This window comes from Streptomyces sp. NPDC047971, from assembly GCF_040653355.1.
Lineage (GTDB): Bacteria > Actinomycetota > Actinomycetes > Streptomycetales > Streptomycetaceae > Streptomyces.
Genome location: NZ_JBEZNW010000003.1, coordinates 112,035 through 307,783 on the forward strand (window position 1 = coordinate 112,035; position 195,749 = coordinate 307,783).

171 protein-coding genes, 1 pseudogene and 1 riboswitch (1 of these 173 only partly in view) are annotated in these 195,749 nt (G+C 72.9%); of the genes and pseudogenes, 92 read left to right on the forward strand and 80 right to left on the reverse strand.

Going from position 1 to position 195,749, the window contains the following annotated elements:
• On the forward strand, positions 1-295 hold the final stretch of the coding sequence (locus tag AB0D99_RS04645; RefSeq protein ID WP_362356883.1) for a fumarate reductase/succinate dehydrogenase flavoprotein subunit. 2,504 nt of this gene lie to the left of the window's left edge; 295 of the gene's 2,799 nt are visible here — the last part of the coding sequence; its start codon lies off the left edge, out of view; the stop codon is at positions 293-295.
• A 111-nt stretch (positions 296-406) separates the two neighbouring features.
• Here the strand turns inward: AB0D99_RS04645 and AB0D99_RS04650 are convergent, their stop codons facing one another.
• The 3 genes from AB0D99_RS04650 to AB0D99_RS04660 all read right to left on the reverse strand — a co-directional run bounded on the left by AB0D99_RS04650 (position 407) and on the right by AB0D99_RS04660 (position 2,538).
• Positions 407-1,141 (reverse strand): class E sortase, encoded by a 735-nt coding sequence (locus AB0D99_RS04650; protein WP_362356885.1) that lies wholly within the window; start codon positions 1,139-1,141, stop codon positions 407-409.
• Positions 1,142-1,337: 196 nt separating this feature from the next.
• Positions 1,338-1,877 carry a DM13 domain-containing protein gene (locus AB0D99_RS04655; RefSeq protein ID WP_362356887.1) on the reverse strand — a complete coding sequence of 180 codons (540 nt, stop codon included), beginning with the start codon at positions 1,875-1,877 and terminating at the stop codon, positions 1,338-1,340.
• Positions 1,878-2,004: 127 nt separating this feature from the next.
• Positions 2,005-2,538 (reverse strand): MarR family transcriptional regulator, encoded by a 534-nt coding sequence (locus AB0D99_RS04660; RefSeq protein ID WP_362356889.1) that lies wholly within the window; start codon positions 2,536-2,538, stop codon positions 2,005-2,007.
• Between the two features lie 167 nt (positions 2,539-2,705).
• Here AB0D99_RS04660 and AB0D99_RS04665 point away from each other — a divergent pair, with 167 nt between their 5' ends.
• Both AB0D99_RS04665 and AB0D99_RS04670 read left to right on the forward strand, forming a co-directional pair.
• Positions 2,706-3,929, forward strand: a complete 1,224-nt coding sequence (locus tag AB0D99_RS04665; RefSeq protein WP_362356891.1) for an MFS transporter — start codon at positions 2,706-2,708, stop codon at positions 3,927-3,929.
• 183 nt (positions 3,930-4,112) lie between these two features.
• On the forward strand, positions 4,113-4,838 hold the full coding sequence (locus tag AB0D99_RS04670; RefSeq protein WP_362356893.1) for a dienelactone hydrolase family protein: 726 nt from the start codon (positions 4,113-4,115) through the stop codon (positions 4,836-4,838).
• A gap of 118 nt (positions 4,839-4,956) precedes the next feature.
• On the opposite strand, the gene AB0D99_RS04675 is transcribed toward AB0D99_RS04670, so the two are convergent.
• Positions 4,957-6,216, reverse strand: a complete 1,260-nt coding sequence (locus tag AB0D99_RS04675; RefSeq protein WP_362357218.1) for an SLC13 family permease — start codon at positions 6,214-6,216, stop codon at positions 4,957-4,959.
• A gap of 335 nt (positions 6,217-6,551) precedes the next feature.
• Complete coding sequence (locus AB0D99_RS04680; RefSeq protein WP_362356894.1) at positions 6,552-7,484, reverse strand: MurR/RpiR family transcriptional regulator; 933 nt, start codon at positions 7,482-7,484, stop codon at positions 6,552-6,554.
• A gap of 168 nt (positions 7,485-7,652) precedes the next feature.
• On the opposite strand from AB0D99_RS04680, the gene AB0D99_RS04685 reads away from it, so the two are divergent.
• Positions 7,653-8,471, forward strand: a complete 819-nt coding sequence (locus tag AB0D99_RS04685; protein WP_362356895.1) for an SDR family oxidoreductase — start codon at positions 7,653-7,655, stop codon at positions 8,469-8,471.
• A 49-nt stretch (positions 8,472-8,520) separates the two neighbouring features.
• Here the strand turns inward: AB0D99_RS04685 and AB0D99_RS04690 are convergent, their stop codons facing one another.
• From AB0D99_RS04690 to AB0D99_RS04715, 6 genes and pseudogenes are all read right to left on the reverse strand, one after another.
• The gene (locus tag AB0D99_RS04690; RefSeq protein ID WP_362356896.1) at positions 8,521-10,746 is read right to left on the reverse strand and encodes an FUSC family protein; all 2,226 of its coding nucleotides are present in this window, start codon (positions 10,744-10,746) and stop codon (positions 8,521-8,523) included.
• A 256-nt stretch (positions 10,747-11,002) separates the two neighbouring features.
• Positions 11,003-13,069 (reverse strand): iron ABC transporter permease, encoded by a 2,067-nt coding sequence (locus AB0D99_RS04695; RefSeq protein ID WP_362356898.1) that lies wholly within the window; start codon positions 13,067-13,069, stop codon positions 11,003-11,005.
• A 5-nt stretch (positions 13,070-13,074) separates the two neighbouring features.
• Positions 13,075-14,055: an iron-siderophore ABC transporter substrate-binding protein gene (locus tag AB0D99_RS04700; RefSeq protein ID WP_362356900.1), complete on the reverse strand. Its 981-nt coding sequence runs from the start codon at positions 14,053-14,055 to the stop codon at positions 13,075-13,077.
• Positions 14,052-14,912, reverse strand: a complete 861-nt coding sequence (locus AB0D99_RS04705; RefSeq protein WP_362356902.1) for an ABC transporter ATP-binding protein — start codon at positions 14,910-14,912, stop codon at positions 14,052-14,054. Before AB0D99_RS04705 ends, AB0D99_RS04700 begins: the two co-directional genes overlap by 4 nt.
• A 385-nt stretch (positions 14,913-15,297) precedes the next feature.
• Complete coding sequence (locus AB0D99_RS04710) at positions 15,298-17,664, reverse strand: SpoIIE family protein phosphatase (protein ID WP_362356904.1); 2,367 nt, start codon at positions 17,662-17,664, stop codon at positions 15,298-15,300.
• Positions 17,665-17,785: 121 nt separating this feature from the next.
• Positions 17,786-18,340: pseudogene (locus tag AB0D99_RS04715) on the reverse strand (TetR/AcrR family transcriptional regulator); the annotation flags it as partial.
• An 88-nt stretch (positions 18,341-18,428) separates the two neighbouring features.
• On the opposite strand from AB0D99_RS04715, the gene AB0D99_RS04720 reads away from it, so the two are divergent.
• From AB0D99_RS04720 to AB0D99_RS04735, 4 genes are all read left to right on the forward strand, one after another.
• A complete protein-coding gene (locus AB0D99_RS04720; protein WP_362356906.1) occupies positions 18,429-19,097 on the forward strand; it encodes an SDR family oxidoreductase in 669 nt (222 codons plus the stop codon).
• Positions 19,098-19,226: 129 nt separating this feature from the next.
• Positions 19,227-19,454, forward strand: a complete 228-nt coding sequence (locus AB0D99_RS04725) for a hypothetical protein (protein WP_362356908.1) — start codon at positions 19,227-19,229, stop codon at positions 19,452-19,454.
• A 195-nt stretch (positions 19,455-19,649) separates the two neighbouring features.
• Positions 19,650-20,123 (forward strand): VOC family protein, encoded by a 474-nt coding sequence (locus AB0D99_RS04730; RefSeq protein ID WP_362356910.1) that lies wholly within the window; start codon positions 19,650-19,652, stop codon positions 20,121-20,123.
• Between the two features lie 120 nt (positions 20,124-20,243).
• Positions 20,244-20,852, forward strand: coding sequence for a response regulator transcription factor (locus AB0D99_RS04735; protein WP_362356912.1), 609 nt, complete (start codon positions 20,244-20,246; stop codon positions 20,850-20,852).
• A 7-nt stretch (positions 20,853-20,859) separates the two neighbouring features.
• Here the strand turns inward: AB0D99_RS04735 and AB0D99_RS04740 are convergent, their stop codons facing one another.
• Positions 20,860-22,668, reverse strand: a complete 1,809-nt coding sequence (locus AB0D99_RS04740) for a histidine kinase (RefSeq protein WP_362356914.1) — start codon at positions 22,666-22,668, stop codon at positions 20,860-20,862.
• 115 nt (positions 22,669-22,783) lie between these two features.
• On the opposite strand from AB0D99_RS04740, the gene AB0D99_RS04745 reads away from it, so the two are divergent.
• From AB0D99_RS04745 to AB0D99_RS04775, 7 genes are all read left to right on the forward strand, one after another.
• The gene (locus tag AB0D99_RS04745; protein WP_362356916.1) at positions 22,784-24,715 is read left to right on the forward strand and encodes a serine hydrolase domain-containing protein; all 1,932 of its coding nucleotides are present in this window, start codon (positions 22,784-22,786) and stop codon (positions 24,713-24,715) included.
• A gap of 82 nt (positions 24,716-24,797) precedes the next feature.
• Complete coding sequence (locus AB0D99_RS04750) at positions 24,798-26,129, forward strand: nicotinate phosphoribosyltransferase (RefSeq protein ID WP_362356918.1); 1,332 nt, start codon at positions 24,798-24,800, stop codon at positions 26,127-26,129.
• Positions 26,130-26,253: 124 nt separating this feature from the next.
• Positions 26,254-26,928, forward strand: coding sequence for a DUF4389 domain-containing protein (locus tag AB0D99_RS04755; protein ID WP_362356920.1), 675 nt, complete (start codon positions 26,254-26,256; stop codon positions 26,926-26,928).
• Positions 26,929-27,049: 121 nt separating this feature from the next.
• The gene (locus AB0D99_RS04760; RefSeq protein ID WP_362356922.1) at positions 27,050-28,222 is read left to right on the forward strand and encodes a low temperature requirement protein A; all 1,173 of its coding nucleotides are present in this window, start codon (positions 27,050-27,052) and stop codon (positions 28,220-28,222) included.
• 138 nt (positions 28,223-28,360) lie between these two features.
• Positions 28,361-29,308, forward strand: coding sequence for an NmrA/HSCARG family protein (locus AB0D99_RS04765; protein ID WP_362356924.1), 948 nt, complete (start codon positions 28,361-28,363; stop codon positions 29,306-29,308).
• Positions 29,309-29,493: 185 nt separating this feature from the next.
• Entirely contained in the window at positions 29,494-30,258 is a 765-nt protein-coding gene (locus AB0D99_RS04770; protein ID WP_362356926.1) for an IclR family transcriptional regulator, read from the forward strand.
• Positions 30,259-30,446: 188 nt separating this feature from the next.
• Positions 30,447-31,577: a PP2C family protein-serine/threonine phosphatase gene (locus tag AB0D99_RS04775; RefSeq protein ID WP_362357220.1), complete on the forward strand. Its 1,131-nt coding sequence runs from the start codon at positions 30,447-30,449 to the stop codon at positions 31,575-31,577.
• A 58-nt stretch (positions 31,578-31,635) separates the two neighbouring features.
• Here AB0D99_RS04775 and AB0D99_RS04780 read toward each other — a convergent pair whose 3' ends face one another.
• Both AB0D99_RS04780 and AB0D99_RS04785 read right to left on the reverse strand, forming a co-directional pair.
• Complete coding sequence (locus tag AB0D99_RS04780; RefSeq protein WP_362356928.1) at positions 31,636-33,387, reverse strand: ABC transporter ATP-binding protein; 1,752 nt, start codon at positions 33,385-33,387, stop codon at positions 31,636-31,638.
• A 76-nt stretch (positions 33,388-33,463) separates the two neighbouring features.
• Entirely contained in the window at positions 33,464-35,281 is a 1,818-nt protein-coding gene (locus AB0D99_RS04785; RefSeq protein WP_362356930.1) for an ABC transporter ATP-binding protein, read from the reverse strand.
• A gap of 138 nt (positions 35,282-35,419) precedes the next feature.
• On the opposite strand from AB0D99_RS04785, the gene AB0D99_RS04790 reads away from it, so the two are divergent.
• Positions 35,420-36,067 carry a TetR/AcrR family transcriptional regulator C-terminal domain-containing protein gene (locus tag AB0D99_RS04790; RefSeq protein WP_362356932.1) on the forward strand — a complete coding sequence of 216 codons (648 nt, stop codon included), beginning with the start codon at positions 35,420-35,422 and terminating at the stop codon, positions 36,065-36,067.
• A gap of 94 nt (positions 36,068-36,161) precedes the next feature.
• Here the strand turns inward: AB0D99_RS04790 and AB0D99_RS04795 are convergent, their stop codons facing one another.
• The 3 genes from AB0D99_RS04795 to AB0D99_RS04805 all read right to left on the reverse strand — a co-directional run bounded on the left by AB0D99_RS04795 (position 36,162) and on the right by AB0D99_RS04805 (position 41,088).
• Positions 36,162-38,060 carry an FHA domain-containing protein gene (locus AB0D99_RS04795; RefSeq protein WP_362356934.1) on the reverse strand — a complete coding sequence of 633 codons (1,899 nt, stop codon included), beginning with the start codon at positions 38,058-38,060 and terminating at the stop codon, positions 36,162-36,164.
• A 234-nt stretch (positions 38,061-38,294) separates the two neighbouring features.
• Entirely contained in the window at positions 38,295-40,037 is a 1,743-nt protein-coding gene (gene polX, locus AB0D99_RS04800; RefSeq protein WP_362356936.1) for a DNA polymerase/3'-5' exonuclease PolX, read from the reverse strand.
• 52 nt (positions 40,038-40,089) lie between these two features.
• Positions 40,090-41,088: an Lrp/AsnC family transcriptional regulator gene (locus AB0D99_RS04805; RefSeq protein WP_362356937.1), complete on the reverse strand. Its 999-nt coding sequence runs from the start codon at positions 41,086-41,088 to the stop codon at positions 40,090-40,092.
• 304 nt (positions 41,089-41,392) lie between these two features.
• Between AB0D99_RS04805 and AB0D99_RS04810 the strand changes: the two genes are divergently transcribed.
• Complete coding sequence (locus tag AB0D99_RS04810; protein ID WP_362356939.1) at positions 41,393-42,838, forward strand: MFS transporter; 1,446 nt, start codon at positions 41,393-41,395, stop codon at positions 42,836-42,838.
• On the forward strand, positions 42,835-44,034 hold the full coding sequence (locus AB0D99_RS04815; RefSeq protein WP_362356941.1) for a M20 family metallopeptidase: 1,200 nt from the start codon (positions 42,835-42,837) through the stop codon (positions 44,032-44,034). The genes AB0D99_RS04810 and AB0D99_RS04815 overlap by 4 nt, the downstream gene beginning before the upstream one ends.
• Positions 44,035-44,112: 78 nt before the next feature.
• Here the strand turns inward: AB0D99_RS04815 and AB0D99_RS04820 are convergent, their stop codons facing one another.
• Positions 44,113-44,607 (reverse strand): VTT domain-containing protein, encoded by a 495-nt coding sequence (locus AB0D99_RS04820; RefSeq protein ID WP_362356943.1) that lies wholly within the window; start codon positions 44,605-44,607, stop codon positions 44,113-44,115.
• Between the two features lie 314 nt (positions 44,608-44,921).
• Here AB0D99_RS04820 and AB0D99_RS04825 point away from each other — a divergent pair, with 314 nt between their 5' ends.
• On the forward strand, positions 44,922-45,233 hold the full coding sequence (locus tag AB0D99_RS04825; RefSeq protein ID WP_362356945.1) for a cupin domain-containing protein: 312 nt from the start codon (positions 44,922-44,924) through the stop codon (positions 45,231-45,233).
• 99 nt (positions 45,234-45,332) lie between these two features.
• Here the strand turns inward: AB0D99_RS04825 and AB0D99_RS04830 are convergent, their stop codons facing one another.
• Positions 45,333-46,862, reverse strand: a complete 1,530-nt coding sequence (locus AB0D99_RS04830) for a helix-turn-helix domain-containing protein (RefSeq protein WP_362356947.1) — start codon at positions 46,860-46,862, stop codon at positions 45,333-45,335.
• 291 nt (positions 46,863-47,153) lie between these two features.
• Here AB0D99_RS04830 and AB0D99_RS04835 point away from each other — a divergent pair, with 291 nt between their 5' ends.
• From AB0D99_RS04835 to AB0D99_RS04850, 4 genes are all read left to right on the forward strand, one after another.
• Complete coding sequence (locus tag AB0D99_RS04835; protein WP_362356949.1) at positions 47,154-47,543, forward strand: helix-turn-helix transcriptional regulator; 390 nt, start codon at positions 47,154-47,156, stop codon at positions 47,541-47,543.
• 90 nt (positions 47,544-47,633) lie between these two features.
• Positions 47,634-48,443: a molybdate ABC transporter substrate-binding protein gene (modA, locus tag AB0D99_RS04840; RefSeq protein ID WP_362356951.1), complete on the forward strand. Its 810-nt coding sequence runs from the start codon at positions 47,634-47,636 to the stop codon at positions 48,441-48,443.
• Positions 48,444-48,535: 92 nt separating this feature from the next.
• Entirely contained in the window at positions 48,536-50,470 is a 1,935-nt protein-coding gene (locus AB0D99_RS04845) for an ABC transporter permease (protein WP_362356953.1), read from the forward strand.
• Between the two features lie 37 nt (positions 50,471-50,507).
• Positions 50,508-51,176: a pyridoxal 5'-phosphate synthase gene (locus AB0D99_RS04850; protein ID WP_362356955.1), complete on the forward strand. Its 669-nt coding sequence runs from the start codon at positions 50,508-50,510 to the stop codon at positions 51,174-51,176.
• A 75-nt stretch (positions 51,177-51,251) separates the two neighbouring features.
• On the opposite strand, the gene AB0D99_RS04855 is transcribed toward AB0D99_RS04850, so the two are convergent.
• The 3 genes from AB0D99_RS04855 to AB0D99_RS04865 all read right to left on the reverse strand — a co-directional run bounded on the left by AB0D99_RS04855 (position 51,252) and on the right by AB0D99_RS04865 (position 53,859).
• On the reverse strand, positions 51,252-51,671 hold the full coding sequence (locus tag AB0D99_RS04855) for a TOBE domain-containing protein (RefSeq protein WP_362356957.1): 420 nt from the start codon (positions 51,669-51,671) through the stop codon (positions 51,252-51,254).
• 327 nt (positions 51,672-51,998) lie between these two features.
• A complete protein-coding gene (locus tag AB0D99_RS04860) occupies positions 51,999-53,237 on the reverse strand; it encodes a Dyp-type peroxidase (protein WP_362356960.1) in 1,239 nt (412 codons plus the stop codon).
• Positions 53,224-53,859, reverse strand: a complete 636-nt coding sequence (locus tag AB0D99_RS04865) for a molybdopterin-dependent oxidoreductase (RefSeq protein ID WP_362356962.1) — start codon at positions 53,857-53,859, stop codon at positions 53,224-53,226. The genes AB0D99_RS04860 and AB0D99_RS04865 overlap by 14 nt, the downstream gene beginning before the upstream one ends.
• 573 nt (positions 53,860-54,432) lie before the next feature.
• On the opposite strand from AB0D99_RS04865, the gene AB0D99_RS04870 reads away from it, so the two are divergent.
• The 3 genes from AB0D99_RS04870 (at position 54,433) to AB0D99_RS04880 (ending at position 57,252) form a co-directional block, all read left to right on the forward strand.
• Positions 54,433-55,596, forward strand: coding sequence for a methyltransferase domain-containing protein (locus AB0D99_RS04870; RefSeq protein WP_362356964.1), 1,164 nt, complete (start codon positions 54,433-54,435; stop codon positions 55,594-55,596).
• A gap of 226 nt (positions 55,597-55,822) precedes the next feature.
• The gene (locus tag AB0D99_RS04875) at positions 55,823-56,599 is read left to right on the forward strand and encodes a class I SAM-dependent methyltransferase (protein WP_362356966.1); all 777 of its coding nucleotides are present in this window, start codon (positions 55,823-55,825) and stop codon (positions 56,597-56,599) included.
• A gap of 140 nt (positions 56,600-56,739) precedes the next feature.
• Complete coding sequence (locus AB0D99_RS04880) at positions 56,740-57,252, forward strand: GNAT family protein (protein WP_362356968.1); 513 nt, start codon at positions 56,740-56,742, stop codon at positions 57,250-57,252.
• 32 nt (positions 57,253-57,284) lie between these two features.
• Here AB0D99_RS04880 and AB0D99_RS04885 read toward each other — a convergent pair whose 3' ends face one another.
• The 4 genes from AB0D99_RS04885 to AB0D99_RS04900 form a co-directional block, all read right to left on the reverse strand.
• Complete coding sequence (locus AB0D99_RS04885) at positions 57,285-57,689, reverse strand: STAS domain-containing protein (RefSeq protein ID WP_362356970.1); 405 nt, start codon at positions 57,687-57,689, stop codon at positions 57,285-57,287.
• Positions 57,686-58,804, reverse strand: a complete 1,119-nt coding sequence (locus AB0D99_RS04890) for a cobalamin B12-binding domain-containing protein (RefSeq protein WP_362356972.1) — start codon at positions 58,802-58,804, stop codon at positions 57,686-57,688. Before AB0D99_RS04890 ends, AB0D99_RS04885 begins: the two co-directional genes overlap by 4 nt.
• Positions 58,801-60,462 carry a GAF domain-containing SpoIIE family protein phosphatase gene (locus tag AB0D99_RS04895; protein WP_362356974.1) on the reverse strand — a complete coding sequence of 554 codons (1,662 nt, stop codon included), beginning with the start codon at positions 60,460-60,462 and terminating at the stop codon, positions 58,801-58,803. Before AB0D99_RS04895 ends, AB0D99_RS04890 begins: the two co-directional genes overlap by 4 nt.
• Before the next feature lie 233 nt (positions 60,463-60,695).
• Positions 60,696-61,517, reverse strand: a complete 822-nt coding sequence (locus AB0D99_RS04900) for a DUF1206 domain-containing protein (RefSeq protein WP_362357222.1) — start codon at positions 61,515-61,517, stop codon at positions 60,696-60,698.
• Positions 61,518-61,659: 142 nt separating this feature from the next.
• On the opposite strand from AB0D99_RS04900, the gene AB0D99_RS04905 reads away from it, so the two are divergent.
• The gene (locus AB0D99_RS04905) at positions 61,660-61,917 is read left to right on the forward strand and encodes a WhiB family transcriptional regulator (protein ID WP_362356976.1); all 258 of its coding nucleotides are present in this window, start codon (positions 61,660-61,662) and stop codon (positions 61,915-61,917) included.
• A gap of 32 nt (positions 61,918-61,949) precedes the next feature.
• Here AB0D99_RS04905 and AB0D99_RS04910 read toward each other — a convergent pair whose 3' ends face one another.
• Together AB0D99_RS04910 and AB0D99_RS04915 are read right to left on the reverse strand one after the other, a co-directional pair.
• A complete protein-coding gene (locus AB0D99_RS04910) occupies positions 61,950-62,450 on the reverse strand; it encodes an ATP-binding protein (protein ID WP_362356978.1) in 501 nt (166 codons plus the stop codon).
• A 98-nt stretch (positions 62,451-62,548) separates the two neighbouring features.
• A complete protein-coding gene (locus AB0D99_RS04915; protein ID WP_362356980.1) occupies positions 62,549-63,778 on the reverse strand; it encodes a GAF domain-containing SpoIIE family protein phosphatase in 1,230 nt (409 codons plus the stop codon).
• Between the two features lie 107 nt (positions 63,779-63,885).
• On the opposite strand from AB0D99_RS04915, the gene AB0D99_RS04920 reads away from it, so the two are divergent.
• The gene (locus tag AB0D99_RS04920) at positions 63,886-64,398 is read left to right on the forward strand and encodes a MarR family transcriptional regulator (protein WP_362356982.1); all 513 of its coding nucleotides are present in this window, start codon (positions 63,886-63,888) and stop codon (positions 64,396-64,398) included.
• Positions 64,399-64,537: 139 nt separating this feature from the next.
• Here the strand turns inward: AB0D99_RS04920 and AB0D99_RS04925 are convergent, their stop codons facing one another.
• The 4 genes from AB0D99_RS04925 to AB0D99_RS04940 form a co-directional block, all read right to left on the reverse strand.
• Positions 64,538-65,713, reverse strand: a complete 1,176-nt coding sequence (locus AB0D99_RS04925) for a PP2C family protein-serine/threonine phosphatase (RefSeq protein WP_362356984.1) — start codon at positions 65,711-65,713, stop codon at positions 64,538-64,540.
• Positions 65,714-65,775: 62 nt separating this feature from the next.
• A complete protein-coding gene (locus tag AB0D99_RS04930) occupies positions 65,776-66,141 on the reverse strand; it encodes an STAS domain-containing protein (RefSeq protein WP_362356986.1) in 366 nt (121 codons plus the stop codon).
• 45 nt (positions 66,142-66,186) lie between these two features.
• Positions 66,187-68,547: a SpoIIE family protein phosphatase gene (locus AB0D99_RS04935; RefSeq protein ID WP_362356988.1), complete on the reverse strand. Its 2,361-nt coding sequence runs from the start codon at positions 68,545-68,547 to the stop codon at positions 66,187-66,189.
• A gap of 240 nt (positions 68,548-68,787) precedes the next feature.
• Positions 68,788-72,813 (reverse strand): HAMP domain-containing protein, encoded by a 4,026-nt coding sequence (locus tag AB0D99_RS04940; RefSeq protein WP_362356990.1) that lies wholly within the window; start codon positions 72,811-72,813, stop codon positions 68,788-68,790.
• 353 nt (positions 72,814-73,166) lie between these two features.
• On the opposite strand from AB0D99_RS04940, the gene AB0D99_RS04945 reads away from it, so the two are divergent.
• Positions 73,167-73,394 carry a DUF5133 domain-containing protein gene (locus tag AB0D99_RS04945; protein WP_362356992.1) on the forward strand — a complete coding sequence of 76 codons (228 nt, stop codon included), beginning with the start codon at positions 73,167-73,169 and terminating at the stop codon, positions 73,392-73,394.
• A 270-nt stretch (positions 73,395-73,664) separates the two neighbouring features.
• On the opposite strand, the gene AB0D99_RS04950 is transcribed toward AB0D99_RS04945, so the two are convergent.
• The 9 genes from AB0D99_RS04950 to AB0D99_RS04990 form a co-directional block, all read right to left on the reverse strand.
• Positions 73,665-73,871, reverse strand: coding sequence for a hypothetical protein (locus tag AB0D99_RS04950; RefSeq protein WP_362356994.1), 207 nt, complete (start codon positions 73,869-73,871; stop codon positions 73,665-73,667).
• A 122-nt stretch (positions 73,872-73,993) separates the two neighbouring features.
• Positions 73,994-74,239 carry a Trm112 family protein gene (locus tag AB0D99_RS04955; protein ID WP_362356996.1) on the reverse strand — a complete coding sequence of 82 codons (246 nt, stop codon included), beginning with the start codon at positions 74,237-74,239 and terminating at the stop codon, positions 73,994-73,996.
• Positions 74,236-75,141 carry a DMT family transporter gene (locus AB0D99_RS04960; protein WP_362356998.1) on the reverse strand — a complete coding sequence of 302 codons (906 nt, stop codon included), beginning with the start codon at positions 75,139-75,141 and terminating at the stop codon, positions 74,236-74,238. Before AB0D99_RS04960 ends, AB0D99_RS04955 begins: the two co-directional genes overlap by 4 nt.
• Positions 75,142-75,143: 2 nt before the next feature.
• Positions 75,144-75,938: a methyltransferase domain-containing protein gene (locus AB0D99_RS04965; protein ID WP_362357000.1), complete on the reverse strand. Its 795-nt coding sequence runs from the start codon at positions 75,936-75,938 to the stop codon at positions 75,144-75,146.
• Positions 75,935-77,449, reverse strand: a complete 1,515-nt coding sequence (locus tag AB0D99_RS04970; RefSeq protein WP_362357002.1) for a condensation protein — start codon at positions 77,447-77,449, stop codon at positions 75,935-75,937. Before AB0D99_RS04970 ends, AB0D99_RS04965 begins: the two co-directional genes overlap by 4 nt.
• Before the next feature lie 80 nt (positions 77,450-77,529).
• On the reverse strand, positions 77,530-81,816 hold the full coding sequence (locus tag AB0D99_RS04975; protein ID WP_362357004.1) for an alpha-(1->3)-arabinofuranosyltransferase family protein: 4,287 nt from the start codon (positions 81,814-81,816) through the stop codon (positions 77,530-77,532).
• 22 nt (positions 81,817-81,838) lie between these two features.
• Positions 81,839-82,588 carry a class I SAM-dependent methyltransferase gene (locus AB0D99_RS04980; protein ID WP_362357006.1) on the reverse strand — a complete coding sequence of 250 codons (750 nt, stop codon included), beginning with the start codon at positions 82,586-82,588 and terminating at the stop codon, positions 81,839-81,841.
• Entirely contained in the window at positions 82,581-83,801 is a 1,221-nt protein-coding gene (locus AB0D99_RS04985) for a glycosyltransferase family 4 protein (protein WP_362357008.1), read from the reverse strand. Before AB0D99_RS04985 ends, AB0D99_RS04980 begins: the two co-directional genes overlap by 8 nt.
• A 435-nt stretch (positions 83,802-84,236) precedes the next feature.
• The gene (locus tag AB0D99_RS04990; protein ID WP_362357010.1) at positions 84,237-85,193 is read right to left on the reverse strand and encodes a DUF3068 domain-containing protein; all 957 of its coding nucleotides are present in this window, start codon (positions 85,191-85,193) and stop codon (positions 84,237-84,239) included.
• A gap of 241 nt (positions 85,194-85,434) precedes the next feature.
• Here AB0D99_RS04990 and AB0D99_RS04995 point away from each other — a divergent pair, with 241 nt between their 5' ends.
• Together AB0D99_RS04995 and AB0D99_RS05000 are read left to right on the forward strand one after the other, a co-directional pair.
• The gene (locus AB0D99_RS04995) at positions 85,435-85,617 is read left to right on the forward strand and encodes a hypothetical protein (RefSeq protein WP_362357012.1); all 183 of its coding nucleotides are present in this window, start codon (positions 85,435-85,437) and stop codon (positions 85,615-85,617) included.
• A gap of 87 nt (positions 85,618-85,704) precedes the next feature.
• Positions 85,705-86,892, forward strand: a complete 1,188-nt coding sequence (locus tag AB0D99_RS05000; RefSeq protein WP_362357014.1) for a helix-turn-helix domain-containing protein — start codon at positions 85,705-85,707, stop codon at positions 86,890-86,892.
• Positions 86,893-87,035: 143 nt separating this feature from the next.
• Here the strand turns inward: AB0D99_RS05000 and AB0D99_RS05005 are convergent, their stop codons facing one another.
• A complete protein-coding gene (locus AB0D99_RS05005; protein ID WP_362357016.1) occupies positions 87,036-88,385 on the reverse strand; it encodes a lipase family protein in 1,350 nt (449 codons plus the stop codon).
• 286 nt (positions 88,386-88,671) lie between these two features.
• On the opposite strand from AB0D99_RS05005, the gene AB0D99_RS05010 reads away from it, so the two are divergent.
• Both AB0D99_RS05010 and AB0D99_RS05015 read left to right on the forward strand, forming a co-directional pair.
• The gene (locus AB0D99_RS05010; protein WP_362357018.1) at positions 88,672-90,003 is read left to right on the forward strand and encodes a helix-turn-helix domain-containing protein; all 1,332 of its coding nucleotides are present in this window, start codon (positions 88,672-88,674) and stop codon (positions 90,001-90,003) included.
• 131 nt (positions 90,004-90,134) lie between these two features.
• The gene (locus AB0D99_RS05015; RefSeq protein ID WP_362357020.1) at positions 90,135-91,901 is read left to right on the forward strand and encodes a hypothetical protein; all 1,767 of its coding nucleotides are present in this window, start codon (positions 90,135-90,137) and stop codon (positions 91,899-91,901) included.
• 156 nt (positions 91,902-92,057) lie between these two features.
• Here AB0D99_RS05015 and AB0D99_RS05020 read toward each other — a convergent pair whose 3' ends face one another.
• Positions 92,058-92,735 (reverse strand): response regulator transcription factor, encoded by a 678-nt coding sequence (locus tag AB0D99_RS05020; RefSeq protein WP_362357022.1) that lies wholly within the window; start codon positions 92,733-92,735, stop codon positions 92,058-92,060.
• A complete protein-coding gene (locus AB0D99_RS05025; protein ID WP_362357024.1) occupies positions 92,732-93,994 on the reverse strand; it encodes a sensor histidine kinase in 1,263 nt (420 codons plus the stop codon). The genes AB0D99_RS05020 and AB0D99_RS05025 overlap by 4 nt, the downstream gene beginning before the upstream one ends.
• Positions 93,995-94,321: 327 nt before the next feature.
• Between AB0D99_RS05025 and AB0D99_RS05030 the strand changes: the two genes are divergently transcribed.
• Entirely contained in the window at positions 94,322-96,487 is a 2,166-nt protein-coding gene (locus tag AB0D99_RS05030; protein WP_362357026.1) for an MMPL family transporter, read from the forward strand.
• Positions 96,488-96,562: 75 nt separating this feature from the next.
• Here the strand turns inward: AB0D99_RS05030 and AB0D99_RS05035 are convergent, their stop codons facing one another.
• Complete coding sequence (locus AB0D99_RS05035) at positions 96,563-96,979, reverse strand: secondary thiamine-phosphate synthase enzyme YjbQ (protein ID WP_362357028.1); 417 nt, start codon at positions 96,977-96,979, stop codon at positions 96,563-96,565.
• Between the two features lie 283 nt (positions 96,980-97,262).
• Between AB0D99_RS05035 and AB0D99_RS05040 the strand changes: the two genes are divergently transcribed.
• The 5 genes from AB0D99_RS05040 (at position 97,263) to AB0D99_RS05060 (ending at position 102,446) form a co-directional block, all read left to right on the forward strand.
• Positions 97,263-98,126 carry an ABC transporter permease gene (locus AB0D99_RS05040; RefSeq protein ID WP_362357030.1) on the forward strand — a complete coding sequence of 288 codons (864 nt, stop codon included), beginning with the start codon at positions 97,263-97,265 and terminating at the stop codon, positions 98,124-98,126.
• Positions 98,099-98,830, forward strand: a complete 732-nt coding sequence (locus AB0D99_RS05045; protein ID WP_362357032.1) for an ABC transporter ATP-binding protein — start codon at positions 98,099-98,101, stop codon at positions 98,828-98,830. The genes AB0D99_RS05040 and AB0D99_RS05045 overlap by 28 nt, the downstream gene beginning before the upstream one ends.
• 95 nt (positions 98,831-98,925) lie before the next feature.
• On the forward strand, positions 98,926-99,951 hold the full coding sequence (locus AB0D99_RS05050; RefSeq protein ID WP_362357034.1) for an ABC transporter substrate-binding protein: 1,026 nt from the start codon (positions 98,926-98,928) through the stop codon (positions 99,949-99,951).
• A complete protein-coding gene (locus AB0D99_RS05055; protein WP_362357036.1) occupies positions 99,951-101,165 on the forward strand; it encodes an LLM class flavin-dependent oxidoreductase in 1,215 nt (404 codons plus the stop codon). Before AB0D99_RS05050 ends, AB0D99_RS05055 begins: the two co-directional genes overlap by 1 nt.
• A 177-nt stretch (positions 101,166-101,342) precedes the next feature.
• Positions 101,343-102,446 carry an NAD(P)-binding domain-containing protein gene (locus AB0D99_RS05060; RefSeq protein ID WP_362357038.1) on the forward strand — a complete coding sequence of 368 codons (1,104 nt, stop codon included), beginning with the start codon at positions 101,343-101,345 and terminating at the stop codon, positions 102,444-102,446.
• 1 nt (position 102,447) lies between these two features.
• On the opposite strand, the gene mltG is transcribed toward AB0D99_RS05060, so the two are convergent.
• Together mltG and AB0D99_RS05070 are read right to left on the reverse strand one after the other, a co-directional pair.
• The gene (mltG, locus tag AB0D99_RS05065; protein ID WP_362357040.1) at positions 102,448-103,314 is read right to left on the reverse strand and encodes an endolytic transglycosylase MltG; all 867 of its coding nucleotides are present in this window, start codon (positions 103,312-103,314) and stop codon (positions 102,448-102,450) included.
• 321 nt (positions 103,315-103,635) lie between these two features.
• On the reverse strand, positions 103,636-105,471 hold the full coding sequence (locus AB0D99_RS05070; RefSeq protein WP_362357042.1) for an ABC transporter ATP-binding protein: 1,836 nt from the start codon (positions 105,469-105,471) through the stop codon (positions 103,636-103,638).
• Between the two features lie 94 nt (positions 105,472-105,565).
• Between AB0D99_RS05070 and AB0D99_RS05075 the strand changes: the two genes are divergently transcribed.
• The 3 genes from AB0D99_RS05075 (at position 105,566) to AB0D99_RS05085 (ending at position 110,603) form a co-directional block, all read left to right on the forward strand.
• Positions 105,566-106,009, forward strand: coding sequence for a MarR family transcriptional regulator (locus AB0D99_RS05075; RefSeq protein ID WP_362357044.1), 444 nt, complete (start codon positions 105,566-105,568; stop codon positions 106,007-106,009).
• Positions 106,010-106,046: 37 nt separating this feature from the next.
• A complete protein-coding gene (locus AB0D99_RS05080) occupies positions 106,047-108,971 on the forward strand; it encodes an FAD-binding and (Fe-S)-binding domain-containing protein (protein ID WP_362357046.1) in 2,925 nt (974 codons plus the stop codon).
• Positions 108,972-109,172: 201 nt separating this feature from the next.
• The gene (locus AB0D99_RS05085; RefSeq protein ID WP_362357048.1) at positions 109,173-110,603 is read left to right on the forward strand and encodes a Gfo/Idh/MocA family oxidoreductase; all 1,431 of its coding nucleotides are present in this window, start codon (positions 109,173-109,175) and stop codon (positions 110,601-110,603) included.
• A 61-nt stretch (positions 110,604-110,664) separates the two neighbouring features.
• On the opposite strand, the gene AB0D99_RS05090 is transcribed toward AB0D99_RS05085, so the two are convergent.
• Together AB0D99_RS05090 and AB0D99_RS05095 are read right to left on the reverse strand one after the other, a co-directional pair.
• Positions 110,665-112,074: a cation:dicarboxylase symporter family transporter gene (locus AB0D99_RS05090; protein ID WP_362357224.1), complete on the reverse strand. Its 1,410-nt coding sequence runs from the start codon at positions 112,072-112,074 to the stop codon at positions 110,665-110,667.
• Positions 112,075-112,294: 220 nt separating this feature from the next.
• On the reverse strand, positions 112,295-113,899 hold the full coding sequence (locus AB0D99_RS05095) for a peptide-N4-asparagine amidase (RefSeq protein WP_362357050.1): 1,605 nt from the start codon (positions 113,897-113,899) through the stop codon (positions 112,295-112,297).
• A gap of 167 nt (positions 113,900-114,066) precedes the next feature.
• Here AB0D99_RS05095 and AB0D99_RS05100 point away from each other — a divergent pair, with 167 nt between their 5' ends.
• Positions 114,067-115,911 (forward strand): ABC transporter ATP-binding protein, encoded by a 1,845-nt coding sequence (locus tag AB0D99_RS05100; protein ID WP_362357052.1) that lies wholly within the window; start codon positions 114,067-114,069, stop codon positions 115,909-115,911.
• Positions 115,908-117,689, forward strand: coding sequence for an ABC transporter ATP-binding protein (locus AB0D99_RS05105; protein WP_362357054.1), 1,782 nt, complete (start codon positions 115,908-115,910; stop codon positions 117,687-117,689). The genes AB0D99_RS05100 and AB0D99_RS05105 overlap by 4 nt, the downstream gene beginning before the upstream one ends.
• Positions 117,690-117,927: 238 nt before the next feature.
• Here the strand turns inward: AB0D99_RS05105 and AB0D99_RS05110 are convergent, their stop codons facing one another.
• Complete coding sequence (locus AB0D99_RS05110; protein ID WP_362357056.1) at positions 117,928-118,719, reverse strand: metal-dependent hydrolase; 792 nt, start codon at positions 118,717-118,719, stop codon at positions 117,928-117,930.
• A 71-nt stretch (positions 118,720-118,790) separates the two neighbouring features.
• On the opposite strand from AB0D99_RS05110, the gene AB0D99_RS05115 reads away from it, so the two are divergent.
• Together AB0D99_RS05115 and AB0D99_RS05120 are read left to right on the forward strand one after the other, a co-directional pair.
• Entirely contained in the window at positions 118,791-121,364 is a 2,574-nt protein-coding gene (locus AB0D99_RS05115) for a DUF3516 domain-containing protein (RefSeq protein ID WP_362357058.1), read from the forward strand.
• 10 nt (positions 121,365-121,374) lie between these two features.
• On the forward strand, positions 121,375-122,238 hold the full coding sequence (locus AB0D99_RS05120; protein ID WP_362357060.1) for an acyl-CoA thioesterase II: 864 nt from the start codon (positions 121,375-121,377) through the stop codon (positions 122,236-122,238).
• A 43-nt stretch (positions 122,239-122,281) separates the two neighbouring features.
• Here the strand turns inward: AB0D99_RS05120 and AB0D99_RS05125 are convergent, their stop codons facing one another.
• Complete coding sequence (locus AB0D99_RS05125; protein ID WP_362357062.1) at positions 122,282-122,494, reverse strand: DUF6011 domain-containing protein; 213 nt, start codon at positions 122,492-122,494, stop codon at positions 122,282-122,284.
• 38 nt (positions 122,495-122,532) lie between these two features.
• Between AB0D99_RS05125 and AB0D99_RS05130 the strand changes: the two genes are divergently transcribed.
• Together AB0D99_RS05130 and AB0D99_RS05135 are read left to right on the forward strand one after the other, a co-directional pair.
• A complete protein-coding gene (locus AB0D99_RS05130) occupies positions 122,533-123,018 on the forward strand; it encodes a glutathione peroxidase (RefSeq protein ID WP_362357064.1) in 486 nt (161 codons plus the stop codon).
• A gap of 189 nt (positions 123,019-123,207) precedes the next feature.
• Positions 123,208-123,996 carry a putative protein N(5)-glutamine methyltransferase gene (locus AB0D99_RS05135; RefSeq protein ID WP_362357066.1) on the forward strand — a complete coding sequence of 263 codons (789 nt, stop codon included), beginning with the start codon at positions 123,208-123,210 and terminating at the stop codon, positions 123,994-123,996.
• Between the two features lie 82 nt (positions 123,997-124,078).
• Here AB0D99_RS05135 and AB0D99_RS05140 read toward each other — a convergent pair whose 3' ends face one another.
• Positions 124,079-125,488, reverse strand: coding sequence for a cytochrome P450 (locus AB0D99_RS05140; protein WP_362357071.1), 1,410 nt, complete (start codon positions 125,486-125,488; stop codon positions 124,079-124,081).
• A 136-nt stretch (positions 125,489-125,624) separates the two neighbouring features.
• On the opposite strand from AB0D99_RS05140, the gene AB0D99_RS05145 reads away from it, so the two are divergent.
• From AB0D99_RS05145 to AB0D99_RS05155, 3 genes are all read left to right on the forward strand, one after another.
• The gene (locus tag AB0D99_RS05145; RefSeq protein WP_362357073.1) at positions 125,625-126,092 is read left to right on the forward strand and encodes a VOC family protein; all 468 of its coding nucleotides are present in this window, start codon (positions 125,625-125,627) and stop codon (positions 126,090-126,092) included.
• Positions 126,093-126,376: 284 nt separating this feature from the next.
• Complete coding sequence (locus AB0D99_RS05150; protein ID WP_362357075.1) at positions 126,377-126,835, forward strand: DUF6325 family protein; 459 nt, start codon at positions 126,377-126,379, stop codon at positions 126,833-126,835.
• Positions 126,836-126,883: 48 nt separating this feature from the next.
• A complete protein-coding gene (locus AB0D99_RS05155; protein ID WP_362357077.1) occupies positions 126,884-127,177 on the forward strand; it encodes an SHOCT domain-containing protein in 294 nt (97 codons plus the stop codon).
• A 59-nt stretch (positions 127,178-127,236) separates the two neighbouring features.
• On the opposite strand, the gene AB0D99_RS05160 is transcribed toward AB0D99_RS05155, so the two are convergent.
• Positions 127,237-128,466 (reverse strand): acyl-CoA dehydrogenase family protein, encoded by a 1,230-nt coding sequence (locus tag AB0D99_RS05160; protein ID WP_362357079.1) that lies wholly within the window; start codon positions 128,464-128,466, stop codon positions 127,237-127,239.
• Positions 128,467-128,619: 153 nt separating this feature from the next.
• Between AB0D99_RS05160 and AB0D99_RS05165 the strand changes: the two genes are divergently transcribed.
• Positions 128,620-129,267 carry a TetR family transcriptional regulator gene (locus AB0D99_RS05165; protein ID WP_362357081.1) on the forward strand — a complete coding sequence of 216 codons (648 nt, stop codon included), beginning with the start codon at positions 128,620-128,622 and terminating at the stop codon, positions 129,265-129,267.
• Between the two features lie 32 nt (positions 129,268-129,299).
• On the opposite strand, the gene def is transcribed toward AB0D99_RS05165, so the two are convergent.
• Positions 129,300-129,860 carry a peptide deformylase gene (gene def / locus AB0D99_RS05170; protein ID WP_362357083.1) on the reverse strand — a complete coding sequence of 187 codons (561 nt, stop codon included), beginning with the start codon at positions 129,858-129,860 and terminating at the stop codon, positions 129,300-129,302.
• Between the two features lie 126 nt (positions 129,861-129,986).
• Between def and AB0D99_RS05175 the strand changes: the two genes are divergently transcribed.
• The 5 genes from AB0D99_RS05175 to AB0D99_RS05195 all read left to right on the forward strand — a co-directional run bounded on the left by AB0D99_RS05175 (position 129,987) and on the right by AB0D99_RS05195 (position 134,561).
• Entirely contained in the window at positions 129,987-131,234 is a 1,248-nt protein-coding gene (locus AB0D99_RS05175) for a MurT ligase domain-containing protein (protein WP_362357085.1), read from the forward strand.
• A 19-nt stretch (positions 131,235-131,253) separates the two neighbouring features.
• Positions 131,254-131,982 (forward strand): glutamine amidotransferase, encoded by a 729-nt coding sequence (locus AB0D99_RS05180; protein ID WP_260227290.1) that lies wholly within the window; start codon positions 131,254-131,256, stop codon positions 131,980-131,982.
• 177 nt (positions 131,983-132,159) lie between these two features.
• Positions 132,160-133,185 (forward strand): 6-phosphofructokinase, encoded by a 1,026-nt coding sequence (locus AB0D99_RS05185; RefSeq protein ID WP_362357088.1) that lies wholly within the window; start codon positions 132,160-132,162, stop codon positions 133,183-133,185.
• Positions 133,186-133,289: 104 nt separating this feature from the next.
• Complete coding sequence (locus AB0D99_RS05190) at positions 133,290-134,258, forward strand: cytochrome c oxidase assembly protein (protein WP_362357090.1); 969 nt, start codon at positions 133,290-133,292, stop codon at positions 134,256-134,258.
• Positions 134,259-134,351: 93 nt separating this feature from the next.
• Positions 134,352-134,561: a hypothetical protein gene (locus AB0D99_RS05195; protein WP_362357092.1), complete on the forward strand. Its 210-nt coding sequence runs from the start codon at positions 134,352-134,354 to the stop codon at positions 134,559-134,561.
• Between the two features lie 44 nt (positions 134,562-134,605).
• On the opposite strand, the gene AB0D99_RS05200 is transcribed toward AB0D99_RS05195, so the two are convergent.
• Positions 134,606-135,619 carry a DUF3048 domain-containing protein gene (locus AB0D99_RS05200; protein WP_362357094.1) on the reverse strand — a complete coding sequence of 338 codons (1,014 nt, stop codon included), beginning with the start codon at positions 135,617-135,619 and terminating at the stop codon, positions 134,606-134,608.
• An 85-nt stretch (positions 135,620-135,704) separates the two neighbouring features.
• On the opposite strand from AB0D99_RS05200, the gene AB0D99_RS05205 reads away from it, so the two are divergent.
• Positions 135,705-136,433, forward strand: coding sequence for a lysophospholipid acyltransferase family protein (locus tag AB0D99_RS05205; RefSeq protein WP_362357096.1), 729 nt, complete (start codon positions 135,705-135,707; stop codon positions 136,431-136,433).
• A gap of 64 nt (positions 136,434-136,497) precedes the next feature.
• The gene (locus AB0D99_RS05210) at positions 136,498-137,532 is read left to right on the forward strand and encodes an NAD-dependent epimerase/dehydratase family protein (RefSeq protein ID WP_362357098.1); all 1,035 of its coding nucleotides are present in this window, start codon (positions 136,498-136,500) and stop codon (positions 137,530-137,532) included.
• A gap of 49 nt (positions 137,533-137,581) precedes the next feature.
• Here the strand turns inward: AB0D99_RS05210 and AB0D99_RS05215 are convergent, their stop codons facing one another.
• The 8 genes from AB0D99_RS05215 to AB0D99_RS05250 all read right to left on the reverse strand — a co-directional run bounded on the left by AB0D99_RS05215 (position 137,582) and on the right by AB0D99_RS05250 (position 144,602).
• Positions 137,582-139,159, reverse strand: a complete 1,578-nt coding sequence (locus AB0D99_RS05215; protein WP_362357100.1) for an alpha/beta hydrolase — start codon at positions 139,157-139,159, stop codon at positions 137,582-137,584.
• Positions 139,160-139,318: 159 nt separating this feature from the next.
• The gene (locus AB0D99_RS05220; RefSeq protein ID WP_362357102.1) at positions 139,319-140,062 is read right to left on the reverse strand and encodes an urease accessory protein UreD; all 744 of its coding nucleotides are present in this window, start codon (positions 140,060-140,062) and stop codon (positions 139,319-139,321) included.
• Entirely contained in the window at positions 140,059-140,748 is a 690-nt protein-coding gene (gene ureG, locus AB0D99_RS05225) for an urease accessory protein UreG (protein WP_362357104.1), read from the reverse strand. The genes AB0D99_RS05220 and ureG overlap by 4 nt, the downstream gene beginning before the upstream one ends.
• Positions 140,749-140,767: 19 nt before the next feature.
• Positions 140,768-141,433: an urease accessory UreF family protein gene (locus tag AB0D99_RS05230; RefSeq protein WP_362357106.1), complete on the reverse strand. Its 666-nt coding sequence runs from the start codon at positions 141,431-141,433 to the stop codon at positions 140,768-140,770.
• Positions 141,433-143,154 (reverse strand): urease subunit alpha, encoded by a 1,722-nt coding sequence (locus AB0D99_RS05235; protein ID WP_362357108.1) that lies wholly within the window; start codon positions 143,152-143,154, stop codon positions 141,433-141,435. Before AB0D99_RS05235 ends, AB0D99_RS05230 begins: the two co-directional genes overlap by 1 nt.
• A complete protein-coding gene (locus AB0D99_RS05240) occupies positions 143,147-143,524 on the reverse strand; it encodes an urease subunit beta (protein ID WP_362357110.1) in 378 nt (125 codons plus the stop codon). Before AB0D99_RS05240 ends, AB0D99_RS05235 begins: the two co-directional genes overlap by 8 nt.
• Before the next feature lie 15 nt (positions 143,525-143,539).
• Complete coding sequence (locus tag AB0D99_RS05245; protein ID WP_362357112.1) at positions 143,540-143,842, reverse strand: urease subunit gamma; 303 nt, start codon at positions 143,840-143,842, stop codon at positions 143,540-143,542.
• Positions 143,843-143,981: 139 nt separating this feature from the next.
• Positions 143,982-144,602: a TetR/AcrR family transcriptional regulator gene (locus tag AB0D99_RS05250; protein WP_362357114.1), complete on the reverse strand. Its 621-nt coding sequence runs from the start codon at positions 144,600-144,602 to the stop codon at positions 143,982-143,984.
• A 106-nt stretch (positions 144,603-144,708) separates the two neighbouring features.
• Here AB0D99_RS05250 and AB0D99_RS05255 point away from each other — a divergent pair, with 106 nt between their 5' ends.
• Positions 144,709-145,704: an ABC transporter permease gene (locus AB0D99_RS05255; protein ID WP_362357116.1), complete on the forward strand. Its 996-nt coding sequence runs from the start codon at positions 144,709-144,711 to the stop codon at positions 145,702-145,704.
• A 67-nt stretch (positions 145,705-145,771) separates the two neighbouring features.
• Here the strand turns inward: AB0D99_RS05255 and AB0D99_RS05260 are convergent, their stop codons facing one another.
• The gene (locus AB0D99_RS05260) at positions 145,772-146,056 is read right to left on the reverse strand and encodes a type II toxin-antitoxin system Phd/YefM family antitoxin (RefSeq protein WP_362357118.1); all 285 of its coding nucleotides are present in this window, start codon (positions 146,054-146,056) and stop codon (positions 145,772-145,774) included.
• Positions 146,057-146,112: 56 nt separating this feature from the next.
• Here AB0D99_RS05260 and AB0D99_RS05265 point away from each other — a divergent pair, with 56 nt between their 5' ends.
• The 3 genes from AB0D99_RS05265 to AB0D99_RS05275 all read left to right on the forward strand — a co-directional run bounded on the left by AB0D99_RS05265 (position 146,113) and on the right by AB0D99_RS05275 (position 148,036).
• Positions 146,113-146,733 (forward strand): ATP-dependent Clp protease proteolytic subunit, encoded by a 621-nt coding sequence (locus AB0D99_RS05265; RefSeq protein ID WP_362357120.1) that lies wholly within the window; start codon positions 146,113-146,115, stop codon positions 146,731-146,733.
• 5 nt (positions 146,734-146,738) lie between these two features.
• Entirely contained in the window at positions 146,739-147,044 is a 306-nt protein-coding gene (locus tag AB0D99_RS05270; protein ID WP_362357122.1) for a hypothetical protein, read from the forward strand.
• A 314-nt stretch (positions 147,045-147,358) separates the two neighbouring features.
• A riboswitch (cyclic di-AMP (ydaO/yuaA leader) is annotated at positions 147,359-147,556 on the forward strand.
• A gap of 3 nt (positions 147,557-147,559) precedes the next feature.
• Positions 147,560-148,036 carry a C40 family peptidase gene (locus AB0D99_RS05275; protein ID WP_362357124.1) on the forward strand — a complete coding sequence of 159 codons (477 nt, stop codon included), beginning with the start codon at positions 147,560-147,562 and terminating at the stop codon, positions 148,034-148,036.
• 135 nt (positions 148,037-148,171) lie between these two features.
• On the opposite strand, the gene AB0D99_RS05280 is transcribed toward AB0D99_RS05275, so the two are convergent.
• Positions 148,172-148,801 carry a LysE family translocator gene (locus AB0D99_RS05280; RefSeq protein ID WP_362357126.1) on the reverse strand — a complete coding sequence of 210 codons (630 nt, stop codon included), beginning with the start codon at positions 148,799-148,801 and terminating at the stop codon, positions 148,172-148,174.
• Between the two features lie 72 nt (positions 148,802-148,873).
• Here AB0D99_RS05280 and AB0D99_RS05285 point away from each other — a divergent pair, with 72 nt between their 5' ends.
• Entirely contained in the window at positions 148,874-149,785 is a 912-nt protein-coding gene (locus tag AB0D99_RS05285) for a LysR family transcriptional regulator (protein ID WP_362357128.1), read from the forward strand.
• A 64-nt stretch (positions 149,786-149,849) separates the two neighbouring features.
• Here the strand turns inward: AB0D99_RS05285 and AB0D99_RS05290 are convergent, their stop codons facing one another.
• Together AB0D99_RS05290 and AB0D99_RS05295 are read right to left on the reverse strand one after the other, a co-directional pair.
• A complete protein-coding gene (locus AB0D99_RS05290) occupies positions 149,850-150,299 on the reverse strand; it encodes an ATP-binding protein (protein ID WP_362357130.1) in 450 nt (149 codons plus the stop codon).
• 169 nt (positions 150,300-150,468) lie between these two features.
• Entirely contained in the window at positions 150,469-151,635 is a 1,167-nt protein-coding gene (locus tag AB0D99_RS05295) for an 8-amino-7-oxononanoate synthase (protein WP_362357132.1), read from the reverse strand.
• 145 nt (positions 151,636-151,780) lie between these two features.
• Between AB0D99_RS05295 and bioB the strand changes: the two genes are divergently transcribed.
• From bioB to AB0D99_RS05320, 5 genes are all read left to right on the forward strand, one after another.
• Complete coding sequence (bioB, locus tag AB0D99_RS05300; protein WP_362357134.1) at positions 151,781-153,040, forward strand: biotin synthase BioB; 1,260 nt, start codon at positions 151,781-151,783, stop codon at positions 153,038-153,040.
• Complete coding sequence (locus tag AB0D99_RS05305; RefSeq protein ID WP_362357136.1) at positions 153,033-154,313, forward strand: adenosylmethionine--8-amino-7-oxononanoate transaminase; 1,281 nt, start codon at positions 153,033-153,035, stop codon at positions 154,311-154,313. Before bioB ends, AB0D99_RS05305 begins: the two co-directional genes overlap by 8 nt.
• Before the next feature lie 133 nt (positions 154,314-154,446).
• Positions 154,447-155,163, forward strand: a complete 717-nt coding sequence (bioD, locus tag AB0D99_RS05310) for a dethiobiotin synthase (protein WP_362357138.1) — start codon at positions 154,447-154,449, stop codon at positions 155,161-155,163.
• A gap of 20 nt (positions 155,164-155,183) precedes the next feature.
• Positions 155,184-155,528, forward strand: a complete 345-nt coding sequence (locus AB0D99_RS05315; protein ID WP_362357140.1) for a VOC family protein — start codon at positions 155,184-155,186, stop codon at positions 155,526-155,528.
• A 76-nt stretch (positions 155,529-155,604) separates the two neighbouring features.
• Positions 155,605-156,270 carry a class I SAM-dependent methyltransferase gene (locus AB0D99_RS05320; RefSeq protein WP_362357142.1) on the forward strand — a complete coding sequence of 222 codons (666 nt, stop codon included), beginning with the start codon at positions 155,605-155,607 and terminating at the stop codon, positions 156,268-156,270.
• Positions 156,271-156,282: 12 nt separating this feature from the next.
• Here the strand turns inward: AB0D99_RS05320 and AB0D99_RS05325 are convergent, their stop codons facing one another.
• Entirely contained in the window at positions 156,283-156,654 is a 372-nt protein-coding gene (locus AB0D99_RS05325) for a fic family toxin-antitoxin system, toxin component (protein ID WP_362357144.1), read from the reverse strand.
• Complete coding sequence (locus AB0D99_RS05330) at positions 156,651-156,878, reverse strand: antitoxin (RefSeq protein WP_329123298.1); 228 nt, start codon at positions 156,876-156,878, stop codon at positions 156,651-156,653. The genes AB0D99_RS05325 and AB0D99_RS05330 overlap by 4 nt, the downstream gene beginning before the upstream one ends.
• 47 nt (positions 156,879-156,925) lie before the next feature.
• On the opposite strand from AB0D99_RS05330, the gene AB0D99_RS05335 reads away from it, so the two are divergent.
• Entirely contained in the window at positions 156,926-157,789 is an 864-nt protein-coding gene (locus AB0D99_RS05335; protein ID WP_362357147.1) for a TIGR03621 family F420-dependent LLM class oxidoreductase, read from the forward strand.
• A gap of 110 nt (positions 157,790-157,899) precedes the next feature.
• On the opposite strand, the gene AB0D99_RS05340 is transcribed toward AB0D99_RS05335, so the two are convergent.
• On the reverse strand, positions 157,900-158,310 hold the full coding sequence (locus tag AB0D99_RS05340; RefSeq protein ID WP_362357149.1) for a Fur family transcriptional regulator: 411 nt from the start codon (positions 158,308-158,310) through the stop codon (positions 157,900-157,902).
• Between the two features lie 233 nt (positions 158,311-158,543).
• Here AB0D99_RS05340 and katG point away from each other — a divergent pair, with 233 nt between their 5' ends.
• The 7 genes from katG (at position 158,544) to mug (ending at position 166,810) form a co-directional block, all read left to right on the forward strand.
• Entirely contained in the window at positions 158,544-160,763 is a 2,220-nt protein-coding gene (katG, locus tag AB0D99_RS05345; RefSeq protein ID WP_362357151.1) for a catalase/peroxidase HPI, read from the forward strand.
• Positions 160,764-160,893: 130 nt separating this feature from the next.
• Positions 160,894-161,331 (forward strand): GNAT family N-acetyltransferase, encoded by a 438-nt coding sequence (locus AB0D99_RS05350; RefSeq protein ID WP_362357153.1) that lies wholly within the window; start codon positions 160,894-160,896, stop codon positions 161,329-161,331.
• A 140-nt stretch (positions 161,332-161,471) separates the two neighbouring features.
• The gene (locus AB0D99_RS05355; protein WP_362357155.1) at positions 161,472-162,812 is read left to right on the forward strand and encodes a hemolysin family protein; all 1,341 of its coding nucleotides are present in this window, start codon (positions 161,472-161,474) and stop codon (positions 162,810-162,812) included.
• A complete protein-coding gene (locus tag AB0D99_RS05360; protein WP_362357157.1) occupies positions 162,809-163,828 on the forward strand; it encodes a hemolysin family protein in 1,020 nt (339 codons plus the stop codon). Before AB0D99_RS05355 ends, AB0D99_RS05360 begins: the two co-directional genes overlap by 4 nt.
• A 90-nt stretch (positions 163,829-163,918) precedes the next feature.
• On the forward strand, positions 163,919-164,698 hold the full coding sequence (locus AB0D99_RS05365) for an SGNH/GDSL hydrolase family protein (protein WP_362357159.1): 780 nt from the start codon (positions 163,919-163,921) through the stop codon (positions 164,696-164,698).
• A gap of 112 nt (positions 164,699-164,810) precedes the next feature.
• A complete protein-coding gene (gene purB, locus AB0D99_RS05370; protein ID WP_362357161.1) occupies positions 164,811-166,253 on the forward strand; it encodes an adenylosuccinate lyase in 1,443 nt (480 codons plus the stop codon).
• Positions 166,250-166,810, forward strand: coding sequence for a G/U mismatch-specific DNA glycosylase (gene mug / locus AB0D99_RS05375; RefSeq protein ID WP_362357226.1), 561 nt, complete (start codon positions 166,250-166,252; stop codon positions 166,808-166,810). The genes purB and mug overlap by 4 nt, the downstream gene beginning before the upstream one ends.
• A 155-nt stretch (positions 166,811-166,965) precedes the next feature.
• Here mug and AB0D99_RS05380 read toward each other — a convergent pair whose 3' ends face one another.
• Positions 166,966-167,334: a hypothetical protein gene (locus tag AB0D99_RS05380; protein ID WP_362357163.1), complete on the reverse strand. Its 369-nt coding sequence runs from the start codon at positions 167,332-167,334 to the stop codon at positions 166,966-166,968.
• Positions 167,335-167,477: 143 nt separating this feature from the next.
• Here AB0D99_RS05380 and AB0D99_RS05385 point away from each other — a divergent pair, with 143 nt between their 5' ends.
• Positions 167,478-168,635 (forward strand): ROK family transcriptional regulator, encoded by a 1,158-nt coding sequence (locus tag AB0D99_RS05385; RefSeq protein WP_362357165.1) that lies wholly within the window; start codon positions 167,478-167,480, stop codon positions 168,633-168,635.
• Positions 168,636-168,808: 173 nt separating this feature from the next.
• Here the strand turns inward: AB0D99_RS05385 and AB0D99_RS05390 are convergent, their stop codons facing one another.
• Both AB0D99_RS05390 and AB0D99_RS05395 read right to left on the reverse strand, forming a co-directional pair.
• Entirely contained in the window at positions 168,809-169,549 is a 741-nt protein-coding gene (locus AB0D99_RS05390; RefSeq protein ID WP_362357167.1) for a GntR family transcriptional regulator, read from the reverse strand.
• Positions 169,550-169,796: 247 nt separating this feature from the next.
• Positions 169,797-170,681 carry an RNA polymerase sigma-70 factor gene (locus tag AB0D99_RS05395; protein WP_362357169.1) on the reverse strand — a complete coding sequence of 295 codons (885 nt, stop codon included), beginning with the start codon at positions 170,679-170,681 and terminating at the stop codon, positions 169,797-169,799.
• A gap of 115 nt (positions 170,682-170,796) precedes the next feature.
• On the opposite strand from AB0D99_RS05395, the gene AB0D99_RS05400 reads away from it, so the two are divergent.
• The 7 genes from AB0D99_RS05400 (at position 170,797) to AB0D99_RS05430 (ending at position 180,338) form a co-directional block, all read left to right on the forward strand.
• Positions 170,797-171,627, forward strand: coding sequence for an alpha/beta fold hydrolase (locus AB0D99_RS05400; RefSeq protein ID WP_362357171.1), 831 nt, complete (start codon positions 170,797-170,799; stop codon positions 171,625-171,627).
• Between the two features lie 459 nt (positions 171,628-172,086).
• Positions 172,087-173,676, forward strand: a complete 1,590-nt coding sequence (locus AB0D99_RS05405) for an alkaline phosphatase D family protein (RefSeq protein WP_362357173.1) — start codon at positions 172,087-172,089, stop codon at positions 173,674-173,676.
• Between the two features lie 77 nt (positions 173,677-173,753).
• Positions 173,754-174,176: a hypothetical protein gene (locus tag AB0D99_RS05410; protein WP_362357175.1), complete on the forward strand. Its 423-nt coding sequence runs from the start codon at positions 173,754-173,756 to the stop codon at positions 174,174-174,176.
• The gene (locus tag AB0D99_RS05415) at positions 174,173-174,487 is read left to right on the forward strand and encodes a transcriptional regulator (protein WP_362357177.1); all 315 of its coding nucleotides are present in this window, start codon (positions 174,173-174,175) and stop codon (positions 174,485-174,487) included. The genes AB0D99_RS05410 and AB0D99_RS05415 overlap by 4 nt, the downstream gene beginning before the upstream one ends.
• A gap of 232 nt (positions 174,488-174,719) precedes the next feature.
• Positions 174,720-176,126 carry an SWIM zinc finger family protein gene (locus AB0D99_RS05420; protein WP_362357179.1) on the forward strand — a complete coding sequence of 469 codons (1,407 nt, stop codon included), beginning with the start codon at positions 174,720-174,722 and terminating at the stop codon, positions 176,124-176,126.
• On the forward strand, positions 176,123-178,861 hold the full coding sequence (locus AB0D99_RS05425) for a DUF6493 family protein (protein ID WP_362357181.1): 2,739 nt from the start codon (positions 176,123-176,125) through the stop codon (positions 178,859-178,861). The genes AB0D99_RS05420 and AB0D99_RS05425 overlap by 4 nt, the downstream gene beginning before the upstream one ends.
• 76 nt (positions 178,862-178,937) lie before the next feature.
• A complete protein-coding gene (locus AB0D99_RS05430; protein ID WP_362357183.1) occupies positions 178,938-180,338 on the forward strand; it encodes a GNAT family N-acetyltransferase in 1,401 nt (466 codons plus the stop codon).
• On the opposite strand, the gene AB0D99_RS05435 is transcribed toward AB0D99_RS05430, so the two are convergent.
• Positions 180,265-181,470, reverse strand: a complete 1,206-nt coding sequence (locus tag AB0D99_RS05435; protein ID WP_362357185.1) for a PLP-dependent transferase — start codon at positions 181,468-181,470, stop codon at positions 180,265-180,267. The two genes, AB0D99_RS05430 and AB0D99_RS05435, sit on opposite strands and share 74 nt — an antisense overlap.
• Positions 181,471-181,529: 59 nt before the next feature.
• Between AB0D99_RS05435 and AB0D99_RS05440 the strand changes: the two genes are divergently transcribed.
• The 3 genes from AB0D99_RS05440 (at position 181,530) to AB0D99_RS05450 (ending at position 184,375) form a co-directional block, all read left to right on the forward strand.
• Complete coding sequence (locus AB0D99_RS05440; RefSeq protein WP_329123259.1) at positions 181,530-182,027, forward strand: Lrp/AsnC family transcriptional regulator; 498 nt, start codon at positions 181,530-181,532, stop codon at positions 182,025-182,027.
• A 49-nt stretch (positions 182,028-182,076) separates the two neighbouring features.
• On the forward strand, positions 182,077-183,780 hold the full coding sequence (locus tag AB0D99_RS05445; RefSeq protein WP_362357188.1) for a DUF885 domain-containing protein: 1,704 nt from the start codon (positions 182,077-182,079) through the stop codon (positions 183,778-183,780).
• A 148-nt stretch (positions 183,781-183,928) separates the two neighbouring features.
• Complete coding sequence (locus tag AB0D99_RS05450) at positions 183,929-184,375, forward strand: Lrp/AsnC family transcriptional regulator (protein ID WP_362357190.1); 447 nt, start codon at positions 183,929-183,931, stop codon at positions 184,373-184,375.
• A 70-nt stretch (positions 184,376-184,445) separates the two neighbouring features.
• On the opposite strand, the gene AB0D99_RS05455 is transcribed toward AB0D99_RS05450, so the two are convergent.
• The 3 genes from AB0D99_RS05455 to AB0D99_RS05465 form a co-directional block, all read right to left on the reverse strand.
• A complete protein-coding gene (locus AB0D99_RS05455) occupies positions 184,446-187,775 on the reverse strand; it encodes an SMC family ATPase (RefSeq protein ID WP_362357192.1) in 3,330 nt (1,109 codons plus the stop codon).
• A complete protein-coding gene (locus AB0D99_RS05460; protein ID WP_362357194.1) occupies positions 187,772-188,944 on the reverse strand; it encodes an exonuclease SbcCD subunit D in 1,173 nt (390 codons plus the stop codon). Before AB0D99_RS05460 ends, AB0D99_RS05455 begins: the two co-directional genes overlap by 4 nt.
• 108 nt (positions 188,945-189,052) lie before the next feature.
• Entirely contained in the window at positions 189,053-189,679 is a 627-nt protein-coding gene (locus tag AB0D99_RS05465; protein WP_362357196.1) for a YigZ family protein, read from the reverse strand.
• 230 nt (positions 189,680-189,909) lie between these two features.
• On the opposite strand from AB0D99_RS05465, the gene AB0D99_RS05470 reads away from it, so the two are divergent.
• The gene (locus AB0D99_RS05470) at positions 189,910-191,364 is read left to right on the forward strand and encodes a carboxylesterase family protein (protein ID WP_362357198.1); all 1,455 of its coding nucleotides are present in this window, start codon (positions 189,910-189,912) and stop codon (positions 191,362-191,364) included.
• 68 nt (positions 191,365-191,432) lie between these two features.
• Complete coding sequence (locus AB0D99_RS05475; protein ID WP_362357200.1) at positions 191,433-191,855, forward strand: CoA-binding protein; 423 nt, start codon at positions 191,433-191,435, stop codon at positions 191,853-191,855.
• 158 nt (positions 191,856-192,013) lie between these two features.
• Here AB0D99_RS05475 and AB0D99_RS05480 read toward each other — a convergent pair whose 3' ends face one another.
• Both AB0D99_RS05480 and AB0D99_RS05485 read right to left on the reverse strand, forming a co-directional pair.
• Positions 192,014-192,571, reverse strand: a complete 558-nt coding sequence (locus AB0D99_RS05480; RefSeq protein ID WP_362357202.1) for a YbaK/EbsC family protein — start codon at positions 192,569-192,571, stop codon at positions 192,014-192,016.
• A gap of 43 nt (positions 192,572-192,614) precedes the next feature.
• Complete coding sequence (locus tag AB0D99_RS05485; protein WP_362357204.1) at positions 192,615-193,187, reverse strand: XRE family transcriptional regulator; 573 nt, start codon at positions 193,185-193,187, stop codon at positions 192,615-192,617.
• Between the two features lie 118 nt (positions 193,188-193,305).
• Here AB0D99_RS05485 and AB0D99_RS05490 point away from each other — a divergent pair, with 118 nt between their 5' ends.
• Positions 193,306-194,175, forward strand: coding sequence for a DMT family transporter (locus tag AB0D99_RS05490; RefSeq protein ID WP_362357206.1), 870 nt, complete (start codon positions 193,306-193,308; stop codon positions 194,173-194,175).
• Positions 194,176-194,281: 106 nt separating this feature from the next.
• On the opposite strand, the gene AB0D99_RS05495 is transcribed toward AB0D99_RS05490, so the two are convergent.
• Positions 194,282-195,025: an acyltransferase gene (locus AB0D99_RS05495; RefSeq protein WP_362357208.1), complete on the reverse strand. Its 744-nt coding sequence runs from the start codon at positions 195,023-195,025 to the stop codon at positions 194,282-194,284.
• Between the two features lie 121 nt (positions 195,026-195,146).
• Here AB0D99_RS05495 and AB0D99_RS05500 point away from each other — a divergent pair, with 121 nt between their 5' ends.
• Entirely contained in the window at positions 195,147-195,674 is a 528-nt protein-coding gene (locus tag AB0D99_RS05500; RefSeq protein WP_362357210.1) for a gamma carbonic anhydrase family protein, read from the forward strand.
• The last annotated feature ends 75 nt before the right edge of the window (positions 195,675-195,749 follow it).

Genomic DNA, 195,749 nt, shown 5'->3' on the forward strand with positions numbered 1-195,749 from the left:
GCTGGCGACGACGGGCTGCCCGCCCGAGTACGCCCGGGCGGCCACGGCCGCGCTCGTCGAGCCCGCCTGGCAGGTCCGCGCGGGCGCCGCGACCGCGCTCCGGGCGGCGCCCGCCGTCCAGGCCGTCCCCACGCTGGCCAAGGCCCTGGCCGACCCGAACGCGGACGTCCGCAAGGCCGCGGTCCTCTCCCTCGTCCCGCACCGGGAGGCCCCGGAGGCCCGCGCCGCGCTCTCGTCCGTCCTCACGGACCCCGACGCCGACGTCCGGGCCCACGCCGCCCGGGCGCTCTCCTGAGCCGGGCCGCGCCAGGGGCGCCATGTCGATCAGGCCGGACCGGCCGGACGCCGATCAGGCCGGACCGGCCGGACGCCGGTCGGTCCGAACCGGCCGGAGGGCGGGCATCCGCTAGGCGGTCCGGGTCGCCGAGAGGACGCCTATCTTGTCGATGCGGTGCTCGGGGTTGCCCTGGGCGTCCCGCCAGAAGTTGCCCGCCGCGTCGTCCTCCGGCGTCGCACAGGTGGAGAGGGTGATCATGGCGCGGGTGGGCTTCTCACCCGGTTCTCCGGGGACCGCGGCGCGCTGCTCGGCGAGGGAGGCGGCGGAGCGGAAGGAAGTCGTCCGCGTCTCGGTGATCGTGTACTCGTAGACGGTGTCCCCGAAGGTGACCTGGACCTTGTCGCCGACGCCGACCGAGGGCAGGTCGCGCATGGGCCCGCCGGCGGAGAGCCGGTGGGCGGTCACGAGGTAGTTGCCGATCTCGCCGGGGCCGACGCCGCCCCGCTCGCCGTACGGGCTCGCGGCCACGCCACGGTCCTGTATCCGGGTCCCGGCCGGGTCGTCGGTCGTGCCCTCGTACGGCACGACGGTCAGCTCCTGGATCCCGATCGACGGTATGGCCATCTCGGCGTTCCGTGACCTCTTGCTGGGGTCCGGCTCGGGCGCCTGCGACGAGGGCGTGGCGGTGGGCGCCTGAGCGGCGGGGGCGGAGGCCGCGGGCGTCGTGCCGGAGGCGGGTCCGGACGTGAGGGCCGTACGGGCCGTGTCCTCGCCGCTCGCGGCCGCCGAACAGCCGACGAGCGCGACGAGCACGGCGACGACGGTCGCGGCGGTGGCGCGGCGGGTTCCTCGGGCTCTGTCCATGGCCTTCCGAAGGGTCGCTCGACACGCTCGGCCATCGGCTTCGCGGCATCGACATAGGTCGTGTCAGCTGCCAAAACGACAGGAATCGAGCATGTATTCCCCGGCCGGCCGGGTCAAGGCCCGGACCGACGCCCGCCCGCCGCCGACGCGGGCCGCGGCGACGGCGGGCGTGCGGCGACGGCGGGCGTGCGGCGCCCTACGTCAGTCGCGCCGCTCCGAAGGAGACGTCGAAGCGGTCGCACCAGATGGTGACGCTGCTGAAGCCGGACGGATCGACACCCGCGGGGACGGCGTAGTTCTGGTCGCCCCTGTTGCCCTTGAGCTTGCCGAGACTGACGTACTTCCCGTCGTCGAAGACGCGCCAGCCGGCCACGCCCTCCTTGACCGGCGCGTCGGTGAGCCAGACGCGCAGGTCCGGGCCGTTGCTGGTCTCCAGGCCCTCCAGCCGCACGGTGTGCGTGCCGTCGGGCAGCCGGATGAGCTTCACCGTCCCGGTGGTCGCGTGCTCATGGCTGATGAGGCTGCCCCGCGCGACCGTCCGCGGCTCCTCCGGCACGGAGGGCGACGGAGCCCCCGCGTCCGGAGCGGGAGCCGTCGTGGGGAGCGCTTCGCGCACGGTCTCGTCCTGCCACAGCTTCCAGGGCTGGAACCAGAAGAGCCCGACCGCCGTCAGGGCGATCGTCACGATCACCACGCCCGCCACCAGAGGCCCTCGTCGTCGGTTCTGCCGTCCCATGGCCGCCCTCCCCCTTCGTTCTCCGTTGCCCGCCCATTCAACGGGGTGAGAGGGGCTGGGGGCCACCGACGGACCGGTGACGGAATTCTTACGTCCCGCGGCTCCTCCCGGGAGACCGCCTCGGCCGTCAGCCGACCGACGTGTCCCCGAGCGAGAGCAGGAGGCGACGCAGCTGCCCCGCCAGGTCGTCGCACTCCTCCCGGTCGAAGAGCCCCAGGATGCGGGCCTCGTTGAGGAGGTGGTCCCTCATGTAGTCGCGGGTGATCTCATGGCCGCGCTCGGTGAGGCGGATCTTCACCGAGCGGCGGTCCTCGGTGTCCCGGATCCGCTCGACGAGGCCCTTGGCCTCCATGCGGTCGATCCGGTTGGTGATCGCGCCGGAGGTGACCATGGACGCCTTGCGGAAGGCCCCGGCGGTCAGTTCGTACGGCGGACCCGACCGCTGCAGGGTGCTCAGGACGTCGAACTCGCCCAGCTCCAGGTTGCGTTCGGCGGCGAAGGCGCGGAACTCCTTCTCCAGCACCACGCCGAGGCGCTGGAGGCGGCCGAGCACCTCCACGGGCCAGAGCGCCTCGGTCAGGTCGGGCCGCTCCTCGACCCATTGCCCGATGATGCCGTCCACGGCGTCGCCGCCCGCCGCGCCGCGCTCCTCGTCGCCCATGACGTGTCCTCCTCGGTGATGTCGCCTCCACCCGAGAATATCTCAACGTTGACTCACTTGACGTTGAGTGAACGTCGATGTTTTTATCTCAACGTTGACATTGTCGACGCTGAACGGATGGCCCGTTCACCCCCGTACCACCGACCCACGAGCGCCCAGGGAGCACCATGTCCGCCGCCGTATCCGCACCACGTCCCACCGTCGCGACGCCGCCCCGCAGGGTCCCGGCCCTCTGGCTGGCACTCCTCGCCGCGCCCATCGCCACAGGCGCCAACGCGCCCGTCCTGATCCTGCCGGACATCGCCCACTCGTTAGCGGTCTCCACCACCCAGGCGACGTGGATGGTCACCGCCTTCGCCTGGGCCATGACGGTCGGAACGCCCCTTTCCGCGGCGCTCGTCCGCCACCGCGGCCTGCGGGTGGCCCTCCTCGCCGCCGCGATCACCACGCTCGTCGGCACCCTGGTCGTCGTGGCCGCGCCCTGGTTCCCGCTGGCGCTGCTCGGCCGGGCCGCACAGGCGGCGGGCGGCGCGGGGCTGGTGGCCGTCGCGATGAACCTCGCCGGCTCCACCCGGCGCATGGGGGCGATCACCGCCGGGTTCGGCGTCCTGGGCGCCGTGGGTCCGCTCCTCGGCTCCGTCCTCGCGGACGCGGCCGACTGGCGGATCTCGCTCACCCTCTCCGCCCTCGCCCTCCTCGCGGTACCCGTGATCTGGCGCCGCACCGCGCGCTCCGCACCCGGACGGTCCCCGCTCCCCGTGCCGTTCGACGCGGTCGGCGCCGGGCTGGTCGTGGCGGTCGTGTCCGGACTCGTCCTGATCCCCACCGTTCCCCTCGCCGGCGGAGTCACCGCCGCGGCCGCGCTCGTCCCGCTCGGGCTCCACATACGGCGCCGCCCGGACGGGTTCGTACCGGCCGCCGTGCTGCGCTCGCGTACGTTCCTCGGCTCGGCCCTGCTCGCCTTCGCGTTCTCCACCTCCTACTTCGTCCTTCTCTTCGCCCTCCCCCGGCTCGCGCAGCGCCGGACGGGCTGGAGCGTCGAGGCCATCGGCACGGGACAGCTGGTCGCGCTCCTCACCGGCTCGGCCCTCTCCTGGCTGCTCGCCTCGGCTGCGGTACGACTGGGCCACCGCACGGTGCTGGCCCTGCTCGTCGCGGTCGGCGTGGCCGCGCCGCTCACGGCCGCCCTCGCTTCCTGGGGGCCGGCGCTGCTGCTGGCCGCGGCGGGCGCCGTGTTCGTCGCCACCGGCTCCAACGCCGTCCTGTCGGTCCGCGCCTCCCAGCCCGCGCCTGCGGCGCAACGGCCTGCGGCCATCGGCCTGTTCGTCCTCTTCTACCAACTCGGCGGCGCGATCGGCCCTGCCCTCGCCGCGCTGCTCGTCCTCGGCTGACCTCCCGGCGTCGCGCGGACCCGGCCATGGCGAAGGCCCCGGCTCGACGAGCCGGGGCCGCGCCGTACCGACGACACCACCGACCGACCTGTCGGCAGTACCTCCCCCAGGGCTCCGGGCCCCCTGTCCGCCGGCGGTGAACACCCGTCCGGGCGGACGTGACGGTCACTACCGTCCTGTCGCATGACGACGGTCACCACGCGTGCGGTGGAGTACGCAGCCGACAACCTGCCGATGATCGGGCACCTCGCGCTCCCGGCCGGTGCCGATCGCCGGCCCGCGGTCCTGATCGGACCCGAGGGGATGGGGCTCAGCGACGTCGAGCGCCGCCGGGCCGAGGCCCTGGCGGAGCTGGGGTACGTGGCGCTGGCCTTCGACCTGCACGGTGGGCGCTATCTGAGCGATCCCCAGGAGATGCTGGCCCGTTGCCTGCCGCTGCTCTCCGATCCCGACCGGATGCGGTCCGTCGGCCACGGGGCGCTGGACGTGTTGCGGGCCGAACCGCGGGCCGACCTCGACCGCGTCGCGGCCGTCGGATACGGCACCGGGGGCGCCATCGCGTTGGAACTCGGGCGCGACGGCGTCGATCTGCGCGCGATCGGGACGGTCAACGCACTGACCACGGGCCGACCGGGCGAGGCGGCACGCATTCGCTGCCCGGTGTGGGCCGGAGTCGGTTCGGAGGACCCGATCATGCCGCCCGCGCAGCGGGAGGCGTTCACCGCCGAGATGCAGGCCGCGGGCGTCGACTGGCGCCTCACGGTCTACGGCGGAGCCCTGCACGCCTTCCACCACCCGCCGGTCGACCACGCCGCGCCCCCCGGTGTCGGCTATCACCCGCGGCACGCGCGGCGAGCCTGGCACGACGTCGTCGCCCTGCTCACCGAGTGCCTGCCCGTGACGCCGTGACGCCGTGATGTGATCGACCACCGATCGCTCGTGCCCGGCATACACGTCCCGGACGCGCCGGCCCCGTTCTGCGGAGCCGAACCGGCGGCGGCACGGCTCCGGTGTTCCCCGGGGCCGCTCACGCCCCTACGGCGTGGAGCGAGGCCCACAGGGCCACGGTCGCGGCGACCAGCGCGGCCGGTGTGCTCAGCAGACCGAGGCGGGTGAACTCCCGCAGGGACACCCGGTCGTCGTGCTCCCGCACGATGCGCCGCCACAGGAGGGTGGCGAGTGAGCCGACGTACGTGAGGTTGGGGCCGATGTTCACCCCGATCAGCACCGCCAGGACCGGGCCCGCTCCGGCGGGCGCGACGAGCGGGAGCAGAGCGAGGGTCGCGGGCAGGTTGTTGATCAGGTTCGCCAGGAGTGCGGCGACCACCGCGATCCCGAGCAGGGGCAGGAGCCCGTCGCCGTCCGGCAACGCGTGGGCGAGCGCGTCGCCGAGGCCGTGGTCGACGACCGCCCGGACCACGACGCCCAGGGCCAGGACGAAGAGACAGAACCCGGGTGCCGCCGACGCGGCGAGTCTGCGCGGGGTCGTGGTGCGCCGGCGCAGGGCACGGGCGCCGAGGAGCAGGGTTCCGGCGAGCGCCGCCCAGGCCGGGCTCGCCCCGGCGAAGGAGGTGGCGGCGAAGCCGGCGAGGGTCAGGCCGAGCACCCACAGCGTGAACCGGGGCACGGGCGCCGGCCGCTCGGCCTCGATCGGCGGGTCCAGGGGCTTGGCCAGCTCGGTACGGAAGAAACGGCGGAAGGCGGCGTACTCGACGGCGATCGCGGCCAGCCACGGCAGGGCCATCAGCGCGGCGAACCGGGTGAAGGAGAGCCCGCTCGCGGTGAACGCCAGCAGGTTGGTGAGGTTGGAGACCGGCAGGAGCAGGGAGGCCGAGTTCGCCAGGTGGGCCGTCGCGTGGACATGGGGTCGCGCTCCGGTGCCCAGCCGGGCCGCGGTGGCGAAGACCACCGGGGTCAGCAGCACCACCGTCGCGTCCAGGCTCAGGCCCGCCGTGATCACGGCGGCCACCGCGAACACCCCGCCGAGCAGGGATCCCGGGGTGCGCCCGCACCGCCGGGCCACCGCGTCACCGGCCGCCCGGAAGAGCCCGTCGTCGGCGCAGAGCTGCGCGAGCACCAGGATGACGGCGAGGAAGCCGACCACCGGCAGCAGGTCCCGCGTCTGCTCCCAGGCGACCTGGGGCGACACCACGCCACAGCCCACGAGCAGCGCGGCGGCGGGCACGGCGGCCACCGCCTCGGGCAGTCCCCGGGGCCGCACGACGGCGAAGGCGAGCACTCCGAGCAGCAGGGCGAGGGACAGCGACTCGGCCACGACGGTACTCAGCGCGCACTCCCGGCAACGGATTCCGACCCGGCCGGACAGCGGCCACGAACGCACACCAGGATCTCAGATGAACGCCCCCGCTCGACCCGGCGGCTTCTGCGCGGCGGCTCCGGCCCAGGGGTAGACCGGAGCCGCCACAGATGCACCCGCGCTCTGCGCGGCGCGCTGCCGTCGAAACACCAGGGTGGCCTGAGGAGGAGGGGGCGACCCCGAGGTGTTCTGTTCGGGCCCGTGGGGGCACCCGTAGTAAACATATATACCGTCGAGTAAGCAAGAGCATGAAAAAATTCATGCGTTCCGATGGCAGGAAGACGCCCATTCACCCGCGGGTGAACTCAGTCGTCCAGGAAGAAATGGTGCTGGTCAGCAGCCTGCTCATACTTTTCGAGCCGGGTCTGCGTCCGCTCCGGGTCCGCGTCGGCCATGGCTTGAAGAATGGCGGCGGACACCACCCCGGGCGCCGCGTACGAGTCGAAGACGAGCCGTGAGCCGGTACCGGCGGTGAAGACGACGTCGGCCTCGTCGACGAGCGGGCCGAGCGCCAGGTCCGTGATCAGCGCGACGCGCAGTCCGACGCCGCGGGCGGCCCGGACGACGGCGAGCGTCTCGTTGGCGTGCCGGGGCATCGCGAAGGCCATGACCCACGTCCCGCCCGCCTCACGGGCCTGGAGCAGCCCGTCGTAGGCGACGGTGCCGCCCCGCGTCACCACCCGCACGTCGGGGTGGATGCGGCGGGCCGCGTAGGCGAAGTACTCGGCGAGGGAGACCGAGATCCTGAGGCCGAGGACCGTGAGCGGGACGGATCGGGCCAGCTCACGGCCGATCTCGAGGATCTGGTCGGGGTCCGCCAGGACCCGCCGCAGAGCGGTCAGGTTCTCGATCTCGGCGTCGACCGCCGACTGGAGCTCGTTGCTGAGGCTCCCCTCCCCCTCCCCCGGTGTCCCCGCGACGGCGCTGAGCGCGATGGGCTGGAGGGCCTCCCGGAGCGCCGGGTAGCCGCTGAACCCCAGCGACGAGGCGAAACGGGTCACGGACGGCTGGCTGACGCCGACGCGCTCCGCGAGTTCGGTGATCGACAGGAACGCGGCCTCGGTGAGGTGGTCGATCAGGAACTGGGCGATGCGGCGCTGCGCGGGAGAGAGCCGGTGGCTGCCGAACAGCGACCGCACCCGCTCGGCGGGCGAGGCCGCGTCGGCGGCCGCCTCCGACGAGCGTCTGCCCGGTGTGATCGCGGCTGCCTGTGCGCGCGCCTGTTGCCCAGATGGCACGACGTGCCTCCTTCTCGTCTCTCTGCAGCCCAAGATAGTTCACACGGGCCGCCGTTCACCGGGCCGCGACACCGGCCGCGGGCGCCCCGCCCGACCGCGGCGGCCCGCGGTTCCCCGCGTTGCGTACGTATGATCACGACGGTGGTCGGACGACGGAGGCTCGAAGACATGGCGGACCAGCGCGTGTACCTCGTGACCGGTGGCGGGACGGGCATCGGGGCCGCGACCGCCCGGCTGCTGGCCGCGGCGGGACACCAGGTGGTGATCTCCGGGCGCCGGCCCGAACCGCTGCACCTCGTCGCGGCGGAGACCGGGGCCCTGGCCGTCCCCTCCGACATCGGCGACCCGGAAGCGGTACGCGCACTCGTCGACGCCGCCCTCGCCGCGCACGGCCGCCTCGACGGCCTCGTCCTGAACGCCGGCATCGGGCGCGGCGGAGGCGTGGGCGAGGTGACGCAGGAGGACTGGGACGCGGTCATGCGGACCAATCTCACCGGCCCCTTCCATCTGCTGCGCGCGGTGCTCCCGCACCTGCTCGACGCCCGGGGCGCCGTGGTCGCGGTGGCCTCGGTGTCCGCGCTGCGCAACGGCGTGGGCAACGCCGCCTACGCCACCTCCAAGGCCGCGCTGCTCCAGCTCTGCCGTTCGCTCGCGGTCGACTACGGACCCTCGGGGCTGCGCGCGAACACCGTCTGCCCGAGCTGGGTGCGCACCGACATGGCCGACCGCCGGATGAACCGGTTCGCCGAGGAGGCGGGGCTGGAGGACGGCGGCGTCGAGGCGGCGTACGAGGAGGTCACCCGCGTGCTTCCGGTCGGGCGCCCGGGCGAGCCGCGCGAGGTCGCCGAGGCCGTCGCCTGGCTCCTCTCGCCCGCGTCCTCCTTCGTCAACGGGGCGGTGCTCACCGTCGACGGCGGTGTGACCGCCGTCGACCCCGGCACGCTCGCCTTCGACTTCCGCATCGAACCGCGGACACCTCCCGCCTGACGCCGCGCCGGCCGACCGGCCCCGATCCCGGCACGCGGCTGACCCGGCGTCATGGGGTGTACGAGGAGCGGTCGATCCGCTCCAGGTCCTGGAGCAACGCCTTCAGCCAGGCTTCCACCGCGTAGAAGCGGCCAGGGGGCTCGACCGGCGAGGTCTCCGGCGCGTCGGGCGGCGCGGCCGGCACCGGCGGCCGAGGGGCGTCTCCGGTCGGGTCGAGGACGGCGGAGAGCAGCAGCATCCGTCCCGCCACCCGGTCCCCGAGCCGGGTCAGGACCGCCGCGACGGCGGGGTCCAGCGGCGCGACGACCACCGGCCCCGGCGCCCTCTCCGACGGTGCGGTCGGCGGCGCCGCGAGCAGCCGCTCCGCGCCCCACAGCACGTGGTGCCCGGTCAGCAGGACCGCCTGCCAGTCGACCGGCCGCGGCTCCGTTCCGGGCGACTCCCCGGATCCGGGACGTGCCGACGTCGGCCCCCGCGGTTCGCTCTGGAACTGCGCGTAGGCCGTCTCGGCCAGGACGAGCGCGTGCCGTAGCGCGCCGCTGACCGGCGGAGCGCCCGGATCCCGTGGCCCGCCCGCCGCGATGGTCGAGGCCGTGGCGACGACGGTCTCGGCGGCCGTGCGCAGCAGCACCGTGCTCGATCGCCGCACCTCGGTGTGCGCGCCGCGCGGCCAGGCCAGCAGGCCGAAGACGGCGCCGATCGCACTCCCGATGAGCACGTCGAGGAGCCGGACCTCGGCCAGCCGCCAGGTGGTCACCGCCAACTGGGCGAAGACGAAGGAGACCACCAGCGCGAAGAACGCCTGCGCCCAGCCCACCCCCTTCACCGGCCCCACCGTGAAGGTGATCAGCAGCATCGGGAGCAGCAGGGCCGCGTACACCGTGGTGTCCGTCCCGACGAGGGCGAGCAACCCGGCCGTGCACAAGGCTCCGATCAGGGTCCCGGTGACCGCCTGGCGGATGCTTCCCCAGGTCGCGCCCAGCGTCGTGCGGGTCAGTGTCAGCGTCGCGAGGAGGGCCCAGAAGCCGTGCGGCAGCGTGTCCAGGCCGGCGATGGCCCGGGCGGCCGCCAGCGCCAGACTGATCCGCACCGCGTTCTGGAAGAAGACCGACCTGCTCCCGGCGTTTCCCACCAGCCGCCGCCACCACAGCCGCGGAGCGCTCATCCGCGCGTACCAGAAGCGGCCGAGGGGCGGTCCGGCCCCGTCGGTGAGCCGCCCCCGCACCGCCAGTCCCGCGGCCGTGGACAGCGCCAGCGCGGCGTCGGCCACTTCGAGCAGGGCGGCGCGGCGGCGCAGCGTCGCGGGGGGCTCCCCCCGGGTCGGCAGGGTGGCCAGGAGGGCCCGCTCCCTGGCGGGTCCGGCCTGTGGCGTCCCCGCTCCGGCGGCGCCGCGCAGCAGTGCGGCGCTGTCCGCCGCGGACCGGCCGACGGCGCGCAGCAGGTCCAGGCCCTCGTCCTCCGGGGTCCGGCCCGCCCGCACGGCCGGAAGCCGCGCGAGCCGGTTGAGGAGCGTCCGCGCCGAGAGGCCGGTGTGGGCCAGTCCCCGGGAGCGGACGCCGGCTCCGGCGGGCCGCTCCGCCTCGGGGACGTGCGAGGGCCGGAGCGCCTCGGCCGCCTCCGCGGCCTCCTCGGCGGTGGCCGTGGACGGGCCGAACGGCGGGCGGGCCAGCTCTGCGGCGCAGCGCTCGGCGGTGGCGGCGGCACGGGCGGCGAGTTCCCGGTACGGCACGGTCGGCCGTTCGGGGAGGACGAAGGTCTCGGCCAGGATCAGCAGGACGATCCCGACGGTGGTCCCGGTCAGCCGCTCGTCGATGGTCTCGGGGGCGTAGGGAGGGAAGGAGGGCAGGATGTACAGCAGCTGGAGTCCTGGCGCCGCGCCCGCCGGGCGTGGACCGCCCACGGCGACGAAGGCCAGCGCGAAGCCGATGACCAGCATCCCGGCCACCGCGCTCCAGTCCCGTACGGCCAGGAAGGTGCCGACCGCGACCAGCGCCCAGGTGGCCGGGAGCACCTTCGCCAGGACCACGGCCCGCTGCCGCCCGGTCCCCGGGATGTGCGCGAGACCGGCCAGCGACACGGCGGCGAAGAGCGCGTACGTGGCCGCGACGGGCTGATCGAAGCCGTACAGGAACAGGAAGAACCCGGCCCCGGCGGCCAGCGTGACCCGCAGCGAGCGGCGGGCCGCGGCCCGGTAGGCGTCGGGCAGCCGGAGCCGGCCGTTCGACCGGCCGGCTCCTCCGGCGCCCGGGCCGCCGCCGGCACCGTTGGCACCCATGCCACCAGGATCGGGCAACCGCTCCGCCCCGGCACCTCGCGGCCGGGACGGGTCGCGCTCGATCGGCCGACGGCGTCGCCGCGGCCCGCCCGGTGTCCGTCGGACCGGCCCGCCCTGTGCGGTGATCCCGCGGGAGCCCCGAGCGACGCACCGCCCCCGTCACGGCCTCTTCGGGCGGGTGGTGACGGGGGCGGTGACGTCCTGGAGACCCACCCCCGTCGAGGCCGCCTCGGGCGGGGACGGGGGCGGTGACGTCCTAGCGGCGACTGCGGATGAGCAGGTGGAGGAAGTACGGCGTGCCGATCACGGCCGTCATCGTTCCGGCGCCGAGCTGGGCCGGTGCGATCACCGTACGGCCGACCAGGTCCGCGGCGCAGACGAGGATCGCGCCGAGGAGGACCGCGACCGGAACCACGCGCGTGTGCTGCCGGCCCACGAGGGCGCGGGCCGCGTGCGGTGCCACGAGCCCCACGAAGCCGATGGTGCCCGCGGCGGCCACGGCGGTGGCGCTGAGCAGGACGCTCAGCGCGAGGAAGCCCAGGCGGACCCGGCCGAGGCCGATCCCCAGGAGCCGCGGGGTGTCCTCGTCGAGCGAGACGAGGTCGAGTTCGGTACGTCTCGCGAACGCGGCCACCGTGCCCACGACGAGCACGAGCGCCAGCGGGAGGACGTCCGGCATGGTCCGCCCGTAGGTCGAACCGGACAGCCAGGTCAGTGCCTTGGTGGCGTTGAACGGGTCGGTGAGGACGATGAGCAGGCTGACCAGGGCTGCCGAGCCGGTGGCGACACCGAAACCGACGAGCACGAGGCGGTTCTGCCGGAACCCGTCGCGCGCGGCCAGTCCGAAGACGATGACCGAGCTGACGGCGGCGCCGGCGAACGCGGCACCGGCGACGCTCCACGAGGCGGCCAGCGGCACCGATGTGACCAGGAGGACCGCGCCCAGCGCGGCACCGCCGGAGACTCCCAGCGTCGCGGGTTCGGCGAGCGGGTTGCGGGTCACGGCCTGGACGAGCGTTCCGGCCAGGGCGAGCGCCGCGCCGGCCAGCAGCGCCGCGAGGACCCGTGGCACGCGCGTGTCGAGGACGAAGGAGACGGTCCGGCCGGCGTTGCCCTGGACCCAGTTCACGACGTCGCCGAGGAGCAGCTTGCTGTCGCCGAGCAGGACGGCGGCGATCATCACCCCCACGAGTGCCGCGACCAGCAGGGTCGTGGTGGTCAGGAAGGCGGACCGGCTACGGATGCGCAGCCGGTCGACCGCTGCGGCACCGGCGGTGTCGCGGACCCGCGTCGCCATCACGATCAGGAAGACGGCGCCGACGAGGCTGGTGACGACGCCCGTCGGCACGGCGACCGCCGTGTCCGCGGGTATGACGGCGCGCAGGAGGACGTCCGAGCCGAGCACGAGGGCGGCGCCCGCGAGTCCGGCGAGGGGAAGCGCGGCTCGCGCACGGGAGAAGGCGCGGAACCTGCGGACGAGGGGCCGGACGAGGGCGGGGGCGCACAGGCCCACGAAGCCGATCGGTCCGGCGAGGGTGACGGCGGCGGCCGAGAGCAGTGCGGCGAGCACGACGGCCGTGACGCGGGTGCCGCGCACGGGGACGCCGAGGCCGCGGGCCGCGTCGTCGCCGAGGGCCAGCGCGTCGACCCTGCGCGAGACGAGCAGCAGACCGATCAGGCCGAGGAGTCCGATGGGCGCCATCTGCAGGACGCCGTCGAAGCCGTTCTGGGAGATGCTGCCCTGGTTCCAGGTGAACAGACCTTCCGTCTCCTGGGGGAAGAGCAGCATCAGCCCCTCGGTGGCGGCGGTGAGGCCGAGGGTGAGGGCACTGCCGGCGAGCACGAGGCGGACGGTGCCCGCGCCGAGGCCGGAGAGCCCGAGGACGACGGCGGCGGCGACGAGGCCGCCGACGAAGGCGACGCCGGAGGAGGCGAGCAGCGGCAGCGAGATCCCGCTCGCGGAGACCAGCCCGAGGGCCAGGTAGGAGCCCGCGTTGACACTGAGCGTGTCGGGAGAGGCGAGCACGTTCCGGCTGACGGCCTGGAGGGCGGCGCCCGCGATGCCGAGGACGATGCCGACGCACAGGCCGGCGGCCATCCTCGGCAGGCGGGAGGCGATGACGACGGACGCGTCGGCCGGGTCGGCCCGGCCGGTGAACGCCTTCCACACCTCGGAGGCGCCGACGGAGGCGGTGCCCTGGGTGATGTCGACGAGGGCGAGGCCCCCGACGAGGAGGAGCAGGAGGGCCGTCACCGCTGCCGCGCCCGACCGGGACGCGACAGCCGACGGAAGGGTGGCGGAGGAAGGTGCGGTGACGGCCATCGGGGTTACTTCGTCAGCGCCTTGACGACGGAGTCGACGTACTGGTTCATCGACTCGGGGCCGCCGAACATCCAGATGCCGTCGGGCAGCCGGTGCACGTCGCCCTTCTTGACGAACGGCAGCGAGGTCCACACCTTGTCCTTGGCCAGGGCACCCTCGAACGGGTTGCTGCTCGGGTCGCCGTCGTTGCTGATGTGGGCGAAGTGCACGCCCTCACCGAGCTTGGTGAGGCCCTCGACGTCGGTGGTGCCGAGGCCGTAGGCCGGGTCGCCCTCGACGGTCCAGGCGTTCTTCAGGCCGAGCTTCTCGTTGACCGCGCCGATGAGCGAACCGCTGGTGAACGGGCGGATCTGGACCTGGTTGGAGACGAGGTAGCCGTCCGCGAAGGCGTACTTGGCGCCGCCGAGACCGGCGTCGGCCAGGGCCTTCTTGCCCTCGGCGAGCTTCGCCTCGAAGCCCTTCTTGAGCGTGTCGGCCTTGGCCGTGGTGCCGGTGGCCTTGGCGATGGCGTCGAGGTTCTTCGTCATCCGGCCGATCGGGTCCTTGGCGTCGGCGGCCGTGAGGTTCAGGACCGGGGCGATCCCGCGCAGCTGCTTCACGGCGGCCGGCGGCAGGTCGCTGGTGGCGACGATGAGGTCGGGCTTGAGACCGGCGATGGTCTCCACGCTCGGCTCGCCGCGCGTGCCGATGTCCTTGGGCTCGTTCTTCAGCGGAACGGCGGAGTCCCAGGTCTTGTAGCCCTTGACGTCGGCGACGCCCACGGGGTCCACACCGAGCGAGATCAGGGTCTCGACGACGTTCCACTCGGTGCCGACGACCTTCTTGGCGGGTCCGTCGAGCTCCACCTTGGCGCCGGTGTCGTCCGTGAGGGTGATCGGCTGGGCGGACTTCTTCGCGTCGTCCTTGGCGGGCTCGGTGGTACCGCAGGCGGTCAGGGTGAGCGCCGCCGTGGTGGCGACCGCGGCGGTGAGGAGGAGGCGTCTCATGAGGTGGGGCTGAGCCTTTCGCTTCGCGTGTGGTGGCGGCCGATGGCGCGGGTGCGCAGCCGCCCTGTGGTGGGGTCGGTGTCGACGTCGATGCGGATGCCGTAGGTGTCCGTCAGGCGGGACGCCGTCAGGACGTCTTCGGGGCGGCCTTCGGCGATGATCCGGCCCGCTTGGAGCAGCGCGATCCGGTCGGCGACGGCGGCAGCCTGGTCGAGGTCGTGCAGGACGGCCCCCACGGCGATGCCGTGGTCGTCCGCCAGATCGCGCATGAGGTCGAGGAGTTCGACCTGGTAGCGCAGGTCGAGGTAGGTCGTCGGTTCGTCGAGCAGGAGCACGCCGGTCTCCTGGGCGAGGCAGCCCGCGAGCCAGACGCGCTGGAGCTGTCCGCCGGAGAGGTGCTCGGCACCGCGTTCGGCGAGCTCCTCGACTCCGGTCATGGCGAGCGCGCGGTCCACCGCGGCCCGGCCGCCCGGGTCGGCCTTGCCCCAGCGTCCCCGGTACGGGTACCGCCCGAACTCGACGACATCGCGGACCGTCAGGCCGCTGGGCGTGGGCCGCCCTTGGGTGAGCAGCGCGACGCGACGCGAGAAGTCACGGGGGCTGAGCGCGAGGCCGTCGGTGTCGCCGTCGATGACCAGGGTGGCGGTCCGGGGCCGCTGCAGCCGCGCGAGCGTCCGCAACAGCGTCGACTTGCCACTGCCGTTCGGCCCGACGAGGACCGTCACCTCGCCCGGACGCAGCGTCATCGAGGCGTCGTGGACGACATCGACGCCGTCGTAGGCCACGGTGACGTCCGTGGCCGAAAGTTCATGGCCGTGGGGACGCGAGGTCGCGACGGTCTCTTCACCTGCTTGCACGAAGGAGAGGTTAGCCTATCCTTACCCGCACCGAATAGGCCCCCCTGAGAACCGGGACAAGGTGGAATCCGGCCAAGGTTGGGATCCGGTTCGGGAGGGCGGACCGCGGCCCCTCACCAGCCCCTCGGGGGCGAGACGAACTCCCGTGCGAAGCCGTCCTGTTGGTGAATCGGGGGCCCCGCCGTTCCGGCCACGGAACCGGGCCGCCTCCGCGAACGACGAGGCGCGGGACGCCCGGCCGGACCACGAGCGCGACATACGGGCGTGGTCCGGCCGGACGCACGAGCGGGTCGCGCGGGCGAGACGCACGCGCCGGACGCACAGGCCGGACCCGCGGGGCCGGCAGGGCTCCCCCGTCGGCGCTATGCGAAGTCCCCCACCGACGCTATGCGAAGTCCCCCATCGGGAATCCGGCCGTCTCGGACAGCTCCGCCCACACCGTCTTGCCCTGCCGGGCATGCCGGGTGCCCCACCGCTCGGCGAGTTGGGCGACGAGGAAGAGGCCGCGCCCACCCTCGTCGGAGACTCCGGCGCGGCGCAGATGCGGGGTGGTGCTGCTGGTGTCGGAGACCTCGCACATCACCGCGCGGTCGCGGATCAGGCGCAGCCGGATCGGGGGGCGGCCGTAGCGGATGGCGTTGGTGACGAGTTCGCTGACCACCAGTTCGGCGGTGAAGGCCAGCTCCTCCAGCCCCCAAGCGGTCAGCTGCCGGGTCACGTCCGCCCGGGCCCTGGAGACGGCCGAGGGAGCGGCTTCCACGTCCCAGTCGGCGACCTGGCCGGCACCGAGGGTGCGGGTACGGGCCAGGAGCAGGGCGACGTCGTCGTCCGAGCGGGGCGGCAGCAGGGCTTCGAGCACGCTGTCGCAGGTCCGTTCCAGGGAGGGTGCGGGCCGCGCGAGGGCGCGGCGCAACAGCGCGAGGCCCGTCTCGACGTCCCGGTCCCCGGCTTCGATCAGGCCGTCGGTGAAGAGGGCGAGGAGGCTGCCCTCGGGCAGTTCGAACTCGGCCGCCTCGAAGGGCAGGCCGCCCAGGCCGAGCGGAGGGCCGTGCGGCAGGTCGAGGATCTCGACGGTGCCGTCCGGGGCGACCAGGGCGGGCGGCGGGTGGCCGGCTCGGGCCAGGGAGCACTGCCGGGTGACGGGGTCGTAGACGGCGTAGAGGCAGGTGGCTCCGATGTCACCGAAGGACTCGCCGTCGGCGGCGCCGTCGGCGTCCTGGTCGGTGCCCGGCCCGAAAGTTCGGCCGGAATCGACGTCCGGAGCGGTGCCGACGTCCGCGGCATTCCGCCCTGCCACACCCCGGCCGCCGACGCCCCGCTCGGGGGCCGCGTCCCGCTCGGCACCCGCGTCCCTGACGTCCGCCGCCTGCCGAGCGGGCGCGGAGTCCCGGACGTCCGCAGCCGCGTTCCGCGCGGGCGCCGCCTCCGCCGAGAGGCGCAGGACGACGTCGTCGAGGTGGGTGAGCAGTTCGTCGGGCGGCAGGTCGACGTCGGCGAGGGTCCGCACGGCGGTCCGCAGCCGTCCCATGGTGGCGGCGGCGTGGATGCCGTGGCCGACGACGTCTCCCACCACGAGGGCGACGCGCGCTCCGGACAGCGGGATCACGTCGTACCAGTCGCCGCCCACACCCGCCTGGGCACCCGCCGGCAGGTAGCGGAAGGCGACCTCCACCGCCGACTGCTCGGCGGTCTCGTGCGGGAGCAGGCTGCGCTGCAGGGTGAGGGCCGCGGCATGGGCGTGCGTGTACCGCCGGGCGTTGTCCACCGCCACCGCCGCTCTGGCGGCGATCTCCTGGGCGAGGAGCAGGTCCTCGTCGTCGTACAGACCGCTGTCGCGGTGGCGGACGAACTGCGCGACGCCCAAGGTCGCGTCCCTGGCCCGCAGCGGTACGACGAGCGTCGAGTGGCTTCCGTCCTCGGCACCGCGCCCGGGGTCCGGGGGCGCCGGCCGACCGGTGTCGAGGTCGTGGCGGGAGGGCTGGCCCGTGATGAGCGCGCGGGCCGTCGGCGTACCGTCCGCGCAGACGAAGGACGTGCGCGGCAGCGTCGTCGTGTCGGCGTGCTCCGCGGCCGCCGAGCGTTCGGCGACCCGCCGCAGGGTGAGCGGTGGCCGCATCGGGGTGTCGAGTCCGCGGAGCACCGAGTCGAGCAGGTCGACGGTGACGAGGTCGGCGAAGTGCGCGATGGCGAAGTCCGCCAGTTCCTGGCTGGTGCGGGCGATGTCCAGCGTGGTGCCGATGCGCATGCTCGCCTCGTTCACCATGGACAGCCGCCATTGCAGTCGCTGGTCCCGCTCCTCCTGGTAGGCGGACACGCCGTACTCCGAGGCGCGGTCGACATAGCCGGTCACCGTCGCGATGAGCTTGCGCGCCGCCGCGCTGATCAGCTCGGCGTCGCCGGTGAGCCGGGGCAGCTCCGCCAGCATCCTGTCGACGAGCACGCCCTGCCCGAGGCGGAAGGCCCGCAGCAGCACGCTGATGGGCGTCCCGTGCCGGGCGAGACGGCGGGCGCGCTCCAGGTCGGACGAGGGCGTGTCGACCTGGCTCGGTTCGATGCCGCGCTCGATGCCGGCCAGGGCCGCGAGCACATGCTCGGCGACGGTCTGCGCCGCGTCGAGGGCGATGTCCGGGTCCGTCCACACCTGGGGGACCTCACGTCGCAGGGCCCGCTCCACGTCTTGGATCAGCTGATCCGGTCGCAGGCTGAGATCACGAGCGGCGCGGGAGACGAGGCTGTCCGCAGTGAAGTCCACAAGAACGACGTTACGCCGCGCCGGGCCGCGAGGGCCGACGAACGCCCGACGGGCCCTGCTCCGCCGGGGGTGCCGGGTCGCCGGCGCCTCCCCTTCCGGTGGCGGCCTCCGTCGGCCGGTCGGCTTCCGTCAGGGCCGCGCGGGCGGCGGAGAGGATCTCCTCGGAGAGGGGGGAGCCCTGGGTGGCCCGGGACAGGACGAGGGCGCCGACCATGGTGCACAGCCGGGTGATGCCGTCCTCGTCGTCGGTGGAGAGCGCCGTCGCGAAGTCGCGGACCCCCTCGGCGTACACCCGGCCCGCCTCCTGGGCACGGAGCCCGCGCGCCATGTCGGAGGCGAGCGCGGCCGCCGGGCAGCCGTCCGCCTGGTCGTCCCGGTGCTCGACGGAGAGGTACGCCTCGATCAGCGCCCGCCGGGCGGCCTCGCGCTCCCCGGCGTGCCGCTCGACCCCTGTCGTACGGCGCCGGGCGAGCTCGGCGAACGCGTGGGCGGTGGCCTCGTCGACCAGCGCTTCCTTGGAGGCGAACTGCTTGTAGAAGCCGCCGTGGGTCAGTCCGGCCTCCTTCATCAGGTCGGCGACGCTGACGTGCGTCCCCTGCGCCCGGAAGAGGCGGGAGGCGGTTTCGACGACCCGCCTGCGGTTCTCCTGTGCTTGCGCCTGCGATACGCGGCCCATCGGGCACCCCCACATATGGATGTCGCTCGGCATCTATCCTAGGGTACCGTTTAGATTGGATAGGTAATCTAAATAGCTGGGAGCAGCCATGGAACTGACGAACGCCGTCGCGGTGGTCACCGGGGCGAACCGGGGCCTGGGGCGCCACCTGGCCGAGCAACTGGTGAGGCGCGGAGCGAGGGTCTACGCGGCGGCGCGGCGCCCCGAGACCGTGGAGCTCGCGGGCGTCGTCCCGCTGAGCCTGGACGTGACCGACGAGGAGTCGGTCCGTGCGGCCGCCCGCGCCGCGTCCGACGCGACGCTGCTCGTCAACAACGCCGGGATCTCCACCGGCGCCACGCTGCTCACGGGGGAACCGGAAGCGGTGCGGCGGGAGATGGAGACGAACTTCTTCGGGCCCCTCGCCGTGACGCGCGCCTTCGCCCCGGTCATCGAGGGCAACGGGGGCGGCGCCGTACTGAACGTCCTGTCCGTCCTGTCCTGGCTCCACCCCGCCGCCCTGGGCTCCTACGCGGCGACCAAGGCGGCCGCGTGGGCGCAGACGAACGCGGCACGCGAGGAGCTCGCGCCCCGCGGCATCGCCGTCACGGCCCTGCACGTCGCCTACATGGACACCGACATGGCGGCCCGGGTTCCCGTGGAGCGGAAGGTCTCCCCCGCCGAGGTCGCGGCGCAGGCCCTGGACGGCATCGAGAAGGGTGTGGCGGAGATCCTCGCCGACGAGGTGACCCGGCAGGTCAAGCAAGGGCTCGCGTGAGTCGACCATGGGAGCACGCACCGCTTTCGATGTAAATACGGTGCACTGGGCGCGCGTTCATGGTGCAATTCCGATGCGCCGGTGCATCAGGAAGAAGCCGGTGCACCGGATCGCCAGGAAGGCTCTGCCATGGATCAGCTCCCCTCCCATCCCGACAGCGAGCGGTACTCGGTGACGTTGTGCCCCCCGGCTGTCACCGCGATCGCGGAGCTCACCGCCGCGACCGGCGTCAGCAAGGCCGACGTGATCAACCGGGCGGTGCTGCTGCTCGGATACGTCGAACGCGAACGCGCCAAGGGAAGCGACCTGGTGATCCGCGACAGCGACGGATCCCTGGAACGCATCCACATCCTCTGACCACCAGGCGACCGGGCGACCGGGCGACCGGGCGACCGGGCGACCGGGGACGGTAACCGTCGGATCGGCGCCGCGCCTTCCCTCGTCCGCATGGTCTTGAGGCGGCGCGGCGAACAGTGGCGTGGATTCGGGGCACGCGGCGGCCATGATGCGCGGGCCGCCGGACGGGCGGTGACGCGAGATCAGGAGAACGCGATGCCCCGGATCACCCCCAACCTCTGGTTCGACACGCAGGGCAAGGAGGCCGCGGAGTTCTACTGCTCGGTCTTCCCCAACTCGGCCATCAGGAACGTCTCCCACTACGGCGAGGCGGGTCCGCGACCTGCCGGAACCGTGCTGACCGTCGACTTCGTCCTGGACGGCACGCCCTTCACCGCCATCAACGGCGGCCCCGAGTTCACCTTCGACGAGGCCGTGTCCTTCCTGATCGACTGCGCGGACCAGGAGGAGGTCGACCACTACTGGGGCAAGCTGTCCGAGGGCGGCCAGGAGGGCCCGTGCGGCTGGGTCAAGGACAAGTTCGGTCTGAGCTGGCAGGTCGTACCGTCCGTCCTCGAGGAACTCCTCAGCGACCCTGACGAGGCCCGCGCCCAGCGGGCGATGAAGGCGATGCTCGCCATGGGGAAGCTGGACGTCGCCGCCCTGGTAGCGGCCGCCGACGGATCCTGACGCGCCGGCCGCGTGGCCCGGGCGGCGGCGGGAGTGACGACCGGGCCGCCGGCCGGTGGGGCGGCGCGCGCCGGACCGCGCCGCCGGGAAGTCGCTACGATCTTCCCGGGGGGAAGAACCATGATTCGCATTCTGCTGGCCGAGGACATGCACCTGATCCGCGGCGCGCTGGTGGCCCTGCTGGGTCTGGAGGACGACATGGAGGTCGTCGCCGAGGTGGCCCGCGGGGACGCCGTCGTCCCGGCCGCGCTGGCCCACCGGCCCACCGTCGCCGTCCTCGATCTGGAGATGCCCGGCGCGGACGGCCTCTCCGCCGCCCGCGCCCTCACCACCGCGCTGCCCGAATGCCGAATCATGATCCTCACCGCGCTGGGCCGCCCGGAGGCCCTGCGGTCGGCGCTGGCCGCACGGGTCGGCGGATTCATGCTCAAGGACGCCCCGCCGGACCAGCTCGCCGCGGCGATCCGCCGGGTGGCCGCCGGGGAACACGTCATCGACCCGAAGCTCGCCGCCGCGGCGCTCACCGCGAAGGAGAGCCCGCTCACCCCCCGGGAGACCGACGTGCTGCGGCTGGCGTCCACCGGCGCCGAACTCGGCGACATCGCCCGGGAACTGCACCTCTCCCAGGGCACCGTGCGGAATTACCTCGGCGCCGTGGTCACCAAACTCGACGCCCGCAACCGGCTCGACGCGGTCCGGATCGCCCGGGAGGAGGGCTGGCTGGGATGACGCGACGTCATCCTCCGACGGCCACGGATCCGGGAGCGGGCACCGGCTCCAGCCGGACGGTCAGGACGTAGCCGCGGCCGCCCGGCACCGATCCGGCGTCCAGCCGCCCGCCGAGCGCGGCCACCCGCTCGCGCAGGTTCCCCAGCCCGTTGCCGCCGACGCCGGGCTCCCCGGCGCCGTCCCGCACCAGCGGCCCGCGCCCGTCGTCCGCCACCCGCAACATGCCCGGTCCGACCTCCACCTCGCACCGCCGCGCGCCCGTCGCATGCCGGAGCACGTTCGTCACCGCCTCCCGCAGCGCCGTGGCGAGGAGCGTCTCCGCCGCCTCGTCCATGGCCGCGGCCTCTCCCCGTGTCCGCACGGCGACGCCCGCGGCGGCGAGCACCTTCCGGGCGGATTCCACCTCCTCGGCGAGCGTGAGTTCCGTGCCCTCCCCCGGGATCGCCCGCAGGTCCGCGAGCGCCCGGGCCGCCAGTGCGGCCGCGTCGGCGAGATGGCCGTCGGCTCTCGCCGGATCCGGGTCGCGGGACGCCAGTTCGCCCTTCAGGGCGATCGCCGACAGTCCGTAGCCGAGCAGGTCGTGGACGTCCCGGGCGATACGCCGGCGCTCCCGGGCCACCGCCAGGGAGGCGAGCGCTCCGCGGGCCTCCCGCACCTGGTGGACGAGTCCGGTGAGCAGCGCCAGGCCGTAGAAGACCAGAGCGATCACCACGACGTCCAGGACCAGGACCGCGGTGCCCCGGGCCCCCGGGCCGTCCGCCCGTACGAGCAGCACGACCGCCACCAGGGCCGTCAGGGCCGCCGCCGTCGGCCGGGCGACACGCCCCGGCAGGACGACCAGCACCGAGGCCGCCGCGAACGCGACCAGTTGCGGATACGGCCCGTCCGGAGCCGCCAGCACACCGAGCGCGAGGGCCAGTTGCGCACCCAGCGTCCAGGCCACCCAGGGGGGACGCACACCCGGCGGGCGGGGAAGCGAGTGGTACGCCTGCAGACCGACGACGGCCGCCAACGCGGCGGTGTACGCGGCGAATCGCCCACCCGTCACCCCGCCGTCGAGCAGGAAGGCCACGCCCACGATCAGGTACTCGACGTGGGTGGCGACGACGATGGGCCACACGAGCCGGTGCGTCAGGGTGCCCGGGGGGATGTCCGGGCCGTCGGCGGAGTGCGCGGGCGGAGCGGCCCGTACCCGATCGGTCGCCGCCCGCGCCACCTCCACCAACTGCCGCGCCTTCCCCGTTCCCTGTCCGGCCAGCCGGACGATCTCCGCCAGGGCCGTCCCCAGGACCGCGTCGAGGTCACGCCCGGCACGCTCCCGCTCGGCCGCGACCCTGGCCCGGGCCAGAGCGCCCCGGGTGGCACGGAGTTCGGTGTAGAGGTCGCTGAGGCGGGTGAGCGCGTAGATGATCAGGCCGTGGGCGAGCGCGTTGCCGATGCCGTTGAGCGCGGCATGCACGCCGCCGCCACCGGTGGAGAGCAGCCCTCCGCCGAGGACGGCGATCGCGAACAGGGCCCAGCGCACTGGCCGTTCGACCACCAGGAGGACGGAGGCGCCGAGGAAGCCCGGCAGGCCGGACCAGGGCGCGAGCAGGATCTGCGCGGCCAGGGTCCACGCCCCGCGCAGCCGCCGCGTCGCGGGCAGGCAGGTGACGATCTGGAGCAGCAGCATCGGCACGGCGGCCGGGCGGGGCAGGAGGACACCGGGCTCGAAGGAGAACCCGAGGATCACGACGACGAGGACCACGGAGACGACGGCGGGCGTCGGACCGGACTCGGAGCCGGCGGCGGCACGGTCGGCCTGACGGGCGTTCATGGGGCCACGGTAGACGCACACCTGTGCGCCCCGCCCGGCCCGCCCATGCGAAATACACACAGGCCGGTGCGCCTCGCACTGCCGCGGTCCCCGGGCCGGACGGGATCGTCGACGTATGCGTACGACGCCGATACGAGCCCTCGTCACGACGGCCGCCACGATCACGATCGCGCTGGTCTCCGTGACCACCGCCGCCCACGCGGCCGTTCCGGCCGACGCCGGTTCCCGCACCGGGACCCTCGAGTCCCTCGTCGACACCGCCGTCGCCGGACACCTCGCGGACGACCGCATCCCCGGCGCGGCCGTCACCGTCGTCTCCGGCGGCAGGACCGTGCTGACCAAGGGATACGGTGTCGCCGACGTCGGCACCGGGACACCGGTCGATCCCCACCGCACGACCTTCTTCCTCGGCTCGCTCGCCAAGCTGTTCACCGCGCAGGCCGCCGCCCGGCTCGTGGCCGAGGGCAAGGTCGACCCGGCCGCGGACGTCAACGACCACCTCCGCGCGGTCACGGTCCCCGACACCTACCCCGGACGCCCCGTCACCCTGCACCGGCTGCTCACCCACACCGCCGGATTCGACACCGACCTCGTCGGCCGCGGCAGAGCGGACGCGCGGGACGTGGAACCGCTCGCCGAAAGCCTCGTGACGCGCCGCCCGTCCCGGATCCGCGCCCCCGGCACGATCGCCTCGTACGACAACTACGGCTACGCGCTCGCGGGCCAGCTCGTCGCCGAGGTGTCGGGCCAGTCCTTCCCCTCCTATGTCGACGAGCACGTCCTCCGGCCGCTGGGGATGACGCGTTCCACCTTCGCCCAGCCCCAGCCCGCCCCGATCGCGGCGCGTCTCGCCCGTGGCTACCGACCCGACGGCGCGTCCGGCTGGACCGAGGACAGGGGCCAGTACGGAGCGTGGAGCCCGTCCGGGCCCGGGGCCGTCAGCACCGCCGCCGACATGGGCCGCTGGATGACCGACCAGCTCACCGGCGACGCTCCGGCGAACCGTCTGATGCAGCAGGTGCACCACCGGCAGGATCCCCGGCTGCCCGGCGTCGGCTACGGCTTCGAGGAATGGCGGCGCGACGGCCGGACCGGCTGGTTCAAGGAGGGCGACCTCCCCGGCTTCCACGCGAACCTGCTCCTCGTCCCCGGCCACGACGTGGGCGTGTTCGTCGTCTTCAACGGCGACGGCACGGACGGACGGGCCGCGTGGGACGGCAAGGACCTGATCCAGCGGATCGTCGACCTCCTCGTCCCGGCCGAGCCGCCCACGCCCCCGGGCGCCGGCGGCGACGCCGTCACGGACCCGGCGCTCGACTCCTACCCCGGGGTGTACCGCCCCGCCCGGGTCAGCCGCACCGGCCTCATGGCGGTCGAGGGGCTGGTCTCGTCGGTCACCGTCGAGAAGGAGGGTGCGAACGGGCTGCGCACCACCGGCCTCTCCCCCGACCCCGACCGCCCCGAACAGAGCTGGCTCGCCCTCGGCGACGGACTCTTCCGCGAGCGGGGCGGCCAGGGCGCGACGATGGCCTTCACCGAGGGCGGGGTGCTGGCCTCGTCGGCGACACCGTCGACGGCGTACGAGCGGCTGACCTGGCATCAGTACCCGTCGCTCCACATGGGCCTGCTGGCCTTCGGCCTGGGCGTGCTGGTGCTCGCCGCGATCGCGTTCCCGGCGAACGCCGCGCTGGGGCGGGCCCGCGGCCGGACCCGGCAGCCGACCGCCGCCCGGGCCGCCCGGGCGACAGCGGCGGCGACCGGCCTGGTCGCGGCGGGGTTCGCGGCCGCGCTCGCGGCGGTCGTCGTGGACGGCAACGCGATGATGGAGACGGTCCTCCTCGGTTCACCGCTCCTCTCCGCGGTCACGGCGCTGGGGACGGCACTGGTGGCCCTGACGCCGATCGTCGTGACGGGGGCGGTGGCGGGGTGGCTCCGCGGGTGGTGGACCTTCACCGGCCGTCTGCTGTTCACCGTCACGGCCGCGGCGGCGCTCGCCATGGCGAGCGTGGTGCTCCACCACCACCTGACGGGGTTCCCGGTCGGCTGACCCCGGGGCGACCGTGAGCCGGCGGCCGGGGCCCGCCCGCGCTGGGCGTGCGGCGCGCGGATCGGCCGCGCATCCTCGAAGTATGTCCCTGGTGACCACGACCGAGCTGTACGAGGTCACGATGGCCCTCTCCTATCTGCGCGAGGAGATGCCGGCGCCGGCCACCTTCAGCCTCTACGTGCGCGACCTGCCGCCGGGGCACGGATTCCTCGTGGCCGCCGGGCTGGAACCCGCGCTCGACCACCTCTCGCGCTTCCGGATGGGCGGGGCCGAGGTGCGCGCGTTCGCGGAGGCCCTGGGGCGGCCGGCCGAGGAGCTCGAACCGCTGCGCGGGCTGTCGTTCGACGGCCAGGTCCGCGCGGTCCCGGAGGGGCGGCTCGTCTTCGCCGGTGAACCCCTTCTGGAGGTCACCGCGCCGCTGCCGCAGGCCAGGCTCGTGGAGACGTATCTCGTGGCGCTCCTCTGCCATCAGACGGCGGTCGCCGCGAAGGCGGCACGGTGTGTGCTCGCCGCCGCCGGGCGGCCGCTCGTGGACTGCTCCTCGCGCCGGACCCACGAACCGGCGGCCGGTCTGCAGGCGGCGCGGCTCTGCGCGCTGGTGGGCTTCGCCGGTACGAGCAACGTCGCGGCCGCCGCCCAGTACGGCGTTCCCGCGTCCGGCACCATGGCCCGCTCGTACGTCGAGTCCTTCGCCTCCGAGGAGGACGCCTTCCGCGCGTTCGCGCGCGCCCACCCGGGCCCGGTGACCTTTCTGGCCGACACCTACGACACGGATCGCGGGGTGGCGACGGCCGCCCGCGTCCTGGCGGAGCTGGGGCGGGGTCCGGGCTGCGCGGTCCGCATCGACAGCGGAGACCTCGGCGCCCGTGCTCACCGGGCCCGGGCCATCCTCGACGCGGCGGCCCTGCGGGACGTCCGGATCGTCGCGGGCGGGGAACTCGACGAGTACGGCGTGTCCGCGCTCGTACGGGACGGCGCGCCCGTCGACGTCTTCGCCGTGGGCGCGAAGATCGGTGTGGCCGCCGACGCCCCGTATCTGGACGCGTCCTACCGGCTCGTCGAGTACGACGGGCGTCCGGTCATGCGGCTCGCCTCCGCGCAGGTGACGGCGCCCGCGCCGAAACAGGTCTTCCGCGGGCCGGGGCTCCGGGACGTCGTCGGCCTGGCCAACGAGGAGCCGCCGGACGGTACGGAGCCGTTGCTGCGGACCGTGATGCGCGGCGGGCTCCGGACGGAGCCGCCCGACACCCTGGACGCCGCGCGCGCCCGCTTCGAGGCCGACCTGGCCCAGCTTCCGGAGCCGGCCCGGCGCATCGAGAACCCCGCCGCGCCGGTGCCGTCGGCGTCGACGCGGCTCGCGGCCCTGACCACCATCGTCCGCCACCGGCTCGGGGCGGGGACGGAGGGCGAGTAAGGGGGGCACGTCGGGGCCCCGACCCGCTCCGGTGGGCCCAGGGCCGGAATGGGGTGATCCTGAAGACGGGGGCACACGCATCGCACCGCTACGAATCCACCGGTCCGGCGAGGAAGTGACGATCATGGACACCTCCCGTTCCTCCTACCCTCCGGTCGTGGTGACGGCCCGGCTCGACTCCCCGCTGTCCCGCTGGTTGTGGCTGGTCAAGTGGCTGTTGGTGATCCCCCACTGGATCGTGCTGATCTTCCTGTGGATCGCGTTCCTGGTCGTGACCGTGATCGCGTTCTTCGCCATCCTGTTCACCGAGCGCTATCCGCGCCCCCTCTTCGACTTCAACGTCGGGGTGCTCCGCTGGGCCTGGCGCGTCTCCTACTACTCGTACAGCGCCCTCGGCACCGACCGCTACCCGCCCTTCAGCCTGGGTCCCGAGCCCGACTACCCGGCGCGGCTGGACATCGCCTACCCGGAGCGGCTCTCGCGCGGACTCGTCCTCGTGAAGTGGTGGCTGCTGGCGATCCCGCACTACCTCGTCATCGCCGTCTTCGCCGGGGGCATGAGGGCGAGTTGGTGGAGCGGTGGCCTGATCACCCTGCTGACCCTCTTCGCGGCCATCGCGCTCGCGTTCACCGGCCGGTACCCGCGCGATCTGTTCGTCCTCGTCGTCGGACTCAACCGCTGGGTGTTCCGCGTGGCGGCCTACGCGGGCCTCATGACGGACGCGTACCCGCCGTTCCGGCTCGACCAGGGGGGCGAGGAGCCGGCCCGGAAGCAGCCCTGGCCCGCCGACGACCGGTGAACCCGCGCCCGCGGAGCGCGGCGGGTACGGGCGGGATTCCCTCGGCGGCGACGAGGGCCGATCCGTGATCTGATGCAGCCAGTCCGCGCCGCAGTCGAACCCACCCTTTCCGGATGGACCGATGAGCACTCCGCACACCACGGCCCCGTCGCCCGCGCCCTCGGCCCAGCCCCGGCACGCCGGCTGGCTGGAGCTCTTCTTCGATCTGGTGTTCGTCGCGTTCGTCGCCCAGCTCTCGCACGGTCTCCACGGCGACCCCGACTGGCGCGACTTCGGCGTCTTCCTCGCGCTCTACTTCCCGCCGTGGTGGATGTGGGCGAACCTCACGGTCTCCGCCAACCTCTTCCAGGACGACAGCGCCCGGCGCCGGCTCGCCATGCTGGCGGCGATGCTCTGTCTGGCGGTGATGGCCGCCGCCGTGCCGGAGGCCGACGGCGACCGGGCTCCCGCGTACGCCCTGGGCTACGCGGGAACGCGCTTCGTCCTCCTCGCGCTGTGGTGGCCCGCCACCCGCTTCCCCGCGCCCCGGGCGGTTCCGCGCTGGCGTCCGCTGACGTACTGCCTGCTCTCCGGGCTCCTCTGGGCCGGTTCCGCCGCCGTACCGGCGCCCTGGATCTACCCGGTCTGGGCCGGGCTGCTGATCGCCGAGATGATCCTGCTGCTCACCGCGCGCGGCCGAGGTGTTCCCGGCCGGGTGCACACCGGCCATCTGGTCGAACGGGTCGGACTCTTCGTGATCATCGTGCTGGGCGAGTCCGTCCTGGCGCTGATCACCTCCACCGACCACACCTGGACGGCCGCCGCCGGTGTCGTGGCGGTGCTGGGATTCGTCCTGTTGGCCGCGCTCTGGTGGTCGTACTTCGACTTCGCCTCGACCGCCGCGGAGCGGGTCATCGGCGCCGCCGGCGGGCGGGACGCCTATCTGCTCGCGCGTGACGTGGGCGGCTTCCTGCACTTCTTCGTCACGGCCGCCGTCATCTCCCTGGCCGCCGGCCTGGCGACGGCGGTGGAGGAGTCCGGTCACGACCACCTGGCCCGCGGCGCGGTGTGGGCGCTCTGCGGGGGCCTGGCGCTCTACCACGCGGCGCATGCCCTGATCGCCCTGAGATTCGGCCGCCCCCTGCGTCAGGTCGCCGTCTGGGCGGTGCCGGGGGTCGGCGTCCCGCTCCTCGTCGTCCTCGGCGCGGACACGCTCGCGCCCTGGCTGGTGGTCCTTCTGCTGGCGGCCGAGGCCATCGTCCACCTGCTGTACGCCAAGGCCCTGGCACGCCGGCGCGCCGTCCGGGCCGGTTGACCCGGGCCTCTCCCGCCCCCGTCGCCGGACGGGCGCGGTGCTTGGCCACCGCTCGACCGGGTAGCCGCGTCGCAGCGGCCGCCCTCGGTCCCGGGAGCCGGCGACGCGGGCGGCACCTGCACGGAGGAGGCGGGGAGGATGGCCGAGAAGCGCGTTGTCACCGTGTTCGGCGCGACCGGGCGCCAGGGCGGGTCCCTGAGCCGGGCGATCCTCGAGAAGGACGAGAGCGACTTCACGGTGCGCGCGGTGACCCGTCACCCGGAATCGGAGCCCGCGGTCGCGCTGGCGCGGCTGGGGGCCGAGGTGGTCCGGGCCGACATGGACGACGAGAAGAGCCTGGGACCGGTGTTCGAGGGTGCGTACGGCGCCTTTCTGATGACCGACTTCTGGGAGGGCATGAACGCCGAGCACGAGAAGGCGCAGGCCGAGGCGCTCGCGAGGGCCGCCGGTCACGCGGGCGTCCAGCACGCCGTCTGGTCGACGCTGGAGGACACCCGGCACTGCGTGCCGGTCGACGATTCCCGCATGCCGACGCTGCAGGGCTCCTACAAGGTCCCGCACTTCGACGCCAAGGCCGAGGCGGACCAGTACTTCCCCGAGGCCGGCGTGCCGACGACGTACCTGCGGACCACGTTCTACTGGGAGAACCTGTTCGACATGTTCGCCCCGCGGCGCGCCGACGACGGCGTCATGGTCCTCGACTTCCCGATGGGGGACAGCCGGCTGTCCGGCATCGGCTTCGTCGACATCGGCAGGACGGCACTGGCCGTACTGGAGCGCGGTACCGATCTCATCGGCGCGACGGTGAGCATCGCGGGCGAGCACCTGAAGGTCGCCGACATGGCCGCCGCGCTGACCGAGCGGGTCGGCGTGCCGTACGCGTACCGGCCGCTGACCCCGGACGCCTACCGGGCCCAGGGCCATCCGGGCGCGGACGAGGCGGGCAACATGTTCCAGTTCTACCGGGACTGCGAGCACTCCTTCACCGCGGCACGCGACCTGGCCGCCGTGCGGGCCCTCCACCCCGGACTGCAGTCCTTCGCGACCTGGCTCTCGGCGCATCACACGAGGATCCCGCGCTCCTAGGCCACGGACATCGGGGCGGCGGAGGGTCTCGGTGCCCATGCTCCCCCCACCTGCGGGGCGAGCTCGGCGGAGTTCTCCGTCGACGCCGGGGAGTCGCGGCACACGGGGGCTCTCCCGCCACGGTGCGGGCCCGGTCGGCGGGGGCGAATCTTGCCTGTGCCGTGCGCCCGGCGCACGCTGGTCGTATGGCTGCCCACAACGGCCCCGCCCCCACGCTGATCACCTCCGTGCAGCGGGCCTTCCGTCTGCTGGAGGCGGTGAGCGCGCACGGGAACGGCGCGCCGGCGAAGCAGCTGGCGCGGGAGACGGGGCTGCCCCTGGCCACCGCCTACCACCTGCTGCGGACCCTGGTGCACGACGGATACCTGCGGAAGCTGGACGACGGCGGGTTCGTCCTGGGCGACAAGATGCAGGCGCTCCACACCGCCGGACACGGGCAGGCGCTGCTCAGCCGGGTGCGGCCGACGCTCGCCGCGCTCCGCGACGAGTTCGGGACCGCCGCCTACCTCACCTTCTACGAGGACGGGGAGATCCGGGTCGCCGAGATCGTGGACAGCCCCCGGGCACCGCGCGTCGACCTCTGGGTGGGGTTCGAGGACGCCGGTCACGCCACCGCGCTGGGCAAGTCGGTGCTGCGCGAGCTGGGCGAGGACGCCCGCAGGGAGTACCTCTCCCGGCACCAGCTGGCGGACCTCACACCACGGACGATCACGGACGTCGGAGAGCTGCTCCGGCGACTCGACGCCTCCCCGCTGGCGCCGGCCGTCACGGACATGGAGGAGTACTCCCTCGGCACCGTCTGCGTCGCGGTGCCCGTGTACAGCGGGGAGACACTCGGCTCGCTCGGCGTCTCCCTGCGGGCGGACCGGCTCTCCCGCCTCGACGAGATCAGGAATCGGCTGCTCCCGGCCGCGAACCGGGTGACCCGGGGCCTGTCGCTCACTATCTGAAATTCGGGCCCTTGTGACGCCCGAACGCATCACCTTTCCTGGATTTATCAGACATTTACGGAGCACTCGCTCCGCGCACAGGTGAGGACTGCGGGCGAAACATGAGTCACACCCGAGAGCACGGGCCGACCCGGCCCCCCAGGAAGCACGGGGTCGTCCCGGGGAAGGTGACTCGGAAGCGCGTCGCGATGCAGCTGGCCTCCGGCATGCCCGTACTGCCGGTCCTGATCGTCTCCGTCATCGTGCTCGTCGACCTCCTCGGCGGAGTCGGGCTGACGTGGCTGCCGCTGCTCGCGGCCGGTCCCGCGCTGGCCGCCACCACCAACGGACCTCGCGGCGTCCTCTGCGTCGGTCTCCTCGCGGGCGCGCTGGGCATGATGCTCGGCATCCGTGACGGCGCGCCGGCCCACGAGCTGGCGGCCGTCCTGTCCGCCCTGGGGGCCGTCACGCTGGCCGGCGCCCTGGCCAGCGCCCTGCGCGGGCGGCGTGAGCGGGTGCTCGCGGCCGTGCGCTCCGTCGCCGAGGCCGCGCAGCAGGCCCTCCTCCAGCCCGTCCCGCCCGTGGTCGGCCCGTTCCAGGTGGCCGTCCGCTACAGCGCCGCCGCCGCGGAGGCCCGCATCGGCGGGGACCTCTACGCCCTCGTGCCCACCCCGTACGGGGTCCGGCTGATCGTCGGCGATGTACGGGGGAAGGGGCTGCCGGCCGTGGGGGTCACCGCCCTCGTGCTCGGGGTGTTCCGCGAGGCGGCCTACGAGGAGCCGGACCTGCTCGCCGTCGTCGACAGGATCGAGCGGAGCCTGGCGCGTAACCTCCGCTGCGACGACTTCGTCACCGCCGTGGTCGCCGGACACCCCGGACCCGGCGTGCTGGAGGTCGTGAACTGCGGACACGCCCCTCCGCTGCTCGTCCGCGGAGCCGAGGTCCTGCCGGTGGAACCGCCCCGTCCGGCCCCGCCCCTCGGCCTGCGGTCCCTCACGGGCGAGACCCCCGCCCTGCACGTCCTGCCCTTCGCGGACGGGGATCAGCTGCTGCTGTACACCGACGGCGTCACCGAGGCCCGCGACCGCGGCCGGTTGTTCTACCCCCTCTCCGAGAGGCTGGCCCAGCACGTGTCCGACGAGCCGACGCGCACCCTCGAAGCGCTCCACGACGAGCTCCTCGCCCACGTGGGGGGCCGGCTGCACGACGACGCGGCGCTGCTCCTCCTGCGCAAGCCCACCGCCGACGAGACGGTGGTCCTCCCGGCGGCGTCGGCGACGGAGCGGGAGGTCATCGACGCGCAGAGCCTCCTGCGCGGTCCGGGGCGCATCGGTCGGTAGCGGCGAAGGGGCCCCACCGCTCCCCCGCGTCGCCCTCCCGCGTCTGCGCCGGACCCCGTCAGGACATCCCCGACGGAGCTCGCCGGTCCGTGGGCGGCGGCCCCGCCGGCGGCTCCGACGTGAGCCGCCAGAAGTCCGCGTACCGGCCACCACGACGCAGCAGTTCGTCGTGGCCGCCCTCCTCGACGACCCTTCCCGCGTCGAGGAAGACGATCCGGTCGGCGTGCCGGACGGTACGCAGCCGGTGAGCCACCATGACCACGGTCCTGCCCTCCATCAGGCGCTCGACGCCGGCGTGCACGGCGGCCTCGTTGACCGGGTCCAGCGCGGAGGTGATCTCGTCGAGCAGCACGATCGGCGCGTCCTTGAGCAGGGCCCGGGCGATCGAGACGCGCTGGCGCTCGCCGCCCGACAGCCGGGCGCCGCCCTCTCCGACGGTGGTCGACCATCCGTCGGGGAGGCGCTCGACCACCTCGTCCAGTCGCGCCGCGGCCGCGGCCGCCCGCACCTCGGCACGGGTGGCGTCCGGCCGGCCCAGGCGGACGTTGTCCTCGATGGTGCCGTCGAAGAGGTAGACGTCCTGGAAGACGACGGCGAACCGCGCCATCAGCGCTTCCGTCCGCACGGTGCGCACGTCCGCGCCGCCGACCCGGACGGCGCCCGCGTCCACGTCGTAGAACCGCGCGAGCAGCTGCAGCAGGGTGGTCTTGCCCGCGCCCGACGGTCCCACCACGGCCAGTCGCCGCCCCTCGGGGACGGACAGCGACAGGCCGTCGAAGACCGTTCGCCCCTCGTGCCGGAACGCGACCGACGCGAACTCCAGCCGGTGGCCGACGGGCTCGACCGGGTCGGGGTCCTGGGGCAGCGGCTCCGTACGCAGCACCGCGTCCAGCCTGGTCAGCTCGCCCCGCGCGCCGCGCAGCCTGCCGCCGAGTTCGGCCAGCGACAGGAGAGGGTCCGCGCAGCGCGCGGCCAGCACCAGGACCGTCAGCAGCTCCGCGGCCCCGATGGTTCCCCCGAGCGCGAGGTACGCGCCGAGGGCCAGGACCGCGGTGAACACCGCCTGCACCGTCAGCGTCAGGCCCAGCGCGCCGGGCAGCGCGGAGAGCGTGGCACGGCGGGACGCCTGCCGGACCCGGCCCAGGGCGTCGTCGAGGAGACGGAAGCGTTCGGCGCTCCGGCCGCCGGCGCGCAGCACCGGCTGGGCGTGGACGTACTCGATGACCCGCCCGGTGGCCTCGTGGTCCCGTGCGGCGCGCTCGGCCTCCTCGGCCTCCGCCGAACGCCCGGTCAGGATCTGGATCGCGGCCACGACGGGGACGGCGGCCAGCGCGGCCAGGCCCAGCCGCCAGTCGAGGAGGAGGATCACGACGACGACGGTCAGCGGTGTCACGGCCGCGGAGACGAGGGGTGCCAGCAGGTGGGCGAGCACGCTCATCGCCCGCAGCACGCCCTGGCCGGCCAGGACGGACACCTCTCCGACCCGGGCCGGGCCGTACCAGCCGAGCGGCAGCCGGGCCAAGTGGTCGCCGAGGCGGTGGTACACGCCCCGCAGCAGCGCGGCCCCGACGCGGAACCCCGAGAGGTCGCTCAGGTAGCGCAGCACCGCGTAGGCCGCGACGGCGGCTCCGAACGCGCCCAGCCAGGGCCAGACGTCGCTGGGCGCGTCCCCGAGCAGGGCTCGCAGCACCGGTGCCAGCAGGGAGTAGGACAGGCCCTCGACGATCGCGGTCGCGGTCATCAGGGCGAGGGTGCGGAGCATCGGCCGGGCGTGCCGGTGACCCAGCACGCGCAGCAGTACGCGGATCATGGGGAGTCGGCTCCTCGCTGGTGGGTGGGGGTTCGCGGACACGTCGTCGCCGGGCCGTGCGGGCCGTGCGCCGGGGTCATGGCGTCCCACCCGCTCCGGGTGCGCCCGCCGCCCGTCCCGGGCGCCACAGGGCGGAGAACCTGCCGTCCGTGGCGAGCAGTTCGCGGGGGGTGCCGTACTCGACGACGGCTCCGTCCTCCAGGACGGCGACGGTGTCGGCGCCGGCGATCGTCTCCGGACGGTGCGCGACGACCAGGACCGTGCGGTCCTCCCGCAGCGTGTCCAGCGCACGGCGGATCGCCCGCTCGGTGAGCGGGTCGGCGAAGGAGGTGGCCTCGTCGAGGACGAGCACGGGGGTGTCGGCCAGCAACGCCCGGGCCAGCGCGATCCGTTGGGCCTCGCCGCCCGAGAGCCGGGCGTCCTCGCCGATCACCGTCTCGTACCCTCGGGGCAGTTCGAGGACGCGGTCGTGGATGTTCGCCAGGCGCGCGGCGCGGACCACCTCCTCCGGGCGGGCGTCCGGCACCGCCAGCGCGATGTTGTCCGTGACCGAGGAGCGCAGCAGGTGGACGTCCTGGAAGACGAAGGAGACCCGGCGGTACAGCTCCCGGCCGCCCAGCTCGCGCAGGTCCACGCCGCCCAGGCGCACCGAGCCGCTCGTCGGGTCGGCGAACCGCGGCAGGAGTCGCACGAGCGTGGACTTGCCGCTTCCCGAGGGTCCGACGAGCGCGGTGACCGTGCCGGGTTCGAGCACGAGGTCGACCCCCCGCAGCACGTCGCGGCCCGGTTCGTAGGCGAAGCGGACGTCGCGCAGTTCCACGCGGTGGCCGCGCGGCGCGAGGGGGTGCGCCGGCTCCGGCAGGGGCGGCACGGCGAGCACCTCGCGGATCCGGCCGACCGCGCGGCGGGCGGCCTGCAGTTCGTCGAAGCCGTGCCCGAGCGCCGCCACCGGGGCGGTCAGTCCGAGTCCGAGCAGCAGGAACGGCAGCAGGTCGGCGGGGGCGAGGTCCCCGGCGGTGATCAGTGCCGCGCCGCCGATCAGGACGGTCAGGAGCACGAACGGCGGCGAGAGGACCAGCTGCATGCCCGCGGCGGGCAGGGAGATCCCGCGGACCCAGCGGCGGAAGACGGCGACGAAGTCGTCCGCGGCCGCCCGGAAGTCCCGGTGCGCCCGCTCGCCCCCGCCGAACGCCTTGACCACCGCGATGCCCTGGACGAACTCCACGACGGAGCGCGCGATCCGGGCCATCGCCGTGTCGAAGTCGGCCTGTTCGCGCAGCCGGGCCGGGGTCATCATCAGCGGGACCAGCGCCACCGCCGCGAGCACCGGGACGAGCGTGACGAGGGTGAGCCGCAAGTCGACGGTGAACAGGTAGACCAGGGACACCAGCGGGACGACGAAGGCGGAGGCCAGCTCCCCGGGGGTGTGGGCGATGAACGGGTGTACGGCGCCGACGTCGTCGCCCACCAGCTTGGCGAGCTCACCGCCGTGCCGGCGGGAGAGCCAGCCGAACGGCACGCGGCCGAGGCGGGCGGCCAGCCGGCGGCGCAGGTCCAACTGCACTCGCCCGTCCAGCAGATGGCCGATTCCCGCGGCGGCGGCCGTCAGCAGCAGCTTGACGAGCAGTCCGGCCGAGCCCGCGACGACGACGAGCCGGACGCGGTCGGGGTCGACCGGACCGGGCGCGAGCAGGAGCCGGCCCAGCTCGACGACCGCGAGCAGCGGGGCCAGCCCCGCCACCGCGCCGACGACCTGCAGGACGATCAAGGCCGCGAAGCTCCCCGCGTACGGCCTCAACAGCGCTCCCTCCGGGGGCCGCTCCCCGGCGGGAGCGGGGTCGTCCGGTGGCGGCGTGGTGCGCTTCCTCGCCTCGGAGGGCTCGGTGATGGTCATCGTCCGCTCGTCCTCTCGTCCCGGTCGGGCCGCTGAGACTGTGATTCTTACGACGTAAGACTGCTGCGGGACGTTATACTTACAGCGTAAGAATCGTCAATCGGTCCGGGGTCCCTCCGGCTCGGAGAAGAGGGGGCCATGGCGGCCAACAGGACGCGTGGGCAGCGTGCGGGGCTCACTCGACAGGCCGTCCTGGAGGCGGCGCTGCGCCTCGTCGACCAGGAGGGGCTCAAGGCCCTGTCGATGCGGCGGCTCGGCGCCGAACTGGGCGTGGAGGCGATGACCCTCTACCACCACGTGCCGAACAAGACCGCCCTCCTGGACGGGATGATCGAGCAGGTCGTCGCCGAGGCCGTGCCCACCGAGTTCGGAGCCGGCACCTGGCGGGCGGATCTGAGCGCCTACGCCCACGCGCTGGTCGCCGCGCTCGACGCGCATCCGCACGCCGCGCCGCTGTTGCTGTCCCGGCCCGCGTTGACGCCCCGCAATCTGCGCACGCTGGAGGCCGTGGTGGAGATGCTGCACGAGGCGGGCTTCTCCCTGCCCAGGACCCTCGACGTCCTCTACTCGCTGACCAGCTTCGCCGTCGGGCATGCGGCCGCCCACGCGGGCCGCATCGACGGGGCGGGGAGCCTGGCCTCGCTGGACCCGGAGGCGTACCCCCTGTTGGTCGCGGCCGCCCGGGAGTCGGGCGAGGACGCGGCCGACGCCCGCTTCGCGTTCGCCCTCGACGCCCTGCTGTCCGGATTCGAGAGAGAACTGGAGGGCGGCCCGGCCGAGGGGTGAGGGCGGCCCAGGACGTTTCCCCCCGGGCCGAGTCGCCGGGCGGGCGCGAGCGGTGCGGGTGCCGGGGCGGTTCGGCCCGGCACCCGCGGGGTGCTCACGTGGTGGCGGGAGCCTTGTCGGGAGCGCTCGCGGCGGGCGCGTCCTGTCGGTAGAAGATGTCGATGTCGACCTCTTCACCGCCGACGATCAGGGTGTCCCACGCCCCGCTCTCCAACAGGGTGCGCAGGGTGGTGGAGTCGAGGGTCTCCAGGTGGTCCCGGAGCGTCGGGTCGTCCGGCATGCCGGGGAGGCGGGAGGAGAGGCGGTCGCGGATGCCCCGCAACCGTTCCATGAGCGCGTCGACGTCGGCCTTCCTGTCGAGGTCCTTGCCTTCCGCGCCTTCGATGCTCTGCGCGATCTTCTCCTTGATCGCACAGCTGACGCCGTTCTCGTCGGTGGTGATCATCGTGTTCCAGGCCCGGCTCTTGTGCCGGTACTGGAGCATGGACATGGCTGCCTCGTGCCGTGCGAAGTCGGCGTCCCGGAACGGCCTTCCGGTCCACGCTCCGTTGAGGGACCGGGCCAGCGAGATGGCCGAGCCCAGTCCGCTGTTGAGCCCGCGTCCCGGCCAGAAGTGGATGGCGTTGGCGGCGTCGCCGAGCAGGAAGCCGTAGGTCCCCGGGCTGGTCGACGTGGCCGAGCGCAGCCGGGTGGTGAACCTGGGCCGCTGCACCATGTCGAGCCGGAAGGCCGTGACGGCGCTCAGGTCCCTCTCGGCGACACCGAACAGCGCGAGCCCCTCCAGCACCCGCTTCCACAGCGCCGAGCCCCGGACCATCGCGGGCAGGAAGAGCGTGCTGTGCGTCGCGCACTGGAAGTCCCCGTCGCCGTCCCGCCCCATGACGCACGGGCGCGAGGCGATGCAGTCCTCGAACACGTGCCGCACCGGATCGATGCCGACCACCTCCGCCGCCTCGGCGTCGGTGAGCCGCATGTTCAGGAAGCCCTCGCCGCGGAGGGCGTTGAGGAGGAAGCGGTTCTGAGCCACGGTCAGCAGGACCGTCATGGGGTCCGTCAGGGTCGATCTGACGCGCAGCCCCAGGACGACGTCCTGGATGTGCCGGCCGTGCAGCGAGTAGATGGACTTGTCGGCGTTGCCGAACCTGTCGGTGAAGTACTCCCGCGTCCGGGAGCGGCCGCCCTCGCACACGGCGAGCACGTGGTCGGCGGACTCGGCCTCGTGGTACTCGGCCGGGTCGAACGTCTCGGGTACGAGCCGGATCCGGTCCGGCTTCTCGTTGGCCAGTTCGAGGAGGGTGTCCTCGATGTAGGCGATCCGGAGGTTTCTCGGGTTGTGGCCACGGAGCGAATCGGGGCCCACCGGCCACATCTCGGTGTACGCGTCGCCCCGGAAGAGCCGCCGCTGCACCTCCTCGGGGAGGTTCAGATACTGCCGGCTCTGTACGGTGACGACCTGCTGCCGCCTGACGTTGCCCTGCCCCTCGCTCTTCCAGACGACCTTCTCCCCGTCCCGTGTCCACCGGCCGTCGTGGACGGTGATGGACACGCGATGCCCCATGAGGTGTTCCAGGAGCAGGGCGAAGCTCAGGCCGACGGGGCCACCGCCCGAGACCGTGACACGGAGCACCGGCGCGGCCGCCAGTGCCGCCTTGGAGGGAGTGAGCGGACTCAGCACGGAGAGGTCGAGGATCGTCTCCATCGCGTCGGCCGCTTCGAATCGGAACGTCTCGGTTCCTATCTCCACGAGGTCTCCGGGCTGCAGTTCGTGCGAGGTCACACGGACGCCGTTGACCCGTGTTCCGTTGCTGCTGCCGCTGTCGTACAGCACGAACCCATGACGTTCGCGACGCACCTCGGCATGAAAGCGCGAGACGTTGCCCCCGGTGATCACGACGGTGTTGTCGGTGTTGCGCCCCAGGGTTACCGGTGTGGTGCCGATCGGGTAGTTCTGTCCTGCCAGAGAGCCTTGATGGCCGACGAGTCGAGGCGGCATGGGTCACCCAATTCCATGAGTCACGGATCCGATGACGAAATGGCGATACCGGTCACGAACGACACCCCCCGCACCACACACCGCGATTCGACCGGCACGCAGAGCAATCCTAATCCGGCGCCGAGGCCGCTGAGAAGGCCCGGACAGACCGGCCACCGAGCGGTGGCCGAACCGTGAAGATGTCACGGCGGAGGCCCGGTCGGGGCTGGTGAGGCGGTTGCGCGGCGCCACGCCTCAGGTGCCCTTCGCCCGCCTGCCCCTCGCGCCCAGGAACCGGCGCAGCCGTGTCAGCGGCCAGGTGTTGATGATGTCGTCCGCCGTCAGCCAGCCGCGCTGGGCCGTGGCCACCCCGTAGCGCACGTACGGCAGATGTGTGACGGCGTGCGCGTCGGAGTTCACGGCGAACTTCACGCCGTACCGCTTCGCGCGCAGGATGTCCTCGTCGCACAGGTCGAGCCGCTCCGGGTGCGCGTTGATCTCCAGGGCCGTGCCCGTGCGCGCGCAGGCCGCGAAGACCGCGTCGAAGTCGGCGTCGATGCCCGGGCGTCTGCCGATGCGGCGGGTCGTGGGATGCCCGATGACGGCGACGTACGGGTTCTCGCAGGCGCGGATGAGACGGCGGGTCAGTTCCTGTCTGCTCCGGTCGAAGTGGGAGTGGACCGAGGCCACGCAGAGGTCGAAGTCCGCGAGGAACTCGTCGGGCCAGTCCAGGGAGCCGTCCGGGGCGATGTTGAGCTCCGTGCCGTGCAGCAGCCGCATCCCGCGGTGCGCGCCGTCGAGTGCGCGTACTCGCTCGCGCTGGGCGAGGATCTTCTCCGCGGTCATGCGCTGCATGGACAGGTTCGGGGCGTGGTCGGTGACGGCGTAGTAGGCGTAACCGCGGGCGGCAGCGGCGGCGACCATGTCCTCCAGCGGGGCCAGCCCGTCGGTGAGGTCGGTGTGGGTGTGCAGATCGCCGCGGATGTCCTTGTCGGCCACCAGATCGGGGAGTTCGCCGCGCAGGCCCGCCTGGATCTCGCCGCGGTCCTCGCGCAGGGTCGGGGGGATCCAGGGCAGTCCGAGCCGCTCGTAGATCGCCTCCTCCGTCTCGGAGGTGACGCTCTCGCCGCTCTCGGCGTCGAAGAGGCCGTACTCGGACAGCTTGAGGCCCTGGCGCACCGCGAGTTCGCGGGTGTGGATGTTGTGGGCCCTGGAGCCGGTGAAGTACTGGAGGCCCGCGCCCCAGGAGGCCGGCGGAAGCACCCGCAGGTCGACCTGGAGGCCCGCCGAGGTCCGTACCGACGTCTTCTTCGCACCCCGCGCGATGACCTCGGCGGTGGTCGGAAGGGCGACGAGGGCGTCCATGAAGGCGGCCGACCCGCGTGCCGCCACCAGGATGTCGAGGTCCCCCACGGTCTCCCTCATGCGGCGCAGGGACCCCGCGTAGGCGCACCGGACGCAGCCGCGGATCTGCGAGAGCTCCCCGACGAGCTGCTCGGCGATGTCCAGGGCGGTGCTGACGAGGATGCGGCCCTCGCCCGCCTTCCGCAGGGCGGAGATCCCGCGCAGGATGTTCGCCTCGCTCCGCTCCCCGAAGCCCTTGAGGTCGCGCAGCCGTTCCTGGTGGATGGCGTCGACGAGCTGGTCGACGGTGGTGGTGCCCAGCTCCTCGTACAGGGTCATGGCCTTGCGGGGTCCCAGCCCGGGAATCGCGATCAGCTCGCGCACGCCCTCCGGCACCGCCGTCCTGGCCTCGTCGACGGCGGACATGCGGCCGGTCCGCAGATACTCCTGGATCTTGTCGGCGACGGACCTGCCGACGTTCGGGATCTCCCGCAGCCCCTTCGCGTCCAGGGTGGAGACGTCCTGGGGGTAGCCGCCGACGGCCCGTGCGGCCTTCTCGTACGCCCTCGCCCTGAACGCCTCCCCTCCCCGGATCGCGATGAACTCGGCGTACTCCTGGAGCAGCGCCTCGACCTGGTCGTTGGCTCGGGCCATGCCTCCAGGGTGCCCCGCGCGCGCCGGGCGGGCATGCCGGTCCGGCGGGCGGTCACGGCGCGGGGACGGCGCCTTGGGGCGGGGGCTCGGCGATGCTCGCCCGCTTGTACGTGCGCATGAGGACGGCGGTCTCCGTGGCGGTGACCCCGTCCAGGCCCGCGAAGACGCGGGTGGTGAAGGCGTGCAGTTCACGGGTGTCGCGGTGGCTGGAGTAGCCGAGGACGTTGCTGGTGCCGGTGGTGAGGACCAGGTGCCGGACGGCCGGCTCGCGCGCGAGGAGGCGGAGCGCCGCTTCCAGGCGGCTCGGGGCGATGGAGAGCCGGAAGCGGGCCTCCACCGGGTAGCCGAGGACCGCCGGGTCGACGTGGAGCCTGAGGTGCAGGACGTGGGACGCCATCAGGCGGGCGAGCCGGCGGCGGGCCGTGGTCTCGCCGACCCGCAGGGCATGGGCGAGGCGGGTGGTCGACATGCGGGCGTCCGCGCCGAGCAGGGAGACCAGACGCCGGTCGAGGTCGTCCACGGCCGGCGGATCCGGCAGGGGCACCCCCGCCGCCGTCCGGCGCCGTACGTCCGTCGGTACGTCGTCGTACGGAGCCCAGTCGCTGGCCGTCAGGAGAAGGCGCAGCACCACCTGGGAGCGGATGTCGACGACGCCGTCGAGGCGGCCGATCGCCGAGTCGATCAGGGTGAGCAGGGTGTCGTGGTCGGGGGCGCCGATCTCGGCGTACACCTCAAGACCGCCGGTGGCCACCTCCACGGACCGGGTGTCCGCGCGGCGGGCCAGCGACAGGGCGGTCTCGTGCAGTCGGCCCGGCGCGCACCGTACGGCGAGTTCGGCGATCACCCCCTCACCCAGGTACTCGGGCACCAGCGCGGCGGTGAAGCGGACCCTCCCGGTCGCGGTGAGCCGTTCCAGGCGACGGGCCACGGTGCGTTCGTGCACCCCGGCGTCCGCGCCGATCTCGGCGAAGGGCGCCCTCGGGTTGCGGTGCAGGGACCGGAGCACCATGTGGTCCACGGTGTCCAGCGCCAGGGGGGCGTCTGCGGTCATGGGGCCCTCCGTCTCGACGCGCTGCGCGGCGCACCCTACGGCACGTCGGCGGCCGTGCGGGCGGGTGCCGGATCCCGCCCGCCGGACGAGGACCGCTGCCGGAATCCGCCACCGAGGTCCCCTCGATTGTCTCCTTCGTCCGACTGTGACGCCGACTCTTGTCGAGCGCGGTGGGCGTTGGCCACATTGTGGTGCGGATCGCGTCGCCCGACGGCTCGGACGGACTGCTCCGACCGGCCGGCTCTCCGCCGCCTCCCTTTCTGCCCGCCCGCGAGGGCCCACTCCTTCCCCCCTGGTGGTACGTATGACGGACACCGCTGCACCCCCGGCCTCCCCGAGATCGGCGATACGCCCCACGCCGGCGGCCGCCGTGCTCGCCTCCGTGATGCTGGTGGAGCTCTCCAGCGGCATCACCCAGGGCTTCCTCTCCCCGATCCTGCGCGGCCTCACGGACACCCTGAAGGTGTCGGCGGCGGATCTGAACTGGATCAGCATCGCCAATCTGCTCTCCAGCGTCGCCTTCACCCCCGTGCTCTCGCGCATGGGAGACCTGTACGGCCACCGCAGGACGCTGCGCTGGAACCTCGCGATCGTGCTGCTGGGCTCCGTCCTGGTCGGCGTCTCCCGCGACTTCTCGACGCTGCTCGCCGGACAGATCCTCCAGGGCGCCTTCGCCGGCTTCTTCCCGCTGCTCGTCGGCATCCTGCGCAACCGCTCCGGGCAGGACGCCGAGAGTCGCAGGGGCATCAGCGTGATGGTCGCCGCGCTCGTCGGCGGTCTGACCCTCGGCCTCGTGAGCAGCGGCCTGGTGGCGCGGTCGGTCGACAGCCCGACCGCAGCCCTGTGGGTGCCCGCCGTCGCCACCTCGATCGCCCTCGCCGTCAGCTGGCGCCTGCTGCCGGAGTCGGACCACCGGCCGGGCGGCCGGATCGACTGGGCGGGCGGCATCCTGCTCTGCGTCGGGCTGCTCGCCGTGATGCTCGGCCTCGGTCTCGGCGGCACCCCGGGCTGGGAGTGGGGCTCCCCGCGCACGCTGGGGTGCCTGATCGGCGGCGCGGTCGTGACGGCGATCTGGGTCCGCGTCGAGCTGAGGACGGAGGACCCGATGATCGACGTGCGGATGTTCCGTCGCCGCAACGTCGCCGTGGTCTCCCTCGTGACGCTCACCTTCACCTTCTGCATGCTGGGCCTCCAGGTCGCCAACCCCGTCTTCCTCGGCACCAGCACCGCCTCCGACGGTTACGGCCCCGGCCTCGACCCCTTCGCCATCGCCCTGGCCATGCTGCCCAACCTGCTGGCCCTCGCCGGGGGCGCGCTCGCCGCCCCCGCGGTCGCCCGTGTCCTCTCCGACCGGCTCACGCTCGTCTGCGGCTGCCTCCTGATGGCCCTCGGATACGTCGTCTCCGCCCTGTGCCACACGGACCTGACCGGCTTCCTCGCCGGCACGGCGGTGGCCGGTCTCGGCACCGGTTTCATGCAGCACTCCACCCGCACCCTCGCGGTCGAGTCCGTCCCGCACGACCGCACCGCCGTCGGGTCCGGCATCAACGAGCTGCTGATCAACGTGGGCGGTTCCCTCGGCGCCGCGGCCGTTCTCACGGTCTTCGCCCACCACACCCCCGTCGGCCGGCCGCTGCCCGCGCTCGGCGCCTACACCACCTCGTGGACGCTGTGCGCGGTCGTCTCCATCGCCGGCGCCGCACTCGCCCTGCTCTACCGCACGCATCAGCCCGAGAAGGACCACGCATGACCACCGCCACCCTGCGCGACCGGACCCGCGCCGTCCTCGAAGCCCGCCGGGACGACCTCCGCGACCTCAGCCACGCCCTGCACGCGGACCCCGAACTCGCCTACGAGGAGCACCGGTCGGCCCGGCGCATCGCCGACCTCGTGGAGGCCGCCGGTTTCGACACCGAGCGCGGCGCGTACGGACTGCCCACCGCGTTTCGTGCGACCGCGGGCAGCGGGGACCTGGTCATCGGCGTCTGCGCCGAGTACGACGCCCTGCCCGGCATCGGCCACGCCTGCGGGCACAACGTCAACGGCGCCGCCGCGGTGGCCGCCGCTCTCGCCCTCGCCCCGTACGCCGACGACCTCGGCATCACCGTCAAGCTCCTGGGCACCCCCGCCGAGGAGTCCGGGGGCGGGAAGGTGGACATGCTGCGGGCCGGCGCCTTCGACGACGTGGCGGCGGCGATGATGGTCCACGCCGCCCCGCAGGACGCCGTGGGCATGACCTCCCAGGCCATCGGCAGCTGGAAGGTCGGCTACACCGGCCGCGCGGCCCACGCCGCGGCGATGCCCGAGCGCGGGATCAACGCGGCCGACGCGATGATGATCGCTCAGGTCGCGATCGCCGCCCACCGCCAGCAGATGCTGCCGGGGGCGGTGGTCTCCGGTGTGGTCACCCACGGCGGAGACGCCGCCAACGTCATCCCCGACCGGGTCACCGCCGACTACGACTGCCGGGCCGGCACCCTGGAGGAGCTGCGGGCGCTGCAGGACCGCGTCCGTGCCTGCTTCGAGGCCGGCGCGCTGGCCACGGGGGCCGAACTCGCGCTGGAGGCCGTCGGCAACGACTACGCCGACCTGCGCCAGGACCTCGCCATCGCCCGCGGCTATCTGTCGGCCGCCCGGGATCTCGGTCGGGCCGTCCAGGACGTCGACCCCACCCTGCGCGGCGGATCGACGGACATGGGCAACGTCTCGCACCTCGTGCCCACCATCCACCCCATGATCGGCTACGACTGCGGGGACACGATCATGCACAACCCGGAGTTCACCCGGTACGGCACCACGCCCCAGGCCGACCTGGCGCTCCTGGAGGGCGGCCTGGCGATGGCGTGGACCGCCGTCGACCTCGCCACCGACGACGCCCACCGCGCCTCCCTGCTCGCGCGCCGGGCCGCCCGGGGCACGGCCGGCGCGCACCGAGCGGAGCGCTGAGGTCCGTCGTCGACGGGCCCGTCCTCGAAGGGGCGACGTCGAGGCCCCGCGCCGTGGGCCGGGTGGCGGCGACCGGGCTCAGGACTCCTCGGCGGCGGCGCCGGTGTCGGCGACGCGGGGGGACCTGGCGGCCCTGCGCCGCCGGTACGCCACCCCACCGCACACCGCGAGGAGGAGGGCGACGACGGCGGCCACCGCGAGTACCGGCCGCTCGGCGAAGAGTCCCGCCAGCACGTCGAGGACTCCGAGCCCGACGGTCGCGTACACCAGCGCCCAGGCCGCTCCGCCCACGAACAGCGCGGGGAGATAGCGCGACAGGGGCATGCGCATGCTGCCGGCGAGGAAGTTGGCGGCGGTCTGGAAACCGACGGTCAGGAAGGAGACGGCCACCACCGGCGCGCCCCACCGCTGGATGGCCCGCTCCACACGCTGGAACTTCGCCGTGGACATCCGTTCGGAGAACCTGCTGCGCCTGGCCCCCGCGCCGGCGAGCCATCCGACGGCGAAGGTCCCGCCGGCCCGCAGGAGAACGATGACGTACAGGGCGGCGGCTGTGAGCGCGACGTCATCCACGGTGCCTCGCTCCGTGGACCGGGCCGGGACAGGCGTCGCGCGCCGCCCCCTTCGACAGGCCCTTCCCCGCGGGCTCCCGACGGGCACACGCCCGGTCTCCGTCTCTCACCTGAGATCTGCCCCTGCCCGTTCCGTCCCCTGCGTTCCACCAGGGCGGCGCCCGCCCGGCGAGGTCAGGTTAACCGAACGCGCGTACGTCGAGCGTACGGCGCCGGACACCGAGACGACACCACCCTGCGGCTAGCCTGCCACCTGGGACATGGCCGCATCCCTCGGACGTACGGGATGCGCCGATCGGAGAAGTGGAGACACCCATGACGACCACCGCACGCGCGACCCTGCAGCACGAGGACGAGCGGGTACGCGTGACCCGGTGGGACTTCGCGCCCGGGGAGAGCACCGGCCGCCACGTGCACGAATACGACTACGTCGTCGTACCCGTCACCGACGGGCGGATCGAGGCGATCGCCCCCGACGGCACCGTCACGCCCTCGCAGCTGCGGGCGGGTGAGTCGTACGCCCGCCCGGCCGGCGGCGAACACGAGGTCGTCAACGCCGGCACCGCCCCGCTGGCCTTCGTCGAGACCGAGCTGAAGGAGCCGGCCGCCCTCCGGCGTCGCCCGTGACGCGCGGGGCCGTGGAGGAGCCGGGGCTCGACGGCGGTGCCGTGGTCACCGCCCGGTGAGGTCGGTGTGCGTCGCGATCACCCCCGACGGACCGGGCGGTCAGCGGCACATCAGCGCCGCGCGCACGTCGAGTCGGTGGTCGAGGCGGGACAGGTCCCGGCCCGTGAGGCGCTCGATGCGCTCGACGCGGTAGTGGACCGTGTTGACGTGCAGGTGCAGGGCCTCGGCCGTCCTGGCCCACGAGCAGTTGTGGTCGAGGAAGACCTTCAGGGTCTCCAGCAGCATGGCCCGTGAACCCTGGTCCGCTCGCAGCAGCGGGCCGAGGACCGTGTCCAGGTAGACCCCGCGCACATGGGCGGGGACTCCGGCCAGGAGCGTCTCGAGGTCGGCGAGGTCCACGAGGCCCGCGACCCGCGCCGTCGACGGCGTGGTCGTACGGGCCCCGGCGAGGGCGTAGCGTGCCTGGGCGAGGGCGTCGGAGAGCCCCGCGGGGTTGCCGACGGGGTCGCTGACACCGGCATGCAGGGCGGTGCCGGGCCGACGGGCATGGAGCAACGGCCACACCTCGCCGAGCCGCGCCCGTACGTCGAAACCCGGGTCCGGCTCGTGCGCCAGCACCGCGACGGCCTCGCCCTCCGGGCGTTCGGCGACGGCGAACGCGGCCACGCGCTGATGGCTCAGCGCCTCCGTGAGCGCCGCGGCCGAGTCGCCCCGTTCCTCGGCCTTCGCCAGTGCGGCGACCACCACCGTGTACGTGGCGGGGACCGCGAGCCCGCACGAACGGAGCGCGTCCTCCAGGCCGTTCACCTCGCCCTGCCCCGCGCCCACCCGCTTCACGAGTTCTTCGTGGGCCTGTCTGCGCGCCGCCTTCTGCTGGTCCTGTCGCCTGCGGTGCCTGCCGAGCGTCTCGGCTATCTCGTGCAGGATCCGCGGTGGCACCTGGCCGTCCTCCGGCAGATACAGGTGCCAGGCGTCGAAGACGGTGTCGTCGGCGTCGACGCGCACGATCGTGCCCCGCCGGTCCCGCAGCGCCTGCGCCGCCCGCTCCGCCGGGAGTTCGGGCGCGGTGCCGGTCCGGGCGATCGTACGGCCGCTGCCGGTGAGGAGGTGGCATTCGGGAACGCCGAGGAAGGCGAAGGCCCGGTCGAGCAGTTCACACGCCGGGGCCCCGCGCTCCAGGGCGCGGTCGAGTTCCACCCGGACGTTCTCCGGCAACGCGAAGTGGTCCGTGGGGCGCCGGCTGAGCTCACCCCACTGACGGAGGTAGACGGCCTCGGTGATGGCCCGGAAGGTCGTGTGCGCCGGGACGGCGAGCAGCGCGATCCGGTGCTTCCGGCAGGAGGCCGCCACCTCCCGCGGCACCTCGCCGTGCGTCTCCTCTCCGGCGAGCAGCGCCACCGCGCCCGCCTCGCGCAGGGCGGACACGAACCGCTCGGCCTTGGCGGGACCGTCCTCGCGCCCCCACCACACGAGCCCGCTGAGCACGATCTCGCCCGGCTGCAGGAAACGGGCCGGGTCCTCCAGGTCCGTCGCCGTGACGCCGCCGATCTCCTGGCCCAGGAGCGTCTCGTCCCCCCAGACCAGCGAGAGGTCGAGGCGGTCGAGGCGGAGAAGATGATCGACCTGCATGTGGGACTCCCTGCGTACGCACGGACCGGGGTCCGTGTCTCACATTCACTAAGCGAGTGTGAGCCCTAGCATCGCAGATGCGAAGGACGCCCTTCCGGCGACGCGAGCCCCTGGAGTCCTGTGCGGGGTCACCGCCGCCTGCTCCGACGCCTGCCGCGCACCCCGCCGTGTCCGACGGATGAGACACCGGAGCTCCTCCTTCGTCTCTTTCTCCAAGCCCACTCTCATCCGCGATGGAGGGTCGCACGGTCTTGTTGCAGATGAGAGCCCAGGCGCCCTACGGTGTCGCACATGCAGTCCTACACCATCGGTCAGGCCGCACGGTTGCTGGGCGTGAGCCCCGACACCGCGCGGCGCTGGGCGGACGCGGGCCGGGTCGCCACCCACCGCGACGAGAGCGGCCGGCGCGTGATCGACGGCACGTCCCTCGCCGCGTTCTCCGCCGAGCTCGCGCAGGGTGAGGACGAGGACGCGTCGTACACATCGGCGCGCAACGCGTTCCCCGGAATCGTCACCGCGATCAAGTTCGGTGACATCGCGGCCCAGGTGACGATCCAGGCCGGGCCGCACCGGCTGGTCTCCCTCCTCACCCGTGAGGCCGTGGAGGAACTGGGACTGGAAGTCGGCATGCAGGCCACCGCCCGCGTGAAGTCGACCAGCGTGCACATCGACCGCACCTGACCCTCACGCAGTACCGAGAGACCTCGGCCGTCGGCGCGACCGGCCTCCCCTTCCGCACTTTCCGCTCGTCCCCAAGGAGTTCAGATCCCCATGTCGCTCACCTTCACCAGACGACGTGCCGCCGCTGCCGCCCTCACCGCGGCCCTGCTCGTCCCGCTCGCCGCCTGCGGCGACGACGACACCACGAAGGCCACCGGCGGGTCCACGGCCTCCGGCTCCGCGAGTGCCGCCCCCAAGGCCGACCTCACGGTGCTCGCCGCCTCCTCCCTCACGAACGTGTTCAAGACCGCTGGCGCCGCGTACGAGAAGGCCCACCCGGGCACGAAGATCACCTTCTCCTTCGCCGGCTCGCAGGAGCTCGTCGCCCAGGTCTCCCAGGGCTCCCCCGCGGACGTCCTGGTCACCGCCGACACCAAGAGCATGGACAAGGTGAAGGCCGACACGGGCACCCCGGCGATCATCGCGAAGAACCGGCTGGTCGTCGCCACCGGCGAGGGCAACCCCCACAAGGTCGACGACCTGAAGGATCTCGCGGACACCAAGCTCAAGGTGGTCCTCGCGGCTCCCGAGGTGCCCGCCGGCAAGTACAGCAAGCAGATCCTCGACGCCCAGAAGATCACGGTGAAGCCGGTCTCGCAGGAGCCCAACGTGCGCGCCGTGCTCAGCAAGGTCGAACTCGGCGAGGCAGACGCCGGCCTCGTCTACAAGACCGACGCCGAGAGCGCCAAGGACAAGGTCGACGCCGTCGAGATCCCCGACGCCCAGAACGCGATCGCCCAGTACCCCGCCGCGACCCTCAAGGACTCGAAGAACGCCGAGGCCGCCGCGGCGTTCGTGGCCTGGCTCTCCTCGCCCGAGGGGCAGAAGATCCTCCAGGACGCCGGTTTCCAGAAGCCGTAGCGGATCCGGGATCGCTCAGATCGTGGGGGACTGCCCGTATCGGGGGAACGGGCAGCCCCTCCTCCCTTTGTCTCATCTCTTCGGGGTCATCGATGAAACGAGCAGGCGTACGCACGTCCCGCGCCCGTCCGCCCCTCGCCCTGGCGCTGCCCGCGCTGGCGGCCGTGGCCTTCCTGGCCCTGCCCCTGCTGGGCATCCTCGTACGGACGGAGTGGGGCGAACTCGGCGACCACCTCAGCTCGCCGGGGACCGTCGAGGCGCTGAAGCTGTCGCTCGTCGTCTCGTTCTGGGCGCTGGGTCTCTCGCTGCTGCTCGGGGTGCCGCTGGCCTGGCTGCTGGCCCGGGTTCCCTTCCCCGGCAAGGCGTTCGTCCGCTCGCTCGTCCTGCTGCCGATGGTGCTGCCGCCCACGGTCGGCGGTGTCGCCCTGCTGCTCGCCTTCGGCCGCCGCGGGCTCCTCGGCCCGTGGCTGGAGGACACCTTCGGCATCACGCTGCCCTTCCACACCTCGGGCGCCGTGATCGCGGCGACCTTCGTCGCCATGCCCTTCCTCGTCATCAGCCTGGAGGGGGCACTCGGCGGACTGCGGCCCCGGTACGAGGAGACCGCCGCCTCCCTCGGCGCCTCACCGGTGCGGGTGTTCTTCACCGTCACGCTCCCGATGGTGGCTCCCGGCGTCATCGCGGGCGCCGCCCTCACCTGGGCGCGGGCGCTCGGTGAGTTCGGCGCCACGATCACCTTCGCCGGGAACCTTCCCGGCACCACCCAGACCCTGCCGCTGCAGGTCTACCTCCTCCTCCAGGACGAACCCGAGGCCGCCACCTCCGTCTCCCTGCTCCTCCTCGCCATCGCCATGGGCGTGCTGATCGCCCTGCGCGGACGATGGACCGGCACTCCGGCCGACCGGCCCCGCCGTACCGCTCCCGACGTCGGCACGGACCCGATCGTGGCGGAGCCGACGGCCGACGTTCCCGCACCAGCGGCCTCCGGAGAACGCTGGTCCCTGCACGCCGAGGTCACCGGCTTCACCCGCCTCACGCTGGACGCCGAACCCGGCACCACCATCGCCGTCGTCGGACCGAACGGTGCCGGCAAGACCACTCTGCTGCGCGCCCTCCTCGGCCTCACCCCCCGCGCCCACGCCGAGCTCACGCTCGGCTCCATCGACGTCACCGACCTGCCGCCGCACCGGAGGCGGGTCGCGTGGGTGCCGCAGGACGGCGCCCTGTTCCCGCACCTGACCGCGCTCGCCAACACCGCGTACGGACTGCGCGCGCAGGGCGTCTCCCGCGCCGAGGCCCGCCGTGAGGCCCGGAGTTGGCTCGACCGGCTCGGGGTCGGCCACCTGGCGCACCGCAGGCCGACGCAGCTCTCCGGCGGACAGGCCGGACGCGTCGCCCTGGCCCGTGCCCTGGCGGCCCGGCCGCGGCTCCTCGTACTCGACGAGCCGCTCGCCGCGCTCGACCAGACCACGCGTGCCCACGTACGGCACACCCTGCGCACGCACCTCGCGGGATTCGCCGGCGTCTGTCTGATCGTCACCCATGACCCCGTCGAGGCGGTCTCCCTCGCCGACCGCGTGCTGGTGCTCGACGAGGGGCGCGCCCTCCAGGACGCCGCCCCCGCCGAGGTCACGCGCCACCCCCGATCCCCGTGGGTGGCCCGGATGCTCGGACGCAACGCCTGGCCGGGCACGGCCACGCCGGAGGGCCTCGTGCTCGACGGCGGTGGTGTCCTGGTCGCCGCCGATCCGCCGCCGGCCGGCACTCCGGCGCTCGCGATCGTCGCGCCCGAGGCGGTCGCCGTCCACCGCGAGAAGCCGGCCGGCAGCCCCCGTAACGTCTGGCCCGGCACGGTCCGGGAGATCACGGCGAGCGGCAGCCGGCTGCGCGTGCTCGTCACCTCGGACGAGGCGCCCGATCTGGTCGCCGAGATCACCCCGCAGGCCGCGGCCGAACTCGGCCTCGCCGACGGCGTGTCCGTCTGGACCAGCGTCAAGGCCACCGAGGCCACGGTCGTGACCCTCTGATTCCCTCATGGCAGCCGTTCGGAGAGGGGAGAACGACATGACGGAGAGCGACGCCTCCACCGTGCGCGCGTGGTTGCGGGGCATCGAGGTGTTCTCCCGGCCGATGCCCGCGTTCGCCACGGACCGGGCCCCGGCCGAGCCCTCGGAGTTGTTCCTCACATGGCTGACCGACGCGGTCGAGGCGGGAGTCCCCGACCCGCATGCCATGACGCTGTCCACCGTGGACGAGGCCGGGGATCCCGACTCCCGCGTGCTGATCCTGAAGGACGTCGGCCCCGAGGGCTTCCGGTTCGCGGGACACTCCGCCAGCCCCAAGGGTGTCCAGCTCAGCGGCGCTCCGCGCGCCGCGCTCACCTTCTACTGGGCGGAGTTCGGCCGTCAGGTCCGGGTGCGCGGCGCGGTCCGGCCGGAGCCTGCCGAACGGTCGGCGGCCGACTTCCTCGCCCGCTCCGCCACTGCGAGAGCCGAGGCCCTGCTGGGCAGGCAGAGCCGCTACCTCGCCGACCCGGACTCACGTGACCGGGCCCTGCGGAACAGCCTGGCCCGGATCGAGGCGGAGCCGGAACTCGTCGATCCCGCCTGGACCTTGTACACGGTCCTGCCGGACGTCGTCGAGTTCTGGCAGGCCGCTGCGACCCGCGTCCACGTCCGGCTCCGGTACGAGAAGGAAGGGACGGGCTGGCAGCGGCGACAGCTCTGGTCCTGACTTCCGGCTCGCGCCCCTGCGCGGAAGGGCCACGCTCCCCTGACGGAGCGCGGCCCTCATGCAGCACAGGGGTGATCAGGCGGAGGCGAGGGAGATCTCGGTCGACTTGATCAGCGCGACGACGGAGGCGCCGGCCGCGAGGCCGAGGTCCTCGACGGCGTCCTTGGTGATGGCGGCGGTCAGTTCGCCGCCGTCGACGGACACCTTCACGGAACCCATGGCGCCGCCGGTCGACACGTCGGTCACGGATCCGGCGAGCTGGTTCCGGATGGAGATGCCGTCGACGTGGCCGGTCGCGAGGGCGACCTCGGTCGACTTCACCAGCGCCTTGACCGCGGAGCCCTCGGTCAGACCCAGGTCCTTGACGGCGTCGGCGGTGATGGCGGCGGTGATGTCCTGGCCGCCGGCCAGGCGCACCTTCACGGACGCCATGGCCTCACCGGCGGTGACGGCGGTGACGGTGCCGGGGAGCTGGTTGCGAATGGACAGGGTCATGGAGAACACGCCTCACAAAGCCGGAAACGAACAGTCGTCACTTCTGTGACCTGCGTCATGACCGACGCTACCGGAAGGGGAAATACCTTTCGCAACTCGCGTCGCATCCACCAGCCGAATGGGCGCCATGCCCTCGCGCATTCCACCCGGAACTCTTGCCCCCCGGCCTGACAGACGATCAATCCCCGGACCGGGAGGAATGTCCCCACGGAACCCCCTCTCACCTGCGGCAATGATGCGACGAATTGCAGATGGGGAGATCCCCCGAATCCGTCGCCGCATATGCGGCCCTGATTCAGGATGCACGTCTCAAACACGAGAACGGTGTCAGCCTTCCAGGAGTTCCTGGGCCGGATAGCCGCCCGGACGTACGCCCCCGGGTACCGCGAAGACGGCGGAAGCCTCGTGCACCAGGTACCGGGAGAGCGCGTCTCCTCGGGCCAGTCGTCGCTGGACGGGAACGAAGGCGGTGCGGGGGTCCTGCTGCCAGGCGGTGAAGAGCAGGCCGGCGTCCGGGGTGCCGTCCGGCCGGAGGCCGTCGTGGTACGACCAGCTGCGGCGGAACATGACGGCGGCGCGGTCGTCGGCCGGAGCGGCCAGCCGGACGTGGGCGTTGGCGGCGATCACCGGCACGCCGTCGGGGCGGACCGCCGCGAGGTCCACGGGTGTGCGCTCGGTGCCGCCGGTCAGCGGGGCGCCGTCGACCGCGCGCCTGCCGAGGGCCTGTTCACGGTGGGCCGGGGGGAGGGTGTCCCAGTGGTCGAGGAGCATCCGGATGCGTCGGATGACGACGTACGAGCCTCCCCTGAGCCACGGCGGAACGTCCGGCCCGGCGAGGAGGGCGCGCCGCGGATCGGGGTTGTTGGTGCCGTCGATCTGCCCCATGAGGTTGCGTCGTCCGTCCGCTGCCGTGAATCCGGTCATCGTCCAGCGCAGCCGTGCCTCGCCGTGCGCGAGGCGCTGCAGGGTCCGTAGGACGTGCGTGGTGACGAAGGCGTCGTCGGAGCCGATCTGGACGAGCAGGTGGCCGTCGCAGTGCGCGGGGTTCAACCGGTCGTCGGGAAAGGCGGGGAGCGGTGCGAGGGCGTCGGGCCTGGCCTCCGTCAGTCCGGGCCGGTCGAAGAAGCCGGGGCCGAGGCCGAAGGTCAGGGTGAGGCGGGCCGGGGCGGTCCCGGTGAGCACCCCGGTCTCGGCCGCCCTCGACCCGGGGGGCTCGCGACGGGGGTCCGGCACCTCGCCCCTGGTCAACCGCTCGGCCGCCGCTGTCCAGCGCAGGAGCAGGGCCGAGGCCCGGCCACGATCCGTGTGGGTACGGAGGTCGAACGCGGCCATGCGGACGTGCCTCTGGCGGGGTGTCAGGATCCCGGCCTGGTGAGGGCCGTGGAAGGGAATGGCCCCGGAGGGCGACTCGTCGCCGTCTCCCAGGGTGGTGGCGGCCGCGACGCCTCCCGCGAGGGCCGCGAGTCCGCCGGCGGCGGTGCCGAACAGCGCGCGGCGTGAAACCCGCCCCTGGGGATCCGGGCGGGCTTCGGACGCGGGAGGCCGTTCGGGGTCAGTTCCCGGCACGGGAGGATCCGGCCGCGCCGTCGACGAGGGTGTCCACCGTGCCGACCCAGAGCTGGTTCAGCTCGGACACGTAGCGGCCGCCGCGCGAGTCCTGCGGCACGACGAGGCGCGGGCCCGCCGTGTCGTCGAACGGCTTGCCGTCCTCCGAAACAGCCAGCAGGACGCGGGACTTGGCGAATCCCGGGTCGAGCTCGGCCCAGCCGAGGACCGCCCGGTAGTCGCCGCCGCCGGTCGCCGCGACCACGCCTCGGAGCTGCCCGTTCTTCTTCGACTCGTCGAAGCGCGGCTGCGCGTCCTTGAGCACGTCGTGCAGCAGGACACCCTGATACGTGTGCTGCTGCGGGCCCTTGGCGCTGGTGTACCGCACCTGGACGGATACCTGTGGGCGAGAACGCAGGTCGGCGAGCGTCACCGTGTACGGCTTGTCCACCTGGCCCGCGACGCGCACCTCGCCCGGCTTGATCGGCGCCGCGGTCGCGGGAGTGCTCGATGCGACGCCGGCGGACGCCTGCGGCTTCGCGCCGGAGGCCGAGCCGGACGTGTCACCGGCGCACCCGGAGAGCGTCGGGACGACAAGGACCGCGGCCACGGCGGCAGCGGTCAGCGAGACGCGACGATGCATGACAGACCCCCTCCCGTCTGAGGGCATCACATCTGCACCCTCGACAGGTCGATTCAGTTGGCGAATACCCGCTGAAAGATATCGACAGAGTGGCATCTGTCAGGGCGGGCGTAGAGGATTCTGCGCATCCTCCACACCGCGCCGACGTCCGTCGGAGGAAGCCACATCGGAACCGCGAGAGCGGCACGCCTTCTCGCTCCCGCCTGGCACCCGCGCCCCGCCGAGCGGCCTGGCGCTCTTGGATGATCCACCGCACCCGCGCCGCTCGACGGCGCCGATCCCTGTGGCCGAATCCAGTCGTCTCCTCAGGGCCGGCGCTGCTTGACTGGATCGCACCGGACCGGCGCGGCGGAGTGGCTCTCGCCGCGACGGGACAACCGGCCAGGAGGGCCCTGCGCGTCGTTCCGCGATGTCGGCGCGCAGGGGCTCACCTCACCCGCACGCGCACGCCGGAGGCGGGATGACACCGCCTGGGACAGCGAAGACGGTCTGGCACATGCGCCCCACAGGGACCATCCTTGCAACGAATGCCACCCGAGACAGCCGAGGTGGTTCGAATGTGAGGAGAAGTCCATGGGAGTGGTCGTGGTGCGGGACCCGGCGACGGAGACTCCGGCCGCCGTCCGTACGGCGCTCGCCGAGGCCGGTCTCGCCATCCGACCCGTACCGCCCCCGGCCGGGGAATCCCGGCCGCCCGACCTCAGCGGTGTCGAGGGCATCGTCGTCCTCGCCGCCCCTCGGCGCGAGGCCACCGCCGAGCAGGCACTGCTTCGGGGCGCGCTCGCGGCGGACGTTCCCGTACTGGCACTCGGTCCGGGCACGGAGCTGCTGGCGGGGGCGGATGCCGTCGGCCCGCCCTCCGGCGCCCCGCGACCACCTGGGCACGGCGGAATCCTCCTGACGCCGGCAGCCGACACCGACCCCCTCTTCGCGGACTCGCCCCTCCCACCCGAACTGCCCCCGGCCGACGGACCGTTCGCGCCGCCCGTCGAAGCCGTCACCCTGGCCGTGTGCGACGGGCACCCGCAGCAGGCGTTCCGCCTCGGCGTCAGCGCCTGGGGCGTGCGGTTCCTGACGGGAACCCCTCTCGACGCCTGGGGGGAGCGCCTGCTGCGCCGGTTCGCCGCGCTGGTCGCCGCGCGGGCCGAACACACCGCCACCCGGGCCTTCTTCACCCACCGGGCGGGCGACTGGGAGGAGCGGTTCACCTCGCAGGGCCCCGCCTACGAGGCCGCCGTGGCCAGGATGCGACTGGCGCCGGGCAGTCGGGCGCTCGACCTCGGGTGCGGCACCGGGCGGGCCATGCCGGCACTGCGGGCCCACGTGGGGGCCGCGGGCCACGTGCTGGGAGTCGACGTGACGCCGGCGATGCTGGCCTCGGCCGCCCGGCATGCCCGGGACCGTCACGGCCATCTGCTGGCCGCCGACTGCAACCTCCTGCCCCTGCCCGGCCGTTGCGTGCACGGCATCTTCTCGGCAGGGCTGCTCGACCACCTTCCCGATCCGCGCGCGGCGCTCGTCGAATGGGCCCGCGTCAGCGCGGGGAACGCCGTCCTGCTGCTGTTCCACCCGTCCGGTCGGGCCGAACGCGCTGCCCGCCACGGCCGCCCCCTCGACCCCGACGACCTGCTGGCCGAGAGCAACCTCCGCCCCGCCCTGGAGGCGACGGGCTGGAGGGTGGACGAGTACGAGGACGCCCCTCACCACTTCCTCGCGCGCGCCGTCCTGCGGTCCTGACCGGGCCCACTGCCGGACAGCTCTTGTCGGCACCTCCAAAGAGCAGGGCCACATTTGCGCACTGAATGAGGTGATCAACCAAGCATCAGCGAGCTGATTGCGAGAAGTGGACCGCATATGCAGGATGGTTGGTGCGGCCGTCGTCGCCGGAGCGGCCGATCGGGCCGCCACGCGTCAGCCTTCCGTCCGCTACCGCAGTTCCTGCTCACAAGGCGAGGTAAGGCAGATGACGACACGTTCGCACGACGGCAGCGCCGGTGACGTCGACCACGGCGCGATCGGTTCCGGGTACTCCCCCCACCGCCGGCCCGACGGACGCGTCGCCCGATTGATCGCCCAGGCCCTGGGAGGCGCCCGGACCGTTCTCAACGTCGGGGCGGGGGCCGGGTCGTACGAGAACGTCGTCGGCACGGTGACCGCCGTCGAGCCGTCCGCGTCGATGCGTGCCCAGCGGCCGGCGGGCCTTCCCCGCGCGGTCGACGCCGTCGCCGAGGACCTGCCCTTCGCCGACGGCGAGTTCGACGCCTCGATGACCATGTTCAGCGTCCACCAGTGGAAGGACGTGACGGCGGGACTGCGGGAGATGCGGCGCGTCACCGTCGGTCCCGTCGTCGTGCTGACCTGCGACCCGGCACGCGTACGGGACTTCTGGCTGTACGAGTACGCGCCCGAGGTCCTGGAGACGGAGGCGCGCCGCCACCCTCCCGTCGACGAGATCTCCACCGCCCTCGGCGGCACCGTCGCCGTCGAGGCGGTGCCGATCCCGCTCGACTGCACGGACGGCTTCGACGAGGCGTACTACGGCCGCCCCGAACTGCTCCTCGACCCCGCCGCCCGCCAGGCGTGCTCCGCCTGGAGCTTCGTCGGCGACGCCACCCGGGAACACTTCGACCGCACCCTGCGCCGTGACCTGGAATCCGGTTCCTGGGACCGGCGGTTCGGCCACCTGCGCACACGACCGACGTACGAGGGCTCACTCGTCATCGTCCGCGCCACTCCCTGACCACCCGCCTCCCGCTCCCCCGCCGACAAGGAAGCGCCACTGCCGTGCCCGGTGGCCGGTGGCCGGCCGAGCGCCGGCCGCCCGCTGGAGCACCCCGTGGAGGTGGCCCGTGGCCCGGCCGAGGGGGCAGGCTGGTGCGCATGAACGAATTGCGCGGTGCCGGTGTCGTCCTGCGTCCTTCCCGCTCCGGGGACGTCCCCGCCCTGGCCGCCATCCGGGCCACCCCCGAGGTCCGGGCGCGGTGGCGCGGCGGGGACGACATGCGGGCGGAGGTCGCCTCCGACCTCGCGGATCCGGACACCCACTGTCTGACGGTGTTCCACGAGGACCGGATCGTCTGCATGATCCAGTGGTACGCCGAGGAGGAGCCCGACTACCGGCACGCCGGGATCGACCTGTTCCTCGATCCCTCGGTTCACGGCAGAGGTCTCGGCACCGACGCCGTCCGCACCCTCGCCCGCCACCTCGTCGACGACGTCGGCCACCACCGGCTCGTCATCGACCCGGCGGCCGACAACGCCGCGGCGATCCGGTGCTACGAGAAGGCGGGCTTCCGGCCCGTCGGTGTGATGCGGCAGTACGAGCGGGACGCGGACGGCGGTTGGCACGACGGGCTGCTCATGGACCTGCTGGCGGCCGAGCTGGAGCGGTGACTCCGGGCCCGCCCCGCCGGGTCCACTGCCCGTCAGGAGCGCGGCGCCAGCGGGGTGTCCGCCTCTCCGCCCGGCGCGTCCCCGTCGGGTCCCGCCCGCTCGGGCAGCCCGGTCAGGTGCTCGTACGTGCCGGTCAGCAGGAGCAGCCTGTCGAGGAAGGGCGGCCGGTGATCGAGGTGCAGCCGTACTCCCGCCGTGGCGGTGTCCCGGTGGACGGCCAGCAGGGTGGAGAGGCCCATCGAGTCGCAGAGGGTCAACCGGGCGCAGTCGAGACGTATGTCCGAGGGCGCCGGGCCCGCGGAGAGGTGGGCGCGGGCGACGTCCAGCAGCTCGTCGACGGCGTCCCAGGCGAGGTCGCCGACGAGTTCGGCGCGCAGGACGCCGTCCGCGCCCGTCGCGGTCGTGAGCTGGAAGGTGTGGTCGGAGAACGTGGTCATGCGTGGGGTCCGGGGGGTGACGGTCGGGGGACACGGGTGAGGGCCCGGCGGCCGGCGGCGAGGTGGGCCCGGGAACGGGGGAAGTCGCGCTGCGCTTCGGCGAGGAGGTCCAGCGCGGCGATCAGGGCCCCGGTGGGGACGCCCCGCGCCCGGAGGATGCCGGCCGTCCAGGTGAGGAAGCGGGTGAACAGCTCGGCGTCGTCGGCGTAGAGGGACGCGGCGAGGAAGTCGACGATGTGGGCGATGTCCTCGGCGGTCCGCTCCCGCTGCTGGTCGGTGTACCCGGCCATGGCGGGGACCCTGTCCTCCAGCCCGGTGAGGACGTCCCGGGTGAGCTGGACGCGGGTGCGGGAGACCAGGGTGTACTCCTGGTCCAGCAGATGCGGCAGGTCGTGCTCCGGAGCGGGCAGCGGGTCCTCGCGGCGGGGCAGGCCGCCGTCCAGGAGGCGGGCGGCGGTGCGGGCGTCGGGCGCCCAGCCGTCGGCGCCGAGCAGACGGGCGTACCTGCCGTCGGGGCCGAAGGCGGCGCCGCCGACGAGGACGGGGAGGCCGATGGCCTGGACGGCGGTGATGGCCGCATGGGCCGCGGGGAGACGGACGGGCAGGGACGAGGAGAGCGCGACGACGTCCGTGCCGGTCTGGTGCAGATGCGCGATGAGGTGCGGGGTGGGGACCTGGGCGCCGAGGTAGTCGACGACGAAGCCGCGCCCGCGCAGGACCTCGGCGAGGAGGCGCGCGGGCAGGGCGTGCCATTCGCCGTCGACGCAGGCGACGGTGACGCGTTCCGGACGTCCCCCGTCCTCCCGTCGGCGGGTCGGTCCGGCGGCACGGTGGCACGGCTTCCGGTGGGCGAGGGCGCCGATGACGCGGTCCTGGATGGCTGTGACGGCATGCTCCTGGGCGACGCTGAGGCGGCCCGCGGCCCATTCCCTGCCGACCTGGGCCTGCACGGGGCCGATCACGTCGAGCAGGACGTCCTCCAGCGGTGTGCCCGCGTCGCAGGCGTCGAAGACCGCCGCGGCCGCGGCCTCCTCGTCTCGCGCCGCGAGGGCCGCCCACAGCCGCTCGCGGGTGGCGGCGAGGTCGACGGACGGGGTCGTGGTGTGCGTGGTCATGCGGTGTACCTGCCCCGGGTACGGCCGTTCACCGCGGTCAGATGGGTGGTGTGCGGGGCGGTGATCGCGACGACGGCCATGTCGTCGTGCGGACCGGTGCCCACCCAGTCCCCGGCAAGCATCTGCATGCGTTCGACCACGGCCTCGGCCGGAAGTCCGACGCATTCGGCCAGCGCGTTCCGCAGCCGCTCCTCGCCGAACATGGCGGACCCGAGCGGACCGCCGCGGGCCTCGGTGATCCCGTCCGTGTAGAGCAGACACGTCTCGCCGGGCGCGAGGTGTACGGTCGCGGACCGGGCGGTGACCTCGGGGAGCGCGCCCACGAGGGTGCCGCGCGTGTCCGCCTCCTCCACCTCGCCCGTGCCGCGCAGGATCAGCGGCTGGGGGTGACCGGCGCTGGTGAGCCGCACCCGCACCCGGCCGCCCACGCGGCTCACGGAGGCGAGGACCAGCGTGGCGAACCGGGTGTGACGGGCGGTCAGGAGGGCTCCGTTGAGCAGCTTCAGGACGTTCTCGTGGTCGCCCGCGAGCGGGAGCAGCGCCTGGAGGGTGCTGCGGATCCGCCCCGTCAGTACGGCGGCTTCCAGTCCCTTCCCGCACACGTCCCCCAGGACCGCGAGCGACTCCTGGTCGACGTCGGCGCCGGCGTGGACGTCGTAGAAGTCGCCGCCGATGCGCTCCGTGTCCTGGGAGGTGCGGTAGCCGCCGGCGAAGTCCACCCCGTGCACGTGGTGCAGTTGCGGCGGGAGGAGCTCGGCGATGAGCGCGCGGGTGACGCGGGCCTGTTCCGCGTACAGGCGGGCGGCCGACAGCGCGGCCCCCGCACGGGTGGCGAACAGCTGGGCGAAGAGCTCCTCCGACGCGTCGAAGGCGGTACGGCCCTTGTTCCGCAGCAGGATCAGCACGCCCGCGGGCACGCCGTGGCCGGGCAGCGGTGTCACGGCGACGGACCCCGGGGTCCCGTCGAAGCCCTCGGGCACGGCCCACTCCGGCAGCTCCGCCGGGTCGATCCACCGTGCGGGCACCGGGGGGAAGCCCTGGAGGGCCTCGGCGAGGCCGGGCACCGCCGTCGGGTCCATCGCCACCTGGCGCCGGGTGATCCGCTCGCCCACCGCGGTGACGACGCAGTACCGGTTCCTCACCGGTGGCGCGATCACGAGCGCGGCATCGGCGAGGTGGGCCGCGGCGAGCGACGCGGCCTTCTCCAGGCACCGGTCCGGATTCAGCGACGCCTGCAGCTGGGTGGATGCCTCCGCGAGGAGGGCGGAGCGTTCCTGCTCCGTTCGCAGCGCCTCCTCGGCGGCGACCAGGTCGGAGTCGTCGACCAGCCACCACGCCACGTCGCCCTGGCCGGACAGGGTGGGGTGGGCCCTCAGCAGCCGGCCCTCGTGGTGTCCCCGCAGCGGAGCGTCGTCCGCGGTCGGCGTCCGCGGCCGGGCGAGTCGCCGGTGCGCCTCCGCCAGCCAGCCGGGCGCGACCTCGTCCAGCCAGGAGCCGACGCCGATCTCCGGGAAGAGTCCGACGGCGGCGGCGTTGAACTCCACGACGCCACCGCCACGGTCGGCCACCACCGCGGGATGGGGTGAGCGGAGCCAGGAGGTGCCGACGGTCGGGGACATGCCCGCCGGCCGGCCGGACTCCTCTTCGAAAACAGTCATACCCGTGGCCCGCTCGTGGTGGACCGCCCGCCTTCCACTCGTCGACACGGCTCGCCCGACGACCTTTCCGCAGGCCGCGCCGCATCGCAAGCGAATCCCCCTCTTCCGGTACACGCCGGGCCACATCCCGTCCGTACTCTCACGCTCCGGTCACAGGGACTTCACATCCGGGGCGCCGGGCAGGGGTGCTCGGCCGCGGGCCCTCGGCGTTCCCTCCCGGCCCCCGTCGGCGGTCAGACCCGGCGCCACTTCGCCTGGCCGAAGGAGAAGGCACCGAACAGCACCAGACCGGCCGCGACCGCGAGCAGCAGCCACGGGCCCGCCGGGGTCTGCGCGAACGAACGGATCGTGTCGTCCATGCCCTTGGCCTCCTTCGGGTCGAAGGCCATCGCCGCCATCAGGCCGGAGAAGCCGAGCGCGGCGATGACGAGACCGCGGCTGATGCCGCCGGCCACACCGGTCACGTCCATGAAGCGGCGCTGGTACGTCGTCAGCCGCCCCCACCGCAGATGGTCCCGGTACTTCCGCAGGACCGCCCTGCCCGCGATCCACAGCCCCGCACCCAGGACGCCCACGGCTGCCGCGCCCACCCACCACGGGCCGCCCGGCAGTTCGAGCAGACGGCCGGTGATGTCCCGGCTCTGCTGATCGGTCGAGCCCGCGCCACTGCCGCGCTCCCCCACCGCGAAGGAGCAGACGAGGAAGGCGGAGACCGCGTAGAAGACGGAGCGGCCGGCCGACAGCGCACGCTTGTGCGCCTTGTCCCCCTTGGGGCCCGCCGCGCCGAAGACCGCCTCCGACAGGCGCCACAGCGCCATGCCGGCGAGGCCGATGCCCAGGGCCCAGAGCAGGACGGTCCCCAGCGGGGCGGCCGCGACCTGCGCGAGGGCCCCTCCGCGGTCGGCCTGTTCGCCCGTACCGGTCAGGCCGACCCGCACGGCCAGCACGCCGACCAACAGGTAGAGCACTCCCCGCGCCGCGAACCCCGCCCGGGCACCCGCCCGTACGGCCTCACCGCGGGCCGCCCCTCTCGCCCCGGTCGCGTACGTCCTCATGGTGGTCATGTCCGCGCTCCTCTCGATCGACCCTCCGGGTGCCCCGCCCTCGCCGAAAGAATCCCGGCCGGGCCGTTTCGACCGCGAACGCGCGGTGACACGAACGGAGACGATTCCCCGACTCAGCCAAGAGGAGGACCACATGGACGGCTGGCGCGCGGCCGCGGCCTGTCAGGACGTCGACCCCGATCTGTTCTTCCCGGTGGGGGTCGGCCCCTCCGCCCTGTCCCAGGCCGAGGAGGCCAAGGAGGTCTGCCGGGCCTGCCCCGTGCGCGAGGAGTGCCTGCGCTGGGCGATGGACGAGGGCCGTCACGTGACGGGGGTGTGGGGCGGCCTCACGGAGAACGAACGCCGCTCTCTGCACCGGCGGTTGCGCCGCCGGACGGACGAGAGGCGGTGAGGGCGGTGCCGGCGAGGCAGGGGGTCGCCGTCTCAGGCGGGCTCCGCCGGAGTCCGCTCGCGTACGCGGGCTCCGGCCGCCCCACCGGCACGCGAAGGGATGAGGGGGAGGCGCGCCAGGACCCGCTTTCCGTCCGGGTGCGGTTCCACGGTCACGCTCTCGCAGACGGCGACAATGATCTCGACGCCGTGCTGTCCGATCCGACGCGGGTCGTGCGCGCGGGGTACGGGAGCCGCGGACGTGCCGTCGATCACCGAGATCTCCAGGACGTTCCGGCGCACGTCGAGCAGCAGTCGGCAGGGTCCCGGCGCGTGCCGGACGGCATTGGTCACGAGCTCGCTGACCACCAGTCTCGCCAGGTCGGCGCGGTCGTCCGGCACCGGCTCGCCCCGGACGGTTCGCACGGAGGCGAGGAAGTCGGTGGTGAACGCGCGGGCGGACGCGATCGCGCCGCCGTCGGCGGCGTCGTAGACGGCACTCGCGGACAGCCGGGGCTCCGACGCGGCACGCTCCGGCGTGTTCGCGTTCCTCATGGACCTGGCACTCCCTTCGTACGGCGCGGTGGGCGCGCTGGGGCACCTCCCTTCCGGCATTCCCGCCGGCGTGATTCCCACACGGCCGAGATCCGATGTCAGGGGTGCCCACCGTGGTGTGCGGGGCCCGGAAGCGGCTGACGCGGCCCGGCCCCCCGCGCCGCTTCGCGTCGCTCCGGCTCCGGTCCGTACCAGTCGAGGCAGATGACGAGGACGGCGTCCGGCACCTCCCCGGGCCCGGCCCGCAGCGTCGCCACGACGGCTCCGGGCAGGTCCGCGCCGCTCAGGCCGCCGGTCGGCGCCAGGGCGCGGGCGACGGGACCGTCCGACGTCTCGTCCTCCCCGCCGGGCGGCTGTTCGCCCCGGTCGCAGGCGACGATGACGAGCCGGTCGCCGGGCAGCAGCCGCAGGGACTGCGTGGTGTAGACGGTGTCCTCGAACATGCCGAGGGGCAGCTGACGGTCCAGCGCGACGCGCTCGGTCACGCCTGCGCGCGTCCGCCACACCGTCGGCGAACCGGCGTCGACCACGTCGATCTCCCCCGTGGCCAGGGCGAGGTTCAGCAGGAGGGCGGCGAGCGGGCTCGTGCCTCGGTACTGCCCGTAGAGGGCCTGGTCGGTGAGGCTGGCCTGGCCCACGAGATCGAGTCCGGCGCGCCGGGCGTTGCGGACGGCGTTCAGGGCGAGGGTGCTCACCAGGGCCGCCGAGGTGCCGGGGCCCGCTCCGTCGGCGACGGCGATCAGGAGCGTGTCCTCGGTGACGCTCCAGTCCAGGACGTGCCCTCCCGAGGTGTAGGCGGGCTCCCAGTGGGCGTGCAGGTCGAAGGCCGGTCCGGCACAGGCCCGGCCCGGCAGCGTGTTCCACTGCATCTCGCCCTCGACGCTGAGGGCACGCGCCCGGCGGGTGCTGCGGTACAGGTCGGTGTGGCGGTCGGCGACGCGCAGGGCGTGGCCGAGACCCTCGGCGACACGGCCGAGGCTCTCGGCCGATTCCGGGGTGGCCCGGCCCGCGGGCAGGACGACGACGAGGACGCCGAACCGGTCGCCGCGAACCGTGACGGGAAGGTACGCGGTCGCCGTGGGCCCGTCACCATGGAAAAGATATGGTTGCTGGGTGCGGAATACGCGACCGGCGGGCCCTGTGTCGACGCGCCCGTGCCGCACCACGGCAGGCGCCTGCACGGGCTCCACGGCACGCAGGGACGTCTGCCCGTAGTCGATGAGCAGCAGATCGGCCGAGGACGCGGCGTACTGCTGCGCGAGACTGGTACGGAGGGAGTCCAGGAGCAGGTGTGGTGCCGCCCCGCGCAGTGCGCTTTCCACTGTCACGTGTCGATCCACCGAATCCGTACCGCTTTCTGGAGAGACGTGGTGATGACCGGTCCGTCGCAAGGCCGACGCCCTCGGCCCCGGACGCGCGAGGAGTGTCGGAAGGCATGAAGAGCAACGCCGCCCCGTCCGCACGGGAACCGGAGCAGACGGCTCAGGCCGCCCGAGAGCTCATCGAGCTCCTGGAGGTGCTGTGGGAGCGCGGCCGGGACATGGTGTCGCCGACACCGGTGTCGGCGAGTCAGCTGCGCGTGCTGTACAGCCTGGACCGCGAGGAGGGCATCAGCCTTCGCACGCTGGGTGAGCTGCTCGGCTCCGCGCCGCCCTCGGTGAGCCGCATGTGCGACCGGCTGGAGGCGCTGGGCTTCGTGCAGCGGCTCCCCAGTCCCGTCAGCCGGAGGCAGCTGGAGCTCCATCTGACCGCGCGCGGCAAGGCGTACCTTCAGGACCTCCGGGGCCAGCGGGAGGAGGCCCTGCTGGCGGTCATCGCGGCCATGTCCCCGACCAGCCGCAAGGCACTGCTGCGAGGACTCGTCGGCTTCCACGAGGCGGTGGGAGGAGGCATGCCCGCGCCCTCGTCACACCCCGACACGCCACTGAACAACGCCTACTCGGCCTGATGCACGCGCGTCGCCGGCTCGGGCCGGCCGCGCACCCCATGTCCCCATCGTCGCCCTCTGGTCCTCGTTGATGCGTTCACCCGGCGGATGGCAGGCATCGGCCTGCCGCCCACCAAGTGTTGCCTCAAGGATACAGTTGTCACACGGAAACTGTTGACGGGGTCCCGTGCCAGTCGAGACAGACGACCAGGGCGTCGTCCTCCAGCGGGCTGGTGCCGTGATAGGTGGCGAGCTCGCGCAGGACCGCCTGCGGCACCTGCGTGGGCGGCAGCAGCCGGGTCCCGCTCAGCGCGCGGGCCAGCGCCCGTTCCCCGTAGCTCTCCCCGTCGGGTGAGACGGCGTCGTACACCCCGTCGCTGCCGAACAGCAGCCGGTCCCCGGGGCGCACGGTGAAGCGCTCGGGGACATAGGCGGTCTCCTCGAACATGCCGAGGGGCAGCTGCGCCTCGAAGGAGACGGACTCGACGGCGTTGCCACGCAGCCGCCACAGGCGAGGCGAACCGGCGTCCACCACCTCCACCTCGCCCGTGGCCAGGTCGAAGCAGAGCAGGAGCGCCGACACGAAGGCACCGCCCCGGTACTGCGCGTACACGGCCTGGTCGGCCAGCGCGGCCTGGTCCGCGAGGCCGAGACCGGCTCGGCGGGCGTTGCGGAGCGCGTTGATCGCGAGGTTCGTCAGCAGGGCGGCCTCGATGCCCTCGCCCATGCCGTTGGTGACGGTCAGGCTGAGCCGGCCGCCCGTGACCGACCAGTCGTAGTTGTCCCCGAAGATCGCGTAGGCCGGTTCCAGATGGGCGCCGAGGGCGAACTCCGGACGGGCGCACGCGCGACCGGGCAGGAGCTCCCACTGCATCTCGGCCGCCAGGGTCAGCCGCGTCGCCCGCCGCGCCAGGACGTACAGGTCGGTGTCCCGCTCCGCCACCAGGATCTCGTGGCCCAGAGCCTCGCAGACCTGGCCGAGCCCGGGCAGCAGACCGCCGACATCGGCACCCGGCGGCAGCCCCACGGTGAGCACGCCCAGCCGGTCTCCCCGGACGGTCACGGGGAGGTGGATCAGCACCGGGTCCGTGCCCCGGGTGACGTACGGCTCCTGCGAACCGAAGGCACGCCCCTGCGGACTGTCGTGGATCGAAACCGACACCGCGGCCCCGGGTGTGCGCTCGACGAGCTGGAGCGTCCGCAGGCCGTAGTCGGCCAGCCGCAGCTCCACCCATCGGGCCTCGCATCGCTTCCGCAGCGCGTCCTCGACGACGCTCACCAGCTCGTGCGGAGCCGCCCGGCGGAGCGCCTGCTCGACGTCGGCGATCTCGTGCACCTTCTCCCGCTTCCTTCCTCCCGGAACGCGGTCCCCCGCACGGGAGCCGCGTCGTCCTGCCTCTATCGCGCGCCGACGGCCGCCAGTGCCTCCGCCACGTCCGTGTGCGGTGGGGTCGTCGTCGTCAATCCGGTGATCTCCAGGATGCGCCGCACCGCCGAGGTCGGCGCGGCGAGGTACAGGTCTCCCCCGGTGTCGCGGGCCCTGTGGACCGCCCTGATCAGGACGTTGAGACCGGACGAGTCCATGAAGTCCAGCGCGGACAGGTCGAGGACGAGATGGACCCTCCCCTGCCGGAGCTGCTCCGCGAGGTGCGTGCCGAGCAGGTCGGCGGTGTCCAGGTCGAGTTCACCCCCGACCGACACGACCGCCGTGCGGGCGTCGCGGACCGTGACGTCGACATCGAGGTTCGGTTCTCTCTCGGACATGTTCCTGCTTTCCAGGGGGACGGGGCGGGGGCGGGCGAACGGCGGTCAGGCCACCTGGACACCGACGAGACACGTGTCGTCGTCCGTGTCCGACTTGCTGCGGGCCAGCAGCAGGTCCAGTCGGCGTTCGAGGCTGTCGGCCGGCATCCGGGCGACGGTCAGCAGCTGGGCGACGGAGTCGTGCACGGACGTGTCGCGCCTCTCGACGAGACCGTCGGTGTACATCAGCACGGAGTCCTCCGGTTCGAGCCGGATCTCCGCCTCCTCGTACTCGGCTTCGGCCAGCGCTCCCAGCAGCATCCCCCTGAGCAGAGGGAGGTCGGCCGCCTCGTCCCCCCGTACGAGGACCGGCGGGAGGTGTCCGGCCCGGGCCCAGCGCAGCGTGCGGCTCTCGGGGTCGAAGAGGCCGCAGACGGCGGTGGCCGTGACGTTGGCCGTGAGGTGGTGGGCGACGCCGTTGAGCCAGGACAGCAGCTGTCCCGGCCCCGCGCCGGTGACGGCGAGGCCGCGCAGGGCGTTGCGCAGGACGACCATCCCGGTGGCGGCCTCCACGCCGTGGCCCGCGACGTCTCCGACGCACAGCAGGATCTTCTTGGACGGCAGGACGACGGCGTCGTACCAGTCGCCGCCGACCAGGGACTCGGACTCGGCCGGGCGGTAGCGGACGGCGACGTCGAGACCCGGCGCGTCGAGCGGTGGCTTGGCCGGCGGCATGATGGCGTGCTGGAGCTGGAGGGTGAGCCGGTTGCGCTCCTCCGCCTCCTCCTCCGTGGCGGCCAGACGGTCGCGGGTGGCGGTGAGGGCGACCTCGGTCCAGTGCTGCGAGGAGATGTCCTGGTAGGCGCCCCTGACCGCCTGGAGGCCGTCGTCGGCGCCCAGGGTGGGCTCGGCGATCACCCGGATGTGGCGGGTGACGCCGTCGCGGCGCAGCAGGCGGAAGGCCGCGGAGCCGGGCCTGCGCTGGTGCAGCACGGCCTGGAGGAAGCGCCGGATGGTGCCGGCGTCGTCCGGGTGGGCGTGGGCCGCCAGATCGCGCAGGGAGACGGACGGTTCCGTCACCTGCCGGCCGAAGAGGTCGAAGAGCTGGGCGTTCCAGGTGATCTCGCCCGTGAGGACGTCCTCCTCGAAGGCGCCGATCCGGCCGAGGCGCTGGGCGTGCTGGAGCAGGCTCGCCAGCCGGGCCGCCTCGTCCTCGACCCGCCAGACGAGCAGGACGCTGTCGCCGTGGCGGCTGATGCTGATGTCGGCGAGCGAGGAGAGCGGCACCTGGTCCACGAGGGCCGTCAGCCGGGTCCGCCGGGAGCGGAAGGGCTCGCCCGTGGCGTAGACGCGCTCGATCCGTTCGAAGAGTTCGCTCTCGCCCGCCGTCGCGGGGTACGCCTCCAGGAGCAGCGCCCCGTCGACGGCGCTGCGGGGGCGGCCGGCGGGGTCCTGGAAGTGCGCGTTGGCGTGCCGGATGCGGAAGTCGACGAGCCTCCCCGCGTCGTCCAGGTGCGGGGCCAGGACGAGCACCGGGTCGTAGAGCCCGTCGGCGAGTTCGGCCAGCTCCTGCGGCCCGTCCCCGGCGGGGGCGAGGGAGTGCGGTGTCACCGCGTGCGTACGTGCCTCCAGCGTGTGGGCGCAGAGTTCGGCGAGGGCCTCGATCTGGCGCTCCACGGCCTGGGGCTGCGGCTCCAGGGGCCGGGCCCAGCAGATCTCCAGGACGCCGTGGATACGGCCTCCGGTACCGGCGGGGACGACGACCCGGCCCCCGTCGGGGTGGCGGGCGCGTCCGATGGAGGGGATGCCGGCGGCCGCCAGCGACGGGTACCAGACCGTCCGGCGGTCGGTGAGGGCCTGCCGGGCGGCCGTGGTCACCCCGGGCGGTACGTAGTGCCAGCGGGCCGCCTCGTCGGCGCCGAAGCCGGCATGACCGCGCAGGCTCAGCGAGGCGTCCGGACCGGTGGTCCAGATCGCCACGGCCACGGCCCCCAGGGGTTCGAGCGCATGCGCGAGCAGCGACTCGGCGACGGACTGGGTGTCGCTCGCGCTGAGCGCCGCGCTCTCGGCCGTGCGCAGGCGGACGGCGACCGAGGCGCGCGCGTCGACGACCGGGCCGTCCGCACCGGGCTCGCCGACGGTGGTCCTGACGAACTCGCCGGCGACCTCGGCCACCCGGTCACGGGCCGCCTGGTTGATGACGTCCGCGGCGAACTCCAGCTGGGACAGACCGGCCCGCTCGGCGAGCTCGGCGAGTTGCCGCGCCGCCTGGGCGGGTCCGCAGCCCAGACGCTCGACGATCACTCCCTTGGCGAGTTCGACCAGGGCACGCCCCTCGGCCGCCGCATGCGCGGCACGTACCTCACCGCGCAGCCGCTCCACCGTGGCGGCCAGTCGGCCGGCCGTGAAGTCGTCCTCCCGCGACACGGGGTCACGGTCTTCGGACGCGGGGCGAGGAACGCCCGCCGGGGGGACGTCCGACGCCGCGGCGTCCTGCCCCAGGGCGGCGGAGGAGGGGTCTGTGCCCCGGAGGTGGGGGCCACTCACGTCGACGGCTCCTCGGGTGGCGCGGCCGTGGGGCCGCCGGTCGGACAGGGACTGGGGGTGCCGGGAGGGCGCGGGGCCCGCGGCGGGGTGCGGCGCGGGCCGGTGGGGACGGTGATGGGACTACCCGTCGTTCAGCCAGCGGCCGACACAGGCGATGAGTTCGTCGGCGTCGACGGGCTTGGTCACGTAGTCGCTCGCGCCCGAGGCGAGGCTCTTCTCCCGGTCACCGGGCATGGCCTTGGCGGTGACCGCGATGACGGGGAGTTCCGCGTACTGCGGCAGCTCCCTGATCCGTTCGGTCGCCGTGTAGCCGTCCATCTCCGGCATCATCACGTCCATGAGGACGAGGTCGACGGCCGGCTGCGCGAGGAGCGCGTCGATCCCCTTACGGCCGTTCTCGGCGTGCAGCACCGTGATGCCGTGCAGTTCCAGGATGCCGCTGAGGGCGTAGAGGTTGCGGGCGTCGTCGTCGACCACGAGAACGGTGCGTCCGTGCAGCGTGGTGTCGATGGTCTGCGGCGCCGGTGCCCGGTGTTCGCCGCGGACCAGCGGCACGACGTCGCCGGGCTGTTCCGCGGAGAGGTGCAGGGCGATCCGCTCGCGCAGTTCGTCGAGGCTGGAGAGAAGCTCCAGCGGCCGTCGGCGGGCCAGCTCCTGGAGGGCGCGTTCGTGGTCGGCGGCGAGGCGACGGTTGTTGTGCGCGAGGACGGGGACGGTGCGCAGGGCCTCGTCGCCGTCCATGGCGTCGAGGAAGCGCAGGGCGTCGCCGTCCGCCATGTCGACGTCGAGCACGACGCAGTGGAACGCCTGGGTGGCCAGCGCGGTGGCCGCTTCCTGCGGGCCGACGACCGCGATCAGCTCGATGTCCTCCCGGTCGGCGTGGCCGCGGTCGGCGGCGAGTTCCGTGACGGAGTTCTCGGCGACGAGGGCGAGGAGCCCGCGCGGGCGCTCCTCGATGACGAGGAGGCGCCGCGTCGGCCGGGCGGCCGGCGCGCCGGTCCGGCCGAAGGGGACCGGGGTGCCGTCGTGGTCCTGGGCCATGGCCGGCGGGACCACGGCGGCCTCCGTCGTCGTGGCGGGCAGCGCGGGCTGCTCCGCGAAGTCGGGCCGGGTGACGGGCAGGTAGAAGGTGAAGGTGCTGCCCTCGCCGGGCACGCTGGTGACGGTGAGGGCGCCGCCGAGCAGATAGGCGATCTCGCGGCTGATGGACAGTCCGAGGCCCGTACCGCCGTACTTCCGGTTGGTCGTTCCGTCGGCCTGCTGGAAGGCGCCGAAGATGGCCTCCAGGTTCTCCGAGGCGATGCCGATGCCGGTGTCCGTGACACGGAAGGCGACGACCGGGCCGCCCCGGTGGACCGTCGCCGGGAGTTCGCCGTCCGAGGCCGGCTCGATGCGGAGTTCGACGCTGCCGTGCTCGGTGAACTTGACGGCGTTGGACAGGAGGTTCCGCAGCACCTGGCGGAGTCGTGAGTCGTCGGTGATCAGGTCGACGGGGACCCCGGCGGCGGTCGAGACCGTGAAGGTGAGGCTCTTCTGCGAGGTGAGGGGGCGGAAGGTGGCCTCGACGTAGTCGAGCAGCCGGCGCAGCGCCACCCGCTCGGGGTTGAGGTCCATCTTTCCGGCCTCCACCTTGGACAGGTCGAGGATGTCGTTGATGAGCTGCAGCAGGTCCGATCCGGCCGAGTGGATGATGCCGGCGTACTCGACCTGCTTGGCCGTGAGGTTGCGGGTCGGGTTCTGCGCGAGCAACTGGGCCAGGATCAGGAGGCTGTTGAGCGGGGTGCGCAGTTCGTGGCTCATGTTGGCCAGGAACTCGGACTTGTACGTCGATGCCAGGGCCAGCTGCTGGGCGCGGTCCTCGAGCTCCTGCCGGGCCTGTTCGATCTGGAGGTTCTTGGCCTCGATGTCGCGGTTCTGCGTCGCGAGCAGGGCCGCCTTCTCCTCCAGTTCGGCGTTGGAGCGCTGGAGTTCCTCCTGCTGCACCTGGAGTTCCTCGGTGCGCGAGCGCAGTTCGCCGGCCAGCCGCTGGGACTCGTCGAGCAGTTCGTCCGTGCGGGAGTTGGCGACGATGGTGCTGACGTTGACGCCCACCGTCTCCATGAGCTGCTCCAGGAAGTCCCGGTGCACGGCGGTGAAGCTGCTGAAGGACATCAGCTCGATGACGCCGAGCACCTGGTCCTCGACGACGATCGGCAGCACCATCAGGCTGCCCCGGGCCGTCCGGCCGAGGCCCGAGGAGATGGCGACGTAGTCGGCGGGCACGTCCTCGGCGGCGATGGTGCGCCGGCTGCGGGCGGCCTGCCCGACCAGCGACTCGCCCAGGCGGAAGCGGTCCCGCTGACCGTCGGCCGGCCGGCCGTAGGAGCCGACGAGCCCCAGCTCGACCCCGTCCGGTCCCTCCTCCGCCAGGTAGAACGCGCCGTACTGGGCGGAGACGAGCGGGGTGAGTTCGTCCATGACGAGTTCGGCGACGACGGCCAGGTCGCGATGGCCCTGCATCAGCGCGGAGATCCGGGCGAGGCTGGACTTGAGCCAGTCCTGCTGCTGGTTGGCCCGCGTGGTCTCGCGCAGCGAGCCGACCATGGCGTTGATGTTGTCCTTGAGCTCCGCGACCTCGCCGGACGCCTCGACCGTGATCGAACGGGTCAGATCGCCCTCGGCGACCGCGCTCGCCACCTCGGCGATGGCGCGGACCTGGCGGGTGAGGTTCCCGGCGAGCTCGTTGACGTTCTCCGTGAGGCGCTTCCAGGTGCCGGAGACGCCCTCCACCTCCGCCTGTCCCCCGAGCCGGCCCTCACTGCCGACCTCGCGGGCGACCCGCGTCACCTCGGCGGCGAACGAGGACAGCTGGTCGACCATCGTGTTGATGGTCGTCTTCAGCTCCAGGATCTCGCCGCGGGCGTCGACGTCGATCTTCTTGGAGAGGTCGCCGTTGGCGACGGCGGTGGTGACCTGGGCGATGTTCCGGACCTGTCCGGTCAGGTTGTTCGCCATGGAGTTGACGTTGTCGGTGAGGTCCTTCCAGGTCCCGGCCACGTTCGGCACCCGGGCCTGGCCGCCGAGCCGCCCCTCGGTGCCGACCTCACGGGCGACGCGGGTCACCTCGTCGGCGAAGGCCGACAGGGTGTCCACCATCGTGTTGATGGTGGAGGCGAGGGCGGCGACCTCGCCCTTGGCCTCCACGGTGATCCGGCGTGAGAGGTCGCCGCGGGCCACGGCGGTGGCGACCTGGGCGATCGAACGCACCTGTCCGGTGAGGTTGGACGCCATCACGTTGACGTTGTCCGTCAGGTTCTTCCAGGTGCCCGACGCTCCCCGGACGGTGGCCTGACCGCCGAGGTTGCCCTCGGTGCCGACCTCGCGGGCCACGCGGGTCACCTCGTCGGCGAAGGCCGACAGCTGGTCGACCATCGTGTTGATGGTCGTCTTCAGCTCCAGGATCTCGCCGCGCGCGTCCACGTCGACCTTCTTCGACAGGTCGCCGTTGGCCACGGCGGTGGCGACGTGCGCGATGGCCCTGACCTGCGCGGTGAGGTTCCCGGCCATGGAGTTGACGGAGTCCGTGAGATCACGCCAGGTGCCGGAGACGCCCTTCACGTCGGCCTGGCCGCCGAGGATGCCCTCCGTGCCGACGTCGCGCGCCATGCGCGTGACCTCGTCGGCGAAGGAGGAGAGCTGGTCGACCATCGTGTTGATGGTGTTCTTCAGCTCCAGGATCTCGCCGCGGGCGTCCACGTCGATCTTCTGGGAGAGGTCTCCCTTGGCGACGGCGGTGGCCACCTGGGCGATGTCCCGGACCTGGGTGGTGAGGTTGCCGGCCATCGCGTTCACCGAGTCGGTCAGATCGGCCCAGGTGCCGGAGACCCCGGGCACCACGGCCTGTCCGCCCAGCGTCCCCTCCGTGCCGACCTCGCGGGCCACCCGCGTCACCTCGGAGGTGAAGAGGGAGAGCTGGTCGACCATCCCGTTGAACACACCGGAGATCTCGCCGAGGAGCCCGCCGGCCCCGTCGGGCAGACGGGTCCCGAAATCGCCGTCCCGTACGGCGGTGAGGCCGGCCAGGAGCTGCCGGAGCTCGGGTTCTCCCACCGCGGCCGGCATCGGCCGCCCGTCGGTCGCGGAGCCCTTGATCGTCGTCTCAGACATGCCCATCCTCGTTCGCCATCAGGCATCCGCTCGCGGTCCACACGGGTACGGTCGCGCGTCGTCGCCGTCGGCTCTCCCGCCCGGCTCCGACACATGGACCGTTGCCGTACGGCAATTATGACGACAGTACTCCCTTGTGATCGACAAGAGGAGGGTGAGACCACGTCAAGCGGCTGGAACGCGTCGTCGGCCGGGGCCCCGCCCGGCCGACGAAGGACGAGTGAATCCCGTCACGGCGGCCGGACGCCGGACCGTCGGCCCCCTTCGCTCCCGGTCGGCATACACCGCGGAGGCCGGGGTACACGCCGCGCCAAGCCGGGCGGTCGACGCCCTGACGACGAGGGGACTACCACGTGTTGATGGCCCATCCCGCCGTACTGAGCAAGCTCATCGAGCAGTACGAGACCCTCAAGGCGCTTGGCGCGGAGCACGGCGGCATCGAAGGACGCAGGCGCATGGACGACCTCGCCTACACGCTCTGTGTCTGCACCGGTACGCGCGACGTGGACGCCGCACTGATCGCGGCCCGCCATCAGCTGCCGGGCGCCCGCACGGAGGACGACTCGGTCCTGACGGCCTGATCACGCGATCGAGCCCGGCACGCCCCTGGCGGAGCGTGCCGGGCTCGTTCGTTTCGCGGGTGGTGCGGGTCGGGTCACCGGCGGAGGAGCCGCCGGGAGAACGGGTGAACGGGGGGGTAACTGTCCCTGGGACAGGGCGACGTCCTCGCCGTCGGGAGGCGTGTCTCCGTCGGGTGCGGCGTATCTCCGTCAGGTGCGGTGTTTCTCCATCACGTGCCGCGTCTCTCCGTCAGGTGCGGGTGTCTCTCCATCACGTGCCGCGTCTCTCCGTCAGGTGCGGCGTCCGAGCAGCCGGGCCATCGGGCCCCGGGTGCGCCGCCCGGCGCGCCAGCCGATCGCGTACGCGCTGGTGAGTGCGGCCGTCGCGGCCATGGCGGCGCCACTGGTCGCCGCGTGGTGCGCGCGCACGGCGCGCTCGGCGTCCTGCGTCTCGCTCCGGCGGTACGGGTTCGGGTCGGTCGTCTCGGAAACACTCATGGGGCTCGTCTCGCCGGGGTCGCCCCGGCCAAACCCCTCGGAGCCACGTGCTTCCCACGGACGCTCCCGGTCGGCTCGCGCGCGGGCACGGCGGCGGGCTCGCACTCCACCGCTCCCTGCCCTCAGGCGAGGTCCCGCCCGGTGGGGGTGGACGGTCCGGCGGGCACCTCGGGCTCGGTTTCGACCGAGGTCTCCTCCTCGGTGGTCGGCACCCCGGAGGAGGGAAGCAGCTGCGGAATACCGTCGACGATCGGATAGCTGCGGCGCAGACGCGGGTTGTAGAGGGCGCCGCCGATCTCGTCGAGGATCAGCGGGCCCTTGTCGAGGGGGCAGGCGAGGATCTTCAGCAGCGGGCTGTCGGGGTTCATGACCGGGCTCCTTCGTGGGTGGGGGCATCCGCGTCGTGGCGCGGCAGGGTGAGGAGGACCGTGAGCGCGAGCACGGTGCCGCCGAGGCGCAGTAACAGCCGCAACGCGTCGTCGGGCAGCGGTTCGGCGAACGCGATCGTGCCGCTCACGATCGTGAACACACAGGTCACCGTCGAGCACACCGGCACGATCAGTGACGCCCGGCAGCGTTGCAGCGCGGTCTGCGACAGCACCAGTCCGCTGACCCCTGTCAGCAGGAGCAGGTACGGATAGGGGGAGGCGACCAGGGCGGGCACGGAGCCGGGGAGGTCCGAGGTGTCCAGGTGCCCGGAGACGCCCTTGATGGCGAGGGAGCTGACGCCGTAGATGAGCCCGACCGCGACCGCGTAGGCCACGCCCGTGGTCGGCTGCCGATGGCGCCGGCGGGCCCGCCGCTCGGCGGCGGTGTAGAGCGCGAGACCGGCCACGAGGGTCGGCACGCACAGGGCCAGCAGGATGCCGGCGGGCGCGCTGCGGCTGACCTCCTCGCGGGTCCCGTACAACGAGGCCACCACCATCACCAGCGCCAGACCGATGACGGCCACCGCACGCCGCTCACGGCCGGAGGGGCGCTCACCGAGCACCACCGACGAGAGCACCAGCAGGAGGACGAGACCGGACAGGAACAGGCCCTGGGCGGCGGCGATCGGCAGTGTGCGGTAGACGGCCAACTGCGCGGCGAAACCCAGCGCCAGCGCCATGGCCCCGCAGATCCACAGGGGTCTGCGGGCCAGCAGGACGAGGGCCCGGCCCGGCCGTGCCGCGCTCAGCGGCGGCATGCCGGCGAGCGCCCGCTTCTCCAGGACGAAGCCGGTGCTGTACAGCACGTTCGCCACCAGCGCGGCGATCACACCCCACACCACGGCTACAGCTTTCTCGCATGCACGAGGAGGATGGAGGCGAGGGACGGCAGCCCGCAGGCCAGTCGGTCCAACGGACGGAGCGGGCGCGGCACTCCGTGGAACGGCGCCCCGGCGACCGCCACGACCTCGAACCCGGACGCCGCCACGAACTCGCGCAGCGCGCGCGCCGTGTACAGCCTCAGATGGCCCACCACCTCCTTGCCCGGCCTGCCGTGGATGTGGCGCAGACTCACCTCGGAGAACACCGGCTGCACTCCGGCGAGCAGCAGGGCGCGGTTGTACCAGGCGCCGAGGTTGGGCGTCGAGAGCATCAGATGCCCGCCGGGTCGCAGCACTCTGCGGAGTTCGTCGAGGGCGCTGTCGGGGTCGACGAGGTGCTCGACGACCTCGCTGAACAGCACGGCGTCGGCGCTTCCGGAGGCGAACGGCAGCCCGCCGTCGGTCAGTTCGCCGCGGACGACCTGGCTCAGCCGCGTGGCCGCCCGGCGCAGCGCGTCCTGGGACCAGTCGATCCCCACGACGTGGTGCCCGCCCAGGACCCGGGCCGCGGTCGCGCCGGCCGAGCCGTCGCCGCAGCCCACGTCGAGCACGGTCGCGGCCGGCAGGCCCGGCCCCACGGGCCCGAGCGCGTCGGCCAGCATCCGGGCCTGGCGCAGGGTGCGGGCTTCCCCGGAGGCGACGGGAACGGTGGGGTTCTCGTAGAAGTCGCGCAGCCCCGGTACCGGCCTGCTCGACGACGTCACCGCCGCCTCGGGCGACCTGGCCGTGCTCACGGAGTCACCGGCAGCAAGGGTCATGACGGCCTCTTCCCACTGTCGTCGGTGGAGCGGGCTCCACGGGGTCTCGGGTCCGGAGGGGGTGCGGCGCGGGGTCGCGGCACACCCGGGCTCCCGGCGTGGTCCGGGGCCGCGGCCGCCCGGATGTCCTCGGCGGTGGCACCCGCCTCCGGGGTTCGGGCTTCCCGCCCCGGGGCGTCGCCCCCGGCCGGGTCGAGGGACGTCGCCGACAGCGACTCCTCGAACAGGCCCGCCAGCTCCGCGCCGGCCGCGTCGTCGAGCAGCGCCCGCGACCAGCGCAGCGTCACGTGCAGTCGCCCACCGGTGGAGGCCGCCGCCACGCTCAGCCCGCGCGGCATCCGCGCCGGTGCGGAGAACCACACGGCTGTCGCCCGGCCCGCGTCGCCGAAGTCCAACTCGTACGGCACGCGCCCGATGTTGGTGACCAGCGCCGTCGAGGTCCAGGACGCCGCCGCCCGCCGTGCGCCACGGGTGAGCGCGCCCCGGATGCCGACCGGCAGCAGGGGTGCGGTCAGCAGGCTCGCCCCGGCACCCAGGGGGGCGCCGTGGGCCGTCTTCAGGGCGCGGGTGCGCCGAGCGGTGGTGCGCAGCAACCGGGCCACGGCTGCCGGCTCCGGCCGTTCGCCGAGGAGCGCGTCGGTGTCGCGCGGGTCCTCGGCGGTCATGGCCACCTCGACGAGGCGGGTCCCGTTGCCCATCGGCATCTCCGAGCCGCGCGGCCGGTCGTCCACGGGCATCGTGATCCGTACCGGACCGGCGGGCCGGCCTCGCGAGACGTTCCAGCGGCCCACCATCAGCGACGCTGCGACCAGCAGTTGGTCGTTGACGGTCCAGGGCCGGATCGCACCGTCCCGCGCCGCGCCCCGCGGAACGGGCAGGTCCGCCTGCAGCATGCCGTTGCCCACGGCGCGGGCGCGTACCGGCCCGGGGCGGGAGTCCGGCGCGACGCGTACGGGGCGTGCCCGTACGGCTCGGCCGGTCCCGCTCGGAGCCGTACCCGAGTGGCCTGGCCGGATGCGCTCGGCGACCGGGAGGCCGGCCGCGCCGCCGTACTGCTCGGCGGTGGTGGCGAGCACCCGCAGTCCCGAGGGCGCGTCGAGGGCCGTGTGATGCACCGTCAGCACCAGCACGGTCCCGGTCCCGGACGTCACGCCCGACGCCGACGGCTCCGGGACGGCGCTTCCTCCGTCCATCTCGACCACCTCCAGTCGCATCGGCGGCGACAGGGTGAGCGGAGGGCATGCGCTCAGGGCGCGGGCCCGGGCCCCGGCCAACGCGTCGGGGCCCCGCCCCGCCCGGTGCACCGGGTCGCCGTCCGGTCGATCGGTCAGCTCCCACTCCAGGGACCGGCGGTAGCGGCGGCCGGGCACTTCCCGCATCAGCGCCCTGGGGTGCGCCAGCAGGGCCCGCCGGAAGGCGGACCTCAGCCGCGCCGGGTCCAGGCGTCCGGGCAGATGGACCTCGATGTGCACGCTCTCCGGTTCGTCGGCGCTGAGGCAGTGCCGCGACACCTCGTCGACGGTCGGAAAGGGGATCCGGACCCCGCCGGAAGGGGGCGCGGTCCCCCTCCCGGCCGCGGTCCACGAGGCGGTCACGAGGGGACACCGCCTTCGGGCCGCCGCGGGGGCGGCTCCGGCCGGTACCCGTCGCCGCCGCTCCTCGGCCTGGCCGTGACGACGGGTCCGGCCTGCGCAGCGCCGGAGTCGTCGTCGCCCGCGGGCCCGTCGTCACGGCCGCGGTCGGCGGCCGCGGACCGCGGCCCGACCGCGGTCACCAGCGCGGCGGCCAGGGCCACCAGTGCGAGCACCTGCGCGAGGCCGCTGAAGGCGCCCGTCCCCGAGGCGACCGGCTCCCCTGCGCCCACGGCCGCGACGAGGCCCGCTCCGGCCATCGCCGCCGCCGCGACCGGCGCCAGGACGGCCGGCCGGATCCGCGCCGCCACGGCGAGTACGGGCACGACCAGGGCGAGCGGCCCCGCCACCACCGCGACGACCGCGGTCAGCGCCAGCGTGCCGAGCAGCATCCCGGGGGCCGCCGGTTCGGGCAGCCTCGGGTCGGCTCCTCGGGGGCCGCGCCGACGGCCCACGAAGGCCAGGGCGACGAGGGCGAGAAGCGCGATCGCACCGCCGATCAGGGCCGTCCTGTACGACCCGGAGGGCTCGAACTCCATGGTCACCGTGCCGGAGGCCCCGGCCGGTATCACCCATGCCTGCTGCCAGCCGTCGAGGCGCACCGGCTCCAGTTCGGTGCCGTCGAGCGTGGCCTTCCAGCCGTCGTTGGCGTTCTCGAAGGTCCGCAGGTACGCGGCCCCGCCGGAGCCGGCCGACACCGACACGGTCCTGCGGTCGTCGCTCCATCGGGTGACGGTGGCCTCACGACCCTCCGCTCCGGACAATTCCTGCGGGGTGCCCCGGGTCAGCGTGACGTCGGTGATCGCCAGCGGGCCCGCGTCGCCCGCCTCCACCTCGTGGTCGCCGGACGGAAGGTCGAGGGTGCCGTCCTTCTCCTCCCCTGCGCAGAGGGCGACGGTGACGGGGCGCCGCTCGGTGAGGTCCCGGACGAGTCCGGTGGCCTTCGTCTTGTGCAGGACTCCGCCGACAGCGAGGTCCGGGCCCTTGCCGCACGGCAGCGAGAAGCGCGCGGACGCCTTCGGCACCGGCACGCGCAGATCGGCGAGCGCGGGAACGTGCACCTCGCTCAGCCCGACCGGCAGCTGCAACTGCGCGTTCGCCACCGGGTTGTGGACGGTGAGCGGGGCGGCCCTGCTGATGGTGATGTCGAGCCGGTCCGTCTCGATCTCCGGGAAGGTGGCCCGCCCGTTCTCGTCCACGTCGGCGACGGCGGCGCCGCCCGGGGAGCCGATCATCACCTGCTCGGGCCGGGTGGACACCCCGCCCGCCGACGCGAGGACGATCTCGTCGATCTTCCTCTTGCCGGACCAGCTCAGGTGGATGACGGGCCGGTCGCCCGCTATCCAGGCGGTCGTCAGATCGCCGTCGACCAGATTGCGGGCGCCGAGCGACGCTCCTTGGCGGCTGGTGGAGTCCACGGACGCCGTCAGCCTGTTCTTCGATCCGGGAGCCGAACGGTCCAGGAGTTCGTCCAACGGGCCGCCGGGTACCGCGACGGCTCGCGCCGACACCGTGAACTCCCCCGCTTCCCGCGTGCTGAACCGCCGGTGGAGTCCCACCTCCGCCGACGCGGGAGACAGACCGCCCGCGTCGGTGCCCCGGTGCAGGGAGTACACGCTCGTCGCCGCGTCGGTGCTCTCCGCGTCGGCGGGCAGCACCAGCAGGCGCGTCACCTGGACGTCCGGGATCGAGACCTCCGAGAAGCCGGCGCCGGACAGTCCCGGTCGTGCCTGTTGCGCGGCGACGACGGTGACCCTCATCCAGGACGCCTCGCCGGGCGGAGCCTTGACGGTCTGCGGCAGGCCGTTCGTCTGCAGCGGGCTCTCGGCCGCACCGCGGTCGGTCTCGATCCGCACCTGCGTGGGTGCCGCGCGCATGGAGTCGCCGGGCAGGGGCGTCAGCTGGAGGGAGGCCGGGATCTCGGTCGGCCGGGAGAAGTCCACCTTGAGCCACTGGCCGGCCGGCGTGCCCGGACTGCCCTCGGCCCACGCGGTGTCCGGATTGCCGTCGAAGGCGTGCACCGGGTCGTACTGCGGCAGGTGGAAGAGCCAGTTGCCGCTGCTGGACGCCGTCACCGACTCGGCGCCGCGCAGCACCGCCGTCGTCTGGTGATCGGTGCCCTCCCGCGGCAGGATCTGCTTGGGCTCCTCCCCCGGGTTCTGCAGGCTGCCGGAGTGATTGCGCTCGTCCACCGTGTAGGTGTACGAGGTGTTGTTGTTGACCAGGCCGAACCGGGTGTCGGCCCGGCGAAGGCCGTCCGCGACCGCCTTCACCGGCGCGGTCACGCCCTGCGGGAGCCCGTCGCCTGCCAGTACGGCGGGCCGCTCGGCCATGGCGGGGTCGGCGGACAGCTGGAGCAGCGCCTCGGGGCCGCCACTGACCACGGCCGTGTCGGCCACGGCCGACACTCCGACCCTGCCGGGCCTCGCCTCGCGGTCCCGCGGCTCGTAGATCTCCACGGCCTGGAGCCTCGGGTAGAGACCCTGCACCTGGAGCGGGGTGCCGGCGGCGATGCGCCCGCCGGTCACCAGCGGGCCGAACCCGGCCACCTTGCGGTAGCCGGACGACTCCAGGGTCCGCTTCACCGTCTGGGGCGGGACGTAGCCGATCTGATCGGGGTCGAGGTCGTTGCGGACGACCACCTCGTGCATGCCGGCCCGCGCCAGGTACGCCTGGAGGCCCGGAACCTCGGCGCCGGACAGCAGCGCCTGCTCGACGGCGTCCGTCATCCGGCGCGCTCCGGGAGTGCCGAAGGGGACGAAGTCACGCTGAGCCCACGGGGTTTCGGCCAGCACGTCGAACGGCTGGTCGATGGGGGAACCCCAGGTGTAGATGCCGTGCGCCGTCGCCGGGACGACCAGGGCCCGGCTGTCGGCGGCGTTGTCCTCGAGCCAGTCGGCGGCCCGCTCCCAGTGGGTGGGGAGTCCGGTGAACGCCCCGGGCTGCAGGATCGAGCCGTTGACGTACGGGAGCGCCAGGCCGGGCAGTACCACGACGGCGACGGCCGCGGGCACCCAGCGCCGGCCGCGGAGCGCGTGGGAACCTCTGCTCCCGGACAGCACGGCTGTCAGGTGGGCCAGTCCGAGGGTGAGCGCGAGGGCCAGTCCCGGCTGGAACTTGTAGATGTTGCGGAACGGCTTCAACGGCCCGTTCAGCCAGTCCTGGACGACACCGTGGAACGGACCGCCGAACGCTCCTCCGTAACCGGCGAGCGTGATCAGGACGACGGCCAGGACGGTCAGCAGCAGCCAGCGGCGCTCCGGCAGGTCCCGCCGGGCCAGGCCCGCGAGACCCAGCGCCGCGACGAACGCCGAACCGAGGATGGTCACGACGGAGGTCGCGACGGTCCAGCCGGCCGGCAGCCATGCCTCACCGAAGTTCAGATAGGCCACCCAGTTGCCGGAGCCGCGCAGCAGCTCGGTCGCGGACATGGTGGCGGTGGTGGTGTCGGCCTGCTCGACGTACGGCATGAAGTTCTCGCCGTGGAGGCCGAGCAGCAGCAGCGGCACCACCCACCAGACGGTGGCCAGCACGACGCCCGGTATCCACCAGCCGAGCAGCGCCCGACGGCGCCGGCCGGGCGGGCGGCTGAGCAGGTACAGCCCCGCGGGCAGCAGCGCGGCCAGCGTCGAGGCGGCGTTCACACCGCCCATGAAGGGGATCAGCAGGGCCGAACGCGCGGCGGCGGTCCGGTGGCTCAGCGTGGCGGAGGTCAGCGGCAGCAGCACCCAGGGCAGCACGGCGCCGGGCAGCGCGGCGGCGGACGTCGATCCGATGACGATCGTGAAGGTGGGCCACAGCGCGTACGCCACCGCCCCCAGGATCCGGGACGCGGGCGTCCCGACACGCAGCCGCTCGGCGAGCCTGAGCGCGCCCCAGAACGCGGCGGTCACGATGATCGACAGCCAGAGCCGTTCGGCCAGCCACACCGGGACCCGCAGCAGGTCCGTCAACGCGTAGTAAGGGAGTGCCGGGAAGGCGTAGCCGACGTACTGGTTGGCTATGCCGCCCAGACCCACGTTGCCGTTCCACAGCGAACCGAGGTCGCCGATGAAGCGCCAGGGGTCGAGGGCGACGCCGAGTTTGGTCTCGAAGGTCGTCTTCCCCGGTGACACCGCGAGGAACGACACCAGCACGACGGCCCAGAAGCCGAACAGCAGGCGTCGTCCGCGCGGTTGGCCGTCCGCCTCCGACGGCGGCGGGCCGGGCTGCGGCGCCCGGGTGGGCGCCTGGACCGTAGTGGTCATGACCGTTCCTCGCTTCGCAGACTCATGGGCTTCGCCTGAGAATCAGGAGCAGATTCCAGGTGGCGATCTCGCGGAGTCCCGGCACCCGGGTGATCGTGCTCGCGAGGAACGGCCAGTAACGGGAGCGCGCCGTGACGACCTGCACGTCGTCGCGGCCGCGGACGTGCCGCAGGGTGGGACCGATGTGGACGGGGAAGAGGTTCTCGCCGAGCGTGTGCTTGGCCTCGCGGCCGGTGCGCCGTGCGTAGCGCGCGCGGGCCCGGTCGGCGCCGAGGTAGTGCCAGGGCGCCGTCTCGTGACCTCCCCAGGGGGAGAGCCAGTTGGTGAACGACAGGTAGATCAGTCCGCCGGGGCGGGTGACCCGCGCCATCTCGCTGATGAACGTCTGCGGATCGGACACGTGCTCCAGCACGTTGGACGAGAAGCACACGTCCGCCGCTCCGTCGGCCAGCGGCAGCAGGTATCCGTCGGCGAGCACCGCGTTCTCGGTGACGGGGCCGCGGGCGCGCAACTCCCGCGGGTCGGGCTCGAAGAGATAGCTCTGCGCGCCGCGGCGGCGGAACTCCTCGGTGAAGTGGCCGCTGCCGCCGCCGATGTCCACGACGATCTTGCCGGCCAGGTCGACATGACGTGCCACCTGCGCGACCGAGTCACGGGCCAGGAGGGTGTAGCACCGCTCGGGATCGCTGGGTTCCCGCAGGAAAGCCCGGAAGAGGGCGGCCGATCTCTTCAGCGACGGATCCTTGAATCCTCGTTCGGTGGTCTCAGCCATGGCCGCTCCCGCCACGTCCCGGGGTGGCGGCGCGGGCCACGGCCTCGGCGGCGACCGCCTGGAACTGACGGACCGTCGCACTCCAGCGGAAGCTCTGGGCGCGATGCGCGGCGGCACGTCCGAGGGCCGCGCGCCGTTCGGTGCTCAGGGACAGCGCGCACCACGCGGCGGCGAACGAACTCTCCCCCCGGGCGAGCACCCCGGTCTCCCCGTCCACGACGGAGTCGCACAGGCCGGGTATGTCGAAGCCGATCGCGGGGGTGGCCCGGGTGGCCGCCTCGGTGACGACCAGCCCCCAGCCCTCGACGAGGGAGGGGTGCAGGAGCAGCCACGCCTCGCACATCAGGCGGTGCTTCTCGGCGTCCGACACCCGGCCGGTGAACGTCACGTCGGGGCCGGCCATGGCTTCGAGCCGTTCCCGCTCGGGGCCGTCGCCGACGATGACGAGTCGGCCGCCGGTGACGGGGCGGACCCGCTCCCACAGGCGGAGGAGGAGGTCGATGCGCTTGTACTCCACCAGTCGGCCGACGGCCAGGAACAGTGGTTCCCTCGCCTCCGGCAGCAGGGGCCCGGGCTCTTCGACGCCGTTGTTGACGATCCGGATGCGGTCCGCGGCCACGCCGATCTCGCGCAGCTCGGCGGCGGTCGACTCGGAGACGGCCACCATCAGGTTGGCGCGGTGGGTGCCGGCCAGGGCCCAGTGCTCCAGCCGGCGCCCCAGTCGTGCCGCCGGGCCCGGGTACCGCATCTGCCAAAGATCCGTGTGTACGTGGTTGACCAGGCACAATGTCGGTCCGCGATGCCACAGCGGCGCCAGGTAGGGCATGCCGTTGCAGACCTCGACCAGCAGGTCGCAGTCGCCGACCTCGCGGGCGAAGGTCGTCCTGGCTCTCAGGTAGTGACCGGCGTCACCTCCCGCGGAGACCACGCGGTAGTCGCGTGCGGCGGCCGGGCCGCCGCACACGAGCGTGACCTCATGGCCGCCGGACGTGAGGCCGTCGGCTATCCGGTCGATGAGGAGTTCCGATCCGCCGGCGGCCCGGTTGGCCAGGTCACGGCGGGCGAGAAAGGTGATGCGGCGCGGTGGCGGTGTCCCGGTGGCCGCGACGTGCGGTTCGGCGGCGAGCTGGTCGGGGACATGGCTGCCGGTGCGGACGGGGACGGAGAGGGAGTCCTTCTGGCCGAGGGCCAGGGCGGACGCGCGCTGGGGCATAGGGGTGCTCCAACTCGGCGGCTGCGGGAGGCAGGCGGGTGGGGGGTGCCGGGTGAGGGTTTCCGGGGTGAGGGGTGCCGGGTGAGGGTTTCCGGGGTGAGGGGTGCCGGGTGAGGGTTTCCGGGGTGGGGGTGAGCGGTGCCGGGTGAGGGTTTCCGGGTGGGTGCCGGGCTTCCGGGGATGAAGCGCTGGGCTGGCTCGGTGTGCGGGTACGGCGGCGCTGCTGATGCTGCGGGCGTTGCGGGTACCGCGGCGCGGACGGTGGGAGTGCGGCCGTCCGTGCGCCTGGCCGGTGGCGCGGGCTCCTGAGGGCGGGAGCACGCTCGCACCGGCAACATTGCTCTTACTCGGGGGTAACGTCAGTCTTCGTTCAGCGACTCGTTCCGGCTACTCAGCCCGGTGACAAGTTCGGGACGTGGGTCCCGTGCCGGTTTGTCACTCTCCTGAGTGTTCCGGCAGCCGACGACCGCGTATCAGCGCCACCGCGCCGACGACGGCGAGCAGGCCGCCCAGGACCCCGCCCCAGAGCGGCGCGGTCTCGCCGAGCAGCCTCAACCGGCCGCCGTCCTCGGACGCCAGCCTCACCTGCTCGGTCCGGGTCGCGTCGGTGAACTCCAGCCGCTCGCTGGCCAGCAGGGTGACGGAGTCCTTCCGTGAACCCGGGGCCCGCAGCGTCTTCGTCGGCGCGATCACCGCGTTCATGATCCGCCCCGTTCGCGGGTCCACGGTCAGCTCGATCCCCGCGTTGGCGTACCACTCCTCGGCCAGCACCTGGCCCGGCTTCGTGCTGCCCACGAGCTTGGCGGGCACCATCCGGGTGCCGGTCGCGGTGGCGTCGACGGCGCCGACGAAGCGGTAGCCCTCGTGCCCGTCGACCGTGGTGACCTCGTCGAACTCCAGCGGCACGGCGGCACCCAGGGTGCTGTCCCACCACGTGTAGGTGCGCTTCTCGACGTCGAACGGGAACTTCAGATAGGCCTCGCCCTCGAACCCGGGCTTCTCCTCGCAGCAGTGCACCGGGAGGTTGGTCCGACGGTCGGTCACCCAGCGTTCGGTGGTCCATTGCAGGGACTTCCGCGGGTCGGCCAGCGGCAGCGTCTTCGGCGTGTCGATCTGGGTCGACACGTCCCAGATCGCGTTTCCGCTGCGCTCGCTCTCGGCCACGTTCCCCAGCACCTTGCGGGTGATCGTGATCGTCTGGTCGTCCATGGTGGCGACGGACCCGATGTCGAAGTAGCTGCCCTGCCCGCGGAAGACCGTCGTGGAGTCCACGTCGGTCGGAGTGCGTTTCGCGCGCGGCTCCACGTACCAGACGAGGAGCTGGGTGAGCACCAGCAGAAAGACTCCGGAACCCAGCAGAATCAGGGACAAAGGTGATGTTGAACGACGCATACGGGTACTCCGATACGGGTGCGATATGCGAGGGGCTCATGGGCTGCGTGGGAAGGGACCACACGCACGGATTGCGGCCTGTCCGAGGGGAAGAGCGGCTTACCCAGGAGTAACAGTGGGGGTGAACGGCGAAAGTAGGCGGCCCTTGACCTTCTGTCAACGCGCCTCGCATACTGACCGCGCCGGACCGGGCCGGCGCGCTGGGTGACAGACCTCATCGACTGAGAGGCCGATCATCCTCATGCCCAGACTGCTCGCCGCCTTCCTGACCTGCGCCGCCTCCGCCGTTCTGGCCGCGGGCGCCGCCTTCGGAATCGTCGCCGCGCTCGACGCCACCCCCGAGCAGCAGAATGTGCCGCTCGTCACGTTCCCCGAACCGCCCTCCCCGGGCACGACCAGCACGCCGGGCTCCGGCGCGGGCTAGGTTGTGAAGAGGCGGGCCGGTGACCGAGCGCATGTGGACCGGACATCCAGGAGCGATGTGGTGGAAGCGTCGTCAGCGTGGCACGACGTGCCACGAGAACGGATTCAGCAGTTCGCCGACCTCGCCCTGGCGCAGGTCCCCGAGCTGGCAGAGGACATCCTGGCCGAGATCCGACGGAACCATCCGGGTCTGGTGTTCATCCCGGACGAGTCCGGAGAGCCGAAGGCCCTGGTGGCGATCCGGCATGCCCTGGAGCTCTTCGTCGAACAGATGACCACGGGCTCGGACCGGCCCCCCGCCCTCCCCGAGATGTTCCAGGACTTCGGCCGCAGCGAGGTCGCGCAAGGGCGCAGTCTGGACTCCCTGCAGGGGATCTACCGGCTGGGCGTGCGCCTTTCCTGGCGCCGCATGGCGGAGATCGGCCAGCAGGTCGACATCCCGTCCGCGGCCATGTACGAGCTCGCCGAGTCCGCGTTCGAGTACCTCGACGTCCTCGTGGCCCAGTCGGTACGCGGGTATGCCGAGGCCGTCGCCCGCCAGGCCGGAGAGCGGCTGCGCCGGCAGCGGCTCCTCGTCGACCTCCTGCTCACCGAGCACCGCACGGATCCGTCCGCGCTCCTCGCCGACCGCGCGGCCGACGTCGGCTGGCACCTGCCCGAGAAGGTGGCGGTCGCCGTGCTGCTCCGCCCCGCCCTGGAGGCCGTCGCCCCTGCCGTGAGCGACGAGGTGCTCCTCGACATGGAGGGCGAGCAGCCGCGCCTGGTCGTCCCCGAACCGGACGCCCCCGGCCGGGCGGAGTTGCTGCACCAGGCGGTGGCGGGCTGGTCCGGAGCGATCGGCCCGTCGGTTCCGCTGGCGCAGGCCGTCACGTCGCTGCGCTGGGCCGAGGCCGCCGTCGGGATGATCGAGCGGGATCTGCTGCCGCGAGGCCGGCTCCTGCACTGTGCCGAGCACGTCGAAGCCCTGGTGCTGCTGCCCGCCGGCGAGTTGATCGACGATCTGGCACGGCGACGGCTCGCGCAGCTCGACGAGTCGGGCGGACCGGCCCACACCCACCGTCTCGCCGAGACCCTGCTGGCCTGGCTGGAGACACGGGGCGGCGCCCCGGAGGTGGCCGCCCGGCTCGGAGTCCATCCGCAGACCGTGCGCTACCGGCTGAGGCAGCTCCGTGAGCTGTGGGGCGCGGACCTGGACGACCCGGACCGCCGTTTCGAACTGGAGCTGGTTCTCCGGGCCCGACGGCTGCGCGGCGATCTCGCCCCACCGCCCGGCTGACCGGGCGACGCCCCCGCGGCCCGCAGGCCGTCCATACGTACGCGCCCGGCTGAGCGATCGGCGTCCGGCTCGGCCGCCGGAGCGCCGCGCCGGTGTCGGCCGCGCGGGGTCCTGCCGCGACGATCCGCGGCAGGACCACCGGGTCAGGGCGTCGGCTCCTCCGGTGCCAGCGAGTTGCCGGCCGGGATGCGGCCGCAGTCGGACGGGGCCGTCCGGCCCGCGAAGCGGGCATCGAGCCAGTCCATGGCGAGGGGCGCCCAGACGACGGGCACACCTACGTGGCTGAGCAGCTCGTACTGCCGGTACGTGATGGCGGTGTTGCCGGTGGCGCAGTACTGGCGGGCGAGCGCGCGCACGTCGCCGGCGACCATGACGCCGTCCCCCGTGCCGATCCCGGGAGGGTTGCCGAAGGTCCCCTCCACGACGCCCGCGTCGCCCTGGGCGATGAACCCGGGGACGGTCGGGGTGGCGGCGGAACCGAGGTTGATCCGGTTGACCGCCGTGACCACCTCGGGAACGGAGTTGATGTTCCCGTACTCCGGCTTCGCCATCTTCTTCCAGGTCAGACCCGGGTAGCGGCCGAGGGCGTCGACGATGGAACCCTTCTCCAACTCCGCGTACACCTTCAGGCCGTAGCTGCTCAGATAGGGCTTGACGTCGATGTCGAAGGAGCGGGCGACGCCGATGATCGCCATGGGGATGACGCCCGACCACACGAGGGAACCGTCCACGTACCTCAGATTGTGCGCCGGGGCCACGAGCAGGCCGCCCTCGGCGAAACCGACCAACTTCCGGTTCACGTCCGGCGCGTAGGCGGGCGCCATCGCGGCCGCCCAGTTCGTGGCGATGGCGCCGCCCGAGTAGCCCATGAGACCGAACCTGGTGTCGCCGCTCAGCCCCGTCGCCGCGGAGCGGGTCGCGGCACGGATCGAGTCCAGGGTGTTGGTCCCGTACTCGGGGCCGGCGGCGAAGGCGGCCCGCTGCCCCTGGGTGTCCGGGATGACGAGGGTGTATCCCTTCGCGAGCAGCGGCGCCATGAAGACGGCCTCGGCGTTGGGGATGACTCCGCCGAGGGTGAGGTTGCCGGCGATGGCGCGGGACGGCCCGTCCTCCGGGTTCAGCGAGTCGTAGAACGACTGGTACGACACCGCCTTGCTGCCGTCTCCCGTGAGGCTGCGCACCACCGTGGTCACGTTGGCGGCCGGGCGGCCCTGGGCGTCGGTGCTGCGGTAGAGCAGCTGGATCGCCTTCAGCGGTGTGGGAATGCCGACGAGGTGGTAGGGCAGCGTCCGCGTCTTCAGCACGGTGCCCGGGGCGTACGACGACAGGGGCTCGCTGCCGTCGTACGTGTAGAAGGGGTCGCTCGCGGTGGGCGAAGTCGTCGTGGTCGTGGCCGGCGCGGACTCGGTGGCGGTCGCGGCCGACGGTACGGCGGTGACGGCCGCCGCGGTGGCCACGGCGAGGGAGATCAGGCGAACTGCTGTCCTGGACAAGGCGTTCTCTCTTCGTGAGGGGGCGGAGCGGGCCGTCCCGGGGAGTCAAGAACGGCACGGGCGGCGGGAGTCGGCGGCTCCCGGCCCGGGGGACGATCCGTGCGCCGGGTCTCCGGGCGGTCAGGTCGTGCGGGAGATCCGACGAGTGACGCGGCCGCGGTCGGCAACGTCTGGCCATCCACCGGCATGGCGTGTTACCAACCGGTAGGAGATGTCCCCGAAACATGATGGAGGCGGTGCGCCGCCTCGTCCCCAGGACGGACAACAGAGTTTTGCGAGGTGGATTGTGATCGCATCCAACGCCGCGGCCCGCGGCTCGGTGCCGTGCTTCGGGGGCGTTCCGGTCCACGACCGGCTCACAGGTGCCGCCGCCGCGCTCGAGCGTGCGGTCATGGTCCGGCTCGTCGAACAGCTTCCCGTCTACGGCAGGCTGCCGTCGGAACAGCTCGGCGGCGACATCGCCAAGCAGGTGACACGCGGCATCCGGAGCTTCGCCGACATGCTGCGCACCGGCGAACCGCCGGACCAGGCGGAGCAAGCGGCGATCCGCGAGTCGTCGGCCCGGCGCGCCGACGAGGGAGTGCCGCTGGAGGCCGTGGTCGGCGCCTACCACCTCGGCGCCGAGGAGTGCGCCGCCCAGGTGTTTCCGGAGGCGGAGCCGGGCGACTTCGGCGATGTGCTGCTGGTCCAGCGTCACCTGCTCGCGTACCTCCGGCTCGTGAGCTGCGCCGTCGCCGCCGGATACGTACAGGAGCGGCAGACGGCGCTGGGCGACGAGCAGGTCGCCCTCCAGGCGCTGCTGTCCCGACTCCTGGAGGGCGGCAGCCCCCAGGCCGCGGCCGACCGCGCCGGCATCCGTCTGCCGCCGTGCTACCTGGTGCTGAGCATCTCGGTGGGACCGCACCCGGACGAGCTGGTGCCCGGCGTGGACCACGCGGTCGCCGCCCGGCGCAAACTGCGGCGGCTTCGCAACGAACTGCAGCGCCAGACGGGAGGAGTCGCGCTGTCCGTGCTGTCGGGCCGCGGAGGGCTGGTCCTCGTCCCGCACGAGTCCCCGGCCGCCGTGATCGGCCCGGGGGAACGGGACCGGCTCTCCCGGCTCGTCGTCGAGCTCGGCCGGATGTGCGGCGCCGAGGTGCTGGCCGCCGCGACCGCCGCACCACCGGAGGGCGTCGCGGAGTCCGCCCGGCTGGCCGGCGAGATACGCGAGGTGGCGGAGGCTGCCGGCCGCGGCCCCGGACTGTGTCTGCTCGACGACGTCCTGCTCGAATACCAGCTGAGCCGCCCGAGCCCGGCCAGGGACGGACTCGCCGCGCTGCTCGACCCCCTGAAGACCCGCCCGGAACTGCTGGCCACCCTGCGCACGTTCCTCGCCTGCGGCCTCGACCGCCGCCGGGCGGCAGCCCTGCTCCAGGTGCACCCGAACACGGTGGACTATCGCCTGCGCAAGGCGACCGATCTCACCGGCCTGGACGCGGCCCGGGGCGCCGACCTGGTCACCCTGCACGCCGCGCTCGCCGCCCATGACGCGACCCGACACGACGAACCCCGCGTCGGCCCCCACACCAGGAGCGAACGACCCGCCGACGCCGGAACGCGCACCGCCGGTGGGTTCTGACGCCATCAGGACGACCCGTCGGTCCGCGAGCAAGGCAGGTCCATTCGGGCCGCTCCGAGGGGTGCCGAGCCGTAGAATTCGGCCGTGGCGCCGACGACGGATCGTCGCGCGCCCTCGGGGGAGGAGATCGTATGCACGACCCGTCGGACTCGATGGAGAGCACTCCGGGGGAGAACGGCCGGAGCGACACCGCCGACCCACCCGGTGCCGACGGTCCCGCGTCACCCTCGGGCATCGACGCGACGGCGGCGTCGACGGTCCTGCTGGAGGTCCTCCCAGGAGTGGCCGTCGTCGCCGGTGAGGTCCCGCCGGAGCTGAAGCCCGATCTGATCGACTTCGGGATCGTGCCCGCCGCCGACCGCGAGCAGATCTCGGCGATCCTCGCCTCCATCGGCAACGCGGCGACCCTGGCGGGCAATCTCGGAAACGCGTTCGCCGGCGTGCAGGGGCTCTACCGGATCGGCGACACGGCCCAGGCCCTGCTGAAGAGCGGCGCGACGCTCGCCGTCAAGGACGGCGGGCACCTCGGCGCGGTGATGGTTCCCGGCCGCATCGTGCATCAGGCCCGCTTCTACCCCGTGAACGCGGTGAGCAAGGCGCAGACCGCGGCCTCGATCGGGCCCGCGCTGGCCATGGTCGCCCTGCAGCTGATGCTGAGTGAGATCTCGGGCCTCGTCAGGACCAACCTCGCGGTGACCAGCCAGGTCCTCACCACCTTCCGCAAGGATCAATGGGCCGAACTCACCGGGCTCGTCGCCGCCGTCGACCGCGCGGTCGACCAGGCGCGGGAGATCGAATCGGTCCCGACGTCCCTGTGGGACGACGTCTCGGGCAGTGGAGCACTGCTGCAGAAGCAGCTCGAGCTCTACCAGGGCAATGTCCGCGACCACGTCCGGCAGATCGGTCGGACCGACGCGCGCAGGCACCGTGAGTATCTGCAGACGAACGCCGAGGCGATCGTCTTCGACGCCCACGCTCTCCTGTCCTCCCTGAAGGCGTGGACCGGATATCACGCGCTCCGTGCCGCGAGGGCGCGAGCCGCCGGACGCGAGGACGCCGCCGAGGCGCAGTACGCCGAGGTCATCGCACGCGACACCCGCGCGGAGTTCGACTCCACCCTCGCCGGGACAGCGAACCTCGTCGGCTCGCTGACGCGGGAACTGCGCATCATCGCCGAGCTCCCCGGACCCGACGCCTGGCCGCTGCCGGGGAAGCGGAAGGACGTGAAGGCGGCCCGCGAGACCTCCGCCCGCCTCCTGGAGGCCATCGAGCCCCTCGCCGACGCGCTCCGTCCGCCGGCCCCTCCTCTCGCGGCTCCGGACGTCGTCTGCGCGCCCCCGTCACTGGATCCCGAGCCGTACCTTCCCCTCCTGCGATGGTTCCTGGAGGACGGTGAGACCCTCCGTGTCCTCGGCTTCCCCGACCAGCTCGACGCCCTCGGTCCCGTTTCCACGATCTTCAACGGAGCGAAGGACAAGTTGGCGGCGGCGAGGGACAAGGTCGCAGCGAAGGCGCTGGTCGCCGTCACGGATCGCCGCATCGTCACGGCGAGGGCGAACGCGTTCCTGGAGCAGGGCGAGGTCGTTCAGGACATCCCGGTCGACCAGGTGCGATACGTACGGACGACCACCGCGCAGGACAGAAGCGCACGGGTGACGATCGACCTCATCACGCGCGACGAGAACATCCGGTGGCTCTTTCACGCCGACATCGACGACACACACGTGCACACGCTCGCCGCCGTGCTCGCCGAATCCATGACGATCCCGGACGTCGAACGCGCCGAGCTGCAACGGCGCCGCCGCGCCCCCGTCGAGGCGGACGGGCAGGGCGAGGGCACCGGAGCGACGTCCGTGGAAGCGGCCGGATCCGAGGCCACCGCCCGGGATGTCGTCTAGGCCCCGGGGCGATCGACCCTGCCGTGGCCCGCGCCGGCCGGGAGGCGGCCATCGAGCCAGGGCAGTCGGCACCGGCCGCGACGGGGTGCCCACGGCGTCGTCATGTGTCCGCGCCGGAGGCGGCCGTAGCCGTGTACAGCGCCCCGGTCCGGTGGCTCACGTCTCCCGTCGTGCCGTCACCAGGCCCGTCTCGTACGCGGCGATGACCGCCTGGGCCCGGTCGCGGACCCGGAGCTTGGCGAAGACGGCGGTGATGTGGTTCTTCACGGTGGAGGAGCTCACACCGAGCCGGTCGGCGATCTCCGCGTTGTCCGAGCCGTGGGCGATCTGCCGCCAGACCTCCCGTTCGCGCGGCGTGAGCCCCTCGGCGCCGGAGGGCTCCGGGGGCGCCGCCCGGCGGTCCGGGGCCGTGACGTGTCGGGAGATGAGCCGGGTCAGGAGCCTCGGGGCGAGGATCGCCTCGCCGTCGCGGACCACGCGCAGGGCGGCGACGAGATCCTCGGGCGAGATGTCCTTGGGCAGGAAGCCGCACGCCCCGGCCCTCAGCGCACCGACGACGTGTTCGTCCATGTCGAAGGTGCTCAGGGCCAGAACCCGGCAGTCGGGCAGTTCGGCGGTGAGCCGCTCGGTGGCCGCGATGCCGTCCAGGACCGGCATGCGGATGTCCATGACGACCACGTCGGGCCGGTGCTCGTGAGCGAGGCGGACCGCCTCGGCCCCGTCCGCGGCCTCGGCCACGACCTCGAAACCGGGTTCGGGGGCGAGCATCAGGGCGAGGCCCCGGCGGACGAGCGGCTGGTCGTCGGCGATGAGGACCTTCACGGTCGCGCTCACGCGTACGCCTCCTGACGGTCGGTGGGAAGGGGCAGCCGGGCCCGGACGGCGAACCCCCGGCCCTCCGGCCCCACCCGCAGGGTGCCGCCGTGAAGGGCGACGCGTTCACGCATCCCCATGAGTCCGTGGCCCGAGCCGCGGGCGGCGGGACGGCCGGGACGCGGGCCGTCGTCGGTGACGGCGACCCGCACCTCGTGGTCGCCGAAGGTGAGCCGCACGTCGACGTGCGCTCCGTCGCCCGCGTGTCTGCGGGCGTTGGTGAGGGACTCCTGGACGATGCGGAAGACGGTGAGCGCGACACCGGGTGGCAGCGACCGCGGGTCGCCGTCGGTGGTGAGAGTGGTGGGAAGGCCCGCGCGGCGGCTGTCCCCGACGATGCGGTCCAGGTCGCCGATGCCGGGCTGCGGCGCGGTCGTCTCGCCCTCGTCGTTGTCGTCGCCTGCCCGGAGGACGTCGAGGAGGTGGCGCATCTCGCGCAGGGCGGTGCGGCCGGAGCCCTCCAGGGTGACGAGCGCCTCGCGGGCCGCCTCCGGAGACCTGTCGAGGTTGGCCCGGGCGCCTCCGGCGAGCAGCTGCATCGTGGTCAGGTGGTGGGCGACGATGTCGTGCAGTTCCCTGGCGATGCGGCGCCGTTCGTCGGAGACGGCCCGCTCGGCGAGCAGCCGCCGCTGGGCCTCGGCGTTGCGCTGCCAGCGGCCGACCACGACGGCGGCGCCGGCCACGAACAGCGCGGACGCGACGTTGGCGGCGAACTCCATCAGGGAGGGCGCGGGCAGTCCCGGGTGGACGAACTGGAGCACCGCGACGCAGCCGACGACGGCCGCCGCGCCGACCGCGGCGCTGTGGAGACGTACGGCGGTGTAGAGGGCGACGACGGTGGCCGCCCCGTAGTGCTGACCCACGGAACTGAACCAGTTGAGCGACAGGTTCACCGCGAGGACGCATGCGAGGACGCACAGGGGCGCTCGACGGCGCGCCAGCAGGAACATCGAGGCGGCGACCACGACCAGGCACCCGGCCGCCGGCACGTCGCCCTGGTCCATCTGGCTCGTGACGGTGAAGCCCACGAGGTCGACGGCCGCGGCGCCGACGGCGACGAGTCCGTCGTGCCGGCTCCACAGCCCCGGCCTTCCGCGGCGGCTCTCCGTCCCTGCCCCGCCGGAGAGCGTCCCGGTCGTCCCGTCCCGAAGCCCGGCGCCGTACGCCCCCGCCCCGCTCGGTGCCCGGTCGGGGCGCGTTTCGTCCGCGCGCCGTCCCATCTCCGCCTCCCCGTACGCATCCGCGCATTCCCTGGTACCGCCCGTAGCGGCCCGACGCCCTGCGGTTCGTCCGCCGAGTCTCCCATGGTGCCGGTGCTCCGGCCCCGTGGCCTCGGGACCGGGAGGGAGCCGGAGCCAGGAGCAGGCTCCCAGGCGCCGGACGGTGCGGGCCCCTGCTCCCAGCGGGTTTCTCGTCCCCGGCTCCGAGGTGCGGGCCACACCCCGCTGATGTGCTGGAGACGTGCCGGGACGCCCCGGCACGGGGCGCCGCCCCGGACGTCCCCGTCCCGTCGCCCCCTTCGCCCGCAGCCTTCCCGGAGGACTCCCGTGATCCGTGCCCTGACCGATTTCTCGACCCGCAGACCATGGCGGGTCATCGCCGTGTGGGCGGTGGTCGGTGTTCTCGTGTCGATCATGGGCCAGGTGCTCGTCTTCCGCGTGACGCACACCGACAGCGCGGGCTTCCTGCCCGCGGAGTACGACGCGGCCGCGGCGCTGCGGGTCGCCCGGGAGGAGTTCGGCGCGGAGCCCGACGCCGACGCGGTGACGGTGCTGGTGGCACGCCGCGACGGCAAGCCGCTGGAAGGCGCGGACAGGAAGCGCGTGGAGGACGTGGCGCGTGAACTGAGCGTCACGCGGGTGGAGATGCCGTGGACGGAGGAGCAGATACCGGGGCTCTCCGAGGACTACTCCCAGGTCCCCCGCGTCGCACTGGTGACGACCGCCCCCGACGGGTCGTTCGCGCTGCTCGGCGCCCGGCTGCGGGGCAACTCCACCGACCCGGGCATGCACTCCGTGTACCGGGCCTTCCACGACCGGGCCCAGCAGGAGTTCGGCGAGGTCGGGCTGCGCACGGGGTTCACCGGGGGCCTGGCGGACGTGGTGGACCGCGCGGACGCGGAGAAGACCACGCAGACGGTGGTCGGACTCGTGATGGTCGGACTGATCGTGCTGATCAACGTGTTGGTGTTCCGCAGCGTCCTGGCCGCGTTCATCCCCCTGTTCGCGGTGTCGGTGGTGGGCGGCGCCGCCGCCGGCACGGTCGTGGGAGCGGCCCTCCTGACCGGTTTCGAACTGGACCCGGGCACCCCGAGCATGATCGGCACCGTGCTGATCGGCATCGGCGTGGACTACTTCCTCTTCCTGTTGTTCCGTTTCCGCGAGGAGCTGCGACGGCGCCCGGAGGACCACCACCGCCTGGTGGCCGCGGACGTGGCCGGACGGGTGGGCACGGCGGTGACCTCGGCGGCGCTGACGATCGTGGCGGCCTTCGCGACGCTCGGCGTGGCGACGTTCGGGCAGTTCCGGGTGCTCGGCCCCTCGGTGGCGGTGTCGGTACTGGTGATGCTCGTGGCGAGCCTGACCCTGATGCCGGCGCTGCTGGCGGTGACCGGTCGGAAGATGTTCTGGCCCTCGCGGACCCTCTCGAAGTCCGAGCGGCCCGGCACGGCCGCCCGTACCGGTGAGCTGGTGGCGCGTCGTCCGCTGCTGGTGCTCGTGGCCTCGGTCGCCCTCCTCGGCGCGCTGGCGGTCGGAGTGGTGGGCGTCCGCATGGACTTCGGCACCGGCGGCACCCCGCGCGACACGGCGGCCGCCACGACGGCGCGGGAGATCGCCGGCGCCCTGCCACCGGGGGTGTCCGACCCGACGACGGTGTACGTCACCGCCGACGACGGCCGACCCCTGGACCCCGCCGGGCTTGAGGTCCTGCGGCGGGCGCTGTCCGGGGTGGCGGGGGTCGGCGAGGTGGCCGCCCCCGTCTTCGACACCGACCGCACCGCGGCCAAGGTGGACGCCTACCTGACGATGGACTCCCATGCGCAGCGCGCCCGGGATCTCGTGGCGGGACCGGTCCGCCAGGCCGTACGGGAGGCGACACCGGCCGGAACGACCGCGCACGTGGGCGGGACAGCGGCCGTGTTCGCCGATGTGGCGACCGCGGTCGACCGGGACCTGCGGACGGTGTTCCCGGTGGCGGCGGCACTGATCGCGCTGATCCTGGTGGTGCTGCTGCGCAGTCTGGCGGCCCCGGTGGTGCTGATGCTCTCGGTCGGGCTGTGCTTCGCGGCGACGTTCGGCGCCTCGGCCCTGGTCTTCCAGCACCTCGGCGGGGAGCCGGGGGTGAACTTCGTCCTGCCGCTGGTGCTGTTCCTGTTCGTCGTGGCGCTGGGCACCGACTACAACATCCTCATCAGTGACCGTCTGCGCGAGGAGATGGCCCACGGGGGCCCGGTCCGCGCCGCCGTGGCCCGCGCGGTACGGCACACGGCGCCGGCCGTCGCCACGGCCGGCGTGGTCCTTGCGGCCTCCTTCGGCAGCCTCGCGGTGAACGCGGACGCCTCCACCCGCCAACTGGGCTTCGCCACGGCCCTGGGCATCCTCCTGTCCGCCTTCGTCCTGTCGCTCCTGCTCGTCCCGGCGGCCGCGGTGCTGCTGGGCCGGGGGATGTGGTGGCCGGTGCGCGGGGCCCGGAGCCGGAAGAACGAGAGCTGACCGGCGGGCGGTCGGGACAGCGGGCTCCTCACTCCGAACGGCCGGAGGGAACCCCGCGGTCGCGACCGCTTCCCGCTATCCGAGAAAGCTCAACCGCACCTGGCGCTCCGGGTTGTCCTTGTTCGTGTCCACCAGGCAGATCGACTGCCAGGTTCCCAGCTCCAGCCGCCCCATGACGACCGGCACCGTCGCATGCGGCGGGACCAGGGCCGGGAGGACGTGGTCGCGGCCGTGGCCCGGGGAGCCGTGGCGGTGCTGCCAGCGGTCGTCCGCCGGGAGCAGGTGGTGGAGGGCGGACAGGAGGTCCTTGTCACTGCCCGCGCCCGTTTCGAGGATCGCCAGGCCGGCCGTGGCGTGGGGGACGAAGAGGTTGAGGAGGCCGTCGCCGCCCTGGGCCGCGCGGTCGAGGAACTCCGTGCAGGCCGAGGTCAGGTCGGTGACCGTCTCGGAGGTGCCGGTGGTGAGGGTGAGGAGCGTGGTGGTGAATGCCATGGGAGCATCCTGCCGTTCGTACCGCGGGATCGCGCGTCCACGCTCCGAGACACCGTTGACCGGTACCGGAACGAGTCGCTACGTTCGCGCCATGTTGCGTACAGCCCTGCTCACCACGCGCGGTCACATCGACCTGCTGCGGGTGGCCTCCGCCGCGTGTCCTCGCGGCTGCTGACGCCCTCTCACCCCTGATCCACCTCCTGCGCCGACACCCGTCCGCGCGCGCTTCGCGGCGCGCCGACGGTCGCTGAGGCGTACCCTCCTCCTTCCCCGGAGCCCCTTCATGACGGTTGGCCATGCCCCGCCCGTTTCCTTGCCCGATATATCCCCTGTTTCCGAGCTTGAGGAGGTCGTGCCCTCCCGGGCCTCCGGTTCGCGGCGGCCGGCCGTGCCGCGCTGGCTGCGACGCACCGTCGGACCGCTGCTGCTGCTCGTCGGCTGGCAGGCGCTCAGTTCCGCCGGCGTCCTGCCCGCCGACATCCTGGCCTCGCCCGGGACCATCGCCCGTGCCGGCGGGGAGCTGATCGCCGACGGAACCCTGCCGCACGCCATGGGCGTCTCGCTCCAACGTGTAGCCGTCGGGCTGCTGTTGGGCGGTTCGGTCGGCGTGACGCTCGCGCTGGTGTCCGGCCTCTCGCGGCTCGGCGAGGACCTCGTCGACGCGACCGTACAGATGCTGCGGACCGTCCCCTGGGTGGGGCTCATCCCACTCTTCATCATCTGGCTGGGGATCGGCGAGGCGCCGAAGGTGGCGCTGATCGCGCTCGGTGTCGCCTTCCATCTGTACCTCAACGTGTACGCCGGCATCCGGGGCGTCGACGCCCAACTCGTGGAGGCCGGTGAGTCGTTGGGGCTGGGGCGCTGGGGTCTCGTCCGGCACGTGGTCCTGCCCGGGGCGCTTCCGGGCGCCATGACCGGACTGCGGTACTCGCTCGCGACGGCGTGGCTCGCGCTCGTCTTCGGAGAGTCCATCAACGCCGACGCCGGGATCGGCTTCCTCATGAACCAGGCGCGCGAGTTCTTCCGCACCGACGTCATCGTCGTCTGCCTCGTCGTCTACGCCTTCCTCGGCCTCCTCGCCGACGCCGTCGTCCGCTCTCTCGAAAGGCTGCTGCTGCAATGGCGACCGACCTTCACCGGGCAGTGACCATCCAGGGTCTGACCCGCTCCTTCGACGGGCGCCCGGTCATCGACCGGCTCGATCTGAGCCTGCGCGCTGGGGAGTTCACCGCCCTCCTGGGGCACAGCGGCTGCGGGAAGTCCACGCTCCTGCGCGTCCTCGCCGGGCTCGACCGGGACATCTCCGGGACCGTCCTCGTCCCCAGGCGCCGGGCCGTCGCCTTCCAGGCGCCCCGCCTCATGCCCTGGAAGCGGGTGTGGCGCAACGTCCTCCTCGGTCTGCCCGGCAAGCCCCAACGAGCTCTCGCGGAGCAGGCGTTGGAGGAGGTCGGACTGAGCCACCGGTCAGGGGCCTGGCCCAAGACCCTGTCCGGCGGCGAGGCGCAGCGGGCCTCGCTCGCCCGCGCTCTCGTACGGGAACCCGATCTGCTGCTGCTCGACGAGCCGTTCGGCGCGCTCGACGCGCTCACCCGGATCACGGCGCAGCGGCTGGTGGCGGAGTTGTGGCAGCGGCGCGGCTGCGCGGTGCTGCTCGTCACGCACGACGTCGACGAGGCGCTCCTGCTCGCCGACCGGGCGCTGGTGATGCGCGACGGAGTCATCGCGTACGACACACCCGTCGCGCTCGACCGCCCCCGCTCCCCCGGCGACCCGGGATTCGCCGCGCTGCGCTCCCGGCTCCTCGCCGAACTCGGCGTCGACGAGGGCGTTTCCGGCTCCCGTGCCGCCTGATGCCGTCCTCCTTGATCCCGGAGACGCGCCGCCGCTCCCGCGCCGAGGCGCGCCGTATTTCTCACCCGTCCGACACTCGAACCGGAGCCCCGTCCATGAAGCGTTCCCTCCTGCCCGCCGTCCTCCTCCTTCCGCTGGCGCTCCTCGCCTCCGCGTGCTCCTCCCCCTCCTCCGCCGCCACCGACACCGACGGCAAGGGCTCGCTCGTCCTGAACGTCGGCGACCAGAAGGGCGGCTCGGAGGCGGTACTGCGGGCCGCGGGCGAGCTCGACGACCTGCCCTACCGCATCACGTGGTCGACCTTCACCTCGGGCCCACCCCTTCTGGAGGCCATCAACGCCAAGGCGGTCGACACCGGCGCGGTCGGCAACACCCCGCCCGTCTTCGCCGCCGGCGCAGACTCGAAGATCACCGTGGTCGCGGCCACGCACGGCGACCCCGCGGGCGAGGCCATCCTGGTGGCCAAGGACTCCCCGCTGCGAAGGACCGAGGATCTGAAGGGCCGGACGGTCGCCGTCGCCCAGGGCAGCTCCGCGCACTACCAGCTGATCGCCTCGCTGCGGAAGGCCGGGCTCTCGCTCTCCGACATCAAGGTGAGCCTGCTCCAACCCGCCGACGCGCTGGCCGCGTTCACCAGCGGGAAGGTCGACGCCTGGGCGGTCTGGGACCCGTACACCTCGCAGGTCCTCGCGAGCGGCAAGGCCCGTGTGCTCACCGACGGCCGCGGCGTGGTCAACGGGCTGGGCTTCCAGATCGCCTCGCCCTCCGCGCTCGCCGACAAGGAGAAGGCGGCCGCGATCGGCGACTACATCGAGCGGCTGCGCCGCGCACAGGACTGGGTCCACAAGCACCCCGACGCCTGGGCGAAGGTCTGGGCGAAGGAGACCGGGCTGCCGTACGAGGTGGCGCTCGCCGCCGTGAAGCGCAGCAACGGCACGCGCATCCCCGTCGCGATCGACAAGGACGCCATCGCCTCCGAGCAGCAGATCGCCGACACGTTCGCCGAACTGAAGCTGATTCCGCGGACGTTCGACTTCGCCGACTACGTCGACAACCGCTTCGACAAGAACCTGCCGCCCTCCACCACCCCGGCGCGCAGCTACGGAAAGGCCACCTCCTGATGACTGTCCATCTGCACTGGTTCCTGCCGACCGGTGGCGACGGCCGGACCCTCGTGGACCGGCATGCCTACACCGACGGCGGCATCACCCGCGCCGGGACCCTGACCGGCGTACGCGCTCCCGACATCGAGTACCTCACGCAGATCGCCAAGGCGGCCGAGCAGCTCGGGTTCGAGGCCGTGCTCACCCCCACCGGGACGTGGTGCGAGGACGCCTGGCTGACGACGGTCGCGCTCGCGCAGCACACCGAGCGGCTGAAGTTCCTCGTGGCGTTCCGTCCGGGTGTCATCTCTCCCGTGCTCGCCGCGCAGATGGCGGCGACGTACCAGCGGATCACCCGCGGGCGGCTGCTGCTCAACGTGGTGACCGGCGGGGACTCGGTGGAACAGCGCCGCTTCGGCGACCATCTGGACCACGACCGGCGCTACGCGCGGACGGCCGAGTTCCTTCAGGTGGTGCGCGGTGCGTGGAGCGGGCAGCCGTACGACTTCGACGGGGCGCACTACCAGGTGGAGGGCGGGCTCACCGCGCTGCCGCCGGACCCGCTGCCGGAGATCTTCTTCGGCGGGTCGTCGGCGGCGGCCGGGCCGGTGGCGGCGGAGCACGCGAACGTCTATCTGACCTGGGGCGAGCCGCCGTGGCAGGTCAAGGAGAAGATCGACTGGATCCGGCGGCTCGCCGAGGAGCGCGGCCGCGAGGTGCGGTTCGGCATCCGGCTGCACACGATCTCGCGGGACTCCTCGCGCGAGGCGTGGGCGGCCGCCGACCGGCTGCTCTCCGATCTCGATCCGGCGACGGTCGCCGCGGCCCAGGCGGCGCTCGGTAGGAGCGAGTCGGTCGGGCAGCAGCGGATGCTGGCGCTGCACGGCGGCGGTTCCCTGGAGCGCGACAAGCTGGAGATCGCGCCGAACCTGTGGGCGGGCGTGGGGCTCGTCCGGGGTGGGGCCGGTACCGCGCTGGTCGGCAGCCACGCCGATGTCGCCGACCGGATCGAGGAGTATCACGACCTCGGCGTGGAGCACTTCGTGCTCTCCGGCTACCCCCATCTGGAGGAGGCGTACTGGTTCGGGGAGGGCGTGACCCCGGAGCTGGCGGCGCGGGGGCTGCTGCCGAGGATCCCCGCCTCGCCGCTGCTGGGCGTTCCCGCGGCGAACGGACGTCCTGCCTCCGCTCCCGGCGGCGCCCCGCTTCTGGTGGCGGGAGGCGGCCGGTAGGGCGGATCCGTCCGACGGCCGGCGGGCGCCCGGTGCCCTCTTCTGGGGTGGGGGGCACCGGGCTCCGGGGGCGTGGCGCCACGGCACCGGGCTCCGGGGGCCTGGCGACGGCACCGGGTTCCGGGGGTGTGGCGCCGCGTCGGGAAGATCCTCGGCCCCGACTCGGTTAGTGGAATCGTGAACGATTTCGGGGTGCAGAGCGAGCGGGACGTACGGAACGTCGACGTGGTCGTGATCGGCGCGGGGCAGGCGGGCCTCTCCGCCGCCCACCACCTGCGCCGGAGCGGCCTCGCGCCCGACCAGGACTTCGTCGTGCTCGATCACGCGCCCCGGCCGGGCGGCGCGTGGCAGTTCCGGTGGCCCTCGCTCACCTACGGCAAGGTCCACGGCATGCATGCCCTGCCCGGGATGGAGCTGACCGGCGCGGACGACAGCCGCCCCTCGTCCGAGGTGATCGGCGAGTACTTCGCGGCGTACGAGGAGCGCTTCGACCTCCGTGTCCACCGGCCCGTGGAGGTCGGCGCGGTACGCGAGGGCGAGGGCGGTCGGCTCCTGGTCGAGACCTCGGAGGGGGTGTACTCCACGCGGGCGCTGATCAACGCGACCGGAACGTGGGACCGTCCCTTCTGGCCCCGCTATCAGGGCCAGGAGACGTTCCGGGGCCGCCAGTTGCACACCGCCGACTACCCCGGCCCCGAGGAGTTCGCGGGTCGGCGGGTGATCGTGGTCGGTGGTGGCGCCTCGGGTACCCAGCATCTGATGGAGATCGCCGAGGTGGCGGCGGAGACGACCTGGGTGACCCGGCGTGAGCCGGTCTTCCGCGAGGGACCGTTCGGCGAGATGGAGGGCCGGGCGGCCGTCGCGATGGTCGAGGAGCGCGTACGGCGCGGACTGCCTCCGCTGAGTGTCGTGTCCGTCACCGGACTGCCGCTCACCGAGGCGATCCGGAGCGCGCGGGAGCGCGGGATCCTGGACCGGAAGCCCATGTTCGACCGCATCACGCCGACCGGCGTGGCCTGGGCCGACGGCCGGAGCGTGGACGCGGACGTGATCCTCTGGGCGACGGGTTTCCGTGCCGCGATCGACCATCTCGCCCCGCTCAGGCTGCGTGAGCCGGGGGGCGGGATCCGGGTGGAGGGGACCCGTGCCGTACGCGACGAGCGTGTCCACCTCGTCGGCTACGGACCTTCCGCCTCCACGATCGGCGCCAACCGGGCCGGTCGGGCCGCCGTCGCCGAGATCCGCCGCCTCCTGGAGCGGGAGCCCGTGGCCGTACGGTGATTCACCGGGCCTTCTCCGCACGGCGGTTCTCGTTGAACTCGGCCACGTTCGCCTGGTGTTCGGCGTAGTCGGCGGTGAAGCGGGTGTCCCCCGGGCGCACGGTCACGAAGTACAGCCAGTCGCCCGTCGCCGGCCGGAGGGACGCCGCCATCGCCTGCTCGCCCGGGTTTCCGATCGGGGTCGGCGGCAGTCCCGGGCGCTCGTAGGTGTTGTACGGGCTGTCGATCTTGGTGTCCGCGTGCGTGGTGTCCACGGTGGAACGCCCCAGGGCGTAGTTCAGCGTGGAGTCCATCTGGAGCGCCATGCCCTTGGCGAGGCGGTTGTGGACGACCCGCGCGACCTTGCCCATGTCCTCGACGGTGTCGGCCTCGGCTTGCACGATGCTGGCGATGATCACCGTCTGGTGGACGCTGAGGCCCTGACGCTGGGCACCCGCGCCGATCTGCGCGGTGCCGAAGCGTTTCCCCGCCGTGTCGACCATGTAGCGCAGCAGGCTCGTGGGGGTGGTCGCGGCATCCACGGGGTACGTCGCGGGGAAGAGGTAGCCCTCGGGGTTGCCGCCCGCGGCGGCGGGCAGTCCGAGCGTGGCGGCCGGGGCGGTCGCCACGCCGCGTGTGGTGCCCGCGGCGAGGCCGAGGGAGCGGTCGATGGCCGCGTACACCTGGCCCGCCCGGAAACCCTCGGGGATCAGCAGGGTCCGCTTCTTCTCGGGGACGGGCTCGGTCGCTTCCTCGCCGCGGAGCAGCAGCGGGACGGTGATCGCGGCCGCCACCGCGAGGGCCGCCCCGAGGATCAGCGCGAGCTTGCCCCGGCGGGTGAGACGGGGGCGGCGGCGACGGTGTTCGGGCTGCCAGGACCGGTGCGTCATGGCCCGACGCTAACCCGGCGGACCCGCGAAATCGCGGAGCCGGTCCATGCGGCGGCGCCGCCGGCTCCCTGGGACGGGGAGCCGACGGCGCCGTGCACTGCGCGAACCGGCGGTGCGGATTGCGGACGAACCAGGGTCAGACGAGCCAGCCCAGGAAGTGGAAGACGCCGGCGAGCAGGTTGGTGATGACGTTCATGGTGGTGCTTTCTCCTTGTACAGGTGCAACGCTGGGACAGTGCGCGGTCGCGGTCTGCAGCCCGTCGCTTGCGCACCGTAATCATCAGCTGTCACAAGGGAGTTGGGCAACGCCTACGGGAACGATCACACGTTCTGGGGAACAACCGCTCCCGCGTTCGTGTGTTCGTCGCGGCGGACGAGGGCCGCGTACCGTCCGTCACGTGCGAGGAGCTTCTCGTGCGTACCGCGCTCGGCGATCCGGCCGGCTTCGAGGACCACGATCTGGTCGGCGTCGCGGACGGTGGAGAGCCGGTGGGCGATGGTGATGGTGGTGCGGCCCGCGGAGAGCGCGTCGATGGCCTGCTGCACGGCGTGCTCCGTACGGGTGTCCAGCGCGCTCGTCGCCTCGTCGAGGATGAGGACGGGCGGGTCGCGCAGGATGGTGCGGGCGATGGCGAGGCGCTGCTTCTCGCCGCCGGAGAAGCGGTAGCCGCGCTCGCCGACCAGGGTGTCGTATCCCTCGGGGAGCGAGGCGATGTGGTCGTGGATCTGGGCGGCGCGGGCGGCGGCCTCGATCTCCTCGTCGTCGGCGTCGGGCTTGGCGAAGCGCAGGTTGTCGGCGACGGAGGCGTGGAAGAGGTAGGTCTCCTGGGAGACGACGCCGACGGCCCGGGCGAGGGTGTCGAAGTCCAGCTCGCGCACGTCGACGCCGTCGAGCAGCACCCGCCCGCCGGTGACGTCGTAGAGCCGGGGCACCAGATAACTGAGCGTGGACTTGCCGGAGCCGGTGGGGCCGACGACGGCCAGGCTGCCGCCGGCCGGGACGGTCAGGTCGACGGAGTCGAGGGTGGGCCGGCCGGGCGCCTCGCCGTCGTAGCGGAAGTCGACGTTCTCGAAGGTCACCTCGCCGCTGATCTTCTCCAGCCGGGTGGGGTCCGCGGACTCGGTGATGTCGACGGGGAGGTCGAGGTACTCGAAGATCCGCTGGAACAGGGCGAGGGAGGTCTGGATCTGGACGCCGGTGGAGAGCAGGCTCACGGCGGGCCGGAACAGGCCCTGCTGGAGCGAGACGAAGGCGACCAGGGTGCCGAGCGAGATCGCGGGCCCGCCCGCCTGGAGGGCGAAGCCGGCGGCCCAGTAGATCATCGCGGGCATGGCGGCCATGACGATGCCGATGATGGACATCCGCCACCGTCCGGCCATGGAGGAGCGCACTTCGAGGTCGATGAGGCGCTCGGACTCGCCGGCGAAGGAGCGGGTGAGGGAGTCGGCGCGGCCCATGGTCCGGCCGAGCAGGATGCCGCTGACGGAGAGCGATTCGGTGACGGTCGCGGCCATGACCGCCATCTGCTTCTGGCGCTGCGTGGTGATCCTCTTGCGCTCACGGCCGACGCGGCGGCTGATCCACACGAAGACCGGGAGCAGGAGCAGCGTGACGACGGTGAGGCGCCAGTCGAGCGCGAGCATGGCGACGACGGTGGCGACGACGGCGGTGAGGTTGGAGACGAGGGAGGTGGCGGTCGAGGTGACCGTCGCCTGCATCCCGCCGATGTCGTTGGCGATGCGGGACTGGACCTCGCCCGTGCGCGTCCGCGTGAAGAAGGCGAGCGGCATCCGCTGCAGCTGCGCGTAGACCCCTGTGCGCAGGTCGTGCATCACGCGCTGGCCCACGGTGGTGGAGATGAGGGTCTGGAGCACGCCGAAGACGCTCGTCATCACGGCGGCGACGATCATGCCGAGGGCGAGCAGGCTGAGCAGCCCCGTGCGGCCCTGCGGGATCGCGGTGTCGAGGATCTCCTTCAGCAGGAAGGGCGAGGCGACCGTCACCAGGGACGAGGCGCCGACGAGCAGACCGACGACGGCGAGCCGTCCGCGGTACGGACGGAAGAGCCGCAGGATGCGCCGCATCTGCGCGGGCTCCTTCGGCTGCGCGGGGTCGCGCGGTGGGGGCGTCCATTCGGACTCTTCGTGGTGACGCATGGGCTCCTACGAGGGTGAGAGAGAACGAGTCGATCAGAGCATAGCTCATTGTTACCTATACTCACAATGAACATGGTCCTGATAGTGTTCCCGCATGGACAACCCCGACGCCGACGGCCTCCTCGCCGAACAGCTGCTGCGCCTCACCCGGCGGCTGCAGCGCAGCCAGAAGCAGCTCCTGGAGCCGATAGGCATCACCCCCGCGCAGTCCCGCCTGCTGCGCACGGTCTCGCACTACGACCATCCGCCCCGGATGGCCGATCTCGCCGCGCGTCTGGAGGTCGTCCCCCGGGCCGTGACCAGCCTCGTGGACGGTCTGGAAGCCGCCGGCAGGGTGCGCCGCGTCCCCGATCCGACCAACCGCCGGGTGGTCAGGATCGAGCTCACCGACGCGGGGCGCGCCACGCTGCGCGCGTTGCGAAGCGCCCGTCGGGCGGCCGCAGAGGACATCCTTGCTCCATTGACCGTCGATCAGCGCGAGGTGCTCGGAGGTCTGCTGTCCGCTCTGGTCGACCACGTGCCGGAGCGGCGCTGCTGACCGAAGAGGCGCGGGCAGCGCCGAGGGGAGCCGTGACATGCCACTGCTGGAGCCGAACCCGCAGGCCCTACGGCCGGGCACGAAGCGGACCCCGGCCCCGGACCGGGTCCCCGATCTCCAGTCCCGCGGCACACCCCGGCACCTGCGGGAGGAGCTGACCGCGCTCCTCGGCCCCGGCAAGGTGCTCTCGAAGATCTCCGACCTGGTGCGGTACGCCTCCGACGCCAGTCCCTACCGGTTCGTCCCGCAGGTCGTGGTGGTGGCGGAGGACGTCGACGACATCTCGGCGGTCCTGTCGTACGCGCACGGCAAGGGCCGCGAGGTGGTGTTCCGGGCGGCCGGGACCAGCCTCAACGGACAGGCCCAGGGTGAGGACATCCTGGTCGACGTGCGCCGGCACTGGGCGGGCGTCGAGGTGCTCGACGACGGCGCCCGCGCCCGGATCCGCCCCGGCACCACGGTCGTCCGGGCCAACGCGGCGCTCGCGCGGCACGGCCGCGTCCTCGGACCCGACCCGGCGAGCGCCGTCGCCTGCACGATCGGCGGGGTCGTCGCCAACAACGCCTCCGGCATGACCGCGGGGACGACCCGGAACTCCTACCGGACCGTCGCCTCCCTGACCTGCGTCCTGCCGAGCGGCACGGTGGTGGACACCGCCGATCCGGCCGCCGACGCGGAACTCGCGCGCGCCGAGCCGCGCCTGTGCGCGGGGCTGATGCAGCTGAAGGCCGAGATCGAGGCGGACCCGGAACTGGTCTCCCGCATCCGTGCCAAGTACACCATCAAGAACACCAACGGGTACCGCCTTGACGCCTTCCTCGACGGTGCCACGCCGGTGCAGATCCTGCGGGGACTGATGGTGGGCTCGGAGGGCACGTTCGGCTTCATCTCCGAGGTCGTCTTCGACACCCTTCCCCTCGACCGCCAGGTCTCGACGGCCCTGCTGTTCTTCCCCTCGCTGCCGGCCGCGGCCGCCGCCGTGCCGCGCTTCAACGACGCCGGGGCGATCGCCGTCGAGCTGATGGACGGCAACACCCTGCGTGCCTCGGTCAGCGTCGCCGGGGTCCCGGCCGACTGGGCCGGGCTGCCGAAGGAGACGGCCGCGCTGCTCGTGGAGTTCCGCGCACCGGACGCGGCGGCGCGGGAGGCGTACGAGCGGGCGGCCGCAGCCGTGCTCGACGGCCTCGAACTGGTCGCGCCCGTCGCCTCGGTGAGCAACGCCTTCACCCGCGACCCCGGAGTGATCGCCGGGTACTGGAAGGCCCGCAAGGCGTTCGTGACCGCCGTGGGCGGCTCGCGCCCCTCGGGCACGACGCTGATCACCGAGGACTTCGCCGTGCCGCCGGACCGGCTCGCCGAGGCCTGCGCGGAACTGCTGGAACTGCAGTCCCGGCACGGATTCGACGCGGCCGTCGCCGGTCACGCCGCCCATGGCAACCTGCACTTCCTGCTCGCCTTCGACGCCGGCGACCCCGCGGACGTGGAGCGGTACGCCGCCTTCATGGACGAGTTCTGCAAGCTGACCGTGGAACGCTTCGACGGCTCCCTGAAGGCCGAGCACGCCACCGGCCGCAACATCGCTCCCTTCCTCGAACTGGAGTGGGGGCCGAAGGCGACGGCGCTGATGTGGCGGACGAAGGAGGTCATCGACCCGGACGGGGTGCTCGCCCCGAGGATCGTCCTCGACCGCGACCCGCAGGCGCATCTCCGCGGACTGAAGACCATCCCGAGGGTGGAGGCGGTCGCCGACCCCTGCATCGAATGCGGCTTCTGCGAACCGACCTGCCCCAGCCACGACCTGACGACCACTCCGCGCCAACGCATCGTGCTGCGCAGGGAGATGATGCGGCAGAGCGACGGCTCGCGGGTGGAGGCGAGTCTGCTGGAGGAGTACGGCTACGACGCCGTGGACACCTGCGCCGGCGACTCCACCTGCAAGCTGGCCTGCCCCGTCGGCATCGACACCGGGGCCATGATGAAGGACTTCCGCCATCGACGGCACTCGCCTCGCGAGGAGTTCGTCGCGGCGCTCGCGGCCAGGAGCTTCCGCGCGGTGGAGGCGTCGGCGCGGCTCGCCGTCGCCGCGGCCGACCGGATCGGGGACCGTCTCCTGGTGTCGGCGACCGGCCTGGCCCGCAAGGCGGTCCGCCCCGATCTCGTACCGGAGTGGCTGCCGGAGATTCCGGGCGCGGCGGCCCGACGCCTCCCGAGGACCCACCGCCCGGCGGCCGTCGCCATCTACTTCCCGGCCTGTGTGAACCGGATCTTCGGCGGGCCGGAGGGCCGGCCGGGCCCCTCGCTCCCGGAGGCCGTGGTCGCGCTCTCCGCTCGGGCGGGCCGACCGGTGTGGATTCCGGACGACGTGTCCGGCACGTGCTGCGCGACGATCTGGCACTCCAAGGGGTACGAGCGCGGCAACGAGGTGATGGCCAACCGGATCGTGGAGGCGGCCTGGGGCTGGACGGCGGGCGGGCGGCTGCCCCTCGTCGTCGACGCCTCGTCGTGCACGCTCGGGATCGCCCATGAGGTCGTGCCCCATCTCACCGACGAGAACCGCGAGTTGCATGCCGAGCTGACGGTCCTCGACTCCCTGGTGTGGGCGGCGGACGAGCTGCTGCCACGGCTCGACGTACGGCGCGCCGTGGGCTCCGCGGTGGTGCATCCGACGTGCTCCATGCGGCATCTGGGCGACGAGGAGCGGCTGACGGCGCTGGCCCGGGCCTGTGCCGAGGAGGTCGTGGTCCCCGAGGAGGCGGGCTGCTGCGCCTTCGCCGGCGACCGGGGGATGCTCCATCCGGAGCTGACGGCCTCGGCCACCGCGCGGGAGGCGGCCGAGGTCACGGCGCGCCCCTTCGACGCACATCTGTCGGCGAACCGGATGTGCGAGATCGGCATGGACCGGGCGACCGGCCGGAGCTACGAGCACGTGCTCCTGGCCCTGGAGCGCGCGACGCGTCCGTGAGGCCCACGCGACAGGACGAGGGTCCTTGCCCCATGTGGGTGAGTGGCCCTCGTCGTCCGCATGACGCGGCCATGCGGAATGGAAGAGTCCAACTACCCGTCGCAAGAGTCCAATCCGCGCCCTTGCGTACCACCAGTCTCAACGGCCAGGGTCCTGAGCGGGATTCATGAGCCAGCCGTGCACACAGCTACTGGAGGTTCCATGAACGACAACGCACCGCAGCCGCCGAGCCGCCGCTCCGTCCTGCGGACCACGGCCGGGGTCGCGGGAGCGGGCATCGGCCTCGGCGCCCTGGGCGCCGGCCACGCCGAGGCCGCCTCGCCCGAGGCCGTCGCGGCCGCCGCGGCAACCACCGAGGAGGCCGCCCGCGCGCCCCGGCGCAGAGGCGCCACCATGGCCGGGGTCCCCTTCGAAGGCCGCTCCACGGTCCGGGTCGGCATCGTCGGCCTCGGCAACCGGGGTGGCAGCATGATCGACCTGTTCCTCGCGCTCCCGTGGGTGCGGGTGGTCGCGATCTGCGACCCGGTCCGGGAGAAGGCGGAGCGCGCCGCCGCCAAGGTGGTCGCCGCCGGTCAGCCCTCCCCCGGTCTCTACACGAACGGCGAGCACGATTACGAGAACCTCTGCGAGCGGTCCGACCTGGACTTCGTCTATGTGGCGACGCCCTGGGAGCTGCACCTCGCGATGGCGCGGTCGGCGATGCTCAACGGCAAGCACGTCGGCGTCGAGTGTCCGGTCGCGATGACGCTCCCGGACCTGTGGGAGCTGGTCGACCTCTCCGAGCAGACACGGCGCCACTGCATGCAGCTGGAGAACTGCTGTTACGGCCGTAACGAGATGCGGGTCCTGCGGATGGCCCACGCGGGCAAGTTCGGGGAGCTGCTGCACGGAGCGGGGGCGTACAACCACGATCTGCGCGAGCTGATGTTCTCCCCCACGTATTACGAGGGTCCGTGGCGCCGGATCTGGCACACCAAGCTGCGGGGCGACCTCTATCCGAACCACGGTTTCGGTCCGGTCGCCAATTACATGGACGTCAACCGGGGCGACCGGGCGGTCAGCATCAGCAGCTTCGGCACGCCCGCGCTCGGTCTCGCCGAGTACCGGGCCAAGGAGATGCCGCCGGGCGACCCGAGCTGGAAGGAGTCGTACATCGGGGCCGACCGGACCGTCAGCCTGGTCCAGACGGAGAAGGGCCGGGTGATCCGGCTGGAGCACGACGTCTCGACGCCGCACCCGTACAGCCGGATCAACAGCCTGGGCGGGACCCTGGGCGTGTTCGAGGACTTTCCGGCCCGGATCTATGTGGAGCCGGACCACAAGGGCCACCAGTGGGGCGACTTCGCGGAGTACGCGACGGAGTTCGACCACTGGCTCTGGAAGGAGCACGCGAATCCGCCGGGCGGCCACGGCGGCATGGACTACATCATGACCTTCCGGCTGATGCAGTGCATGCAGCTGGGTCTCGTCCCCGACTTCGACGTGTACGACGCGGCGACCTGGACGGCACCGGTACCGCTCAGCCACGCCTCCATCAAGGCCAAGGGCATGCCGCTGCCGATCCCGGACTTCACCCGCGGCGAGTGGAAGAAGGCCCGTTCGGGCGTGGACTCGGCCAAGCCGGTCACGTAGTGCTTCGTCGTGCCGTGCGACGAGGGCCCCGGACCGGCGTGGTCCGGGGCCCCGCGGGAGCTCACCTCGCGGGCTGTCGAGCCGCTCCTCCGGATCGCCCGGCGGCGTCCGAGGACGGCTCCGCGTCGTCCGTGGATCGCCCGGCGGCGTCCGTGGACCGCTCCGCGTCGTCCGTGGACCGTCCGTCCGTCGTGCTCTCGTCGGCCTGTTCCGGTACGAAGGGGATCTCGCCGTTCAGCACGGCCTTCGCGGTCACGCGGTCCAGCGCTCCCTCCCAGCGGGAGACCACGAACACGGCCACGCAGTTGCCGAGCAGGTTCGTGGCGACGCGCATCGCGTCCATGATCCGGTCGACGCCGAGGAGCAGGGCCACGGCCGCGACCGGGATGACGCCCAGGGCGGCCGCGGTCGCCGAGAGGGCGAGGAACGCCGAACCCGGCACGCCCGCCATGCCCTTGCTGGTGAGCATCAGGACGAGGACGACGGTGATCTGCTGGCCGATGCCGAGGTCCACCCCGACGGCCTGGGCGATGAAGAGGGTGCCGACGGAGAGGTAGATCGAGGCTCCGTCGAGGTTGAAGGAGTAGCCCGTGGGCAGCACCAGGCCCACCGCGTCGTCGCGGCAGCCGGCGGCGCGCAGCTTCTGCATCATGCGCGGCATCACGGTCTCGCTGGACGCGGTACCCAGCGCGAGGAGCATTTCCTCCCGGGTGTAGCGGACGAACTTCCAGAGGCTGATCCCGGTGAGCGCCTTGAGGGCGAGCGCCAGCGCGACCAGGAAGAGCAGCGCCACGCCGTAACAGACGGCGATGAGCTTGCCGTAGGTGGAGAGGGCGCCGAGCCCGTACTCGCCGACCAGGTGGGCCGTGGCCCCGAAGACCGCGAGCGGGGCGAGCTTCATGAGGAAACCGACGACGGCGAAGACGACTTCCTGGGCCTGCTCGATGGCGGGCAGGATGGCCGGCACCTTGCTCTGGCCGAGGTGCAGCAGGGCGGCGCCGACCAGGCAGGACAGGACGAGCACCTGGAGCAGGGAGTTCTCGGCGAAGGCACCGACCGCGCTGTCGGGCAACGAGTGCAGCAGGAACTCCGAGGTCGAGGGGAGCTCCCCGCCACCGGTCTTGGCGTCGACGGCGGAGGCGTCGAGGGTGGCCGGGTCGATGTTCATCCCCGTGCCGGGCGCGAAGAGGTTGCCGGCGAGCAGACCGAAGACAAGGGCGACGGTGGTGGCGATCTCGAACCAGACGAGGGCCTTGATCCCGATGCGGCCGAAGGCTTTGAGATCCCCCGCCTTGGTGATGCCGGCGACGACCACGCAGAAGACGAGCGGGGCGATCATCGCCTTGATGAGGCGGATGAATCCCTCGCCGAGCGGCTGGGCGGCCGATGCGGCCTCGGGCCACAGCCGCCCGACGAGGATTCCGAGCAGGAGCGCGCAGGCGACCTGCGCGAAGAGCGAGGTGCGCAGCAGACGGGCTGCGCGGCGCGCGAGGGACGGCGCGGGCGGTACTGGTGGGGCGGCGTGCGGCACGGGCACTCCTCCGTAGCGGACTTCTGTCATGCGGAAACAAACTTCCGCAGTGCGCGCCACTATGTCGGAGCCGTGCATTCCACAAAAGACCCGATGCCTCACCCGTCCAAATCTTGGATCTTGCTCCAAACCGGGCCGTCACCGGACCCCCGTACGCCGCTCAACAGCGCGAACGATCCTCCGTGACGATCCCCTGCACCGTCTTCACCCGCCGGTCGTAGCAGCCGTCGGAGCCGTGGAGCCGGTAGTGGTCGGTCGTCGCCCCGACCGCGTGCCGCTGATCGCGGGGGACTCCGGTGGTGTAGGTGGCGTCGCCGGCGTAACCGTGGTCGAGGCGCGACCAGGAGAGCCGCTCGCCGCCCCGGACGACCTCGGTGTGGGCACGGTCCCCGAGCGCCAGCACGGTCCGCAGACGATCGCCCGCGCCGATCGTCGTCTCTCCGTCCATGGTGTACACGCGGTGGGTGCGGGTGCTGGTGCGTCCGACGGTCACCATCTCGTCGTCGGTCCACCGCGCGGTGAGCGCGTCCGGGTTCTCGCCCTCGGCCCATCGGTGCACGGAGGTGTGCGCGAGGGTCCGGGCGACGGTGGTGTCCACGCGGCCGTGCGAGGTGTTCAGATGGCCGGCGACGGTCAGCGCGTGCCCGCCCTCGGTGTCCAGGCGGTGCTCCGAACCGGGCGTGTGCACCGAGGAGTTGCGCGGCGCGGTCTCCTCGTGGCGGTCGAGCCCGCCGGTGACCACGGCACGGCCCTCGTCCTGCCAGAGCAGGATGTTGGTGGGGGTGCTCCAGCCGGTCCGCCCGGCGGGGACGCCCAGGACCGACACTTCCACCCGGTGGGCACGGCCGTCGTTGAGGAGGCCCGCGAAGGGGGTCAGGTCGTAGACGATCGGCTGGATGTCGAACGCGCGCGGGCCGGGGGTGACGTACCAGAGGAAGGGGTTGGACCAACCGCCCGTCCACACCGTCGGAAACGGTGCGGCGATGCCCGCGGTCCGTCCGTCGACGGAGATCCTGACCTCGCGGTACGGCCCGTCCGTCGCCTTGCAGGAGTACGGGGCCGCGTCGGGAACGGTCAGGTACCAGTACTCCTCGCAGCCGCCGCCCGAGCCGGTGGCGTACACCTCGGCGAGGATGCGCTCGGTGTTGCGCGGGGTGGTCAGGCCGGCGGAACCGAGCGGCAGCACCCGTTCGGGCGTGTCCGCCGGCGGCCGCACCGCGCCCTTGGCGGTGAAGAAGGTGAGCGTGACCCGGACGTCGATGACGCCGGTGTACGTCTCGTTCACGACATTGCCGATGAGCATCTCGACCGACTGGGGGCGAGCGAGAGTGTCGCGGTAGCGGGTGACGTCCTTCTCCACCGACCAGCCGATGCCGTCGGGCGAGGGCTGCGGGGTGGAGGTGCGGAGGATCTCCACCCCGCCCACGGCGAGGTGGCCGAGGCGGTCGTACTGACGCCCCTTCACCTCTCCTTCGAGACGCAGGACGATCTTGCTCCAGCGGCTGCCGCACTCCTTCGGAGGCGCGTAACTCCCCTGGTACGGGGTGAAGTCGCGGAAACTGGCCGCGGCCAGCAGGACCTCGCAGGAGCGGGTCGGGGGCTTGGCCACGGGCGGCGCCGCGGTCAGCGGGTCGTGCCAGTCGCTGCCGAACTCGGCGGGAGGCGGATCGGACGGGGTGGCCGCGACGGCCGGAGGCGCGGCGAGCAGCGCGCCGGCCGCCAGGACGAGCCCACCGATCATGCTCATGATCTTCTGATGTCTCATGGGTCGCGAGTGAAGCGCGGGGTGCCCGAGGCGTCCAGGGGGCGTCGTTCGACCGTGGCGCGTTCTGTGCGTCCCCGCGAGAAAATCGATTGCCGCGGGGGGTCGGGCAGCGCGAACCTTGCACGGTTTGCGCCACTCGGCGAAGCGACGGAAGACCCTGGGACGACATGAAGATTCGCGAACTACCGTATGCCGATCCAGGCGTCCCCGATGTCCGTTCGGGCACGCGGTTCCTCTTCTGGCTCGGCCGCAACCAGCTCGGCGGACAGGTCGCCTCCCTCCTGTGGGGTCTGCTGCTGCAACTCGGCATCGCCGGGCTGTCCGTCGCCGTCGGCCTCGCCGTGCAGGCGGTCGTGGACCGCGACGGCGGACGGCTGGCGCTCGCGGGTGGCCTGCTCGCCGTGCTGGGGGCGGCCATCGCGGTCGGCGACATGATGCTGCACCGCACGGCCGTCACCAACTGGATCACCGCCGCCGCGCGCGTCCAGCAACTGCTCTCCCGCAAGACCGCCGAACTCGGCGCGGTCCTCACCCGTCGGGTCGCCGCGGGCGAGGTCGTGGCGGTCTCCACCTCCGACGTCGAGAAGATCGGGTGGTTCGTCGAGGCCCTCTCCCGCTTCGCCGCGGCCGCGCTCACGATGGTCCTGGTCTGCGTGGGCCTCGTGGTCTATCAGCCCGCGCTCGGTGTCCTGGTCGCCATCGGCCTGCCGGTGCTCGCCCTCGCGGTGCTGCCGCTGCTCCCCCGCGCCACCCGTCGTGCCGACGTACAGCGCGAGAAGGCGGGCAAGGCCACCGAGCTGGCCTCGGACACCGTGGCCGGGCTGCGGGTCCTGCGCGGCATCGGGGGCGAGGAGCTGTTCCTCGCCCGCTACCGCACCGCTTCCCAGGAGGTCAGGCGCGCCGCCGTCCGCAGCGCGCGGATGTGGGCCCTGATCGCCGCCGTCCAGGTCCTGCTCCCGGGTCTGCTCATGGTGGGCGTGCTGGCGTACGGGGCGAGGCTCGCGCTCGACGGCCGGATCGCCGTCGGCCAACTGGTCACCGTCTACAGTGCGGTGGCGCTGATGCTGCATCCTCTGCGCCACGTGGAGGAGATCGCCATGGCCTACTCCTTCTCCCGGCCGTCAGCCAAGCGCGCGGCCAGGGTGCTGTCACTGGCGCGGACCACCACCACGACGGCGGAGGGCCACGGCGGGGCGACGGGCGATCTGTACGACCCGGTCACCGGGCTGCTCGCCCCCGCCGGACTGCTCACCGCGGTCGTCTGCGGGGACCCGGACGCGGCCGGACGGCTCGCGGACCGGCTCGGCGGCCACCCCACGGAGGCGGGCGAGGGGCACACCTCGGTCCTTCTCGGCGGGGTGCCGCTCGACGAACTGGACCTGGACGCGGCGCGAACCGCCGTGCTCGTCCAGGACAAGGATCCGGTCCTGCTCTCCGGCACGCTCCACGAGCTGCTCGACGTGCCCGCGTCCGGCGCGGTCGGCGCTGAGGACGCCCTGGCCGCGGCGCGGTGCGGGGACGTCCTCGACGCGCTGGCGCAGGCGTCCGTGGACACCGGGGGCGACCCGATGAGGGCCCGGATCACGGAACGCGGCCGGTCGCTCTCCGGCGGCCAGCGTCAGCGTCTGGCGCTGGCCCGGTCCCTGGTCACGGACCCGGAGGTGCTGGTCCTCGACGAGCCGACATCCGCGGTCGACTCGCACACCGAGGCCCGCGTCGCCGCCGGGGTGAGGGCGCTGCGCGAGGGCCGCACGACCGTGGTCCTCGCCTCGTCTCCGCTGCTGCTCGACCGGGCCGACCGGGTGGCCCTCGTCCACGACGGCGAGGTCGTGGCCGTCGGCACGCACCGCGAACTGCTGCGCACCGAGCCGCGCTACCGGGCCGTGGTCACGCGCGACACCGACGACGAGGCCCGGGACGACGGGGCCGGCGACGGCGTCGGAGAAGACCGCGCGAGGGAAGCAGAGCTCGCATCGAAGCTCGGAGCAGAGCTGGAAGGAGAGTCGGCATGATCGGCCTGGCGCCACCGGCGTACGACCCGGCTGCCCCGACGTCGGCGACGACCCTGCCCGTCGGCACGACCGCGACCGTACGCGCCTACGTACGCGATCTGCTGAGCCGCCACCGAGGGGCGTTCGCCCTGCTCGTCGGCGTCAACGCGATCGCGGTGACCGCGTCGATGGTGGGACCGTACCTGCTCGGCTCGCTCGTCGAGCGGCTCTCCGAGGGAGCGCGCGAACTCCAGCTGGGCACCACCGTGACCCTGTTCGCGCTCGCCCTGCTCGTCCAGACCTCGTTCGTGCGGCTCGTGCGGCTGCGCGGCGCCATGCTCGGCGAGGAGATGCTGGCGGACCTGCGCGAGGACTTCCTCGTCCGGTCGGTGGGGCTGCCGCCGGGAGTGCTGGAGCGGGCCGGCACCGGCGACCTGCTGTCCCGGATCACCACGGACATCGACCGGCTGGCCAACGCGATGCGCGAGGCCGTCCCCCAGCTCGCCGTCGGAGTGGTGTGGGCGGGTCTGCTGATCGGCGGGCTCGCCGTGACCGCGCCACCGCTCGCCCTCGCCCTGGTGATCGCCGCGCCGCTGCTGATCGTGGGCTGCCGCTGGTACTTCAGGCGGGCGCCTGCGGCCTACCGCTCGGAGGCCGCCGGGTACGCGGCCGTCGCGGGGGCGCTCGCCGAGACCGTCGACGCGGGCCGGACGGTCGAGGCGCACCGCCTCGGCGCCCGCCGGGTCACCCTCTCCGACCGCCGGATCGCCGAGTGGACCGCGTGGGAGCGGTACACCCTCTTCCTGCGATCGGTGCTCTTCCCGGTTGTGAACCTCACGCACACCCTCGTCCTCGCGGGCGTCCTGATGCTCGGCGGCGTGTTCGTCCTGCGCGGCTGGATCGACGTCGGGCAGCTCACCACGGGGGCGCTGCTCGCCCAGATGCTGGTCGAACCGGTCGGGATCATCCTGCGCTGGTACGACGAGCTGCAGGTCGCCCAGGTCTCGCTGGCCCGGCTCGTCGGCGTCCGGGACATCGAGCCGGACGCCGGGGACGACGCCCTGCGCCCCGACGGCCGGGACGTCCGGGCGGACGAGGTGCGCTTCGGCTACCGCGAGGGAGTCGATGTGCTGCACCGGGTGTCGATGGACGTCGCCCCGGGCACCCGCCTCGCCCTCGTCGGCCCGTCCGGCGCGGGCAAGTCGACGCTGGGGCGGCTGCTCGCCGGGATCTACGGCCCGCGGACGGGTTCGGTCACGCTCGGCTCCGCCGAGCTGGCGAAGATGCCCGCGGAGCGCGTGCGCGAGCACGTGGCCCTGGTCAACCAGGAGCACCACGTCTTCGTGGGCTCCCTGCGCGACAATCTGCTGCTCGCCCGCACGGGTGCGGAGGACGGGGAGCTGTGGGCGGCGCTCGGCGCGGTCGACGCGGACGGATGGGCGCGGGCGCTCGCCGAGGGCCTGGACACCGAGGTCGGCTCGGGCGGGCTCGTGCTCACCCCGGCCCAGGCCCAGCAGATCGCGCTGGCCCGGCTGGTCCTCGCGGACCCGCACACCCTGGTCCTCGACGAGGCGACCTCGCTGCTCGACCCGCGCGCGGCCCGCCATCTGGAGCGCTCGCTTGCCCGGGTGCTGGACGGCCGCACGGTCGTCGCCATCGCCCACCGCCTGCACACCGCGCACGACGCGGACGTGATCGCGGTGGTCGAGGAGGGCAGGATCAGCGAACTGGGCAGCCACGACGAACTGGTGGCGGCGGACGGAGCGTACGCGGCGCTGTGGCGGTCCTGGCACGGCTGACCGGCCGTGGCCCGTCCTGGCCGGGGCGTCCCCGCGGGCGCCCGGGCCGGGACCCGTCCGCGCGCGCCCTGACAGGGGCGGGACGGGCGCGTGCCCCGACAGGGGCAGGACGAGCGCCTGCACCGACAGGGCCGGGACAGGCACGTGCGCTGACATGGCCGCGACGGGCCGGAGCGCGGCAGCCCGAGGCGGGCAGGGCCGAAGGCCGGGGCAGGGGCGGTCCCCTCCCCCGCACCCGTCAGAAGAAGCCGAGCGCCGAGGCCCCGCCCACCCCGCCGAGCAGCATGAACGCCGGCATCAGGACCTTCAGCTCGACCCAGCTGCCCGCGCGGAAGCGCATCCCCTTCGGCGGTCCGACCGGGTACCACCGCTTGCGGCCCACCGGGATCGGCCACAGGATCGGGCAGCCGGAGACCGTCAGCGCGTCGCCGATGTCGTGGACGAGGGCGCCGAGGACGATCGGCAGGCCCAGCCAGAGGTACTCCTGCCCGGGGGCGGTGAAGAGCCAGTCCGCGCCGTTGCCCGGCTGGTCCAGGACGCCCGCGAGGATCCAGGCGCTGGTGGCGCCGAGGAGCCACACGAGGACGTCGCTGGACATCCGGGCGGCCCGCCACAGCAGGCCCTCCACCGCGAGCACGACATGGACGAAGAGGATCGCGAGGACCGCCCAGCGACCGCCGAAGACCGCCAGCGCCGAGGCTCCGGCGCCGATGAGCACAGCCCAGAGCCAGGTGTGGGTGAGCGTGCGGTGACCGCCCGACCTCCGAGGGTCGGCCGTGGAGCGGGTCGCCTTGTAGACGGCGTACGAGAGCTTGTCGACGATCTCGCACAGGCCCCGGGAGATCGGACCGAAGGCGCGCGAGATGGTCGCGGACTTGTGGTCCAGGTCGGGGGCGAGGGCCGCGCCCGCGCAGATGAGCGCCCCGACGACGACCACCGGCCAGGGCATCGGGGACCCGGCGGCGGCCGCCGCCGCTCCGACGCCCAGCCAGGCCGCCGCTCCGGACAGCGAGTGCGCCGGTCCCATCATGCTCGTCCCCGCCCCATTCCTCCCGCGCCGGCGCCCAGTTGACGACCGGTCGACAAGGAAGCGTATCGTCCGTGATCTTCGCGCGGGTGGCCGGTTCCCTCATCCGGCGGGAATCCAGGCAAGATGGGGGCGTGACCCTTATCGATCAGCTGCCGCCGAACGCCGACCCCGACGCCCTCTTCGAGGCCTTCTCCTCATGGGCGGAGGGCCGCGGCATCACGCTCTACCCGGCCCAGGAAGAGGCGCTGATCGAGGTCGTCTCGGGTGCGAACGTGATCTTGTCCACCCCGACCGGTTCGGGAAAGTCGCTGGTGGCGGCGGGTGCGCACTTCACCGCGCTGGCCAATGACCAGGTGACGTTCTACACCGCGCCGATCAAGGCGCTGGTGTCGGAGAAGTTCTTCGACCTGTGCAAGCTGTTCGGCACCGAGAACGTCGGCATGCTGACCGGCGACGCCTCGGTGAACGCGGACGCGCCCATCATCTGCTGTACGGCCGAGGTGCTGGCGTCCATCGCGCTGCGGGACGGCACGTACGCCGACATCGGCCAGGTCGTGATGGACGAGTTCCACTTCTACGCGGAGCAGGACCGCGGCTGGGCCTGGCAGATCCCGCTCCTGGAACTCCCCCAGGCCCAGTTCGTGCTCATGTCGGCGACGCTCGGCGACGTGTCGATGTTCGAGAAGGACCTGACCCGGCGCACGGGCCGTCCGACCTCGGTGGTCCGTTCCGCGACGCGGCCGGTGCCGCTCTCGTACGAGTACCGGCTGACGCCGATCACCGACACCCTGACCGAGCTCCTGGAGACCAAGCAGGCCCCGGTCTACATCGTCCACTTCACGCAGGCGCAGGCCGTCGAGCGGGCGCAGTCGCTGATGAGCATCAACATGTGCTCCCGCGAGGAGAAGGACAAGATCGCCGAGCTGATCGGCAACTTCCGCTTCACCACGAAGTTCGGCCAGAACCTCTCGCGCTTCGTCCGGCACGGCATCGGCGTGCACCACGCGGGGATGCTGCCGAAGTACCGCCGTCTGGTGGAGAAGCTGGCACAGGCGGGTCTGCTCAAGGTGATCTGCGGCACGGACACGCTCGGCGTCGGTGTCAACGTGCCCATCCGTACGGTGCTGTTCACGGCGCTGACGAAGTACGACGGCAACCGCGTGCGCACGCTGCGGGCGCGGGAGTTCCACCAGATCGCCGGCCGGGCCGGCCGGGCGGGCTTCGACACCGCCGGTTTCGTGGTCGCTCAGGCACCCGAGCACGTCATCGAGAACGAGAAGGCGCTCGCCAAGGCGGGCGACGACCCGAAGAAGCGGCGCAAGGTGGTGCGCAAGAAGGCCCCGGAGGGTTTCGTCGCCTGGAGCGACACCACCTTCGAGAAGCTGATCGACTCCGAGCCGGAGCCGCTGACCTCGCGCTTCAAGGTCACCAACATCATGCTGTTGTCGGTGATCGCCCGCCCGGGCAACGCGTTCGAGGCGATGCGCAAGCTCCTGGAGGACAACCACGAGCCGCGCAAGGCGCAGCTGCGGCACATCCGCCGGGCCATCGCGATCTACCGCTCGCTCCTCGACGGCGGCGTGGTGGAGCAGCTGGACACCCCGGACGCCGAGGGCCGCACCATCCGGCTGACCGTCGACCTCCAGCAGGACTTCGCGCTCAACCAGCCGCTGTCGACGTTCGCGCTCGCCGCGTTCGACCTCCTCGACCCGGAGTCGCCGTCGTACGCCCTGGACATGGTGTCGGTCGTCGAGTCGACCCTGGACGACCCGCGTCAGATCCTCGCCGCCATGCAGAACAAGGCGCGCGGCGAGGCGGTCGGGCGGATGAAGGCGGACGGCGTCGAGTACGAGGAGCGCATGGAGCGGCTCCAGGAGATCTCGTACCCGAAGCCGCTGGAGGAGCTGCTCTGGCATGCGTACGACGTGTACCGGAAGTCCCACCCGTGGGTGGGCGACCACCCGGTCTCGCCGAAGTCGGTCATCCGCGACATGTACGAACGGGCGCTGACCTTCACGGAGTTCACCTCCTGGTACGAGCTGGCGCGGACCGAGGGCATCGTGCTGCGCTATCTCGCGAGCGCGTACAAGGCGCTGGACCACACGATCCCGGACGACCTGAAGACCGAGGACCTGGAGGACCTGATCGCCTGGCTGGGCGAGATGGTGCGCCAGGTGGACTCCTCCCTGCTCGACGAGTGGGAGCAGCTGGCGAACCCGGAGATCGAGACGGCCGAGGAGGCGCAGGAGAAGGCCGACCAGGTCAAGCCGGTCACCGCGAACGCCCGCGCGTTCCGCGTCCTGGTGCGCAACGCGATGTTCCGCCGGGTGGAGCTGGCGGCCCTGGACAACGTGGACGCGCTGGGCGAGATGGACGCCGAGTCCGGCTGGGACGCGGACGCCTGGGGCGAGGCGATGGACGCGTACTGGGACGAGTACGACGACCTGGGGACGGGTCCGGACGCGCGCGGGCCGAAGCTCCTGTCGATCGAGGAGGACGCGGCGCACGGCCTGTGGCGCGTCCGGCAGACCTTCGCCGACCCGAACGGCGACCATGACTGGGGCATCAGCGCGGAGGTGGATCTCGCCGCCTCCGACGAGGAGGGACGCGCGATCGTCCGTGTGACGTCCGTGGGACAGCTCTAAGGAGAAGACGGTGACCAACCCCGCCGAGCGCCTCGTCGACCTGCTGGATCTGGAGCAGATCGAGGTCGACATCTTCCGTGGCCAGAGCCCGCAGGAGTCGCTGCAACGGGTCTTCGGCGGGCAGGTCGCGGGCCAGGCCCTGGTGGCGGCCGGGCGCACGACGGACGGCGGCCGGCCGGTGCACTCGCTGCACTCCTACTTCCTTCGGCCGGGCCGCCCGGGCGTGCCGATCGTCTACCAGGTGGAGCGGGTGCGGGACGGCCGGTCGTTCACGACCCGACGGGTCACCGCCATCCAGCAGGGCCGCACGATCTTCAACCTGACGGCCTCCTTCCACCTGCCGGAGGAAGCGGGCATCGAGCACCAGCTGCCGCCCCGGCACATGACCGATCCCGAGACCCTGCCGAATCTGGCCGACGAGATCCGGGACCACCTCGGCACGCTGCCGGAGGCGCTGGAGCGGATGGCCCGCCGCCAGCCCTTCGACATCCGGTACGTGGACCGGCTGCGCTGGACGAAGGACGAGGTCACGGACGCGGACCCGCGCAGCGCGGTGTGGATGCGCGCGGTGGGCCCGCTCGGCGACGACCCGCTGGTCCACACCTGCGCGCTGACCTACGCCTCCGACATGACCCTCCTGGACGCGGTACGGATCCCGGTGGAGCCGCTGTGGGGGCCGCGGGGCTTCGACATGGCCTCGCTGGACCACGCGATGTGGTTCCACCGGCCGTTCCGCGCGGACGAGTGGTTCCTGTACGACCAGGAGTCCCCCATCGCGACCGGCGGCCGGGGCCTGGCACGCGGCCGGATCTACGACCGCGAGGGACGGCTGCTGGTGTCGGTGGTGCAGGAGGGGCTGTTCCGGAAGCTGTGACACGTCACGGGCTGGGCGATCCGGTGGATCGCCCTGCCGGTGGTCAGATGCCCGGAAGGGTGTCCTGGTCGACCTCGTGGCGACGGGCGCGGATGTCCGGGCCCGGCGGATGGAGCTTGGCGTCGCAGGAGGGGCCGAGACCGGTGCGGCGGGATCCGGCGCCGGTCAGGAGCCGGCCGCACAGCCTGCACCGCACCGGGCGGCCCGTACCGGCGGTGGCGGAATCGATGGCGATTGCCAGTGGTTCTTCACTCATGTTGTGATCGCAACCTGATTCTCGACGAGGAGCTCTTCATGAGTGTGTACGACATCCCCCTGCGCACGCTGTCCGGCGACCCCATCTCGCTGGCCGACTACCGCGACCAGGCCGTCCTGGTCGTCAACGTGGCCTCCAAGTGTGGTCTGACGCCGCAGTACGCGGGCCTGGAGCGACTGCAGAAGCAGTACGGGGAGCAGGGCTTCACCGTGCTCGGTGTCCCCTGCAACCAGTTCCTCGGGCAGGAGCCGGGCAGCGCGGAGGAGATCCAGACCTTCTGCTCCACCTCCTACGGCGTGACGTTCCCGCTCCTGGAGAAGACGGACGTCAACGGCGAGGACCGTCACCCCCTGTACGCGGAGCTGACGCGGGTCGCCGACGCCGAGGGCGAGTCCGGCGACGTCCAGTGGAACTTCGAGAAGTTCCTGATCGGCAAGGACGGGCGGATCACCCGCTTCCGTCCGCGTACCGAGCCCGAGGCCCCCGAGGTCGTCGCGGCGATCGAGGCGCAGCTCTCCGCCTGATCGGGCGGCGGTGTCGGATGATCCACACGGTGTCGATCATGTAATGTGTACGGCTCCGGCAGTTCAGTGGACGATCGAGGAGGTGGGACCCATCAACGCCATGCAGGCAGGGTGCTCCCCCTTGACGACCGTGTGGTCAACCCGGCAGAGGTGACCGCGGGAGCCCCTTCGGCTTCCCGGAAGGTTTCCATGTCGATCGACCCGTCCTCCTCCCTCCGCTCCACCACCGTCTCCAGGCTCCGCGCCGCCGGCTGCGTCTTCGCCGAGGACGAGGCGGAACTCCTCTTCTCCAGCGCGCACAGCGCCGACGACGTCGGCACCATGGTCGAGCGGCGCGCCGCGGGACTGCCCATCGAGCACGTCGTGGGCTGGGCCGCCTTCTCCGGGCTGCGGATCTCCGTCGACCCCGGGGTCTTCGTCCCCCGGCGCCGCACCGAGTTCCTCGTCGAGCACGCGGTGGCCCTGGCCGGGCCCGGGGCGCTCTGCGTCGACCTGTGCTGTGGCTCCGGCGCGGCGGGGGCGGTGCTGCTCTCGGCCGTGGAGGGCGCCGAGGTGTACGCCTCGGACATCGAGGCCGCCGCCGTGCGCTGCGCACGCCGCAACGTCGAGCCGCGCGGCGGCCGGGTCTTCGAGGGCGACCTGTTCGCACCGCTGCCGCGGGAGCTGCGCGGCCGCGTCGAGGTGCTGGTCGCCAACGTGCCGTACGTACCGACCGACGAGGTGGGCCTCCTGCCGCCCGAGGCACGCGAGCACGAGCCGCTGGTCGCGCTCGACGGCGGCTCGGACGGGCTCGACGTGTTGCGCAGGGTCGCGGCCGAGGCCGCCGACTGGCTGGCGCCCGGCGGCCATCTGCTGGTCGAGACCAGCGAACGCCAGGCGATCCGGGCCGTCGAGGTGCTGGCACCGCACGGCCTGACGCCACGTCTGGTGTCGTCCGAGGAGCGGTACGCGACGGCCGTGGTCGCCACGCGCCACTGACCCCCGGGCGGCCGGTTCGGCCTCGCGGACGGGCCGCGGGGTCGAACCGGCCGGGGGGTCGGTCCCTGGTGATGCTTCCGGATCAGGCCGGATCGGCGGGTCCGGCCCCGGCGGACGGAGCGCCCCCGCCGGTACGGGAACGGACGCGGCAGCGGGCGGAGCCCGCCGCCTGGAGGGTGATCGCGGCGTTGACCGGTACCTCCGTGTCGATCGCCTCGATCTCGAACTCCTGGAGCAGCATCGCCAGCGCGATCACCGACTCCAGCATGGAGAAGTGCTGACCGATGCAGGCGCGCGGGCCCCCGCCGAAGGGGAACCAGGCGTAGCGCGGACGGCTCGCCTCGGCCTCGGGCGTGAAGCGTTCGGGGTCGAAGCGCTCCGCGTCCTCCCAGTACGCCGGATGCCGGTGGGTGACCCAGGGGGCGACGATCACATCGGCGCCCGCGGGGATGGTGTGCCCGCCGATCTCCGTGGCCTCGACCGCCCGTCGGCCGATGGCCGGCGCGGCCGGGAAGAGCCGCATGGCCTCCTTCAGCACCTGGGTGAGATAGGGCAGCGCGTCGAGGTCGGCGGCGCCCGGCACCCGGCCGGCGAGGACGCGGTCGACCTCCTCGTGGGCCCGCTTCCGCTGCTCCGGGTGGAGGGCGAGCAGGTGCAGGGCGAAGCCGAGGGAGGTGGCCGTCGTCTCGTGTCCCGCGAGCAGGAAGACGAGGACCTGCTCCCGCAGTTCGGAGGCGTCGAAGCTGCCGTCCTCGGCGCTCTCGGCCTCGGAGAGGAGGGACAGCAGGTCCTGACCCCCGTCCTCGGCGGTTCCGGCGGCCCGGCGCTCGGCGATGATCCGGTCGCAGACGGCGTACAGCTCCTCGTGGGCGGCGAGGGCACGGCGGTTGCCGGGCGTCGGCCAGTCGCGCGGGATGTTCAGCGGCGAGAAGCCGCGGCGCAGCACGTAGTCGCCCATCACCGGGAAGGCGCGCTCCACGATCTCGACCGCCGCCTCGACGTCCGTGCCGAAGAGGATGCGGGCGACGGCGCGCAGGGCGAACCCGGTCATCTCGTCGATGACGTCGACGGTGGAGTCCTCGGCGGTCCGCCACGCCTCGGTGACCCGGGCGACCTCGGTGGCGACGGCCTCGGCGTAGCCGTCGACCCGGCGGCGGGTGAAGAGCGGCTGGACGAGCCGGCGCTGGCGCAGGTAGTCCTCGTCCTGGCTGGTCAGCAGGCCGTTGCCGAAGGACTCGCGGAGCTCCTGGTAAAAGGCGTTGTCCTTGCGGAAGTTGGCGGACTCGGTGGCCAGGACCTGCTGGACGCCCTCGGCGGAGAAGACCGCGTAGACGGTGGCGCGGATCCCGGGAGGTCCCGCGAAGATCCGGACGACGTCCCCGTGCGCCCGCTGGGCGTTCAGGAAGGTGCCCAGCGAGTCGTTCCTGAGGTCGAACATCGAGCCGAGCAGCGGCAGTCCTGCCGGGCCCGGAATCTCGTCGGTGGTTGCCATGTGTGCGTTGCCCCCTTGATCGTCACCGGCACGCCGATTCTTCCGCACGACCCGACCCGCCGGTAGCCGTGCTCGAACACCCGGCCGGAACCGGCCCGTTGGCGCGGATGTCAGTGCCCCCTGGGAGGCTCGTGCCATGGAACCCGTGGAGATGACCCTGCAGCTCACCGTCGACTGCGCCGACCCCCAGCGGCTCGTCCGCTTCTGGGCGGAGGCCCTGCGTTACGTGCCGCAGCCGCCGCCGGAGGGCCATGCGACGTGGCGGGCGTACTGGGCGTCGATCGGGGTGCCTGAGGAGGAGCTGACCGAGGGGGTCGGGGAGCTCCCCGAGTCCATCGTGGACCCGAAGGGGGTCGGGCCCCGGGTCTGGTTCCAGCAGGTCCCGGAGCCGAAGACGGTCAAGAACCGGCTGCATCTGGATCTGAAGGTCGGCGGGGGCCGGGACGTGCCGCTCCCGCTGCGGCGCGAGCGCGTGGACGGGGAGGTCGCGAGGCTGACGGCCCTGGGCGCGTCGATCCTGTACACGATGGACGAGCCGGACGGCATGGAGTACTACGCGGTGGTGCTGCAGGACCCGGAGGGCAACGAGTTCTGCGTGGTGTGACGTGCGCGGCGCGAGGGCGGATCCCGGCGGCGCTCCGCGGCGTCCGCGCGGTGTGACGCCGACGGGTCGCCGCGCGGGCGGCGGCGCGGGGGTTCGGGCGCCGCCCGGGCGTCGTCGCCGGTGCCGGCGCGCCCGACGGCCGGGCGCGCTCCGGCGGGCCGCCCACGACGTGCGGAGGCTCCCGCGCGGTGCTGGAATGGCTGGGAGGCCGTCTGTCGCCTGGGCGGGGCCACCCGCTACGGGGTCCGGCCGAGGCGGGAACCCGGAGCACGTGAGGAGTGGCCATGAGCGACGACCTGTCCGAACTCGAGGGCATGGGACCCGTCGACTACCTGATCCTGGAGTTCCCCGGCAACCGGATGACGGGCGAAGGGTTCCCCCTCCTCGTCGATCTGGTGGAGCGGGGCGTGATCCGCATCCTCGACCTGCAGTTCATCCGCAAGGACGAGGACGGATCGGTCACCGCGGTGGAGCTGAGGGACTTCGGGGACGAGGTCGACCTCACCGTGTTCGAGGGCGCCTCCTCCGGCCTGCTGGACCAGAGCGACGTCGACGACGCCGGTTCCGCGCTGGAGCCGGGCAACTCCGCAGGCGTCATCGTGTACGAGAACCTGTGGGCCGCCCCCTTCGCCCGGGCCATGCGGCGCAGCGGCGCGCAGATCGTGGCGAGCGGCCGGATTCCCGTCCAGGCGCTGCTGGCCTCGCTGGACGCCGCCGAGGCCGCCGACGGCGCGGCGGCCTGACCTCCCGATCGCATCCGGCCCCGAGCACTTCCTGGGAGATGACTGACCATGCCCGGACTTCTTCGCGGCGTCGCCCGCACCGCCGTCGTCGCCGGCACCGCCACCGCGGTGTCCAACCGCGTGTCACGGCGGCAGGCGGGCCGCTGGGCCCAGCAGGACTACGAACAGCAGCAGTACCGGCAACCGCCCCCCGCCCAGGCGCCCGCCCCGGCCGCGGCGCCCCCCGGTGACGACATGTCCACCAAGATCGAGCAGCTCAAGCAGCTCGGGGACCTCAAGGCCCAGGGCGTGCTGACCGAGGAGGAGTTCGAGGCGCAGAAGCGCAACCTCCTCGCGTCCTGACCCACGCGCGGTGGCCCGCACCCCGGTGGGGTGCGGGCCTCCTCGCGTACGGGAGACGACTAGCGGATCGGCATCCCGGAGAGCGTGCGGGCGATGACGAGGCGCTGGACCTCGCTGGTGCCCTCGAAGATCGTGTAGATCGCCGCGTCACGGTGCATCCGCTCCACCGGGTACTCCCGGGTGAAGCCGTTGCCGCCGAGGATCTGGATGGCCTGGCCGGTGACCTTCTTGGCGACCTCGCTCGCGTACAGCTTGGACATCGACCCCTCGGCCGAGGTGAACGGCTTGCCCGTGGTCGCCATCCAGGAGGCGCGCCAGACGAGGAGCCTGGCCGCGTCGATCTGGGTGCGCATGTCGGCGAGCTGGAAGGCGATGCCCTGGTTGTCGATGATCGGGCGGCCGAACTGCTCACGGGTCTTGGCGTAGTCGAGGGCGACCTCGTAGGCGGCGCGCGCGGTGCCGACCGCCATCGCGCCGACGGCCGGGCGGGACGCCTCGAAGGTGGCCATGGCGGCGTTCTTCACGCGCTCGCCACCGCCGGCCTTCGCCCTCTCGCGGGCCCGGGCGAGGCGCTCGTCGAGCTTCTCCTTGCCGCCGAGGAGACAGTGGCCGGGGACGCGGACGTCCTCCAGGACGACCTCGGCGGTGTGCGAGGCGCGGATGCCGTGCTTCTGGAACTTCTGCCCCTGGGAGAGGCCGGGGGTGTTCGGCGGCACGATGAAGGACGCGTGCCCCTTGGAGCCGAGCTCGGGGTCGACGACCGCGACGACGACGTGGACGTTGGCGATGCCGCCGTTGGTCGCCCAGGTCTTGGTGCCGTTGAGGACCCACTCGTCCTTCGCCTCGTCGTAGACGGCCCGGGTGCGCATCGAGGCGACGTCGGAGCCGGCGTCGGGCTCGGAGGAGCAGAAGGCGGCGACCTTGACGTCGTCGACGTCGCCGTACATCTGCGGGATCCAGGTCCCGATCTGCTCCTCGGTACCGTTGGCGAGGACGCCAACGGCGGCGAGGCCGGTGCCGACGATCGAGAGCGCGATGCCCGCGTCGCCCCAGAAGAGCTCCTCCATGGCCATCGGGATGCCGAGGCCCGTAGGGTCGAAGAACTGCTGGGCGTAGAAATCGAGAGAGTAGATGCCGATCTTGGCGGCTTCCTGGATGATCGGCCAGGGAGTCTCCTCACGCTCGTCCCACTCGGCGGCGGCGGGGCGCATCACGTCCTCGGCGAAGCCGTGCAGCCAGTCACGGACCTGCTTCTGGTCGTCGTTGAGTTCGAGCGTGAACTCGGCCATGTTCCCTCCCAGCAATGCGTTACTTGCGGTAACAGCAGTCTGTTACTCGCTGGTAGGCGCTGTCAACCTGCGAGGGACCGAGCGGCACCGGGTGCCGGTCGGGTGTTACGTTGCGACAGCCTCACGGAATTCGCACGGGCGGGGAGACACGCTATGGACACCACACACCGGACCGCCGACCAGCAGTCGCCGGCCGATCAGCGGCGCCGCGAACTGTTGGAGGCGGCGGACCGGGTGGTGCTCCGGGACGGCCCCGGGGCGTCGATGAACGCGATCGCCGCGGAGGCGGGGATCACCAAGCCGATCCTCTACCGGCACTTCGGCGACAAGGGCGGGCTGTACCGCGCGCTCGCGACCCGGCACACCGACGCGCTGCTCTCCGCGCTGCGGGCCGCCCTCGACGCACCGGCCGACCGGCGCCGGCGGGTGGAGTCCACCCTCGACACGTATCTCGCCTCGATCGAGGCGATGCCACAGGTCTACCGCTTCCTCATGCACCCCGCGGAGGAGACCCACCAGGCCGAGCAGGGCTTCGACGTGGGCCGCCACTCGGCGCCGGTGCTGCGGCGCATGGGCGAGGAGCTCGGCCAGGTCATCGCCGAGCGGATCGACCTCGGACCGGCGGGCGAGGCACAGGCGCGCATCTGGGGCCACGGCATCGTCGGCATGATGCACGCGGCGGGCGACTGGTGGCTGGGCGAACGCCCCTGCTCGCGAGCCGAGTTGGTGCGAGCCCTCGCGGACCTGCTGTGGGGCCGCCTGGCGGAGGCGGCCGACCGCGCCGGGGCTCCGGGCTTCTGAGCCACCCCCGGCGCGAACGACGACCGGGCGGGTCAGCGGCTCAGCGCGTCCGCTCCCCCGCCCCACGGCTCCTTGCGGATCGCACGGAGCAGGCGTGACTTGCGCCACCCCGTCACGCGGTCCGCGTAGACACCGCCCTCCAGGTGGTCCGTCTCGTGCTGGAGACAGCGCGCGAAGAACCCCGTGCCCTCCACCCGGGCGGGGGTGCCGTCCATGAGGACGCCCTCGACCACCGCGCGGTCGAAGCGGGGCGTCGGGGCCTCCAGACCCGGCAGCGAGAGACAGCCCTCCGGCCCCCGGATCACCTCCCCGTCGGCCTCCACCAGGCGCGGATTCACCAGGTGCCCGAGGTGACGCACGTCCTCGTCGTCGGGGCAGTCGAACACGAAGACCCGCAGGCCCACCCCCACCTGGTTCGCCGCGAGGCCCACGCCGTTGGCCGCGTACATCGTGGCGAACAGGTCCTCGACCAGCCGGGCGAGCTCCGGACCGAAGTCGCTGACGGGTTCACAAGGGGTGTGCAGTACCGGGTCGCCGAGCAAGGTCATGCCTCGGACGCGGCCGGAACTGCCGGGGATCGGCCGGTTTCGCATGGGCGTAAGGGTACGGTCCGCGTTGACCTCGTCGTTTCCGCGAGTGTCCCAGGGGTGCCGCAGTTCGGGTCGCCGGTCCTCTCTCGATAGGCTGAGCCCGGACCGACGCAAGGAGGAACAAGGAAGATGTCAGGACACCCCGGGAATCCAGAGCCGCTGTCGCCGCGCGCCAAACTGGCCGTGACGGCGGGCAAGGCCGCGGCCGCGGTGTCGCGCGCAGCAGGACGCGGCAGCGGATCGGTCATCGGCGGCAAGGTGGCGCTGAGGCTCGACCCGGACCTGCTGGGTCGGCTCGCGCAGCATCTGGACGTCGTCCTGGTGTCCGCGACGAACGGCAAGACCACCACGACCCGGCTGATCGCCGAGGCACTGCGGGCCAGCGGTCCCGTCGTCTCCAACGCCCTCGGCGCCAACATGCCCGCGGGCATCACCTCGGCGCTGGCCGGCGGCTCGGACGCCAAGTACGGCGTCATCGAGGTCGACGAGAAGTACCTCGCCGGAGTGGCCCGGGACACCACGCCCAAGGCGATCGCCCTGCTCAACCTCTCCCGCGACCAGCTCGACCGCGCCGCCGAGACCCGGATGCTCGCGGAGAAGTGGCGCGAGGGTCTGAGCGGGACGAAGGCCGTGGTCATCGCCAACGCCGACGACCCGCTGATCGTGTGGGCCGCCTCCTCCTCCCCCAACGTGGTGTGGGTCGCCGCCGGCCAGGAATGGAAGGACGACGCCTGGTCCTGCCCCGCCTGCGGCGGTGTGATGCAGCGCCCGGGCGACGACTGGTTCTGCGGCGAGTGCGGCTTCCGCCGGCCGGCGCCGAGTTGGGCGCTCAACGGCGACCACGTGCTCGACCCGCACGGTTCGGCCTGGCCGATCCACCTCCAGCTGCCCGGCCGCGCCAACAAGGCCAACGCCGCGACCTCCGCCGCCGTCGCCGCCGTCTTCGGCGTTCCGCCGCAGGTCGCCCTGGAGCGCATGTACCAGGTGCAGGCCGTGGCCGGCCGCTACGACGTCGTCTCCTTCCAGAACCGTGAGCTGCGGCTGCTCCTCGCGAAGAACCCGGCCGGCTGGCTCGAAACGTTTTCCCTCATCGACCAGCCGCCGACCCCGGTCATCCTCTCCGTGAACGCGCGCGGCGCCGACGGCACGGACACCTCCTGGCTCTGGGACGTCGACTACGGGCGGCTCGCCGGCCACCCGATCATGGTCATCGGCGACCGCAAGCTGGACCTGGCGGTCCGCCTGGAGGTCGCGGGCGTGGAGTTCCGCGTCTGCGAGACGCTCGACGAGGCGGTCCGCATGGCCCCGCCCGGACAGATCGAGCTGATCGCCAACTACACCGCCTTCCAGGACGTCCGCCGCCGCGTCGGCAACTGACCCGTAGAGGACTTGCAGCATGAGTGACAGCAGCCTGCGCCTGGTCTGGGTCTACCCCGACCTGCTCAGCACCTACGGCGACCAGGGCAACGCCCTCGTCGTCGAGCGCCGCGCCCGTCAGCGCGGTCTGGACGTCCAGCGCGTCGACGTCCGCAGCGACCAGCCGATCCCGACCTCCGGTGACATCTACCTGATCGGCGGCGGCGAGGACCGGCCGCAGCGGCTCGCGGCCGAGCGGCTGCGCCGCGACGGCGGCCTGGAGCGCGCCGCGTCCAACGGCGCGATCATCTTCTCGGTCTGCGCCGGCTACCAGATCCTGGGCCACGAGTTCATCAACGACCTCGGCGAGCGGGAGCCCGGCCTGGGCCTGATCGACGTGATCTCCACCCGCGGCGAGGGCGAGCGCTGCGTGGGCGACGTCCTCGCGGACATCGACCCGCGGCTCGGCCTCCCGCAGCTCACCGGGTTCGAGAACCACCAGGGCATCACCCATCTCGGCCCGACGGCCCGCCCCTTCGCCCGCACCGTCCTGGGCAAGGGCAACGGCACGGGTGACGGCACCGAGGGCGCGTACAACGACACCGTCTTCGGCACGTACATGCACGGCCCCGTCATGGCCCGCAACCCGCAGATCGCGGACCTGCTCCTGAAGCTGGCGCTGGACGTGAACGCGCTGCCGCCGACCGACGACCGGTGGTACGAGGCGCTGCGCGCCGAGCGGATCGCGGCCGCGACGCAGCCTGCCTGACGGTCCCGGCGGAGTGCACGTCTGAGCGCCCTTACGCCCATGGGATTCGTAAGTAAATACGGTGTCCAAACTGCGGACATCCGGTTCGGCCCCGCCACTCGGCACCGATAGGGTGGCGGGGATCCAACCGGACGACGTGGTCCGGAAGTCGGCCCACGTTGCAAAGGTATTCGGGCTATGCGCATTGGTGTGCTCACCTCCGGCGGCGACTGCCCCGGTCTGAACGCCGTCATCCGTTCCGTCGTGCACCGCGCCGTCGTCGACCACGGAGACGAGGTCATCGGCTTCCACGACGGCTGGAAGGGCCTCCTGGAGGCCGACTACCGCAAGCTCGACCTCGACGCGGTGGGCGGCATCCTGGCCCGCGGCGGCACCATCCTCGGCTCCTCCCGGGTCCAGCCCGCGCACCTGGTCGACGGCGTCGAGCGCGCCCGGGGCCATGTCGCCGAGCTCGGCCTCGACGCGATCATCCCGATCGGCGGCGAGGGCACCCTGAAGGCCGCCAACCTGCTCTCCCAGGCCGGGCTGCCGATCGTCGGCGTGCCGAAGACCATCGACAACGACATCGCCTCGACGGACGTCACCTTCGGCTTCGACACCGCCGTCGGCGTCGCGACGGAGGCCCTGGACCGGTTGAAGACCACCGCCGAGTCCCACCAGCGGGTCCTCATCGTCGAGGTCATGGGCCGGCACACCGGCTGGATCGCCCTGCACTCCGGCATGGCGGCCGGCGCGCACGCGATCGTGGTGCCCGAGCGTCCCTTCGACATCGACGAGCTGACCGCCCGGGTCGGCGAGCGCTTCGAGGCCGGCAAGCGCTTCGCGATCGTGGTGGTCGCCGAGGGCGCGAAGCCGCGCGAGGGCTCGATGAGCTTCGAGGTCGGCGCCAAGGACCAGTACGGCCACGAGCGCTTCACCGGCGTGGCCAACCAGCTCTCGGTGGAGCTGGAGCGCCGCCTCGGCAAGGAGGCCCGCCCGGTGATCCTCGGCCACGTCCAGCGCGGCGGCACGCCCACCGCGTACGACCGCGTCCTCGCCACCCGCTTCGGCTGGCACGCCGTGGAGGCGGCGCACCGCGGCGAGTTCGGGATGCTGACCGCGCTGCGCGGCACGGACATCACGATGGTTCCGCTGGCCCAGGCCGTGGAGACGCTCAAGACGGTCCCCGCGGAGCGCTACGCAGAGGCCGAGTGCGTGCTCTGACCCTCGTACCGACACCTCGAACCGCCCCCGGTCGCATCCGCGAACGGGGGCGGTTCTAGTCTGGTGCGGACAACAAGCGCGAATCGGGCTCCAGGAGTACACACATGGATCACAGCGGGCACGGCATGACCATGGATCTGCCGCCGTTCACGCTGGGACGGGGGCTCGAGTTCTCGCCGGACATGTTCTTCCTCATCGGCAGCGTCGTCGGACTCGCGCTGTACGGATGGGGCGTGGCGCGGCTGCGCGGGCGCGGTGACGCCTGGCCCGTCAGCCGGACGGTCTTCTTCGCCCTGGGCGTGCTGAGCATCGCGCTGATGATGTGCACCAAGCTCAACGACTACGGCATGGTCATGTTCAGCGTGCACATGGTGCAGCACATGATGATCTCGATGGTCTCGCCGATCCTGATCCTGCTCGGCGCGCCGGTCACGCTGGCGCTCCGGGCCCTGCCGGTCGCGCCCCGGGGCGACAAGGGTCCGCGCGAGCTGCTCCTGATGCTGCTGCACAGCCGGTACATGCGGATCATCACGCATCCCGCGTTCACGATCCCGCTCTTCATCGCGAGCCTCTACGGTTTCTACTTCACTCCGATCTTCGACACCCTCATGGGCTCGAAGATCGGGCACATCGCGATGATGGTGCACTTCCTCGCCGTCGGCCTGGTCTTCTTCTGGCCGATCATGGGAGTCGACCCGGGCCCCCACCGCCCCGGCTACGTGATGCGGATGCTGGAGCTCTTCGCCGGAATGCCGTTCCACGCCTTCTTCGGCATCGCGCTGATGATGGCGAGCGAGCCGATGATCAAGGCGTACGAGAATCCGCCCGCCTCCCTCGGGATCGACGCGCTCGCCGACCAGCACGCGGCGGGCGGCATCGCCTGGGCGTTCAGCGAGATCCCGTCGGTGCTGGTGCTGATCGCGCTGGTGTACCAGTGGTACCACTCCGAGCAGCGGCAGGCCGTCCGCAAGGACCGGGCCGCCGATCGTGACGGGGACAAGGAGCTGGAGGCGTACAACGCGTACCTCGCCTCGCTCGGCACCCGTGGCCGGCAGGTCGGGGCCCCGGACTGACTCCGCCGGAGGTGGCTGTGACGCGGGAGTAGCGCTGCGCCCGTCCCAGGGGTCACGATGAGGGTGACGGCCCCGTCGGGAGGAGGCGGACAGATGTCCGGTCCCACGAAGGCGATGAGCGTGATCACCGTCGCGGCCCTGGTGCTGACGACGGCGTACACGGTGGCGCTCGGCAGCAGCGGCTGGCTCTGGTTCGGCTGGATCGTGCTCGGCGTGGTCACCATCGGCATGGCGGCGGCGGACAGCTCCGCCCCCGCGGGCGCCCGTCGCCGGGGCCGGACCAGGCCCGGCCCCCAGCCCTGAGGCCTCCACGCGCACCCGGCCCGAGCGCCTTGCGCGCCGACGCGTCAGCGCGGCGCGAGGACGACCCATGTGTGGCCGGGGGCGAAGTTCAACGGCTTCCCGTCCGGCGTGGTGAAGGTCGTGCCCTTCTCGGCCGTCGGGCGGCTCCAGCGGGCGTCGTGGGCCCTTCCGTCGCGCAGCACGACGGCGGTGCCGCCGCCGACGGTCTCGGTGTAGGGCGAGACGCTGCCGAGGACGTCGTGGAAGCGCGAGGACCTTATGGTCACGTACTGCACCACGACGGTGCTCGCCGTCACCGGACCCTCGTCGGTGGTACGGGCGGGGCTGCCGTCCATCGCGACCCGCCAGCTCTTGTCGGCCGCGTTCCAGCTGAAGGTGTAGCGGGAGGCCGGGAAGCGCACGGTGCGCTCGTTGACCTGCTCGCCGCCCGCGGGTGCGGGGCCGAAGCGGAAGCCGATGTCCTTGGCGTCCTCGGCGTCCGGAGCGGCGGCGAGCGCCCGTCCGGGCAGGACGTAGAGGTTGTGGGGAGCGGGTCGGCCGCCGCCGCGCAGATAGGCGCCGGGGGCGTCCTCCGGGGGCAGCGGATACAGCGGGGCGGCCCGCAGGAAGGGCTTCAGGGCGGTCTGCGAGCCCGAGTAGGCCAGGGCGGGCCTGCCGAACTGGCGCAGGAGCTCGATGTCGGACTCGCGGGCGCTGCGGACGGGGCCGATCCGTTCCGGGAGGTCGGACGAGTAGACGGCGAGCAGCCGGGTCTGTCCGCCCTCCACCTGCTCGACGTAGACGATGTCGGCCGAGCCGAGACCGGTGTGCGGGCGGGCCGGGGGCACGTTGTCGATCTTGACGGCGAGCACCGGAGCGGGGCGGGCGGGCAGTCCCGTGAAGGGCGACCGGGTCTGCTGGGTGGGGGCGGTCGTCGTCGGCGCGGGGGTCGGCGGCGGGGTCGGGGTCGGCTCCGGGGTGCCGGAGTCGGCGCAGCCGTACAGCCCGGCGGTCGTCGCCGCGCACAGCAGCACGGCGACGGCTGCGCCGGGCCGTGGGTGTCGGTGCGCGGCGGCCATCAGGTCCACTCTCCGTCTCCAGTGTGGACCACGGTCGCCCGAGTGGTTAGAAATAGGCGATGCTCGACGGAGACGGGGGCCGCAGGTGTTCTACCAACTGATGAAGTACGTTCTGCTCGGACCGCTGCTGAGGCTGCTGTTCCGGCCTCGGATCGAGGGCCTGGAGCACATCCCCGAGGAGGGTGCGGCGATCGTCGCGGGGAACCATCTGTCGTTCTCCGACCACTTCCTCATGCCCGTGGTGCTGAAGCGCCGCATCACCTTCCTCGCCAAGCAGGAGTACTTCACCGGGCCGGGTCTGAAGGGCCGGCTGACCGCGGCGTTCTTCCGCAGCGCCGGGCAGATCCCGGTGGACCGCTCCGGCAAGGAGGCCGGGAAGGCGGCGATCCGCGAGGGGCTCGGCGTGCTGGCCGAGGGCGAGTTGCTCGGGATCTATCCGGAGGGGACCCGCTCGCACGACGGAAGGCTCTACAAGGGCAAGGTCGGGGTCGCCGTCATGGCGATCACGGCCGGGGTGCCGGTGATCCCGTGCGCGATGGTGGGCACCTTCGAGATCCAGCCGCCCGGCCAGGTCGTGCCCAAGGTCAGGCGGGTCACCATCCGCTTCGGGGAGCCCCTGGACTTCTCGCGGTACGCCGGGTTGGAGAACGAGAAGGCGGCCGTCCGCGCGGTGACGGACGAGATCATGTACGAGATCCTGGCGCTGTCGGGCCAGGAGTACGTCGACGACTACGCCGCCAAGGTGAAGGCGGAGGAGGAGTCGAAGGCGGCGAACGCCAGGGCTCCGCGGAGGTTCCCCCGCCGCGGACGCTGACAGCGGATCCGCGCACGGCGAACGGGCCCTTCCGGGCCGCCACCGCCGCCGTAGCGTCGCGCCCATGACCAAGGGACACGCATGCGTACTGGGAGCGACAGGGCAGGTGGGACGGGCGGCCGTGCGGGCCCTCGTCGAGGACGGCTGGGAGGTGACGGCGGCCTCGCGGCGCGGCGCGCGGGACGGGGCGTGGCCGGTGGAGGTCCGTTCGGTCGGGGTGGACCGGAACGAGCAGGGCGCGCTCGAAGCGGCGCTGGGTGACGGCTGTGACGTCCTGGTGGACATCGTCGCCTACGACGGCGCGCACGGACGGCAGCTGACCGGGCTCGCCGACCGGATCGGCTCGGCGGTGGTGATCTCCAGCGGCGCCGTCTACGAGGACGAGCGCGGCCGCGGCTTCGACACCCAGGACGAACCGGACGGCTTCCCCGCCTACCCGGTGCCGATCCCGGAGTCCTGGCGGACGGTCGCCCCGGGTGACGGTACGTACGGGACGCGGAAGAGGGCCCTGGAGCGGGAGCTGCTCGCGGCGGGCGAGGCGCTGCCGACGACGGTGGTGCGGGCCGGGGCGATCCACGGGCTGCACTGCGCCGGTCCACGCGAGCTGTGGTTCGTCAAGCGGGCCCTCGACGGGCGTCCGGTGCGCCTGCTCGCGTACGACGGCGCGTCGCGCTTCCACCCCGTCCACGCGGACAATCTGGGGGAGTTGATCCGGCTGGCGGCGGCGAAGCCGGGCAGCCGGGTGGTGAACGGCGCGGATCCGCAGGCGCCGACGGTGGCGGAGATCGGCCGGGCGATCGACGCCGTGATGGGTGTGGAGAGCGAGACGGTCCTCATCAGCGGTCCGCCGGAGGGCACGGTGGGGCTCACGCCGTGGACCGGGGCGCATCCGGTCGTCTACGGCATGACCGGGGCGGAGAGGGAGCTGGGGTACCGGCCGGTGGTGTCGTACGAGGAGTCGCTGCCGGCGACGGTCGAGTGGCTGACGGGGCGACTCGCGGTGCAGGACTGGCGGGAGGCGTTCCCGGGGCTGGTGAAGTATCCGGTGGACCTCTTCGACTACGCCGCCGAGGACGCCTGGCTCGCCGCCCGCGCGTGAGAGAGGGGCGGCCGTCGCAGGACGGCCGCCCCCTCGGTGGGTCGTACGGCTACGGCTGGGGCGTGGCGTGCGGAGCGCAGGTCACGTCCTTGGCGTCGAGCTTGCCCGACAGCAGGTACGCCTCCACCCGGGTGTTCAGGCAGGGGTTGGTGAGGTTGGTGATGCCGTGCGATCCGGCGTCCTTCTCCGTGATCAGGCGCGAGCCCTTGAACCGCTTGTGCAGTTCGAGCGCTCCGGCGTACGGCGTGGCCGCGTCGCGCTCCGCCTGGGTGATGAGGACCGGCGGCAGTCCCTTGCCGGTCCGCACCTCGGTCGGGCGCTGGCGCGGGGTGGACCAGGTGGCGCAGGGCAGGTTCATCCAGGCGTTGGACCAGGTCATGAACGGGTAGCGCTCGTGCAGCCGGCTGTTGTCGCGGTCCCACTTCCGCCAGCTGGTCGGCCAGGGGGCGTCGGCGCACTCCACGGCGGTGTAGACCGCGTTGCCGTTCTCGGAGGCGGCGTTGCCGGCCGTGTCGGTGGGGTCGGAGGCGGCCGAGTCGATCAGCGGCTGCGGGTCCCCGGCGGCGTACGCGCTCCACGCCTTGGCGACCGGCACCCACATGGAGTCGTAGTACGGCGCGTTCTGGAAGAAGCCGATGAGCTCGGCCGGGCCGACCTTGCCGCCGAGGGGGTTCTTCTTGGCGTCGGCGCGCAGGGTCTCCCACTGCTGCCTGACCTCGGCGTAGGTGTCGCCGAGGTGGAAGGTGGCGTCGTGCCGGGCGACCCAGGTCATCCAGTCCTTGAGCCGGCCCTCGAAGGCGATGTCCTGGTCGAGGTTGACCTCGTACCAGATCTTGCGGGTCGAGGGGTTGACGACGCTGTCGAGCACCATGCGGCGGACGTGCGTCGGGAAGAGCGTGCCGTAGACGGCGCCGAGGTAGGTGCCGTAGGAGACGCCGACGAAGTTGAGCTTCTTCTCGCCGAGCGCGGCCCGGATGACGTCGAGGTCCCGGGCGGTGTTCAGGGTGTTGATGTACGGCAGGATGTCGCCGCTCTTCTCGGCGCAGCCCTCGGCGTACTCGGCGGCGAGCTTGCGCTGCGCGAGCTTGTCGGCCTCGCTGTCGGGGACCGGGTCGAGCTTGGGTCCCTTGACGAACTCGGCCGGGTCGACGCAGGAGATGGGCGCGGAGCGGCCGACGCCGCGCGGGTCGAAGCCCACGAAGTCGTACGCCTTGGCGGTGTTCACCCAGAGCGGGGCCTTGGTGGTGACCCGGCGCGGGAAGCGCAGGCCGGAGCCGCCGGGGCCGCCCGGGTTGTAGAGCAGCGCGCCCTGGCGCTCGGCGGCGGTGCCGGTGGCGCCGATGCGGTCGACGGCGATCTTGATCTGCTTGCCGTTCGGGCGGCTGTAGTCGACCGGGACGGTGACCCAGCCGCAGGTGATCGGCTTCTCCAGCCCCCAGTCGGCGGGGCAGTCCTGCCAGTCGATGCCCTGCTTCGCCGCCCGCTCGGCGGCCAGGGCGACGCCGCGCGCCTCGCTGTCCGGTCGGTGGCGGCTGTCCGCGGTGGCGGTCGGCGCGGCCAGCGCGCCCGCCATGAGCGTGCCCGCTATCAGAGTGCCGGCCGAGCCGAGCACTGCTGTGCGTCTCACGTGGTGCCTCCCCCTCTGTCGGCGCCGCCCCCGTGGCGGCGCCGTGATGTCGGTCTGTCCGGGGGATCCTTTCGTTCCACCGGCGCGCGGCAAAAGGGCGTACGCGTGTTTCTTTGCCGAACCAATAACCGGAGAGCGGTGTACCGCTGAGCGGTGAGCTCAGGACGGCGCGAGGATCTCCAGCGCCTCGTCGAGGGTGCGGCGCAGCCGGAGGGCGTCGTCGGCGACGACGGTGACGAGGGCGGCGGGTCCGGCGAGCGGGGCGAGGACGGCGTTCCCGGCGAGCGTCCGGGGCTCGACCGGCTTGTCGGCGAACTCGGGGTCGACGACGAGGAGTTGGCCGGTGGCGCGGTGCCCGGCGAGAACGGCTCCGCCGTCCCATCCGCCGACGGCTCCGGGGCCGTACGCCAACTCCTGGTCCAGCAGGGGTCGTCCGGCCCGGCGGACGGTGAGACGGGTGACGAGCGTGCCGGTCTCCTCGCCGTGGCGGCCGAGGATCTGCTCCTCGCGGAGCACGAGCCGTGCGGTGGGGGCGAGTTCGACGGTGGTCCGCATCCGCAGGTCGGAGCCGCGCGCCGAGACGAGCTGCTCGGGCAGCCAGCGCAGCACGGCGTCGTCGCCGACGGTGAGCCTGATGTCGTACGTGGCGGGGACGTCGGCGCGGCCGGGGAGCGCCACGGTCGCGGCGGCCGAGTCGACCAGGAGCCGCGCCCCGTCCCGTACCTCGGTCTCGATCGCCAGCCGGTCACCGCCGAGCGGCGCGCTCATCGCCCCGACGACGGTGACCCGCGTGTACGGGCCGGTGACGCGGGTGCGGCGGAGGGCCAGGGGCCCGTCGCTCTCCAGGAGCGGCAGTCCCCCGTCGGCGTCGGCGACGATCCGGGCGGTGGCGCGCAGGCTCATGCGGCGGCGATCGCGGTCCAGGCGGCGAGCCTGCCACGGACCCAGTCGGCCACGGGGGCGACCCCCTGCTCGCCCGTGAGCGAGGTGAAGGCGACGGGCAGGTCGCCGCGCTGCGCCTTCGCGTCGCGGGCCATCCGCTCCAGGTCGGAGCCGACGTACGGGGCGAGGTCGGTCTTGTTGACGACCAGCAGGTCGGCGGTGGTGACGCCGGGCCCGCCCTTGCGGGGGATGTCGTCGCCGCCCGCGACGTCGATGACGAAGATCTGCGCGTCGACGAGGCCCTTGGAGAAGGTGGCGGTGAGGTTGTCGCCGCCGGACTCGACGAGGATCAGATCGAGCGGGCCGACGGTCTCCTCCAACTCCTCGACGGCTTCGAGGTTGGCGGAGATGTCGTCGCGGATCGCGGTGTGCGGGCAGGCGCCGGTCTCGACGGCCTGGATGCGCTCGGGCGGCAGGACGGCGTTGCGGAGCAGGAACTCGGCGTCCTCGCGCGTGTAGATGTCGTTGGTGACCACGGCGATCGACAGCTGGTCGCGCAGGAGGCGGCAGAGCGCGGCGACGGTCGCCGTCTTGCCGGAGCCGACGGGTCCGCCGAGCCCGATCCGCAGGGCGCGTCGGGTGCCGTCGGGCCGGTGGGCGTCGGCGGAGACGGCGCCGAGGTGGTCGTGGGAGTGGTCGAGGTGCATGGGGGGGCTCCAGGGGGTCTCAGGATGCGAAGAGGCGGACAGGCCAGGACGCGTGCTGCTCGGCGGTGATGTCGAGGAGGGGCGCGGACGCGGCGGGCAGGGCGTCGAGGCCCTGCCGGGCGGCGGTGGCGGCCTCCTCGGCGATCCGGTCCATGGCGGGGGCGAGGCGGGCGAGGACGGCGGTGGCCTGGAAGGGGTCCAGGCTCAGCAGCCGGACCGCCGCGGTGGCCGGGCCGCTGACGGTCTCGTACGCGACGCAGTGTGCGGCGTCCTCGGGGCCCAGCCCGGCGGCGCGGGCGGCGACGCCGAGGACGAGCGGCTGGTGCGCGCCGCGCGGGAACGCGGCCGCGAGGGCGTCGAGTTCGGGACAGGGCCAGGTGGCGCGGGCGGCCCGCACCATCTGCCGGCCGAGCTTGCGGGCCGCGGCGCGCAGGGCGGGCGAGGGGGTGCGGGCGTCGGCGGCGGCGTCGAGGGCGTGGAGGTCGTGGCCGAGCGCGGCCGCGGCGGCGAGGGCCGCCGCGGTGAGGCCGCTGGTGTGCAGCCGGCCGCGGCAGAACGCGGCGAGGCTCGCCGCGTCCGTGATGCGGCCGGCCTTGACGGCGGCCTCGGCCCCGCCGGAGTGGGCGTGTCCGCCGGCGGGGAACCGTCCGTCGGCGAGGACGAGGAGGGCGGCGCGATTCGTCATCAGAAGAGGAAGTAGCGCTGGGCCATGGGCAGTTCGGCGGCGGGCTCGGGCTCGACCGGCTCGCCGTCGATCGTGACCGTGAAGGTGTCGGCGTCGACCTCGACCCGGGGCAGCGCGTCGTTCTCCCGCATGTCGGCCTTGGTGACCCGCCGCGTGCTGCCGATCGCCGTGAACTCCTTGTTCACGCAGAGCCGTTGGGCGATGTCGTCCTCGATCGCCGCTTGGGCGACGAAGTTGAAGGAGCCGGCCGCGGCGGCCTTGCCGAGCGCGCCGAACATCGGCCGGGGTAGGACGGGCTGCGGGGTGGGGATGGAGGCGTTGGCGTCGCCCATCTGCGCGTAGGCGATCTGGCCGCCCTTGAGCACGGTCTGCGGCTTCACCCCGAAGAACGCCGGATCCCAGAGCACGAGGTCCGCGAGCTTGCCGGGCTCGACCGAGCCGATGAGGTGGTCCATTCCCTGGGCTGCTGCCGGGTTGATCGTGTACTTGGCGACATAGCGACGGGCCCGGTGGTTGTCCGCGCGGCCGTCGCCGGGCAGGGCACCCCGGCGCCTCTTCATCACGTGCGCGGTCTGCCAGGTGCGCATGATCACCTCGCCGACGCGCCCCATGGCCTGCGAGTCCGAGGAGATGATCGAGATGGCGCCCAGGTCGTGCAGGACGTCCTCGGCGGCGATCGTCGACGGCCGGATGCGGGACTCGGCGAAGGCGAGGTCCTCGGGGACGGCCGGGTTCAGGTGGTGGCAGACCATCAGCATGTCGAGGTGTTCCTCGATGGTGTTGACGGTGTGCGGCCTGGTCGGGTTGGTCGAGCTGGGCAGTATGTACGGCTCGGAGACGACGGTGATGATGTCGGGGGCGTGCCCGCCTCCGGCGCCTTCGGTGTGGTACGCGTGGACGGTACGGCCCGCGATGGCGGCGAGGGTGTCCCCGACGAATCCGGCCTCGTTCAAGGTGTCGGTGTGGATGGCGAGTTGGGCGCCGGTCTCCTCGCAGACGCCGAGGCAGGCGTCGATGACGGCAGGGGTCGCCCCCCAGTCCTCGTGGATCTTGAACCCGAGTGCGCCGCCCCTGAGTTGGGAGTGCATGGCCTCCCTGGACATCGTGTTGCCCTTGCCGAGCAGTCCGATGTTGACGGGGAAGGTGTCGAGCGCCTCGAACATCCGGGCGAGGTGCCAGGGGCCGGGGGTGATGGTGGTGGCCTTGGTGCCCTCGGCAGGCCCGGTCCCGCCCCCGACGAGGGTGGTGACGCCCGTGGCGAGCGCCTGCTCGACGACCGTCGGCGAGATGAAGTGGACATGGGCGTCGATGGCGCCCGCGGTGACGATCTTCCCGTTGCCGACGATCACCTCGGTCTCGGGGCCGATGACCAGATCGGGGTGGACCCCGTCCATGGTGTCCGGGTTGCCGGCCTTGCCGAGCGCGGTGATCCGGCCGTCGCGGATGCCGATGTCGGCCTTGACGACGCCCCAGTGGTCGATGATCACGGCGCCGGTCACGACGGTGTCGGGCGCACCCTCGGCGCGGGTCGTGCGGGCCTGGCCCATGGACTCGCGAATGACCTTGCCGCCGCCGAAGACCGCCTCGTCGCCGGCGCGGCCGGGGCCGCCGGAGCGGTCCTCCTCGATCTCGACCAGCAGGTCGGTGTCGGCGAGCCTGATGCGGTCGCCGGTGGTGGGGCCGAACAGGTCGGCGTACACGGCACGGTGGAGCTCAGGCACGGTCGGCCCCCTCGGTGGTGTCGGCCGGTGTCCCGGGTGTCGCGGCCGGCTCGGCGGCGGGCGGGTCGAGCGGGCCCGCGGTCTCGCCGCGCAGGCCGGGGACGACGCGGCGGCCCCGCAGCGGTACGAGCTCGATCTCGACGGGGATGCCGGGCTCGAAGCGCACGGCCGTGCCGGCGGCGATGTGCAACCGCCGGCCGTGCGCGGCCGAACGGTCGAACTCCAGGCCGGGGTTGGCCTCGGCGAAGTGGTAGTGGGAGCCGACCTGGACGGGCCGGTCGGCGGCGTTCAGGACGGTCAGGCGGGTCACGGGGCGGCCCTCGTTGAGGGCGACCGGACCTTCACCGTAAAGAGTCTCTCCGGGAATCATCGGCGACGTCCCCCGTCACACGATCGGGTCATGGACGGTGACGAGCTTGGTGCCGTCGGGGAAGGTCGCCTCGACCTGGACGTCGTGGATCATCTCGGGGATCCCGGCCATCACGTCGTCGCGGGTGAGGACCTTGCGACCGGAGGCCATGAGCTCGGCGACGGTGCGGCCGTCGCGGGCGCCTTCCAGGATGTGCGTGGTGATCAGGGCGACGGCCTCGGGGTGGTTGAGCTTCACTCCGCGTGCTCTGCGCTTCTCGGCCACGTCCGCCGCCACATGGATGAGCAGCCGTTCCTGCTCGTGCGGGGTCAGTTGCACGCTTCCACCTCACAGTCGTCCACCGGGCGGTCTCTCCCGGACAGCAGCGGACGTTACCGATCATCAACACGCTGTTGAACTGCGGTGACGTGCCGCCGGGCCAGACATTGCACGTTAGAGCGGAAGTTTTTCCGGCGCGTTAACTCCGGCTTTGCGTCTCCATGGACATCAGCGCCCGCAGCCCCTCCTCGATGACACGGACCTCGACGTTGCCGAAGAGCGCCTGCTGGGCGATGAAGCCCTGCGCGACGGCGATCATCGTCCGGGCGACATGGTCCGCGGGGACGTCGGCGGCCATCAGGCCGTTGGCCCGGTACGCCTCGACGAGGCCGGTCCACGCCTCGCGCATCCCGTCGTAGCCGGCCGTGAGGGTCCGGAACAGGTGCTCGTCGCGCAGCGTCTCGGCCCAGACCTGGAGGATGAGCCGCGCGAACGCCTGACGGTCCCCGCCCGGGATGCGCTCCTCCAGGAAGATCCGCATGACGGCGCCGAGCAGGACGTCCGGAGTGGGTGGCGGGGTGGCCCTGGACGCCTGCTCGAAGGCTCCGCGGATGCCGTCGAACGCCTCCGACGCGATGGCCGTGATCAGTTCGTCCTTGCCGCGGAAGTAGCGGTAGACGGCGCCGGCCGACAGTCCCACCTCGGTCAGGACGTCCGCCATCGACGTGGCGTGGAAGCCGTTGCGGGCGAAGCAGCGCGCGGCGCCGTCGAGGATCTGACGGCGGCGGGCGTCGAGGTGTTCCTGGGTGACACGAGCCATGACCGAAATCTAAAACGAACATTCCTTCTTGACAAGCGACCACCCCGGCGGGACAGTGAGCCCAGGAAGTAAAACGAACGATCCTTCTCTTTGAATCGAGAACGCCATGCCTGCCACCGCCACCCGCAAGACCCTCGCGGTGATGGTGCTGATCCCCGTGGTCGTGGCCCTGGCCCTGTCGGCCTTCGCCTGGCCCGCCGCTCGGATCGCCCCGCGCGACCTGCCGATCGGCGTCGCGGGGCCCGCCACCGCCGCCGCCCCCGTGGAACAGCGCCTCACCCAGCACGAGGGGGCCTTCGAGGTCCACCACTACGACACCGAGGCCGCCGCCCGCGCGGCGATCGAGGACCGGGTCGTATACGGCGCGGTGGTCGTCACGCCGCGGGGCCCCGAACTGCTGACCGCCTCCGCCGCGAGCCCGGTCGTCGCCGGACTGCTGCGCGAGGCCGTCGCCGCCCAGGCCCCGGCCGGCACCCCGGTGAAGGTGACCGACGTCGTCCCGGCGCCGGCGGGCGATCCGCGCGGCAGCGCCTTCGGGTCGAGCCTCTTCCCCCTGATCCTGGCCGGCGCCGCCTCCGGCATCCTGGTCACGGTCCTCGGGCTGCGCCGCGGCCGGGCGGCCCTCGCCCTGACGGGCGCGGCCGCGCTCGCCGGAATCGTCGGGACCACGCTCGGCCACAGCTGGCTCGGGGCGCTCACCGGTGACTGGTGGACGGAGGCCGGGGTCCTGGCGCTGACCGTCCTCGCCATCGGCGCGCCGCTCGCGGGGCTCGGAGCGCTGCTCGGCCGGCCCGGCCTCGGACTCGGGGCGCTCCTGATGATCCTGATCGGCAACCCCTTCTCGGGCGTGGCGAGCGCACCCGAACTCCTGCCGGCACCCGCCGGCGTGCTCGGCCAGTGGCTGCCGCCGGGCGCGGGCGGGTCGGCGCTGCGCTCGGTCGCCTTCTTCGACGGCGGCGGGGCGGGCGGGCCTCTGCTGGTGCTCGGCGTGTGGGCGATCGCCGGTGTGGCCGCGCTGCTGCTCGCCGGCCGGCGCGAGCCCGCCGCCGACGCGCAGGCGTCCGCCGCGCCTCCGGCCCCGGCGCCGAGCCCGGTGGCCTGAGCCGTCGCCGACGGCCCTCACTGCGGCCGCGTGCCCCCGCTGTAGCGGACGGGGGCACGCGGCTTTCTCATGCGCCGGGGGTGCCCGGGTCTCGGTGGCGGGCCGCGATCCCGAAGCGCCCCTGTTCACCCGGAGCGGACGAGAGGGTACGGACCGTGGAGACGGAGCTGACCACCCGCTCCTCGGGAGCCTCCCGCTCCGCTTCGAGTTTCTCCAGGTCGGCGGCGGAGACCAACGCCACGAGCGGCTTTCCGTGCCGGGTCACGACGACCCGCTCGTCGCCGTACACCACGCGGTTGATCAGGTCGGCGAGCTCTGCCCGTGCTTGCGTCACCGGAATCTCGTAAGCCATGCTCCTCATCTTACGGAATGTACGTCCTGTACATTTTGAAAGAACGGAGGCCGCCCATGCACGCCCGCCACGTCCTTCCCGAGTTCACCGAGCGCACCAGCTTCGGCAGCCGGACCCTCGACCCGTACTCCAAGCTGCTGGAGGAGCGGATCGTCTTCCTCGGCACGCCGATCGACGAGACCTCGGCCAACGACGTCATCACCCAGTTCCTGCATCTGGAGTACGCCGACCCCGACCGGGACATCTCGCTGTACATCAACTCCCCCGGCGGTTCGCCCAGCGCGATGTCCGCGATCTACGACACGATGCAGGTCGTCACCTGCGAGGTCGAGACCATCTGCCTCGCCCAGGCCGTGTCCACCGCCGCCGTGCTGCTCGCGGCCGGGACGCCCGGGAAGCGGCTCGCGCTGCCCGGCGCCCGGGTCGTGCTCCAGCAGCCCACGATGGAGGAGCCGTTGCGGGGGCAGCCCAGCGATCTGGACATCCAGGCACGGGAATTGCTCCGGCTGCGCGCGATGACGGCCGGGATGCTGGCGACCCACACCGGACGGAGCCGCGAGCGGATCGACGCCGACATCGACCGGACCACGATCCTCGACGCGCCGGCCGCCACCGCGTACGGCCTGGTGGATCACGTGGTCCAGAACCGGGGGTCGTCCGGCCGCGGGGCGAGGTGAGCGCGATGGTCCCCGAGCTGCCGCCACTGCCCGCCCTGACCCGCGCCGAGGGCGAGGTCGTCGACGCCTACCTCGCCGTCGTGGACCTCCTGGGGAGGATCAATCCATCCAGGATCTCGCATACTTATGGAGCGCTACGGGCGGCACAGGCCCTGGTGGGGCGGGCCACCGCGCTGCGCGACGCCCTGACCGTGATGCATGGGCGCGGCGAGGCCGAGGTGCACGCGGAGACGTTGGCCCGCGCGCTGCGGGTGTTGGACGGGGAACGCCGTTCGGAGCGGGTCACCGTGCCCGGGACACGCGCGAGTTGACATTTCCGCGTGTCGTGTCGAGGTCCACTCGGCCCAGCACGGCCACGGAAAGCCTCCCTCGTTCGGCGTAGTCGATGAATCGACATATGTGCGGGGTGAGTTGCGCAACAGGTGTACGCATCTGGCTGAATCGGGCGTTTCTCCCCTGGTGCGGGGCTCGTCAGCCCCATCTCAGAAGATCACGAAACATGTCTGTCCACCCGAATGGATCAGTCGTGAGGAGCCTCACATAGCGTCGTTTCAACTCGGATTTCGCCCTGAAAGTGAGTCAAGATCCCTCACGACGACAAGCCCCCGCCACCACGGCGGGGCGGTCCGGGCGGACGCCGAGTCCTGCCGCCGTCCCGGATGTCTGGTCGACAGGAGTGGATCGGCAGGAGTGGAGGACCCGAGCAGTACGGGACGACCGCGCATGGGGGTCGTGCCTCGGGGTGAAGCCGCAGCCGCGGCCGGGCAACTTCGCCAGCCCGAACCCGACAGGTCATCCTTCACAGGCGGCTGACGAAGGGTTGCGCATGACTGCGCAGATTCATGTCCCGTCCCTGCTGTCCCGGGCCGGAGCCGTCTCGGCTCTCACCCTCGCCGCCGTCGGCGGCACCATGCTGGCGCCGGGCGCCACCCCCGAGGCCCAGGCCGCGACCGCGCACGCCGGCAAGGCGCTGAGCATCGCGGCGGCCAAGAAGGGATCGCCCTACCGGTACGGAGCGTCGGGACCGAGCCGGTTCGACTGCTCGGGGCTCACGCTCTACTCGTACAAGAAGGCGGGCAAGTCCCTGCCCCGTACCGCGCAGCAGCAGTACAACAAGACCCGGCACATCTCCGCCTCCAGCCGGCAGAAGGGTGACCTGGTCTTCTTCCACTCGGGTGGACGGGTGTACCACGTGGGCATCTACGCCGGTAACAACAAGATCTGGCACTCGCCCAAGAAGGGCTCCTGGGTGAAGCTCGACAGGATCTGGTCGGCCAAGATCTCCTACGGCCGGGTCCGATGAGCGGGTGACCGGCGGATCCGCACCGGCCGGAGCCCCTCCGGCCGGAGCCCCGACGGCCTGCCTCCTCGCCGGCTGAACGACGGCCTCACGGGGGGGGTGCGGTGGCGCCGCCGCACCCTCACCCGCGCACCCGCCTCAGTTCCCCGCGAGGGGAGCCGACAACAGGGTCAGCCCCAGGGCGGCCAGCGCGCCGCCCGTCACCCCCTGCACGGTCCTGGCCGTCCGCGGACGGCGCAGCCAGTGACCGAGGCGGTCCACCAGGACGGCCACCAGGGGGAACCACAGCAGAGCGAGCAGCACCACGACGGACGCCAGCAACAGTGTGCGGGGCACGACCGCGACACCGTCCGGCACGAACTGCGGCAGCAGACTCAGAAAGAGCACGGGCGCCTTCGGGTTCAGCACATTGGCGAGGAACCCCTGGCGCAGCGCGCGGCCGACCCGCGCCTCCCCCGCGGTGGCGGGCGAGGCCTCCCCCGTCGCCCGCAGCGCGCCGCGGAGGGCCTGTACGCCGAGGTGGAGGACGTACACGCCACCGGCGATCTGGAGGGCGCGGTAGAGCGCCGGCACCGCGATCAGCACGGCCGCCAGGCCTGCCACCGCGAGGGCGGTGTGCACCAGGAGCCCGCCGGCCACCCCGACCGCACTGGCCACCCCGGCCCGCCGAGAGGCGAGCGCGCTGCGTACGACGACCGTGAAGTCGGCTCCCGGCATGGCCACCATGCCCGCCGCGACCCCGATGAAGGCGATCAGCTGTCCGTCCATGACCCCAGCGTGCCCGCCGCAAGCCTTTAGTGTGTAGACACGATCTTCTGGGTCTGGCCAAAGGAATCCTTTATGCAGGATCTGGTGCGGCTCGCGGCACTGGTGGCGGTCGCCGAGGACGGCTCGATCACCCGGGCCGCCGCCCGGCTCGGGTACACCCCGCCCGCGCTCTCCCAGCAGCTCGCCAAACTGGAGCGGGAGGCCGGCGCCGCGCTGCTCGTCCGGCACCACCGGGGCGCGCGGCTGACGCCCGCCGGTGAACTGCTCGTCAGCCGAGCGCGCCGTGTCCTGGACGAGATGGAGCGGGCGCGCCACGAGCTGGCGCAGCTCAGCGGACTCTCCGGCGGCCGGCTCCGGGTCGGCACCTTCACCACCGTCGGGATCCATCTGCTCCCACCGGTGCTGAGCGCGTTCCGCCGGGCTCATCCGGACGTGGAGCTGACGGTGGCCGAATACGAGCCGCCGGGCGGGGTGGCGGCGGTGGCCGAGGGCGAGGTCGATCTGGCGATCACCCACGTCTACGAGCCCGCCGAGCCCGCGCCGCCGCCGCCCGGGGTCGCGTTGGAGCCCCTGCTGGTGGAGGAGTTGGTCCTGGTCACGGCGCCGGGCCATGTGCTGGCGGAAGGCTCCGGCCGGCTGCCGATCGCGGAGCTCGCCGGCCAGCCGTTGATCAGCAGCGCGCCGGACCATCCGTCGAGGCGAGGAGTGGAGGGCGCGCTGGCCCGGGCCGGCGTGAGCCCGTCGGTCGTGTGCCGGACGCCGGGGTACGCCCTGGTGTGCGCGCTGGTCAGCGCGGGGCTCGGGGTGGCGGTGGTGCCGGAGATGGTCGCCATGATGGCGGCGTCTCCCCTGGGCGTGCGGGCGTTGGAGCCGACGTCGTTCCGTCGGACGATCTCGGTGGCGCACCGCGGCGAGGAGTCGGGGCCGGCGGCCCGGTCGCTCCGGGCGCTGCTGCGGAGCGGCTTCGCCCGTGCGGCCCCGTGAACGCCGGCCGTCGCGGGGCCGGCGGGCGGCGCTACGTTCCGGACACGATCTTCTGCGACACGCTCTAGGTCAGGACCGCGGGGGTCCGGTTCGCTGAGGGGGTCCAGGGGAGGTTGATCCAGACGGTCTTGCCGCCCTCCCTGGTCGGGGTGACCGAGAGCCGGCCGCCCGCCTCCTTGGCCAGGAAGCGGATGATGACCATCCCCCGGCCGTTGTCCTGCTGCACCGCCGCCGGGAGTCGCTGGGGCCACCGCGGATGGCTGTCGGTGACGCCGATGTGCAGCTGCTCCTCGCGCTCCAGCCGGACGTCGACGGTGAAGGTGGGCGACTGCCCGAAGGTGTGCTGGACGGCGTTGGTGGCCAGCTCGGAGACGATCAGCCGGATCGCGTCGGCGGCGTCGCACGCCTCGGCGAGCCCCCAGCCGGTCAGGATGTCGGCGACGTATCTGCGGGCGGCGGAGACCGAGGCGGGATCGCTCGGCAGAGTGACGGTTGCTTCCTGGTGGTCTGCCATGGCGACGCTGTCCCTTTCCCACCGGGCCCGGCCCGGATTGCGCTAGGCGTCAGAGTGCCACCGATCGCCCCGCCCCGTACGGCGATCCACCAAGATCTGTGCATATGTGTCGCTCGAAGCGGTGAACTCTGCTACGGCAGACCGTATTTGGACCGGCGAACTGCTGCGGTCAGTGGACCGCGGGCGCCGTGCGCACGATCGTCTCCACCGCCCGGTCGATCTGCGCGTCCGTCAGATCCGCGCGGGCCGTCAGGCGCAGCCGTGAGATGCCGTCCGGGACCGACGGGGGCCGGAAGCAGCCCACGGCGAGGCCCAGTTCGCGACAGTCCGCCGCCCATCGCAGGGCCGCCTCGGGCGCGGGGGCTCGCACCGAGACGACGGCCGCGTCCGGGCGTACGGCGGTCAGTCCGGCCTCGGTGAGCAGCCGGTGCAGGGTGGTCGCGACGGTCCGCGCGCGCTCGGCGAGGCCGGGTTCGCGGTCGATCAGCCGCAGGCCGGCCAGGGCGGCGCCCGCGGCGGCGGGGGCGAGTCCGGTGTCGAAGATGAAGGTCCGGGCCGCGTTGACCAGGTGCTCGATCACCCGGGCGGGGCCGAGGACGGCGCCGCCCTGGCTGCCGAGCGACTTGGAGAGGGTGAGGGTGGCGACGATGTCCGCGTCGCCGGCGAGACCCGCTTCGGCCAGGGCGCCACGGCCGCCTGCGCCGAGCACGCCCAGGCCGTGGGCGTCGTCGACGACCAGTGCGGCGCCATGGGCGCGGCACGCGTCGGCGATCTCGGTGAGAGGGGCCTTGTCACCGTCCACGGAGAACACGGAGTCGGTGACGGCGAGGGCCCTGCGGCCCTCATGGGCCCGCAGGGTCTTGCGCACCGCCTCGGCGTCGGCATGCGGGACCACGGCCGTCTCGGCGCGCGCGAGCCGGCAGCCGTCGACGATCGAGGCGTGGTTGCCCGCGTCCGAGACGATCAGCGAGTCGCGGCTGCTCAGCGCGGTGAGCGCGGCGAGATTGGCGGTGTAGCCGGAGGAGAAGACGAGGGCGGCCTCGAAGCCGCAGAACTCGGCGAGTTCGTGCTCCAGACGGGTGTGCAGCCGGGTGGTGCCGGTGACGAGTCGCGAGCCGGTGGCGCCTGCGCCCCAGTGCCGTGCCGCCTCGGCCGCCGCCTCGGTGATCTCCGGCCGGCGCGTCAGCCCGAGGTAGTCGTTGCTCGCCAGGTCCAGCAGGTCCGATACGGCGGCGCGGGGCCTGAGCGTGCGGACGAGCCCCGCCCGCTCGCGGTGGCGTGCCTCGGTGTCGGTCCAGTCGAACGCGGTCCCGCGGGTGTCCTCGTCCCGGTGCATGCGGCAGATCCCTTTTGTAGGCAGCGCACAGACCCTAACCGTCCGGAGCCAAGGTCAGGATGTGGCCATGCACACACCTCAAACGGCCTCGTTTGTTCAGATCCTCCTTGGCCGCGAGGTGTGCGGTAGGCCAGGATCACCCTTTATGGACCTGCTGAACACGCTGGTGGACAAGGGGCTGCGGCGCGAGCTGCCGAGCCGTGAAGAAGCGCTCGCCGTCCTGGCGACCTCCGACGACGATCTGCTCGATGTGGTGGCCGCGGCCGGCAAGGTGCGCCGCCAGTGGTTCGGGCGTCGGGTGAAACTCAACTACTTGGTCAATCTGAAGTCCGGGCTGTGTCCGGAGGACTGCTCGTACTGCTCCCAGCGGCTCGGCTCGACGGCCGGGATCCTCAAGTACAGCTGGCTGAAGCCGGACGAGGCGTCCCAGGCCGCCGCCGCCGGTGTCGCCGGCGGTGCGAAGCGGGTCTGTCTGGTGGCGAGCGGCCGCGGGCCGACCGACCGGGACGTGGAGCGGGTCGGCAAGACCATCGAGGCGATCAAGGAGCAGAACGAGGGCGTCGAGGTCTGCGCGTGCCTCGGTCTGCTCTCGGACGGCCAGGCGGAGCGGCTGCGCGAGGCGGGCGCCGACGCCTACAACCACAACCTGAACACGTCCGAGGGGACGTACGGCGAGATCACGACCACCCACACCTACCAGGACCGGGTGGACACCGTGCAGAAGGCGCATGCCGCCGGTCTGTCGGCCTGCTCCGGGCTGATCGCGGGCATGGGCGAGAGCGACGAGGACCTGGTCGACGTCGTCTACGCGCTGCGCGACCTCGGCTCGGACTCGGTGCCGGTGAACTTCCTCATCCCGTTCGAGGGCACTCCGCTGGCGAAGGAGTGGAACCTCACTCCGCAGCGTTGCCTGCGGATCCTGGCGATGGTGCGGTTCGTCTGCCCGGACGTGGAGGTCCGGATCGCGGGTGGACGCGAGGTGCACCTGCGCTCGATGCAGCCGCTCGCGCTGAACATCGCCAACTCGATCTTCCTCGGCGACTATCTGACGAGCGAGGGCCAGGCCGGTCAGGCGGACCTCGACATGATCGCGGACGCGGGCTTCGAGGTGGAGGGCATGGGCACGACCACGCTGCCCCGGCACCGCGCCGACGCTTCGGCCGCCGCCGCCGCCGCGGCCGGCGGGTGCGGCTCCGCGGCCTCGGCCGGCTGCGGTTCGGCGGCCGACGCGGGAGCGGGCTGCGGTTCGCACGCCGAGGCGGGCTCCGGCTGCGGGCCGTGCGGTGGCCACGCTCCGCAGGCCGACGCCCCCGAGGCCGAGCCGGCCGAGGCGTCCGGAGCCCGTACGGACCTGGTGGCGGTGCGCCGCCGCGGGGCCGGGACGGAGCTCGCGCCGAATGCGTAACGAGGAACTGCTCGCCCTGGACCGGGCGCACGTCTGGCACCCGTACGCCCCCATGCCGGGCCGTACGGATCCGCTGGTCGTCGCGTCCGCGTCCGGGGTGCGGCTCCGCCTCGCCGAACCGGTGCACGGTCAGGACGAGTTGATCGACGGCATGTCCTCGTGGTGGTCCGCGATCCACGGCTACAACCACCCCGTGCTCAACGAGGCGGCGCACGGCCAGCTGGACCGGATGAGCCACGTCATGTTCGGCGGGCTCACCCACGAGCCGGCCGTCCGGCTCGCCACCCGTCTGGTGGAGATCACCCCCGCACCGCTCCAGCACGTCTTCCTCAGCGACTCGGGCTCGGTCTCCGTCGAGGTCGCGGCCAAGATGTGCCTGCAGTACTGGCGCTCCGTCGGCAAGCCCGGCAAGCAGCGGCTGCTGACCTGGCGTGGCGGCTACCACGGCGACACCTGGCAGCCGATGTCGCTGTGCGACCCCGAGGGCGGGATGCACCAGCTGTGGTCGGGCGTGCTCCAGGAGCAGGTCTTCGTGGACGCGCCGCCCACCGCCTACGAGGAGTCGTACGCCGAGATGCTGCGGGAGCGGATCGCGCTCCACGCGGACGAGGTCGCCGCGGTGATCGTGGAGCCGGTGGTGCAGAACGCGGGTGGGATGCGCTTCCACGCGCCGGAGTACCTGCGGGTGCTGCGGGAGGCGTGCGACGAGCACGGCGTGCTGCTGATCTTCGACGAGATCGCGACCGGGTTCGGTCGTACGGGCACGCTGTTCGGCGCCGACCATGCCGGGATCTCGCCCGATGTCATGTGTGTGGGCAAGGCGCTGACCGGCGGCTATCTGTCGATGGCGGCGACGCTGTGCACGACGCGGATCGCCGAGGGGATCTCGCGGGGCGAGCTTCCGGTGCTCGCGCACGGGCCGACGTTCATGGGCAACCCGCTGGCCGCGTCGGTGGCGCTCGCGTCGCTGGACCTGCTGATGTCGCAGGACTGGGCGCTGGAGGTCAAGCGGATCGAGACGGGGCTCCGTCAGGGTCTCGCCGAGGCCGCGTCGCTGCCCGGTGTCCGGGACGTGCGGGTGCTCGGCGCCATCGGGGTGGTCCAGCTCGACCACGACGTCGACATGGCCGCGGCCTCGGAGGCGGCGGTCCGGGCGGGCGTGTGGCTGCGGCCGTTCCGCGACCTGATCTACACGATGCCGCCGTTCGTCACCGGCGACGCGGACCTGGCCCGTATCTGCGCCGCGGTGCGCGCGGCCGCGGTGGCGGGCTGACCGACCGGGCCGCGCCGCCCGGAGCAAGGGAGGCCGGTCCGTTCCGGTGCCCCTCGGGGCCCGGTGCGGGCCGGCGTGTCAGACGACCCCACGGCCGTGCGGGCGCGGGGGTTCAGAGAGGATGCGACACACCATGACCGTCATCGTCGTCAGCGGTACGGGGACGGAGATCGGCAAGACGATCGTGACGGCCGCCGTGGCCGCCGTCGCCGCGGCCCAGGGCCGGTCGGTGGCCGTGCTCAAGCCCGCGCAGACCGGTCTCGAACCGGGCGAGCGCGGGGACGCGGACGAGGTCGTACGGCTGTCCGGGGCGCAGACGTCGGCCGAACTGGCGCGATTCCCGGAGCCGTTGGCGCCCGCCACGGCCGCCCGGCGGGCCGGCATGGCGCCGGTCGGGCCGCGGGAGGTCGCCGAGGCGGCCACCAAACTGGCCGCCGAACACGATCTGGTGCTGGTGGAGGGCGCCGGCGGGCTCCTCGTCCGCTTCGACGAGGAGGGCGGGACCCTCGCCGACGTGGCCCGTCTGCTCGGCGCCCCGGTGCTCGTCGTGGTGCCCTCCGGGCTCGGCACGCTCAACACCACCCAGCTGACGGCCGAGGCCCTCACGGCACGCGGCATCGAGCAGCTCGGCATCGTCGTCGGCAGCTGGCCGGCCGCCCCGGACCTGGCGTCGTGCTGCAATCTGGCCGAACTCCCGGAGATGGCCGGGGCGCCGCTTCTCGGAGCCGTACCGGAGGGCGCGGGCGGCCTCGGTCCGGCCGAGTTCCGGGCGCGCGCGGGTGCGTGGCTGGCTCCGGCGCTCGGCGGGATCTGGGACGCGGAGGGCTTCGCGGCGAGCGCCCGGCCCTGACCCCTCCGTAAGCTGGATCCATGCGCGCACAGGTTTCGGAGATCGTGTTCGACTGCGCCGATCCGGCCGCTCTGGTGCGGTTCTGGGCCGGCCTCCTCGGCGGGGCTCCGGTCGACCGGGGCCCCGACTGGTCGTATGTGGAGCCTCCGGGCTTCGTCCGGATCGCCTTCCAGCTGGTGCCCGAGGGCAAGGTCGTCAAGAACCGGCTCCATCTGGATCTGGAGGCGCCGGAGCTGGACGCCGCGGCCGACGCGGCGACCGCCCTGGGCGCCACCCGGTCCGGTGGCGTCGTCACCGACCCGCAAGGGTCCTTTCAGGTGATGCGGGATCCCGAGGGCAACGAGTTCTGCTTCGTGTCGGGCTGAGAAGGGCCGTGGGCGGGCAGAATCCTCCCGTCCGTCCGCGTCTGCGCCGCCGAGCGTCGGAGGAGGAGGTCCGCGTATGTCCACGCGTTCCACCCGGGTCCCCCGGGACGCCGTCCACCATCCCCTGTTCGCGCGGTTCTACGCGCGGTTCAGCGTCTCCGCCGATACGAAGGGCGGCATCGGCGCCCTGCGTACGGAGCTGCTGACCGGTCTGTCCGGTCGGGCCATCGAGATCGGTGCCGGGAACGGGCTCAACTTCGCGCACTATCCGGGCGCCGTCTCCGAGGTCGTGGCCATCGAACCCGAGCGCCACCTGCGGACGTTGGCGGCCGACGCGGCGTTGCGCGCCGATGTGCCGGTGGACGTGGTGCCGGGTGCGGCGGAGGCGCTGCCGGTGAAGAGCGAGGCGTTCGACGCCGCGGTGGCCTCGCTGGTGCTGTGCACGGTGCGCGACGTGCCGAGGGCGCTCGCCGAGCTGCACCGGGTCCTGCGCCCCGGTGGTGAACTGCGTTTCTTCGAGCATGGGTTGGCACCGTCGCGTGGCATGGCCCGCGCCCAGCGCGCCCTGGACCGCACGGTGTGGCCGCTGCTGTTCGGCGGCTGTCACACGGCGCGCGATCCGCTGGCGGCGATCGAGGCGGCGGGGTTCGAACCGGTCGTGTACCGCCGGTTCACCGTGCCGGAGCAGGGGACCCGATTCCCCTCCTCGTACTGCATCCTCGGCTCGGCACGCCGGATCTGACGGCCTGTCGGTTCAGCGGCTCCACTGCCGCAGCTCGGCGGCGATGGCGCGGACGTCCGCCTCGCCCTTCTTGACGAGGCGGGCGAGATCGCGGACCTGTTCGGGCGAGGTGACGACCTTCTCACCGCTGGCGACGAGGTAGCCGTAGGCCACGGCGGAGGCGAACATCGCGTTGGAGTGCTCCAATGCCGGGATGTGCAGCAGGAGTTGGAGCAGCGCGGCGGCGCGGGCGTGCGGGTCGCTGTAGACGGGCACGCCGAAGATCTCGGCGTCGTGCCGGCCGACCGCGGCGACGAGCGCGCCCCAGTCGGTGACCTGCGGGTCGCCCGGCGTCTGGTGTTCGGCGACCATGAGGAGCCAGGAGATGTCGACCGTGAGGCTCATGCGGTGCGGTCACGCTCCGAGCCGAACTCCTCGGCGAACACGCCCTCGTACTGCTTCATGAAGTCGGCGGCCGCCTCGACGAAGGCCCGCCCCGACTCGCCCGCGTCCTGCTGGACGAGCTCCTCGATATAGCGGTTGACGCTCACTCCGCGCTGTTGTGCCCGCCGGCGGGCTGTGTCGGCGGTAGTTTCGTCCACACGTACGTTCAGCTGGGTCTTGGCCACACGACCACGCTAGCGCCGGTGCGCTAGCAGCGACAAGGGGAGCCGCCATGGCGTCACCGTTCCGCTTCGCGGCCAGCATGCTGACGCCCGGGACGGGCGAGGAGTGGCGCGCACGCTGCCGCCGGGCCGAGGAACTCGGCTACGACCGGATCCTCGTCCCGGACCATCTGGGGATGCCCGCCCCGTTCCCCGCCCTGGTGGCCGCCGCCGAGGCCACGACCCTGCCGCGCGTGGGCACCTTCGTCCTCAACGCCGGTTTCTGGAATCCGGTCCTGCTGGCCCGCGAGGTGACCACGACGGTCGCCCTCACCGGCGGCAGGCTGGACCTGGGGCTCGGTGCGGGCTATGTCCGCGAGGAGCACGAGCGGGCGGGGATCGACTTCCTTCCCCCGGGCCGGAGGGTCGACCATCTCACCCGCGTCGTCGAGGAGTTGGAGCGGATCCTCGGCAGCGCGGAAGGCGACCGGCCGCCTCTGCTGATCGGCGGCAACGGCGACCGGGTGCTGCGTCTCGCCGCCCGGCACGCCGACGTCATGGCGTTCACCGGCGGACGCACCGGGTCGGGTCGTGTGGAGGTCCTGTCCGCCGAGGAGATGGACGAGCGGGTGGCCACGTACCGCCGCTTCGAGAAGGAGGCCGACCGCCTCGCCCCGGCCGAGCTGAACCTGCTGCTCCAGCGGGTCGTCGTGACCGACGACCGCGCCGCGGCGATGGCGGAGTTCCTCCCGTACGTGTCGCATCTGAGCGAGGAGGAGGTGCCGGACCTCCCCCTGCTGGCGGTCGGCACCGTGCGGGAGATCGCCGACCAGTTGCGCGAGCGGCGCGAGCGGTACGGCATCTCGTCCCTCACGGTCATGGACAACGCCATGGAGGCGTTCGGCCCGGTGATCGAGGAGCTGCGGTCACGCTGACGCGACCCCCGGATGCCGCCGCAGGGCCGAGACCCGCCGACCCGACCGAGGAGACGCCTCCAGGGCGCGTGCCAGGCGTCGCGGGACAGGCGCCACTGTCGACACACGCCTCAGGCGCAGGAGGGGCACAGACCCCGGTAGGTGACCTCGACCTCGGAGACCGCGAAGCCGAACCGCTCCTCCGCCGGGAGGTCGGCCAGCAGGTCGCCGGTCGGGTGGACGTCACGGATGGTCCCGCAGCCGGCGCAGACCAGGTGCTGGTGGGGGTGGTGGGCGTTGGGGTCGTAGCGCTTGGCGCGGCCGTCGGTGGAGACCTCGACGACCTCGCCGAGGGAGACCAGCTCGCCCAGGGTGTTGTAGACCGTCGCCCGGGAGATCTCGGGCAGCCGCCGGGCCGCGCGGACGTGCACCTCGTCGGCCGTGAGGTGCACGTGGTCGCCGTCGAGGACCTCCGCGACCACACGCCGCTGAGAGGTCATCCGCCAGCCACGCCCACGCAGTCGCTCCAGCAGGTCGCTCATGTCGGTTCACCCATTCAGCTCGGACTTCGGTGGGACGTTCGACGCTCCCGGAGGGGCGTCGGGCTTCCGATGGGACAGAGGATTGACGTTCTTCTTGACTTGGACTCTGTCTATCGTAGGATCGATTCCGGCAATAGCCAAGGGACAAGATGGCTCCGGTCGGGTGACACGACCACCTCCGGAACCGCCGCCCCGGCTGAGCACCACGATCCGCCCCGTCCGGAAGGATTCCCATGTCCGAGAACCACGATGCAGTCGTCACCGACGCGAAAGCCGAGGGAACGGGAGGCTGCCCGGTCGCGCACACCGCGCGTGCCGCGCACCCGACCCAGGGCGGCGGAAACCGCCAGTGGTGGCCGGAGCGGCTCAACCTGAAGATCCTCGCCAAGAACCCCGCCGTGGCGAACCCGCTCGGTGAGGAGTTCGACTACGCCGAGGCGTTCACGTCCCTCGACCTCGCAGCCGTCAAGCGCGACATCGCGGAGGTCCTCACCACCTCGCAGGACTGGTGGCCCGCCGACTTCGGCAACTACGGCCCGCTCATGATCCGTATGGCCTGGCACAGCGCCGGCACGTACCGCATCAGCGACGGCCGCGGCGGCGCCGGCGCCGGCCAGCAGCGCTTCGCGCCGCTGAACAGCTGGCCGGACAACGGCAACCTCGACAAGGCGCGCCGCCTGCTGTGGCCGGTCAAGCAGAAGTACGGCCAGTCCATCTCCTGGGCCGACCTCATGATCCTCACCGGCAACGTCGCCCTGGAGTCGATGGGCTTCGAGACCTTCGGCTTCGCCGGTGGCCGTGCCGACGTGTGGGAGCCCGACGAGGACGTCTACTGGGGCCCGGAGACCACCTGGCTCGGCGACGAGCGCTACACCGGCGACCGCGAGCTGGAGAGCCCGCTCGGCGCGGTCCAGATGGGCCTCATCTACGTCAACCCCGAGGGCCCCAACGGCAACCCGGACCCGATCGCCGCGGCCCGCGACATCCGCGAGACCTTCCGCCGCATGGCGATGAACGACGAGGAGACCGTCGCCCTCATCGCCGGTGGCCACACCTTCGGCAAGGCGCACGGCGCCGGCCCGGCGGAGAACGTCGGCGCCGACCCCGAGGCCGCGCCGCTGGAGGCCCAGGGCCTCGGCTGGGCGAACACGTACGGCACCGGCAAGGGCGGCGACGCGATCACCAGTGGCCTGGAGGTCACCTGGACCACCACGCCCGCGCAGTGGAGCCACGACTTCTTCAAGCACCTCTTCGAGTACGACTACGAGCTCACCAAGAGCCCGGCCGGTGCTCACCAGTGGGTCGCGAAGGACTCCGAGGAGATCATCCCGGACGCCCACGACGCGTCGAAGAAGCACCGCCCGACCATGCTCACCACCGACCTGTCGCTCCGCTTCGACCCGGTCTACGAGCAGATCTCGCGCCGCTTCTACGAGCACCCGGAGCAGTTCGCGGACGCCTTCGCCCGCGCCTGGTACAAGCTGACGCACCGCGACATGGGCCCGGTCGTCCGCTACCTCGGCCCGGAGGTCCCCTCCGAGGTACTGCTGTGGCAGGACCCGCTGCCGGCGCGCGAGGGCGAGCTCATCGACGCCGCCGACATCGCCTCCCTCAAGGAGCGCATCCTCGGCACGGGCCTCACGGTCTCGCAGCTGGTCTCCGCGGCCTGGGCCGCCGCCTCCTCCTTCCGCGGCAGCGACAAGCGCGGCGGCGCCAACGGCGGCCGCATCCGCCTGGAGCCGCAGCGCAACTGGGAGGTCAACAACCCGGACGAGCTGGCGCAGGTGCTGCGCGCGCTCGAGGGCGTCAAGGCCGCTTTCGACGCCGAGGGCGGCAAGAAGGTCTCGATCGCCGACCTCGTCGTGCTCGCGGGCTCCGCGGCCGTGGAGAAGGCGGCCAAGGACGGCGGCTACGACATCGAGGTGCCGTTCACGCCGGGCCGTGTCGACGCCTCGCAGGAGCAGACGGACGTCGAGTCGTTCGCCGCTCTGGAGCCGGCCGCCGACGGCTTCCGCAACTACGCCGGCAAGGGCAACCGCCTGCCGGCCGAGTTCCTGCTGCTGGACCGGGCGAACCTGCTCACCGTCAGCGCCCCCGAGCTGACCGTCCTCGTCGGCGGCCTGCGTGTCCTGGGCGCCAACCACGCCCAGTCCAAGCACGGCGTCCTCACGGACAGGCCGGGCACGCTGACCAACGACTTCTTCGTCAACCTGCTCGACCTGGGCACCACGTGGAAGTCGACGTCCTCGGCGCAGGACGAGTTCGAGGGCCGCGACGCGGCGGGCGAGGTCAAGTGGACCGGCACCCGCGCCGACCTGGTCTTCGGCTCGAACTCCGAGCTGCGCGCGCTGGCCGAGGTCTACGCGAGCGCCGACGCGAAGGAGAAGTTCGTGAAGGACTTCGTCGCGGCGTGGACGAAGGTCATGGAGCTGGACCGCTTCGACCTCGTCTGATCGCGGAGCACGGGCCCTGAGGCCCGGCCGTGACGTCCGGGCCTGCCCCTTCGGGCAGGCCCGGACCGCTGTCCGCCCATATGGCGAAACACGGTCGACGGCGGCGCAGACCGGTGGTGGGATGCGGATCATGACCGAACTGCGCATCCGGACCGCCGCCCCGGCCGACCTCGACGCCGTCCTCGCCTTCTGGAAGGTGGCCGCCGAGGGCACCAGCATCAGCGACGACCGCGCCGGGATCGAGCGGCTCGTCTCCCGCGACCCCGAGGCCCTGATCCTGGCCGAACGCGGCGACGAGCTCGCCGGCACGGTGATCGCCGGCTTCGACGGCTGGCGCTGCCACCTCTACCGGCTCGCCGTCCATCCGGACCACCGCCGCCGAGGCGTGGGCAGCGCGCTGATCGACGCCGCCGAGGAGCGTTTCGTACGGCTCGGCGGGCGTCGGGTCGACGCCATGGTGCTCGACCGCAACGAACTCGGGCAGCATGCGTGGCGCGCGGCCGAGTACGGCCCCGACCAGGCGTGGACCCGCTGGGTGAAGCCGCTCCACGCCGCCCCCCGGGGATGAGAGCCGCTTTGCCCGTCCTTTACCATGGGACTTCCCTCCCGCACGATCGAAAGGTGTGAGCGTCCGCCCATGGGCGAGCCTCCCAGTACCAAGCGCGCGATCCCTCTGCCCGTGACTGATCATGGGACGGAGGTGAACCGATGATCGAAGTGCTTCTGCTCGTGGTGGCGCTGCTGCTCTCGCTCGCGTGCGGCGCCTTCGTCGCGGCCGAGTTCTCGCTCACCACGGTCGAACGGTCCGATCTCGAACAGGCCGTGGAGCGGGGTGAGAGGGGCGCGGCGAGCGCGCTCAAGGCCGTCAAGTCGCTCACCTTCCAGCTCTCCGGCGCCCAGCTCGGCATCACCGTCACCAACCTGATCGTCGGCATGCTCTCCGAGCCCTCGATCGCCAAGCTGATCCGCGGTCCGCTGGAGGACCTCGGCTTCTCCTCCTCGGTGGCCTCCTCGGTCGCCCTGGTCCTCGGCACGGCCCTGTCGACCGTCGTCCTGATGGTCGTCGGCGAGCTGGTCCCCAAGAACTGGGCGATCTCCTCGCCACTGGCGATCGCCAAGCGGGTCGCCACCCCGCAGCGGGTGTTCACCGCCGCGTTCAAGCCGCTCATCAGCCACCTCAACAACACCGCCAACCGCATCCTGCGCCGGCTCGGCATGGAGCCGACCGAGGAGCTGGCCTCGGCGCGCTCCCCCAAGGAGCTCGTCGCGCTGGCCCGCCACTCCGCCAAGGAGGGCGCCCTGGAGGCGGACACCGCGGAGCTGTTCGTGCGGACGCTGAACCTGGCCGAGCTGACCGCGGAGAACGTGATGACCCCGCGCGTCCAGGTCACCGCCCTGGAGGTGCAGGCCACCGCGGAGGACGTCGCCAACGCGACCCGTGCGACCGGCCTGTCCCGCTTCCCCGTCTACCGGGGCAGCCTCGACTCGGTGGTCGGGATCGCCCACATCAAGGACGTCCTGGCCATACCGGCCCACGAGCGGCGCCTGCGTCGCATCGGGGACATGGTGCGCGAGCCGCTGCTCGTCCCGGAGACCCTGACCGTCGACCGGCTGCTCGACCGGCTGTCCGGCAAGCAGACGATGGCGGTCGTCATCGACGAGTACGGCGGCACCGCCGGCGTCGCGACGCTGGAGGACATCGTCGAGGAGGTCGTCGGCGAGGTGCGGGACGAGCACGACCCGCACGAGACACCCGACCTCGCACGGGCGGGGGTGGACGCGGACGGGCGCGAGCTGTGGTCGGCCGACGGCGCCGCCCGCACCGACCAGCTGGAGGCCATCGGCCTGCGCGTGCCCGACGGGCCGTACGAGACCCTGGCGGGCGTACTCGCCACCAGCCTCGGCCGGATCCCCGCGGTCGGCGACAGCGTGGAGCTGGCCGGCTGGGAGCTCGACGTCGTGGACGCCTCCGGGCGCCGGGCCGCGCGGGTGCTGATGCACGCGCCGTCCGCCGAGGAGTCCCAGGAGACCGGGGAGACGGACCGATGACCGCGATCCAGTTGTTGATCGGCTTCCTGACCCTGGTCGTGAACGCCTTCTTCGTCGGCGCCGAGTTCGCCCTGATCTCCGTACGCCGCAGTCAGATCGAGCCCGCGGCCGAGGCGGGTGACCGCAGGGCGCGCAGCGTCGTCTGGGGTCTCGAACACGTCTCGGCGCTGCTCGCCGCGGCACAGCTCGGCATCACGCTGTGCACCCTGGTGCTCGGCATCGTCGCCGAGCCCGCCATCGCGCACCTGCTCGAACCCGTCTTCGACGCGGTCGGTGTGCCGCACGGTCTGGTGCACCCGATCTCGTTCGTGATCGCGCTGGCCGTGGCGACCTATCTGCACATGCTGCTCGGCGAGATGGTCCCGAAGAACATCGCGCTGGCCGAGCCCACCCGCTCGGCCCTGATCCTCGGCCCGCCGCTGGTGGCGATCGCCCGGGCGCTGCGTCCGGTGATCTTCACGATCAACGCCTTCGCCAACGCGATCCTGAAGTTGCTGCGGGTGGAGGTCAAGGACGAGGTCTCGGCGACCTTCTCGGACGACGAGCTGGCCAGGATGGTCACGGACGCGGGGGTCGGGGGTCTGCTCGACGACCGCACGGCGGAGCGTCTGCACGACGCCCTCGAACTGGGCCGTCGCCCGGTGCGGGACGTGGTCATGCCGGTGGAGAAGGTCGTGTACGCGGCGGTCGGCACGACGCCGGAGGAGCTGGAGGCGCTGTCCGCCGCGTCGGGCTTCTCCCGCTTCCCCGTGGTCGACACGGGCCGCCGGATCCTGGGCTACCTGCATGTGAAGGACGCCCTGGACGCGACCCCGCGCGACCTGCCGTTCCCGGTGTCCGCCATGCGGCCGATCGCCCGGGTCCGGGCGGCCACGCCGATGGACGACGTCCTGACGGCGATGCGCCGCAGCCGCACGCACCTCGCGGCGGTCCTGGACGAGGACGGCAAGCTGGCCGGACTCGTCACGATGGAGGACGTCCTGCGCGAGCTGGTCGGGCGCCCCGCGGCGTCCTGACACCGCACGATCCGGAGCCCCGGGGCGCGTCCGCGCCCCGGGGCTCCGGCGGACCGACGGCCGCATACCAGACGGTATGATCGCTCCGTCATGGAAATGAATGCCGCCTACACAAGTCTGGTCGCCGTCGGCGACAGTTTCACCGAAGGCATGTCGGACCGACTGCCCGACGGGACCTACCGGGGGTGGGCGGACCTCCTCGCGGCCCGGCTGGCCGCACGCTCCGACGGGTTCCGCTACGCCAACCTCGCGGTACGGGGGAAGCTCATCGGACAGATCGTCGAGGAGCAGGTCGACCTCGCCGCCGCCATGAAGGCGGACGTGGTGACCCTGGTCGGCGGGCTGAACGACACCCTGCGGCCGAAGTGCGACATGGGCCGGGTGCGGGGTCTGCTCACCGAGGCGGTCGAGAAGCTGGCGCCCTCCTGCGGGCAGCTCGTCCTGATGCGCAGCCCGGGCCGCAACGGCCCCGTCATGCAGCGCTTCCGGCCCCGTATGGAGGAGCTCTTCGACCACATCGACGCGCTCGCCGCCCGGCACGGCGCCCTGGTGGTCGACCTTTACGGCGCACCGGCGCTCGGCGACCCGCGCCTGTGGGACGTCGACCGGCTCCATCTGACCGACGAGGGCCACCGGCGGGTGGCCGAGGCGGTCTGGCAGACGCTGGGCCTCGCCCCGGAGCAGGACTGGCGGACACCGCTGCCCGCGAGCCTGCCGCCGGGCTGGGCGTCCCGCCGCCTCGCGGACGCCCGGTTCGCGAAGGAGCACCTCGGCCCGTGGATCGGCCGCCGGCTGACCGGCCGCTCCTCCGGTGACGGCCGCCCGGCCAAGCGGCCCGAGCTGCTGCCGTACGAGCCGCCGACGGCCTGAGCGGCCGGCGGGGACCGCCGGGGCGTGACGGGCGTCTCATGACGGTCTCGTAGCAAGAGACGAATCGGACCCTGTCGCTGGCCTGCAGAAATCGCCAGTAGAATTCGGTCACGTGACTGCTGTGACTGCGAAGCCCCGCATCCCCAATGTCCTGGCCGGCCGCTACGCCTCCGCGGAGCTCGCCGTCCTCTGGTCCCCCGAGCAGAAGGTGAAGCTGGAGCGCCGGCTGTGGCTCGCCGTGCTGCGTGCCCAGAAGGACCTCGGGATCGAGGTCCCGGACGCGGCCCTCGCCGACTACGAGCGCGTGCTCGACCAGGTCGACCTCGGCTCCATCGCCGAGCGCGAGAAGGTCACCCGGCACGACGTGAAGGCCCGGATCGAGGAGTTCAACGCCCTCGCCGGTCACGAGCACGTCCACAAGGGCATGACCTCCCGCGACCTCACCGAGAACGTGGAGCAGCTGCAGATCCGGCTCTCGCTGGAGCTGATGCGGGACCGCACGGTCGCCGTCCTGGCCCGCCTCGGCAAGCTCTCCGGCGAGTACGCCGAGCTCGTCATGGCCGGCCGCTCCCACAACGTCGCCGCCCAGGCCACGACCCTCGGCAAGCGTTTCGCCACGGCCGCCGACGAGCTGCTCGTCGCGTACGGCCGCCTGGAGGAGCTGATCGCCCGCTACCCGCTGCGCGGCATCAAGGGCCCGGTCGGCACCGCCCAGGACATGCTGGACCTGCTCGGCGGCGACGCGGCCAAGCTGGCGGACCTGGAGCAGCGGATCGCCGGTCACCTCGGCTTCGCGCACGCCTTCACCTCGGTCGGCCAGGTCTACCCGCGCTCGCTCGACTACGACGTGGTCACCGGGCTCGTGCAGCTGGCCGCCGCGCCGTCGTCGGTCGCCAAGACGATCCGCCTGATGGCCGGCCACGAGCTGGTCACCGAGGGCTTCAAGCCCGGCCAGGTCGGCTCCTCCGCGATGCCGCACAAGATGAACACCCGCTCCTGCGAGCGCGTCAACGGCCTCATGGTCATCCTCCGCGGCTACGCGTCGATGACGGGCGAGCTGGCGGGCGACCAGTGGAACGAGGGCGACGTCTCCTGCTCGGTGGTCCGCCGGGTCGCGCTGCCCGACGCGTTCTTCGCGCTCGACGGTCTCCTGGAGACCTTCCTGACCGTGCTCGACGAGTTCGGCGCGTTCCCGGCCGTCGTCGCCCGCGAGCTGGACCGCTACCTCCCCTTCCTCGCCACCACCAAGGTCCTGATGGGCGCCGTCCGCGCCGGGGTCGGCCGTGAGCTCGCCCACGAGGCCATCAAGGAGAACGCCGTGGCCTCCGCGCTCGCCATGCGCGAGCAGGGCGCCGAGCGCAACGAGCTGCTGGACAAGCTCGCCGCCGACGAGCGCATCCCGCTGGACCGCGCGCAGCTCGACGCGCTGATGGCGGACAAGCTGTCGTTCACCGGCGCCGCCGCCGACCAGGTCGCCGTGGTGGTCTCCCGTGTCGAGGAGATCGTCAAGCGGCACCCGGAGGCCGCGGCGTACACCCCCGGGTCGATCCTCTGACCCGGTTCACACCGCAGGAGCTCGAGGCCGCCCGCGACCGCGTCATCCCCGACGTGGCCGCGGGCGGCCTTTCGGTCCTCTTCTGCGGGATCAATCCGGGACTGATGTCGGCGGCGACGGGCCACCACTTCGCGCGGCCGGGCAACCGCTTCTGGCCGGTGCTCGACCTGTCCGGCTTCACGCCACGGCTGCTGAGGCCGGCGGAGCAGGACGAGTTGCTCTCGTACGGGCTCGGCATCACGAACGTGGTGGCGAGGGCGACCGCGCGGGCCGACGAACTGAGCGCCGAGGAGTTCCGGGAGGGCGGCCGGCTGCTGACGGAGCGGGTCGAGCGGTTGCGTCCGCGCTGGCTCGCGGTGGTCGGCATCACGGCGTACCGGACGGCGTTCGGGGAGCGTGGCGCCGCGGTCGGTCCGCAGGACCGGACGATCGGGGAGACCCGGATCTGGGCGCTGCCCAACCCGAGCGGTCTGAACGCGCGCTGGACGCTGTCGTCGATGGCGGAGGAGTACGGGCGCTTGCGCGAGGCCGCGGAGCTTCCGGACCGGCGGGTCTAGGCGCGGCAAGCGCGGGGGCCGGAGTACGGGCGCTTGCGCGAGGCCGCTGAGCTTCCGGACCGGCGGGTCTAGGCGCGGCAAGCGCGGGGGCGGGGTCCGGCCGGGCGGCGCGTGTCGGCCGTCGGGCGGGCGACGGCCTCGCCGTGGCCGGGGCGCTACGGCGGTTCGGTCTCGGTGACCCAGGCCATGAGCCGGAACTCCCCCTCGCCGCAGGGCGCGAGGCCGAGGGCGACCCAGCGGGCGTCCACGCGCCAGAGCTGGATGTCGGGCACCGAGGCGCAGATCTGCGACCAGGGCGGCGGTATCGCCTCGCCCGCGCCGACGCGGGCGAGCAGGCCGTACAGGCCCAGCAGGTGCGGCGGGCCCCAGCGGGCCTCCAGGAGCAGCGCGAGCGCTTCCCGCTCTGCCTCCGCCTGTTCCTCCGTGGGGTCTTCGACGGGTAACTCGGTCATGTGGAAGCCCTCGGCGGGGAACGCGCGGGCGCGCAGCAGATCGAGGGCGGTGAGGTGCTGTGCGAGCGTCATGGGTTCAGTAAACCCGCAGCCTCTGACAGCCGGCGCCCCGTCAGACCGCTCGCCCGCCGACGGCGGGCGCGGGCGACGCTCGCCGCCCTCCGGTCCATTGAGTAACATCCGCCAGACACGCGTACGAGCTGGGAGGACACACTGTGGGGCGGCTGACCGGCGGGGATCCGTCGCTGCTGCGGCGGATCAACTCCGCGGTGGTACTCCATGCTCTGCGGGGCGCCGACGCGCTCACGCTCACGGACCTGACCCGGATCACCGGGCTGTCACGGCCGACGGTCGAGGGCGTGGTCGAAGGGCTGATCGTCGGCGGTCTCGTCGTCGAGGCGGCGCCCGAGGAGGGCGAGGCAAGACGGCAGGGACGCCCCGCGCGCAGGTTCCGCTTCCGGGCGGAGGCCGGGCATCTGCTGGGCATCGAGATCGGACCGCACCGGGTCGCCGCCCTGTTGTCGGGTCTCGACGGGCGGATCATCGGCGCGGGGGCCCGTGAGGTCTCGGAGACGGCACCGGAGGACGAGCGGCTGGAGCGCGTCCGCACGGTCGTCGCGGACGTGCTGCGCAGGGCCGGGGTGGCCCGCTCCAACCTTCGGGCGGTCGGCGTGGGGACGCCGGGGATCGTCGAGGCGGACGGGACGGTGCGGCTGGGCACGGCGCTGCCCGGCTGGACGGGCCTGGCGCTCGGGGAGCGGCTGCGGCGGTCGTTCCGGTGCCCGGTGCTGGTGGAGAACGACGCGAACGCGGCGGCCGTCGCCGAGCACTGGAAGGGCGCGGCGACCGACTCCGACGACATCGTCTTCGTGCTCGCCGGGCTGAGCCCGGGCGCGGGCTCGCTGATCGGGGGGCGTCTGCACCGCGGATTCGGCGGGGCGGCCGGGGAGATCGGGGCGCTGCACCTGCTCGGCCAGGGAGCCACCCCGGAACACCTGCTGTCGACGACGGACGAGCCACTGCATCCGCTGGACGAACAGGCGGTCACCGAGGTCTTCGCGCTGGCCCGGCAGGGCGACGCGCGGGCGGAGGCGGCGGTGGAGCGTTTCACGCAGCGTCTGGTGCACGACGTGGCGGCGCTGGTGCTGGCGCTCGACCCGGAGCTGGTGGTCATCGGCGGCTGGGCGGCCGGCCTGGACGGCGTGCTGCAGCCGCTCCGCGACGAGCTGGCCCGTTTCTGTCTGCGCCCGCCGCGCGTGGTCCTGTCGATGCTGGGCGAGGCGGCGGTGGGCACGGGCGCCCTGCGCCTGGCCCTGGACCATGTGGAGGAACAACTCTTCGCCGTCGAGGGCACGGTGACGGCCCGTCGCTGACGGGTCCGTCGCCCCGCTCGTCGGCCGCTCGCGGCGGGCCTGGTTCGCCGGGTCCTCGGGAGGGCGGCCGACGCGGTCGGCGCCCGTCCGGAACGGAGCGAGCCCGTGAGCGGACCGCCGCGGCGGTGCCCCTCACGGGCTCGGTGCGTGGAAGCGAGCCGGTGTCGGTCGGCTCAGGACGCCATCACCAGGTCGCCCGAGTCGCCGAACGTCAGGCGGCAGGTGTCGGCGCGGTAGGTGGCGACCGATACCGCCGCGGTGCGGCCCTCGGAGAGGTAGCGGGTGGTGACGACGAGGACCGGGGCGCCGGGGAGGCGGTCCAGTTCCTTGGCGTCGTCGGCGCGCGCGGAGCCGAGCTCCACGGCGCGGTCCTGGCCGTCCAGGGCGAGCCGCTGGAGTTCGCGCAGCACGCCGCGGGCGCGGGCCTGGCCGGACGGGGTGTCGATCGCGGTCAGCTCGGGGACGGAGTCGGACGGCACGTAGAGGAGCTCGGCCGCGACCGGCTGGCCCTGGGTGACCCGCAGACGGCGTACGACGTGCACCTGCTCGTCGGGCTCGATGTCCAGGAGGCGGGCGACGGAGGCGGGCGCCACGGCGGTGGCCGAGTCCACGGACTGCCAGGTCTCCTCGGCCACACCGGGCCAGCCGTGCTGCGTGGTGGAGACGTCCACCCCGACACGGGGCGGTGCGACGGTGGTGCCGACGCCGCGACGGCGCTGCAGGCGGCCCTCCAGCTCCAGCTGCTCCAGGGCCTGGCGGAGCGTGGCCCTGGCGACGCCGAAGCGGGCGGCGAGCTCGCGTTCGTTGGGAAGGATCTCACCGACCGCGAAGTCGGAGTCGAGCGCTTCGCCGATCACGGTCTTGAGGTGCCAGTACTTCGGCTCCGGCACCGTCTCCAGCTGCGTGGTCCCCACCCTGATCCTCCGCATTCGCCGTGTCCCCGGCGGTTTTCCGCGCCCTTGTTTATTAAAGGTTCCTGCACTATCTCTGCGACCATAAGGCGGCGCACCCCCTTGGTCAAGACCAATCCTGACGCGGATACCCGGGAACGCGCCCGTCCGGCGTAGATCGTTCACAGGACGTTCGCGCCGCCGTGAGCCGCGCGCAGCAAAGCGCCCCGCCTCCGGAGCGGAGACGGGGCACCTGTGGGAGGCCGTCAGGTCAGTCGACGTCCACGGCGTGGAGCTTGTCCGGGTTCCGGACGATGTAGACGCACTGGATGCGCCCGTCCCGCACCTCGATCTGGAAGACCGAGTCGGGCTTGCCGTCGACGAGCGCGAGCAGCGCGGGTCCCGCGTTGAGCTCCATGAAGCGGAACTCGTAGAGGGTCTCCGCGCCCTGGCTGACGGCGGCGAGGAAGCGGCCGACCTTGTCCGCGTTCTCGATGATCCGCAGGGGCGCCTTGGACTTGCCTCCGCTGTCGCCGACGAGACGGACGTCGGGGGCGAGCAGGTCCAGGAGCTGTTCGAGGTCCCCGCCGGCCGCGGCGGCGAGGAAGCGCTCGGTGAGGTCGCGGCGCTCGGCCGGGTCGACGTCGTAGCGGGGCCTGCCCTCGTCGACATGGCGGCGGGCCCGGCCGGCGAGCTGGCGGACGGCCGCCTCGGAGCGGTCGAGGGCGGTGGCGATCTCCCCGTAGGGGAAGCCGAAGGCCTCGCGGAGCACGAAGACCGCGCGCTCCAGCGGTGAGAGGGATTCGAGGACGACGAGCACGGCGACCGAGACGGAGTCGGCGAGCATGGCGCGCTCGGCGGTGTCGGGGACGGCGGGGCCGAAGTCCGTGACGACCGGTTCGGGCAGCCACGGCCCGACGTACGACTCCCGGCGGGACTGGACCTGGCGCAGCCGGTCGAGCGCGAGGCGGGTGGTGATGCGTACGAGGAAGGCCCGCGGCTCGCGGACGTCGTCGCGGTCCGAGGAGGTCCAGCGCAGCCACGCCTCCTGGACCACGTCCTCGGCGTCGGCGACGCGGCCGAGCATGCGGTACGCCACGCCGATGAGCATCGGCCGGTGTTCTTGGAAGACGTCGGTCAGAGTGTCGGTCGCCACTCCCCCATCCCAGCCGACCGGCCGGAGTCTGTCCAGTTCCGGCCGAACTCTTGAACTCCTGCCTACTGAGCGGTAATCCTTGCTGACAGGGTGTCTAAGTCAGGGAGTCAGGCGTATGTCCGAGCAGATCTCGTTCACGATCCCATCCCCGCGCGGTCCGCGGAGCGTGTCCCTGACGTACGAACGCAGGGGCGCGGGTGAGCCGTTGCTGCTGCTCCACGGCATCGGGCACCACTGGCAGGCGTGGGAGCCGGTGCTCGACATCCTCGCCGCCGAACGCGACGTCGTCGCCGTCGACCTCCCCGGCTTCGGCACCTCGCCCGCCCTGCCGGAGGGCTTGGACCACGACCTCTCGACGGTCGTGCCGGTGCTCGGCGCCTTCTGCGAGGCCGTCGGGATCGAACGGCCGCACGTCGCGGGCAACTCCCTCGGCGGGCTCCTCTCCCTCGAACTGGGCCGAGAGAAGCGGGTGCGTTCGGTCACGGCCCTCTCCCCGGCCGGGTTCTGGTCGGAGGGCGAGCGCCGGTACGCCTTCGGCACGTTGCGCGCGATGCGGGCGGCGGCCCTCTCGATGCCCGTGCCGCTGATCGACCGGCTCTCCCGCAGCGCCGCCGGGCGCACGGTGCTGACGAGCACGATCTACGCACGTCCCGGGCGCCGCTCACCCGAGGCGGTGGTCGCGGAGACGCTCGCGCTGCGGGAGGCCACCGGCTTCCGGGAGACGCTGGAGGCGGGACGGACGGTGCGGTTCGCGGAGGACGTCTCGACCGTGCCGGTCACGATCGCCTGGGGCACCCGCGACCGGCTGCTCCTGCCCCGGCAGGGGGTCCGCGCCAAGCACACGATGCCGGGCGCCCGTCTGGTGCGACTGCCGGGCTGCGGTCACGTCCCCATGAACGACGACCCGGCGCTCGTCGCCCGGGTCGTCCTCGACGGCAGCCGCTGACGCCTTCGCCCTCGCCTCCTGTCCCTGCGCCGCGTTGCGGAAGTCGTCCTGGGTGGCGGCCGGACCGAGGGGCTGCTGGAACGCGTACGTCCCCCAGTGCGTCGGGAGCGTGCTGGACGCCGGCACGGCAGCGGTCTCCAGGTCCAGGACCACGAGGACTTCGTTTCGTTCGGGCTCGACGCCGGGCTGGACGACGGCGAGCAGGGCGGTTCCGGAGGGGGCGGGCGCGCGCTGGGGCCCACTGCCGGAGCGGGTGGCCGGGCCCGAGCGCGGCGGGCCTCGGCGGGTGCGGACGTGAAACAGGGCCGCTTCCCCGGGCCGTCCTGCCGGGCCGGCCCCTGGGCCGAACGGGGTCCGGTCCGGTCTGTTCACGTGGGGTTCGTGTGTCCGCCGTCCCTCGGCGCTAGGCATGAGGACGGCACGACGGATGCACCCGGCCCAGCACTTGGAGGCGCTTCGATGTCCTACTCCGTCCCCGGCGGCTCGTCCCCCGCCCGTCGCAGCGTGCTGCGCGGCTCGCTCGCCGCGTCGGCGGCGCTCACCCTCGGTGGTGCCGCGGCCTCCGCCCCGGCGCTGGCGCTCTCGGGGCGGCCACGGGCCGCGTGGGGGGTGCAGACGGGCGACGTGACCTCCTCCTCGGGTCTCGTCTGGGTCCGCTCGGACCGGCCGGCCCGGATGATCGTGGAGACCTCGGCGAGCGAATCGTTCCGGCGCGTCCACCGCCACGTCGGCCCACTGCTCGGCGCGGGCAGCGACTTCACCGGGACGACGGCGCTGCGCGGGCTGCCCGCCGGCGAGCAGATCCACTACCGGGTCACGCTCGCGGACCAGGACGACCCGCGCCGCACCGGCGAACCGGTCGTCGGCACCTTCCGTACCGCTCCGGCGCGGCGCCGCGACGGGGTGCGCTTCCTGTGGTCGGGCGACATCGCCGGGCAGGGCTGGGGGATCAACCCGGACATCGGCGGCTTCCGGGCGTACGAGGAGATGCGCCGGCTGAACCCGGACTTCTTCCTGTGCAGCGGCGACACCATCTACGCGGACGGGCCCCTCCAGCCGACCGTGACCCTGCCCGACGGCCGGATCTGGCGGAACGTCACGACCCCGGAGAAGGCGAAGGTCGCCGAGACCCTGGACGAATACCGCGGCAACTTCCGCTACAACCTCCTCGACCACCACGTACGGGCCTTCAACGCCCAGGTGCCGTCGATCGTGCAGTGGGACGACCACGAGGTCCGCAACAACTGGTACCCCGGCCAGATCCTGGACGACGCCCGCTACACGGAGAAGGACGTGGACGTGCTCGCGGCCCGCGCCTCACGCGCGTTCGCCGAGTACTTCCCGGTCTCCACGCTCCACGCGCGCGGTGGCGCCGTGGAAGGGCGGATGCACCGGGTGGTCCAGTACGGCCCGCTGCTCGACGTCTTCGTGCTCGACATGCGCTCGTACCGCAACGCCAACTCCCCCGGTCGCCAGGCGGACGACACCACCGGCATCCTCGGCTCCGAGCAGCTCGCCTGGCTGAAGCGCGAGCTGAGCCGCTCGCGGGCGGTCTGGAAGGTGCTCGCCGCCGACATGCCGCTGGGCCTCGTCGTCCCCGACGGCTCGGCGGACATCGAGGGCATCGCGCAGGGCGACCCCGGCGCCCCGCTCGGCCGGGAGCTGCAGATCGCGGAGTTGCTGCGCTTCATCAAGCACCGGCGGATCACCGGCACGCTCTGGCTGACCGCCGACGTCCACCACACCTCGGCCCAGCACTACGCGCCCGAGCGCGCCGCCTTCCAGGACTTCGCCCCCTTCTGGGAGTTCGTCTCCGGCCCGCTGGCCGCGGGCGGCTTCCCGGCCAGCAGGCTGGACGCCACCTTCGGCCCCGAGCGGGTCTTCGTACGGGCGCCGGAGCGGGCGAACCTCTCCCCGATGGAGACCCCGCAGTACTTCGGCGAGGTTGACATCGACGGCGGGAGCGGGGAGTTGACGGTCCGGCTGCGCGCCGAGGGCGGAACCGTGCTGTTCAGCAGGGCGCTTCAGCCGGGCCGGGTCGGCCAGTGACCACAACCCTCGTTGCCTCGGCGGCATTTACTTGCCATAGTGGAAAGTAGTTGCTGTCGAGGACGAGGGGGACCGTCATGTCCGCACACACGGACGCGGCGCAGGCGTTGCACCGGTCACGCGCGATGGAGGACGCGGTACGCAAGCGCAGCGGCTGGTACGGGCGCTATCTGCTGGTCTTCGGCGCCACCCAGCTCGCCCTGGTGCCGACGATCCTGCTGTGGCGGAGCCCGCTCGTGACCGCCGTCTCGATGACCCTCTACGCGCTCGTCGTGGCCGGGCTGAGCTTCTACGCGGCCCGCCAGCGGGCCGTCCGGCGGAGCTTCGGACTGCGGCACGGTCTCGTCATCGGGGGCTGGGCCGCGCTCTACGCGGCCGCGCTGGTCCTCGGGCTGAACGTGTGGGCGGACAGCGTCCCGTTCGCGCTGGTCGCGGCCGTCTGCTGCGCGCTCCCGCCCGCGGTCGGGGCTTGGCTGGAGGCGCGGAGGCCCACGACGTGAGCGCCACGGAGCAGCAGGGCGCCCACCCCCGGCACGATCTGGAGCCGCTGCTGACGTCGCCGGTGCGGCTCTCGGTCGTGGCGGCTCTCGCACCGCTGGACAAGGCCGAGTTCGCGTTCGTACGGGATCTGGTGGAGGTGACCGACTCGGCGCTGTCGAAGCAGGTGGCCGCGCTGGAGGAGGCGGGGATCGTGTCGGTGGACAAGGGCCGGGTGGGACGACGCCCCCGGACGTGGCTGGCCCTGACCGCCGAGGGCCGGACCGTGTACCGGCGCCATCTCGACGCCCTGCGGGCGATCGCCGGGGCCTGAGCGGCGGCAGCGGGGACAACGGGCCGAGGACGCGGGCCGAGGACGCGGGCCGACGCACGCCCCCGGCTGGGGACGCCGGCCGGCGCACGCCACCGGCTGAGGACGGGGGCGGACGCATGGGCCCCCGGCCGAAGGCGTGCGCCGGCGGAACGCCCCCTGGCCGAGGCCGCGGTGACGCCCTGATCCTCGCGGTCCCGGCTCGTTGTCAGTGGTGGGTCCTACCGTCCTTTCCATGACGCGATCCGTACAGGCGCTCGCCTATTCACGCCCGTCCGCCCTGGAGTCCTCCGGTGCCGGCCGACTGCTCGGCCTGGAGACCTCCGGTGGGCTGACCCCCGCGGGCGCCGAGGCGCATCCCCGTTTCTTCTCCGGCTTCCTGACGTCCCCGCAGATCGCGGCACGCGGTCTGCTCGCGGTCGCCGACGTGGCGGCCGCCCGCTACTACCAGCGGATACGGCCGGGTTCGCTGGACCCGGTCGTGACGGGGAACGGCGACCGGCTGCGCTTCGAGTCCTTCTCGGGCTGCGGTGGGGTGTACGCGCGGCTCGACGTGCTCAGCGAGGGGCTCGACGGCGCGGAGACGGGACACGGCACCACCAACGTCGACGTCAACAACCCCCTGCGTGAAGCCCTGTCCCGGATGACGGGAACCGATCCGCTGCATCTGAGGGTGGGCCCGGACGAGCTGGCGGTGACCACTCTGGAGGGCGCGGTCGTCGAGAAGAAGGTTCCGCTGCCCGACCGCTGGCTGCGGGGCTTCGCCGAGGCGCAGGTGGCGTCCGCGGGGTTCGATCTGCGCGCGGAGCTGACGGGCCCGGAGGCCGTGCGGTTCCTGCGCTCGCTGCCGCGCTCGCAGGGCAGGGGCGCCGGGCCCCTCTGGGTCGTGCAGCACGGCCGCACCCTGCGGCCCACCACCCGGCCGGTGCCGGGCGCCGTCTGTCTGCCGGGTCCCGACCGGCTGGTGGCGCTCGCGCGGGTGCTGCGGCACGCGATCGCGCTGCGGGTCTACGGTCCGGTGCCGGACGGGGTCGCCACCGCGAGCGCCTGGGAGGTGACGCTGCCGGGCATGCGTCTCACGCTCACGCTGTCGCCCGACGCCTCCCGGGGCTTCTCCGGCGAGGGCGGTGTCCTGGAGGCGCTGGCCACGGAGGAGGCGGCGCAGGACGCCGAGCTGGTCTCGGTCCTGCTGGCCTGGGAGCCGCGCATCGATCTCGCCGAACTGGGCGCGCGGGCCGGTCTGTCGGTGGACCGGGTGCGTGCCGCGCTGACCCGGCTCGGCACCGCGGGCCGCGTCGGGTACGACGTGGCGGACGCGGCGTACTTCCACCGGGAGCTGCCGTACGACGCGGACCGTGCCGAGCGGCACAACCCCCGTCTGGTGGCGGCGCGCGCCCTCGTCGCCGAGGGGGCGGTCGTCCTCGACGGCGACCTGGCGACGGTCGCCTCCGGCGAACGGCGCTACCGGGTGAGGGAGTCCGGCGGGGTGCTGAGCTGTACGTGCCAGTGGTGGGCGGACTACCGGGGCCGCCGGGGTCCGTGCAAGCACGCGCTGGCGGTGCGCATGGCCCGGCGCGGTGCCGTGCCGAGTGCCGTGACCGGGGACGCGGCCGGAGTCGTGACCGTCGGAGGTGCGCGATGAGCGACTCCTTCGACCAGAGCGCGCTGAAGGCGCGGCTCACCGCGGCCCGAGCGGGACGTGCGGTGAACAAGCTGCTGGTCACCGTGCGGGCGGGACGGGACGAGGCCGTTCCCGGGCGGCTCAAGGAGCTGGGGCCCGGCGACCGCAAGGCGGCCCTCGCGGAGCTGAAGGCGCTGCGGACCGAGGTCCGCGGCTGGGGCTGGGGCCGCTGGAACGAGCAGTCCAGGGTCCAGCGCGCGCTGCGGGTCGCCGGCGCCGGGTGTCACACGGGTGCGGCTGCCGCGGCGGCCTGGATCGGCGGCCGCGATCTGAACGACTGGGGCAGGTCGACCACCGACCTCCTCCTGGAGGTGCTCGCCGAGCGGGACCCCGCGTGGCTGGGCGACGTGGCCAAGCGGCTCGCCGAGCGGCCGGCCGTCGCGGAGGGGGACTACCGGCTGGTCCACGAGCTGGTCCTGCGTTCGGGCTGCGCCGTTCCGACGACGGACGGCTACATCCTGGGCTGGACCCGCGAGGTGACGGGGCACCACCTGCTGGAGCGGCTGCGCGCCGACCCGCAGACGCCGGTACTGGTACCCCGGATCTTCGACATGATCGAGACCCCCGACCGGCTGACCTGGACTGTGGGACCGGAGGCCCCCACCCACTGGCCCACCGCGCTCAAGGCGCTCGCCGCCGAGGGCGTCCTCGACCGGGCGATGCTGGTGGACGGCTGTGTCGCGCGGCTGCTGCGCGGCGGGAAGCCGCGCGATCTGCGCTTCCCCCTCGCTCTGCTGCAACTGCTCGGCACGAACGGGGAGGAGCGGCGCGGCCGTACGGCCGAATGGATCGGCATGGCCGCCGACGCTCCGTCCCCCGTGGCGGCCTACGCGCAGGAGGTCCTGGCGGGGCTGGCCGCCGAGGGCGATCTCTCCGTCCAGGACCTGGCCGAGATGTCGGGGCCGGTGCTCTTCCGCACGGAGAAGAAGCTGGTGCGGGCCCAGTTGTCGTTGCTCGCCAGGGAGCTGCGCCGCGGGTCCGGCGCCGCCGCCGACCTGCTGCCCCTGGTCGCGGACTCGTTCGGGCACGAGGACACGGGGATCCAGGAACGAGCGCTGAAGCTGGTGGCTCGCCATCTGGCCGAGGTGGACGAGCAGGTGCGCGAGGAACTGGCTGCCGCCGCAAGCTCCTTGAGCGCCGTGCACCGGCAGGCGGCCGAGGAGCTGTTCGGTGGCGCGGCGGACTTCGGGGACGGTCTCCCGTACGAGGAGGTCCTGCCTCCCGTGCCCGGTCCGCGGCCCGTGCGGGATCCCGCCGGTACGGTCGCGGAGCTGGTCGAGGACCTGGTGGCCGTGTCCAAGGGACGTACGACCGCGCCCGAGGAGTTCGAGCGCGCGCTGGACGGACTGGTCCGTCATGCCCACCTCCACCGCGAGGAGCTGAAGGGGGCGGTGACGGCCGCGTTCGCGGACGCGTTCTGGATGCGGACATCGGAGGGCCGTCCCCGGGATCCCTTCGGGCATCACACCTACGGTGTGGACGTCGTCCTCGCCGCCCTGCTGGAGATGGTGCGGCCCTCGGTGATCCAGGGTGCGATGGTGCACGGTCACAGCCTCGGCTCGTGTGTGCACGAGGCGCTGGACCGGGTGGTGGACGCGCGGCTGTGGGAGGTCGCCTCCGTGATCGGTTCGGGCCGGCTTCCGTTCCTGCTCGCGGCCCCTTCGTGGCACACGGGGGCGATCGATCCCGCGGTACTGGTGGAGCGGCTGCGGGTCTACCGGGACGCGGGCGTCGAACCGGCCCCGGCGGATCTCGCCCAGGCGCTGCTGCGGGTCCACAAGGCCGGCCCGTCGGCGCGGGACGCGGCGGTCGCGGCGGCGGAGCTCGGCACCAGGGCCGGTGAGCGGCTCGCGGACTGGCTGGCGGCGGACCCTTCCCTCATGCCGGGCATGCGGTTCCTGGCGCGCGGCTCCGAGGTGGGACAGGGGGCGTGGCGGCTGGCTGAGCGGGTCGTGCTGAGGATCCGCGAGCGGAGGGCCGTGCGCGAGGAGTTCCCGCAGGCGTTCCAGTGGCTGGGAGGCGCCGAGAGCGAGACCGGCCATCGCTGTCACCACTGGATCGGCGAGCGGGTGAACTGGCCGGCCGCCCTGCCGGACGACCGGGAGACCCTCGCGGGCCTTCTGCTGCCGGTTCTCGCCGGTGGGGTCGAGTGGGACGAGCGCGGGGTCACCTGGGGTCTGACGGCGCTGGCGGAGTCCGGTGGGCCGGTCGGTCCGGCGACGCACCTGGCGGTGGCGATCGGCCTCGGCTGCCGTCATGCGGAGGATCGGCTCACGGCCGTGGACACGCTGCTCGTCCTCGCCGCGCGGGGCGATCTCGACGTACGTGGGCTGGGCGAGCGGCTGTCCGAGCTCGTCGGCGACGGCACGGTCAAGGTCAACCGCCTCGCCGACTCCGCCCGGACGTCCGCCGCGACGGGTGCGTACGCCACCACATGGGCGGTGCTCGCGAGTGCGCTGCCCGGTCTGCTGGCGGCGCAGAAGCCGGTGCGCGGACTCGGGGAGCTGCTGGCCGTGGCCGCCGACTGCGTGGAGCGGTGCGGAGCGCGGGCCGAGGTGGCGGGGCTCGACGCGGTCGCCGAACGCGGCGGCTCCTCCCAGGTCGTGGCGCAGGCCCGGCGGCTGCGGAAGGCGCTGAACAATCCACCCCAGAAGGCCGATCAGGACGTGACACAACCGGTCTCATTCCGTCACTAAGTCCTCAGATGGGCGCTTAACCCGTCAGTCACAAAGCGTTCGTGATCACGCAACACCGTTGGGTCACAGTGAAGCCATGACTGATGTGACTTCCGCCAAGAGCGCCCGCCGTCCCCACCACTGGCGGCGGGACCTCATCGAGCTGGCCGCCCTCTTCACGGCCGTGGTGGTGGCCGACACGATCGCCAAGACCGTCGTTCGCGGCGCCGAGGGTCCGTACATGCTGGTGTTCTCGGCGATCGCCCTGATCGCCACGGCCACCTTCCACACCTGGTGGGCACGGCGCCACAGCCATGCCCCGCCCGCCGGTGATCCCGGCGGCAGCGGGAGGACCCCGCTGCCGCCGGATTCCGGCACCGACGACGACGCACCCGTCGAAACGAGCCTCTGGCGGATGCGGACCACGGTCCGTGACGCCCCGGGCAGCCTCGCCGCGCTGTGCACGGCACTGGCCCGCCACGAGGTCGACATCCTGACCCTGCAGACCCATCCGCTCGCCGAGGGCACGGTCGACGAGTTCCTGCTGCGCGCCCCGACCTCACTGCAGGCCAACGAGCTCTCCCGCGAGATCGCGGCCGCGGGCGGCCGCAGCACCTGGATCGAGCGGGCCGACGCCCACGACCTGGTGGACACGCCGACCTGGCTGCTCGGCCTGGCCACCCGCACCGCGCTCGACGCGGCCGAACTGCCGCTCGCACTGCGTCAGTTGCTCGGTCGCTGCACCATTCACTCGCTGCCCGCCGTCTCCCTGACCGGCCGGCCCACCGGCGAGACCGCCCCGGTCGAGGGCGTACTGGAGGAGACGGTGATGCGGCTGCGCGACCCGAACGGCGGAGCCATCACCATCGAACGGCCCTATCTGCCGTTCACCCCGACCGAGTTCGCCCGCGCCCGCGCGCTCGTCGAGCTCGACGCCCGCCTCGGCCCGCGCATCCCGCGCAGCCACGACGTCCTCACCCTGCCCGAGGGCAACGAGATCACGGTCCGCCGCGCCGACCAGTCCGACCTGGTCGCGGCCCGGGCCATGCACGACCGCTGCTCCGAGCGGACCCTCGGGCTCCGGTACCACGGCCCGGTCGGCGACGCCGACCGCTATCTCGACCATCTCCTCAGCCCCCGCTTCGGCCGCACCCTCGCCGTGCAGACGGCCTCCGGCCGGCTCGTCGCCCTCGGCCATCTGCTGTGGGACGGCGACGAGACGGAGGTCGCCCTGATGGTCGAGGACGACTGGCAGCGCCGGGGCATCGGCTCCGAACTGCTCGGCCGTCTGGTGGCCCTGGCCGTCGAGGCCGGGTGCGAGAGCGTCTACGCGGTGACCCAGTCCTCCAACACGGGCATGGTCGCCGCGATGCGGGCGCTCAACCTCCCCCTCGACTACCAGATCGAGGAGGGCACCCTCGTCATCACCGCCCGGCTCGGGGCGACTCCGGCACGGAACCGTCTGCCGTACGAGGAGTACCAGCAGGCGGAGCGCTGAGCGCCTGGGTCAGGTCCCGCCACAGGTCCTCGACGTCCTCAAGACCGACCGACATCCGCAGGAGCCGGTCGCTGACACCGGCGGAGCGCCGGTCTCCCTCGGCCACGATCCGGTGGCTGATGGAGGCCGGGTGCTGGATCAGGGTGTCGACACTGCCGAGACTGACCGCCGGCGTGATCAGCCGTACGCCGGCGATCACGTCGTGCGGGTCTCCGTACACCTCGAACGAGACCATCGCGCCGCCCACCCTCGGGTAGTGGACCCGGGCGATGCGCGGGTCTGTGGCCAGCCGACGGACCAGCTCCGCGGCCGTCGACGAGGCCGCCCGCACCCGTACCGGCAGGGTGGAGAGCCCGCGCAGCAGCAGATAGCCCGCCAGCGGGTGCAGCACACCGCCGGTGGCGAAGCGCACCTGGCGCAGCGAGCGGGCGAACTCCTCGTCGCAGGCAACGACGCCGCCCATGACGTCGCCGTGTCCGCCCAGGTACTTGGTCGCGCTGTGCAGCACGATCCGCGCCCCGTCCTCGACCGGCCGCTGGAGCACCGGAGTGGCGAAGGTGTTGTCGACCAGGAGCGGCACCGAGCCGCAGGCGTGGGCCACGGCGCGGATGTCGACCTCGGCGAGGGTCGGGTTGGCGGGGGACTCCACCATCACGAGACCGGTGTCCGGGCGGATGGCCTCGGCGATGCCCGCCGGGTCGGTCCAGGTGACCTCGGTGCCGAGCAGTCCGGCGTTCAGCAGATGGTCGCTGCAGCCGTACAGCGGCCGGACGGCCACCACGTGCCGCAGTCCGAGGCTCGCCCGGACGAGCAGGACGGCGGTCAGCGCCGCCATGCCGCTGGCGAAGGCGACGGCGGAGTCGGTCCCCTCCAGCCGGGCGAGCGCCGACTCGAAGCGGGCGGTGGTGGGGTTGTCGAGGCGGGCGTAGACGGGCGGCCCGTCGAGGCGTGCTCCCGTGGTGGCGAACGCGTCGATGCGGGCGGCCTCGGCCCGCGTGTCGTAGGAGGGGTACGTCGTGGACAGGTCGATCGGCGGGGCGTGCACCCCGAGCTCCGCGAGGTCTTCGCGGCCGGCGTGCACGGCTTCGGTGGCCAGAGCCCTGGGGGTGGAGGCGTCGTAGTCCGTCTGCATGGCGGAACTGTGAACGGATACCGGAAAGTAGCATCGAATGTCCGTGCTACGTTCGGCAAATGGCCGATTCTGTCGTACTGGACCCGGTCGATCTGCACATACTTCGCCTCCTGCAGAACGACGCCCGGACCACCTATCGCGAACTCGCCGCCGAGGTGGGCGTGGCACCGTCCACCTGCCTGGACCGGGTGGCACGTCTCCGCCGCACGGGAGTGATCCTGGGGCACCGGCTCCGACTGGATTCGGCCAAACTCGGCCGTGGGCTCGAAGCGCTCCTCCTTGTCCAGGTCCGCCCGCACCGGCGCGAACTGATCGGTCCGTTCGTCGAACGCATTCGCGCGCTTCCGGAGTCCCGGGCGCTCTTCCATCTGACGGGACCCGACGACTATCTCGTGCACGTGGCCGTGGCCGACCCCGCCGACCTGCAACGACTCGTGCTCGACGAGTTCACGTCGCGCCGTGAGGTGGCCCGCGTGGAGACCCGGCTGATCTTCCAGCAATGGGAGTGCGGGCCACTTCTGCCGCCTTCTCCGGGCGCTCATTTGTCAGCCGACTGAGATCGAATGAGGGTGACGCGAGGACGCGGGAGGCACGAGGATGAGCCTCATGCCAACGACTTCCAGCAACGCGCTGCCCCGCCAGGTCGCCGACACCTACGTCGACGCACTCATCGAACTCGACCCGATCACCGGTACATACCTGGGAGTCAAGGAGAGCGCAGGTCTCCTTCCCGACTTCTCGCCGGCCGGTCAGGAGGAGGTGGCCGAACTGGCCCGCCGCACCCTGGCCCAGCTCGACGAGGCGGAGAAGCGGTCCGGTGCGGAAGACGATGCCGAACGACGCTGCGGCCGCCTGCTGCGGGAGCGGCTGACGGCCGAACTCGCCGTCCATGAAGCCGATGAGGGCCTCTGCACGGTCAGCAACATGCGGTCCCCCGCACACAGCGTGCGGATGGTGTTCACCGTGATGCCGACGGAGACCGAGCAGGACTGGGAGGCCGTGGCCCAGCGGCTGCGCGCGGTTCCGGCGGCCCTGGAGGGCTACCGTGCCTCGCTCGCCCTCGGTCTTGAGCGCAAGCTGCTGGGCGGCCCCCGGCCGACCGCGACCTTCGTCGACCAGCTGACGGAGTGGTCGGGCGCGGACACCGACGGCCGCGGCTGGTTCGAGGACTTCGCCGCGCAGGGCCCGGAGTCGCTCCGTCCCGCACTGCGCGCCGAACTCGCCGAGGCGGGCGAGGGTGCCACCGCGGCGGTCGCCGCGCTGCGGGACTGGATGCGCGACGTATACGCCCCGGCGGTGGCCGACGCCCCCGACACGGTGGGCCGCGAGCGCTACCAGCGGTGGTCGCGCTACTTCAACGGCACGGATCTGGACCTCGACCAGGCGTACGCGTACGGCTGGTCCGAGTACCACCGGCTCCTCGCCGAGATGCGCACCGAGGCCGAGCGCATCCTGCCCGGCTCCGGCCCGTGGGAGGCGCTGGCGCACCTGGACGAGCACGGCACCCACATCGAGGGCGTCGAGGAGGTCAGGGTCTGGCTGCAGAACCTGATGGACGAGGCGATCGAGGCGCTCGACGGCACCCACTTCGAACTCGCCGAGCGGGTGCGGAAGGTCGAGTCGCACATCGCCCCGCCCGGTGGTGCGGCCGCGCCCTACTACACCGGCCCCTCCGAGGACTTCTCCCGCCCCGGGCGCACCTGGCTGCCGGTCGACGGCCAGACCCGGTTCCCGGTGTACGACCTGGTGTCGACCTGGTACCACGAGGGCGTTCCCGGCCACCACCTGCAGATCGCCCAGTGGGTGCACGTCGCCGACCAGCTCTCCCGCTACCAGGCGACGATCGGCGGCGTCAGCGCCAACGCGGAGGGCTGGGCGCTCTACGCGGAGCGGCTGATGGACGAGCTCGGCTTCCTGCCCGACGCCGAGCGGCGGCTCGGCTACCTGGACGGGCAGATGATGCGCGCCTGTCGGGTGATCGTCGACATCGGCATGCACCTGCGGCTGGAGATCCCGGCGGACTCGCCGTTCCACCCGGGCGAGCGGTGGACCCCCGAGCTGGCCGAGGAATTCTTCCAGCAGCACTGCAGCCGCCCGGCGGCCTTCGTCGCGAGCGAGATGACCCGGTATCTGTCGATGCCCGGACAGGCGATCGGCTACAAGCTGGGCGAGCGGGCCTGGCTGCTCGGCCGCGCCAACGCGCGGGCGGCGCACGGCGACTCGTTCGACGCGAAGTCCTGGCACATGGCGGCGCTGTCGCAGGGACCGCTCGGCCTCGACGACCTCGTGGACGAGATCTCGCGCCTCTGACCGGGCCGGTCGCGAGCCGCGGGTGTCGCCGGGACCGCGCCGGCGACCACCGGGCCGGGTGGGGCATCCGGCCCGGCTCGCCTTCCGTACCGTGAGAATCCCCGGGCGTTTCTTGATCGCCCGGGGATTTCCCTGCTACATCTCGCTCATGAGCGGATACGCACCGGACGCCACCGACTGGCGCATCCTCCAGGCCCTGCAGACCGAGGGCAGGGCCAGCTTCGCCGAGCTGGCGCGGGCCGTGTCCATGTCCGCGTCCGCGGTCACCGAGCGGGTGCGGAGGCTGGAGGAGGCCGGAGTGATCGCCGGGTACACGGCGGTGGTGGACCAGGAGCGCCTCGGCCTGCCGATCCTGGCCTTCGTCCGGCTGCGCTACCCCAACGGCAACTACAAGCCCTTCCACGACCTCGTCGAGATCACTCCGGAGATCCTGGAGGCGCACCACGTGACGGGCGACGACTGCTTCGTGATCAAGGTCGCGGCCCGGTCCATGCGGCACCTGGAGGAGATCTCCGGGAAGATCGCCACGCTCGGCTCGGTGACGACGAACGTCGTCTACTCCTCGCCCCTCCCCCGGCGTCCGATCAGCCGCTGAGCCGGTATCCGATCAGCCGGGCCCGGCCGCCCTGCCCGCCATCCGATCAGCCGCCGAGCCCGGCGCCCGATCAGCCGCCGAGCCCGCCGCCTCCCGTACGGAGCCTCACGACCGACCCCGTACGTTCCTTGACCACCTCCAGCTGGACCGGGACGCGGCGCCGCAGGTCGGCGACGTGGCTGACGATGCCCACGCTGCGGTCCCGTTCGCGCAGGGAGTCGAGGACGTCGAGCACCTCGTCGAGGGTCTGGTCGTCCAGGCTGCCGAAGCCCTCGTCGATGAAGAGGGTGTCGAGCCGGACGCCGCCGGCCTCGTCGGTGACGACGTCGGCGAGGCCGAGGGCGAGCGCCAGAGAGGCGAAGAAGGTCTCGCCGCCGGAGAGGGTGGCGGTGTCTCGCTCGTTCCCCGTCCAGGCGTCGACCACGTGGAGCCCCAGGCCGGCGCGTCGGCCGCCCGTACGGGCGTCGGAGTGGACCAGGGTGTAGCGGCCGGAGGACATGCGCTGGAGCCGGGCGGTGGCGGCGGCCGCGACCTGTTCGAGCCGTGCGGCCAGCACGTACGACTCCAGGCGCATCTTCCTCTCGTTCTCGGCCGAGGTGCCGGCGGTGAGTCCGGCGAGCCGCGCGACCCGCTCGTACTCCTCGCGGAGCGGCCCGAGGCGGCGGACCTCGGTGTCGGTCCGCTGCGAGAGCCGGTCCAGTTCCGCGCACCGGTCCTGTACGGCGGCGAGGGCCGACGCGGCGTCCCGCAGGGCCCGTTCGGCCGCGGTGTGCGCGGCTTCGGCGTTCGCCGGTTCGGCGGGCGGCCGGTCGGCGGCGGCCCGCGTCTCCGGCTCGGCGAGCCGGTCGGCGACGGCGGCCGCCTCCGCCTGCCAGGTGTCGAGCCGCTGCTGGAGGAGGCGGCGCTCGCCGTCCTCCAGCAGCGCGGCCGCGGCCTGCGCGGGGGTGTCGAAGCCGGCGCGGAACGCGGCGTCGGCGAGCCGGTCGTCGGCCTCCTTCAGGCGCTGGGAGGTGAGGTCCACGGCGCGGACGGTCTCGGCGGCCTCGATGAGGATGGCGATCCTCCGCTCCAGCCGCGAGGCGTGCTCGGCGACGCTTCCGGACTCTCCACGGCCCCTGGCCAGTTCGGTGTCCAGGACGGTCTGCTCGCGATCGAGCGCCTCACCCTGCGAGGTCCGCCCGGCCACCCGTCGCTCGGCGTCCCGCTGCGCGGCGACCCGGTTCTCGTGCTCGCGCTCGGCGCCCGCCAGCGCCTCCCGCGCCGCGTGGGTCTGCCCGGCCAGCGCATGCGCCTCGGCGTGACGCCGGGCCAAATCCTCGACTTCGGCGGCCAGTTCGGTGACGGTGGGCTCGATCCCCGACTCCGCGGGGCGCTGTCCGCCGGACACGGGCGCGATGTCTTCACGCGTGCCGACCGCCGCCCGGCCGCCGGCGGAAGCGCCCGGCGTCGTGCCGCCGCGGGGGGCGCCCGCCGCGGCGGACGCCCCCCGCGACGCCTCCGTGTCGCCGGCCGTGGCGCCCTGCGCCCGGCCGAGCGGGGCGGGCACGGCCGTCGGCTCGTCGTCGACGGGCGTGCGGCCGGGGCCCGGAGTCGCGGGCGCGCGGCCCGCCTGGACCTCGGCGCCCGGCTCGCCGTCGGCGGGGGTCCGGCCCTGCGCCGGGATCACGGGAGCGAGTTCCGTCAGGACCTCCGCGCGGGCCGCGGACCATGCCTCGCGGGTGACGGCGAGTTCGCGTTCGACGGTGGTCCTGGTCTCCTCCGCGCGCGTGAAGGCGGCGTAGGCCGCGTCCTCCGTGGCGCGGTCGACATGGTCGGCGCCGGTGCGGGCGGGGGCGGGATGGTCGGCCGAGCCGCAGACCTGGCAGGCGGCTCCGGGGGTCAGCGCGGCGGCCAGTTCGGCCGCGATGCCGAGCAGCCGACGGGACTTGACGTCGAGCCAGGTCTCATGGGCCTCGTTGCGCCGCTCGCGGGCGGCGGTCAGCCGGGTCTCGGCGGTGCTCGTCCGCTCCGCCAGGTCGTCGCGGCGGCGCGCCGCGGACAGCCTGCGGCGGGCGGGTTCGAGGCGGCCCGCCAGGTGTTCGGCGCGGGCGGCGGCCTCCTGGGCCGCCTCGACGCGGGCCGTCAGCTCCGCCCGCCGCACGTCCCAGCCCGCGAGCCAGCCGCCCGTCTCCTGGAGGATCTCCTCGTCGGCGCGGGCGTGGCGCTCCAGGACCGCGCGCTCCTGCGCGATCTCGGCGCTGCGCCGCTCGGCCCTTCGCGCCGACTCCAGGGCGCCGAGCTCCTCGCGCAGCCGGCGTTCCAGGGCGGACAGCTGCTCGGCGCCCGCGTCGGCCAGCTCGTCGGGCAGTCTGCCGCGGCTCTGCTCGCGGGCCCCGGCCGCGGCCTCGTGCTCGCGCTCCGCGTCGGCCCTCAGGCCGAGGGCCGGCGCCACCCGGTCGGCCTTGCGGGAGCGCTCCAGCGTGGCCTCCCACGTGTCCCGCTCGGGACGGCGCTCCGCCAGGTCCCGCTGCCGCCGTCGGGCTTCGGCATGCCGCGCCTGACGGGACGCCAGATCCCGTTCCGTGTCGAGCGTGCGGCGGGCGTCGGCCTGGCGGGACTCGGCCGCCGAGACGGCGGAGCCGGCGATGTCGAGCGCCTCGCGCGCCTCGGACCGGGCCACGGCCGCCCGGGTCTGGACGGCCTCGGCGAGTCCGGGCTCGCCGGGCCGCTCCTCGACCGCCGCCCCGCCCGTCTCCTGAGCCATCCGGTGGGACAGCGCGAGCAGCCGCTCGTCCCCGTCCCGTACCTGCTGCTCGGCGGCGCGCCGCAGCTCGGCCAGCCGCTCCTCGACCGCCGCGAACCTGCGGGTGTCGAAGAGCCGTCCGAGCAGCTTGCCCCGGGCCTCGGCGTCGGCCCGCAGGAAGCGCGCGAAGTCCCCCTGAGGCAGGAGGACGACCTGGCAGAACTGCTCGCGGCTCATGCCGACGAGCTGGCTGATCTCCTCGCCGATCTCCTGATGGGAGCGGCTGAGTCCGGTCCACTCGACCGTCCCCGCGTCGTACTCCCGCAGCAGGCTCTGCGCCTTCTCGGTGGTGAAGCCGCCACCGCGCTTCTTGGGACGCGGCTGCGCCGGACGCCGGGTGATCTCCAGCCGCCGTTCCCCCACGGTCAGTTCGAGCGTGACCTCGGTGGGCGTGCCGGTCGGGGCGTGGTCGCTGCGGAGCGAGGCGCCGGGGGACTGCCGCGCGCCGGGCACCGCGCCGTACAGGGCGTAGCAGACGGCGTCGAGCACGGAGGTCTTGCCCGCGCCGGTCGGCCCGTGGAGCAGGAAGAGCCCCGCGGAGGACAGGGCGTCGAAGTCGATCTCCTGGGTGGTGCCGAAGGGCCCGAAGGCGGTGACGGAGAGGCGGTGCAGTCTCACCGGGCGCCCACCTCGCGCTCCGCCGCGTCGACCCGTACGTCGTCGAACGCGCCGTACAGCACGGTCCGTTCGGCGCCGTCCGGTCCGGCGCCGCCTCGCACATGGGCCACGAAGTCCTCCGCGATCTGCTGGTCGCTGCGGTCGCGCAGCCGCTGCGCGTACGAGGCCAGGGGGTCGCCCTCCACACGCTCGGGCTCGAAGAGCAGGCTCACGGTGTGCGGGAACCGTTCGGCGAGCCGGGCCATGGGCTCGGGGGGCCTGACGGGGTCGGTGAGGGTCGCCTCGACCCAGGAGGACTCGTGCCGCGCGAGGGCGGGGTCGGCCAGCAGGTCCTCCAGACGGCCTCTGATCCGGGCGAGGGCGCGGGGCACCGGGCAGTCGACGCGCTCGGCGGTCTCGATCCCGCCGTCCGGCCCGAGGTCGATCAGCCACATGGTCTTGCGGTGGTCGGCCTCGGAGAAGGAGTACGCGAGCGGGGAGCCGGAGTAGCGCACGCGCGGGGTGACGGTCTGGCTGCCGTGCAGATGGCCGAGGGCCACGTAGTCGACGCCGTCGAAGACTCCGGCGGGGACGGCGGCGACACCGCCGACGGTGATGTCCCGTTCGCTGTCGCTCGGTTCGCCGCCGGCGACGAAGGCGTGGGCGAGGACCACGGAGCGGGTGGCGTCGGGCCGCCGCGCGAGGTCGGCGCGGACGCGGTCCATGGCGGCGCCGAGCACCGCCTCGTGCCCGGACCCGGCGGCCCCGAGCCGCTCCCGGACCAGGGCGGGTTCGAGGTAGGGCAGGCCGTACAGGGCCACCTCTCCATGGGCGTCGGTGAGCACGACGGGCGTGCCGACGCCGGCCGGGTCCGTCCGCAGATGGATCCCCGCGCGCTCGATGAGCCCGGCGCCGACCCCGAGGCGACGGGCTGAGTCGTGGTTCCCGGAGATCATGACGGTCGGCACTCCGGCCTCGGCGAGGCGGTGCAGGGCGGTGTCGAAGAGCTCGACGGCCGGGAGCGGCGGCACGGCACGGTCATAGACATCCCCGGCGACGAGGACCGCGTCCACGTCGCGCTCGCGCACCGTGGCCACCAGGTGGTCGAGGAACGCGGACTGGGCGTCGAGCAGGCCGACCCGGTGGAACGACCGTCCCAGGTGCCAGTCCGACGTGTGCAGGAATCTCATGATCGAGGAGCGTATCGGCGGGGTCGGACATCGGCCGGGGCTTCGGGGAACCCGGGAACGTCGACCGCTCCCACGGCCGTGGCCGGGTGCCCGCGGCGGGGCGCGCCCTCACGCATCGCCGTACGCCTCGCCGCCGAGCTCCAGCGCGGCCGTGCCGGCCGTCACGTCCGCGAGCCAGGCGCGGAACTCCGTCACGTCCGCGTCGGGCAGACCGATCCCGATGGTGACGCTCTCGGCGTAGGTCACCTCCAGGACCGCGCGGCCCGTGGCCCGCAGATCGTTCTCGAGCTTGCCCGCGCGCTGGTGGTCGACGGTGACGGTGGCCAGCCTGAATCGCCGGCGGGTGATCGTGCCGAGCGCGTCCAGGGCCTCGCCGACCACCCCTCCGTACGCCCTGATCAGACCGCCCGCGCCGAGCTTCACGCCGCCGTAGTAGCGGGTCACGACGGCGGCGACGTACCGCACCTCCCGGCGCATCAGCATCTGGAGCATCGGCGCGCCCGCCGTCCCACCGGGCTCGCCGTCGTCGCTCGCCTTCTGGACGACCGCGTCGGCCCCGATCACGTAGGCGAAGCAGTTGTGCGAGGCGGTCGGGTGCTCCTTGCGGACGCGCGCGACGAACTCCTGCGCCTCCTCCTCGGTCGCCACGGGTGCCAGCGCGCAGATGAAGCGCGAGCGGTTGATCTCGGTCTCGTGCACACCCTCGCGGGCGAGCGTGCGGTACTGCTCCTGCATCCCGCCACCCTATGCGCCGGTGACCCCGCCGCCGTCCGCGGTCCCCCGCCGCCCGGCGCCCGGGCGGTCGTCCCGGCGCCGGTGTCGCCGACATCACGCGGCCGCCGGTGCCCGATCCCGGGAGCCGCCCACGGGTCGCGGGGACCGGCTTCCCCGACGACGCTGAGTGCGGGGCTCCGCGCGGTGGTCGTCCGGCGCAGGGGCGGCGTGGTCATGGCGAAGGAGGTCCGATGTCCGATGTTCCCGGTCCGCTGGTGACCACGTGCGGCGGTGTCCTGCGGGGCTCCCTGACGGGCGGTGTGGCCTCCTTCCTCGGTGTCCCCTACGCCAAGGCTCCGGTGGGTGCGCGGCGCTTCCGGGCACCGGAGGCCGTCGACCCCTGGGAGGGCGTGCGCGAGGCGGTCGCCTTCGGGGCGACGGCTCCCAAGCGTCCGTTCGCCCCGCCGCTGGACGCCCTGCTCCCGGACCCGGACGTCGAGGGCGAGGACTGTCTCAACCTCAACGTCTGGGCACCGTGGAGCGAGGGCGCGGGGAGCCGGGCCGTCATGGTCTGGATCCACGGCGGTTCGCTCGCCCACGGTTCGTCATCGGTCCCCGTCTACGACGGGACGGCGTTCGCCCGCGACGGGGTCGTGCTCGTCTCGCTCAACTACCGGCTCGGGATCGAGGGGTTCGGGGTGTTCCCGGACGCTCCGGCCAATCTGGGGCTGCGCGACCAGATCGCCGCTCTGACCTGGGTACGGGACAACATCGCGGCCTTCGGCGGCGACCCGGAGCGGGTGACGGTGTTCGGGGAGTCGGCGGGGGCGATCTCGATCGCCGCGCTGCTCGCCTCGCCGCTCGCCAAGGGTCTGTTCCGGCGCGCCGTGCTCCAGAGCGGGGCGCCGATCGCGGTGCCGCGCGAACAGGCTCGCCGGACGACGCGGGCCATCGCCGCGCGCCTGGGTGTCGAGGCGACGGCGCGGGCGGTGGCCGCGGTGCCCCGCGACCGGCTCCTCGACGCCCAGACCGCCGTCACCGGGAGGCGTTCGCCGCTGACCGGCGGGCACTCCTTCCAGGTCGCCGTCGACGGCGAGGTCCTCCCCCGCGATCCGGCCGTGGCCCTGCGCGACGGGGCGGCGGCGGACGTCGACCTCCTCATGGGGACGAACACCGAGGAGTACCGCCTCTGGTTCGTGCCCGGCGGGCTGACCGAGCGGATCGGCCGCCTCGCACTGCGGGCGGCGCTGTGGCGGGCGGGGGTGCGGGCGCGGACCGCCCGCGCGTACCGGGCGAGCCGGCCGGGGGAGACACCGGGCGAGCTGCTGGGCGCGGTCGCGACGGACAAGCTGCTGCGCGTGCCGCTCTACCGGGTCGCGGACGCCCGGACGGCGGGTCCCGGCTCGACCTTTCTGTACGAGTTCGGCTGGCGTTCCCCGGTCATGGGTCTCGGCGCCTGTCACGCCCTGGAGATCGCCTTCGTCTTCGACACCCTGGACCGGCCCGAGGCGGCGGCGCTGACCGGTCCGGACGCGCCGAGGGAGCTGGCGGCGGCGATGCACGGGGCCTGGACGCGGTTCGCGGCGACCGGCGACGCGGGGTGGCGCCCTTGGGACCCGACCCGACCGGTGATGGCCTTCGGGCCCGGTGCCCCGGAGCTGGTCGAGTCCCCGCGCGAGGACGAGCTGCGCGCCTGGGAGACCTGAGCGCTCCGGCGGGAATCACCGGGCCCGCCGACTCGTTCTGGAGAGCGACGAGCCACGGGAGGCAGCAGATGAGCGTCGAGACCGCGACGACGGAGTCGGACACCGTACGGAAGATCCTCACCGCCACGGGCGACACCTGGGCGGTCGTGGGCCTGTCGTCGAACCAGGCGCGCGCCGCGTACGGCGTGGCCGCGGTGCTGCAGCGCTTCGGCAAGCGGATCGTGCCGGTCCACCCGAAGGCCGAGACGGTGCACGGCGAGCGGGGATACGCCTCGCTCGCCGACATCCCCTTCCCGGTCGACGTGGTCGACGTGTTCGTCAACAGCGACCACGCGGGCCGCGTGGCGGACGAGGCGGCCGCGATCGGCGCCAAGGCGGTCTGGTTCCAGCTGGGCGTGATCGACGAGGCGGCGTACGAGCGGACCCGCGAGGCGGGCCTCGACATGGTCATGGACCGCTGCCCCGCGATCGAGATCCCGCGCCTCGCCTGAGCCGTACGCGGGCCCGGACCGTTCGGGCCCGGGTCCGGGCCTGACCGCCCGGGCCCGCGTACGGGCCTGACCGTTGGGGCCCTGCCTCGCGGGTGCCGTGCCCCTACGGCCCGGGTCTCGCCCGGGCGGCCGTTCCGGCGCCGTCGTCCTGGAGGTTTTCAGCCGACGCCGAGCCCCTCCAGGACGACGGCGCCGGGCAGTTGGGCGAACGCCTTGCCCGGCACGATCAGCTTGCCGCGCCGCCGCCCGCTCCCGATGAGAACCCATTCGGTGTCGACGACGGCCGCGTCCACGAGGACCGGCCAGTCGGCGGGGAGTCCGACCGGGGTGATGCCGCCGTACTCCATGCCGCTCTCGCCGGTCGCGGTCTCCATCGCCGCGAACCGCACCTTGCGGGACCCCAGGTGCCTGCGGACGACTCCGTTGACGTCGACCCGGTCGGCCGAGCGGACCACGCAGGCGGCCAGGGTGGTGTCCTCGCCGCGCTTCCCGGCGACGATCACGCAGTTCGCCGACTGGTCGAGCAGCTCCCGTCCGTGGTGTTCGACGAAGACGGCCGTGTCGGCGATCTCCGGGTCGGTGTCCACGTAGAGCAGCTGGTCGGCGGGGACGGTGCCCCGCCACGCGCGGACCGCGTCGGCGACGGGCTCCGTCAGCAGGTCGAGGCGGTCGGGGGCGGGAACGGCGTTGTCGAAGTCTCCGATGGGTGCGCGCATGGCTCCACGCTAACAAGGCGCCCGTTCCCCGGGTTTGGTCGTCTCAGCGCACGGGCGGGATGGAGACGGCCATGGTCATCTCGGCCTTCTCCGTGCCCTCGTTGCGGTAGGCGTGCGGCACGTTGGCCTCGAAGACGGCGGAGGTGCCGGCCGGGATCCGGTGCTCCTCCCCTTCGACGACGAGGGTGAGTTCGCCCTCCGTGACGTGCAGCAGTTCGGTGGTGCCGTCCGGGTGCGGGTCCGACGCGCTGCCGTCCCCGGGCATCAGCGTCCAGGACCAGAGCTCCAGCGGGCCGCGCGCCTCGGTGCCGGCGAGGAGCTTGGTCTGACTGCCGGTGGACGTGGACCACATGCGTACGGCCTGCTCGGGCGGGACGAGGCGGACGTGCGGGCCCTGCTCGTAGTCGAGGAGGGTCGTGATCGAGATCCCGAGCGCGTCGGCCAGCTTCACCGTGGTGCCGACGCTGGGGTTGGTGCGGGCCTGCTCGATCTGGATGATCATGCCGCGGCTGACCCCGGCCCGTGCGGCGAGGGCGTCCAGCGTGAAACCGCGCTCATTGCGCCACCGCTTCAGGTTCCGCGCGAGCGACTGCGTGAGCTGATCGAGGTCCGACACATTCCGTCCAATATTTTGGATGACATAGTTCAACAGACTGAACTACCGTGGGGTCTATCGCGGTGTACTCAGCTGTACACCGCACTGTACTGCGAGACCACCACCCTGCGAGGATTCCATGACCGCGCTGTTCGCCCTGGCCACCGCCCTGCTCTGGGGCCTGGCCGATTTCGGCGGGGGCCTGCTCACCCGACGCATGCCGGCCCTGACCGTCGTCGTCGCCTCGCAGACGATCGCGGTCGTGGTCCTCGGCGCCATCGTGATCGCCACCGGCGCGTGGAGCGAGCTGGGCCCCGGGCTCTGGTACGCGGTCGCCGCGGGTGTGGTCGGCCCGGTGGCCATGCTGGCGTTCTACAAGGCCCTGGCCCTGGGCCCGATGGGCGTGGTCTCCCCGCTCGGCTCGCTCGGCGTCGTCGTGCCCGTGTCGGTGGGCCTGCTCATCGGCGACCGGCCGGGACTGCTCCAGTTCGCCGGGATCGGCGTGGCCGTCATGGGCATCGTGCTGGCCGGCGGACCGGAGCTGAGGGGCGCGCCGGTGCAGCGGCAGGCGGTGCTCCTCACCCTGGTGGCGGCCTTCGGGTTCGGCTCGGTGATGGCCCTCATCGCGGAGGCGTCCACGACCCTCACCGGCCTGTTCCTCGCGCTGTTCGTCCAGCGGGTCACCAACGTGGCGGTCGGCGGCGGCGCGCTGTACGTCTCCGTGAAGCGGGGCGGCCGGGCGCTGCCCGAGGGCGGCGGCGGGATGAAGGTCGTCCTGGCGGCCCTTCCGGCGCTCGCCTTCGTCGGCCTCGCCGACGTCGCCGCCAACGGCACGTACTCCATCGCGGCGCAGAACGGTCCGGTCACCGTCGCCGCCGTCCTGGCGAACCTCTACCCGGTCGTGACCGCGCTGGCCGCGCGCGGGGTCCTCAAGGAACGGCTGCGGGCCGTGCAGGCGGCGGGCGCGGGCCTCGCGCTGGTCGGCACGGTACTGCTCGCGACGGGCTGACCGGGGCCGGGGTGCCCGGGCGGGCGTACGGCGTTCGCCTCACACACCGCGGTCCCGTCGTGTCCCGCTCACGCCCGGCCGTCGAGCGGCTCCCGCCCGCGCCCGGTCATCCCTCCGCGAGGTCCCATTCCGCCAGCGCGGCGAGCTGCTCGTGGGTCACCCCGTCCGGGACCGGTACCGGCGCCGGCGTCCGCAGCGGCGGCTGCCAGCCGAGCTCCGGATCCCAGCTGCGCACGACCTTCGCGGGCGCGCCGGCCACCACGGAGTGGTCCGGCACCTCGCCCCGGACGACCGCGCCGGCCGCGACGACCACGTTCCTGCCGAGCTTGGCGCCCGGAAGGATCACCGCGCCCGTGCCCAGCCAGCAGCCGGGGCCGATCTCGACCGGCTCGGAGCGCGGCCACTGTCTGCCGACCGGCTCGTTCGGATCGTCGTAACTGTGGTTGGTCGAGGTGATGTAGACGTACGGGCCGCAGTAGGTGTCGGAGCCGATCGTCACCGTGGTGTCCGCGATGACGTGACTGCCGCGCCCCAGCACGACACCGTTCCCCAGGGTCAGCACCGTGTCGGGCCCGAGGTCGAGCCCCGGCAGCATCCCGGCGGTCAGCGTGACCTGCTCGGCGATGATGCAGCACTCACCGATCTCGATCCACTGCTCGCCGAAGACGGTGCCCTGCGGGAAGGCGAGCCGGGTGCCCGCGCCGAGCCTGCGGAAGCGCAGCCGCCCGGGGCTTTCGGCGGTGACGGAACCGGCCTCCTGCACCCAGCGCCATCCGCCCTGCACCGCACGGGCGAGAACCCGGCGCCGCCAGGCGGCGAGGGAGGAGAACGTGTTTCTGTTCCTGGGCACCCGGACACGGTAGTCCTCGCCGTCGTACCTGATCACGGGGGTGCCCTGTGATGTCCGTCATGGGGCGGGGCTAGATTGCCCCGCAGGGCGTGACGCAACGACGAGGGATCAGGAGCGAACGATGACAGAGGCGTTGATCAAGGGCGTGGGCGGCAAGGAGCCGCGGGTCGATCCGACCGCGTTCACCGCGCCGACCTCCGTCGTCCTCGGCGAGGTCACGCTCGGTGCGCGAGCGAGCGTCTGGTACCACGCGGTGCTCCGCGCCGACTGCGGTCCGGTCGTCGTCGGCGAGGACTCCAACATCCAGGACAACTGCACGGTCCACGTCGACCCCGGCTTCCCGGTCACGATCGGCGACCGCGTGACGGTCGGGCACAACGCGACCGTCCACGGCTGCACGATCGAGGACGACGTCCTGGTCGGCATGGGCGCCACGGTCCTGAACGGGGCCCGGATCGGTGCCGGCTCGCTGATCGCCGCGCAGGCACTCGTCCCCCAGGGGATGGAGGTCCCGCCGGGTTCGCTGGTCGCCGGCGTCCCGGCCAAGGTCCGGCGCCCGCTGACGGAGGAGGAGCGGGCCGGTATCCGGCTCAACGCGGAGATGTACCTGCACCTGGCCAAGGGGCATGCCGAGGCGTTCCAGGACTGAGAGCGCCGGACACGGCGAGGGGCGCGGCACCCCCCGGCGGGGGGGCGGCCCCCCCCGCGGGTTAGGGGCCCGCCC

Coding starts and splice junctions, on each gene's coding strand:
- AB0D99_RS04650 (WP_362356885.1), bottom strand. CDS start 1,141: ATGGACAGAGCCCGAGGAACCCGCCGCGCCACCGCCGCGACCGTCGTC.
- AB0D99_RS04655 (WP_362356887.1), bottom strand. CDS start 1,877: ATGGGACGGCAGAACCGACGACGAGGGCCTCTGGTGGCGGGCGTGGTG.
- AB0D99_RS04660 (WP_362356889.1), bottom strand. CDS start 2,538: ATGGGCGACGAGGAGCGCGGCGCGGCGGGCGGCGACGCCGTGGACGGC.
- AB0D99_RS04665 (WP_362356891.1), top strand. CDS start 2,706: ATGTCCGCCGCCGTATCCGCACCACGTCCCACCGTCGCGACGCCGCCC.
- AB0D99_RS04670 (WP_362356893.1), top strand. CDS start 4,113: ATGACGACGGTCACCACGCGTGCGGTGGAGTACGCAGCCGACAACCTG.
- AB0D99_RS04685 (WP_362356895.1), top strand. CDS start 7,653: ATGGCGGACCAGCGCGTGTACCTCGTGACCGGTGGCGGGACGGGCATC.
- AB0D99_RS04690 (WP_362356896.1), bottom strand. CDS start 10,746: ATGGGTGCCAACGGTGCCGGCGGCGGCCCGGGCGCCGGAGGAGCCGGC.
- AB0D99_RS04695 (WP_362356898.1), bottom strand. CDS start 13,069: ATGGCCGTCACCGCACCTTCCTCCGCCACCCTTCCGTCGGCTGTCGCG.
- AB0D99_RS04700 (WP_362356900.1), bottom strand. CDS start 14,055: ATGAGACGCCTCCTCCTCACCGCCGCGGTCGCCACCACGGCGGCGCTC.
- AB0D99_RS04720 (WP_362356906.1), top strand. CDS start 18,429: ATGGAACTGACGAACGCCGTCGCGGTGGTCACCGGGGCGAACCGGGGC.
- AB0D99_RS04725 (WP_362356908.1), top strand. CDS start 19,227: ATGGATCAGCTCCCCTCCCATCCCGACAGCGAGCGGTACTCGGTGACG.
- AB0D99_RS04730 (WP_362356910.1), top strand. CDS start 19,650: ATGCCCCGGATCACCCCCAACCTCTGGTTCGACACGCAGGGCAAGGAG.
- AB0D99_RS04735 (WP_362356912.1), top strand. CDS start 20,244: ATGATTCGCATTCTGCTGGCCGAGGACATGCACCTGATCCGCGGCGCG.
- AB0D99_RS04740 (WP_362356914.1), bottom strand. CDS start 22,668: ATGAACGCCCGTCAGGCCGACCGTGCCGCCGCCGGCTCCGAGTCCGGT.
- AB0D99_RS04745 (WP_362356916.1), top strand. CDS start 22,784: ATGCGTACGACGCCGATACGAGCCCTCGTCACGACGGCCGCCACGATC.
- AB0D99_RS04750 (WP_362356918.1), top strand. CDS start 24,798: ATGTCCCTGGTGACCACGACCGAGCTGTACGAGGTCACGATGGCCCTC.
- AB0D99_RS04755 (WP_362356920.1), top strand. CDS start 26,254: ATGGACACCTCCCGTTCCTCCTACCCTCCGGTCGTGGTGACGGCCCGG.
- AB0D99_RS04760 (WP_362356922.1), top strand. CDS start 27,050: ATGAGCACTCCGCACACCACGGCCCCGTCGCCCGCGCCCTCGGCCCAG.
- AB0D99_RS04765 (WP_362356924.1), top strand. CDS start 28,361: ATGGCCGAGAAGCGCGTTGTCACCGTGTTCGGCGCGACCGGGCGCCAG.
- AB0D99_RS04770 (WP_362356926.1), top strand. CDS start 29,494: ATGGCTGCCCACAACGGCCCCGCCCCCACGCTGATCACCTCCGTGCAG.
- AB0D99_RS04775 (WP_362357220.1), top strand. CDS start 30,447: ATGCAGCTGGCCTCCGGCATGCCCGTACTGCCGGTCCTGATCGTCTCC.
- AB0D99_RS04780 (WP_362356928.1), bottom strand. CDS start 33,387: ATGATCCGCGTACTGCTGCGCGTGCTGGGTCACCGGCACGCCCGGCCG.
- AB0D99_RS04785 (WP_362356930.1), bottom strand. CDS start 35,281: ATGACCATCACCGAGCCCTCCGAGGCGAGGAAGCGCACCACGCCGCCA.
- AB0D99_RS04790 (WP_362356932.1), top strand. CDS start 35,420: ATGGCGGCCAACAGGACGCGTGGGCAGCGTGCGGGGCTCACTCGACAG.
- AB0D99_RS04795 (WP_362356934.1), bottom strand. CDS start 38,060: ATGCCGCCTCGACTCGTCGGCCATCAAGGCTCTCTGGCAGGACAGAAC.
- polX (WP_362356936.1), bottom strand. CDS start 40,037: ATGGCCCGAGCCAACGACCAGGTCGAGGCGCTGCTCCAGGAGTACGCC.
- AB0D99_RS04805 (WP_362356937.1), bottom strand. CDS start 41,088: ATGACCGCAGACGCCCCCCTGGCGCTGGACACCGTGGACCACATGGTG.
- AB0D99_RS04810 (WP_362356939.1), top strand. CDS start 41,393: ATGACGGACACCGCTGCACCCCCGGCCTCCCCGAGATCGGCGATACGC.
- AB0D99_RS04815 (WP_362356941.1), top strand. CDS start 42,835: ATGACCACCGCCACCCTGCGCGACCGGACCCGCGCCGTCCTCGAAGCC.
- AB0D99_RS04825 (WP_362356945.1), top strand. CDS start 44,922: ATGACGACCACCGCACGCGCGACCCTGCAGCACGAGGACGAGCGGGTA.
- AB0D99_RS04830 (WP_362356947.1), bottom strand. CDS start 46,862: ATGCAGGTCGATCATCTTCTCCGCCTCGACCGCCTCGACCTCTCGCTG.
- AB0D99_RS04835 (WP_362356949.1), top strand. CDS start 47,154: ATGCAGTCCTACACCATCGGTCAGGCCGCACGGTTGCTGGGCGTGAGC.
- modA (WP_362356951.1), top strand. CDS start 47,634: ATGTCGCTCACCTTCACCAGACGACGTGCCGCCGCTGCCGCCCTCACC.
- AB0D99_RS04845 (WP_362356953.1), top strand. CDS start 48,536: ATGAAACGAGCAGGCGTACGCACGTCCCGCGCCCGTCCGCCCCTCGCC.
- AB0D99_RS04850 (WP_362356955.1), top strand. CDS start 50,508: ATGACGGAGAGCGACGCCTCCACCGTGCGCGCGTGGTTGCGGGGCATC.
- AB0D99_RS04855 (WP_362356957.1), bottom strand. CDS start 51,671: ATGACCCTGTCCATTCGCAACCAGCTCCCCGGCACCGTCACCGCCGTC.
- AB0D99_RS04865 (WP_362356962.1), bottom strand. CDS start 53,859: ATGCATCGTCGCGTCTCGCTGACCGCTGCCGCCGTGGCCGCGGTCCTT.
- AB0D99_RS04870 (WP_362356964.1), top strand. CDS start 54,433: ATGGGAGTGGTCGTGGTGCGGGACCCGGCGACGGAGACTCCGGCCGCC.
- AB0D99_RS04875 (WP_362356966.1), top strand. CDS start 55,823: ATGACGACACGTTCGCACGACGGCAGCGCCGGTGACGTCGACCACGGC.
- AB0D99_RS04880 (WP_362356968.1), top strand. CDS start 56,740: ATGAACGAATTGCGCGGTGCCGGTGTCGTCCTGCGTCCTTCCCGCTCC.
- AB0D99_RS04885 (WP_362356970.1), bottom strand. CDS start 57,689: ATGACCACGTTCTCCGACCACACCTTCCAGCTCACGACCGCGACGGGC.
- AB0D99_RS04890 (WP_362356972.1), bottom strand. CDS start 58,804: ATGACCACGCACACCACGACCCCGTCCGTCGACCTCGCCGCCACCCGC.
- AB0D99_RS04895 (WP_362356974.1), bottom strand. CDS start 60,462: ATGACTGTTTTCGAAGAGGAGTCCGGCCGGCCGGCGGGCATGTCCCCG.
- AB0D99_RS04900 (WP_362357222.1), bottom strand. CDS start 61,517: ATGAGGACGTACGCGACCGGGGCGAGAGGGGCGGCCCGCGGTGAGGCC.
- AB0D99_RS04905 (WP_362356976.1), top strand. CDS start 61,660: ATGGACGGCTGGCGCGCGGCCGCGGCCTGTCAGGACGTCGACCCCGAT.
- AB0D99_RS04910 (WP_362356978.1), bottom strand. CDS start 62,450: ATGAGGAACGCGAACACGCCGGAGCGTGCCGCGTCGGAGCCCCGGCTG.
- AB0D99_RS04920 (WP_362356982.1), top strand. CDS start 63,886: ATGAAGAGCAACGCCGCCCCGTCCGCACGGGAACCGGAGCAGACGGCT.
- AB0D99_RS04930 (WP_362356986.1), bottom strand. CDS start 66,141: ATGTCCGAGAGAGAACCGAACCTCGATGTCGACGTCACGGTCCGCGAC.
- AB0D99_RS04940 (WP_362356990.1), bottom strand. CDS start 72,813: ATGTCTGAGACGACGATCAAGGGCTCCGCGACCGACGGGCGGCCGATG.
- AB0D99_RS04950 (WP_362356994.1), bottom strand. CDS start 73,871: ATGAGTGTTTCCGAGACGACCGACCCGAACCCGTACCGCCGGAGCGAG.
- AB0D99_RS04955 (WP_362356996.1), bottom strand. CDS start 74,239: ATGAACCCCGACAGCCCGCTGCTGAAGATCCTCGCCTGCCCCCTCGAC.
- AB0D99_RS04965 (WP_362357000.1), bottom strand. CDS start 75,938: ATGACCCTTGCTGCCGGTGACTCCGTGAGCACGGCCAGGTCGCCCGAG.
- AB0D99_RS04975 (WP_362357004.1), bottom strand. CDS start 81,816: ATGACCACTACGGTCCAGGCGCCCACCCGGGCGCCGCAGCCCGGCCCG.
- AB0D99_RS04980 (WP_362357006.1), bottom strand. CDS start 82,588: ATGGCTGAGACCACCGAACGAGGATTCAAGGATCCGTCGCTGAAGAGA.
- AB0D99_RS04985 (WP_362357008.1), bottom strand. CDS start 83,801: ATGCCCCAGCGCGCGTCCGCCCTGGCCCTCGGCCAGAAGGACTCCCTC.
- AB0D99_RS04990 (WP_362357010.1), bottom strand. CDS start 85,193: ATGCGTCGTTCAACATCACCTTTGTCCCTGATTCTGCTGGGTTCCGGA.
- AB0D99_RS04995 (WP_362357012.1), top strand. CDS start 85,435: ATGCCCAGACTGCTCGCCGCCTTCCTGACCTGCGCCGCCTCCGCCGTT.
- AB0D99_RS05015 (WP_362357020.1), top strand. CDS start 90,135: ATGCACGACCCGTCGGACTCGATGGAGAGCACTCCGGGGGAGAACGGC.
- AB0D99_RS05025 (WP_362357024.1), bottom strand. CDS start 93,994: ATGGGACGGCGCGCGGACGAAACGCGCCCCGACCGGGCACCGAGCGGG.
- AB0D99_RS05035 (WP_362357028.1), bottom strand. CDS start 96,979: ATGGCATTCACCACCACGCTCCTCACCCTCACCACCGGCACCTCCGAG.
- AB0D99_RS05040 (WP_362357030.1), top strand. CDS start 97,263: ATGACGGTTGGCCATGCCCCGCCCGTTTCCTTGCCCGATATATCCCCT.
- AB0D99_RS05045 (WP_362357032.1), top strand. CDS start 98,099: ATGGCGACCGACCTTCACCGGGCAGTGACCATCCAGGGTCTGACCCGC.
- AB0D99_RS05050 (WP_362357034.1), top strand. CDS start 98,926: ATGAAGCGTTCCCTCCTGCCCGCCGTCCTCCTCCTTCCGCTGGCGCTC.
- AB0D99_RS05055 (WP_362357036.1), top strand. CDS start 99,951: ATGACTGTCCATCTGCACTGGTTCCTGCCGACCGGTGGCGACGGCCGG.
- mltG (WP_362357040.1), bottom strand. CDS start 103,314: ATGACGCACCGGTCCTGGCAGCCCGAACACCGTCGCCGCCGCCCCCGT.
- AB0D99_RS05070 (WP_362357042.1), bottom strand. CDS start 105,471: ATGCGTCACCACGAAGAGTCCGAATGGACGCCCCCACCGCGCGACCCC.
- AB0D99_RS05075 (WP_362357044.1), top strand. CDS start 105,566: ATGGACAACCCCGACGCCGACGGCCTCCTCGCCGAACAGCTGCTGCGC.
- AB0D99_RS05080 (WP_362357046.1), top strand. CDS start 106,047: ATGCCACTGCTGGAGCCGAACCCGCAGGCCCTACGGCCGGGCACGAAG.
- AB0D99_RS05085 (WP_362357048.1), top strand. CDS start 109,173: ATGAACGACAACGCACCGCAGCCGCCGAGCCGCCGCTCCGTCCTGCGG.
- AB0D99_RS05095 (WP_362357050.1), bottom strand. CDS start 113,899: ATGAGACATCAGAAGATCATGAGCATGATCGGTGGGCTCGTCCTGGCG.
- AB0D99_RS05100 (WP_362357052.1), top strand. CDS start 114,067: ATGAAGATTCGCGAACTACCGTATGCCGATCCAGGCGTCCCCGATGTC.
- AB0D99_RS05105 (WP_362357054.1), top strand. CDS start 115,908: ATGATCGGCCTGGCGCCACCGGCGTACGACCCGGCTGCCCCGACGTCG.
- AB0D99_RS05110 (WP_362357056.1), bottom strand. CDS start 118,719: ATGATGGGACCGGCGCACTCGCTGTCCGGAGCGGCGGCCTGGCTGGGC.
- AB0D99_RS05125 (WP_362357062.1), bottom strand. CDS start 122,494: ATGAGTGAAGAACCACTGGCAATCGCCATCGATTCCGCCACCGCCGGT.
- AB0D99_RS05130 (WP_362357064.1), top strand. CDS start 122,533: ATGAGTGTGTACGACATCCCCCTGCGCACGCTGTCCGGCGACCCCATC.
- AB0D99_RS05135 (WP_362357066.1), top strand. CDS start 123,208: ATGTCGATCGACCCGTCCTCCTCCCTCCGCTCCACCACCGTCTCCAGG.
- AB0D99_RS05140 (WP_362357071.1), bottom strand. CDS start 125,488: ATGGCAACCACCGACGAGATTCCGGGCCCGGCAGGACTGCCGCTGCTC.
- AB0D99_RS05145 (WP_362357073.1), top strand. CDS start 125,625: ATGGAACCCGTGGAGATGACCCTGCAGCTCACCGTCGACTGCGCCGAC.
- AB0D99_RS05150 (WP_362357075.1), top strand. CDS start 126,377: ATGAGCGACGACCTGTCCGAACTCGAGGGCATGGGACCCGTCGACTAC.
- AB0D99_RS05155 (WP_362357077.1), top strand. CDS start 126,884: ATGCCCGGACTTCTTCGCGGCGTCGCCCGCACCGCCGTCGTCGCCGGC.
- AB0D99_RS05160 (WP_362357079.1), bottom strand. CDS start 128,466: ATGGCCGAGTTCACGCTCGAACTCAACGACGACCAGAAGCAGGTCCGT.
- AB0D99_RS05165 (WP_362357081.1), top strand. CDS start 128,620: ATGGACACCACACACCGGACCGCCGACCAGCAGTCGCCGGCCGATCAG.
- def (WP_362357083.1), bottom strand. CDS start 129,860: ATGCGAAACCGGCCGATCCCCGGCAGTTCCGGCCGCGTCCGAGGCATG.
- AB0D99_RS05175 (WP_362357085.1), top strand. CDS start 129,987: ATGTCAGGACACCCCGGGAATCCAGAGCCGCTGTCGCCGCGCGCCAAA.
- AB0D99_RS05180 (WP_260227290.1), top strand. CDS start 131,254: ATGAGTGACAGCAGCCTGCGCCTGGTCTGGGTCTACCCCGACCTGCTC.
- AB0D99_RS05185 (WP_362357088.1), top strand. CDS start 132,160: ATGCGCATTGGTGTGCTCACCTCCGGCGGCGACTGCCCCGGTCTGAAC.
- AB0D99_RS05190 (WP_362357090.1), top strand. CDS start 133,290: ATGGATCACAGCGGGCACGGCATGACCATGGATCTGCCGCCGTTCACG.
- AB0D99_RS05195 (WP_362357092.1), top strand. CDS start 134,352: ATGTCCGGTCCCACGAAGGCGATGAGCGTGATCACCGTCGCGGCCCTG.
- AB0D99_RS05200 (WP_362357094.1), bottom strand. CDS start 135,619: ATGGCCGCCGCGCACCGACACCCACGGCCCGGCGCAGCCGTCGCCGTG.
- AB0D99_RS05210 (WP_362357098.1), top strand. CDS start 136,498: ATGACCAAGGGACACGCATGCGTACTGGGAGCGACAGGGCAGGTGGGA.
- AB0D99_RS05220 (WP_362357102.1), bottom strand. CDS start 140,062: ATGAGCCTGCGCGCCACCGCCCGGATCGTCGCCGACGCCGACGGGGGA.
- ureG (WP_362357104.1), bottom strand. CDS start 140,748: ATGCACCTCGACCACTCCCACGACCACCTCGGCGCCGTCTCCGCCGAC.
- AB0D99_RS05230 (WP_362357106.1), bottom strand. CDS start 141,433: ATGACGAATCGCGCCGCCCTCCTCGTCCTCGCCGACGGACGGTTCCCC.
- AB0D99_RS05240 (WP_362357110.1), bottom strand. CDS start 143,524: ATGATTCCCGGAGAGACTCTTTACGGTGAAGGTCCGGTCGCCCTCAAC.
- AB0D99_RS05250 (WP_362357114.1), bottom strand. CDS start 144,602: ATGGCTCGTGTCACCCAGGAACACCTCGACGCCCGCCGCCGTCAGATC.
- AB0D99_RS05255 (WP_362357116.1), top strand. CDS start 144,709: ATGCCTGCCACCGCCACCCGCAAGACCCTCGCGGTGATGGTGCTGATC.
- AB0D99_RS05260 (WP_362357118.1), bottom strand. CDS start 146,056: ATGGCTTACGAGATTCCGGTGACGCAAGCACGGGCAGAGCTCGCCGAC.
- AB0D99_RS05265 (WP_362357120.1), top strand. CDS start 146,113: ATGCACGCCCGCCACGTCCTTCCCGAGTTCACCGAGCGCACCAGCTTC.
- AB0D99_RS05270 (WP_362357122.1), top strand. CDS start 146,739: ATGGTCCCCGAGCTGCCGCCACTGCCCGCCCTGACCCGCGCCGAGGGC.
- AB0D99_RS05275 (WP_362357124.1), top strand. CDS start 147,560: ATGACTGCGCAGATTCATGTCCCGTCCCTGCTGTCCCGGGCCGGAGCC.
- AB0D99_RS05280 (WP_362357126.1), bottom strand. CDS start 148,801: ATGGACGGACAGCTGATCGCCTTCATCGGGGTCGCGGCGGGCATGGTG.
- AB0D99_RS05285 (WP_362357128.1), top strand. CDS start 148,874: ATGCAGGATCTGGTGCGGCTCGCGGCACTGGTGGCGGTCGCCGAGGAC.
- AB0D99_RS05290 (WP_362357130.1), bottom strand. CDS start 150,299: ATGGCAGACCACCAGGAAGCAACCGTCACTCTGCCGAGCGATCCCGCC.
- AB0D99_RS05295 (WP_362357132.1), bottom strand. CDS start 151,635: ATGCACCGGGACGAGGACACCCGCGGGACCGCGTTCGACTGGACCGAC.
- bioB (WP_362357134.1), top strand. CDS start 151,781: ATGGACCTGCTGAACACGCTGGTGGACAAGGGGCTGCGGCGCGAGCTG.
- AB0D99_RS05305 (WP_362357136.1), top strand. CDS start 153,033: ATGCGTAACGAGGAACTGCTCGCCCTGGACCGGGCGCACGTCTGGCAC.
- bioD (WP_362357138.1), top strand. CDS start 154,447: ATGACCGTCATCGTCGTCAGCGGTACGGGGACGGAGATCGGCAAGACG.
- AB0D99_RS05315 (WP_362357140.1), top strand. CDS start 155,184: ATGCGCGCACAGGTTTCGGAGATCGTGTTCGACTGCGCCGATCCGGCC.
- AB0D99_RS05320 (WP_362357142.1), top strand. CDS start 155,605: ATGTCCACGCGTTCCACCCGGGTCCCCCGGGACGCCGTCCACCATCCC.
- AB0D99_RS05325 (WP_362357144.1), bottom strand. CDS start 156,654: ATGAGCCTCACGGTCGACATCTCCTGGCTCCTCATGGTCGCCGAACAC.
- AB0D99_RS05335 (WP_362357147.1), top strand. CDS start 156,926: ATGGCGTCACCGTTCCGCTTCGCGGCCAGCATGCTGACGCCCGGGACG.
- AB0D99_RS05340 (WP_362357149.1), bottom strand. CDS start 158,310: ATGAGCGACCTGCTGGAGCGACTGCGTGGGCGTGGCTGGCGGATGACC.
- katG (WP_362357151.1), top strand. CDS start 158,544: ATGTCCGAGAACCACGATGCAGTCGTCACCGACGCGAAAGCCGAGGGA.
- AB0D99_RS05350 (WP_362357153.1), top strand. CDS start 160,894: ATGACCGAACTGCGCATCCGGACCGCCGCCCCGGCCGACCTCGACGCC.
- AB0D99_RS05355 (WP_362357155.1), top strand. CDS start 161,472: ATGATCGAAGTGCTTCTGCTCGTGGTGGCGCTGCTGCTCTCGCTCGCG.
- AB0D99_RS05360 (WP_362357157.1), top strand. CDS start 162,809: ATGACCGCGATCCAGTTGTTGATCGGCTTCCTGACCCTGGTCGTGAAC.
- AB0D99_RS05365 (WP_362357159.1), top strand. CDS start 163,919: ATGGAAATGAATGCCGCCTACACAAGTCTGGTCGCCGTCGGCGACAGT.
- AB0D99_RS05380 (WP_362357163.1), bottom strand. CDS start 167,334: ATGACGCTCGCACAGCACCTCACCGCCCTCGATCTGCTGCGCGCCCGC.
- AB0D99_RS05400 (WP_362357171.1), top strand. CDS start 170,797: ATGTCCGAGCAGATCTCGTTCACGATCCCATCCCCGCGCGGTCCGCGG.
- AB0D99_RS05405 (WP_362357173.1), top strand. CDS start 172,087: ATGTCCTACTCCGTCCCCGGCGGCTCGTCCCCCGCCCGTCGCAGCGTG.
- AB0D99_RS05410 (WP_362357175.1), top strand. CDS start 173,754: ATGTCCGCACACACGGACGCGGCGCAGGCGTTGCACCGGTCACGCGCG.
- AB0D99_RS05420 (WP_362357179.1), top strand. CDS start 174,720: ATGACGCGATCCGTACAGGCGCTCGCCTATTCACGCCCGTCCGCCCTG.
- AB0D99_RS05425 (WP_362357181.1), top strand. CDS start 176,123: ATGAGCGACTCCTTCGACCAGAGCGCGCTGAAGGCGCGGCTCACCGCG.
- AB0D99_RS05430 (WP_362357183.1), top strand. CDS start 178,938: ATGACTGATGTGACTTCCGCCAAGAGCGCCCGCCGTCCCCACCACTGG.
- AB0D99_RS05435 (WP_362357185.1), bottom strand. CDS start 181,470: ATGCAGACGGACTACGACGCCTCCACCCCCAGGGCTCTGGCCACCGAA.
- AB0D99_RS05440 (WP_329123259.1), top strand. CDS start 181,530: ATGGCCGATTCTGTCGTACTGGACCCGGTCGATCTGCACATACTTCGC.
- AB0D99_RS05445 (WP_362357188.1), top strand. CDS start 182,077: ATGCCAACGACTTCCAGCAACGCGCTGCCCCGCCAGGTCGCCGACACC.
- AB0D99_RS05450 (WP_362357190.1), top strand. CDS start 183,929: ATGAGCGGATACGCACCGGACGCCACCGACTGGCGCATCCTCCAGGCC.
- AB0D99_RS05460 (WP_362357194.1), bottom strand. CDS start 188,944: ATGAGATTCCTGCACACGTCGGACTGGCACCTGGGACGGTCGTTCCAC.
- AB0D99_RS05465 (WP_362357196.1), bottom strand. CDS start 189,679: ATGCAGGAGCAGTACCGCACGCTCGCCCGCGAGGGTGTGCACGAGACC.
- AB0D99_RS05470 (WP_362357198.1), top strand. CDS start 189,910: ATGTCCGATGTTCCCGGTCCGCTGGTGACCACGTGCGGCGGTGTCCTG.
- AB0D99_RS05475 (WP_362357200.1), top strand. CDS start 191,433: ATGAGCGTCGAGACCGCGACGACGGAGTCGGACACCGTACGGAAGATC.
- AB0D99_RS05480 (WP_362357202.1), bottom strand. CDS start 192,571: ATGCGCGCACCCATCGGAGACTTCGACAACGCCGTTCCCGCCCCCGAC.
- AB0D99_RS05490 (WP_362357206.1), top strand. CDS start 193,306: ATGACCGCGCTGTTCGCCCTGGCCACCGCCCTGCTCTGGGGCCTGGCC.
- AB0D99_RS05500 (WP_362357210.1), top strand. CDS start 195,147: ATGACAGAGGCGTTGATCAAGGGCGTGGGCGGCAAGGAGCCGCGGGTC.